Genomic DNA, 222334 nt, shown 5'->3' on the forward strand with positions numbered 1-222334 from the left:
CGAACAGTCCGACGCAGGCGCTGATCATGACGGCGAGGATGACGAAGTAGCCGTAGTAGAACTCGCTGCCGCCGACGTTGAACGACGCGGTGAGCTCGGGCATGCGCTCGAAGTTCATGCCGTACACACCGGCCAGCATCGTCGGCACCGCGGCGATCGCGACCCACGCCGAGATCTTGCGCATGTCGTTGTTCTGCTGCACCGACACCTGCGCCAGGTGCGCGCTCAGCACGTCGGTGAGCAGCCGGTCGTAGGCCTCGACGTGGTCGACGACGCGCAGCAGGTGGTCGTTGACGTCGCGGAAGAACGGTGCGGCATCCTCCGGCACGTGCCGGCTGTGGATCAGCCGCTTCAGCGGCTCGACGAGCGGCTGCGCGGCGCGGCGCACCTCGAGAACCTCGCGCTTGAGGGAGTACAGCTGCATCACGTCGACCGACAGGTCGGGGTCGAACACCCGCTGCTCGAGCTGGGTGAGGTCCTCGGCGAGCTCGCTGTCGATGCGTTCGTACTGGTCGACGACCTCGTCCATCACCTTGTGCAGCACCGCCACCGGGCCGTGCTCGAGCAGCTCGGGGTGTGCTCCAGCGAGCGCCGGATCGCCGACAGCGGCGAGTGCTCGCCGCGCCGCACGGTGAGCACGAAGTGCGGCCCGACGAACAGCATGATCTCGCCGGTCTCCACCTGCGAGGTCGCCTCGGTGTAGCTCAGCGTCTTGAGCACCACGAAGATCGTGTCGTCGTACAGCTCGATCTTCGTACGCTGGTTGCCGGTGATCGCGTCCTCGACCGCGAGCGGGTGGAGCCGCAGCTCGTCCTGCACCAGCGCGAACTCCCGCTCGGTCGGGTCCTTCAGGCCGATCCACAGGAAGTCGTTGGCCTTGCTCGTCGCGAGCCGCTCCAGCTCGTCGCTGAGGTCGCCGCAGCTCATCCGCTTGCCGTCGCGATAGACGGCCTGGTCCACGATCACCGGCCTATGTCACCACATCGGGGGCGGCGCCCGTCCGCACCAGCCGGGCGCGGACGTACAGTGTCGCCGTGGCCACCGTCCTGCTCGTCCGCCATGGCCGGACCACCGCCAACTCCTCGGGCGTGCTCGCCGGCTGGACCGAGGGCGTGGGGCTCGACGAGACCGGTCGCGAGCAGGTCGCGACGCTCGCCGGGCGCCTGCGCGACGTGCCGGTGGCGCGCATCGTGTCCAGCCCCTGCAGCGCTGCCAGGAGACCGCCGCGGTGCTCGCGCAGGGCCGCGACGGCGTGGCCGTCGAGTCGGCCGACCAGCTGGGGGAGTGCCGCTACGGCGGCTGGACCGGCCGACCCATCAAGGAGCTCGCGCAGGACCCGCTGTGGAAGGTCGTGCAGCGCCAGCCGTCGGCCGCGACGTTCCCGGCGGACGAGACCTACGCGCACGAGTCGCTGACCCAGATGAGCTCGCGCGCCGTCGAGGTCGTGCGCCGGATCGACCGCGAGGTCGAGGAGGCCCACGGCACGTCGGCCGTCTGGGTCGCGGTGTCGCACGGCGACGTCATCAAGGCCCTGCTCGCCGACGCGCTCGGGATGCACCTGGACTCCTTCCAGCGCATCGTCGTCGCGCCGGCGTCGCTGTCGGTCGTGCGCTACACCCCGCACCGCTCGTTCGTGCTGCGCAGCAACGACAACGGCGCGAGCGTGACCGACCTGGTGCCGGCGCCCGAGGAGGCGGCGAGCTCCGACGCGACGCCGGGCGGCGAGACGGGCGCGTCCGCCGGTGAGACGGGCACGTCCGCCGGCGACCCGGGTGGCCGTACCGGCTCGACCCGCGGCGCGGATTAGGCTCGGACCATGCCCTTGATCGAGTACGTCCGGCCCGACCGGTTCGTCGCGGGCACCGTCGGCCCGCCCGGGCAGCGCACGTTCTTCCTGCAGGCCGAGCAGGGACCCCGGGTCACGTCGGTCTCGCTGGAGAAGCAGCAGGTCCAGGTCCTCGCCGAACGCGTCGAGGAGCTGCTCGAGGAGGTGCCGGCCTCCTCGGCCGCCGACCCCGAGGACAACGCGCCGCTGAGCGCGCCGATCGACGACGAGTTCCGCGTCTCCACGCTCAGCCTCACCTGGGACGGCGAGCAGCAGGCCGTGATCATCGAGTGCTACGACGCGGAGGTCGAGCTGGAGCCCGACCTCGAGGGCGAGGGCGTCATCGAGGTCACCCCGCCCGACACCAACGTGCTCAAGGTGTCGCTGAGCGCCTCGGCCGCGCGCGAGTTCGTCCGCCGGTCGCTCGCGATGGTCGCGCAGGGCCGGCCGCCGTGCCCGTTCTGCGGCGGTCCGCTCGACCCGACCGGTCACATCTGCCCCCGCGCCAACGGCTACAAGCGCTGACCTTGGTCGCCCTGCTGCGCGAGCTCGCCGACGGCGAGCTGGAGATCGAGGGTCGGCTGCTCGACGCCTCGAACCTCGCGCTGCGCGTGTGGGTGGGGGAGTCGCGCACGAGCGCGATCTACAAGCCCGTCCGCGGAGAGCGCGAGCTGTGGGACTTCCCCGACGGGACGCTCGCCGCGCGTGAGCGCGGGTCGTACCTCGTCTCCCGGGCGGGCGGCTGGGACCACATCCCCGAGACCGTGCTGCGCGACGGGCCGCTCGGCCCGGGCTCGGTGCAGCGCTGGGTGGGGCCGCTGGAGTCGACCGTGGTCGACCTGCCCGTGGGCCTCGTGCGGCTCGACGCGGTGGACGAGGTGCCGGAGGACTACCTGCCGGTGGTGGGGGTCGAGCTCGGTGACGGAACGCCGATGGCGGTCTCGCACGCCGACGAGGACCGGCTCGCCTCGCTCGCGGTGCTCGACGCGGTGCTCAACAACGCCGACCGCAAGGCCAGCCACCTCATCGAGGACGGCGACCGGCTCTGGGCGATCGACCACGGCGTCACGCTCAACACCGCGACCAAGCTGCGCACGGTGCTGTGGGGGTGGGCCGGCGACCCGCTGCGCGAGGCGGACGTGGAGCGGCTGCACCGGCTCGAGGCGGCGCTGTACGACGGGCTCACCGACGAGCTCGCCGACCTCATCACCGCGGCCGAGATCGACGCGCTCGGCGCGCGGGTGGAGCGGCTGCTGGCGAGCGGGGTGTTCCCCGAGCCGGACGGCGTGCGCCACCCGCTCCCGTGGCCGTTGTGGTGACGGCGCGCAGGTGGGCGCGGCGCGGCTGAGCGCGCCGCGCACGGTACGCGGTGCGCCGCACACGGTGTTGCGCCGCTCACACCCGGGCCGCTTCGGGGCACCGAGGCGCGGGTTCGTCGGTGTCGAGCCGTAGGCTCTCGACACGTGGAGTCCTGGCCCGCCCCGTCCGTCCCCGCCCTCGCCGATGCAGCGCCGGCGCTGCGGCTGCACGACACCGCGAGCGGGACGCTGCAGCCGGTCGAGGGGAGCGACGGCACCGCGCGGATCTACGTCTGCGGCATCACCCCCTACGACGCCACCCACCTCGGGCACGCCGCGACCTACGTGACGTTCGACCTGGTCGGCCGGCTGCTGCGGGCGAACGGCCTGCGCGTGCGCTATGCGCAGAACGTCACCGACGTCGACGACCCGCTGTTCGAGCGGGCGGCGCGCGACGGCGTCGACTGGCGCGACCTCGGCCGCGAGGAGGTGCAGCTCTTCCGCGACGACATGACCGCCCTGCGCGTGCTGCCCCCGGACGCCTACGTCGGCGTCGAGGAGTCCATGCCCCGGCACGCGGCGCGGGTGAGCGAGCTGATCGAGTCCGGCGCGGCGTACCTCCTTCCGGTGCCGGACGGCGAGGCCGCGCAGGCGAGTGACGCCGCTCGGCCCGGCGACGAGCCCGGCCACGACGTCTATCTCGATCTGGCGCGCTGCCCGGACTTCGGCCACCTCAGCGGCTGGACGCGCGAGCAGATGCTCGACGTCTACGCCGAGCGCGGCGGCGACCCCGACCGCCCCGGCAAGCGCGACGTGCTCGACCCGCTGCTGTGGCGGGCCGCGCGCGACGGTGAGCCCTCGTGGCCGGGCCCCGACGCCGCCGGACCCGGCCGGCCCGGGTGGCACCTGGAGTGCACGACCATCGCCCTGGACGAGCTCGGCCCGGGCTTCGACGTGCAGGGCGGCGGCACCGACCTGGTCTTCCCGCACCACGAGATGAGCGCGGTGCAGGCCGAGGCGCTGCCGGGGTCGCCCGCCTTCGCGCAGGTCTACTCCCACCAGGCGATGGTCGGTTATGACGGCGCGAAGATGAGCAAGTCGCTCGGCAACCTGGTGCGGGTGTCCGACCTGCGCGCGCAGGGCGTCGACCCGATGGCGGTCCGGCTCGTGCTGCTCGACCAGCACTACCGGCAGGAGTGGGGCTACACCGACGAGCTCCTCTCGGCGGCGCAGGCCCGCCTGGACCGGTGGCGCGAAGGACTGCTCGGCCACCCGGCGTGCGACCGCGCGCTGGTCGCCACCGTCGCCGAACGGCTGGCCGACGACCTCGACAGCCCCGGCGCCCTCGCGGCGATCGACCGGTGGATCGGGGAGCACCCCGACGGCGCCGACGACGGCTCGGACGTCTCGATCGCGGACGCCGTCGACGCGCTGCTCGGCGTCGAGCTGCGACCCGAGGGCTGAACCGGGTAGCAGCACGGCCAGAGCCCTCACGACTGCGGCGCGTTGCGCCGCGCCGCACCCTGCCGCCCGCGCCTCCGACGCCGCCACGGGTCGAGCCGCCGCCGGCCCCCGCCCGGCACCTCCTCGGCGGTGAGCGGCGCCGGGTCCTGGACGCCTTCGATCAACCCGGCAAGGCCGGCCTCCAGCCGTGAGATCTGCGCCCCGGGCACTGCCGTGTCGGCCGGGTCGTCATAGCGCGCCGGATGCGTCGAAACCTCTTGTCCTGTAAGAGTTTTCCAGCGCAGCTCACCGGCCGGGCCGGGCGTGACCGTCCACCACCGCCGCGTCTTGGGGTTGTGGTGGCCGCGGTGCAGCGCGATCAGGTTGTCGGGGTGGGTCGCGCCATCGGCCGGGCGTTCGGCGCCGGCCTGCCACTCGCGGACATGGTCCAGGTCGGCACCCACGGCGGAGTACTCGCACCCGGGGGCGCGGCACCGGCCGTCACGGGCGATGACGTACTCACGCATGGCCCGCGTCGGGACGTAGCTGCGCGTCGTCTCGATCGCCGTGCCGGACGCCGGATCGGTGACGATGCGGCGCAACGTGGACCCTGCTTGCACGGCGACGCGGCGCACCTGCGCGGCGGTGAGGAATCCCCGACCCGGCGCCTCGGCGACGCGGTCGTCGAGGCCGAGCAGCGTGGACAGCGAGACCACCACGTGCACCCGCCCCGGCGGCGCGTCACCCAGCAGCTGGTCGTCGGGCACCGTGCCGTGGACGAGCAGGTCGGTGGCGAGGTCGGAGCGCAGCTGTGCCAGGGTGCGCGGGTCGCCGGCCTGGCGGGCGGTGCGGGCGAGACGATCGATGCGCTCGTGCGCCGCGAACACCCGGTCGGCCTCGGCGCTGAGGTCGAGGTAGGCCATGCCGTGGTCGCCGGGCGACACCTTCACCTCACGTCGGGAGCGAGCCTGCGCCTGCACCCGCTCCGCGTCGCGGTCGGGCGGCAACGCCGAGGCCACCGACCGCGCCAGCCGCTTGCGGAACGTGTCCTGCGAGACGCCGCCAAGCTCGACGAGAGCCGCTGTCTCCGAGGCGAATCCGTCGGGTACGCCCTCGTTCGCGTGCCCGGCGCGGTCACCGGGGCGGTCGTCGGGGCACTCGGTTGGGCACTCGGTGGGGCCGGGGTCCGTGGTGGAGAACCGCGGGAACGTGCGGTGCCCTCCCACCCGGGGATCCGTGGCGTCGGTCGCGGTCCCGTCGATGGGCCGCAGGGTCGAGCGGGCGACCTGGTCCGCCGTGAGCGGGTCGAGGTGCTTGGTCTCCTTCAGGACCGTGCTCGCGCGGTGCAGCGTGGTGGTGCCGCTCGCGACCCGGGCGCGCAGGTATCCCGCCCGCTCGTCGGTCGCCGACGCCAGCGCCACCCGCTCGCGGCACTGGGTGATGGGCAGCCCCGTCAGCAGCTGCAGCTCGGTGGCGACGGCGGTCCGCGCCAGGGCGCCGCGCGCCTTCCTGCGGGACGTCGGATCGCGTTGCCCCAGGTCGAGATCGGGATCGCACTCGACCGCGGCGAGCAGGCGCCGCGTGCCCTCGAGCTCGATCGACTCGGCCCAGGACTGCACGCCGCGCGCGACCCGGATGAGCTGTCCGGCAGCCCTGCGCGCCTCGGTCGGGTCGTCGAGCGGGTCGGGCCCGCCCGCCACCACCGTCGGCCCGTGCAGCGGGTTGAATCGGGGGAGGATGCGCCGGCTCGGCGGGCCGGCGCCGTCGCGCGCACCGACCCCACCTCGCGTGGCGTCCGCGTCGCTCGCCGCCGGGCGCTCGGCGATCGCGTCGATCGCCTGGACCAGCCAGTCGACGACGTGGTCGGGCAGCCCGTCGAGCGACACCACCCGCGCCGGCAGCACGAAGCTCGGCTCGACCGTGTCGACCAGGTCCTGAACGCTCATCGCACCTTCCCCTGTCTGCGCCGGCGCTGCCCCCGAGACCCCTTGTCGTGCAGTGACGGCGCCGCGTTCCGTACGTCTGTTCGAAGGCTAGGTGCGACCACCGACAAGCCCCCGAAAGAGTCATACGGGGCCTGTCGACCCGCGGACTTGCCCGGCTGTCCGCATGGTTCGGACAGCGCCCGGCAGCAGCGGCCTCGGTCTTGCGTCGCTCCCGAGCCAGGTGGGTGTCCGCATGGTTCGGACAGGCTGCCGAACATCCCGGGCGGCGCAGGGGAGGTCTGTGCGGGGTGGCCCTGTCGGTGGCCGGGCCTAGCGTCGTGCCATGGCACTCACCATCGACATCGACACCGGGCGTATGGCGCTCGTGGACTCGATCGACAGCCTGATGGAGGTGATCGACGGCCTGAGCGAGTACGACCTGTTCACCCCGTCGCGGTGTCACGGCTGGTCACGCCTCGACGTCGTCACGCACCTGGTGTTCGGCGGCACCGAGATCCTGATGGGCCTCGCGAGCCGCGGCGACGATCGCCCGACGGTCGACGCGGCGAGCTACTGGCGGTCCTACGCGCAGCTCACGAGTGACGACGACCCGGTGGAGGAGCTGATGGCGCAGCGGCGCCGCGCGATGAGCTATCGGCGGCCGGACTCGGTGCGGGCGCACCTGCGCGACGTGCTCGGGGCCGTGCGCACCGGGGCCGTGGCGCTCGACGACCGGCACGTCACCTGGCAGGGGCAGACGTTCACCGCCGGTGACTTCGCCGCGAGCTGGGCGGTCGAGCACGCCGTCCACCACCTCGACCTGCGCCTCGACGACCCGCCGGCGCCCACGGCCCTGCGGCTGGCCCGGGCAACGGTCGACGCGCTGCTGTCGGTGCCCACGCCGCCCACGTGGGACGACACAAGAGCGGTGCTGATCGGTGCCGGGCGGCTGCCGGCCGCGGACGACGGGCCGCACCCGGACGAGCTGCCGGCGCTCGGCTGAGGCGGTTCAGCCGTGGTCGTCGTCCCGCCGCCGCAGATATCGCTCGAACTCGCGCGCGATCGCGTCGCCGCTGGCCTCGGGCAGCTCGGTGGTGTCCTGCGCCTGCTCGAGCGACTGGACGTACTCCGCGACCTCCTCGTCGGACTGCGCCAGCTCGTCGACGCCGTGCTCCCACGCGCGCGCCTGCTCGGGGAGATCGTCGTGACCGATGAGCGTGTCGAACAGCTCCTCGAGCCGGGTGAGCAGCGCCAGGGTCGCCTTGGGCGAGGGGCTGCCACCGGCGTAGTGCGGCACCGCGGCCCAGCACGACAGCGTGGCCAGCCCGGCCTGGTGCGCGGCGTCGACGACGACGCCGACGATGCCGGTGGGGCCTTCGTACTGGCTCGCCTCGAGGTCGTAGCGCTGCCGGGTCTCCTCGTGCTCGGAGGTCACCGTCACCGGGATGGGCCGGGTGTGCGGCACGTCGGCGAGCAGTCCGCCGAGGGTGATGAGCGTGCCGACCTCGCACTCGGTCGCCAGGTCGATGAGCTCCTGGGTGTAGGTCATCCACCGCATCGACGGCTCGATGCCCTGCACCAGCAGCACGTCACGGTCGAGCGGGGTGTCCTGGGCCAGCAGGATGCGCGTCGTGGGCCAGCGGACCTTGCGCTCGCCGCCCTCCTGGACGGTGCGCGGCCGGTTGACCTGGAAGTCGTAGTAGTCCTCCGGGTCGAGCGCGGCCACGGGCTCGGCACCCCAGGTGCGGGCCAGGTGGGTGAGCGTCGCGGAGGCGGTCTCGCCGGCGTCGTTCCACCCCTCGAACGCCGCGATCATGATCGGGTCCCGCAGCTCGGGCAGGTCCTCCAGCTGGATCACGGCGGGCGTCCTCCTCGGGTGAGCGGTGCAGGGCACCACCCTAGGCCGATCCGACCCGTGGTCCGTGCGGCAACCGCGGCGGCGCGCCTCGTAGCATGGCGGGGTCCCCGAGCCGGAGGTCTTCTTGCCCACCGCGACCCCCACCGCGACCGACGCCGCGACGCCCCCTGGGGCGGCGAGCCAGTCGCCCGACAGCCAGTCGCCCGACCAGGCGTCCCGCCAGCCCGACCGCACCGACGAGCTGCGCGAGCTGCTCGGTCGGCGCATCCTCGTGCTCGACGGCGCGATGGGCACGATGATCCAGCGGCACAAGCTGTCCGAGGAGGACTACCGCGGCGAGCGCTTCGCCGACTGGCCCTCCGACCTGCGCGGCAACAACGACCTGCTGTCGCTCACCCAGCCCGACCTCGTCCGCGCGATCCACCGCGACTACCTCGAGGCCGGCTCGGACATCATCGGCACCAACACCTTCAACGCCCAGGTCATCTCGATGGCCGACTACGGCATGGAGGAGCTGTCCTACGAGCTCAACCTCGCCTCGGCTCGCCTGGCCCGCGAGGCCGCCGACGAGATGACGGCGAGCACGCCCGACCGCCCGCGGTTCGTCGCCGGGTCGCTCGGCCCGACCAACCGCACCGCGTCGATCTCGCCCGACGTCAACGACCCCGGCAAGCGCAACGTCTCGTTCGACGAGCTGGTGGCCGCCTACCTGGAGCAGGCCCGCGGCCTGGTCGACGGCGGGGCCGACCTGCTCGTGATCGAGACGATCTTCGACACGCTCAACGCCAAGGCGGCGATCTTCGCGCTCGAGACCCTCTTCGAGGAGGCCGGGCGCCGCTGGCCGGTCGTCATCTCCGGCACCATCACCGACGCCTCCGGCCGCACCCTGTCGGGCCAGACGACCGAGGCGTTCTGGAACAGCGTCCGCCACGCGCGGCCGCTCGCGATCGGCCTGAACTGCGCGCTGGGTGCCGAGGACATGCGCCCGTACGTCGCCGAGCTGGCCCGCGTCGCCGACACCTTCGTCTCGTGCTACCCCAACGCCGGCCTGCCCAACGCGTTCGGCGAGTACGACGAGACGGCCCAGCAGATGGGCGACGTCGTCGAGGGCTTCGCCCGCGACGGGTTGGTCAACCTGCTCGGCGGGTGCTGCGGCACCGCGCCCGACCACATCGCCGAGATCGCGCGGCGGGCCGAGCAGCACGCGCCGCGCAAGCCCGAGACGGTCGCCTCGGCCTGCCGGCTGTCCGGGCTGGAGCCGCTGACCATCGACGAGGACTCGCTGTTCGTCAACGTGGGGGAGCGCACCAACATCACCGGGTCGGCCCGCTTCCGGCGGCTGATCAAGGAGGGCGACTACCCCACGGCGCTCAACGTCGCCCGCCAGCAGGTCGAGGCCGGCGCGCAGGTCATCGACGTCAACATGGACGAGGGCATGATCGACGGCGTGGAGGCGATGGACCGCTTCTGCAAGCTGATCGCGAGCGAGCCCGACATCTGCCGCGTGCCCGTGATGGTCGACTCCTCCAAGTGGGAAGTCATCGAGGCCGGCCTGAAGTGCGTGCAGGGCAAGTCGATCGTCAACTCCATCTCGATGAAGGAGGGCGTCGAGCCGTTCCTCGAGCACGCGCGCCTGTGCCGCAAGTACGGCGCGGCGATCGTGGTCATGGCGTTCGACGAGCAGGGCCAGGCCGACACCCTGGAGCGGCGCAAGGAGATCTGCGCGAAGGCGTACGAGCTGCTCGTCGAGGAGGTCGGCTTCCCTGCCGAGGACATCATCTTCGACCCCAACATCTTCGCCGTCGCGACGGGCATCGAGGAGCACGCGAACTACGGCGTCGACTTCATCGAGGGCACCCGGTGGATCAAGCAGAACCTGCCGGGCGCGCTGATCTCCGGCGGCGTCTCGAACGTGTCGTTCAGCTTCCGCGGCAACAACCCGGTGCGCGAGGCGATCCACGCGGTCTTCCTGTTCCACGCCATCCAGGCCGGCATGGACATGGGCATCGTCAACGCCGGCGCGCTGGTGGTCTACGACGAGATCGACCCCGAGCTGCGCGAGCGCATCGAGGACGTCGTGCTCAACCGGCGACCCGACTCGACCGAGCGGCTGCTGGAGATCGCCGACCGGTTCAACACCAGCGGCGACGAGCAGGCCGAGCAGCAGCAGGACGCCTGGCGCGACCTGCCGGTGCGCGAGCGGATCACGCACGCGCTGGTGAAGGGCATCGACGAGCACATCGAGGCCGACACCGAGATCATGCGGGCCGAGCTCGAGGAGGCCGGCGAGCCGCCGCTGACCGTCATCGAGGGCCCGCTCATGGACGGGATGGGCGTGGTCGGCGACCTGTTCGGCGCCGGCAAGATGTTCCTCCCGCAGGTCGTGAAGTCGGCGCGGGTGATGAAGAAGGCCGTCGCCTACCTCATCCCCTACATCGAGGCCGAGAAGGAGCGCACCGGCACCGCCGGCCAGAAGGCCAAGGGCACCGTCGTCATGGCGACGGTCAAGGGCGACGTGCACGACATCGGCAAGAACATCGTGGGCGTCGTGCTGCAGTGCAACAACTACGAGGTCATCGACCTCGGCGTCATGGTGCCGGCGCAGAAGATCCTCGACGCGGCCAAGGAGCACGACGCCGACATCATCGGGCTGTCCGGGCTGATCACCCCCTCGCTGGACGAGATGGTCGGCTTCGCCGAGGAGATGGAGCGCCAGGGCCTGTCGATGCCGCTGCTGCTCGGCGGCGCGACCACGTCCAAGGCGCACACCGCGGTGCGCGTCGAGCCGAAGTACAGCGGCCCGGTCGTGTGGGTCAAGGACGCCTCGCGCTCGGTGCCGACGGTCTCCACGCTGCTGTCCGACGAGCGCCGGCCGGCGCTGCTGGAGCAGCTCAGGGGCGAGTACGACTCGCTGCGCACCCGCCACGCGGCCAAGAAGAACGACCGGCCGCTGCTGTCCTACGACGACGCGCGCGAGCGGCGCACGCCGATCGAGTGGGAGGACTACCGCCCGTTCCGGCCGCACCTGCTCGCCCAGCAGGAGCGCGACTTCCACGAGGGGCCGCGACCCACGCACGAGCCGACGGCGTACACCCGCACCTGGCACGACTACCCGCTGGCCGAGCTGGTCGACTACATCGACTGGCAGCCGTTCTTCAACGCGTGGGAGATGAAGGGCAAGTTCCCCGACATCCTCAACAACCCCGCGTCCGGCGACGCCGCCCGCAAGCTGTACGACGACGCGCGCCGCATGCTCGACCGGCTCGTCGAGGAGAAGTGGTTGCGGGCCAACGCCGTGATCGGTCTGTTCCCGGCCAACGCGGTCGGTGACGACATCGAGATCTACACCGACGAGTCGCGCACCGAGGTGCGCACGACCCTGCACCACCTGCGCCAGCAGGGGCAGCACCGCGAAGGCATCCCGAACCGTTCGCTCGCCGACTTCGTCGCCCCGAAGGACAGCGGCCTGCGCGACTACGTCGGGGCGTTCGCGGTCACCGCCGGGCTCGGCGCGTCGGAGAAGATCGCCGAGTTCAAGGAGCAGCTCGACGACTACAGCGGGATCCTGCTGGAGTCGCTCGCCGACCGGCTGGCCGAGGCGTTCGCCGAGCGGATGCACGAGCGGGTGCGCCGCGAGCTGTGGGGGTTCGCCTCCGACGAGCGGCTGAGCAACGAGGAGCTCATCGCCGAGGACTACCGCGGCATCCGCCCCGCGCCGGGATACCCCGCCTGCCCCGACCACACCGAGAAGGAGCTGCTCTGGCAGCTGCTCGACGTGCAGGAGCAGACCCAGATCGAGCTCACCGAATCGATGGCGATGTGGCCGGGCGCCGCGGTCAGCGGCTGGTACTTCTCCCACCCGCAGTCGCAGTACTTCGTGGTCGGCCGGCTCGGTCGCGACCAGGTCGAGGCCTACGCCGAGCGCAAGGGCTGGACGCTGGCGCAGACCGAGAAGTGGCTCGCGCCCAACCTCGGATACGAGCCCGAGGACTGATGACCACACGCCGGTCGAGTAGGCGAGGAACGAGCCGTATCGAGACCCCCGCACACCCGCGGCCGTGCTGTGGGACATGGACGGCACGCTCGTCGACACCGAACCGTTCTGGATCGGGGCCGAGCGAGCGCTGGTCGAGAGCTACGGCGGCACCTGGAGCGACGAGCTGGCGCACCGTTGCGTCGGCAACCCGCTGCTGGTGTCGGCCACGATCATCCGCGACAACAGCCCGGTCGAGCTGACGCCGGAGCAGATCGTCGACCACCTGCTGGGACTGGTCGTCGCCGAGATGCGCCGCCACGTGCCGTGGCGGCCGGGAGCGCGCGAGCTGCTGGAATCCCTTGTGGCAGAAGGGATCCCGTGCGCGCTGGTGACGATGTCGTACGTCCGGTTCGCGCAGGTGCTGCTCGACGTGCTGCCCGCGGGGACCTTCGCGACCGTGGTCACGGGCGACGCGGTGACGCACGGCAAGCCGCACCCCGAGCCCTACCTCACCGCGGCCGAGCGGCTGGGGTCGACCCGCGCGACTGCATCGCGCTGGAGGACTCGCCGCCGGGCGTACGCTCGGCCGTCGCCGCCGGCGTGCCCACCGTCGCGGTCCCGCACGTGGTGCCGGTGCCGGCGCTGGCCGGGGCGGTGCAGGTCACGACGCTGGACGGGGTGACCCCGCAGGGTCTTGCCCGTCTGGTCGCGACCGCCACCGCCCCGGCCGAGCGCTGAGCCCGGTTACGCGCTGAGCCCGGTCACGCGCTCGGTGCGGGTCGCGCGGACTCGGCGTCGACGTACACCGTGGAGCCGAGCTCGACGAACGTCTCGCTCATCTGCCGCATGCCGTCCTGGGCGAACCGGTCGCGCACGTCCTGACTGATCCGCATGCTGCAGAACTTCGGGCCGCACATCGAGCAGAAGTGCGCCGTCTTGGCCGCGTCCGCCGGCAGCGTCTCGTCGTGCATCGAGCGGGCGGTGTCGGGGTCGAGCGAGAGGTTGAACTGGTCCTCCCAGCGGAACTCGAACCGGGCCTTCGACAGCGCGTCGTCCCACGCCCGCGCGCCCGGGTGGCCCTTGGCGACGTCGGCGGCGTGCGCGGCGAGCTTGTAGGTGATCACGCCCGTCTTCACGTCGTCGCGGTCGGGCAGCCCGAGGTGCTCCTTCGGCGTGACGTAGCACAGCATGGCGGTGCCGTGCATCGCGATCGTGGCCGCGCCGATGGCCGAGGTGATGTGGTCATACCCCGGGGCGATGTCGGTGACCAGCGGGCCGAGCGTGTAGAACGGCGCGCCGTGGCACCAGTCCTGCTCCAGGCGTACGTTCTCCTCGACCAGGTGCAGCGGCACGTGCCCCGGCCCCTCGACCATCACCTGCACGTCGTGCTCCCAGGCGCGCTGGGTCAGCTCGGCGAGGGTGCGCAGCTCGGACAGCTGGGCCTCGTCGTTGGCGTCGGCGGTGCTGCCGGGGCGCAGCCCGTCGCCGAGGCTGAACGCGACGTCGTACTGCGCGAAGATCTCGCACAGCTCGTCGAAGTGGGTGTAGAGGAAGCTCTCCTCGTGGTGGGCGAGCATCCAGCCGGCCATGATCGAGCCGCCGCGGCTGACGATGCCGGTGACCCGGTTGACGGTGAGCGGGACGTAGCGCAGCAGCACGCCGGCGTGCACGGTCATGTAGTCGACGCCCTGCTCGCACTGCTCGATGACCGTGTCGCGGTAGACCTCCCAGGTGAGGTCCTCTGCGTTGCCGTCGACCTTCTCCAGCGCCTGGTAGATCGGGACGGTGCCGATCGGCACGGGGGAGTTGCGCACGATCCACTCGCGGGTCGTGTGGATGTCGTCGCCGGTCGAGAGGTCCATGACGGTGTCGGCTCCCCACGTGGTGGCCCAGGTCAGCTTGTCGACCTCCTCGGCGATCGAGCTGGTCACCGCGGAGTTGCCGATGTTGGCGTTGACCTTCACCAGGAACCTGCGGCCGATGATCATCGGCTCGGTCTCGGGGTGGTTGATGTTGGCCGGGATGATCGCGCGTCCCTCGGCAACCTCCTGGCGCACCAGCTCGACGTCGCACTGCTCGCGCGCCGCGACGAAGCGCATCTCGGGCGTGACGATGCCGCGCCGGGCGTAGTGCATCTGCGTCACGCGGCGAGAAGGCTTGGCACGCAACGGTTCTCGCCGTTCGCCCTGCCACTCCTGACTCGCGGCGCCACGCCGTTGCGCGCCGCGCCCGTCGTCGGCGAGGTCGCGGGGACGACCGGCGTACGACTCCACGTCCTCCCGTGCGCGGATCCACTCCGCGCGGTGGGCGGGCAGCCCGACCTCGGGCGTGGAGCCGGGGCCGGAGGTGTCGTAGAGCCGGAACGGGGCGTTGGTCTCGCCGGTGCCGGGGGAGTCCGACAGGGTCACCTCGGTGCGGGGCACCGCGAGACCGTCAGGACCGGTCTCGTGGACCTTGCGCCGGCCGGGGGCGGCATCGGTGGTCTCCGGCCCGGCAGGCCGGGTGCGGCGATCGGTGGTGGCGTCGGTGGGGGATGGTGTCGACATGGTGGTGCGCCTCCTTGCGGCGGCACGCCACGGCGCCCGCCGGGGTCGGCGGGTCTGCGACAAGGGAATGCGGTGTGCGTCTCATCGACCACTGCTCCTTGCGCCGGCATGACCCGGATCAAGTTGGACGGTCGGGGCCGCATCAGCCCCCTCTCAGCCCGGTGCGCCGGACTCCCGCGAGGGACATTCACTTGCTGTGCCGGCTCTCGGAGCCGACGTGGGCGACGCTACCTCACCGGCCGTGGTGGTGACGGCGGTGTCCTCATATGGCGGACAGCGGATGACTCACAGCAGACCGCGAGGCGGGCGAGGCGCAGGCTCGCCCGCCGCACAGCAGACCGCCCGGCCGGGCGGACGCGTGGTCCGCTCGACCGGGCGGTCTGGGTGGCCGGAGGCCGAGCCGGCATCGGCTGGCTCAGCTCACCGGCTCACCCGGGTGGGCTCGGCTGCGCCGGCCCAACCGTTGTGGCTCAGCCCTCGTCGCTCAGCCGGCGACGCAGGAAGACCCCGGCGCCGGTGATCGCGGTGAGGGTGGCGATCCCGCCGGCAGCGAGCGCGGCACCGCTGGGGCCCTCACCGACGACACCGGTGCTGACGACCGGGCCGGTGGGCTGACCGGGGTTGGTGCCGGTCGGCGGGTGGGTGCTGGTCTCGGTGCCCGTCGGGGTGTCCGTGGGCTCCGGGGTGTCGGTGGGCTCCGGGGTGTCCGTCGGCTCGGGCGTGTCGGTCGGCTCGGGCGTCTCGGTGGGCTCCGGGGTCTCGGTCGGCTCCGGCGTGGTCGGCTCGCAGTCGAGCTTGAAGACCTTGGACTTGACCTTGATCTCGTTGCCGTCGGCGTCGTACATCGTGACCTTGTAGTGGCCGTTGTCGAGGGTCAGACCGTCGTCCTCGCCCTCGGGGTCGGCGTTGATGTAGACCGTCGAGCCCACGCCGTTCTCGTCGGTGGTGATGCTCAGCGAGACCGAGTCCTCGGTGTCGCTGTCGCCGCCCTGCGGCACGATCTCGATCGAGCCGGACTGGTTCGGGTCGAAGCCGAAGCCCTCGAGGTTGAACGCGCAGCTCTTCGGGTCGTTGCTCTCGGTGCCGGCGGGCGTGCCGAGCTCGTGCACCTTGAGCGTGCCGTTGTTGCCGGCCGGGCCGGTCGCGGTGGCGGTCTCGGTGCTGGTGGCGGTCGTGGTCGCCGAGGGGTCGGGCCCCTCGGTCGGGTCGGCGCTGGCCGACGCCAGGCTGCCGATGCCGAGGCAGGCGATGGCGCCCGCGGTGGCGAGTGCGAAGCGCGGCTTCACGAGTGACTGCATGGGTGTTCCCTCCCTGGTTGAACTTCCGGACGCGCGCTGCCGAAATTCCCCCGCAGGACACGCGCTGCCTGCACGCTATGCGGGCCGCGGCTCGGAAGGCTGGGAGTTTTCGGGAAGTGGCGGAAAGTGAAAGATCAGGCGGGAGGTACGTCCACGCTGGGGGTGCAGTCCTCGGGGCCGGGGGCCTGGCTGGGGGCCGGTCTGGCGGTGTTCGACGGACGGCTGGACGGTGTCGGTCCGGCACGGGCCGCCCGGTCGCGGGGATCGGGTGATCCTCGCGACCAGGCGGGTCCGTCCTGCTGCTGCAGACTGCGCCGGACGGGGGTAGGCGCAGGAGCTGCAGGGCGCTTCAGGGCATCAGCCCCTCACGCCGGGTCCCGGCTCAGCCCTCGTCGGTGAGGCGACGACGCAGGAAGACTCCGGCGCCGGTGACTGCGCCAGCGGTGGCGATGCCAGCGGCGGCGAGCGCGGCAGCGTTCGGGCCGTCGCCGACGACGCCGGTGCTGACGATCGGGCCGCTGGGCTCACCCGGGGCCGGCGGCATGCCGGTCGGGGTGTCGGTTCCGGTCGGCATGGGCGGCGTGCCCGTGCCGGTGCCGGTCGGGGTGTGCGTCCCGGTGCCCGTGGGGGTGTGGGTTCCCGTCGGGGTCTCCGTCCCGGTGGGGGTCTCCGTGCCGGTGGGCGTGTGGGTTCCGGTCCGGGTCTCCGTCGGCTCGCAGGTGCACGGTGACGTCGGCGAGCTGGTCGGGCTGGTGCTCGTCGAGGTGCTGGTCGAGGTGGACGTCGACGTGCTCGTCGAGGTCGTGGTCGACGTGGACGTCGTCGTGGTGGTGGTCGGTGTGGTCGGGCAGACATCCACATGCGACACGTCGCGCGTCTTGTCACCGGGGATGTCGTACGACCGAGGGATCGGCCAGCCAGCCTCCTGGTATCCGATGTTGTAGTGGTTCTGGCCGGACTTGATCCAGACCTCACCACTTTCAGGGATCGTCGAGCCGGGACGGAGGCTCTTGATCAGTCCTTCACAGTTCGGGTGCCGCTCGCCGATCGTCTCCTGCGCGACCGGGGTGACGGGCGCGGCGGTAGCCGTGGCGACCGCGAGCCCGCCGACGCCGAGCGTGGCGGTGGCGGCGACGGCGACGAGGCCGGCGCGCAGCTTCATGACTGACTGCATGGGGTTCCCCTCCTGGAACTCGGTCCGCACGCTCCTTGCCCCCGTCGCGCGCGTTGGTCCTCACGCTAGGGAGGCGGGCAGCCCGAGTCTGTGAGTTTGCGGGAACAGTGTTCTCGTGAAAGAACTGCGCTCAGGAGCGAGCCAGCACGATCAGGTGGTCGCTGGCGAGGTCGTGGGGCAGCGCGTCCCAGCAGACCGGGACGTCCTGCACCACCCGCGCGACGGAGGTCACGGCGCGGCCGAGGTCCCACGCGAGCGGCGTGAACCCTTGGTGCGCAGCGATGTTCGCGACGTTGAGCACCACGTGCCCGCCGTCGGCCAGCAGGTCCACGCACGCCGCCACGACGCCGGTGAGCTCGCGCAGGTAGGTCGGGTAGTCGCCGCGGTCGCGGGCGTAAGCGCTCAGCGGGTCGGCGGGATGGTCGCGCTCGGTGCGGTACGGCGGTGAGGTGAGCACCAGGTCGAACGGACCGCTCACGAGGCGGTCCAGACCCCGGGCGTCGCCCTCGACGACCGTGGCGGAGGGCGCGGCCGCGCGGGCGACGGTGCACCGCTCGGGAAGCAGCTCGACCCCCACCGCCGAGCGGCCCAGCTCGGTGGCCACCCGCAGCGTCGTGCCGAACCCGGCGAACGGGTCGAGCACGCGGTCGCCGGCGACGGTGAGGTCCTCGATCACGGACCGGGCCAGCGAGGCGGTGAAGTGGACGTCCTCGTCGGCGCCGACCGCGCGCTCGGCCGCCAGGTCGGCGGAGCTGGCGAGGACGTACGGCCGCAGCGGCAGGGCCGGACCCCGCACCTGCCCGTCGTCCGACTCGCTGTTCACTGCACGACCACCTCGGGCTCGCCCGACCACTTGGGGTCGACGGCGCGCTGGGCGGAGTGCGCCGGCAGCGGCGGGGAGTGCCGCCGAACTCGGGGCACAGCTCGCGGAAGTCGCACGAGCGGCACAGCGCGCTGCGGCGGGGGCGCCAGTCGCCGCTCTCGGCCGCGGCGCTGATGGCCGACCAGACGGCGCGCACCTTGCGCTCGGTGGCGAGCAGGTCGTCCTCGTCGGGCAGGTATCGCACCAGCTCGCCGTTGCCGAGGTAGACCAGCTGCAGCATGCGCGGCACGACGCCGGTGGAGCGCCACAGCACCAGGGCGTAGAAGCGCATCTGGAACAGCGCCCGGGTCTCGAACTGCGGGTGGGGCGCGCGACCGGTCTTGTAGTCGACGACCCGCACCTCGCCGGTGGAGGCCACGTCGAGCCGGTCGATGTATCCGCGCAGCCGGACGCCGTCGAGCTCGACCTCGACGTAGTGCTCGCGGTGGGCGGGCTCCAGGCGGGTGGGGTCCTCCAGGCCGAACCACTTCTCGACCAGCCGGCCCGCGGCCGCGAACCACGACTCGCGGTCGCTCTCGTCGACCAGCGCGGCGAGCTCGGGGTCGCGCTCGACCATCTCCTGCCACGCCTGCGGGATCAGGCCGACGGCCGACTCCGGCGTGCGCTGCGCGGGCGGCGCGTCGAAGACCCGCTCCAGTACCGAGTGCACCAGGGTGCCCCGCGCCGCGGCAGGGGACGGGGGCGTGGGCAGCCGGTCGACGACGCGCAGCCGGTAGAGCAGGGGGCACTGCAGGAAGTCGGACGCCCGGCTCGGCGACAGCGCCGGGCGTGGCTCCGGGAGCGCCCCCGCAGGCGGGGTCGCACGGTCGGAGCGGGTGGCGGGCATGCGCAAAGGGTAGGCGCCGGCACGGACAGCCCGAGCCCGGCGCCCGAGGCCTCAGGAAGCGCGCAGCACCGGCGACTACGCTCCTTTCATGCCCAGCCGAAGTCCCGACCCCGGCGTCAGCGGCTGGCGTCTCGGATCGCTGCGTGGCGTGCCGGTCTACCTCGGCTCCAGCTGGCCGATCATCGCCGTCGTCATCGTGCTGCTCTTCGGCCCGCCGCTGCAGCGCGCGCTGCCCGAGCTCGGGATGGGCGCGTACGCCGTCGCCGCGCTCTACGCGGTCCTGCTCCTGCTGTCCGTGCTGGTGCACGAGGCCGCGCACGCGATCACCGGTCAGCTGCGCGGCTACCGGGTCTCGCGGATCGTGGCCGACCTGTGGGGCGGGCACACGGCCTACGACCACGCCGACACCACCCCCGGCTCCTCGGCCCTGGTCGCGGTCGTCGGGCCGGCGGCCAACGGCGCGCTCGCCGCGCTCGCCTGGGCGGCGCTCCCGGTCGTCCCCGAGGGCGTACCCCGCCTGCTCGTGCTCGCCCTCGCGTGGAGCAACGGGTTCGTCGCGCTGTTCAACCTGATGCCCGGGCTCCCGCTCGACGGCGGATTCCTCGTCGAGGCGCTGGTCTGGAAGGTCAGCGGGTCCAAGACGACAGGCACCGTCGTGGCCGGCTGGTGCGGTCGCGTCGTCACCGTCGCCCTGCTGCTCTGGGCGATCGTGCTGCCGCTGCTGCAGGGCCGCAGCCCCTCGCTCGTCACGGTCGTCTGGTCGCTGTTCCTCGCCAGCTTCCTGTGGTTCGGCGCGACCCAGGCCATCCGGGCGGGCCACGGGCGGGCCCTGCTCGCGCGCGTACGCCTGCGCGACGTCGCCGAGCCCGTCACCGTCGTCGACGACACGACACCGGTGGCGGCGCTGCCGCCCGGCGCCGTCGTGGTCGGCAACCAGGCCCGCGGCCCGTGGGGCGTCGTCGAGCCGCAGGCGCTGGCCGGCGTCGACCCGGCCCAGCGCGCGCAGGTCCCGGCGGGGGCGGTCGCCGTCGCGCAGCCGGCCGGCTGGGTCACCTCCGCGCCGAGCCTCGACGTCGACGTGACGGTTGCGGTCGCGGCGGTCCAGGCGGCGTCGGCGGAGCAGATCCTCGTGGTGACCGAGACCCAGCCGCCCGAGGTGGCGCTGGTCGCCACCGCCCGGCTCGGCGCCGCGCTGACCCGCGCCGACGCGGAGCAGCCGCGTCCCTAGACTCTGCCCCCATGACTGCCGAGCAGACCCGGGGCGAGGCTCCCACCGGAGCGGCCCTGCGCCGCGGACCGTTCGTCGAGGGCGAGCGGGTCCAGCTGACCGACCCCAAGGGCCGGCTGCACACCATCACCCTCGGCGCGGGCAAGCAGTTCCACACCCACCGCGGCTACCTGCTCCACGACGAGCTGATCGGCGCGCCCGACGGCTCCACGATCACCAACACCGCGGGGGTCGAGTACCTCGCGCTGCGTCCGCTGCTGTCCGACTACGTGATGTCGATGCCGCGCGGCGCCGCCGTCGTCTATCCCAAGGACGCCGGGCAGATCGTCACCTTCGCCGACGTGTTCCCGGGGGCGCGGGTCGTCGAGGCCGGGGTCGGCTCGGGCGCACTGTCGATGTCGTTGCTGCGCGCCGTCGGCGACCAGGGGTCGCTGCACTCCTTCGAGCGCCGCGACGACTTCGCGACCATCGCCAAGGCCAACGTGCGCGAGTTCTTCGGCGGCGACCACCCGGCGTGGACCGTGACCGTCGGCGACCTGGTCGAGCAGCTCCCGCAGCACGTCGAGCCCGGCACCGTCGACCGGGTCGTGCTCGACATGCTCGCGCCGTGGGAGTGCCTCGACGTCGTCGCCGACGCGCTCGCCCCGGGCGGGGTGCTGATCGCCTACGTCGCCACCGCCACCCAGCTGTCCCGCGTCGCCGAGGCCGCGCGCGACCACGGCGGCTACACCGAGCCGAGCGCCTGGGAGTCGATGGTGCGCGGCTGGCACCTCGAGGGCCTGGCCGTACGTCCGCAGCACCGCATGCACGGGCACACCGGCTTCCTCATCAGCACCCGCCGGCTCGCCCCCGGCGTGACGCCGCCGCTGCGCAAGCGTCGCCCGGCCAAGGGCTCCTACGGCGAGGGCGAGGCGGAGTCGGCCGGCGGCGCGACCCCCGAGGACTTCGGCGAGCGTCCCGTGTCGGACAAGAAGGTGCGCAAGCTCGCCCGCTCGCTGGCGCCGGCCGAGGAGAGCCCCGCCCAGGAGAGCCCCGCCCAGACGAGCCCCACCCGGCCGGGTGTTGCGCCCTCCGAGGAGGAGGCCGACGGCTGAATCCGCCCTGCTCACAGGGTGAGTCGCGCCTTCCGCTCTCAGATCCGCGAGTTAGGGTCGAAGCAGAGAAGGAGGCCACGATGACCGAGGAGCAGCAGCCCCAGCGGCGTGCCGACGGCAGCGCCACCGAGGATTCCGAGCAGCGCCTGCGCGACGAGGTGGAGGGCCTGCGGGCCAAGGTCGCGGCAGGTCCTTCCCGACAGCGACAGCTCGAGCAGCAGGTGCTGCAGCTGCAGTCGTCGATGGGCACGCTCTCGTCGCAGAACGAGCGCCTCGTGCGCACGCTCAAGGACGCGCGCGAGCAGATCGTCACGCTCAAGAACGAGGTCGACCGGCTCGCCCAGCCGCCGGCGTCGTACGGCATCGTGCTGGCCGTCCACGACGACGTCACCGCCGACATCCTCTCCAGCGGGCGCAAGATGCGCGTCGCGGTGAGCCCCACGGTCGAGACCGAGCAGATGGCGCCCGGCCGTGAGGTCATGCTCAACGAGGCGCTGAACATCGTCGCCACGGCCGGTTTCGAGCAGATCGGCGAGCTGGTCACCGCCAAGGAGCACCTCGGCTCCGGCCGGGTGCTCGTGGTCGCGCACGCCGACGAGGAGCGCATCTGCCGGGTCGCCGACTCCCTCGAGGAGTCCACGATCCGCGTCGGCGACTCGCTGCTGCTCGACAGCCGCAGCGGGTTCGTCTACGAGCGCATCCCCAAGGCCGAGGTCGCCGACCTGGTGCTCGAGGAGGTGCCCGACATCCACTACGAGGACATCGGTGGTCTCGCCGGGCAGATCGAGCAGATCCGCGACGCGGTCGAGCTGCCCTACCTGCACGCCGACCTGTTCCGCGAGCACCAGCTGCGCCCGCCGAAGGGTGTGCTGCTCTACGGCCCGCCCGGCTGCGGCAAGACGCTCATCGCCAAGGCCGTCGCGGCCTCCCTCGCGCGCAAGGTCGCCGAGAAGACCGGCCGCGACGACCAGCAGAGCTACTTCCTCAACATCAAGGGCCCCGAGCTGCTCAACAAGTACGTCGGGGAGACCGAGCGGCACATCCGGCTGATCTTCCAGCGGGCTCGGGAGAAGAGCTCCGACGGCACGCCCGTGGTGGTGTTCTTCGACGAGATGGAGAGCCTGTTCCGCACCCGCGGGTCCGGCGTGAGCTCCGACGTCGAGACCACGATCGTGCCGCAGCTGCTGGCCGAGATCGACGGCGTCGAGCGCCTCGAGAACGTCATCGTCATCGGCGCCTCCAACCGCGAGGACATGATCGACCCGGCCATCCTGCGCCCGGGGCGGCTCGACGTGAAGATCAAGATCGAGCGGCCCGACGCCGAGAGCGCCCGCGACATCTTCAGCAAGTACCTCACGACCGAGCTCCCGCTGCACGCCGACGACGTCGCCGAGAACGGCGGCTCGGTCGAGGCGACCGTGGAGGCGATGATCCAGGCGACCGTGGAGCGGATGTACTCCCAGATCGAGGAGAACCGCTTCCTGGAGGTCACCTACGCCGGCGGCGACAAGGAGATCCTCTACTTCAAGGACTTCAACTCCGGCGCGATGATCGAGAACATCGTGGGCCGCGCGAAGAAGATGGCGATCAAGGACCAGATCACCACCGGCTCCAGGGGCCTGCGCGTCGAGCACCTGCTGCGCTCGTGCGTCGATGAGTTCAAGGAGAACGAGGACCTGCCCAACACCACCAACCCCGACGACTGGGCGCGCATCTCCGGCAAGAAGGGCGAGCGGATCGTCTACATCCGCACGCTCATCACCGGCAAGGACGGCGCCGAGCCCGGCCGCTCGATCGACCAGGTGGGCTCGACGGGGCAGTACCTCTAGGAGCAGTCCCTCTAGGGCGTCTCCGCCGGGGGCGCTTCGCCGGCCTCCTCGACCGGCACCCGCGGCATCAGCGCCGCCGCGGCGAAGATCAGCGCCGCGACGACGACGACCGCCCAGAACACCACCTGGGTGCCGGCGACGATCGCCTGCGGGTCGCGCGGGCCGCCCTCGGCCGCGATCCGGGCGTTGGCGAGCGCGCCGAGCACGGCGACCCCGATCGCCGAGCCGGCGGAGCGGGCGAACATCTGGGCGCCGGTGACGACGCCGCGCGCGTGCCACGCGACGCTCGACTGTGCCGCCACCATGGCGGGCACCGAGCCCATGCCGAGCCCGGCGCCGACGAAGAAGGCCAGGACCGCCACCGTGACGACCGACGGCGACTCGACGGTGAGCGCGAGCAGCAGGCCGGCGACCGTCGTGAGCGCGCCCCCGCACAGCACGGCGGTGCGGAACGACGTGCGCAGGTAGAGCTTGCCGACGAGCGAGGACGACAGCGGCCAGCCGATGCTCAGCGTCGCCACGGCGAAACCGGCGACCAGGGGAGCGGTGCCGCGCGAGCCCTCGAGGTAGGTCGGGACGAAGGCGGTGAGGCCGATCATCACCGCGCCGATGGCGAAGGCGATCATCGCCGTCGTCACGAGCAGCCGCCGGGTCAGCACCCACGAGGGCAGCACCGGCTCGGGCGCGCGCCGCTCGATGGCTCCGAACAGCGCGAGCAGCGCGATGCCCGCTGCCGGCACGAGCAGGCCGGGGACCGAGACCCACGGCCAGGCGTTGCCGCCCTCGAGCACGGACAGGATGAGCAGGCTGAGCGCGAGGGTGAGCACGGTGGCGCCGGCATAGTCGATGCGGCGACGCTGCTTGGGGGCCTGCTCCTCGAAGCGCCGCCACACCAGCGCCCCCGCGATCAGCGCCAGCGGCACGTTGATGAAGAAGATCCAGCGCCACGCGTCGAGCTGGGCGAACCCGCCGCCGAGGGCCGGGCCGATGACGGCGGCGACCGCCCACACGCTCGACAGGTAGCCCTGCACCCGGGCCCGCTCCTCGACGGTGTAGATGTCGCCGACGATCGTCATGGCGGACGGGGCGATGGCCCCGGCGCCGATGCCCTGCACCGCGCGGAAGGCGACGAGCGACCCCATGCTCCAGGCGAACCCGGCGAGCAGCGAGCCGAGCAGGAAGACGCCGATCCCGAACAGCATCACCGGTTTTCGGCCGAGCGTGTCGGCCAGCTTGGCGTAGACCGGGACGGTCACCGACTGCGCGAGCAGGTAGATCGAGAACAGCCACGGGAAGGAGGAGAAGCCGCCGATGTCGGCGACGATCGAGGGGACCGCGGTCGACAGGATCGTCGCGTCGATGGCGATGAGGCCCATCGAGAGCATCATCGACAGCAGCAGCGGCCCCCGCTCGGACCGGAGGCCGACCCCGCTGCTCACCGCGCGGCCCACTCCGACCGCAGCAGCCCCATCACGATCTCGTCGTGCCAGGCGCCGTCGAGGAAGACCACCTCGCGGCGGCGACCCTCCTCGCGGAAGCCGGCGCGCTCGTACACCGTGCGGGCGCGCTCGTTGTAGGACCACACCCGCAGCTCGATCCGGTGCAGCGGCCGCGCGCGGAAGCCGTAGTCGACCATGAGGCGGGTCGCCTCCTCGCCGAGGCCACGTCCCTGCGCGGGCGGACCCAGCATGATCCCGAACGTGGCCGCCTGGCCCAGCGCGTCCATCGAGTGCAGCGCGACCGTGCCGAGCAGCAGGTCGTCCTCGCGCGCCGCGACGGCGAAGCCGACCGACGACGGGTCGGCGTTGGCGTGCCAGAGCTTGAGCTGCTCCGCCCAGCCGCCGGCGGGGCGCGGAGGCAGGCCCGACGTCTGCAGCGGCAGCACGGACGGGTCGTTCCACCAGCGCTCGACGAGCTTCAGCTCGTCGTCCTCGAGCTGGCGCAGCCGCACCCGGTCTCCGGTGAGCACCTGCGGGCCGTACGCCCTCGCGTCAGTCATCGTCGGCGGTCGCCGCGGGCGTGGGCTCGGGCGCGTGGGCCGGCTCGGCGGCGGGCAGGAAGCCCGTCCGCTCCTGGGCCAGGCGCCAGCCGACCAGCAGCACGCCGAGCACCAGCGTGGCCACGACGACGAATGCCAGGGCGGTGCCCTGCCCGGTGATCACCCGCAGCAGCATGCCGAGCACCAGGGTCGTGACCCACACGGTGACGCCGGGGCCGACCTCGACTGGGGAGCGGCCGGAGCGGCTGCGCACGAGCCACCACCCCACGCCGAGGCCGATCCAGAACGGCAGCGCGGTGAGCGGTGCGCCGAGCACGGACTCCTCGTGCGAGGCGCGACCGAACGCGGCGAAGATCAGCACCGCGAGCAGGTCGATGAGCAGGCCTGAGATGTCGCGACGGTTCACCCTGCAAACGTAGTCGGCGCCCTGTCGGGGGCGATGGATAGGGTGGCGATACAGCCGTACGACCCCGAGGATCCGCGCTTCGTGACCCGCAGCCAACCGTCGCCACCCACACCCGCCACCACCGAGACCGCCCCGACCGACACCGCCCCCGAGACCAGCCGCCCGTCGTCGCCGCTGGTCATCGCGGTGCTCAGCATCTGCGGCACCGTCGTGTCGCTGCAGCAGACCCTCGTGGTGCCGCTGCTGCCGGAATTCCCGCGGCTGCTCGGCACCACCCTGGAGAACGCCTCCTGGCTGGTCACCATCACGCTGCTCGTGGGCGCGGTCGCGACCCCGATCGTGGCGCGGCTCGCCGACATGTTCGGCAAGCGCCGGATGATGCTGCTGTGCCTCGGCGCGGTCGTCGTCGGCTCGCTGATCGCCGCGCTCGGCCCGAGCTCGCTGTCGGTCGTCGTGCTCGGCCGCGGCCTGCAGGGCATGGGCGCGGCGCTCATCCCCGTCGGCATCTCGATCATGCGCGACGAGCTGCCGCCGGAGCGGGTCGGCTCGGCCGTCGCCCTGATGAGCGCGACCCTCGGCATCGGCGGCGCGGCCGGGATGCCGCTGTCGGGCATCATCACCGAGCGCTTCTCCTGGCACGCGCTGTTCTGGGTGTCGGCGGCGTTCGCCGCGGTCATGCTCGCCGCGGTGGTGCTGGTCATCCCGGAGTCGAAGGTGCGCACCGGCGGCCGGTTCGACTACCTCGGTGCCGTCCTGCTGTCCGTCGCGCTGCTCACCCTGCTCCTCGGCATCTCCAAGGGCGGCACCTGGGGCTGGACCGACGAGCGCACGATCGTCTGCTTCGTGCTCGCGGTCGTCTTCTTCGCGATCTGGTTGCCGGTCGAGCTGCGCACCGGTCGGCCGCTGGTCGACCTGCGCACGTCCGTACGTCGTCCGGTCCTGCTCACGAACGTCGCCTCGCTGCTGCTCGGCTTCGCGATGTTCGCCAACATGCTCAGCACCACCCAGCAGATGCAGATGCCGACCTCGACCGGCTACGGCTTCGGGCTGAGCGTCACGGCGGCGGGGCTGAGCATGCTGCCGGGCGGGCTCTCGATGGTGGCGTTCGCGCCGGTGTCGGCGGCGATGACCCGGCGCTACGGCGCGCGGGTCACGCTCATCACCGGTGCGCTGATCATGGCCGTCGGCTACGTCATGCGGGTCTTCCTGACCCACACGGTCGCGCAGGTGCTGATCGGTTCGACGGTGATCTCGATCGGGACCGCGGTCGGTTACGCCGCGATGCCCACGCTGATCATGCGCAGCGTGCCGATCACCGAGACGGCGTCGGCCAACGGGCTGAACACGCTGCTGCGGGCGATCGGCACGGCCACCTCCTCGGCCGCCGTCGCCGCCATGCTCAGCGCCACCACGATGACCGTCGGCGGGGTGCAGATGCCCTCGCTCGCCGCGTTCCAGCACGGCTTCTGGCTCGCGGCCCTGGCCGCGCTGGCCGGGGCGGGGGCCGCCCTCGCCCTGCCGACCGCCCCGACGCGGCCGCCGGAGCCCGCCGAGGTCGTCGGCCGCACCGGCCAGGGGTCGGAGACGATCGTCGAGGGGCGCGTGCTGCGCGCCGACGGCAGCGCGATCGCCAAGGCGGTCGTGTCGGGTCTGCGGCCGAGCGGCGCCCAGGTCGACTGGGGGCGCACCGACGACGACGGCCGGTACCGCCTGGCGCTGAGCGGCCAGGACGCCCTGGTGCTCGTGGCGACCGCCGACGGCTTCGCCCCGTGCGCCGAGCGGGTCGAGGTGGCCGGCGACACGCTCCCGCCGATCACCCTCGGAGAGCGCCTCACGCTGTCGGGCACGGTGCGCGACGGCGACGCCCCGGCCGCCGGCGCCACGGTGACCCTGGTGCGGCACCTGGGCGAGCACCAGGCGCACACGACCACCGACGACGGGGGCGCTACACCCTCGACCTGCCCCCGGGAGGGCGATACGTGCTGACAGTGCTGCCGGCCGGCGGCGGGCACGCCACGGCGCGCAGCATCGCCGTGCGCCAGGAGCCGATGGAGCTCGACCTCGACCTCGCGGACGGCGCCGGCGGCTAGCCCGCGGCTACGCGCCCGGGTAGCTCCCGAAGCTCCACTGGTTGCCCTCGGCGTCGCGCACGGTGCAGGAGCGGCCGCCGTAGTCCTGGTCGGTCGGCGCCTGCACCGGCGTCGCGCCGGCCGCGACCGCACGCTCGAAGGTCGCGTCGACCTCGTCGTCGGCGGCGAGCACGCAGTAGCACGCGGCGTGGCCGGAGGTGCGCAGGAAGTCGCTGTCGTCGGGGTCGTCGGCACGGCGCACCGAGCCGAACATGACGCCGCCGGTTTCGCGCCAGTCGAACTGCGCGTGCACCACCGCGCCGGACTCGTCGCGGTGGACGCCGTTGTCGCGGAACCCCACTGCGGTGAGGAAGGCGATCGCGGCGTCGGCGTCGTCGAACTGCATGGCGTGGAAGAGCTGTCGGTTCATGCGACCGATCGTGCGGCCCGCTCCGCGGCGCCGTCTTGGACGAATGGGCGGCGGCCGGTCCTTCCCCGCGGCTCCGCCACGGACCTGCTCAGCCCGGCAGGTGATACGCCGACTCGCGCAGCCGGCTTGGGCTGCGGCCGGCGAGCCGGGCGTACTCCCGGGAGAGGTGGGCCTGGTCGGCGTAGCCGGCCCGGTCCGCCACCTCGGCGAGGGGGATCCCGGCGTCCAGCAGCCGCCGGCTGCGGTCGAACCGGACGATCCGCCCGGCCTCCTTGGGCCCGACTCCCACCTCGGCGCGGAACTGCTCGAGCAGGCGCCGCCGTCCCCAGCCGACCTGCTCGGCGACGTCGGCCACGCGGGCGCGTCCGCCCGAGGACGCGATGAGCCACCAGGCGCGCGCTACCTCCGGCCGTACGTCGTGGGCCGGGTCGTCGTGCCGCCGCGCGAGCACGGACAGCAGATGCCGCTCGAGCAGCAGGTGCCGCCTGCGCCAATCACGTTGCGCCGCAAGGTTTTCCAGCAGGCACTGGGGGAGTCCGACCGGGAGCTCGGCGTGCTCGGTCATCGTGGCCGCGAGCGCCGCCGCCGGTGCGCCGAGCAGGGCGCGCGCCCCCAGCGGGGTCAGCGCGAGCTGGATGCCGTGCTGCCACCCGTGGGTGCGGACGAGCGCCGGCCCGGTGTGCAGCCCGGCCACGCAGGTCCAGTAGCGCTCGCGCTCCCCGCGGTCGAGCCACCCGACGTCCAGCGGCTCGTCGAGCGCGAGCACGACGGTGAGCGTGGGGGAGGGCAGTCCGTGGTGCACCGCACGCGGGTCGAGGGCGGCCCGAAAGCCGACCCACGACGCGACGTACGGCCGCAATGCCGGGTGCGGCACGTGCACGGCCTCCACCCGACCGACGCTACTGCGCTGGCGAGGTCTCCGCGCGGGTCTCGCTGCGCGCCCGGCCCGAAGGTCTCCACGTACTGGGACTACCAGCAGTCCGCTTGGTGTATGAAACCGATTGCCTCGAGGCGGCCGCCCTCGGCGCGATGACGCAGTGGATCGACCGCTACACGCAAGGAGACCCGTCATGAGCACGACCGAACACATCACGACCGCAACGATCGAGGCCGACCCCGACCTCCCGATCATCCGGATCACCCGCGACTTCCGAGCGACGCCCGAGCAGCTCTTCCGGGCGCACACCGATCCCGAGCTCTACGCCCGCTGGGTCGGCCCGGACTCCATCACGACCGAGCTCGACCACTGGGACGCGCGGACCGGCGGGTCGTGGCGGATGCGCAACCTGCGCGGTGAGGAGTCCTACGCCTTCCACGGGTCCTTCCACGACGTCTCGCCGGAGCGGATCGTCCAGACCTTCACGTGGGACGAGCAGCCCGAGGGGGTGTCCCTCGAGACGCTGACCTTCGAGGACCTCGGCGACGGCTGGACCCGCCTGCACGCGCAGAGCCTCGTCGACTCCTTCGAGGGTCGCGACGGGTGGCTCGAGTCAGGCCTGGAGGTCGGCGTCCACGACGGCTACGCCAAGCTCGACAAGATCCTCGCCGACGGGCCGGCCGCGTGACCCGGCTGCCCGAGCTGCCCATCGCGGAGAAGTTCCGGGTCGTCGCCCGTGGCTTCTCCGCGCGGGTCGACGGCGTGACCGACTGGGACGCGCCGACGCCGGTCAAGGAGTGGCGCGCCCGCGACGTGGTCGCTCACCTCCACTGGATCCGCGACGTCCTCGGCGACGCCGTGACGATCGAGCCCGGCCCCTCCCCGAGGACGAGCCCGCGGCCGCGTGGGCGCACCTCGCCCAGCAGGTCCAGGGCATTCTCGACGACCCCGCCTCGATGGACCTGCCGCACTCCCACCCCCACACCGGTCACAACCCCGTGCCCGTCGTCATCGACCGGATCTGGACCGGCGACGTCTTCTTCCACACGTGGGACCTCGCGCGGTCGGCCGGCCTCGACGACACCCTCGACGCCGACCTCGTCCAAGACGCGCTGACCGGGATGCGGCAGGCCGAGGACGTCCTCCGCCCGACCGGTCAGTTCGGCGAGCAGCAGCCGGTGCCGGAGGACGCGACGGAGACCGAGGAGCTCATGGCCTTCCTCGGCCGCGACCCGCGCTGGACGCCGCCGACTCAGGTGCCGCAGTAGGTGACGTAGGACCGGGTGAATGCCTCGGGCCCCGGCTCGGCGAAGCGGTCGCCCTCGTCCCACGGACCGAACGGGCTGCGGACGGCCTCGAGCAGGGCCTGGAGCGGCTCGAGCTCGTCGGCATTCGCCGCCGCGATGGCCTCCTCGACGAGGTGGTTGCGCGGGACGTGGACGGGGTTGGCGGCGTCGAGCCGCACGGCGACGTCGACCGGGTCGAATGCCCCGAGCCGCTCGACCCAGCGTGCCCGCCACTCGTCGAATCCCGTTGCGCCGCCGAGGATCTCGGCCCCGCGAGGATCACCGACAAGCACCGCGGAGAGCGCCCGCCACCCGAGCGTGTGGTCGACGGCGCCGACCTTGAGCACGCGGAGGAAGTCATCGACGAGCGCCTGGTCCCCCTCGCGTGCGTCGGTCAGACCGAGCTTATGCCGGTGCCGGGCGAGGAGCTCCTCGGCGAATGCGGGGATGAAGCCCTCGACGGCAGCCGTCGCGTCTCCCACGGCGGCCGCCGGCTCCTCGGCGATGAGCGGGAGCAACGTCTCGGCGAGGCGCGAGAGGTTCCAGACGGCGATGCCGGGCTGCTGCCCGAAGCGGTAGCGGCCGCCGGTGTCGATCGAGGAGAAGACGGCATTCTCGTCGAAGGCCTCGACGAAGGCGCACGGCCCGTAGTCGATCGTCTCGCCGGAGATCGTCATGTTGTCGGTGTTCATGACGCCGTGGATGAAGCCGACAGCCATCCAGTCGGCGAGGAGCGCGGCCTGCGCCGCGACGACGGACCGGAGCAGTGCGAGGTACGGGTTGTCCGCGCCGCGCGCCGCCGGCTGGTGACGCTCGATCGCGTAGTCGGCGAGAGCACGGAGCCGAGTCGGATCCCCTTGTCGCGCAACGAGCTCGAAGGTCCCGACGCGCAGGTGGCTCGCCGCGACGCGCGCGAGGACCGCGCCGCGCTCCATCCCCTGTCGCCAGACCTGCTCACCCGTCTCGGTCGCCGCGAGGGCGCGCGTCGTCGGGATGCCGAGGGCCTGCATTCCCTCGCTGACGACGAGCTCGCGCAGGACCGGTCCGAGGACGGCCTTGCCGTCGCCACCCCGGGAGAACGCCGTCCGCCCGGACCCCTTGAGCGACACGTCGCGCAAGGCTCCGGTCGCGTCCTTGACCTCGCCGAGGAGGACGGCGCGCCCGTCGCCGAGGAGCCCGGCGAACTGGCCGAACTGGTGGCCCGCATACGCCTGCGCGACCGGATGCGCGCCGGGAGGCACGGCCGCCCCGGCGAGCACGGCCACCTGCGAGGGCTCGCGCAGCCACGCCGCGTCGAGCCCGAGCTCGGCGGCGACGGAGTCGATGAGCGCGACGAGCCGCGGCGCCGGCGCCTCCTGCGGGGTCCAGTCGAGACCGAGGTCCGGGAAGCGTCGGGCGTAGTCGTCCTCGAGTCGCCAGGTCATTCACTGAAGCCTAAGGTCTACCGCGCCCGGAGCCACGGGATCGGGGCGCGCCGCTAGGTCTGCGCGCGGGCCTCGCGCTCGGCGTCGGGCCGCGGCCGCGGCCGCGACGACTCCAGCCAGCTCATGACCGGCGAGGCGGTCAGCCCGTGCACCACGACCGACAGCACGATGGTGAACGCGAGGATCGACCACAGCTCGCGCTCCTCGGCGAACGGCGTCTCCCCGGCGGCGTAGGCCAGGTAGAAGATCGAGCTGACGCCGCGCACGCCGAAGAAGGCGGTGACGACGCGCTCCTTGGGGCCGAGGTTGCCGTCGATGACGAAGTCGGGGAGCGGCTGCGGCCGAGCGCGAGCCAGGCCGTCAGGGGCCGGATCACGAAGACCAGCGCCACGCCGACCAGCGCACCGCCCAGCGTCAGGCCGCTCAGCAGACCCCGGGTGAGCGCGGCGCCGAGCAGCAGCAGGACCACCAGGGTGAGCAGCTGCTCGAGCCGCTCGACGACCTCGTGCATGTGCTCGTGGTAGGCGTGCCCGCGGTCGGCGGCGCGCATGGTCAGGGCGCAGACGAACGCCGCGACGAAGCCCCAGCCGCGCACCATCTCGCCGACGCCGTAGGACACCATCGGCGCCGCGATGATGATGATCGGGTCGCCGAGGTGGGCGGCCCGGATGCGGCGCGGGGCGCGGAAGGCGACCTTGGCCAGCAGCCAGCCCACGGCGACGCCGGCGGCGACGCCGAGCACCGTGCGGGTGATGAGCTCGTAGGAGACCCAGCGCAGCCCCCACTCCTGCACGGCGCCCTTGCTCGCGAGCAGGATGGCGGCGTAGACGAACGGGAAGGCGAGGCCGTCGTTGAGACCGGCCTCGGAGGTGAGGGCGAAGCGCACCTCGTCCTCCTCGTCGTGCACCTCGAGGTCCTCGTCGGGGTCGGACGTGGTCGGCCCCTCGACCTGGATGTCCGCGGCCAGCACCGGGTCGGTCGGGGCGAGCGCGGAGGCGAGCAGCAGCGCGGCGGCCGGCGCGAGCCCCGCGACCCACCAGCCGAAGAGCGCGGTCGCGCCGATGGTGAGCGGCATCGCGAGCAGCAGCAGCCGCCACGTGGCGCCCCAGCGGCGCCACGTCTCGCGGGCGCGGGTGAGCGGGCGGTCCAGCGCGAGACCGACACCGGTGAGCGCGACGATCACGCACAGCTCGGTGAGGTGGGTCAGGACGGTGCGATGGTCGACGGGGTCGAGCGAGAACGGCAGCGGCAGCAGGCCGACGAGCGCGCCCACGCCGGTCAGCACGATCGGCGCGGACACGACGTGCCGGGCCGTCGACCGGGGCAGGAGGGCACCCAGCAGCAGCGCCACCCCGAGGACGAGGTAGACCAGGGCGGTGCTCATCGGGCGGTGCGGGCCCTCTCGAACCAGTCGCGCAGCGAGGTCGCCAGCTCGACCCTGGCCTGCTGCCCGAGCCCGCCGGTGACGCCGGGGAAGCTGGCGAACCCGTGCGGCATCCCGACGTACGTCGTCGCCCGGGTGGGCACACCCGCGTCGGCGAGGACCTGGGCGTAGTGGACCCCCTCGTCCAGCAGCGGGTCGCACTCGGCGGTCTGCACGAGCGCGGGCGGCAGCCCCTCGTGCGAGTCGGCGAACAGCGGCGAGACGATCGGGTCGGTGGCCTCGACGCCCCCGCCGAGGTAGGCGGCGAGGAAGTAGTCCATCGCCTCGCCGGTGAGCACCGCCTCGTCGCGCCACTGCGCCGACGGGTGGCTGCGGGTGAGGTCGGTCGCGGGGTAGATGAGCCCCTGGCCGGCGACCGCCGGCCCGTCCAGGTCGCGCGCGAGGATCGACACGACGGCCGACAGGTTGCCGCCCGCGCTGTCGCCGGCGACGGCGATCGGGCCGGACGCGTCGAGCTCGGCGGGGCGCGACCCGACCCAGGTGAGCGTGTCGTACGCGTCGTGCGCCGCCTGCGGCGCCGGGTGCTGCGGCGCCTTGCGGTAGTCGGGAGCCACGACGACCGCGTCGAGCTCGTGCGCGAGGAAGCTGGTGAGCGGGTCGTAGCCGGGCGGGTTGCCCAGCACCCAGCCGCCCCCGTGGTAGTAGACGACGACCGGCGCGTCGGGGCCGGCGGCGGCGGAGCGGACCACACGGGCGCGCACCGTGCTGCCGTCGCGCATCGGCACCTGCACGGTGCTGGTGCGCACGGTCGGCTCGACCGCTCCGGTGACCAGGCTGAACGGCGGCTTCGACGGCAAGACCCGGGCCTGCTCGCGGGCCAGCTCCTCGGCCGACATGGCGGCGAGGTCTCGCCGGCGCACCCGGTCGAGCACGGTGGTGAACGCGCGCACCCGCAGCGGCATCAGGGACTTTCGGGACATGCTGCGAAGTTTGCCAAACCCGTGACGGGCGTACGGCGGTTCATTCCTTGGGAGGAGGCGCCGCCGTACGCCCGCGCGGGTGGGGCAGGACGGGTGCCTCAGCCGTAGATGCTGGCCACGCCCTCGCGGTCGGCCTGGGTCATGCTCAGGTCGCTCGAGGTCCCGTTGCACTGCGGGTAGTGCATGATCGACGCCGAGTCGTACGGCGTCAGCGGGCGCCAGCTGTTGTCCTCGAAGCAGGTGCCGGCCTCCGGGCGGGTGTGCTCGTGCCGGAAGCCGAGCGTGTGCCCGAGCTCGTGACCGAGCACGTTGGTCGGCGTCCAGTTCCCCGCGCCCTGGAGCTGCTCGACGTCGACGAGCACGTTGCGCTCGGGCTTGTCGCTGCTCGGGAAGAACGCGCGCGCGATGTAGTTGGCGTTCTGCACCGGCTCCACCGAGAAGACGACGTTGTCGTTGGCGGTGGTGCAGCTGCCGTCCTGCTCGGGCTGGTAGACGAAGTCGATGCCCGACGCCGCCTGCTCCCACAGCCCCGCTCCGCTCGCCATCGAGTCCACGATGAGCTGCTTGTCGGCGCCGAACGCGTCGCTCACGCAGTAGGTCAGCTGCCTGGCCTGGTCGGGACTCCACACGTCGTCGTTGCCGTAGACGGTGTTGACGACCAGCTGGGTCTGCGGGCCGGTCATCGCCTCGTAGAAGTCGCGCAGCGCGGCCTTGCCCTTGATCGGCATGTCGCCGTTGACGATGTACTGCCCCTGCGGGTCCTTGGCGGTCGACCGCTCGAACTGCTCGAACGTGGGCACCTCGGAGGTGCCGGGCTGCTGCTCGGCGGAGGCCGGGCCGGTCGTGACGAGGCTGGCGGCGGTGAACGCGAGGGCGCTCAGCCCCAGGACGGTCTTGCGAGTGCGCATCAGGTGATCTCCCGTGGTCGGTGCGTGCGGACGGCCGGCCCGGAGCGTGCGCGGTGCGCGGGCCGACGCCCAGGAACGCTAGGGACCGGCACGGCAACGCCGGTTGCGCACGAGGTCTGGGGTTGGGCAGGGCCGCCCCAAGTTCCGGCAAAGAAGACCAGGTCCGGCCCAGGTCGGGTCACGCGGCGCGGCCGCCTAGGGTGTCGGCATGACGGTGCGTCGGGTGATGGGGATCGAGACGGAGTACGGCATCTCGGTGCCGGGCAGCCCCGACGCGAACCCGATGGTCCAGTCGGGTCGGGTCGTGACGGCGTACGCCCACGAGGTCGGCCTGCGCGCGGCGCGCGCCGGCTGGGACTACGAGGACGAGCACCCGCTCAGCGACGCCCGCGGCTTCGACGTCGCGCGCGAGAGCGCCGACCCGAGCCAGCTCACCGACGAGGAGGACCCGACCCTCGCCAACGTGGTGCTGACCAACGGGGCCCGGCTCTACGTCGACCACGCCCACCCGGAGTACTCCTCGCCCGAGGTCATGACGCCGCGCGACGCGGTGCGCTGGGACCGGGCGGGGGAGCTGGTGATGCGCGAGGCCGTCCGTCTGCTCAGCGGGCCGGGCGCCGCCGGGGTCAACCTCTACAAGAACAACACCGACGGCAAGGGCGCCTCCTACGGCACCCACGAGAACTACCTGATGAGCCGGGCGACGCCGTTCCAGGACATCGTCAAGCACCTCACGCCGTTCTTCGTCGTGCGCCAGCTGATGTGCGGCTCGGGGCGCGTCGGGATCGGCGGCGAGTCGACCCGGCCGGGCTTCCAGCTGGCGCAGCGCTCGGACTTCTTCGAGGTCGAGGTCGGCCTCGAGACCACGCTGAAGCGCCCGATCATCAACACCCGCGACGAGCCGCACGCCGTCGCCGACCGTTACCGCCGGCTGCACGTGATCCTCGGCGACGCCAACCACTGCGACGTGGCCAACCTGCTCAAGCTCGGCACGACCAGCCTGGTGCTCGGGATGATCGAGGCGGGCGCGATCGACACCGACCTCACCCTGGCGCAGCCGGTCAGCACGCTGCGCGAGATCAGCCACGACCCGACCCTGCAGGTGCCCGTACGTCTGGCGTCGGGCCGGGAGATGACCTCCGTCCAGCTGTTGTGGACCTACTTCGAGCTGGCCTCCGCCTGGCTGGAGCGCACCTACGGCGGGCAGCCGCCCGACGACGACACCGCCGAGGTGATGCGGCGCTGGGAGCAGGTGCTCACCGGCCTGGAGCGCGACCCGATGAGCCTGCACCGCGAGCTGGACTGGGTCGCCAAGCTGCGCCTGCTGCGCGGCTACGCCGACCGCGGCGGGCTGGAGTGGACCGACCCGCGGCTGCGCGCCATCGACATCCAGTGGTCCGACGTGCGCGAGGACAAGGGGCTGTTCAACCGGCTGCTGGCCGCGGGCAAGGTCGAGCGGCTGGTCGACGAGGACGCCGTGCGCGCCGCCGTGCAGGACCCGCCGGAGGACACCCGCGCCTACTTCCGGGGGACCTGCCTGTCGCGCTTCCCCGACGAGGTCGCGGCCGCGTCGTGGGACTCGATCATCTTCGACGTCGCCGGCCAGCAGAGCCTGCAGCGGGTGCCGATGCTCGAGCCCGAGCGCGGCACCAAGGCCGGGGTCGGCCCGCTGCTCGACGCCGCCACCGACGCGGCGGACCTGCTGCGCCGGTTGGCGGTCCCTTAGGGTTGCGGGGAGAGCCCAGCCAAGGAGGCAGCCATGTCGACCCAGGACCACAAGAGCCCGCAGCGGCGTGACGGTCGCCCCGACGGAGACGACGCGCCCGACGCCGTCCCCACCGCCCCGACATCCCAGGTCAAGGACGAAGAGACGGATTCCATGCTCGACGAGATCGACTCGGTGCTGGAGTCCAACGCCGAGGAGTTCGTGCGCGGCTTCGTGCAGAAGGGTGGCCAGTGAGCCGAGGCGAGGCCGACGACGCGCGGCTGCCCGCGGCGTTCCTGCGCTCGGGCAGCTCCTCGTTCAGCGAGTTCCTGACCTCCCACGCCCCCCACCTGGTGCCCTCCGCACGCCAGCTCCCGCCCGGCGCGACCATCGACGCGCCGCACGGCACCACGATCGTGGCCGCGACCTTCGCCGGCGGCGTGCTGCTCGCCGGTGACCGACGCGCCACCATGGGCAACGTCATCGCCAACCGGGACATGCAGAAGGTCTTCACGACCGACGAGTACTCCGCGGTCGGCATCGCCGGCACGGCCGGCATCGCCATCGAGCTGGTCAAGCTGTTCCAGGTCGAGCTGGAGCACTACGAGAAGATCGAGGGCGCGCTGCTCTCGCTCGAGGGCAAGGCCAACCGGCTCGCGACGATGATCCGCGGCAACCTGGGCATGGCCATGCAGGGCCTCGCGGTCGTACCGCTCTTCGCCGGGTTCGACCTCGACACCGGCACCGGCCGGATCTTCTCCTACGACGTCACCGGCGGCTGCTACGAGGAGCACGGCCACCACAGCGTCGGCTCCGGCTCGTTCTTCGCCCGCGGCTCGATGAAGAAGCTCTGGCAGCCCGACCACGACGAGACCCCGGCCGTGCACACGGTGCTCGAGGCGCTCTACGACGCGGCCGACGACGACTCCGCGACCGGCGGACCCGACCTGACCCGGCGGATCTGGCCGACCGTCGCGGTGCTCGACGCCTCGGGCGCGCGGTTCCTGCCCGAGGATGACCTCGCCCGCAAGGTCGAGCAGGTGCTCGCCGGCCGCCGCGGCGACCCAGGGGGTGCAGTGCGATGACCATGCCGTTCTACGTCTCGCCCGAGCAGCTGATGAAGGACCGGGCCGACTTCGCGCGCAAGGGCATCGCGCGCGGACGCTCGGTCGTCGTGCTGGCCTACGACGGCGGCATCGCGTTCGTCGCCGAGAACCCTCGCGCGCGCTGCACAAGATCTCCGAGATCTACGACCGCATCGCCTTCGCGGCGGTGGGCAAGTACAACGAGTACGAGAACCTGCGCGTCGCCGGCGTCCGCTACGCCGACCTGCGCGGCTACTCCTACGACCGCAGCGACGTCACCGCGCGCGGGCTGGCCAACGCCTACGCCCAGACGCTCGGCGCGATCTTCACCCAGGAGCAGAAGCCCTACGAGGTCGAGATCGTCGTCGCCCAGGTGGGGGAGCGGCCCGAGCAGGACCAGATCTACCGGCTCACCTACGACGGCTCGGTCGCGTTCGAGACCGGCTTCGTCGCGATGGGCGGCGGCGGCGAGCAGATCACCGCCGCGCTCAAGGAGCGCTGGGCCCCCGACTCCGACCTGGAGACGGTGCTGCGGCTCGCGGTCGAGGTGCTCGGCCAGGCGGCGCAGGAGGGTGAGCAGGACCGGCAGATCAGCCCCGACCAGCTCGAGGTGGCCGTGCTCGACCGGCACCGCGAGCGGCGCACCTTCCGGCGCATCGGCGAGCCGCTGCTGTCGGCGCTGCTGTCCAGCGACGACCCGACCCACGACGTGCCCCAGCAGGACGACCCCGAGCCGGGCGCCCACGACACGCTCACCGGTCGCACCGACGATGCCGCGGGGCCTGAGGCCTCCGACGCGGCGCAGCGCACCGGCGACGACCAGCGCGACACCACGAATCCGCAGACGCAGCAGAGCGATTCGGTCAGCACCGAACCGTCGTCCGACGACTCCTGAGCCGGCGCTCCGGCGCCGGCCCGGCGACGGTCGTACGTCGGGGGCCGGCGGCCCCGTCGCCCGCCCGCGCGGAACATCGGAAGTCGAAGTGACGTTGTCGGTGCTGCGCGGCATACTGCGCACGGCGCTTCGCGACCCGCTCCGTCACGCGGTCGACGACGCCTGGGCGATGCGTGGGCGACCACGTCGGAAGGGGTTGGCAGAGGGGATGCGGGAGTCGATGGGTGTCACGCCGGAGGAAACCTCGGTCCGATCCGGCGTGCAGGTGCCCCGGCTCCGTCCGGCGCCCAGGCTGGCGCCACCCGGCAAGCGGCAGAACCGAGCGACCGCGCTGCTGCGGCTGCCGCGATACCTCGGCCCCTACAAGGCCCGCTGGTTCACCATGCTGGTCTTCTCGGTGCTGGTCGTGGCCACCAGCATCGTCATCCCGTTGGTCACCCGCGCCGTCATCGACGGCCCGATCGCCGAGCGTGACCAGCGCGGCCTGCTGATCCTCGGCACCGTCGCCCTCGCGCTCGGGGTGCTCGAGGCGGTCTTCTGGTTCATCCGGCGCTGGGTGGTCGCCCGCGCCACGCTCGGGGTCGAGGCCGACCTGCGCAAGGACCTCTACGCCCAGATGCAGCTGCTGCCGATGGGCTTCCACAGCAACTGGCAGTCCGGCCAGCTGCTGTCGCGAATCATGACCGACCTCAGCATGATTCGCCGGTTCCTCGGGTTCGGCCTGGTCTTCCTGATCCTCAACTTCCTGCAGATCGTGGTCGTGACCGGGCTGCTGCTCGCGATGTACTGGCCGCTCGGGCTCGTCGTGCTGGTCTCGACCGTGCCGATCGTCGTGACGGTGCTGCGCAACCAGACGGAATACACCCGCCTGTCGCGACTGTCGCAGGACCAGACCGGCGACGTCGCGAGCACCGTCGAGGAGAGCGCGCTCGGGCTGCGCGTCATCAAGGCGTTCGGCCGCGACGAGCACGCCTACGGCACGTTCGACCGGCGGGCGCGCACCCTGTTCGACACCCAGATCGACAAGGTCAACCTCAAGGCGCGCTTCTGGACGCTGCTGGAGATCATCCCCAACGCGACCCTGATCATCGTGCTCGGGCTGGGCGCGGTCGCCGTGGGTCAGGGCCGGGTCACGCTCGGCACCCTGGTCGCCTTCATCACGATGATGCTCTCGCTGGTCTGGCCGATCTCCTCGCTGGGCTTCCTGCTGTCGATGACCCAGGAGTCGATGACCGCGGCCGACCGCATCGTGCAGGTCTTCGACGAGGAGCGCACCATCGACGACGGCGACCGCGAGCTCGCCGCGCCGCAGGGCCACCTGCGCCTGGAGAACGTCGGGTTCCGCTTCCCCGACGCACGGCCCGACGAGTGGACGCTGCGCGGGGTCGACCTCGACCTGCAGCCCGGCGAGACGGTCGCGCTCGTCGGCGCGACCGGGTCGGGCAAGTCGCTGCTCACCGCGCTCGTGCCGCGCCTGTACGACGTCACCGAGGGGCGCATCCTGCTCGACGGCGTCGACATCCGCGACCTGACGCTGCCCTCGCTGCGCAGCGCTGTCGCCACCGCGTTCGAGGACCCGACGCTGTTCTCGATGTCGGTGCGCGAGAACCTCACGCTCGGCCGGCCCGACGCCACCGACGCCGAGGTCGAGCAGGCGATCGAGGTCGCCCAGGCCCACTTCGTGCACGAGCTGCCGTACGGCCTCGACACCCGCATCGGCGAGCAGGGCATGAGCCTGTCCGGCGGTCAGCGGCAGCGGCTCTCGCTGGCCCGCGCGGTGCTCGCCCAGCCGGCCGTCATCGTGCTCGACGACACCCTGTCGGCGCTCGACGTGCACACCGAGGCGCTGGTCGAGGCCTCGCTGCGCAGCGTGCTCGCGCACGTCACCGGCATCGTCGTCGCCCACCGCGCCTCCACCGTGCTGCTCGCCGACAAGGTCGCGCTGCTCGAGCGCGGCACGATCACCCACGTCGGCACGCACGCCGAGCTGCTCGCGACGGTCCCGGCCTATCGCCACCTGCTGGCCGCAGACGGTGACGAGCGACCAGCCGAGGGCGCTGGCTGGCACGACCACGAGGGCGACACCCGCGCCGCGGTCGAGCGGTCCGTCGACCGGGCCGTCCGCGACGACGAGGGCGACGCCGCGGCCGACGTCGACTGCGACCTCGAGGAGCTGCGCCGATGAGCCAGAGCACCCGCGACGAGGTCGAGCGCGACGCCGACGACCGGGCCACCGACGCCGACGAGGCGACCGCCCCGCCCGACCGCATCGAGCGCTGGCGCGGCCGGCTCGACGAGCCGAGCGACGACGTCGCCGGCGACGAGGCGGCCCCGCGGCGCAGCGAGGCCAAGCGCCTGCTCGTCGACCTGCTGCGCCCCTACCGCAGGGTGCTCGCCCTGCTGATGGTGGTCGTCGTCCTCGAGAACGCCGCCCGGCTCTCGGTGCCCAAGCTGGTGCAGCTCGGCATCGACAACGGCGTGCCGCCGCTGCAGCGCAGCGACGACGCGGGCCCGCTGCTCACCGTCGTCGGCGTGCTGGTCGGGGCCGTCGTGGTCCAGGCCGTCACCCGGGTGATCTTCCTGCGCCAGTCCGGCCGCATCGGCCAGGAGATCCTGCTCGAGGTGCGCCGCCGGCTGTTCAAGCACTTCCAGCGCCTCGACATCGGCTTCCATGACCGCTACACCTCCGGCCGGGTCGTGAGCCGGTCGACCAGCGACGTCGAGGCCATCCAGGAGATGACCGACAGCGGGTTCGACGGGCTGATCACCGCGGTGCTCACCATGGTCGGCACCGCCGTGCTGCTGCTCACCCTCGACTGGCAGCTGGGTCTGGTCTGCCTGCTGGGCTTCCCGGTGCTGATCCTGCTCGTGCGCTGGTTCAGCCGCGAGTCGACCCGCACCTACCGCACGGTCCGCGAGACCGCCGCGCTGGTGATCGTGCACTTCGTCGAGACGATGACCGGCGTGCGGGCCGTCCAGGCCTACCGCCGCGAGCGGCGCAACCAGGACATCTTCGAAGACGTCGCCACCCGCTACCAGCTCGCCAACGAGCGGGTGTTCCGGCTGTTCGCCATCTTCATGCCCTCGATCAAGCTCGTCGGCAACATCACCACCGGCATCGTGATCCTCTACGGCGGCTGGCGGGTCTTCCACGGCGAGATGACCATCGGCGTGCTCACCGCGTTCCTGCTCTACCTGCGGATGTTCTTCGAGCCGATGCAGGAGGTGAGCCAGTTCTACAACACGTTCCAGTCGGCCACCTCCGCGCTGGAGAAGATCGCCGGCGTGCTGGCCCAGGAGCCGGCCGTGCGTGACCCCGAGCAGCCGCGCGAGATCGCCGGCGTGCGGGGCGCCGTGCGGTTCGAGGGCGCCGAGTTCGGCTATGTCGAGGACCGCCCCGTGCTGCCGCACCTCGACCTCGACATCCCGGCCGGTCAGACGATCGCGCTGGTGGGGGCGACCGGCGCCGGCAAGACCACGATCGCCAAGCTCATGGCCCGGTTCTACGACCCCACCGCCGGCCGGGTCACCCTCGACGGCGTCGACCTGCGCGACCTGTCCCAGGCGACCCTGCGCCAGCACGTCGTGATGGTGACCCAGGAGAACGTCATGTTCGAGGGCACCGTCGCCGACAACATCCGGTTCGGCCGGCCCGACGCGAGCGACGAGCAGGTGCGCGCCGCGGCCCGGGCCGTCGGCGCCGACACCTTCGTCGAGGCGCTGCCGCAGGGGTACGACACCGACGTCGCCAAGCGCGGCGGGCGGCTGTCGGCGGGTCAGCGCCAGCTGGTGGCGTTCGCCCGCGCGTTCCTCGCCGACCCCGCCGTGCTGATCCTCGACGAGGCGACCTCCAGTCTCGACGTGCCGAGCGAGCGGCTGGTGCAGCGGGCCCTGGAGACCGTGCTGGCCGACCGCACGGCGCTGATCATCGCCCACCGGCTGTCCACCGTCGAGGTCGCCGACCGGGTGCTCGTGCTCGACCGCGGCCGGGTCGTCGAGGACGGCTCGCCGCAGGAGCTCGTCGGGCAGTCCGGCGGCCGCTACGCCGCGCTGCACGACGCCTGGACGGAGTCGCTCGCGTAGCGGCCGCGCGGCCGGCCCTCAGGCTCCGGCGAGGTGCGCCGGGTCGGGCAGCTTGTCGGTGCCGAAGAGCCGCTGCGCGTTGCGGCCGAGGATGTTGTCGCGCGCGGTCTCCGACAACCCGTCGATCGTCATGATCCGGGCCGGCGGGTCGAAGTCCCAGTGCGGCCAGTCCGAGGAGTAGAGCAAGGTCTGCTCGGCGTTCATCATGTCGAGCGTCTGGCGCAGCGCCTGCGGGTGGCTCACCTCCAGCGGCTGCGTCGTGTAGTACATCTCGCGCATGTACTCGCTGGGGAACTTCTCCAGCAGCGGAGCGTCCGAGACGCGCAGCAGGTACTCGTGGTCGAGCCGCTGCATGAGGAACGGGATCCACGCCAGGCCGCTCTCGATCCAGATGACGTCGAGGCCGGGGAAGCGCTCCGGCAGCCCGTTGAACAGCCAGTTGGACAGGTGCGTCATGTTGCACGTCACGAACGACATGGCGTGCACCGCGGTGAACCTGTTCATCGTCTTGGTCCAGGAGTCGCCCCAGTTGGGACCGGCGTGGAAGCCCAGCGGCATGCCGTGCTTCTCCAGCTCGGCGTAGACCGGCATGTAGGCGTTCTCGTGGACGCTGAAGAAGCGCTGGCTCGTGATGAGGAAGCCCAGCACGCCCGGGTGGTCGTGGTAGAGCCGGATCGTCTCGATCGCCGCGTCCGGGTCGGTGATCGGCAGGCCCAGCATCGTCTTGATCCGCGGGTCGCGGCCGAGCACCTTCTCGGTGAACCACTTGTTGTACGCCATGATCAGCGCGGTCGCGATGCGCGGGCTCGGGTGCATCCCGATGCCGAGCATCGTCTGCGGGAAGACCACCTGGTAGTCGATCCCGAGCGCGTCGATCGCCCGCTCGGTCACGGTGTAGGACTGTCCCTCACCCTCCGGCACCGGCTCGCGCCGCTCGGGGGCGTGCGGGATGCGTCCGCCGACCTCCTGGAAGCGCAGGCCCGGCATGTCGGCGGTCAGGGCGAACTCGCGCGCACCCGACACCGACTCGGCGATCCCGCGGCCGTAGTCGCGCAGCACCTCGTCGTCGAGGTTGCCGAGCACCTCGTCCCACTCGAGGATCTCCTCGTGGTGGGAGTCGATGTCGACGATCAACCGGTCGCGCAGCCCGAAGGTCTCGATGTCCCTGGTCGCGTTGCGCAGGATCTCCCGGGTGTCGCTGCTGAAGTCCAGCTGCTGCACGGGGTGCCGGGTCACCCGGGGCTGGTCGGCCGTCGTGCTCATGCTGCTCCTTCCCCGGTCTGGCTCTGCCAGAGCGTCAGGTCGAAGGTGTTCAGGTTCTCCGCGTCCATCAGCGCGGTGATCAGGGCGACCGCGTTGGTCGCGGTCAGCCCCTCGGTCGCGACCGGCACCTTCCCGCCCGAGGCCTGGCAGGCGCCGGCATAGATCCGGGCGGTGTCGGTGACCAGCCGCGACAGGGCGTCGGGCGTCAGGGCGAGGGGCTCGCCGGCCTGGACCCGCTCCACCAGGGCGTGCAGCCGGTCGATGTGGTCGACCAGCTCGGTCGACGGTTCGGTGGTGGTGGTCTCAGACGTGGACACGGATGTGCCCTCCTTCCTCGGTGACCTCGACCGGGCTCAGCGCCACGGCGGCGGTCGAGGCGTGCTGACCCGTGGTGATGACGAACTCCGCCCCGTGCCAGGGGCAGACGAGATGCATCTCGCTGCGGTCGTACTCCATGCCCTTGGCGAGGTGGTCCTCGATGCGCTCGCGCACCTTGGGCATGATCCGGCCCTGGCAGACCGGCCCTCCCTGGTGCGGGCAGACGTTGTCGTAGGCGTACAGCCGGCCCTCGACCCGGAAGATGCCGATGGTGCGGTCGTCGACGTCGACGACCAGGCGGCCCAGCTCCGGGACGTCGGACGAGACGCCGACGTCGACGCCGGCACTCCGTGTCCTGCTCATGCGCGCTCCTCTCGTTGCTCGGCGTTATTGTTGACACTGTCAATAAACGCCGGTGCGAGCGTCGGAGCGAGGTCGAGATGGGACCGGTGATGGTAGAAACGCGCGGCGGCCGGGACGACCTGGGGATCGCCGTGGTCCGGCTGGGGCGCGACCTGGGGGAGCCGGTGGCGCAGGTGCTGCCCGAGCGGCTCGCGACGCACGAGCTGATCCTGGTGCTCGAGGGCGCCGGCTCGGTGGAGGTCGACCGCACCGAGCACGCCTGCGGCCCGGGCACGGTGCTGCTCGTGCGTCCGGGGCAGGTGCAGCGGGTGGCCACGGTGTCGGACGGCCGGCCGGAGTGGCGCGAGGCGATCGCCGTGCGGTTCGCCGGCAGCTTCCCGCGCAGCGTGTCGATCAGCCTGCCGGACGTCGCCGACGAGGCCTTCGGTGCCCGTCGGTGGAACCTGACCGGGCGCGAGCTGGAGACGGTCGGCGCCGGCTTCGCCTGCCTGGCCGAGGAGTACGCCCGGGTCGGCGACGACGCGAGCGGCACCTCGGTCGAGCTGCTCCGGCTGACCCTCACCTCGGTGCTGCTGCGGCTCACCCGGGTGCGCAGCGAGGAGACCGGCGCGGGCTCGCTCTCCCCGGGCTACCACGCCTTCCGGCGCGAGCTGGAGCGGTCGTACGCCACCGTGCACACCACGAAGGCCTACGCCGACCGGCTGGGCTTCTCGCCCCGCGCGCTCAACGAGGTCTGCCGCGCCGCCGCGGGCCACACCGCCAAGGAGCTGATCGACGCGCGCATCGTGCTGGAGGCGCAGCGGCTGCTGGCCGACACCGACCTGCCGGTCGCCGCGATCGGGCGGCGGCTCGGCTACGATGAGGCCACCAACTTCGGGAAGTTCTTCCTGCGCTGCACCGGCACGACACCGGGGAGTTCCGGCGCCGGCTGGCGCCACGCTGAGCGCGAGCGGCGCCGGGGGCCTCAGGCCTCCAGGAGGCCGCGCTCCTCGTGGGCGGTCAGACCCGCGCGGCGCGGACGGCCCGGGCCGTGCCGCAGCTCCCAGGCGAGCACGTCGGCCACGGTCTCGGCGAGCGGCCGGCGGCGCAGGCCCAGCGCGGGTGCCCGGTCGCCGCGCCGGGCGGTGAACCCGGCGTAGTCGGGCAGCGGCAGCCACAGCGGCAGCGACCGCGGCCCCATCCACGGGGCCACCTCGTGCTCGGCGAGCCACTCGGGGAGCGCGCCACCACCGGTCCCTGGTGGCCGGTGACCTCGCGCACCAGGCTCAGGTAGTCGGGGAGGCGCACCTGCTCGCCGACCGCGTCGACCACCCCGCTGACCTGCCGCTCGGCCGCCTCGACGAGCCAGGCCGCCAGGTCGCGCACGTCGAGCTGCTGGGTCACCAGGTCGGGGAGTCGGGAACCAGCACCGAACCGTCGTCGGTGGCCGGATGGGCAAAACGCAACGGCCAGTAGCCCGTTCGGCCACTGACGTCACCCGGTCCGGCGATGAGACCGGCGCGCGCGACGAGCACCCGGTCCGCGCCCAGCGTCGCGAGCAGGTGCTGCTCGGCGGCCACCTTGCCCTCGGCGTAGCGCTCCTCGGTCCACCGCTCGTCGGGCGACAGGGCCGGGCGCAGCTGCGCCGACTCGTCGGCGCCGGGGTGCGCTCGTCGGCGTAGACGCTGCTGGTCGAGACGAAGACCCAGTGGCCCGCCCGCGAGGAGAGCGCCTCGGTCGCGGTGCGCACGTGCTGCGGGTCGCGCGCGACGTCGACGACGGCGTCGAACGCGCCGGTGAGGCCGGCGTACCCCTCGACCGCGTCGCGGTCGCCGCGCACCAGCGTGGCGCCCTCGGGCACCTGACCCGACTCGCCGCGCGCCAGGCACACCACCTCGTGCCCGCGGCGCAGCGCCTCGGCCGCCACCTGACCGCCCACCCACGCCGTGCCGCCCAGCACCAGAAGTCGCATGGGCTCACCCGACCACAGCCGACACGGGTGGCGCCAGCGATCGGCCCGCGCGGACCGCGACTAGAGTCGTTGCATGGAACGGCGGATCTTCGGCATCGAGAACGAGTACGGCGTCACGTGCACGTTCCACGGGCAGCGCAGGCTGACGCCCGACGAGGTCGCCCGCTACCTCTTCCGCAAGGTCGTCAGCTGGGGCCGCTCCAGCAACGTGTTCCTCGGCAACGGCGCCCGGCTCTACCTCGACGTCGGCAGCCACCCGGAGTACGCCACCGCCGAGTGCGACGACGTGCACCAGCTGGTGGTCCACGACAAGGCGGGGGAGCGGATCATCGAGGGCCTGGTCGAGGACGCCCAGGCGCGCCTCGTCGACGAGGGCATCGAGGGTCAGATCTACGTCTTCAAGAACAACACCGACTCCGCGGGCAACTCCTACGGCTGCCACGAGAACTTCCTGATCTCGCGCAAGGGGAGTTCCAGACGGTGAGCGACGTGCTCATCCCGTTCCTGGTCAGCCGGCAGATCACCTGCGGCTCGGGCAAGATCGCCATGCTCGGCCAGACACCGACGTACTGCGTGAGCCAGCGGGCCGACCACATCTGGGAGGGCGTCTCCAGCGCCACGACCCGCTCGCGACCGATCATCAACACCCGCGACGAGCCGCACGCCGACGCCGAGCGCTATCGCCGGCTGCACGTCATCGTCGGCGACTCGAACATGAGCGAGACCACGACGCTGCTCAAGGTCGGGTCGGCCCACCTGGTGCTGCGGATGATCGAGGACGGCGTCGTGATGCGCGACCTGACCCTGGAGAACCCGATCCGGGCGATCCGCGAGATGAGTCACGACATCACCGGTCGCACGCCGGTGCGCCTCGCCAACGGCCGTGAGCTGTCGGCGCTGCAGCTGCAGAGCGAGTACTTCACCAAGGCGCGGGAGTACGTCGACCGCGAGGGGGTGACCGACAGCGTCACCAAGCAGGTGATGGACCTGTGGGAGCGCACCCTCACCGCCATCGAGACCGACCGGCTGAGCCTGGTCGACACCGAGATCGACTGGGTGATCAAGCACAAGCTGCTCGACTCCTACTCCCGCAAGCACGGGCTCTCGCTCGGCGACCCGCGCATGCTGCAGCTCGACCTCGCCTACCACGACATCAACCGGCGGCGCGGGCTGTTCTACCTGCTGCAGCGCCGCGGTCAGGTCGCCCGGATCAGCACCGACCTGGAGGTCTTCGAGGCCAAGACCTTCCCGCCGCAGACCACCCGGGCCAAGCTGCGCGGCGACTTCATCCGCGCGGCGCAGGCCAAGCGGCGCGACTTCACCGTCGACTGGGTGCACCTGAAGCTCAACGACCAGGCCCAGCGCACGGTGCTGTGCAAGGACCCGTTCCAGGCGTCCGACCCGAGGGTGCAGCGGCTCGTCGACGGCATGTAGGGCCCGCACAGCCGCGGGGGTTAGTCTGAGCCGTCCTTCCGACGACGATGAGGTTTCCTTCGTGCGCTCCACCCGACTGCGGCTGGTTGCCGCTGCCGTTGTTCCGCTCGCGCTCCTGACGGCCTGTGGCGACGACGCCACCGACGCCGCGTCCTCGAGCAGCCCCACCACGGCGGCCTCGCCGCTCACGGTCGCGCCCGACAAGGTCACGCCGATCACGGCGGCCGCGGTCTCCCAGAGCAACCCGGCCAAGCCGACCATGAAGCTGTCCACGACGCCGTTCCAGGTCAACGCGACCACGACGAAGGTGACCAAGCAGGGCACCGGCAAGACCGTCGGCGCCAAGGACATCGCGTACGTCTCCTACGTCGCCGTCAACGGCACGTCCGGCAAGACGATCGAGTCGACCTTCGGCAAGCCGAACGCCGCGTTCAACCTCGGCAACCCCGGCACCTTCCCCGGCCTGGTCAAGGCGCTCAAGGGCAAGAAGGTCGGCACCGAGATGGTCGTCGCGGTGCCGCCGTCCGAGGGCTTCGGCGCCCAGGGCAACAAGCAGGTCGGCATCACGAGCAAGGACACGATGGTGTTCTTCGTGAAGGTCAACGACTCGATGCCGCTGCTCACCGAGATCAAGGGCAAGGAGAAGCAGCCCAGCGACGAGAACCTGCCCAGGGCCACCGTCCCCGCCGGCGCGGGCAAGGAGGCCAAGATCACCGAGCCCAAGACCAAGGAGCGCCCCACCAAGACGGTCAGCGAGGAGCTGATCACCGGTGAGGGTCCCAAGGTCGTCGAGGGCCAGACCGTGCTGGTCTCCTACACCGGCAAGATCTGGGGCGGCAAGGTCTTCGACTCCACCGCCAAGCAGGGCGGGCAGCCGGCCACCTTCGCGCTGCAGACCGGCAGCGCCGGCGGCCAGCAGGGCGTCGTCCCCGGCTTCGTGAAGGGTCTGGCGGGCCACCCGGTCGGCAGCCGCGTGCTGGTCGTCATGCCCCCGGCCGACGGCTACGGCAAGACCGGCAACCCGCAGGCCGGCATCAAGGGCACCGACACGCTGATCTTCGTGGTCGACATCCTCGCCGCGATCTGAGCCACCGAACCCACCACCGCACGCCAAGGAGCTCCCATGCCGTTCGACCCCAGCACCACCAAGCCCGAGATCGACTTCCCCGGCGACACCCCGCCGACCGAGCTGGTCATCGAGGACATCACCGAGGGCGACGGCCCCGAGGCGGCCCCCGGCGACACCGTCAAGGCGCACTACGTCGGTGTCGCCTGGTCGACCGGCGAGGAGTTCGACGCCTCCTGGAACCGCGGCGCGCCGCTGGACTTCCAGGTCGGCGTCGGCCAGGTCATCCAGGGCTGGGACGAGGGCATCGTCGGCATGAAGGTCGGCGGCCGGCGCAAGCTGATCATCCCGCCGGAGCTCGGCTACGGCGACCGCGGCGCCGGCGGGGCGATCAAGCCCGGCGAGACGCTGATCTTCGTCGTGGACCTGGTCGCCACCAACAAGCCCGGCGCCGGCCGCGCCTTTGGCTTGGGTTAGTCCCTAGAGCAAGCTCGCTGCGTGGCGGCCGGCGGCGGCGGCGGCCAGGAACGCCGCCTCGTCGGCGTCCAGGTCGCGGCCCATCGTGCGCAGCGGCACCGGTGACGCCTCGAGCGCCCGGCGCAGCCCCTCGACCGGCACGTCGACCCGGCGCAGTCGGTCGTCGCTGAGCGCGACCATCGCATCGGCCTGATCGGAGACGGTCGCGCCGAGCGGCCCGGCCAGCCCCGGCACCGGGAGGTCGGCGGGCACCCGGGCGACACGGGCGTACGCCGTCGTCGAGTGGTGCGAGACGCCCCGGTGACGCTCGCGCGGGTCGGCCTGCGACACGCGCAGCGCGGCGACGCCGCGGCCGCCGAGCACGTGGGTGGCGTTCAGTGCCTCGCCCGCGGCCACGCCGGAGAAGCCCCATCGGGTGCCGGTGCCGAGGTTGCCCGGGCCCTGGCTCAGCACGACGACGTCGGCCCCGAGCACCGCCCGGGCCGCGAGCAGCCCGGAGTGCACGGTGACCGCCTCCAGGTCCCCGCCGTACGCCTGCCCCACCGTCACCGAGCCGGCCAGCCACCCCGCGTCGCGCAGGCCGGCGACCGTGCGGGAGAAGGCGATCGGCAGCGCGCCGCCGTCGCTCATGACGTAGGCGACCCGCGGCTCGCGCCCCGCCGCCTCGCGCAGGCCGGCGACGACCGCCGGCAGCGCCGAGTGCAGGTCGGCGACCACGACCGGGAGCCCGCCCAGGTCGTCGGCCTCGCGCAGCAGGTCGTGGTGCGGCGACTCCTGCTCGTCGGCGCCGAGGACCATCGTCTGGGTGGGGGTGTAGCGCGCCTTGACCACGTGGCCGGGCGCGGGCGGCGGGTCCTCGGGCAGTGCGTCGGGCAGCGCCACGACCAGCGCGAAACCGCCGGTGCCGAGCCCGCGCTCGAGGGCGGCGACGTTGAGCAGCACCCGGTCGCCGACCGTGGGCTCGCCGACCTCGTCGAGATAGGTCAGCGCGCGCACCTGCTGCTCGCCGACCCGCACCAGGTGCTCCACGGTGCCGGCCGACCGGGACAGCTCCTGCTCGACCACGCCCTCGCGCCACCTGATCACGCGTCGCACGCTAGTACGAACTCCCTCGCTAGGGTTGGGGGCATGGCTGCGGCAACCTCACCAGCGCACAAGACCGAGCGACTGCTCAACCTGGTCATCTGCCTGCTCTACACGCGCCAACCGCTCGCCAAGCAGCAGATCCGCGCCGCCGTGCCGCAGTATGCCGAGGTCGCCTCCGACGAGTCGTTCGACCGGATGTTCGAGCGCGACAAGGACGAGCTGCGCGACCTGGGGATCCCGCTGCGCACCGAGGCGGTCGACGCGTTCTTCGACGACGAGACCGGCTATCGCATCGACCAGCGCGAGTACGCCCTTCCCGAGATCACCTTCGAGGCCGACGAGCTCACGGTGCTGGGCCTCGCGGCGCGCACCTGGCAGCAGGCGAGCCTCGGCGGCCCCGCCGCGCAGGCGATGCGCAAGCTGCGCGCGCAGGACGTCACCCGCGACGAGGCGTCGGTGCTCGCCCTCGAGCCGCGGGTGCGCACGACCGAGGCGGCGTTCGAGCCGATGAAGAACGCCGCGCTGCGCCACCAGGTCGTGACCTTCGACTACCGCAAGGGGCGCGGCGCGCCGGAGGGGCGACGGCTGCAGCCGTGGGCGGTCACCAGCTGGCACGGCCACTGGTACGCCACCGGGTTCGACCTCGACCGCGACGCCCCCGGGTGTTCCGGCTGAGCCGGGTGGTCGGTGCCGTGCGGACGCAGGGCAAGCCCGGCGCGTACGCCGTGCCCGACGACCACGACGCCGTCGCCATGATCGCCGCCACCGGCGACGCCGGGGCCACCACCCGGGCGCGGCTGCAGGTGCGCACCGGCGCCGGCAACACGCTGCGCCGCAGCGCGACGGACGTCCGCCGGGTCGACGACGACTGGGACGAGCTCACCGTGGAGCGCACCGACCTCGGGGCCCTGGTGGCCGAGGTGTGCGGCTTCGGGCCCGCGGTGCTGGCGCTGGAGCCGCCGGAGCTGGTCGAGCAGGTGGGGGCCCGGCTCGACGCGCTCGTCGCCGCGCACGGAGGGGCGAGCTGATGGCCGCGCCGGAGAGTGCGACCGCGCGCCTGGCGCGGCTGCTGACGATGGTGCCGTGGCTGGTCAACCGCCAGGGCATCGACCTGCAGCAGGCCGCGCGCGAGCTCGGGGTCAGCCCCGAGCAGATCGAGGCGGACCTGCTGCTGCTGTTCGTCTGCGGCACCCCGGGCCACCTGCCCGACGACCTCATCGAGGCCGAGTGGGAGGACGGCCACGTCTACCTGCGCAACGCCGACACCATCGCCCGCCCGCTGCGGCTCGACCGCGACGAGGCGCTGGCGCTGATCGTCGGGCTGCGCACCCTGCTCGACGTGCCGGGGCTGGGGGAGCGGGCCGCGGTCGAGCGCGCCCTGGCCAAGCTCACCGAGGCCACCGGCGAGACCGCCGGCGACACCGGCCGGGTGCGGGTGGCCCTCGACGACGACGCCTCCGACACCGTGCTGCCGGTCGTGCGCCAGGCGCTGGAGCAGGACCGGCGGCTGCACCTGCGATACCTGGTCGCGGCGCGTGACGAGGCCACCGAGCGCGACGTCGACCCGATGCGGGTGCTGAACATCGACGGCCACTGGTACCTCGAGGGTTGGTGCCACCGCGCGCAGGACCAGCGGCTGTTCCGGCTCGACCGCGTCGAGCGCGTCGCGCTGCTCGACGAACCCGGCACCCCGCCGGCCGACGCGCGCCCGCGCGAGCTCGACGGCGGCGTGTTCCAGCCCTCACGCGAGGACCTGCTGGTGCGGCTGCGCCTCGCGCCGGGCGCGAGCTGGGTCGCCGAGTACTACCCCGTCGAGCGGGTCGAGGAGACCGACGACGGCGCGAGCGTGGTCGACCTGCGGGTCGCCGACCCCGCGTGGGTGGTCTCGCTGGTGTGGCGGCTGGGCGGCCAGGCCACGGTGCTGGAGCCCGCCGAGATCGCCGAACGGGTGCGGGCGGGCGCGGCCGAGGCGCGCGCGGCGTACGCCTCCGAGTCTGCGTAGACTGAAACAGGTCCACCACAAGGGTGGGCTCGCTCCCACCGATCGGAAGAGGCGCCTGACGTGGCACGACTGTTCGACAACCCGATGGCCGTGATCATCCTGGTCCTGATCATCGTCGTCGTCTTCGGCTGGAAGCGTCTGCCCGACGCCGCCCGCAGCCTGGGTCGCTCGACCAAGATCCTCAAGAGCGAGCTCGGCGACCTGGGTGACAGCAAGGCTTCCCGCGAGACGGTGCAGGGCGAGACCCGGCAGCCGGGCCAGGGCGCGACGCCCGCCGGCGGACCGGTCCCCGGCGAGAGCGCTCCGGGCCAGGGCTACCAGACCCCGCCGCAGAGCCCGCAGGGCGCGGGCCAGGGCTACCAGACCCCGCCGCAGAGCCCGCAGGGCGCGGGCCAGGGCTACCAGCAGCCGACGTACGGCCAGCCGCAGCAGCCGGGCGGCCAGCAGCAGCCCCAGCAGCCCGGCGGGCAGCAGGAGGCGCCGCACTACCAGCCCCCGCAGTACCAGCCGCCCCAGCAGGGCGGCGGCCAGCAGGGCCGCTGAGCGCGCCCCGCCGGCACCCCTTGACGCGCAGCCTCTGACATGGCGCTGCTTCGGCGCAGGGCCGACAACCCCGAAGCCCGGATGTCGCTCGGTGAGCACTTCCGGGAGTTCCGCAACCGCCTGCTGATCTCGGCGACCGCGATCCTGGTCGGCGGGATCGTCGGCTGGATCCTCTACGACCCGGTGAGCATCGGCTCGTGGCGCTTCGACGGCGTCTGGAACTACATCATCGCGCCGATGAACGAGTACCAGCGGCGCAACCCGGGCAGCGAGATCCAGCCCAACTTCGGGCAGGCCACCCAGGCGTTCAGCCTGCGGATGAAGATCGCCTTCTTCGTCGGGCTCATCCTGTCCAGCCCGGTGTGGCTGTGGCAGATCTGGGGCTTCCTCGTGCCCGGCATGACCAAGCGCGAGAAGAAGGTCGCGCGGCTGTTCATCGTCACGGCGGTGCCGCTGTTCCTCGCCGGCTGCCTGTTCGGCGGCACGGCGATCACGAACATCCTCGAGGTGCTCTACAACTTCACCCCCGACACCGCGACGAACATCGTCGACGCGACCTACTACGTCAACTTCGTCACCAAGTTCATCCTGGTGATGGGGCTGTCGTTCCTGCTGCCGGTGATCCTGATGGCGCTCAACACCATCCGGATCCTCCCGGGGCGGATCATGCTCAAGGGGTGGCGCATCGCGATCATCGGCATCGCGGTGTTCGCGGCCATGATGTCGCCGACGCCCGACGCGTGGTCGATGTTCGTGGTGATGATGCCGATGGTGATCCTGTACTACGGCGCCTGCTTCCTCGCGATCCAGATCGACAAGCGCCGCGAGAAGCGTGAGCGGCCCGACTGGCTGGACCTGCCGGACGACCAGGCCTCCGAGATCTGAGCCGCGCGCCGACATACGCTCGGGGGTATGCCCACCTCGCCTGCCGAGAGCTATGCCGCCGCGCGCGACCGGCGCCGGTTCGACAGCACCCACCTCGGCCGCTTCGCGCAGGGATACGACTTCCCGCTCGACGACTTCCAGGTGCGCGGCTGCGCCGCCGTGCAGGACGGCCGCGGCGTGCTCGTCGCCGCCCCCACCGGGTCGGGCAAGACGGTGGTGGGGGAGTTCGCCTGCTTCCTGGCCCTGCACACCGGCCGCAAGACCTTCTACACCACGCCGATCAAGGCGCTGTCGAACCAGAAGTACACCGACCTGGTGCAGCGGCACGGCGCGGCGAACGTCGGTCTGCTCACCGGCGACTCCTCGATCAACGGCGAGGCGCCCATCGTCGTGATGACCACCGAGGTGCTGCGCAACATGCTGTACGCCGGCAGCAGCACCCTCGACGAGCTCGGCTTCGTGGTCATGGACGAGGTGCACTACCTCGCCGACCGGTTCCGCGGCGCGGTCTGGGAAGAGGTCATCATCCACCTGCCGGAGTCGGTGCAGGTCATCTCGCTGTCGGCGACGGTGAGCAACGCCGAGGAGTTCGGCGACTGGCTGACCGAGGTGCGCGGCGACACCGAGGTCATCGTCGAGGAGCACCGGCCGGTGCCGCTGTGGCAGCACATGATGGTCGGGCGCGACCTGATGGACCTGTTCGTCGAGGAAGACCGAGCCGGCGAGGGTGACGACGACGCGGCCCTGGCCGTCAACCCCGAGCTGCTGCGCCGCATCCAGCGCGCCGACGCCGACGCCCGGCCGCGGCGCGAGGACGCCGGTGCGCCCCGCGGGCGGCGCGGCCGCCAGACCCGGGGCCGCCGCGGTGGCCCGCCGCCGCGCGGTGGCCGGCCGGGCGGCGGTCCGAGCCGCGCGGAGGTCATCGACCGCCTCGACCGCGACGGGCTGCTGCCGGCGATCACCTTCATCTTCAGCCGGGTCGGCTGCGACGCCGCGGTCGGGCAGCTGCTCGCCTGGGGCACCCAGCTGATCCCCGAGGAGGAGGGGCGCAAGATCCGCCGGCTCGTCGAGGAGCGGGTGGCCGGGCTGCCCGAGGAGGACCTCGGCGTCCTCGGCTACTGGGACTTCGTCGAGGGCCTGTCCCGCGGGTTCGCCGCGCACCACGCCGGGATGCTGCCGACCTTCCGCGAGATCGTCGAGGAGCTGTTCACCGCCGGCCGGATCAAGGCGGTCTTCGCCACCGAGACCCTGGCCCTCGGCATCAACATGCCGGCGCGCACCGTCGTGCTCGAGCGGCTGGTGAAGTTCAACGGCGAGAACCACGTCGAGATCACCCCGGCCGAGTTCACCCAGCTCACCGGTCGCGCCGGCCGCCGCGGCATCGACGTCGAGGGCCACGCGGTCGTGCTGCACCACCGCGGCGTCGACCCCGAAGCGGTCGCCGGCCTCGCCTCGACCCGCACCTACCCGCTGCGCTCGAGCTTCGTGCCGACCTCCAACATGGCCGTCAACCTGCTCGACCGGGTCGGTCGCGGCCCGGCCCGTGAAGTGCTGGAGTCATCGTTCGCCCAGTTCCAGGCCGACCGCGCGGTCGTCGGCATCTCGCGCGCGATCCGGCGCAACGAGGAGGGCCTGGAGGGTTACGCCGACGCGATGCGCTGCCACCTCGGCGACTTCGCCGAGTACGCGCGCATGCGCCGCGAGCTCAGCGACCTGCAGAAGCAGGCGCACAAGCGCCGGGCGGGCAGCCTGCGCGCCGCCGCCGCCCAGTCGCTGACCCGGCTGCAGCCCGGCGACGTCGTACGCATCCCCACCGGGCGGCGGGCCGGTCTCGCCGTCGTCATCCCGGGCCGGCGCGGCTCGCAGCGCGGCGGCGGAGACCCGCTGGTGCTGACCCTCGACGCGCAGATCCGCAGCCTCGGCGAGAGCGACGTCACCGAGCCGGTCGAGCCGATCGCCCACCTCGACGTGCCCCGCACGTTCAGCGGCCGCAGCCCCCGGTCGCGCCGCGACCTCGCGGCCACGCTACGGGCGAAGGTGCCGCACGACCCGCCGCGCCGGCCCTCCGCGGCCCGCGACGAGGGCGAGGACGACGCCGAGCGCGCCGAGATCGAGCGGCTGCAGGCCGCGCTCAAGGCGCACCCGTGCCACGAGTGCCCCTACCGCGAGGACCACGCGCGCTGGGCCGAGCGGTGGTGGCGCCTGGAGCGCGAGACCGAGGGGCTGCGGCGCAAGGTCAGCAACCGCACGCACACGGTCGCGCGCACGTTCGACCGCATCTGCGACCTGCTGGCCGAGCTGGGCTACCTCGACGAGGACGGCCAGAAGGTCACCGACGACGGGCGCATGCTGCAGCGCATCTACACCGAGAAGGACCTGCTCGCGGCCGAGTGCCTGCGCCGCGGGGTCTGGCGCGGGCTCGACCCGGCCTCGCTCGCCGCCGTCGTCAGCACGCTGGTGCACGAGCCCCGGCGCGAGGGGCCGACCTGGCGCCGCGCATGCCCACGGGCCAGGTGCAGGACGTCGTGCGCGAGATGGACAAGATCTGGAGCGACCTGGAGGACCAGCAGCGGCTGCACCGGCTCACGCCGATGAACCCGCCCGACGCCGGCATCGCCTGGATGGTCCACCGCTGGGCGAGCGGCCAGCGCCTCGAGGTGGTGCTGCGCGACAGCGAGCTGTCGGCCGGTGACTTCGTGCGCCGCTGCAAGCAGCTGGTCGACCTGCTCGACCAGGTCGCCGACGCCACCGCCGACCCGGCGCTGCGCAAGAGCGCCCGCAGCGCGGTCGACGCCGTGATGCGCGGTGTCGTCGCGGCCGACCGCCTCGACTGATCCGCGAACCCGCTGTCACGACGCCGTCATGACCGGCGTGCGTCTACGCCCGATGTCGGGGGTTGTGACGGCGTACGGCCCGCGCGGCGTGCGCCTACGCCCGATGTCGGGGGTTGTGACGGCGTACGGCCCGCGCGGCGTGCGCCTACGCTCGATATCGGGGGTTGTGGCCGGGCTGCGCGGCGTCGTACGTCAGTAGCGGCTGCCGCGCGGGCGGCGCGGCTCACCGGGCGGGTACTCCCCGTCGTCGGTGCCGTCGTCGACCTGGAACAGCAGCTCGTTCATGCGCACGTGCACCTGCTCGACGTCGGGGATGTCGTGCAGCCGCACGCCGGCCTTGTCGGTGGCGTCGGAGACGATGAGCGTGCCGCAGCCGAGGATCCGGTCCAGCAGGCCCTTCTCGTAGGTCACGTCGTTGATCCGGTAGAGCGGGATGTCGCGGCCGGAGCGGGTGACGATGCCCTCGCGGGTGATCAGCCGCCGGTTGGTGATGACGTAGATCGTGTGCCGCCACTTCATGATCGGCACGACGACCCACGCGATCGTCGCGAGCAGCGCGATCCCGAGCACCACCCAGGTCAGCCACCCGGGCCAGTCCTGGGAGCGCACCAGCCAGATCGCCCCGAGCGTCAGGGCCACGATCAGCACCAGCGCCAGGACCGGCAGCACGATCTTCTTGACGTGGGTGCGCAGCTCCAGCTCGACGCGTTCGCCCTGGGCCAGCAGCTTGTCCGAAAAGGCCATGGGCGCATGGTGCCACGGACCCGCGCGGGCCCGGGACGCTCAGGCCGGCAGCGGCGGGAGGTCGAGCGCGGCGAGCAGCCGGCCGACCGGGGTGCGCGCGTCGTACGTCTGCGCCAGCTCCGCGAGCCGGTCGGGGTCGGCGACGCGGGTCGGCAGCGCCGTGTCGAGCCCGTCGGGCACCGGCACGTCGAGCGCGACGTCGACGACCTTGGGTGCGACGTCGAGGTAGTCCGAGGCCGCCTCGAGCCGGGTGCGCTGGGCGCCCTTGAGCTGCGGGTCGCCGTCGGCGAGCGCGCGGCGGATCCCGGCGAGGTCGCCGTACCGGTTGATCAGCGTGGCCGCGGTCTTCTCGCCGATGCCGGCCACGCCCGGAAGCCCGTCGCTGGTGTCGCCGCGCAGCACCGCCATCTCGGCGTACGCACGGCCCCCGGTGATGCCGTACTTCGCCTGCAGGAACGACTCGTCGACCAGGTCGGGCTCACGCACCCCGCCGCGCGCGGTGTAGAGCACCCGCACGCTCTGCTCGTCGTCGGCGAGCTGGAACAGGTCGCGGTCGCCGGTCACGACGTCGACGGTCGAGACGCCGTGCGCCCGGTGCGCGAGCGTGCCGATGACGTCGTCGGCCTCGTAGCCGTCGACGCCGAGGCGGGTGATCCCGACCGCGGCCAGCAGGTCGACGATCACCGGCACCTGCGGGGTCAGCTCCTCGGGCGACTCCTCCTGCACGTCGCTGCCGTCGACCAACCGGTGGGTCTTGTACGACGGGATCGCCTCGACGCGGAACGCCGGCCGCCAGTCGTTGTCCCAGCACGCGACCAGGTCGGTCGGCGCATACGCGGTGACGAGCGTCGCGATCATGTCGGTGAAGCCGCGGACCGCGTTGTTCGGCGGCTGGTCGGGGAGTCTCGCCGGTCGGGCACCCCGTAGAACGCCCGGAAGTACAGCGAGGCCGAGTCCAGCAGCATGAGGCGGCGCGCAGTCATGCGGCACATGGTGGCAGGTCGTTCGCCCGCCGCGGGGCGGGCTTGGCCCTAGGGTGTCCGGCATGGAGGCACTGGACCGGCAGATCGTGCAGCTGCTGGCCCGCGACGGACGGATGAGCTTCACCGACCTCGGCCGGCACACGGGGCTGTCGACCTCGGCCGTGCACCAGCGGGTCCGCCGGCTCGAGGAGCGTGGCGTCATCCGCGGATACCGCGCCTCGCTCGACTACGAGCAGGCCGACCTGCCGCTCACCGCGCTGATCTCGGTGACGCCGTTCGACCCGGCTGCGCCCGACGACGTGCCGGAGCGGCTGACGCACATCACCGAGATCGACTCGTGCTACTCCGTCGCCGGTGACGAGAGCTACGTGCTGCTGGTGCGGGTGGCCTCGCCGTCGGCGCTGGAGGAGCTGCTCGCCAAGGTGAGGGCCGCGAGCAACGTCACGACCCGCACCACCGTCGTGCTCAGCACGCCGTGGGAGGACCGCTCGCCGATCGACCGCCCAGACGCCGTCGAGGTCGACGAAACCGCTTGAGCCGCAAGGCCGTTCAGCGCTTGGTGCCCGGCAGGATTCCGGCGTCGATCACGGCCTTGACGAACGGCCGCACCTCACCGAGCAGCTGCGCGGCGTCCTCGTCGCCGGCCCACACCGCGGCGTCGTCGGTGGCCGCCTCCATGGCGTCGTAGAGCGCGGCGCCCTCGTCGGTCATCGTCTCCGTGCCGTCCTCGAGCCGCAGCAGCCCGCGGTCGGCGAGCCGCCCGGCCGCCGCGAGCCACTGCTCCTCGCTCCAGCCGCGGGTGACCTGGGCGAGCTTGCGGCCCAGCCCCGCTTGCGCACCGCCGGGTCGGGGTGGCTCGCCTCGTGGAAGACGACGGCCTCGGTCGGTGCGAAGCCGGCCTGCACCAGCACAGCCAAATGGCCGTCGCCGCGCCACTCGCGCAGCACCGCCGTGGCGTGCCACAGCCCCAGGTGCGGCTGCTGCGGCCACGGCTGGGCCGCCCAGGCCGAGGCCAGCGGCCGCCCGGCGTACGTCTGTGCCTGGGCGACCCCGCGCAGCCGGGAGACGATCCCCGGCAGCGCCGGGTCGTCGACCCGGTCGCCCAGGGCCTCGCGCAGCGAGCGGTCGACGGCCTGCTCGCGCAGCGCCATCACCTGCTCCAAACCGTGCTCGCTCGCCCGGCGCCACGCCGGCTCGACCACCTCGGGGAGAAGTTGAAGAAGCACGCGGTGACGACCGACGGCGCCGCCGCGCCGAGCGGGCCGCCTCGGGCACCGGCGTACAGCGCGCTCCAGTCCAGACCCGCCGACTGGGCGAGCTCGCCGAGGTGCGGGCTGAAGTAGGCGAGCACGTGCAGCGGCTCGAGCGTCTCGTACGCCTGTCGCGCCGTCGCGCGAGCGGCGTCGTCGTGCTGGAACGGGACGGTCATGGGGAGTCCTCCGTCGTGGTGGGCGTGGTCAGGCTCGGGCGATGTCTGCGGTGGTCGCGTCGGTGACCCGGACCAGGTCGGCCGGTGCGAGCTCCAGGTCGAGTCCGCGACGGCCGCCGCTGACCAGCACGGTGCCATGCTCCAGGGCCGAGGTGTCGACGAGCGTGCGCAGCTGTCTGCGCTGACCGAACGGGCTGATGCCGCCGACGACATACCCGGACGAGCGCTCCGCGGCGCGCGGGTCGGCCATCGCCACCTTCTTGACGCCGAGCGCTGCGGCGACGGCCTTGAGGTCGACCTGGCCGGTCACGGGGACGATCGCGACGGCCAGGGCCGAACCGTCGTCGACCAGCAGCGTCTTGAGCACGCGGGCGGGGTCGACCCCCAGCGCGTCGGCGGCCTCCTGACCGAAGTCAGTCACCGCCGAGTCGTGGTGATAGCTGCGCTCGGCGAAGTCGACGCCGGCTGCCTGCAGGGCGGCAGCGGCGGGGGTGGGCGCGGACCGCTTGGCCATCACGAGTCTCCCGTCAGCACGACTCGGCCGGGCTCTCGGCGGCGTGGGCGCCGGTCCGTCGCGCACGTGCCTGCGCGCGCAGGGTGCGCCGGCGGGTGAGCACGTGCCAGGTCCACAGCAGCGCCGCGCCGACTGTGAGCGACAGCGCCGTCGCGGCGAGGCCGAGCCCCGAGCCGGAGACGGCGGGGAGACCGCCGAGCTGATCACCGCGCCCATGATCAGCTGGGTGAACGCCTGCACCGACGCGGCGGCCCCGCGCGCGTTGCCGGGCGCCCGGTCCAGGATCGCCAGGATCATCACCGGGAAGGTGAGCGCGATGCCGAACGAGGTGAGGCTCGGGCCCACGACGGCCCAGGGGAGGGCGACGTCGCCGGCCAGCGCGGCGTACACCACGTTGCCGAGGCCCGTGACGAGGCTGATCGCGAGGCCCAGCGTCGCGATGCGGCCCGGGTGGTGCGGCCGCCGAGGCGGCCGGCCACGTAGGACCCGACGACCAGGCCGCCGATCATCGGCACGAACAGCACCCAGTAGTCCTGCTCCCCACGGCCGAGGAGTCCCTCGACGATCGCCGGGGCGGAGGAGATGTAGAGGAACATCGCGCCGAAGTTGAGCCCCGTCGCGACGGCCAGCACGGTGGTCGGCAGGTCGCGGTAGCGCCGCGCCACCGACCGGATCACGGTGCCGGCGCGGAACGGCTGCCGGTCCTGCTCGGGCAGCGACTCGCGCAGCCCGAACGTCGCGGCCAGCGCGAGCCCGGCACCGAGCGCGGCGAGGAACCAGAAGATGGTGCGCCAGCCGTACGGCACGAGCAGGCCGCCCACGATGGGCGCCACGGCCGGGGCCGCGCCGAAGACCATCGTCACCTGGCTGAGCAGCCGCTGCGCGGCCGAGGCGTCGAGCAGGTCACGGATCATCGCGCGGCCGACGATCGTGCCGGCGCCGGCGAAGATCCCCTGGGCAGCACGGGCCACGAGCAGCAGGCCGAAGGAGGGCGAGCGCGCAGGCCACGGCGGTGACGGCGTACGCCGCGCACGAGGCGATGATCACCGGGCGGCGGCCGAAGGCGTCGGACAGCGGTCCGTGCAGCAGCGACATCAGCGCCAGGCTCACCAGGTAGACCGAGATCGTCTGCTGGAGCGCGGGCGCGGTCACGTCGAGCTCGTCGGCGATCGCGCCGAAACCGGGGAAGATCGTGTCGATGGTGAACGGCCCGATCATCGCCAGCAGCGCGAGCATCAGCACCAGTCCGACGCCGGCGCTCCTGCGGTCGGGGGCCGGGGTGCTCGTCACCGACCCATCCTGACGCACGCCCTCACGGCACCCGCCGGCCAGGTCAGCCCTCGGTCCGGGTTCGGCCATCGAGTCGTAAATTTCTTGGCCGCGAACGCATCGCGCTGACCTGCGAGAACGCGAGAATGCCCAGGTCAGCGGCCAGTTGACACGGTGTGCCTCGTCGGTAGATTGCCGTTCTAGCGCCGGTCCTTCCGAGCGACCGATGCACCAGACGATGGGCCCCTCGCCTAGTAGACAACAGGCGCGTTGCACCCGCTGCGCGTGACTGGCCCCAACGGCGAGGTGGCCCATCTGTCATGTCGGGGGAGGGGCCCGCTGGCCCGCGACGGCGCCGCGCGGGGCTCTCGGCGTTCGCCCAAGTTGGCCCCCTACGATCACGCCGTGCCGCTCCGCTCCCTCCTCGCGATCGCCGCCGGCCTGTGCCTGTGGCTGGCCCAGCCCGGACCGCAGATCTGGCCCCTCGCCCTCGTCGGTGTCGCGGGGCTCGCGTACGCCACGGCGGGCGTGGACCGGCTGCGCGACGGCTTCCTGCTCGGGGTGCTCACCGGGCTCGCCGCGTTCGTCCCGACGCTGAAGTGGAGCGGGATCTACGTCGGGCCGATGCCCTGGCTCGCGCTCAGCGCCTCGCAGGCGGTCTACGTCGGCTTCCTCGGCATCGCGCTGGCGCTGCTGCAGCGCGACGGGAGGGTACGCGTGCTGCTGGGTGCCGCCAGCTGGGTCGCCATGGAGTGGGCCCGGTCGACGACGCCGTTCGGCGGCTTCCCGTGGGCGCGGCTGGCCTTCTCGCAGGCCGAGTCGCCGCTGGTCCACCTGGCCTCGGTCGCCGGCGCCCCGGGCGTGACCTTCGTCGTCGCGGTGATCGGCGGGGCGCTCGCCCTGGCCGCGCAGCGCTGGCAGGCGCGCCGGTGGGGTGCGGGCCTGGTGCCGGTGGCGGCCGCGGGCGCGCTGGTGCTGGTGAGCATCCCGTGGCCGACGCCGACCGACGGCAAGCCGCTCACCGTGGCGGCGATCCAGGGCAACGTGCCCGCCCCGGGCCTGGACTTCAACGCCGAGCGGCGCGCGGTGCTGGACAACCACGCGGGGCTGACCCGGCAGGTCGCGAGCGACGCCGCCGCGGGACGCGGCCCCAGCCCCGACGTGGTCTTCTGGCCGGAGAACTCCTCCGACATCGACCCGCTGCGCAACCCGGACGCGCAGCAGGTCATCACCGACGCCGTGCGCGCGGCCGGGGTGCCGACCGTCGTCGGCGCCGTGCTGCAGGAGCCGGCCCCCAACGTCAGCAACACCTCGCTGCTGTACGGCCCCGACGGGCAGCTCCTGGACCGTTACGTCAAGCAGCACCCGGTGCCGTTCGCGGAGTACATCCCCTACCGCTCCTTCTTCCGGATGTTCACCGACAAGGTCGACCTGGTGCGCAACGACTTCACCGCGGGCACGGAGAGCACCGTCTTCCAGATCCCGACCCGCAGCGGCACGGTGCCCACCGCGCCGGTGATCTGCTTCGAGGTGGCCTACGACTCGCTCGTGCGCCAGCCGGTGCAGGACGGCGCCCAGCTGCTGCTGGTCCCGACCAACAACGCCACGTTCGGCTACTCCGACGAGTCGGTGCAGCAGCTGGCGATCTCCAAGCTGCGCGCCATCGAGACGGGCCGCAGCGTCGTGCACATCTCGACCGTCGGCGTCAGCGCGCTGATCCGCCCCGACGGCACCGTGACCCAGCAGTCGGGGCTGTTCACCCGCGACGCGCTGGTCGACGACGTGACGCTGCGCACCGAGCAGACGCTCGCCACCAAGGTGGGTCGCATCCCCGAGGTCGCGCTGAGCGTGTTCGCCGCGCTCGGCATGCTGGTCGCCTGGCGCAGCCGACGCGCCAGTAGGGTTCCTTCTCGTGCATCCCGGTCGGCCCGACCGGGGAGCGACGAGAAGGAAGCCGATGACAGGTCCTGACCCAGCCTCCCGTGCTGCGCGGCGGCGAGTCCTCGTGCTCGTCCCCACCTACAACGAGCGCGAGTCGCTCCCGACGATCGTGCGCCGGCTGCGCGCGTCGGTGCCGGCCGCCGACCTGCTGGTCCTCGAGGACAACTCGCCCGACGGCACCGGCGAGATCGCCGACCAGCTGGCCGCGGCCGACCCGCACGTGCAGGTCATGCACCGCACCGCCAAGGAAGGGCTGGGCGCGGCGTACCTCGCCGGTTTCGCCTGGGGCCTGGAGCGCGGCTACGACTTGCTCGTCGAGATCGACGCCGACGGCTCGCACCCGGCCGAGGTGCTGCCCCGGATGATCGAGGAGGCCGAGCACGCCGACGTCGTCATCGGTTCGCGGTACGTCCCCGGCGGCTCGGTCGTCAACTGGCCCTGGCACCGGCAGGCGCTGAGCCGCGGCGGCAACCTCTACATCAAGCTGCTGCTCGGCATGCCGGTCAACGACGCGACCGCGGGGTTTCGGGTCTATCGCGCCTCGGCGCTGCACACGATGGGCCTCCAGGCGGTCGAGTCGATGGGCTACTGCTTCCAGGCCGACCTCACCTGGCGCGCGACCCGGGCCGGTCTGCGGGTCGTCGAGGTGCCGATCCGGTTCGTCGAGCGCGAGGTGGGGGAGTCGAAGATGAACCCCGAGGTCGCCCGCGAGTCGCTCGTGCGGATCACCGAGTGGGGTGTCGGCTACCGGGCGCGGCAGGCGCGGAACATCGCGACCGGTGCCGCGCGTTCTCTCCACGAGAAGACCCGCAAGCCTCAGGAGTGAGCCCCGCATGAGCCACCCGTCACGTCCGCAGCAACCGAACCGGAAGTGGCGGGCCGCCGTGCCCTGTTCCTGCTCGCCGAGGTGCTCGTCGTGATCGGGCTGTTCCAGCTGATCGGCTGGTGGACGATCGTCGTGCTGCTGGCCATGTCGGCGCTGGGCCTGCTGGTCATCACCCGCAGCTCGCGCCGCGCCTGGCGCGACATCCGCACCATGCGCCGCACCGGCGTCGCGCCCGAGCGCACGGCCGGCGACGCCGGCTTCACGCTGGCCTCCGGCGTGCTGCTGATGATCCCGGGCGTGCTCAGCGGCCTGCTCGGTCTGCTGCTGCTCGTGCCGTTCACCCGCGTCGCCGTGCGCCGCACCGTCGGGGTCGTCGCGACCCGCAAGGTGCTCGGCGCGATGGGCGTGCGGGTGTACGACGGCGCCGGCACCCAGCTGTTCGGCGACGTCGTCCCGGGCGAGCGGGCCGAGCAGCCGCGCCCGACGTACGAGCAGGTGCCGCGCCAGGCCATCGAGGGCAAGATCGTCGATGGCGGCGGCAACCGCTGACTGGCGCTGACGCGACGCGCCCAGAGACGGCCCGAACGCGGGATCAGCCCGGTGACCTCGCGGTCACCGGGCTGATCTGTCGTATGCCTGCGCGGAGTCAGGCGGTGCGCTTGCGCCGCGGCTTCTCGCCACGGGTCTCGCGCAGCCAGGTCAGGCGCTCCTCCAGCAGCTCCTCGAGCTCGGGGATGGAGCGACGCTCCAGCAGCATGTCCCAGTGGGTGCGCTGGGGCTTGGTGGGCTTGCGCTCCGGCTCGGGCCCGTCGATCAGCTTGGCCTCGCGGCCGCACCGGCACTCCCAGATCGGGGGATCTCCGCCTCGACCGAGAACGGAAGCTCGCTGATGTGGCCCTCAGGGCAGGAGTACCGGGTGATCTGGCGCTCGGAGAACGCAACCCCCGCCTCGGACTCCAGCGACAGCGTGCTGAGGTTCGTCCCCCGCAATGAACGCTCTGCCATGTCATCTCCTCAATCGTCGCCGGGGCCGTGTCGTGGATGGGTGGACACGGTGTCGTGCTGTGCAACGACCGGAACCCTCTCGGTGTTCCGTGGACGTCCGAGCGGCGAACGGCCGCGCCCCGCCCGGCGGCGCGCCCGGGCGGAAAAAGCGTGACTGCATCAGGGACGGGCGGGGCGGCCGCCCGGTTGCATGATCTTCGTCACAGACGCGTCACACCACGCTGGGCATCGGGTTGCCGGCCTGGCGGATGCCCTCGCGGATGTCGCAGCGGGCGAGCAGCACGCCGCCGACCACGAAGAACAGCACCAGCGCGATGATCGACAGGCGGTAGGAGCCGGCCAGCTGGTAGACGAGGCCGAAGATCAGCGCGCCGAACCAGCTCGTGCCGCGCTCCATCGCCTGGTACAGGCTGAAGAACTCGCCCTCCCGGCCGCGCGGGATGAGCTGGCTGAACAGCGACCGGGCCAGGGCCTGGGTGCCGCCGAGCACGATGCCGATGCCGACGCCGAGGACCAGCCACAGCCCGAACTGCTGCTCGGGCATGAAGAAGGCGATGATCACCACGACGGTCCACAGCACCAGCCCGCCGAGGATGACGCGCTTGGCGCCGAGCCGGGCGGCGAGGCGGCCGAACAGCAGCGCGCCGCCGAACGCGACGAACTGCACGAGCAGCACGGTGGTGATCAGCTGGCTCTCGCCGAAGCCGAGCTCCTCCTGGCCGTAGAGGCTGGCGCTGGAGATGACGGTCTGGATGCCGTCGTTGAAGAACAGGTAGGCGACGAGGAACAGCAGCGTGTTGGGGTAGTGCCGCATCTCGCGGAAGGTGTCGGCGAGCTGGCGCAGGCTGCCGCCGACAACGCCCGCGCGCACGTCGACCGGCTTGGCGCGGGTGCCGTGCAGCGAGCGCAGCCCGAGATAGGGGATGAGCGTGAAGACCGCCCACCAGACGCCGGCGGACAGCAGGCTCACGCGCACGGCCTGCCCGCGGGTGAGGCCGAGCGAGTCGTACGCCGAGAGCAGCACGAGGTTGAGCGCGAGCAGGATGCCGCCGCCGAGATAGCCGAACGCCCACCCGCGGCTGGAGACCCGGTCACGCTCGTCGGGCCCGGCGATGCGCACCAGCAGGGAGTCGTAGACGACCAGCGAGGCGCCCAGGCAGATGTTGGCGATGATGATGAGCAGGACGCCCAGCTGCCAGTTGGTGCCCTGCACGAAGAACATCGACGCGGCGGCGATCGAGCCGGCCCAGGCGAAGCCGCCGAGCAGCCGGGTGGGGCGCGGCGAGCGGTCGGCGATGGCCCCGACGAAGATCAGCGTGATCGCCGACAGGATGGTCGCGACGGTGATGGTGTACGGCGCGAGCGAGCCTGGCGAGATCGGCAGCCCCAGCACCGACAGGTTGGTGCTGCACTGGGCGCCCTCGGCGAGGCCGGGGCAGGCGGCCTCCTTGGCGACCGCGGTGAGGTAGGGGAGATCAGGACGGTCGCGGTGGTGGTGACGTAGGCCGAGTTGGCCCAGTCGTACCAGTACCAACGACGCTGCAGCCGGCTCCGCTCGTCGGCGGGGAGATCGTGGGCGATCGTGGCCTCGGTCACGGGGGCAAGCGTGGCACAGCCGTCGCCGCACGCGCCCCATCCGTCACAACTTCATGCCTAGGGGTGTTGCATTCGGCGGTCCGTTTGGCGACAGTATGGGCACCAAAGTTCGCCTCACGAAGGAGCTGACATGGGTATCGGCGACAAGATCGGCAACATGGCGCAGGACGCCAAGGGCAAGGCTCAGGAGGCGCTCGGCAACGCCCGCGACGACGAGGGCCAGCAGGCCGAGGGTCGCGCGAACCAGTCCGAGGCTGACCTGAAGCAGGCCGGCGAGAACGTCAAGGACGGCGACTTCAAGGGCGCCGCCGGCGACGTCAAGGACTCCTTCAACAACTGAGTCTCCTCGCGCCGACAACAGCGCACGGCCGCCCCGACCTGCTCAAGGTCGGGGCGGCCGTTCTGTACGTCTGCCGCGCGATCCCGGCGACTCGCGCCGGTGACCGCCGGTGACCGGCGGGGGCGCGGAGCGACGCCGGGCCAGCCGATACGCTGGCCGTTCGTCGTCAGTCGTGGCACGCGGGGATGCAACCGAGGGGGAGGTGCCATCCGTGGTCGAAGAACGAGGTAGCCGTGCCGGCAGCCGGTTCGGGCCGTACGAGCTGAAGCACCTGCTCGGTCGCGGGGGCATGGGCGACGTCTACGAGGCGCTCGACACCGTCAAGGAGCGGGTCGTCGCTCTCAAGCTGCTGCCCGAGGCCCTGGCCGAGGACCAGGAGTATCGCGAGCGCTTCCGCCGCGAGGCGCGCACGGCCGCGCGGCTGCAGGAGCCGCACGTCATCCCGATCCACGACTTCGGGGAGATCGACGGCCGGCTGTTCATCGACATGCGGCTGGTGCGCGGGCGCGACCTGCGCTCGCTGCTGAAGCAGAACGGCCCGCTCGGGGCGGCGCGCAGCGTCGCCGTCGTCAGCCAGGTCGCCGCGGCGCTCGACGCCGCCCACCGCGACGGGCTGGTGCACCGCGACATCAAGCCCGAGAACGTGCTGATCACCGACGGCGAGTTCGCCTACCTCGCCGACTTCGGCATCGCCAGCTCCGCGCAGGACACCCGGCTGACCGGAACCGGCAGCGCGGTCGGGTCGGTGGCGTACATGGCCCCGGAGCGGTTCCGCGACGAGGAAGTCACCGCCGCCGCCGACATCTACTCCCTCGGCTGCGTCTTGTACGAGTGCCTCACCGGCCGCACGCCGTTCAGCTCCAGCACGATCGCGGCCCTGGTGGCCGCGCACCTGTACGACGCGCCCCCGGCCGCCAGCCAGCAGGCGGGGGTCGACGCGCGGCTCGACGGCGTGGTGGCCCGGGCGCTGGCCAAGGATCCGCGCGACCGGTTCCCCAGCGCCGGGGCGCTGGCCGACGCCGCCCGCGGTGCGCTGTCGGCGCAGGACCAGGAGGCCGCGACGAGCATCATGCGCCGCTCGGCCGGCGGGGGAGCCGCTGGTGGGCTCGCGGCCGGAGGGCTGGCCGCCGGTGGGGTCGCAGGCGGCGCGGCTGCTGCCGCCGGGACCGGCGGCGCCGGTGCTGGCCCGGGGCCGACGGCAGGCCCGGGTGCGGGCACGGGCGGGCAGGGTTCCGGTCCGGGCGGGCAGGGTTCGGCAGGAGGCGCGGGGACGACCCGGCAGGTTCCGGGGCGGGCGCAGGACATCACCGCCCAGCTGCCCAAGATCACCGGGGCGGGCACCACCCGTGGCGCAGGCGGTGGGGGCGCTGGCGGTCGCGCCGCCGGTGCAGGCGTCGCGGGTGCCGGTGCGGCTGCTGCCGCAGCAGGTGGCGGCGGTCGCGGTGGGGACGCGTGGCAGGGCGACGGCTACGGCTACGACGGGTCCGACGGTGACGCCTGGGGCGAGGACCCCTACGCCGCGGGCGGTGCCGGCCACGCAGGTGGTGGCGCCGCGGGTGGTGCCGGCCACGCGGGCGGCGGTGGCGGCGGGGGTAACCCGCCGCGGGCGTACCCCGAGCGGGCGCCACAGCCGGAGGGGCGGCGCGGTCCGGCCTCCTGGCTGCTCGCGGCGGCGGTCGCGGCGATGCTGCTGCTCGGCGGGGTGCTGCTGTGGAACCAGCTGCGTGACAACGGTGGCGGTGCCGCCGACCCGTCGGGCTCCGGGGGCACGCCTCCGGCCACGAGCGGGCCGGCCGGGTCCGGGTCGTCGGGGTCGGACCCGGGCTCCGAGTCGCCCGACGGCGAGAGTCCGAGCACGCTGCCGGACCAGACGCCCTCGTCGAGCCAGGAGACGCTGCCCGACCCCACCGAGAGCGAGACGACGGACGAGGACGACTCGCCGAGCCCGGAGCCGTCGACGCCCGAGCCCTCGAGCCCGTCCAGCTCCTCCAGCGAGACGTCCGACGACGAGGGGAGACCCAGGAGCCGTCCGGGCCCACGCTCAGCGGCGCGGGGTACGACCGGCAGGGCTGGACGCACAGCGGCGCCGCCCGCTGCAACGCCGACGACAACGCGCGCATGGTCACCCGCACGGCGTCGGCCTACGTCGTCATCTGCGCCCGCGCCGACAACGGCAACACCTACTAGCGCGCCTACCAGACCGACAGCGGCAACGCGATCGAGATCGGCTTCCCGGTGCGATCCGGCGGTGGGTGGACGGTCTCCAACGACGGCTACGTCTATCGGATCACCCCGAGCTCGCTGACCATCCGCAACGGCAGCAAGGAAGTCCTCAACGAGGCCACCCAGCTCTACGACGAGGTGCCCTGATGGCCGGCCGGCGCCCCGTGGTGTTCGACCACATGTACGAGCGGATCATGATCATCGGCATGGTGCTCGTCGGCGGCCTGTGCCTGATCGCGGGGGTGCTGTCGACCGTGGCGGTGCTCGCCGTCGACGGGGTCAACGAGCGGCTGTGGATCTTCGCTCTCGTCCTGGTGGTCGCCGGGGTCGCGCTGGTGGGCGGTGCGTACGCCTGGTTCGCCCGGTTCACCCGGCAGCAGGACCGTGTGGCGGCCCCGGAGCAGGCGCCCCCCAACGCATGAAACCGGGTTAGGTGCATCTGACCCTGATGCATCGAGGTTAAACGCACGAAACCCGGTTTCATGCGCGGCTGGGGGCCCCGGACCGGGTCACGCCGGGGTCATGACTGCGCGGTGGTCCGGCGGCGTGCGCCCAGCGCGGCGATCGCGGCCAGCAGCACGATGATGATGGCCGCGAACCAGGTGATGACGGTCGTGGCGGGCAGCTGCAGCATGGCCAGGCCCATGCCGAGCACGGGCACGATCAGGCCGAGGTAGGAGAACAGGAACAGTCCCGCCAGGGCCTCGCCGCGGCGGTCGGGGGCGGCCATGGCGACGACCTTGCCCACGGCGTCCTTGAACAGCACCCCCGAGCCGATGCCGGTGACGATGCCGCCGACGAGGAAGGCCGTCAGGCTGGTCGACCGCATGCCGATGACGAGCACGACCAGGCCGAGGGCCTGGAGCACCGGACCGAGCGGCTGGCGCGCGTTCTCGCGCAGGTGACCGGTCAGGGTCTGCGCCGCGGCAGCCGCCGCGAACACGGCGAACACGATCGCGCCGGCGAGGGCGCGGGAGGGGCGGTGGAGCTCACCGGCGACGAACGCGGGGGCCACCGAGGTGAACAGCCCGAACACGGAGAAGGCGGCGATGCCGGCTCCGGCGGCGGCGACGTACGCCGGCTTGTCGCCGTGGTCGGCGCTCACCCGCTGCGGGCGGTACGGGCGGCTGCCCCAGCGCAGCTCGACGGTCTCGGGCGTGGCGAGCACGGCGACGATCGCGAGCACGAGCAGGCCGGCGAAGACGGCGTAGGGGTGCGCAACGGGCCGTCGACCCACTGCGCGAGGCACCCGGCGACGAGCGTGCCGGCGCCGAGGCCGCCGATGTTGGCGGCCGTGGAGACGATCTGGAAGCGCTGCGGGGAGGCCTCGGGGCGGTGCGCGCTGTGCAGCTCGTGCAGGTGCGCCGTCGCGGTGGCGGTGAGCATGCCGACGCCGAGGCCGCTCACGACCCGGCCGACGATGAGAGCCGGGAGCGCGCTGCTCAGCAGGAAGACGACGGCGGCGACGAGCTCCAGCGCCAGCGCGGTGACCAGCACCCGCTTGCGTCCGACCCAGTCGGACACGTGGCCGGCGAGGATCAGGCTGGCGATGACCCCGACCGCGTAGACCGCGAAGACCACGGTGACGGTGAAGGTCGAGAAGCCGTCGGCCTGCATGTACAGGGGGTAGAGCGGCGTCGGCACCGTCGAGAACGCCATCGCGACGAGGAAGGCGAACGCCACGCACCAGAAGCCGACGCCGTGGCGGGGCGAGCCGATGCTCCCCGGCTCAGCCGCTCGGGCGCGGCTGTCGGCCGGGACGGCGGGGGTGGGTTGCTGGGACGGCGGCGCGGACACGGGCGGGCCTCTCGGGGGTGCGTGCGGGGGATCTGCGTCCACTGTGCGCTTGCCCCAAACATCATGTCCAACGAAGATCAGTGCTGGTCAGAATCACGAATCGTGATGGTCGTTTCGGAGGGTGCCGTGGACCTGCGCCAGCTGGAGTACTTCCTCGCCGTTGCCGAGGAGCTGAGCTTCACCCGGGCCGCCCACCGCCTGCACGTGGTGCAGTCGGGCGTCTCGGCGTCGATCAAGAGCCTCGAGCGCGATGTCGGCGCACCGCTGCTCGACCGCAGCTCGAAGCACGTGCGGCTCACCGACGCGGGCGCGCGGTTGGTGCCACAGGCGTACGCCGTGCTCGAGGCTGCGCAGCGGGCCCGCGACGCCGTGGCCGCCGACGACGGAGAGCTCAGCGGGACCGTGCGGCTCGGCACGATGACGTCGGTGCGGCTGCTCGACGTGCCGGCGATCCTGGGGAGTACCACCGCCGCCACCCGCGCGTGCAGCTGCTCATGACGGCGGCGCCGACGGGGTCGCGGGGGCTCGTCACGGCCCTGCAGGAGCGGCGGCTCGACCTGGCCTTCGTCGCGACGCGCACGGGGCCGCCGGGCATCCGGTTCGTGCCGATCGCCGAGTCCGAGCTGCGGCTCGTGGTCCCCGAGGACGACGAGCTCGTACGCCGGTCGCGGGTCGGTCTGCCCGATCTCGCCGGGCGGTCGTTCATCGACGCGCCCGAGGGCTACGGCACCCGCGCCGTCATCGACGCGGCGTTCGCGGAGGCGGGCGTCGGTCGGCGGGTGACCCTCGAGATCAACGACCTGGGAACGGGATTCGACTACGTGCGCCACGGGCTCGGCATCGCGCTGCTGCCGGACTACCTCATGCCCACCAGCGACCTGACCGGCGTCGCCGTGCTGTGCATGGACGACGAGGCCGAGCTGACGTGGCCGGTCGCGCTGGCCGCCCGTGCCGACCGCGCCCCCAGCGCCGCGGCGGCCGCGCTGGAGGAGCTGGTGCGGGAGACGACCGTCGCGGGCAACCCCGTGGCCGGGTAGCCGTACGGCGCGGCCCGGCGCCGGAGGGCACTGCGGTGCGGCGGGCATACCAGATCGGCGCGGTGCGTTGAGGGGGTCGTGGACGTGATGGACGCCGTCGTGATCGGGGCCGGGCAGGGCGGTCTCGCCGCGTCCTACTTCCTGCGCCAGCGCGGGGTCGACCACGTCGTGCTCGACGCCAACCCGGTGCCGGGCGGCGCGTGGCAGCACCGGTGGGACTCCTCACGATGCGCGACGTGCACGGTGTCGCCGACCTGCCGGGATCGCCGGCGCCGGAGCGCACCGACGAGCGTGCCAACGTGGCCGTGCCGGCGTACTTCGCGGCCTACGAGCAGCAGCACGACCTTCCCGTCGAGCGACCCGTCGACGTCGACCGGGTGACCAGCGACGGCGGCCTGCTGGTCGTGCACGCGGGGGAGCGGCAGTGGCGCACGCGCGCCCTGGTCAACGCCACCGGCACGTGGACCAGGCCGAACTGGCCGAGCTATCCCGGTGTCGAGGACTTCGCCGGCGAGCAGTTCCACACCGCGACCTACCCCGGGCGCGAGCACCTGCGCGGTAAGCGCGTCATCGTCGTCGGGGCCGGTGCGTCGGCCGTGCAGTTCATCGGCGAGCTCGCGCCGATCGCCGACGTGGTGTGGGTGACCCGCCGGCCGCCGCAGTGGCGCACCGACGACTTCGGCCCCGAGACCGGGCTCCAGGTCGTCACCGAGGTGGAGAAGCGGATCGTGGCCGGCCTGCCGCCGATCAGCGTCGTGGGCGCCACGGGGCTGATGCTGCGCGAGCAGGAGCACGAGGCCGACGCGCTGGGGGCGTACGACCACCCGCGCCCGATCTTCGAGCGCATCGTCGCGCACGGGGCCGAGTGGGCCGACGGCACCGTCGAGCAGGCCGACGTGATCCTCTGGGCGACCGGATTCCGTTCTGCCGTGGACCATCTCGAGCCTCTGGGGCTGCGCGGACCGCACGGCGGCATCCCGCTCGACCGGGTGCCGCGCAACGTGCAGGCCGCCAACACGGCGTCCCGCGACCCGCGGGTGCACCTGGTCGGCTACGGCCCCTCGGCGAGCACGATCGGCGCGAGCCGCGCCGCGCGCCGGGCCGCCATGGAGGTCGCTCAGCAGGTCGCGACCGAGCGCGAGTCGGCGTCCTGATCCAAGCCGCCGCGCTCAGGGGCGGCCGGGGCTAGGCTCACGTCTCGTGCCAGCTGTGCCCGGACCGCCCGCCGACCAACCGCCCGCTGCCGGGCACCTTCCGCCGGACCAGTTCGATCGGTGGTATGGCGGCTGGGATCCATTGACCCCCAACGACATTGGCAAGTTCATGGCCGGTTTCGACCGGCCCTGGTGGATCATCGGCGGCTGGAGCATCGAGGTCTACACCGGCGTGCGTCGGGATCACGAGGACATGGACATCTCCATCCTGTCGAGCGACGCCGAGGCGTTCCGCCGGTTCCTCGGTGACCGCTGGACTCCGTGGAACGTCGACGAGGGCTGGTTCCGGCCGTACGACGACCGGTTCCGCGAGATCCGACCCGACAGCCAGCTGTGGGTCCGGCGCGACGCGCGGTCGCGGTGGGTGCTCGACGTGCCGCTGACCCCGGACACCGACGGCTGGTGGACCAACAAGCGCAACCGCTCGCACACCGAGGATCTCGACGACGTCACGTGGGTGGCGCCCGACGGACTGCGCTATGCCCGGCCGGAGGTGACGCTGATGTTCAAGGCCGCGCAGGTGCGCGCGAAGGACCGCCGCGACGCCGAGGTGCTCCTGCCCCTGCTCGACGACCGGGCGCGGACCTGGCTGCGGGACACGATGCGACGCATCGACCCGGACCATCCGTGGGCTGCTCTGCCGTGATCCTGCCGAAAACCGGTTGCTGCTGGCATCGCCCACAGGCTGCGATCGGTCCATGAGCATCGAGCTGGCCACACCGACCGCCGACGAGCTGCCGGAGGCGGTCGACGCGCTGCGGCGGTGGCAGCGGCGCGACGAGGTGCCGTTCCAGATCCACCCGGGCGACCTCGGCTGGCACCACTGGGACGGCCCTGCCGCGACGGCGGCCGACGTGCGCACCTGGCGGCGTGACGGTGAGCTGGCCGCGGTCGGCTTCCTGGACACCCCTGACGTGCTCCGGCTCGGCATCGCTCCCGAGCTGCGCAGCGACGAGGACCTCGCCGCACGGATCGCGGCCGACCTCCTGGCACCCGACGCCGACGTGCTCCCCGCGGGCGAGGTGAGCGTCGAGGCGCACACGGGCGTACGCCTGAAGCAGCTGCTCGCCGACGCCGGCTGGGCGGACGCCGAACCGTGGACCCAGCTGCGGCGCGACCTCACCGACCCGGTGGAGCCGCCTCCCGGGCTGCGGGTCGAGGTGGTGGACGGGCGGAACGTCAGCGAGCGCACTGCCGTGCACCGCTCGGCGTTCGGGAGTGCGCGGTTCACCGACGAACGGTGGCGCACGGTGGCAGCGAGCCCGGCGCACGCCGACGCCTGCTGCCTCCTCGGCTACGACGAGGACGACGTCCCGGTGGCTGCGATCACCGTGTGGTCGGCGGGGAGGGCGTGCCCGGACTCATCGAGCCGATGGGTGTGCACGCCGACCACCGCGGGCGCGGGTTCGGCACGGCGATCACCCTCGCGGGCGCGGCCCGGCTGCGCGAGATGGGAGCATCCAGCGCGGACGTCGCGACGCCGAGCTCGAACACCGGGGGTGTGGCGACCTACGTCGCGGCGGGGATGTCCGTGCTGGGCGAGGTGCACGACAAGCGTCGGGGCTGAGCCGGCAGCGGTGGTGCTGCGAGACTGACGGCGTGCGGCGTGCGGAGTGGTCGATCTCGCCGTCGTTCCTGCGCTACTGGCGGGCGGCGGCAGTGTCCGGACTGGGCACGTACGTCACGCTGTTCGCGCTCCAGGCCCTCGTGGTGCTCGACCTCGACGGGACCGCGAGCGACGTCGGGTGGCTCAGTTCCGCGCGCTGGTTGCCGTTCCTGGTGTTCGGGCTGATCGTCGGGGCGGTCGTCGACGGCAGGAAGCGTCTCCCACTGCTCGTGCGCACGCACCTGCTGCAGGCCGTGCTGCTGCTCGCCGTCCCGGCGCTGTGGTGGCTGGACCTGCTGTCGCTGCCGGTGCTGCTGGTCGTCGTGTTCGCCTACGGCACGGTGTCGGTCGTGAGCGGCGCGGCCGAGATGTCGCTGCTGCCGCGCCTGCTCGAGCGCCGCCAGCTGCAGCCCGCGCACGCGCGGGTCGACGGTGCCGACGCCGTGGCATCGACCGCCGGGCCGGCGCTCGGCGGCGCTCTCGTCAGCGCGGTCGGCGCGCCCGTGGCCGTGCTGCTGGACTCGCTGAGCTACCTCTACTCCGCGCTGACCCTGCGCGGCATCCAGCTCGACGAACCACCTGCCCGCACCGGCGTGACCGTGCGCGGGCTCCTGCGCGACGCGGTCGACGGGTTCCGTTACGCCTACGGCGCTTCCGGCCTCGCGGTGCTCGCGATCGCGACCCATGGTTGGTTCGTCGGCAACGCGATCATCGGGGTCGTGCTCGCGCCGTACGCCCTGCGCAACCTCGACCTCTCGGCGTTCCAGTTCGGTCTGGTCGGCGCGGTCGGCGGGGTGGGAGCCGTCCTGGGCGCCGCAGTCACCACCTGGGTCGGCCGGCGCCTCGGCACGGGGCGGACGATCATCCTGTGCCACGTGGTCACCGCCCTGGGCGTGGTCGCGATGGTCGGCGCAGGCAGCCGCGCGTCCGGCGCTTGGGCGATGACGTTGCTCATGCTGGGCCAGGGGCTTTACGGACTCGCGATGGGCATGAGCAACTCGCACGAGATGAGCTATCGGCAGCTGGTCACCCCCGACGAGCTGCAGGCGCGCACGAACACCACGCTGCGGTCGCTCAATCGGACGGTCATGGTCGTCGTCGCGCCCGTCGCGGGAATCCTGGCTGATGCGTGGGGGATTCGCCCGATGCTGGTCGTCGCCGCGGCCGTGTTTGCGCTGGTCGCCGCCGGCCTGGCCGCCACGTCGTTCCGCAACGTCCGGGCGCCGGTCTGACGCCGAGGCATAGACGGATCGCCGCGCCGCCGGTGAACTGGTGGCATGAGCGCAGTCGGTTTCGTTGCGATGTTCGCCGCCACGATCACGGTGGGACTCACCGCCGGCCTGTTCTTCGCGTTCGCGGTCGCGGTCATGCCGGGGCTTGCGCGCACCGACGCAGCCACGTTCGTGCCTGCCATGCAGCGGATCAACGTGGCCATCGTCAACCCCGTGTTCCTCGTCGTGTTCCTCGGGCCGCTGCCGATGCTGGTGCTCGGCGCGGCGCGCGGGCCGTCGCGGACGTGGGCGACCGCGGCTCTGGTGCTGTACGCCGTGACGGTCGCCATCACGGTGGCCGGCAACATCCCGCTCAACAACGCGCTCATGAAGGTCCCGACCGACCAGGGCGGCGCGATCCTCGAGGCCGGGCGAGCAGAGTTCGAGACCCGGTGGAACCGGCTGCACCTGATCCGAACGGTGGCCGTGATCGTGTCGTTCGTCTGCTGTCTCGCCGCCCTGCGTTCGGGGTGAGAGAGCCGCGCCGGCATGGGTCCTGGTCCGGAAAGCGACTGGCACCAAACAGGTTCGAGCGTCAGCATGGCCATCGTGGCACCCACGACCGATCTGAGCGACGAGCTTCTGCGCCGGCTGGCCGACGACCTGGTCCGCGTCGACGGTGTCGTCGCTGTCGCCCTCGGCGGTAGCCGGGCTCGGGGCACGCACGGCCCGTCGTCGGACTACGACCTCGGCGTCTACTCCGAGCCTGACCGCCTCGACCTGGCCGCCCTGGGTGGTGTGGCGCGGGCATGGGCCCAGGAGGACGTACGAATCGCTCGGCCCGGGGAGTGGGGGCCTTGGGTCGACGGGGGAGCCTGGCTCACCGTGCACGGGCGTGCGGTCGACTGGATCCTGCGGGACGTGCAGCGGGTCGCTGAGCAGTGCCGGAGGGCGCAGGCCGGGGAGTTCGGTTTCCACACGCAGCCCGGGCATCCGCTCGGGTTCCTGGACGTGAGCTACGCCGGCGAGGTGGCCATCGGACATCCGTTGGCCGACCCGTCCGGATGGCTCGCGTCGCGCCAGCGAAGCGTCGATCCCTATCCCGCCGCGTTGCGACGGGCGCTCGTCGCTCACACCTGGCAGGTCGACTTCCTGCTCGGCGCCGCGCGCAAGGGCGCTGCCCGGGGTGACGCGGCGTACGTCGCACTGTGCTGCTCGCAGGCGGCGATGTTCTGCGCGCACGGGTGGCACGCGCGTGCCGGGGTGTGGGTGGTCAACGAGAAGGGGTCCTCGCAGGGGTCGATCGTCTCGGCGTCGAGCTGGCCGGCTTCAGCGGGGCCGTCCACAGCGTGCTCGGGCGCCTCGGGGAGACCCCGGACGAGCTGCTCGCGTCGGTGGAGCGGCTGCAGACGGTGCTCGGCGAGTCGGTCAGCCGGCTGAGCCGGGACGGAGGCGGCGGGGAACAGAGCTGAGCTGGTCGTACGCCGCCGCACGCCAACCCGTCGGGTCGTCGCCGGCGGGGATGAGCAGGAGTGAGTACCAGAGCGTGAGCACGTCCCACCAGTCGCGCTCGGTCGGGCTGAGCGGGCGCACGTCCTCGTAGCCCGTGAGAAACGTTGCGCGGACGTCCGCGGACACCGGTCCCCAGTCGCGAAACCGGGTGCCGAGCAGGACTGCGGCTCGCGAGAGCTCGTCGATGCGGTGATCGACCCGGGCCTCCTCCAGGTCGAGGACAGCCACGACGGTGTCGCCGTCGCACAGGACGTTCGACGCGCGGAAGTCACCGTGCAGAAGCTGCGTGGGGAGTGCCTCCCTGGAAGCCGAGTCGACCAGCTGGCGCAGCGCCGTCACGGCGACAGGCGGCACGTGCTCTCCGGCGGTGTCGAGCCAGCTCGTGACACGGTCGCCGAGTGCTGCGCGATCGTCTTCGCTCTCGAAAATGGTTGTGCTGCATGAATATTCGTTCAACGCTAGATGGAGCTGCGCGAGCGTTCGGCCCGCGGCGAGCATCTGCGCTGGATCGTCGACGTCGAGATGCTGGGCGTCGATCACGTGCTGCAGCGACACGGCGGCGCCGTCGACGGTGACCTGGAGCGCGCCACTGCAAGCGGGCAGCGGCGCGGAGACCGGGAGCCCGCGTGCGACCAGCCACTGGGTCAGGTCAGCGACCTGGCCCAACCGCGGGAACCGGGACGGCGCCACCGACCACTTCGCGAGCACCCTGCCACTGGGCGTCGTGACCCAGGCGAGCGCGTTGTAGTCACTCATGACGATGCGGTCGCACGACTCGACGGACAGGCCCCAGCCGTCGTACACCGTGCGGGCGATCCACCGACCCGCGGCCACGGCGTCGGGAAACCCGAACCGGGCGTCGAGCGTGCGCATCGGGTCAAGGTCTTCCCACAGCATCTCGACGGGCGGCACGGGGGAGTGAGGCACGGATCTGATCATGTCCGGTCTCGTGGGCGGGGACATGCCGGTGTCAGCGGCAGGTGCAATAATGGCCACAAATATGATGTTTAATGTGGCCACGGGAGGGCGAGGATGACGCAGGTAGGCGTCCGCGAGCTGCGTGATGGGCTGAGCCGGCACCTCGCCGCGGTTCGTGAGGGGCGGACCATCACGGTGACCGACCACGGGCGCCCGGTGGCGCGGCTCGTCCCTGTCGGTGTTCCGACGAACCTCGAAAGGTTGGTAGCAGAAGGCAAGGTCACACCCGCACGTCGGGAGCGGCGCCCGCTGCCTGCGCCCCTCGAGACGGCCGGGGAGTGAGTGACCTGATCGCCCAGCAGCGCCGGTGATCGCCTACCTGGACACCTCGGCGATCGTGCCGTTGCTCGTCGCCGAGCCGAGCACGTCTTTGTGCCAACGGATCTGGCAGGACGCGGATCGGCTGGTGAGTTCCGCGCTGGCGTACGTCGAAGCGGCGGCCACCCTTGCCATGGCGCAGCGACAGCTGCGGATCACCCCGAGGAGCGCGAGATCGCCTGGTCGCGCTTGACCGAGATCTGGCCTGACGTGGACGTCGTGGAGGTGGATACCCAGCTGCTCGCGACGGCAGCAGAGCTGACGAGCGAGTTCTCGTTGCGTGGTTACGACGCGGTGCACTGCGCGTCGGCCAAGCTCATCGACGACCCTGACCTCGTGGTGGCGGCCGGTGACGCGCAGCTGCTTGACGCCTGGTCGCGCCTCGGGCTCGCGGTGCTCGACGTCAACCAGGGTTGAGATCGTCGTCGTTCTCACGGTCCTGCCAGTCGCGAGCCAGGTCCAGGAGCTCGGCGATGACGGGTGCCTTGCCGGCGCGGTAGGCAGGCCGGTCGCGTGCGTCGGTGGCTGCAAGCGAGTGCTTGAGCCGTGCGTAGCGGCGCGCGTCGTCGGGGTGCGCCCGCAGGTAGTCGCGGAACAGCAACCAGTCGCGCCAGGCCGGCGAGGCCTGCTCCACGACGTGCAGGTGGTGCGTGCGTCGTTCGACGCTCGGGAAGCACAGCGACCACTTGCGCTGGTCGGCGTCACCAGGTTCCGGAGCGGCGACCCAGGACAGATGTTCGAGCCGCTGGGGCGCGTCGGTGAACGCGGCGTAGTCGTCGACCAGCGCCAGCATGTCGATGATCGGCTTGGCCGCCAGGCCAGGGACCGATGTCGACCCGATGTGCTGGATGGGTGCCACGAGCACGTCGGTCAGCTCGGACTCCAGCGCTGCCTTCTGCGTCGCGAACGACGACGGCCAGGCCGGGTCGTACGGCTGGATCACGATGGGGTCCTGGCGCACGTGATCCAGCCTGTCACGCCTGCCCTGTTGCCCTCCGACTTAACCGCCGATAATCGACATTATGTCAACTAGTGCGGCGACCAATCGCAACCCGTTGCTCGACGAGACAGGTTGTGCATCTCCCTCATGCCTAGCATCAAAGCCATGGGGATGCCGATCTCGCTGCGGTCGAACCGGCTCGCGCTACGCCAGCTCAACTCCATGGACCTGGATCGCGTTCACGCCTTGTTCTCCAGCGACGGGCACACGATCGGCGACGGCCCTATCGACGATCGACGGTGACGCTGCGGTGGCTTGAGCGACGGAGTCAGGTGTACGAGGAAGTCGGCTTGGCCTGGTACGGACTCTGGGACGGTGATGGGAACTTCGTCGGGAACTGCGGCGTATTCCGCGGACGCTGCGGCGATGACCCCGAGATCGGGTACGAGGTCGCCCTCCCGCGCAGGGGTCAGGGTTACGCCCGCGCGGCGGTCCGTGCTGTCACCGACGCGGCGCATTTGGTTGGCCACCGCCGTCTGTGGGCGACCGTTCGCCCGGTGAACTTCGCTTCAGTGCGCACCGTCCAGTCGAATGGTTCAGTGCGCACCGTCCAGTCGAATGGTTACCGGTCCGTTCGCAGGGCTCGGGATGCGAAGGGCGACCTCGACTACTACGTCCATGACGTCGACACGCAGGGGTGACTGCTGGTGCATGACCCGCAGGAGGTAGACCGGCGGCGGTCATCGCCGCGGCAAGATGGCCGCCGCTCCCCGGCCTGCCGACCTCGGAGCCAGAAAATTCGTGACCGTCCGTCAGCCACCAACACAGGCTCCCCTGGCACTCATCGTGACTTGTAGACCCGCGCCCGGTGCCCGATTCGGCTCACGACGACTTCCTGCGCCTGGTCGTCGATCACGTACAGGATGCGGTAGTCGCCGCGCCGTGCCGACCACTGCCCTTCGGAGTCATCGCGAAGAGGCTTGCCGACGCGGTGAGGGTTGCCGACCAGCGGGCCGTAGATGAACTCGATGATCGCCGGGGTCACCCTGGGCGGCACCTGATCCAGGTCGCGGATCGCTGCGACCGAGAGCAGAGCTGTGAAGCTCACGCCTTCCCTACGCCATACCGGCGGCGGACGGCTCCTTCATCCCACAGTTCGCCTCGCTCGCGCTCGGCCAGAGCCTCGTCGGACGCCTCGCGCGCGCCGGGCTGCGACTGCCAGTGCAACGTCTCCTCGATGGACTCCAGGTCCTCCACCGAGATCAGCACGGCCGCAGGCTTGCCTCGACGGGTGATGGTCACTCGTTCGTGGGTGTTCACGGCGGAGTCGATCAACTCGTTCAGCTTCGCCTTGGCTTCGGTCAGCGGCAGCGTCGTGCTCATGCTCGTCAGGTTACACGATCGAACCTGAATACGGATCTGGACAGATCTGAAAACAGTGCCTCGCGATCTCAAGCCACCGCCCGATCTCACCTATGCATCGAGGTCAGGGCACATCTGGCTCAGCTCGGCCAGCTGCTCGCGGGTGACGTACGACGGGTTGCTGCCGGCCGGCATGCGCAGCACCTCCATGGCGCCGAGCACCGGGTGCCCGAGGAGCTCCGAGCGCAGCAACGGCGGCGTCAGCGGCGCCAGCTCGATCGGGATCACGCCGCCTTCGGCCCCTCCGGTCGTACGTCCGTGCGCGTAGATCCCGGAAGGCAGTCCGGGTGCTTTGCCGCTCACCCACAGCAACGCGGGCTGGCCGGCCACGACGAGGTCGGTGCGGTACGACGGTCGTACGCATCGCGTTTCGACGTGCGCGAACGCGGACCGCACGTGCGCCTGAGTCTCCGGCGCGTCGCCGCGTGCCTTGAGCAACCACGCGCCGAGGGACTCCGCGGAGAGCGCACGAGCTGCCACCCCTCGAGCCTGGCACATGCTCGAGGAGTGGCGGGCTCGGGGACCTCGACGCCTGCAGCCTCGCACCGCAGGGTTACGCGTTGGCCGGTGCGGGCACGGCGGCGCGGCTGACCGGACGCGCACTCCCCCAGGTCACGCGACGCCAGACCTGCTCCAGCGGGCCCTGCGGGAACCGGCTGAGCCAGACCCGGCTGAGCACCATCTGCAGCAGCGCGATCCCACCGCACAGAGCGAGCATCCGCAGCAGCCCCTGAGCGGTGCCGTCGATGCCGAGCTGGGTCTGGAACGGGCGCGCCGCCAGCAGCAGCAGCGTCGCACCGACGTAGTTGGTCAGCGACACCCGGCCGAGTGAGCCGAAGGTCGCCACGAGCGCGCCCCGCACCGGGGTGTGCATGAGGGCCACGGTGAGGCCGACGTACGTCGTGGCCATGAGCAGTCCGGTGACGGTGGAGCTCATGGAGAAGCCGAGGGTCCCCGGGTTGGCAGCCAGGCCCGGCAGCAGCAGCGCCGCCACCGCGCCGGTCACGACGGCGAGCGACAGGGCGGTCCGCCACGCGCCCGGCTGCTCCAGACGCTGCGGAACGTCGAAGGCGGTCAGTGCGAGGCCGAGCACGAAAGCCCCTGGGATCAGGGCGAATCCGCCGCCCGCGACGACGCCGGCTGGCAGCAGCACCGTCGTGGCCGCGACGACGCCCCAGCGTGGGAGCCAGCTCGCCGGCAGGAGTACCAGGAGCCCGGCGAGGGCGTACGGCAGGAGCGCCTCCCCGGCTGCAGCAGCTGGTGCACTCCCCGAGTGCGAGCAGGAACGCGAAGCGACGGACGTACGGCCAGCGCGAGGTCTCGCCTCGGCGGCGCGCGGACGCGAGCATCAGCCCGAAGCCGAGCCCGAACAGCAAGGAGAAGATCGGGAAGAACCGCTCGTGCACGGTCAGCCCGAGAGCGACCTGCACGTCGTTGAATCCTTCCTCGGCGGGAAGGTTGAGGACGGTCGGGGCGTTGGCCGCGAGGATGCCGCAGAGGGCTATCCCCCGGATGACGTCAAGGGTGTCGATGCGCTTCATGCTGCGAGAATCGCGCGTCTGGACGGGGCCCCACATCGGCCATGAGATCGGTTGTGCGGCAACAGCATCGGCCGTTCGGCCGATCCCCCGCGGCACCTTCTCGAGCGGGTTAGTCTGCCCGGGTGACGAGCGAGGTGACCGAGGCGCTGGCGCGGGAGCGCGCCGATGCCGTACGCCGGTTGGCCGACCTCGAGCAGCTGCACCTGCGCATCGTGGACGCCTCGAGGGACGACAACGCCGACGACGAGCACGACACCGAGGGTCAGACGATCGCGTGGGACCGCGCGCAGAACTCGGCTCTCGTCGACGCGACGAAGGAGCGCATCGCCGAGATCGACCGCGCCACAAAGAGATTCGAGGACGGATGGGACGGGAGCTGCGCTGCCTGCGGCGCCCCGATCCCGCACGAGCGGCTGCTGGCCCGACCCACCGCGACCCGCTGCGTCGCGTGCGCATGAGCCTCTAGTCGTCGAGATCGACGCGGCCGGCGGCCCCGGCGAAACCATCCAGGTTGTCGTCGCCGGAGACGCGCATGAGGATCTCGTCCACCACGACGTGGAGCGGCCTTGCGGCGTCGATCCGCGTGGCCGGGTCGGGGAGGCCCTCCCTGTCAGGTGCAGCCGGACGACCAGCTCCCGCTCCTCCCCCGTCGCCCCGAACTCGTCGGGCCGGGCGTCCAGCCGTCGCTCCAGCGTCGCGAGGTCGACGTCGAGGACGAAGACCTCGTCGAACACGTCGATGAAGCGGGCGTGGTTGCGCGAGCCGCCGCAGAAGAACGTGGCGGGCTCGGTGCCGTCGCCGGCCAACGCACGGACCCGGTCGACCGGCCAGATGTGGTGCCAGTGCGACCCCGGGCCGTCGAGCGGCTCACCCGTCTCCGGATCGCCCTGGTAGGCCAGGTCGGTGTCGCCGTTGATCGCGTGGAAGCCGCGCCGACGCAGCTCGTGGCAGACGGAGGTCTTCCCCGTGGCCGAGCCGCCCTCGACGAGGTAGTTCCGCACGCCCACGGGCTCGGCCTACTTCCCCGCCTCGCGGGCGGCCGCCTCGACCTTCGCGCGATAGGCGTTCCACGAGTCCTGCTGGCGCTCAGGGAGATTCGAGTTCTCGGCGCGCATCCCCGCCGCGCCGTCCAGCTGCTCGCGCAGGATGTCGGCGTGGCCCGCGTGACGCGACGTCTCGCTCAGCACGTGCACGAGGACCCCGTGCAGCGTCACGTGCGGGCTCGGCCACCACGGCACGTAGCCCGTGGCCACGAGGTCGAGGGTGCGGATCGTCTCGTCGGCGTGGGCGGACGCTGCGCGATAGATGCCGATGATCTCTTCGCGGCCTTCTTCCGGGGTCGCCCACATGTCCACGTCCTCGGGCTGGTCGTCGTCCCACCACGGCAGGTACGGCTCGAAGGGGCGACCGAAGACATCGCCGAGATACCGCGACTCCCCCACCGCCAGGTGCTTGACCAGGCCCAACAGGTTGGTGCCGGTCGGGGTGAGCGGCCGGCGGACGTCGTACTCGGACAGACCCTCGGTCTTCCAGACGAGCGCCTCACGCGCACCGCGCAGGTAGTCGTGCAGAAGGTCCTTCGCCGTGGTGGTCATGCGCCCATCCTTCCCGGGTCGCCTCGCGCGCGAGGCCGGTTCAGCGCCGGGCGTCGACGAGGTGGCGGGTGGAGTGCGCGACGAACGGTTTGCCGGAGCGCATCTGTGCGTCGAGCTCACGCAGCTCGCGGTCGTACCTCGCCACGCTGAAGTCCGGCACCCACCAGACCAGCTTGCGCAGCGTCCAGACCACGGCACCGATGTCGAAGAACTCCATCCGGCACGTCGCGGTCCGCAGGTCGACGACGGTCAGCCCGGCGTGCTGCGCGGCGGTGGCCTCGTCGTCGGGATGGCGACCCCGGCGTACGTCCTCGGGCAGCGGTCCGAGGAAGTGCTCGATCAGCTCGAAGCCGGAGGCCGGCCCGACGTGCTGGGCGAAGTAGTGCCCACCCGGTTCGAGCACTCGGTGGATCTCCGGCCAGTCGGGACGCACCGGATGCCGTGAGCTCACCAGCTGGAAGCTGTTGTCCTCCAACGGGATCGGCCCGTCGATAGACGTGTCGACGACCTCCACCCCGCGCGGCCCGAGACGCTCGCGAGCCCGGGCTGCGTTGGGCGGCCACGCCTCGGTGACGACCATGCGCGAGGGCAGTACGCCTGCCTCGCCGACCACCTCTCCCCCGCCGGTGTCCAGGTCCAATGCAGACTCGACCGTCGCCAGGCGTTGCGCCAGGAGGCGGGCGAAACCCCACGGTGGGCGCTCCTCCGTCGCGCGGCCGGTCAACCAGTCGAAGCCCCAACCGTCGACGTCGGCGACCTCGGCCTCGCTGACCAGATCCTCGTAGGAGCGCATGAGTCCAGGGTGCTAGCGCCGCCCGCCCGTGTCACGGCCTTTTGTCCTACCCCAGGGTGATTCGAGGTGCGTCGGGCGGTTGATAGATCTGGAGAATCCGCGACAAGCCGTCCCCAGGAGGACCGTTCCGATGCGCATCGGGTTCAAGCTCATCGCCGAGGGCTACGGCCCGAAGGAGATCGTCCGGCAGGCCGTGGCCGCCGAGCAGGCCGGCTTCGACTTCGTCGAGGTGAGCGACCACTACCACCCGTGGCTGTTCAGCCAGCAGCACTCGGGTTACGCCTTCTCGATGCTCGGCGCGATGGCGCACGCCACCGAGACGATCGAGCTGGCAACCGGGGTCACCGCGCCGATCCAGCGCCAGCACCCCGCGATCGTCGCGCAGGCCGCAGCCACCCTGGGCGTCCTGTCCGACGGCCGCTTCACCCTCGGCCTCGGGTCGGGCGAGCGGCTCAACGAGCACGTGACGGGCGAGGGTTGGCCCTCGGTCACCGTGCGCCACGAGATGCTGCGCGAGGCCATCGAGATCATCCGGCTGCTGTGGCAGGGCGGATACAAGTCGTACGCCGGCAAGCACTTCACGCTCGACGACGCCCGCGTCTTCGACCTCCCCGAGGCCGCGCCGCGCATCGTCGTGGCTGCCGGTGGCGACCGCGCGGCCACGATCGCGGCCGAGCTGGGCGACGCGCTCTTCGCGACCGAGGCCAAGCCCGAGCTCGTCGAGGCCTATCGCAAGGCCGGCGGGTCGGGACCGCGCTACGCCGAGGTGCCGCTGAGCTATGCCGCGACCGAGCAGGAGGCGGCCGAGTCGGCCCACAAGATCTTCCGGTTCGGCCTCCTGGGTTGGAAACTCATGTCCGAGCTGCCGAACCCGATCAACTTCGAGGCGGCCGCCTCGTGGATCGGCGTCGACGACGTGCGCGAGGCGTTCGGCTGCGGCCCCGATCTCGACCGGCACGTCGAGGTGGCCGCCCAGTTCGCCGACGCCGGCTTCGACCACCTGGCCCTCGTCAACGCCGGGCCCGACATGGACGCCTTCTTCGAGCACGCCCAGCACGCACTCATCCCGGCGCTGCGGAACCGGTGAGCTTCGAGGCGGTGAATCCGCTTGTGACTGAACGGGATTGACTAGTCACAAGCCTGCCGTCGAGCGACCGAGCACAGGCTGTCGTTCGCCTCACGCCAGCGCTGCGACATCGACGCCCAGTAGTGCGTGGTCAGACGAACCACGCACTGGCGTACATCGGGATCGGCCCAGCGCGCGCCGCGGGCGAACCCAGTCACGGTGCGCTTGAGCGTACGCCGGCGCCATCGGCAATCAGATGATGAGTCGTGTTGTGCTGCAACAAGATTGAAGGGTTCGATGTGGAGGGTTGCGAGCGGCTGCAAGCACGCTGCTCGAAGCTGACAAGTCGAGTCGTCGAGAGATCGAAGTTGTTGCGGTACAGGCTGTTTCGCAGACCACTCCCCGGCTGGCCGTGGAGAAACCTCCCTAGGTCAAGTCGAGCACCATCATGTGGAGCCCGACGTATCCGTGCGCCGCGGATCGGTACGCGCCTGGCACTGTCCCCACGATCCGAAACCCCAGCGACTTCCACAGGTGCACGGCGGCGGTGTTGGACTCGACCACCGCGTTGAACTGAATGGCACGGTAGCCCTGGCCGCGGTGCCAATCGATGACGTACGCGGCCAGCCGACGGCCCACGCCACGACCGCGTGCTCCAGGGGCAACCATGAAGCTCGCCGTGCCGATGTGGTCGCCGCGACCAGGCCGGTTCGGCCCCATCTTGGCGGTCCCGAGCACCGTGCCGTCCTCGAGCACCACCGTTCGGCCAGGGGTTCCTCGACCCACAGGGCGCGCGCCTCGTCGCTGGTCAGGTTCTCGGGGTAGGCGTAGGTCTCCCCCGCCGCGACAGTCTCAGCGAAGATCGGCCAGACCTGATCCCAGTCGCCGTCCTCTATCGGGCGGATCATCACAGGTTCGTGCCTTCGTCGGCGTGTGCGGCCGGGCGGTGAAGGACGGCGGTCGCCGGTGTGAATCGAATTGCCTCGCTGTCGCCCTCCGCGGTGCCGTCCACCAGGAGTGTGTAGCCCCGGGGCCGCTGCGGAGGGAAGAGCAGGGTCGCAGCGGGGTTCTTCACCAGGTTGGCGGCCGATCCCTTGCTGCCGGGGAGGTCGAGCACGCCGTCGGCGTATGTCGTGGGGTCGACCGTCACCGCTTTCACCCGGCCGGCGTCGCTGGTCAGCAGGTAGCCAGCTCCGAAGTCTCGCAGCGTGGTCGCCAGCTGCTCCAGCTCCACCGGAATGCTCATGCCCGCAACCTATCGCTCGGAACGCTGATTTCCTTGGTTTGGCGGGGTTTCTGGGGCTTGTCGGTGGTCGGTTCTAGGTTGTGTCGCATGGTCGATCTGGATGCTGCGGAGCACACCACGGGCGAGCTGCTCGCGGTGGCCTCGGCTGCGTTGCAAGCGGCCTACACGCGGGTCTCGGGTGGCGTCGCGCCGGAGGCGGACCGGTCCGGGGAGGGTGAGCTGGACCCGGCGACGGTGCTGGCCCAGGTCGGGGCGCTGCACGAGCTGATCAACACCGCTTCGGCGGTGCAGACCCACCGGTTGGCCGAGCACGCCGCGACCGAGACGCACACGGTGTACGACCCGGAGTCCGGTCGGTCGTCGTACACGCTGCGCAAGGGCCCGACCGGGCGGGTGCGCGACACCGCCGCGGCCGACCTGCAAGGGTTGCTCGCGCTGGGGCCGGTCACCGCCCGGCGGGTGCTGGCCCAGGCGGTCGAAGCGGTCGCGTTCTTCCCGCAGCTGATCGATGCGATGGCCACCGGCGCACTGTCCCGGGCCCAGGTCGAGGCCGTGGGTGATGCGCTGGTCGACGTCGAACCCGCCCACCGGCGCAGCACCGCCCAGGGAGTGGAGCACCAGCTGCTGCTGCGCGGGATCGAGGACCTGCCCCCGTCCCGGCTGGGCAAGGTCGCCAAGGCCGCGGTCTACGCCGCCCGCCCCGAGGCCGAACCCGTCGCCCGGGAACGCGCCACCCGCGACCGGCTCGGGGTGTGGTTCTCCCCGGTCCGCTGCCCGGGCTGAGCGTGATGAACGCGACCCTGCGCACCCACGACGCGGTCACCATGCAACAAGCCCTGGAAGCCCTCGCCTGGCGCTACCACACCACCGCCCGCAAGACCCACCACGAACAGCAGCAGCAGGACGCGCAGCAGCGGGACGCGCGCCAGGAGCAGCGGACCGGTGAGTGTGGCTGCTGCCCACGGACCACCCGCCGGGAGCCGTGCTGCGCATCGGGCGGGTTCGGCGCCGTGCACGACGCCGACTGCGACCCCGCCCGGCGCGCCGCCACCCGGGCCGCCGATGCGGCCGAGGACGTCCCGGTCGGTGCGCAAGGTGGAGAGAACCCCCTGCCCAAGCTCGGCGAGTGCCGCACCGATGCGCTGCGCGACCTGCTCATGGCCCAGGCCAGCATCGAGACCACCGCCACCCTCCTGGTCCCGATCATCCCCTTCCCCGCCACCCCGGCCGCAGAGCGACAACCGCCGGCAGCACAGGCGCCTGCGCCGGTGGCAGAACCGCAACCGAGAACCCCGAAGACCAGTACCCACAAGCAGACGGCACCGCCCGAGACGGTCACGCCGCGACCGGCCACGGACCCGTCACGACTGCCGAAACCTGTTGCCAACCCTACGGATCCGCCCTCGCCGTCGAGGTTCGGTCCCGACGCTGCCCAGGCCGGGCCGCCCAGGAGCGGATCGGACCGGGCTCCTGCGGCACCCGGCAGTGCTGGCGTGCCTGGAGTGCCCCTGGCCCGCGGGAGCTGGTGCCCCGCGATTCGGTGGAGGAGCTGTTGGCCGGCCTGCCCGACAAGGTCCCCGACCGTGTCCCTACCGCGTGGATGCGCCGCGTCGCCGACCAGGTACGCCGCGCAGAACGCACCCGCTCCGTCGTCGAGGAAAGCCTCATCCGGCTCCTCGACCACCACGACATACCCACCGACCGCCCCGACACCCACCCCCGAGCAGCAACCACGCGCAGAACCTCCACGGCCTCGACCTCGACGGCCTCGACCTCGACGGCCTCGACAAGCAGGCCCCTGGCCCGGGGCCGAGTCACGGACCCGACACGCGTCCCGCGCCGTCCGGCGCCCCGCCCGCGGGCACCGGTCCGCGCGGCAGGCTGACCATCGCCCACGTGCCCGGCACGGTGCTGCTCGACCTCACCACGACCCGCAACCCCGCAGCCACGCCCGGGCCGACGCAGCGGCAATCCGAGCAGCAGCTCCGCGCGACTGGGGCAGCCCTTGCCGAGCCCGGCGCGCCTGCCCCGGACGCTGGCGAGCCCGGGCCGGCCGCCTTTGGCGCTGGCGAGCCCGGGGCGGTTACCGCTGGAGCAGGAGCGCACGATGAGTCGTTGCCGCCGATCCGCGACGTGCTCCACCGCCCCGGCAGCATCGACCACGTCCAGATCCCCGGCCTGGGCGTCATCCCCGCCGACGTCATCACCGCCATCCTGCGCGCCGGCAGCCTGACCCTGCGCCGAGCCCTGCTCGACACCACCACCGGCGCCCTGCTCACCGGCCCCTCCCCCGCCCGCACCCCCTACAAACCCAGCCACGCCCTGGCCGAGGCGATCCGGCTCCGCGACGGCACCTGCCGCTTCCCCGGCTGCACCCGCCCCGCCGAGCACGCCGACATCGACCACGTCAACCCCTACGACCCCGACAACCCCGACGCCCAGACCACCGGCAGCAACCTGCAGTGCCTGTGCCGCGCCCACCACCGCGCCAAGCAGTCCGGCGCCTGGACCGTCACCATGACCCCCGACGGCATCTGCACCTGGACCGCCATCACCGGCGAACAACGCTTCACCTACCCCCAGCACGCCGACCTCCTCGACGCCCCGCCACCCTTCTGAGCACCGACACCCTCTGGGCGCAGCCACCCCGCTGACGGGGCCGCAACCTCTTGGGAGGGCAGCACCGCGAGACCCAGCGCCCGGGCTCGCACGGCCTAGGCCGCCAGCCGGGTCGCGCGCATGCACGACACGGGCTACGACACCGGGAGCGAGCTGTCCCGCCGCAGCACGAAGAAGTACGGCTGCTGCGCCCCGCGCATGTCCATCGCCCCAAGCACGGCGTCCTCGTCGATGCGCCGGAAGACGTCGTTGATCGGGAGCTGGTCGTAGACCATCGTCGCGGAGTCCACGCCGCGGTAGCGCGTCGTGCGCAACCGCGCCCTCGGTCCGCGCGCCCGCAGCCCTGGCCGGGCGATCGAGACGCGGCCCGGACTGGCCAGGGCTCGCAGCGGCCGTAACCGGTCGCTGATCTCGGCAGCGCCGAACGCCACCACCGGGCTCATCGGCCACAGCGACCGGCCGTCCCGGCTCGGGAACAGCAGCGGATCGACCCGCTCGGCGTCGACGAAGCGCTTCCCCACCAGCCGGTCAGCGCGAGCAGACCGTCCATCGGGTGGCCGGTCGGCACCTCCGCGCCGCGCCAGGTCCCGCGCAGCGCCGCCGGCTCCAACGCTGCCAGGCCGTCGAACAGCGCCAAGGCATCCCCCGCGTCGGCGGGCACGTGCGGAAGCACGTCATGAGCCTGCATGCGGACCACGCTACGTGCCACGATCCAAGCGTGAGCGTGAGCGAGCAACGGGCCGGGGGCCCGAGCCTCGAAGACCTGGCGCGACTGCGTCGGGTGCGTGACCGCATCGACCGCGACTACGCACAGCCCCTCGACGTCGCGGACCTGGCCCGTGGCGTACATCTGTCCGCGGGGCACCTCAGCCGACAGTTCCGGGCGGCGTTCGGCGAGTCGCCCTACTCCTACCTCATGACTCGGCGCATCGAGCGCGCGATGGCGCTGCTGCGGCGGGGCGACCTGAGCGTGACCGAGGTGTGCTTCGCGGTCGGCTGCTCCTCCTCGGGACGTTCAGCACCCGCTTCGCCGAGCTGGTCGGCGTGCCGCCGAGCGTCTATCGCCGCGATGCCGCCAGATCGGCCGCGGGCACGTCGACCGAAGGCATCCCCGCGTGCGTGGCCGGGCGCGTGACCCGACCGATCAGGAATCGAGAAGCACCGCTGGGCGAGCGGTCCTAGCGTTGCGCCCATGGATCTCAACATCTCCGCCAGCTTCCTGCCGCACACCGACCCCGAGGCCTCGATCGCGTTCTATCGCGACCTGCTCGGCTTCGAGATCCGCAAGGACGTGGGATACCAGCAGATGCGCTGGATCACCGTCGGCCCGGCCGGCCAGCCCGACACCTCGATCGTCCTCACTCCCCCGACGCCTGACGGCATGGGCATCACCGAGGACGAGGCCGCGATGATCGCCGAGATGATGGCGAAGGGCACGTACGCCAGCCTGCTCCTCGCGACGGCGGACGTGGACCAGACCTTCGAGCAGGTGCAGGCCGGTGACGTCGAGATCGTCCAGGAGCCCACCGACCAGCCCTACGGCATCCGCGACTTCGCCGTGCGCGACCCCGCAGGCAACCTGTTACGCATCCAGCAGCGCTGAGAACCGGGCCTTCGCCTGACCGAGCAGATAGCGTCGGGCCCGTGGCAACCCAGAAACTGGTGGCGCCCCCGGCGCGAGCGGCAATGTTCCTCACCCTCACGGTCAACGACGGCAGCGAGGAGGCCGTTCGAGACCTCCTGACCGGAATGTCCGGGTTCACCCGGTCGGTCGCGTTCCGCGAGCCCGACGAGCACCTGCTCTGCGTCGTCGGCATCGGCTCGCACCTGTGGGACCGACTGTTCCCGAACCTGCCGAAACCGCGCGGCCTGCACCCGTTCGAGGAGATCAAGGGCGACAAGCACACCGCCGTCTCCACGCCCGGCGACCTGCTGATCCACCTGCGCTCGGGCCGGCTCGACATGTGCTTCGAGCTGGCGCGTCTGCTCGGGAAGAAGTTCGAGGGGCACGCCGAGATCATCGACGAGGTGCACGGGTTCAAGTTCTTCGACGAGCGCGACCTGCTGGGCTTCGTCGACGGCACCGAGAACCCCGAGGGCGACAAGGCCGAGGACGCCGTGACCATCGGTGAGGAGGATGCGGCGTACGCCGGCGGCAGCTACGTCATCGTCCAGAAGTACCTGCACGACATGGCCGGCTGGGACGCCCTCAGCGTCGAGGAGCAGGAGGACGCGATCGGCCGCAGCAAGCTCGACGACGTCGAGATGGACGACGACGCGAAGCCCGCCAACGCGCACATCAAGCTCAACGTCATCCACGACGCGGACGGCAAGCAGCTGCAGATCATGCGGGACAACATGCCGTTCGGCTCGGTCGGCGAGCGGGAGTTCGGCACCTATTTCATCGGGTACGCCAAGGACCCGAGCGTCACCGAGCACATGCTGCGCAACATGTTCATCGGCGACCCGCCGGGCACCTACGACCGGATCCTCGACTTCTCGACCCCGCAGACCGGCGCGCTCTACTTCGTCCCGTCGGTCGACTTCCTGGACGACCCCACGCCGCGCGGCTGACGCGAGAACCCTGGTGCATCAACCCCGCTCGGTCGCCTCGGCCAGCTCGGCGAGCCGGTCGAGCGAGGCCTGCAGCATGGCCGGCGAGGTGGACCGGGCGCGCGCCATCCGGCTCTCGTCGGTCAGCTGGGTCCAGTCGTAGGTGTGCGTCACCCGGGTGGCCCCGTCACCGGTCGGCTCCAGCTCCCAGCGCCACAGGTGACCGGCCGGGGCCTCACCCTCGCTCGCGGGGCGCCAGGCGATCAACCGCCCTTCCTCGAACTCCACCACGTGGTTCTCGCGCACCTTGTCACCGCCCAGCAGCACCATGCGGAAGATGTCCCCGACCTCCCGCACCCGCTGGCCGGCGTCGGCCTGCCCGAGGTTGTCGTTGCCGTCCCACTCCGGCTGCCGGGCAGGGTCGGCGATGAGCTCGAAGATCGTCTCCGGGGTGGCTCGCACCTCGCGGGTCGCGCGCACCACCTGGGTGGTGCCGGACAGGTCGTCGTCGTTGGCCATGAGGCCATCAAAGCAACGACCGCCGACGGGGGTGGGCGAAAAGGCCAGGCGGCCACCGACGTACGCCTGCCACGCTGCCCGGGTGACCACGCCCGATCCGATCGCTCCCGAGCTGAGCGTCCCGCCCGACCTGATCCTCACGTCGGCCCAGCGGGCCCTCCTGCACGAGGTGGCAAGCCGTAACGACCGCGACCACGGCGCCGACTTCCTCGGCATGGTGCTGTCCGGGTCGGTCGCGCGCGGGATGGCGACCGAGCGCAGCGACCTCGACGTCTACGTCGTCCACGCGCAGGAGACCGGCCGCTCCACCACCCGCAGCCCGGCCGTCGACGAGATCCCCACGACTCTCGCCGACCTCGAGGACGTCTCGCCGTTCGCGAGCGAGGGGTGGTGGTACCGCTGGTCGTTCGCGTACGCCGTCACCCTGCTCGACCGCACCGGTGGACGCATCGAGCCGGTGGTCGCGCGGCTCGCGGCGGTCGACGCCGACGAGCAGCGGCAGATCCTCCTCGACCACGACCGGCTCGACGGCTGGGTCAACTACGCCTACCGGTCGCTGAAGTCCGACCGCGACGGTCGCCGGCGCGAGGCCCGGCTCGACGCGGTCGAGTCGATCCCCTGGCTGCTCGACGTCGTGTTCACCCTCGAGGGGCGGGTCCGGCCGTACCACAAGTACCTCCCGTGGGAGCTGCGCGAGCACCCGCTCCCGCACTGGCCGGGCGAGGACCTGCTGCGGCTGCTCGACGCCACGATGGATGGCGATCCGGCCGCGCTGCGCGAGACGTACGCCCGGGTCCGGGAGCGCTGTCTGGCTCACGACGCGGCGTCGGGTAGCACCGTGCTGCAGGACCAGGTCGACGACTGGGGCGTCGAGCTGGAGATCTTCGGCTGAGGGGTCTCGATACGCGCGCTCGTCCCTCACGCGCTACTCGCCCGGCATGCGTGGATCAGACGCGTTCGTGGTCCGCGAAGTCGGACAGGTCGTCGGAGTACTCCGGGACCGGCTGCCCCTCGTCGGGGTCCGGCAGCCGCTTCTCCGGGTCGAGCACGGTGACGTCGATGCCGTCGTGCTGGGCCCGGCGTACGGCCTCTGCGAGCATCCGCTCGGCGACGTTGTTGAGCGACGCCACGCGGCGCAGGTCGAGCACGAGACGGTCGACGTCGCCGAGGCTGCCCTCGAGCGCGCGCAGCACCCGCTCGGCACCGCTGAACTGGATCGCCCCCTGCAGGCTCACGACCCGCACCAGCTGACCCGATGGACCGCGCAGCGTGCGGTCGCGACGCACGACGGCACGGGCCGGCTCGGGCGCCTCCATGATGTGCATGCCCATGTCGCGCGACATCCGCGAGCACAGCCGCACCCCACGCACGCTGTTGCCGTGCGCGTCGAGCCGCGGCGAGACCGTGGCGATCCCGACCTGACCCGGCAGCACCCCGAGGATGCCGCCGGAAACCCCACTCTTCGCAGGGAATCCGATGGTCGACATCCAGTCGCCGGCGGCGTCGTACATCCCGCACGTCATCATCACGCTGAGCACCTGGCGCACGACGTCGCGTTCGATCACCCGCTCGCCCGTGATCGGCTGCACCCCGCCGTTGGCGAACGTCGCGGCCATCGCCGCCAGGTCGCGCGCGGTGACGAGCAGCGAGCACTGGCGGGTGTATCCGGCGACGACGTCGTGCGGCTCCTGCCCGATGACGTCGTACGACCGGAGCATGTTCGCGATGGCCTCGTTGCGATAGGCGGTGCGCAGCTCGGAGTCGTAGACCTTCTCGTCGACCTGCAGCTCCCGGCCGGCGAAGGCCGACATGCCCTGGCGGACCAGCTCGAAGCGCTCGTCCGCGCTAGCCCCGGGGTCGCCGATGAGCGCGTGGGTGGTGAGCGCGCCCGCGTTGATCATCGGGTTGAGCGGCCTGCCCGAGTCGCGCTCGAGCGACAGCTCGTTGAACGCCTCGCCGCTGGGCTCGACCCCGACCCGGTCCAGCACGTGCTCGAGACCGTGCTGGGCGATGGCCAGGGCATAGGCGAACGGCTTGGAGATCGACTGGATCGACACCTCGGTCTCGGCGTCACCGGCCTCGTAGCGCACGCCGTCGACGGTCGAGATGCAGATGCCGAGGACCTCGGGGTCGGCCGCGGCGAGCTCGGGGATGTAGTCGGCCGTCTCCCCCGAGTTGTCACCGCCGCACTCGTCGAGGATCTGGTGCAGGTAGTCCGGAACGGGTGAACGCATGCGGCCATCCTGCCAACTGGGCGCGGCTCACCCCACCCAGAAGCCCCGCCCGCCGAAGAACGCGTCGTAGGACATCGGGTCGCCCGGGTCGCGCGAGCCGAGGTAGCTCCCGAGCACGGCCGCGCCCAGGTCGTCCAGCTCGGGGGCGACCACGCGGCCGTCGACCCGGGCGGCCATCGACTGCACGAACCGCGCGAGGCCTGGGTCGTCGCCGAGCCGGAAGAAGGTCGTCTGCGCCCCGAGCCGCCGGCTCGCGTCGAGCTCGCGCACCGCGTGCGCGATCGTCAGCGGGTGCGGCGGGTAGGAGAAGAACACCTCGCCGTCGGGCTCCAGGTGCGACGTCGGCTCGCCGTCGGTCACGACGAGCAGCACCGGCTGGGCCGACGGGTGCTTGCGGAAGTGCCGGTTGGCGAGCAGCAGCGCGTGGTGCAGGTTCGTCCCCTTGTCGTGCCAGGGCTCCAGGGCCGTCAGCTGCTCGATCTCCATCTGTCGCGCCGCACGGCCGAAGCTGATGAGCTGCAGGTCATCGCCCCGGAACCGGGTGCTGATCAGCGTGTGCAGCGCCAGCGCGGTGCGCTTCATCGGCACCCACCGGCCGTCCATCGCCATGGAGAACGACGTGTCGACGCACAGCGCCACCGCCGCCTGGGTGCGCGCCTCGGTCTCGGCGACCTCGACGTCGCGGATGTCCAGGCGTACGCCCGTGCTCGGGTCTCCCCGTCGCCCACCGTGCGCAGCACGGCGTTGCCGATCGTGCGCGTGACGTCCCACGGCTCGGTGTCGCCGAAGGCCCACTCGCGGCTGGACCCGGTCAGCTCGCCCGCGGCACCCGCCTTGCGCAGGTCGCGCTGGCCCTGCCGGCCGGACAGCTGCTGGGCCACGTCGCGCAGCAACGCTTTGCCGAGCTGTCGCATGGCGCGCGGCGACAGGCGCAGGTCGCCCTCGGAAGTCCTTCGCAGATAACCGGATTCGCGCAGCGCCCGCTCGAGCTCGGTGAGGGTGCGCGCGTCGACCGCGGCCTCGTCACCCAGCTGCCGGGCGAGGGCGTCGAGGTCGACGTCGTCGAGCCGGGCACCGGCGTACATCTGCTGCAGCTGCTCGCTGAGCGCGTCGAGCTCGGCGATGTCCTGGATCACCCCGGTGCCGTCTCCCAGGCCGACGCCCTCGTCGCCCTGGAAGCGCTCCGAGCCCGACCAGTCCGCGCCCGGGCGCAGCCCGCGCAGGTTGGCGTCGAGGCGGTCGAGCGCCTGGCTCAGGGCCGGCGACCCGAAGGCCTGCTGCGACAGCTCCATGAGCTCCTGGCGCTGCTCGGGCGACATGGAGTTGAGCAGCCGCTGACCGGCGGCCGCCCGCTCGGCGAGGGAGTCGATGAGCTCCTCGACGTTCTGCGGCTCGTCGGGGAAGAAGTCGCCGTGCTCGCGCATGAACTGCTGGAACTGCTCGTCGGTGTCCTCGCCGCGGGCGTGCGCCTCGAGCAGGTCGTTGAGGTCGCCGAGCATCTCGTCGACCCGCTGCCGGTCCTCGTCGGTGGCGCCCTCGAGCGCCTGCTTCATGCCCTGGAAGCGCTGGTCGAGGACCTCGCGGCCGAGCAGGTCCTTGATCTGTTCGAACGCCTCGCGCGCGTCGCTGGACTGCCAGTCGTAGGAGGACAGCTCGTTCACCGCGGCCGCCGGCGAGGGCGGCAGGTTGTCCAGCTGCATCTCGCGCAGCGCCCGGTCGCCGTCGTCCATCGTGACGTCGCGGGCCAGCTGCCCGCGCTCGGCCAGGACGGCCTTGTCGAGCAGCTCCTTGACCTGGCGCAGGGTGCCGTCGAGGTCGTGCTGCTGCAGCAGCTCGCGCCGCCGCTGCGCGACCTGGGCGGCGAGGTCGTCGAGGCCCCGCTGCTGCTGCCCGCCGCGGCGCAGGAACTCCTGCATCGCCCGCTCCGGGCTGTATCCGGCCATGACGTCCTGCCCGATGGCGTCCAGCGCCTCGGACAGGTCGACCGGCGGCGCCAGCGGGTCGGGGCCGCCGGTGTAGCGGCCGTATCGGCTGGAGCGTCCGTGCGCGCTCATCCGTAGATCGTCTCTCCCGAGCGGGTGTCGGTGTCCTTGTCGACCTTGCGCGCGAGGAACAGGCCCTCGAGAGCCAGCTCGATCGCGCTGGCCCGCTCACCGTCGGTGGTGGCGTCGAAGCGCTCGGCGATGTCGTCGTACAGCGGGGACTCGCCGAGTGCGGGCAGCCCTCGAGCAGCTCGCGGGCCGTGACCCGCTCGCCCGTGGTGACCGTGGAGCCCTCCTCGATGGAGCGCACCAGCGGTCCGAGGTCGATGCCCTTGAACCGCGCACGCACCGTCTCGGCGGTGGCGGTGCGCAGCAGGTGGTCGAGCACCTCGCGCTCCCGACCCTCCTCACCCGCCTCGAACTCGACCTTGCCGCCGAGCACGTCGACGGCCGTCTCCAGGTCGACGACGCGGGCCACCGGCTCGTCCTCCCCGCGCACCGTCCCGCGGTGCAGCGCGGAGGCGGCGATGGTCTCGGCGCCCGCTATGGAGAATCTGGCGCTGACGCCGGATCGCTGGTCGACAGAAGGGGATTCGCGCAGCGCCCGGGTGAACCGGGCGAGGATCTCGAGCAGCTGGTCGGGCACGTCGGCCACGAGGTGCGCCTCCTGGCGCAGCACTGCGACCTCGTCCTGAAGCTCGCGCGGGTAGTGCGTGCGGATCTCGGCGCCGAACCGGTCCTTCAGCGGCGTGATGATGCGCCCGCGGTTGGTGTAGTCCTCGGGGTTGGCGCTGGCCACGACCAGGACGTCGAGCGGCAGCCGCAGCACGTACCCGCGGATCTGGATGTCCCGCTCCTCCATCACGTTGAGCATCGCGACCTGGATGCGCTCGGCGAGGTCGGGAAGCTCGTTGATGGCGACGATGCCGCGGTGGCTGCGCGGGATGAGGCCGAAGTGGATCGTCTCGGGGTCGCCCAGCCGCCGGCCCTCGGCCACGCGCATCGGGTCGACGTCGCCGATGAGGTCGGCCACGGAGGTGTCGGGCGTGGCGAGCTTCTCGGCGTAACGCTCCTCGCGGTGCCGCCACGAGACGGGCAGGTCGTCGCCGAGCTCGTCGGCGCGGCGCCGGCTCTCGGGGGTGACGGGGTCGAACGGGTGCTCACCGAGCTCGGACCCCTCGATCACCGGCGACCACTCGTCGAGCAGCCCGACGAGGGTGCGCAGCAGACGGGTCTTGCCCTGACCGCGCTCGCCCAGCAGCACCACGTCGTGACCCGCGAGCAGCGCGCGCTCCAGCTGCGGCACCACGGTGTCCTCGAAGCCGTGCAGCCCCGGCCACGGGTCCTCGCCGGCGGCGAGCTTGGTCAGCAGGTTGGCGCGCAGCTCCTCGCGCAGGGTGCGCTGCTCGTGCCCCGAGGCACGCAGCTCACCGGCGGTCGAGATCTGTGGAGGGGTGGTCGCACCGTCGTGCGGCGGGACGTCGTTCGTCGAGCTGTCAGGGGCGGTGGTCTTCGCATCTGGACTCACTTCTTGACGCTAACTCCCGATCCCGGGAAGCGAAACCCGTTCGGACGGGTGGGTGCCCGGGCGAGGAGACGACGTGCTCCTAGGCTGGAACCGTGGCTGAGCGTGTGGACCGGGCCGGTGAGACCGTCGACGACGTGCGCCTGTTCTTCGCCGAGTTCGCGCGCGACTACCCCGACCTCCCGCTGTACGCCCACCTCACCTCCGCCATGAGCGCGGACGCCGACCTGGCCAGGATGCTGCTGGTCGCCCGACCGGGTCAGGCCCGGCCCGTCCTGTTCCTCGCTGCCCTGCACGACCTGGTGCTGCGCCGCCCGGACGTGCCGGCGGCGCCCTGGTTCGCACGGGCGGCGGCCGGTGAGCTGGCAGATGGAGACGACCCGTGGCCCGACGTGCGCGCCACCGTGGTGGCGCACCGCGCCGAGCTGGAGCGCACGATCGCGACCCGCACGACCCAGACCAACGAGGTCAACCGCGCGGTCTACGTCGCGACCCTGCTCCACCTGGCCTGCCGCGACGTCGGTGACCTGCCGGTGGGCCTGGTCGAGCTCGGCGCCAGTGCCGGACTCCTGCTCGGGGTCGACCGCTACCGCGTCGGGCTCGGTGACCTCGTCACCGGTCCGGCGGACTCCGCGGTGCGCTGCCACGGCGAGAATCGGTCACGAGACCCGTTGCGGTCGTTGCTGATTCCCCCGATCGCGCCCCGCGTCGGTGTCGACCTGCACCCCGTCTCGCTCGACGACGACGAGGCCGTGCGCTGGCTCCAGGCCTGCCTGTGGCCCGACGTCCCGGGCCGGCTCGAACGGTTCCGGGCGGCCGTGGACGTGCTGCGTGACGGCCCGCCACAGCTGGTCGAGGGCGACATCGTCGACGCGCTCCCCACCGCAGCGGAGGCCGCGCTGTCGGCCGGGCCCGCGAGGCACCTGGTCGTCCTCACCTCCTGGGCCCTGACGTACGTCCACCGCACCCGGCGAGACCAGCTCGCCGAGCACCTGGCGCAGGTCGCGGCCGACGGCACCCCGGTCTCCTGGGTCTCCGCCGAGCCTCCGGGCGCGGTTCCCGGTGTGCCGCAACGGGACTCGAGGCACGCCGAGGTCAACACGGTGCTGGCGGCGCGGCGCTGGCGCGACGGCGTGGAGGTCGCTCCCGAGGTCTACGGCCACTGCCACCCGCACGGCGCCTGGGTCGAGCTCGATCCGCTCCCGGGCGGAGGCGACCGTGCAGTGTGACTACTACGACGCCGATCTCTGCCGGTCGTGCACGCTCATGGGGCAGCCCTACGCGCTGCAGCTGCGCGACCTCGAGCGCCACGTGCGCGAAACGCTCGGCGGACTGGTCGCCGAGAGTGCCTGGCAGCAAACGGCTTTCGGTCCCGAGTCGCACTTCCGCAACAAGGCGAAGCTGGTGGTCGGCGGCACGCGCGACGAGCCGACCTTCGGCATCCTCGACGGCGACCAGCAGGGGGTCGACCTGCGCAGGTGCGGTCTCTACGAGCCCGGCCTGCACGACGCGCTGCAGACGCTCACCGAGCAGGTCGCCCGGATCGGGCTGGTGCCTTACGACGTGCCACGGCGCACCGGGGAGCTCAAGCACCTCGTCGTCACCCACGCGCCCACCGGCGCGCTCATGGTGCGCTTCGTGCTGCGCTCCCCGGGCAGCTCGGCCGCATCCGGCGCGCGCTGCCCGACCTGCAGGCCGCGCTGCCGCAGATCACGGTCGTCTCGGTCAACCTGCAGCCCGCGCACAAGGCGGTGCTCGAGGGCGAGGAGGAGATCGTGCTCACCGAGCACGAGACGCTGACCGTGCCGGTCGCCGGGGTCAGCCTCAACCTGCGACCGGACAGCTTCTTCCAGACCAACACCGCCGTCGCCGAGCAGCTCTACGAGCAGGCGGCCGACTGGGTCGCGGCCAGCGGCGCACGCACCCTGTGGGACCTGTTCTGCGGGGTCGGCGGGTTCGGCCTGAGCATCGGTGCGCGGGTGCCGCTGCAGGTCACCGGGGTCGAGGTGGCACCCGGCGCGGTGGCCGCCGCCAGGCAGTCGGCTGCGGAGCTCATGGCGCGAAACCCGTTGTCGTCCTTCGACTTCCGGGTGGGTGATGCCGCCACGACCCTGCGCGACGAACCGCTGCCCGACGTCGTCCTGGTCAACCCGCCCCGCCGCGGCATCGGGCCGCTCGCCGAGACCCTCGAGGTCAGCGGCGTGCCCCAGGTCGTCTACTCCAGCTGCAACGTCGAGAGCCTCGCGCGCGACCTCACCCGCATGCCGACGTACGCCGTCGCGGACGCGCGCGTGTTCGACATGTTCCCGCAGACGCGCCACCACGAGGTGCTGGTGCGCCTCGTGCGGGAGTGAGCGAGGGCGTACGGCGGGGGCCTGTGGATAACTTCCGGGGCGAGCTCGCGATCCGCGCCAGAGTGGTGGCCATGGACACGAACCGAGACCCGATCCCCACCACCCCGATCCGCACCCACCACGACCTCCTCGCGCTCTGGGAGGCGATCGTCGGCGAGCCCGGCTTCGGCCGGCGGACGCTGTGGCTGTCGTTCCTCGACGACGACCACCGGCCGATGAAGATGATCCTGCCGTTCGACGACATGCCCGAAAGCGTCGACACCACCGCCGTCGGCCGGCTGTTCGACTGCGTCAAGGAGGCCAGGGTCGCCGGCACGATCCCCTACGCCTCGGTGGTCGTGATGTTCAGCCGTCCCGGCTCCGGGCGCATCCGCGAGGATGACCGGGCCTGGGCGCGCGCCCTGCACGAGCTGCTCGCCGACCAGACGCCACGGTGGCCGGTGCACCTGGCCACCGACGACGGCGTGGTCGTGCTGGCGCCCGACGACCTGGTGGTCGGCGCCTGAGCGACCACGCCGCCCGAGCGCCGACCAGCCGCGAGCGAACAGACCGCGCGCGCCACCCGGGCCACCTCGCGCTCACTCCTCCAGCGCGAGACCCCGCCGCTCGGGCAGCCCGAACGTCGCGACCGTGGCCACCGCGAACGCCAGCGCGAGCACGAGGAACACCACCGCCGTGCCGCCGGCCTCGTGCAGCACCGGCACCAGCAGGGGTGCCGCGATCGAGGCCACGCGACCGAAGGCGGTGGCCTGGCCCGAGCCGGTGGCGCGCAGCCAGGTCGGGTAGATCTCGGGGGTGATGGCATAGAGCGCACCCCATGCGCCGAGGTTGAAGAACGACAGCGCGCACCCGGCCACCAGGATCGACGTCTCGGTGCCGGCCTGGCCGAACGCCCACGCCGCCACCGCGGACCCGGCGAGGAAGGTCGCGAGCGTCGCGCGTCGGCCCCACACCTCCACGAGCACGGCCGCGACGGCGTACCCCGGGAGCTGGGCGAGCGTGATGACGAGCGTGAACCCGAACGACTTGGCCACCGGGAACCCTTGTGCGACAAGGAAGGTCGGGATCCAGATGAACGCGCCGTAGTAGGCGAAGTTCACCCCGAACCACACCAGCCAGAGCGAGACGGTGCGCACGCGCAGCGCGGGCGACCACACCTCGGCCGGTGACGGCTTCGGCGCGACCGGCATCGGCGGGGAGCTCACCGGCGCCACGCCGGCCGACTCCTCGAACTCGCGCACGGCGGCCTCGGCCTCCTCGGTGCGGCCGCGCCGCTCGAGGAACCGCACCGACTCCGGCAGACCGAACCGCACGACGAGGGCGTACGCCGCCGGCACCACCCCGACAGCGAACGCCCAGCGCCAGCCGTCCTCGGACGCCGGGACGACCTGGTACCCGATGATCGCCGCGAGGATCCAGCCCACCGCCCAGAACGACTCCAGCGCGACGACGACGCGGCCCCGGATGCGCGCCGGGGCGTACTCGCTGACCAAGGTCGAGGCGACGGGCAGCTCGGCCCCGAGGCCCAGCCCGATGACGAACCGCAGCACGAGCAGCATCACGAGCCCGGTGGACAGCGCGGCCGCGCCGGTGGCCAGTCCGTAGACCAGCAGGGTCAGTGCGAAGACCGACCGCCGGCCGATGCGGTCGGCGAGGAGACCGCCGATCGAGGCGCCCACGGCCATCCCGACGAAGCCGATGGAGGCGACCCACGACAGCTCGCCGCTGCTGAGCCCCCACTGCTTGGCGAGGACGACCATGATGAACGAGATGAGCCCGACGTCCATGGCGTCGAGGGCCCAGCCGATGCCCGACCCGACGAGGAGCCGGGTGTGTCGACGGGTGAACGGCAGCCGGTCGAGGCGCTCGGCGCGGGTGAGCTCGCCGGTGGTCGCGGGGGTGGTCACCCGCCGCAACCTACTCGCCGAGCGGGCGGCGGGCGTCGACGAAACGCTCTCCGGACAGCACGGGCACGACCGCGCTCACGTCGAGCTGGGCCGCGTCGACCACGTCGTCGCGGAACCCGGCCCGCACCAGCTCCTGCCCGCTGTCGCACGCGACGAGCCCGGCCTCGAGGTCGTCGGCGACCGCGTCGTACGCCGCGAGCGCCACGTGCGCCTCCGGGCTCGCCTCCCGCAGCACGTCGGCACCCCGGTCGCGCAGCCCGGCCAGCAGGGCGCCGCACCCCCACAGGTCCTCGACGGCCGGGCGCAGCGACCCGTCGTCCCACCGCTCCCCCGCCGCGACGAGGGCCAGCACCCGCGCCGGGTCGTCCTCCAGCGCAGCGTCCAACCAGGCCGCCACGGCGGCGCGGTTGCGCAGCGACACCCCGACCACGGTCGCGCCCGAGTCGCGCAGCCGGAAGCTGATCGTCGACCCGTTGGGCGAGGGCAGCACCAGCCGCTTGAGACCCGACGACACCGCGAGCGAGCGGGGCGACAGGCTGACCGACGTGAGCGAGTCGCTGCGCTGCGCCTCGTAGCGACCCACCGCGTGGTGCGCGTCGCGCGCGGCGGCGTAGGTCCCGAGGTCCTGGCGGTCCCAGGCGTAGGGATAGACCTCGGCGCCCACCTGCACCGCGACGGTGAGCGCGGTGGTGAAGCTGAGCACGTCCACGACCACCGCCAGGCAGTCCGGCTCCACGATGCGGTCGGCGCCGATCGGCCCCCACTCCAGGCGTACCCGGCTGCTGCGCTGCGTCACCATCCCGCCATCAGACACCCCGCCGCGACCCGCGGGCCAGCGATCGTGCCGAGCGCGGCGGAGACGCCTCGGCGTCAGCTCGGACGGGTCACTCGAACGGCGTCGGGTCGCCGGCCCCGACCCGCACCACCTCGGGCGTCCCGGAGGAGAAGTCGATCACCGTCGTGGGCTCCAGACCCGACTCCCCCGAGTCGATGACCGCGTCGACCTGGTGCTCGAGCCGCTCCTTGATCTCCCGGCCGTCGGTGAGCGGCTCTGGCTCGCCGGGCAGCAGCAGCGTGCTCGACAGCAGCGGCTCCCCCAGCTCGGCCAGCAGCAGCCGCGCCACCGGATGGTCGATGATCCGCACCCCGACGGTCTTCTTCTTCGGGTGCAGCAACCGCCGCGGCACCTCCGAGGTCGCCGGGAGGATGAACGTGTACGGCCCCGGCGTGCTGGCCTTCACCGCCCGGAACACCCGGTTGTCGAGCTGGACCAGCTGCCCGAGCTGGGCGAAGTCGCGGCACACCAGGGTGAAGTGGTGCTTGTCGTCGAGGTGCCGGATGTCGACGATCCGCTGCTTGCCGTCGGCGTTGCCGAGCCGGGCGCCCAGCGCGAACGCCGAGTCGGTCGGGTAGGCGATCAGCCCGCCGTCACGCACGATGTCGGCCGCCTGCCGGATCAGTCGCGGTTGCGGGTCCTTCGGGTGCACGTCCAGATAGCGCGCCATGCCCGGACCGTACGACCTCGCCCGGCTCGTCCGCCAGGGCTCGGCCGGATCGGGGCTGGGCAACTCCTAGGAACCGGCTGTGAACGCCGCCTCCACCCTTTAGGATCGCGCCAGGGCTCGGGGGTTTGGAACGTTGGGGAGTCCTACATGTCAGACGAGCTGGTCTTTTCCTACGACCTGCCGTGCCCGGCGGCGCAGGCGTTCTTCGTCTACGTCGACGGCATCGGGGCGTGGTGGCCGGGCACGTACACCGCCGATCCGGCGACCTTCGAGGGCGTGACGATCGAGCCGCGTGTCGGTGGCCGCATCTACGCTCGCTACCGCGGGGGTCAGCACGACGACTGGGGCGAGGTCACCGCCCTCGAGCACGGGGCGCGGCTTGAGCACACCTTCCTGCTCGCGCACTCCTCGCGCACGCCGAGCACGGTCTCGGTGACCTTCGACGACCACGACACCGGCTCGCGCATGGTCTTCCGGCACGGCGGGTGGACCTCGTCCAACGCCTTCGACCGGCACCGGTTCAGCGACTGGCCCGTGATCCTCGGCAACTACGTGGAGATGGTCCGCGCGTCCGTGCGCACCCGCGCCTGAGCGCGGCTCACTCGGCCAGCGTCGTGGTGACCGGCGTCGGCAGCTCGACGGTGCGGCTGACCGTGCACAGCCGGTCGTGCGAGCGCTGCACCGACTCGGGCAGGATCACGCGGGCCTTGTCACCGTCGGGGCCCTCGGGGAAGGACACCCGGAAGGTCACGTCGATCGGGCCCATCCGGTTGCCGTCGTCGTCGCGCACCTTGTCGCCGCCGCACTCGACCACGAACTCGGTGGGCTCGGCGCGGCGGGTGGTGAACACGTCGACGTCGATCGCCGAGCACCCGGCGATCGCGGTCAGCAGCAGCTCGACCGGCGTGAAGTCGTCGTCGGCGCCGCTGCCGAACGACAGCGTCCCGCCGCGGGCGTTGGTGGCCGTGAACCGGCCGGCCGAGTCACGGGTGAGCGAGATCGAGCGGCGGGCGTCGCCGGGGGTCGTCGTCATGCCCACACCCTGCCAGTAGCCTCGGCCCGGTGAGCAGCGCATCGAGCCAGCCCCAGGGACGCGTGATCCTGCTTCGCCACGGCGAGACGGAGTGGAGCCGCTCCGGGCAGCACACCGGAGCCACCGACCTGCCGCTCCTGCCCGAGGGCGAGCAGGCCGCACGCGATCTCGCGCCCCGGCTGGCCGAGCTCGACGTCGCCGCGGTCTACTCCTCCCCGCTGAGCCGCGCCGTGCGTACGGCCGAGCTCGCCGGTCTCACCGGCCTGGTGATCGACGACGACCTGCGGGAGTGGGACTACGGCGGCTACGAGGGCCTGTCGACCCCGCAGATCCGCGAGAAGATCGGCAACCCGACCTGGGAGATCTTCGCCGACGGCGTGGTGCCCGGCGACACCCCCGGCGAGACGGTCGAGGACGTCGCCGCGCGCGCCAGCCACGTGCTGCGCCGGATCTACGAGGACCGTCGCCGTGGCGACGTGGTGCTGGCCGGCCACGGGCACGCCAGCCGCATCCTCACCTCCGTCTGGCTGCGCGAGGAGCCGCGGTTCGGCGCCAAGCTGCAGCTGGACGCCGGCCGCCTGTGCATCCTCGGCCAGCACCACGGCATCCCGACGATCGAGCGCTGGAACGCCCGCTGACGCCTGACCCACGCCAGTCGAGTAGTCCGCCCACCCACGCTGGTCGAGTAGTCCGCGAGGCACGAGCGGACGTATCGAGACCAACTAGCCCACGCTGGTCGAGTAGTCCGCGAGGCACGAGCGGACGTATCGAGACCCGGCCCTACGGCAGCTCCCAGGTGTGCACCGGCTCGTTGCTGTGCATGCCCTCGAGGTAGCGCTCCAGCATCGAGTGCAGGGCGGTCGGGCGGTCCTGCCCCTTCTCCTCGAACCGGCGCACCGCCTCGATCTGCCAGGTGGCGCCGTTGACCCCGGCCCGGCAGCGTCCTTCGATGACCCCGAGATACCGCTCGGCCACCTCGGAGGCGACACCCCACTCGGCCAGCCCTTCGTACGCCATCGGCAGCAGCCGCCGCACGGTCAGCTCGTCGGCGCGCACCTCGCCGTAGCCGGGCCAGTAGACCCGCGAGTCGATCCCGCGCTGGGCGCACTGGCGGAAGTTCTCCTCGGCGGCGGCGAAGCTCATCCGGGTCCACACCGGGCGGTCGCTGCTCGCGAGCATCTTGATCACGCCGTAGTAGAAGGCCGAGTTGGCCATGCAGTCGATGATCGTCGGGCCGGCCGGGAGCACCCGGTTCTCGACGCGCAGGTGCGGGCGGCCGCCGACGATGTCGTAGATCGGGCGGTTCCAGCGATAGACCGTGCCGTTGTGCAGCCGCAGCTCGGACAGCTCGGGCGCCTTGCCGGCCTCGAGCAGCGCGACGGGGTCCTCGTCGGAGGTCTCCGGCAGCAGCGAGGGGAAGTAGCGCACGTTCTCCTCGAACAGGTCGAAGATCGAGGTGATCCACCGCTCGCCGAACCACACCCGCGGCCGCACGCCCTGGTTCTTCAGCTCCACCGAGCGGGTGTCGGTGGCCTGCAGGAACAGCTCGATGCGGCTCTCGTGCCACAGCTGCCGCCCGAAGAAGAACGGCGAGTTGGCGCCGAGGGCGAGCTGGATCGAGGAGATCGCCTGGGCGGCGTTCCAGTGGTCGGCGAACTCCAGCGGCTGCACCTGCAGGTGCAGCTGCACCGAGGTGCACGCCGACTCCGGAGCGATGCTGTCGGCGTACGTCGCGAGCCGCTCTCCCGTCGGCCCCTCGAAGTCGATCCACAGGTCCTCCCCGCGCGCGGCGAAGATCGCCTCGTTCAGGGCGGCGTACCGGGCGTTCGCGCTCATCCACTCGGTGCTGAAGTGGTCGGGCATGAGCGTCGGGAGGATCCCGATGGCCACGATGTGCGCCCCGGCCTCCTCGGCGCGCTCGTTGGCGCGGTTGAGGCTGGTGCGCAGGTCCTTCTCGAGGTCCAGCGCCGCCGTGCCCGGCAACGGGCGGGGGTCGACGTTGAGCTCGATGTTGTACTGCCCGAGCTCGGTCTGGTAGTCCGGGTCGGCGATGCTGTCGAGCACGGCCGCGTTGGTGAACGTCGGGTCGAGCTTGTCGTCGACGAGGTTGAGCTCGATCTCCATGCCCGTCAGCGGACGGTCGAACTCGAAGCTGCTCTGGGTGAGCATGCGCTCGAACACGTCAAGGTCCTGGTGCACCTTCTCGCGATAGCGCTGCCGCTGCTCACGGCTGTAGCTGGTACTGCTGACCTCGGCGCCCATCGGACACTCCCCTCGACGGTTGGCCGTCAACCTCTCACATCGGCGTAGCGCCTGTCAGGGCAGCCGTTCGGGTGAGCCCGCCGCGTGCCTCCTGGGGGCTGTCGGTGGCCGCTCCTACCCTGCAGGCATGCGGTTCCTGCACACCTCCGACTGGCACCTGGGTCGGGCCTTCCACGGTGTCGGGCTGCTGCCTGCCCAGGAGCTGTTCCTCGACGACCTGGTCGCCACCGTGCAGCGGGAGCAGGTCGAGGCGGTCCTCGTCTCGGGGGATGTGTACGACCGCGCCCTCCTCCGCCCGACGCCGTCCGGCTGCTGAGTCGCACCCTGGGCCGGCTGCGCCGGGCCGGCGCGCAGGTCGTGCTGAGCGCGGGAAACCACGACTCCCCGCGCGTCTCGGCTTCGCCGACGAGGTGCTGGCCGCGGCCGGGGTGCACGTGCGCACCACGGCCGACAGCCTCACCGAGCCGGTGCGCATCGACGGCGTCGAGATCTTCCCGGTGCCCTATCTCGAGCCCGCGTTCGCCGCCGACCGGCTCGGCGCCGGCGAGCGCAGCCACGCCGGGGTGCTGCGCGCGGTCACCGAGCGCATCGCCGACGCGCGCTCCGGCGACCTGCCCTCGGTGGTCATGGCCCACGTGTTCGCCGCCGGGGCGACCACGACGGATTCCGAGCGCGACGTCTCGGTGGGTGGACTCGGCGTCGTCCCCGCCGAGGTGTTCGACGCGTTCGACTATGCCGCGCTCGGCCACCTGCACCGACCGCAGCAGCTGAGCGAGCGGGTTCGATACTCCGGCTCCCCGGTCGCCATGTCCTTCTCCGAGGCCGGACGGTCCAAGTCCTCGCTCCTGGTCGACCTGGACGAGCACGGCCTCGCGGTGCGCGAGCTGCCGGCTCCCGTGCTGCGGCCGCTGGCCCGGCTGCGCGGCAGCCTCGAGCAGCTGCTCGACGACCCGGCGCTCGCGGACCACGCCGACTCCTGGGTCGAGGCCACGCTCACCGAGCACGCGCCCCGCGCGATGGAGCGGCTGCGCACCCGCTTCCCGCACTGCCTGCGCCTCGAGATCGACGCTCCCTCGCGGCAGGGCGACCTGCGCAGCTATGCCGACCGGGTGCGCGGACGCACCGACCTGCAGCTGTGCTGCGACTTCGTCGAGCACGTCCTGGGCCGCGACGCCGACGAGTCCGAGCAGGAGCTGCTGCGCGAGGCGATCGACGGCGCGGCCGTGCAGCGGCGCGGTGCCGACCGCGAGACGTCCGGCGCCGAGCGGGCCGACGACGCCGGCAGAGGCACCACGGGGGCGGCATGAGGCTGCACCGGCTGCGCCTGCAGGCCTTCGGGCCGTTCCCGGGCGAGCACGAGATCGACTTCGACGGTCTCGGCGAGGCGGGCCTGCACCTGGTGCACGGGCCCACCGGTGCCGGGAAGACCTCGATCCTCGACGCCGTCTGCTTCGCGATCTTCGGCGCCCTGCCAGGCGCCCGAGCCGGGGTGGCGGCGCCGGCGTCGCGGTTCGCCCGCGGCGACGTCCGGCCAGAGGTGTCCCTCGAGATGACGGTCGCCGGTCGACGGCTGCGCTTCGTGCGCGCACCCGAGCACGAGCGTCCCAAGAAGCGCGGCGAGGGCACCCTGCGGCTGCGCTCGACCGTGCGACTCGAGGAGCTGCGCGAGGGTTCGTGGAGCGAGGTCTCCAGCAAGGTCCAGGAGGTGCAGCAGCACGTCGACACCGCGCTCGGTCTGCAGCTCGCGCAGTTCGCCCAGGTGGTGCTGCTGCCGCAGGGACAGTTCGCGACCTTCCTGCACGCCGGCCCCGACGAGCGCGCCGCCGTGCTGCGCCGGCTGTTCGACATCCAGCGGTTCGAGGACGTCGAGCGGTGGTTCGCCGAGTCGACCAGCGCCGCCCGCGAGCAGGTCGCCGAGCAGACCCGGCCGCTGCTCGAAGCGCGGTCGCTGGTCGAGTCGGTGCTCAGTCACCTGGACGACGACGATGACGGCGACGATGACGATTCTGCCGACGACCTCTCGGAAACCGTTGTCGCACAGCATGGTTCGCGTTCACCTGCGCGCGCGGCAGCCGAGGTTGCGGGAGAGGTCGTCGAGCGAGAGGTCGAGGACCGTGCGGAGGTCGAGGAAGACGATGGGGCTGGCGCGACCGGCGCGTCGTTGCCCGCCGTGTCCGACCCCGTCGCGCTGCGCGACCACGTGGCCGGCCTCGCCGCCGAGCTGGGTGAGCGAGCGACGGCCGCGGAGGAGCAGTCCGACGCGGCCCGGAGTGCCTTCGACACCGCCCGCGAGGCGCTCACCCGGGGTGAGCAGACTCGCGACCTGCGCGCCCGGGGCGAGCGTGCCCGCGCCGCCCTGCAGCGGCTCGACAGCGACGAGGCCAGGGCCACCCTGGCCGCCGACCGCGACGAGCTCGCCGCTGCGCAGCGCGCGCTGCTGGTCGTCGCCCCGCTCCAGCAGGTCGCCGCCGCCCAGACCCGCCACGGCGAGGCCGCCGCGGTCCGCGACTCGGCGGTGCCTGACTTCGTCCCCCGAGGGTCGGCCGCGCCTGCTGCCTCGGACGGCGACAGCGGTGACCGCGGCGCCGCGGCCGGTGGAGACCCCACCTCGTCTGCGCACGACTCCCCCGCGAGCAGGTCTGCGCACCGCTCCCCCGCGAGCAGGTCTGTGCACCGCTCCCCGCGAGCAGGTCTGCGCACGACTCCCCCGCGGCAGGCGACGACGGAAGCCCCGACGGCACGCCCGACGACGTGCCGGCGCCGATGTCTGCCGACGACTGGTTGGCGCGCCTCGCTGCGGCCTCCCCGGCGCTGCACGAGCACGTCACCGAGACGCGCCGTGTCGCAGCCCGGCTCCGCGACGCCGTGCGCGCTGCCGAAGAGCTCGCCGCGCACCGCGCCGAGGCCGTGAAGCAGGCCGCGGCGACCGAGCGGCTGCGGGCTCGCGAGTCCTCGCTGGCGGCGGCCCTCACGTGCGCCGGCGACGGTGCAGCCCTCCCCCACGCCGAGCAGCTCGTCACCGCCTGCGAGGCCGCGCAGCACCGGTTCGACCAGCTCACCGAGCGGCAGCGGGCCGCCCGCACCTCCGGCGAGCAGCTCACTGCACGCTTCGACCAGCACCGCGACGCGAAGGCCGCCCAGGACGCCCTGCAGGCCACCTGGCGCGGGCAGGTCACCGCGCGTCTGGCGCTCGACCTACGCGACGACGAGCCGTGCCCGGTGTGCGGGTCGCTCGCGCACCCCGACCCCGCCCATGGCAGCGACCCCGAGCTGGTCTCCGACGCCCAGCTCGATGCCGCCGCCGAGGCCGCCGAGCACGCCCGCGTCGCCGAGGTCGAGGCATCCCGCGTCGCCGAGCGCGCCGCGGAGCGGGTGGAGGGTGGCGAGTCCGAGCTGGCGGCCGCGCTGTCCGCCGTCGCGGACCTCGCGCGCGGTGAAGGCTCACCCGAGGCCGGCACGGTGTCCCCGCCACCGCTGGTGCGGGCCGTGGACCTCACCGAGGTCGCGGGCTGGCTGACGCAGGTCGACCGCAGCGCGCGCGACTGGCGCCGCCGCTGCACGGCCGCTCGCGACGAGCACGAGCGGCTCGAGCTCGAGCTGGCCTCGCTGCGCGAGGAGCTGGGTGACCATGCCGATGCCGTACGTCAGAGTGAGCTCGACCGGGTCGCCGCCCGGGCCCGGCTGCGCGAGACGGCGGCCGACGTCGCTGCCGGCAGCGCGCGAGCCAGGTCCGCCCGGGTGGAGCACGACCGCCGGTGCGCCTGCGGCGGCGAGCCCGAGGTGGTGGCGGCCGAGGCCGGGGCGGGTTGCTGGCCGCTCGACGACGCCGACGAGCTGCTGGCCCTGCTGGGCGACGCCGGCGAGGGCGCGGCAGACGCGCCCGAGGCGTCGGGCGAGGGAGCCGGGACGGCGGGCGAGGGCGCCGGGACGGCGGGCGAGGGCGCCGGGGCGGCGCAGAGCTCGGCCGTGGCCGTCCAAGGCACCCTCGACGCCTTCCTGCTCGACGGGGCGCGGCCCTCTGACGCCTCCTTCGACCCGACCGCGGCGACCGAGGGACGCGCCGCGGCAGACAGCCTTGACGCGGCGGCGACCGCGCTGGGCGAGGCCCACCGGCGCCGGCACGACGCCGTGCGCGACTGGTCCAGCGCCGAGCGCGAGGAGGCCGAGGCCGCCCGTGCCCTCACCGCCGCGCGCGACCGCCTGGCGGCGGCGCTCACCGAGGCGCAGCTCGCCGACCCGGCGGCCGCCCGGGCCGCGCAGCGCGACCCGCGGCGCATCAAGGAGCTCACCCGCACCACCCGCGAGCGCGAGGACGCCCGGCGAGACGCCGCCCGCGTGCTGGACGACGCCGAGGTGGCGCGGTCCCTCGAGGCGGACCCGCCCGACGTCGCGGCGCTGGCCCAGCGGGTCACCCAGCAGCAGAACCGGTGGACCCAGACGCAGCGCCGCGCGGCCCAGCTCGAGCGCGACGCCCGCACGGTCCGCTCCGCGGGAGCCAGGATCGCGACCGCCGGCGAGGCGTTGGCGCCGCTGGTCGAGCGGCGTGACCGGCTCGAGCGGCTGTCCGCCGTGGTGTCGGGTGCGCGCGGCTCGGAGGCCGAGCTGCGGATGCGGCTGTCGGCCTACGTCCTCGCCGCGCGGCTCGAGCACATCGTCCGGCTCGCCAACGACCGGTTGGCCACGATGACCTCCGGACGGTTCCGGCTCGTCCACGACGTCAGCAACGGCGCCCGCAACACCCGCGGCGGGCTCGGGCTCAAGGTCGACGACGCCTGGACCGGTGAGCAGCGGGCCACGGCCAGCCTCTCCGGTGGGGAGACGTTCCTCGCTTCCCTCGCCCTGGCCCTCGCGCTCGGCGACGCCATCCAGCACGACGCCGGCGGGCGTCCGCTGCAGACGCTGTTCGTCGACGAGGGCTTCGGCAGCCTCGACGACGAGAGCCTCGACCACGTGCTCGACGTGCTCGACCAGCTGCGTGAGGGCGGCCGCACGGTGGGCATCGTCAGCCACCTCGCCGAGCTGCGCCAACGCATCCCGGCTCAGATCGAGGTCCGCAAGTCCGAGTCGGGCTCGAGCCTGCACGTCCAGCTGCCCACCGACGCCGCGGTGCCCGCGTGACCTCGCTGCACCTCGACGAGGTCGGGGCGGACCCCCGTCGTGGGCCGTCCGCACGGCGAGGCGCACCCCGGCGGAGGGGACGCGTTGTGCGACCCTGGGCCGGTGCGTGAGATCCGGCAGTCCGACAAGCTGAAGAACGTCCGCTACGACGTGCGCGGACCGATCCTGGTCGAGGCTCAGCGGCTCGAGGCCGAGGGGCACCGGATCCTCAAGCTCAACATCGGCAACCCGGCACCGTTCGGGTTCGAGGCCCCCGAGGCGATCGTCGCCGACATGGTGCACCACCTGCCCGAGGCCCAGGGCTACTCCGACTCCCAGGGCATCTACTCCGCGCGGACGGCGGTCGCGCAGTACTACCAGGGCCGCGGGCTGCGCGATACCTCGGTCGAGGACGTGTTCATCGGCAACGGCGTGTCCGAGCTGATCAGCATGGTGCTGCAGGCGTTCGTCGACGACGGCAACGAGATCCTGGTGCCGGCCCCCGACTACCCGCTGTGGACCGGGGCGGTCTCGCTGTCCGGCGGGGTGCCGGTGCACTACCTGTGCGACGAGAGCAACGGCTGGCAGCCCGACCTCGAAGACATCGAGTCCAAGATCACCGAGAACACCCAGGCCCTGGTGATCATCAACCCGAACAACCCGACGGGCGCGGTCTACTCCGAGCAGCTGGTGCGCGACCTGGTCGAGATCGCCCGCAAGCACGACCTGGTCATCTTCTCCGACGAGATCTACGAGAAGATCGTCTTCGACGGGCTGCAGCACCACCACACCGCCTCGTTCGCCGGCGACGACGTGCTGTGCCTGACGTTCAGCGGGCTCTCGAAGGCGTACCGCGTCTGCGGCTACCGCGCCGGCTGGCTGATGATCTCCGGCCCCAAGCACCTCGCCGAGGACTTCCTCGAGGGCCTGACCCTGCTGGCCAACATGCGCATGTGCGCCAACGTCCCGGCGCAGCACGCCATCCAGACCGCGCTCGGCGGATACCAGTCGATCGACGACCTCATCGTCCCCGGTGGCCGGTTCTACGAGCAGAGCATGACGGCGTACAAGCTGCTCAACGACATCCCGGGCGTCAGCTGCGAGCGCCCGCAGGGCGCGCTCTACTGCTTCCCGCGGCTGGACCCCGACGTCTACCCGATCGAGGACGACGAGGAGTTCGTCATCGGGCTGCTGCGCGCCAAGAAGCTCCTGGTCACCCACGGCACCGGGTTCAACTGGCCGGAGCCCGACCACTTCCGCCTGGTGACGCTCCCCGACGTCGAGATGCTCACCGAGGCGATCGAGCGCATCGCCGACCACCTCGCCACGCTGCGCGCCTGAACCCCGGCGTGGCTGCCCGATGACCGCCCCGCCGGAGTCGCTCGCGACCGTCGTGACGGCGCAGCCGACGGGCAGCCCGCGCATCCGCCGCCTCGTGCTGGAGGTTGCCGAGCCCGCCCGCCTCACCGTGCCGGACGTGCCGGACGCGGCCGTCGGCGTCTACCTCCCCGCGCCGGACGGCGGCGCGCCCACGGCGCGCAACTACTCCGTGCGCGCGCAGGACGGCGACCGCATGACCCTCGACGTCGTGCTGCACGGCCACGGGCACGCGGCCGCGTGGGCGGCCGCCGCCGCACCGGGTGCGCAGGTGACGGTGGCGTACGGCCACTCCTGGTACGCCCCGCAGCCCGAGACCGACTGGCAGCTGCTCGTGGCCGACCTCGCCGGGCTGCCCGCCCTGGCGCGGATCGTCGAGGAGCTGCCGCAGCAGGTGCCGGTCGTCGCGGTCGTGGAGGTGGCGGACCAGGCCGACCTGGCCTATCTACCACTCCTCCCCACCGCCGTACGCCTGGTGCCGGTCGCCGGGTCGGGCAACGGTCTGGCCCCGAGCCGCCTCGCTCGGACCGTCACCGACCTCGAGCTCCCCGCGGGCCGGGGTTACTGCTGGCTGGGGGCCGAGGCCGCCCAGGCGCGCGCGGTGCGCAAGCTGCTGCGCCGCGAGAACCGTTGGGAGCTGGCGCAGCTCGACGTCCTCGGCTACTGGCGCGAGGAGCAGGAGCGGTGGGCCGAGCGGTTCGCGCCGGTGCAGGAGCGGCTGCTGGCCGTCTACGACCAGGCCCTCGTCGAGGGGTGCTCCGACGCCGAGGCCACCGAGCGCTACGACGAAGCGCTCGAGCACGCCGGCCTGTGAGACCGGCGCGCCCGAGCGCAGCGCAGGGTGGGCCGGCTCAGTCCTCGAACGCCTCCGGCGAGGGGCAGGAGCAGATGAGGTTGCGGTCGCCGTACGCGCCGTCGATGCGACGGACCGGCGGCCAGTACTTGCGCAGCGGGTCGACGCCGGCCGGGTAGGTCGCCTCGGAGCGGGTGTAGGGGTGGTCCCACTCCCCGCCATCGACTGCGCGGTGTGCGGAGCGCCCCGCAGCGCCGAGTCCGCGACCGCGACCGTGCCGTCGGCGACGGCCTGGATCTCCTCGCGGATCGCGATCATCGCGTCGCAGAAGCGGTCCAGCTCGGCCAGGCTCTCGCTCTCGGTCGGCTCGACCATCAAGGTGCCGGCCACCGGGAAGGACATGGTCGGCGCGTGGAAGCCGTAGTCGATGAGCCGCTTCGCGACGTCGTCGACGGTCACGCCGGTGTCCTTGGTGATGCCGCGCAGGTCGAGGATGCACTCGTGGGCGATGAGCCCGTCGGTGCCGCCGTAGAGCACCGGGTAGTGCTCCTTCAGCCGCGCCGCGACGTAGTTCGCCGACAGCACCGCGGTCTCGGTCGCCTTGGTCAGGCCGGCGCCGCCCATGAGCCGGACGTACGCCCACGAGATCGGCAGGATCGACGCCGAGCCGAACGGGGCGGCCGAGATCGGGCCGACGCCCGTGGCGGGCCCGGCCTCCTGCGACAGCGGGTGGTTCGGCAGGTAGGGCGCCAGGTGACTGCGGACCGCGACCGGGCCGACGCCGGGGCCGCCCCCGCCGTGCGGGATGCAGAACGTCTTGTGCAGGTTCAGGTGCGACACGTCGCCGCCGAAGTCGCCCGGCTGCGCGTGGCCGATGAGGGCGTTGAGGTTGGCCCCGTCGACGTAGACCTGGCCGCCCGCCTCGTGCACGAGCGAGGACAGCTCGGTGATGGTGTCCTCGAAGACGCCGTGCGTGGAGGGGTAGGTGACCATGATCGCGGCGAGCCTCTCGCCGTGCTCCTTGATCTTCTGCTTCAGGTCGTCCAGGTCGACCTCGCCGGTGGCGGCGGTCTTGACCACGACCACCTTCATGCCGGCCATGACCGCGCTGGCGGCGTTGGTGCCGTGCGCGGACGCGGGGATCAGGCAGATCTTGCGCTCGTGGTCGCCGTTGGCCTGGTGGTAGGCGTGGATCGCCAGCAGCCCGGCGAACTCACCCTGCGACCCGGCGTTGGGCTGCAGCGACACCGCGTCGTAGCCGGTGATCGTGCACAGCCAGCCCTCCAGGTCGTGGATCAGCTCGCGGATGCCCTCGCTCTGCGCGGCGGGGGCGAACGGGTGCAGGTTAGCGAACTCCGGCCAGGTCACCGCCTCCATCTCCGTGGTGGCGTTGAGCTTCATCGTGCACGAGCCGAGCGGGATCATGCCGCGGTCGAGGGCGTAGTCGCGGTCGGCGAGGGCGCGCAGGTAGCGCAGCATCGCCGTCTCGCTGTGGTGGCTGTGGAACACCGGGTGCTCCAGGTAGTCGCTGGTGCGCACCAGCTCGCTCGGCCACTGCGGCTCGGCCACCTCGGGCGTGGGCGCGTTGACGCCGAAGGCGGTGGCCACCGCGGCCAGCTCGGCGTCGGTCGTGGTCTCGTCGACGCTCACCGACACGTGGTCGGCGTCGACCTTCCAGACGTTGATGCCCCGCTCGAGCGCCGCGGCGACGACGGCGTCGGCGCGCCCGGCGACGACCGCCGTGACGGTGTCGAAGAAGTGCTCGGGGATGACCTCGACCCCGCCGGCCTCGAGCGCGTCGTGCAGCGCCCGCGCCTTCGCGTGCGTCTCCAGCGCGATCCGGCGCAGCCCCTGCGGCCCGTGGTAGACGGCGTACATCGAGGCCATGACGGCCAGCAGCACCTGCGCGGTGCAGATGTTGGACGTGGCCTTCTCGCGCCGGATGTGCTGCTCGCGGGTCTGCAGCGCCAGGCGGTACGCCGGCGCCCCGTCGGCGTCGACGCTCACCCCGACGAGTCGGCCGGGCATGGTGCGCTCCAGGCCGGAGCGCACGCTGATGTAGCCGGCGTGCGGGCCGCCGAAGCCCATCGGGACCCCGAAGCGCTGGCTCGTGCCGACCGCGATGTCGGCGCCCCATTCCCCGGGCGGGGTGAGCAGGGTAAGGGCCAGCAGGTCGGCCGCGGCGGTGACCAGCGCGCCGGCCTCGTGCGCGGCCGACGCCAGCGCCGTCCAGTCGACGATGCGGCCGTCGGCCCCGGGGTACTGCACGACGACGCCGAACACCTCGCGGTCGCCCGCGGCGGCGCGCAGCCCGTCGGCGTCGGACACGTCGTGCAGGTCGGCGACGACCAGCTCGATCCCGAGCGGCGTGGCGCGGGTGCGGGTCACGGCGATCGACTGCGGCATGAGCTGGCTGTCGACCAGCAGGACGGCGTCCTTGTCGACCTTGCTCCCGCGGCGCATGAGCGTCATCGCCTCGGCGACGGCGGTGGCCTCGTCGAGCAGCGAGGCGCCGGCGGTCGCGAGGCCGGTCAGGTCGCTGACGACGGTCTGGAAGTTCAGCAGCGCCTCGAGCCGGCCCTGGGAGATCTCGGGCTGGTAGGGCGTGTAGGCGGTGTACCAGGCGGGGTTCTCCAGGATGTTGCGCCGGATCACGCCCGGGGTGTGGGTGCCGTAGTAGCCGAGGCCGATCATCGAGGTCAGCACGGTGTTGCGCGCCGCCTTGGCCCGCAGCTCGGCGATGACGGCCGGCTCGGAGTCGGCGGCGTCGAGCGAGAGGGCAGCCCGGCTGCGGATCACGCTGGGGATCGCCTTGTCGAGCAGCGTGGCGAGCGAGTCGCTGCCGATGGTCTGCAGCATCGCGGCGAGGTCTTCGTCGGCAGGACCGATGTGCCGGCTGACGAAGTCGGGGGCCTGGGCGGTCGCGTCGGTCATGAGCATCTCCCGGTCGAGGTGGCCGCGCGCGGCGACCACGCCGTGCACGTCCCCCTCTGTCGCGAACGCGTGCTCCAGAGCTGCCTACCCGAGCGGTCCTGGCGCCTGAGAGGTTGTGGGGAGTTTGCCCCTTCGGCGCCCCGGGCCGGTCGGCTCGGGGACTCTCCCGCTCGGTGTCGTCGGCAGACCCAAATCTACCAGCGACGACGAACGTCCGCGGATCCCGTTCGGGCCGCGGACGTGTCGGTGCTGCTGGTGGTGGCCGGCTCAGCCGGTCTTGCGCTCGCGCCGGGCGCGCAGCTCGTCGCCCGGGTGCTCGGCGGGCAGCTCGCTCTCCGGGCGCTCGCTGGGCAGCTCGGACAGGGTGCCCTCGACCTCGCGCCAGACCGAGCCGAGCGCGATGCCGAACACGCCCTGACCGCCGCGCATCAGGTCGATGACCTGGTCGTCGGAGGTGCACTCGTAGACCGAGGCGCCGTCGGACATCAGCGTGATGCCGGCGAGGTCGGCCACGCCGTGCTCGCGCAGGGCGCCGACCGCGACCCGGATCTGCTGCAGCGAGACGCCGGTGTCGAGCAGGCGCTTGATGACCTTGAGCACGAGGATGTCGCGGAAGCTGTAGAGCCGCTGGTGGCCGGACCCGGTCACGTTGCGCACCGACGGCTCGAGCAGCCCGGTGCGGGCCCAGTAGTCCAGCTGGCGGTAGGTCACGCCGGCCGCGCGGCAGGCCGCCGGCCCGCGATAGCCGACCGCGTCGGTCATCGACTCCGGCAGGTCCTCGGTGAACAGCGGCTCCTGGAGCGGTGCGGGAGCCGCCGACTTCTGGGACCGTGCCTCGCCCGTGTTGACCACGGCTACCTCCGACGTGCCCTGGGCGGGTTGTCCGCCGCGAAAAGTTGGTCTGTGCTGTGGCTGACGCTATGGCCGGGCGCACCCGGAAGCAACGACCGCGGGCCCGAACGGCCGGCGTGTCGCAGCACGGTCGAACAACCCTCACCCTGCAGTTGACGGTTAGCGGTCATCGTCGCCCTCGCCCTCGCGGCGCGACTCCTGCTCGAAGTCCTCGGCCGAGACGTGGTCGAGGAACTCGCGGAACCGCTCGACCTCCTGGTCGGCGTCGTCGTCGGGGACGATCACGCCGACCTCGTCCAGCACCGCCTCGTCGACCAGGATCGGGACGTTGCTGCGCAGCGCCACCGCGATGGCGTCGGACGAGCGCGACTCCACGGTGCGGTCGCCGCCGTCCATGACGAGCTCGGCGTAGAAGACCATCTCGTCCAGCCTGGTGATGTGCACCTCGTCGAGCTGGTGCCCCAGCTCGCTGATGACCTGAACGAGCAGGTCGTGGGTGAGCGGCCGCGGCGGGGTCACCCCTGCTGGGCGTAGGCGATCGCGCTGGCCTCGGGCGCCCCGATCCAGATGGGCACGTGACGGCCACCGTCGAGCTCGCGCAGCAGCACGATGGGCTGGTTGGTGGGCATCTCGACCCGGACTCCGAGAACCTCGACCTTTCGCACCCTCCCAGGCTACCCGTGCAGCCCGCCCTTCACGAGAGCCACGTGCAGGGCAAGGCAGGCGGCCAGCACCTCGGCGCGGCGCTCGGGTGAGCTGCCGGCGGCCTGCTCGACCAGCCCGACCTCGCGGTCGGCCGCGAGCCGGAACGCGCGCAGGTGGCGCCCGCCGAGGCCGTACGCCTCCAGCGCCTTGGCCGAGCGCGCCACCTCCAGGTCGGCGGCCGAGAAGTGACCCGACTCCCCGGTCGCACCAGGTGGAACGTCTCCAGCTCGGCCACCGCGGTGCCGGTGAGACCCGAGTGCTCGGCCAGCTCGGCGCGGGTCAGCCGCAGCTCGGGCGTCTCCTCGGCCAGCTCGGTCGCGGCCGGGACCGACCGGTCGCTCTCGGCGACGGGCGGCGGCGCCGGCCGGCCCTCGGGGGCGATGTCGGGCGCAAGGCCGCGGTCGAAGGCGTCGAGCGCCTCGCGGATGACCTTCAGCGGCCAGAACCGGTCGCGCTGGGCCGCCAGCACGAAGCGCAGCCGCTCGATGTCGCGGGGGTGTACTCGCGGTAGCCGGACTCGCGTCGCTGCGGGGACACCAGCCCCTGGGCGTCGAGGAAGCGCACCTTGGACACGGTGAGGTCGGGGAACTCCTCGCGCAGCTGCTCCAGCACCGCACCGATCGTCAGGCCGCGCCCACCGGGCGAGGTCGGAGCGGTCACGGGGTCTGCTGCGGGCTGCCGTGATAGACGAGGCGGAACTTGCCGACCATGACCTCGTCACCGGTGCGCAGGGTGGCCGAGTCGACCAGCTGCATGTTGACGTAGGTGCCGTTGAGCGAGCCGACGTCCTGCACCTGGAAGCCCTCGGGCGTGCGGCGGAAGATCGCGTGGCGGCGGGAGACCGTGACGTCGTCGAGGAAGATGTCGCTGTCGGGGTGACGACCGGTGCTGACCTCGTCGGAGTCGAGCAGGAAGCGGGCGCCGGTGTTGGGGCCACGCAGCGCGATCAGCAGCGCGGTGCCCGGACGCAGCGCGTCGACGGTCGCCTGGTCGCTCGTGCCGAGCCGGGCCTCGGCCTCGGGCACGAACTCCGGGCTCTCCGGCTCGGTGAACCGAGGCAGCCTCGCCGTCGTGGGGTCGTCCAGATAATCGCCGTTGCTGTCGGACATCGTCCACCTCCCAGTCTTCTGCGCCACCCCGCCTGGGCGGTGGTGGGTCAACGGGGCGACCTCTCGGTCGCCGGTCACCAGTGGCGCCGGGTCGGCGCCGCCGGGGCCGGCCGTGGGTGTCGCGCTCCGGGCGGCGCCGTCGACGGGCGACGGGCACTGCCGGAGGAGCTGCCGCCCCACGCGTGCTCACGTGTGCACGTGCGGCGGTTGCGGGCGCGACCCCGTGGCTGACCTCGGTGCTGTCAGTCTATGCCCCGGCCCTGACAGGCTCGGGACGAATCCACCCTAGGGGGCGAAGGGGTAAGGGCGTGCCTCAGGCGAGCGACGAGCGGTAGGCGTCGGCGTCCATCAGCTCGCCGATCGCCGCGCTGTCGGCGACCGACATCTCGTACATCCAGCCGTCGCCGTAGGGGTCGGAGTTGACCAGCTCGGGCGAGCTCTCCAGGGCGTCGTTGACGGTGGTGACCTCGCCGTCGAGCGGCGAGTACAGGTCGCTCACCGACTTGGTCGACTCGACCTCGCCGCAGGAGTCGCCGGCCGCGACCGTGTCGCCCTTGTTGGGGAGGCTGACGTAGACGACGTCGCCGAGCGCGTCCTGCGCATAGGCGGTGACACCGACGCGAACGATCCCCTCACCCCGGTCGGCGACCCACTCGTGGTCGCTCGTGTAGCGCAGATTCGCGGGGTACTCCAGGTCGCTCATGCGGGTCTCTCTCCTCGTGTCGGACGGGTGGTCGCGCGTCACTGGGGCGCGCTCGGCTGAGCGTAACGAGCCGCTTCGAGCGGTCGCAACGCGCTCACCGTGATCTGCTTCTGCTGCGTCACCGCGGGCTGGGCGCCCAGCTGCTGCATGGTCTCGGTGACGCCGCCCGGGATGGCCATCGCCGTCGCCATGGTGCTGGGGTCGCCGATGGCGAGGATGGTGTACGGCGCGCGCAGCACCTTCCCGTCGGCCACCAGGTTGTTCTGCGCGTCGGTGCCGAACCAGGTCGAGGCCACCACCCGCACGTCACCGATCTGGATCGCCTCGGCCCCCGCGTCGCGCAGCTCCTGCACGGCGTCGAGCAGGTTGGGCGCGCCGACCGCCGCGGCCGGGTCGTTGATGACGATCTGCACGCCCGGCCCGGTGGCCGCGACCGTCCCGGCGAGGATGCCGAGGGTGGTCAGGCGCTCCTGGGCCGCCTTCTGCGCGGCGCCGCCGCTGCCCGAGCGCAGCCCGTCGCGGGTGCGGGTGAGGTCGTTGGCCTCGCGCTGCAGCCGGGTCGACTGGTTGTTGACGTTGCCGAGCACCGCCACGAGGTCGCTCTGCCGCAGGTTCTCCAGGCCGCTGGTGCGCGTCTGACGCACCTGGGTGACCATCGCGAAGCCCAGCAGCAGCGCGAGCAGGGCGGCCACGACCTTGCCGCGGGTGGCCCGCGGTGACCCGACCCGCGCCATCCGGCGCCACGCCGGGGTGCCGGAGCCGGCCTGGTCCTCGCGCGTGGGCTCGGCGGGGTTCTGCTGGTCCTCCCGCGTGGCCTTCGCGTCGCTCGTCTCCTCGCTCATGGTCAGGCCTTGAGGAGGTGTCGACGGATGGCGGCCACGTTGCTGAAGATGCGCAGCCCGAGCACGACGATCACGCCGGTGGACAGCTGCGAGCCGACGCCGAGCTGGTCACCGAGGAAGACGATCAGGGCGGCGACGACGACGTTGGACAGGAACGACACGACGAACACCTTGTCGTCGAAGATCCCGTCCAGCACCGCCCGCAGCGCCCCGAACACCGCGTCGAGCGCGGCGATGACCGCGATCGGCAGGTAGGGCTGCAGCCAGGTCGGCACGTCGGGCTGGACCACCAGCCCGATGAGCAGGCCGAGCACGAGTCCTACGGCGGGGATCACGGGGTCTCCTTGCGGGTCGAGGTGCTGGCGGAGGACGAGGCCGTCGCGGGCGTACGGGGCTTGGCCTGGTAGAGCGCGGCCGCGTCGGCGGCGGGGATGTCGACCTTCTCCGAGACATTAACCTTCACGTCGAGGTCGACCTGGCTGCGGGTGGACTCGAGGTACGACCCGCCCGGCCCGGCGCGGAAGGTGTCCCACAGTCCGGGGGCGCCGATCGCGGAGATGGCGTACGGCCGGGCGAGCGGGCGGTAGTCGACCAGGATCGCTGCCCCGGCGAACCGGATGGCCGACAGCGCGGTGAGCCGGTGCCCGTTGATGCTGACGGCCTCGGCGCCGGCCTGCCACAGCCCGTTGACCAGGATCTGCAGGTCGGTGGAGGTCAGCGTGGCGCCCTCCCCGCTGCCCGCGCGCGGGTCGCTGCCGGCCGCCTCCGCACCGGCGCTGTCGTCGAGGGTGACGACCACGCCTGGGCCGCTGACGGCCACCGCGCCGGCGCTCGCCTCGGTGCGCGAGAGCTGCTCGGCCAGGGTGCTCTCCCCGGGCTGCCGACCGCCTGCTCCTGTGCGGCCGCGATCTGCGAGCGCAGGCCGGAGATCTGCTTGGCGAGGGTGGCGTTGCCGCGCTGCCGGGACTCGATCTGGGTGATGATCTCCTGCCGCTGCCCGCTCGCCCGCTCCTGCGGCACCCGCAGGGTCTGGGCGGCCACCGCCAGCAGCAGGCCGAGCACGATGCACACGACCAGCAGCAGCGGGCTGCGACCACCCGTGGCGGCCGGCTCGCCGCGGGCGACCCGGGCGTCGGCGCGGTCCTGGTAGGACCCGTCGAGCGGGTGCTCCATGAGCTCGGTGAGCAGCGCCATGCTCTGTCCCACCGGCGGCCGCGGACGTGGCGATCGGCTGGCGGGGCTCACGGGGTGCTCCTGTCCACCCGCCGAGCCGCGCGCACCATGCTGCCGACCTGGTAGGCGTACATCAGGCCGGCGATCCAGTAGAGCCCGGTGCCCCACCACGCGAAGGCCCACCCGATGGGCCGGGCGATCTCGGCGAGGGTGCTGCTGCCTTCGCCGAGCAGCATGAGGGGGAAGGCGTAGATGAGGTTGAAGGTTGCCGCCTTGCCGACGAAGTGGACCGGCGGGATCGGGAGCCGGTCGCGGCGCAGCAGCGGGCCGAGCGCCAGCACGAACACGTCGCGGGCGAGCAGCACCACGACCAGCCACCACGGGATGATCGAGCGCACCGCGAGCCCGAACAGGGTCGAGATGATGTAGAGCCGGTCGGCGATCGGGTCGAGCAGCTGCCCGAGGCGGGAGATCAGGCCGTAGCGGCGGGCGATCTTGCCGTCGAGGTAGTCGGTGATGCCGCTGGCCATCAGGACGATCAGCGCGGCGGTGTCGTGCTCGGCGAGGATCAGCCACAGGAAGATCGGGACGCCGACGAGCCGCAGCGCCGACAGCGCGTTCGGGATCGTCCAGACGGCGTGGCTGACGGCAGGCTGGACGTCACCCGTCTCGTGCCTCGCCTGCGTCACGCCTTGATGCTATGGGGTGGACCGGGCGCGGTTCCTGCGGCCCAGCAGGTAACGCGGAAGTAGGCTCGCGGTCGTGTCGAAACACTCCCCTGCCTCCAGCACCGGCCCCAAGCGCGTGCGCGCGCACCACCTGCGGGCGATGAAGGAGCGCGGCGAGAAGATCGTCGCGCTCACCGCCTACGACGCGGTCACCTCCGCCCTGCTCGACGCCGCGGGCGTCGACATGCTGCTGGTCGGCGACTCGATCGGCAACACGATGCACGGCCACGACACGACCCTGCCGGTGACCGTCGAGGACATGATCCCGGCGGCCCGCGGGGTGGCCCGGGCCGCCGGCCGGGCGTTCGTCGTGGTCGACCTGCCGTTCGGCTCCTACGAGTCCGGCCCCGAACAGGCGCTCGCCACCGCCGTGCGGTTCATGAAGGAGACCGGCGCCCACGGCGTGAAGCTCGAGGGCGGCGAGCGGGTCGTGGAGCAGGTGCGCGCGATCTCCCAGGCCGGCATCCCGGTCGTCGGCCACCTGGGCTACACGCCGCAGTCCGAGCACGCGCTGGGCGGCCCCCGGGTGCAGGGCCGCGACGACGCCGAGCAGCTGCTCGCCGACGCCCGCGCGATCGCCGGCGCCGGGGCCATCGCGGTGGTGCTGGAGATGGTGCCGGTGCCCCTCGCGCAGCGGGTGACCGAGGCGCTCGCCGTGCCGACGATCGGCATCGGCGCCGGGCCCGGCTGCGACGGTCAGATCCTGGTGTGGACCGACATGGCCGGGATGGGCGACTGGGCGCCACGGTTCGTGAAGCAGTACGCCCGGCTCGGCGAGGCGCTGCGCGAGGCCGCGCAGACGTACGCCGGGGAGGTGCGCGACGGGAGCTTCCCGGCGGCCGAGCACGGCTTCGACAAGTAGCCGAACGACCGCGAGCGCCGAGACGACGAGACCGGGCCCGGAGGACGTATGCCTCCGGGCCCGGTCTCGTCGTGCGGGGCCGTCGATCAGCCCGCGGCCTCCTCGGCGCGCTCGGCGGCCTCGAGGTTGGCGGCGTCGGGGACGTAACCCTCGATGTGCCGCTCGTCGGGACCGTTGTACTCCGACAGCGGGCGGATCAGCGCGTTGTCGCCCTGCTGCTCGATGATGTGCGCGGTCCAGCCGGTGATGCGCGAGGCGACGAACAGCGGCGTGAACGTCAGGGTGTCGAAGCCCATGAGGTTGTACGCCGGCCCGGACGGGTAGTCCAGGTTGGGGTAGATCCCCTTGCGGGAGACGAACTCCGACTCGAGGTTGTCGTACAGCGCCGCGACCTCGGGGCGGTCGTAGTGCTCCACGAGGGTGTCCAGCGCCGTCTTCATCGTGGGCACCCGCGAGTCGCCACGCTTGTAGACGCGGTGGCCGAAGCCCATGATCTTGCGCTTCTCGGCTAGCGCCTCGTCCAGCCACGGGGCGACGTTGTCGGCGGTGCCGATCTCGTCGAAGACGTGCAGCACGGCCTCGTTGGCGCCGCCGTGCAGCGGGCCCTTGAGGGCGCCGATGGCCCCGACGACGGCCGAGTAGAGGTCGCTGAGGGTCGAGGTGACGACCCGGGCGGTGAACGTCGAGGCGTTGAAGGAGTGCTCGGCGTAGAGGATCATCGAGCGGTTGAACGCGTCGACGACGACCGGGTCGGCCTCCTCGCCGAAGGTCATCCACAGGAAGTTGGCGGCGTAGTCGAGGTCGTCGCGCGGCTCGACCGCCTCCTCCCCGCGGCGCCGGCGCTGGCCGTACGCCACGATCGCCGGCAGCGCGGCGAACAACCGGACGCTGCGCTCGAGGTTCTCCTCGGGGGTCCCGACGGCGTCGAGCACGTTGGTGATGCCGGCGGTCTCGGTCGCGCCGATGGCCGACACGGCCGTACGGACCTCGTCCATCGGGTGCGCGCTGGTCGGCAGCAGGTCGATGGCCTGCTTGACCTCGGGGGTCAGCGCCCGGTGGGCGCGCTCGGTGGCGCGCAGGTCGGCGAGCTGCTGGTCGGTCGGGAGCTCGCCGTTCCACATCAGGTAGGCGACCGCCTCGAACGGCTGCGTCGCGGCCAGCTCCTGGACGGGGTAGCCGCGGTAGAGCAGCGAGTTGGTCTCGGGGTTGACCTTGCTGATGGCGGTGTAGTCGACGACGACACCGGCAAGGCCCTTCTTGATGTCAGCCACAGCGGTTCTCCTACCGGTCGATGGTGAAGTTGAAGACGGAGGTGTCGAACTGGTTGTACGCCTCGTAGTCGACGAGGTCGTAGAGGTCGGCGCGGTGCTGCATCTCGTCGAGCTTGGAGCGCAGGTGCCCGTCCTCGTTCAGCGTGTCGAGCGCGCGGCCAGCAGCGCCCATCGCGATGCGCAGCAGCGACACCGGCCAGATGACGATGTTGACGCCGACGTCGCGCAGCTGGTCGACGCTGAACAGCTCGGACTTCCCGAACTCGGTCATGTTGGCGAGGATCGGCACGTCGACCGCCTCGCGCACGGCGGCGAACTCCTCCAGGGTGCGCATCGCCTCCGGGAAGATCGCGTCGGCGCCGGCGTCGACCAGGGCCTTGGCCCGGTCGATCGCCGACGGCAGACCCTCGACGGCCCGGATGTCGGTGCGCGCCATGATCAGGAAGTTGTCGTCGCGCCGCGCGGCGGCGGCCGCCCGGATGCGCTTGAGCGCGGTGTCCTCGTCGACGACGGCCTTGCCGTCGAGGTGACCGCAGCGCTTGGGGTTCTCCTGGTCCTCGATGTGCGCACCGGCCAGGCCGGCGTCCTCGAGGGTCTGGATCGTGCGGGCGACGTTCATCGGCTCGCCGAAGCCGGTGTCCGCGTCGATGATCGCGGGCAGGTCGGTCATCCGGGCGATCTGCGCCCCGCGCCCGGCCACCTCGGTGAGGGTGGTCAGGCCGATGTCGGGCAGGCCGAGGTCCGCGCTGAGCACCGCGCCGGAGATGTAGACGCCCTCGAACCCCTTGCGCTCGATGAGCCGGGCCGACAGCGGGTTGAACGCCCCCGGGAAGCGCAGCAGCTCACCGCTCGCGAGCCGCTCCCGGAAGAGGCGACGCTTCTCGGCAGGGCTGGTGCCGGCGTACAGCATCAGAAGAGTCCCTTCGGGGCAGGCGCCGACTCCAGCAGCTGCTTCGGCGCGACGATGGACAGCTGGCGGACCTCCTCGGCCGTCAGCGACGGGAGCCGCTCGGCCAGGTCCAGGAAGCGCTCGATCTCCTCGGGCGCGAGCACGCCCTCGGCGAGCATCCGGAACTTCGCGACGTAGTTCTCGCGCACGAACGGGCGGGCGCCGAACGGGTGCGCGTCGGCGATGGCGATCTCCTCGACCACCTGCGAACCGTCGGCGAGGGTGATCTCGACGCGACCGCCGAACGCCTTCTCGCGCGGGTCCTCGGAGTGGTAGCGACGGGTCCACTCGGGGTCCTCGTCGGTGGTGATCTTGTGCCACAGCGCGACCGTGTCGGGCCGGCCGGCGCGCTCGGGGGCGTAGGAGTCGACGTGGTGCCAGCCGCCGTCCTGCAGCGCCACCGCGAAGATGTACGGGATCGAGTGGTCGAGCGTCTCGCGGCTGGCGGTGGGGTCGTACTTCTGCGGGTCGCCGCTGCCCGAGCCGATGACGTAGTGCGTGTGATGGGAGGTGTGCAGCACGATGCTGGTCACCTGCTCGGGGTCGCGCAGCTCGGGGCGCTCGTTGCCGAGGCGACGGGCCAGGTCGATCCAGGCCTGCGCCTGGTACTCCGCCGAGTGCTCCTTGGTGAAGGTGTCCAGGATCGAACGCTTGGGCTCGCCCTTGGCCGGCAGCGCCACCTCGTAGGAGGCGTCGGGGCCGTCCAGCAGCCAGGCGATGACGCCGTCCTCACCTTCGTAGATCGGGTTCGGCGAGGTCTCCCCGCGCATGGCGCGGTCGACCGACTCGATCGCCATCTTGCCGGCGAGGGCCGGGGCGTGCGCCTTCCAGGAGGAGATCTCGCCCTTGCGCGACTGGCGGGTCGCGGTCGTGGTGTGCAGCGCCTGGCCGACGGCCTGGTAGATCACCTCGGTCGGCAGGCCGAGCAGGGTGCCGATGCCGGCCGCGGCCGACGGGCCCAGGTGGGCGACGTGGTCGATCTTGTGCTTGTGCAGGCTGACCGTGCGCACCAGGTCGACCTGGATCTCGTAACCGGTGGCGATGCCGCGCACCAGGGCCGCGCCGTCCTTGCCGGCGTGCTGGGCGACGGCGACGATCGGCGGGATGTTGTCGGCCGGGTGGGAGTACTCCGCGGCGAGGAACGTGTCGTGGTAGTCCAGCTCGCGCACGGCGACGCCGTTGGCCCAGGCGGCCCACTCGGGGCTGGTCGTGGTCTCCAGGTCGACGCCGAAGATCGTCGAGCCCGCTCCCCCGCGCGAGACGGGGTGGTCGAGGGCCTGGGCGCGCGCCGAGCTGGGAGCGCTGCGGGTGAGCGACGCGGCGGCGACGGCGGCGTTGTCGATGACCCGGTTGATAATCATGTCGACGACCTCGTCGTCGACGTCGACCAGGTCGGACGCCACCTCGGCGATGCGCCAGGCGAGCTGCTCCTCGCGCGGCAGCTCCTCCTCGCTGCGGTAGGTGCGAACGGTGTGGCGGGTGGCCGGCTCGTGGCTGGCGGTGCTGCTCATGTGCTCCTCGTTCTCGTGCGTCGTTGTCGGCGGATCAGGTTGTGCGGCTTGCAGATTCGGGCACTCGGCGTCAGGAGACGCGCGCGGGAGGGGTGTCGGCCTCGGGGTCGGTCGCGCGGATGTTGCGCAGCGCGTTGCTCAGGTGCACGTGGGTCGCGTGGGCGGCGAGCTCGCCGTTGCCGTCGAGGATCGCGCGCACGATGGCCAGGTGCTCCGAGGCGGCCTGGGTGAGCCGCTCGTCGGAGCGGCGGGACAGGCGGCGGGCGCGGGCGACGTGGGAGCGCAGGCCCTGCAGGTCGGTCACGAGGTAGGGGTTGCCGACGGCGCTGTCGATGGCGTCGTCGAACCGCTCGACCAGGTCGTAGTAGCCGTGCCGGTCGGCGTCGTCGGAGGCGAGCACGTCGGTGACCCGGGAGAACTCCGTCTCCAGCTCGCGGAAGGTCTGCTCGTCGCGCCGGGCCGCAGCCAGGCGCGCGGCGTGGGTCTCGAGCGCGGTGCGCAGCTCGTAGAGCAGGACGACGTCGTCGAGCGAGACCTGGGTGACGACGAGGCCTCGGCCGGCCTGCTGCGCCACGAGCCCGTCGGCGGTCAGCCGGGCCAGCGCCTCGCGGACGGGGGTGCGGGAGACGCCGAGGCGGGCAGCCTGCTCGACCTCGCCGAGCACGGTGCCGGGGGTGAGGTCCCAGCCGACGATCTCGGCCTTGAGCGTGGCGTAGGCGCGGTCACTGGCGCGCTCGACGGCCATCGACTCACTCCTCGTATGTATACATCGGCCGCCGACCTCGGCGGCTGCCAGGCTCGAGTATGGCACGGGTCGGTGATCTGTGTATACACAAGGCGGTGCTTCCGTCAGCCCGCGGGCAGGCGACGCGCAGCGGGATCTGGCCAACGGGCGTACGGCTGTCGGTGGCGTGCGCCACGCTGTCACCGGGCGAACCGAGGAGGACGTGATGGGCGTGGACGGGTCGGCATCCGACAAGGCCGGCAGCGGCCCCGGCGCGCTGCGCGGGGCGCGGATCGGGGGCGCGACCTCACCGGCGCGCGGTTCGTCGGCTGCGACCTGTCGGGAGTCCGGATGCGCGGCGTCGAGGTTTGTGGCCTCACCATCGACTCGCCGTGGCTGCTCGAGGGCGACGACCCGCTGCTCGTCAACGGGGTCGACGTGCGCCCGTTCGTCGACGCCGAGCTGGACCGGCGCTTCCCGGGCCGGGAGCTGCGCGAGGCGTCCGACCCCGCGGGGCTGCGCGACGCCTGGGCCGCGCTCGAACGCGCCTGGGCCGGCACCCTCGACCGGGTGGCGGCGATGCCTCCGGGGACGACCGACGAACGGGTCGAGGGCGAGTGGTCGTTCGCCGAGACTCTGCGGCACCTGGTGATGGCCACCGACACCTGGCTCGGTCGGGCCGTGCTCGAGCGGGGGTTCGAGGAGGCCTACCACCCGATCGGGGTCGCGCACACCGAGTTCGCGGAGGACGGGTTTGACCCGGCGATCTTCGCGGAGTCCGCACCGGCGTACGCCCGGGTGCTGGAGGTGCGCGCCGACCGGGTCGCGATGGTGCGCGACTTCCTGGGGTCGGTCACGCCGGCCCAGCTGGCGGAGCAGCGGAGGAACCCGTGGGGGCCCGACTACCCCGAGACCGTGCTCTCCTGCCTGCACACGATCCTCGGCGAGGAGTGGGAGCACCATCGCTACGCCGTGCGCGACCTCGACGTGATCGAGCGGCGCGCCTCGGCCGGTTAGCTCGGCCACCACGGGTTGACCCAACCTTTGCCTGGCGTTGTCCTACGCAGGCGCACGGTGGGCTGGGCTGGGTGTGGCCCTCCTCCAATCCCCTGGAGCCGCACCATGATTCGTCCACGCCGACGTACGTCCGCATCGATCGCCGTCGTCGCGGTCGCCGCTCTCGCCTGGTCGGCGCAGCCCGCGTCGGCCGCGCAGATCGGCACCGTCTCCGGCAGCACCGCAGCCGCCCAGCTGAAGAAGGGCATGACCTCGTCGATGACGCCGAGCGCGGCCCGCAGCGCCCTCGGCGGCCTGACCGTCAAGGCGGCCGGCTCGATGACCGGATACAGCCGCGACCTGTTCCCGCACTGGCGCGACGCGAGCACGTGGGGATGGCCGGTCGCCCCCAACGACGCGTGCAACGCGCGCAACGCCGCGCTCTACCGCGACGGGCAGAACGTCACGATGTCGAGCACCTGCACCAACCTCGCCGGCACCTGGATCGACCCGTACTCCGCGAACAAGTTCAACGCCGCGAGCGACATCGACATCGACCACATCGTGCCGCTGGCCAACGCCTGGCGCTCCGGCGCGGCGGGCTGGTCGACCACCCGCAAGACGCAGTACGCCAACGACCCGCTGGTGCTGGTGTCGTCGTGGGACTCGCTCAACCAGGCCAAGGGCGACAAGGGTCCGGAGGCGTGGAAGCCGCCGCTGACCGCGTCGCACTGCCTCTACGCGACCCGGTGGACCTTCACCAAGCAGAAGTACGGTCTGTCGGTGACCTCGGCCGAGAAGTCGGCCCTGACCAACATGTTGGGACCCTGCTGATGCGACAGAAGATGACCGCCCCGGTCGGCGGAGTGATGACCGACGAGGTCGGCGCGGTGACCGGCGACCTCGAGGTGTGGCTCGAGGACAAGACCGTGCGCACGACGTACGCCGGCTCGACCGACACCTACACGGTCACCGGATCCCCGCTCACCGAGGAGGCGTCGCTGGAGCAGGTGGTCGGCCACCTGCGACGCGACCCCGGCGCCGACGAGTCGGGCAACGCCCGGTCGGTGGACGTGCGCGACCTCGGCGTGCAGATCTGAGCCACGCCTCCGCTTCGCCTGCGGACGGCGAGCGGTTCAGCCGAACCGCTCGCCGGTCTGCGGGTCGTAGAGCCGCAGCCCCAGGGGCGACAGCGCGTCGATGATGGCGTTCATCTGCTCCCCCTCCGCGCTGTAGCCGGTGATCTCGACCATCTGCTCGCCGACGTAGACGTCGAACGCCGGGTCCTCGTCGACGACCGGGCCTGGCGGGAAGAGGAAGTTGCCCTCCCGACGCCAGTCGGGCAGCGACCCGAGCGCGGTCTCGACGTCGCCCGAGCTGACTTCGTCCACGCCGTCGAGGCGTCGGCCCTCGTTCATGGTCTCGTACGACTGCTGCGGGTCGAGGGCGTCGCCGCCGCTCCAGAACGCCAGGCTGTAGCTCATGTCCCCAGCCTGCCCGCGGCGGCTGCCGCGCGCGAGGTCCGGCAGGTGAGCTGACGGGTGGGCGCGCACTCCATTCGTTGACCTCAACCGTCGTTGAGGTTCTAGCGTCATTCGCGACGTGGCCGGGGACGAGAGGCGGTGGCAGATGCGGCGACCGGAGTGGCACCAGGCCGAGCTCACCGTCGGTGAGGTCGCCACCCGATCTGGCGTCGCCGTGTCCGCGCTGCACTTCTACGAGCGGCAGGGCCTGATCACCAGCACCCGCACGGCCGGCAACCAGCGCCGGTTCCGGCGGGACGTCCTGCGCCGGGTCGCGCTGATCCAGATCGCCCAGCAGGTCGGGATCCCGCTGGCCGACCTGCGCGACCAGCTGGAGACCCTGCCCCCGGACCGTGCACCGACGCGGCAGGACTGGGAGCGGCTGACCGCCGGCTGGCAGTCCGAGCTGGACGCCCGCATCGAACGGCTGCAGCAGCTGCGCAACCGGTTCACCGACTGCGTCGGCTGCGGCTGCCTGTCCATCGACCGCTGCCTGCTCGCGAACCAGAACGACCGCCTCGGCAAGCACGGCAGCGGGCCGCGCCGGCTGCTCGGTGACACGTGATCGCTTGACCTCAACAGAAGTTGAGGTGCTGGAGTCCTGGTGCGGGGCGCGTGCCCCGCTCGTCGAAAGGACTCCGAGATGACCCCATCGTCCGGCACCACAGCGGCAAACCCCGCCACCGACGTACGCTCTCGCGCCCCAGCCCGACTCACGCTGCCCGTCGTCCTGGTCGGGGTCGGTCTCGTGGCGACCTCGATCTCGGGCACGGCGATTGCGCTGCCGGACATCGGCCGCGACCTGAACGCCTCTGGCTCGGCGCTGAGCTGGGTCGTGGCCGGTTACAACCTGGCGTTCGCCGCGATGACCCTCGTGGCCGGAGCCGCGGCCGACCGTGCGGGCCGACGCCGGGTCTTCACCGCCTCGGCGGCGGTGTTCGCCCTCGCCTTCCTGGCATCGGGCGTCGCGCCGTCGATCCTGGTTCTCGACGTCGCCAGGATCGTCTCGGGCGTCGGTGGCGCAGGGATCATGGCTGCGGGCGGCGCACTGCTGGCCTCCGTCTACGACGGCGCGGCCCGCAACCGCGCGTTCGCCTTCATGGGGACCATGGCCGGGGTCGGGATCGCTCTCGGCCCGACCATGACCGGAGCTCTCGTGACGCTGACCGGGTGGCGTGGGAGCTTCGCGGTGTTCGCCGCGGTGGGCGGGCTTGTCGCGCTCGGTGCCCGGCGGCTGGCGGAGTCCCGGGACCCCAGCAGCAGCACGGACTGGGCGGGAAGCGCCTTGTTCGTGGTGGCGCTGACCGCGTTCATGTTCGGCCTGCTCGAGGCCCCCGCGCTCGGCTGGACCCACCCGGCGACCCTCGTCGTGCTCCTCCTCGGAGCGGTCGCCGCGACGGCGTTCGGACTGGTGCAGCGGCGCAGCGCCGCCCCGGTCCTGGCTCCACAGCTGCTCGCCGATCGCGGGTTCATGGGCTGGTGCCTCGCGACGCTGACGACATCGGTGGGCTTCCTCGGCGCACTGGTCTTCCTGCCGACCTATCTCCAGGCCGCCGCAGGCCACTCCCCCGCGAGCGCGGGGCTGGTGATGCTGCTGCTCACCGCTCCGGTGCTGGTGGCCCCGATCGCAGCAGCCACGCTGGTGAACCGCGGGGTGCCGGCCCGGTGGCTCATCACGATCGCCCTGGTGTGCGTCGTCGCGGGAAACTTCGGTCTGCTGCTCCTGGCCCCCGAGGCGACCATCGCCCGGGTCGCGGCGCCCTTGCTGCTGATCGGGATCGGCATGGGCGCGTCGTTCGGGATCACCGACGGTCAGGCCATGTCGCTTGTCCCGGCCCGCCTCGTCGGCACCGCGGCAGGCTTCCTCAACACCCTGCGCGGGGCGGCCGAGGCGCTCGTGATCGCTGCCTTCAGCGCTGCGCTGCTCGGCCTTCTCACGCGCGAGCTGGGTGCACCGGAGCGGGCTGCGCAGGTCGCGTCCGGCAGGCTCGCCCCGGTCCAGGACCCCGCCCGGGCGGCGGAGCTGGAGGCGTTCACCAGCTCCTGGCACCTCACCCAGATCGGCGTCGGTGTGGTGTGCCTCGTGCTGTCCGTGGTCGTGGTGATGCTCCTCGCGTCCGCCGGTGGCCGCCAGCGGGCGGAGCGGTAACGCGATGTGTCGGAAGGCTCACCGGGAGCACCGGTCCAGGTCCTCGGCGTCGATGACTGCGGCGATGCGATGACCGCGTCGGGTGAGATGCACCGGCTCGTGACCCAGGCGCGCGGAGTCGACGACGTCCGCGAAGCGGGCGCGCGCATCGGTCACGGTGAGTTCGGCCATGCCTCGATCGTGCCCCTGAAACTGAAGAGATGTACATCTCAGCGGGCGGCGCCCAGAGCTGGTTGGGCGTGGATCCGTCAGCGCCCGGACCAGTTTCCGGTAGAACGGTCCCGTGGTCACTTCCGGGTGGATGCCCGCGTCGCGGACGGCGTTGCCGTTCAGCTGTGGCCCGTGTACGAGGCCGTGTTCGGTGACTTCTCCGATTACCAGACTTGGCGAAGCTCCGTCTGGGACAAGCACAGCGTTCGAGATGGCTTCCGGCTTGCTCGTGCTTACAACGGGGACGCGCTTGTCGGTTTCGCCTATGGATACACCGGTGAGCGGGGCAGTGGTGGACCGACAACGCGCTCAAGGTCTTGGACCCCCGAGTGGCGCAGGCATGGCTGGGCGGGCACTTCGAGCTGGTCAGCCTGGGTGTGCTCCCCGCTGCCCGGTCTGCGGGGACCGGGGACCGGCCGGGGGCTCATGCGCGCCCTCCTGAGAGGACTTCCCCATGAGCATCTGCTCCTGATGACCACCGCCGAGCCAAGAGACCTCGCCAGGCTCCTGTACGCCTCCGAGGGGTGGAACATCCTCGGACCTGGTATCGGCGAAGGGACCGTGATCATGGGCCGGCGCGAGGACGGACTCTAACCCCGCGAGCACGCGCTCATCGCCAGTACGGCGCGTGGCGGGCCAGGCGTGCGTGGCGTGCACGACATCGGCACACCTGGGCTGGCTGGGTCTACGTCGCCTTCGTCGTCACCGGGTGACCCCGGTCGAATTCGTTGAGCCTAAAAGAAACAAGAGTTAGGACACTTGCCGTGTACCCACTTTCGCTTAGCGGGGATCGCCTTACCCACTCCATGGCAGTCTCGCGACTTAGATGAGCGTTGGCGATGACCGGGCTATCTGGCCACACCGCGAGCCACGCATATATGGTTCCAGAAACTTCGAAGGGTGCTTCCGGGGCGCCGAGGAAAAACTCCTCCCAGGTTGCCTGCTGGCCCGATCTGGATCCCCACTCCCTCGCCGCCAAGCGCAGCACCCCAGGGTCGGAGAACGCTCCAAGCGCTGGACATCGCTCGCCATCCTCACCGGCAAAGAGAAAGTATATGGGCGCCAGGGCTGCATCTTTCACGCGTTTCACGATAGTGCGATTCCTGGCCACGAACCCCGAAATGACGAACACCCGGACCCACGCATCCGTGGGTCCGGGTGTCCGCGATGTCCTGGGACATCACCTGGTCGGGCTGACAGGATTTGAACCTGCGACCCCTTGACCCCCAGTCAAGTGCGCTACCAAACTGCGCCACAGCCCGATGCCCCGAGTGACGGTCGGAACCGCCGTTCAGGGCGACCTGAACCTTAGCGCAGCGCCTGCCGTCTCAACGAATCGGGGCCGGTCGTGCGCGGCCGCGCCGCGCCCGACGTACGTCCGTCAGCGCCGACGCTTCTCGCGCACCCGCACGGCGAGCTCGATGGGCGTGCCGTCGAACCCGAACTCCTCGCGCAGCCGCCGTTCCAGGAACCGGCGGTAGCCCGCCTCGATGAAGCCCGAGGCGAAGATCACGAACTTCGGCGGCCGGGTCGAGGCCTGCGTCGCGAACAGGATGCGCGGCTGCTTGCCGCCACGCACCGGGTGCGGGTGCGCCGCGACGATCTCGCCGAAGAAGGCGTTGAGCCTGCCGGTGGGGATGCGCTCGTCCCAGGAGTCCAGCGCGGTCTCCAGGGCCGGCACGAGCCGGTCGACGTGCCGCCCGGTGCGCGCCGAGACGTTGACCCGCGGCGCCCAGGTGACCCGCTCCAGCTCGCGCTCGATCTCGCGCTCGAGGTAGTAGCGGCGCTCCTCGTCGAGCCGGTCCCACTTGTTGAAGGCGATGACCAGCGCGCGCCCGGCGTCGATGACCTGCTGCACGACCCGGATGTCCTGCTCGGCGATCGGCTCCTCGACGTCGATGAGCACGACGGCGACCTCGGCCTTCTCCAGCGCGGCCTGCGTGCGCAGCGAGGCGTAGAAGTCGGCGCCGCGGGTCTGGTGCACGCGCCGGCGGATGCCCGCGGTGTCGACGAAGCGCCAGGTCTTGCCGCCGAGCTCGATCAGCTCGTCGACCGGGTCACGGGTCGTGCCGGCGACGTCGTCGACGACCACCCGGTCGTCGCCGGCGAGCTTGTTCAGCAGCGACGACTTGCCGACGTTGGGCCGGCCGAGCAGCGCGACCCGGCGTGGGCCGCCGCGGGCGTACGCCCCGCCCACCGCGGACTTCTCGGGCAGCACGTCCAGCAGCGCGTCGAGCGCGTCGCCGCTGCCCCGGCCGTGCAGCGCCGAGACGGGGTAGGGCTCGCCGAGGCCCAACGACCACAGCATCGCGGCGTCGGCCTCGGTGCGCTGGTCGTCGACCTTGTTGGCGACCAGGATCACCGGCTTCTTCGAGCGGCGCAGCAGCTTCACGACGGCCTCGTCGGTGTCGGTCGCGCCGACCCGCGCGTCGACGACGAACAGCACGGCGTCGGCCAGCTCGACCGCCACCTCGGCCTGCTCGGCGACCCGCAGGTGGATGCCCTGCGCGTCGACCTCCCAGCCGCCGGTGTCGACGAGCGTGAAGTGACGGCCGGACCACTCGGCGTCGTAGGCCACCCGGTCACGGGTCACCCCGGGCACGTCCTCGACGACCGCCTCGCGGCGACCGAGGACGCGGTTGACCAGGGTCGACTTGCCCACGTTGGGCCGTCCGACGACAGCCACGACAGGGCGTACGTCCGCGCCGGCGCCGTCGTCGAGGTCACCGGCGTCGGCGTCGAGCAGCGAACGGTCCTCCTCGCTCAGCTCGAACTCGTCGAGGCCGACGCGCAGGGCGTGCTCGACCGCGGCCTCGTCGGCGTCGGTCGCGGGTGCGGCGGGGTCGTGCTCGGTCACGTCGTTCCTCGAGTCGTGGCGGGCGTGCGGGAAGCCGCCATTGTCGCGCACCGCGGCCGTGCGACGGGAATCGGATTCGCCGGCGTCAGCGCAGCGACGGCGGCGGGGTGTCGCCCGGCAGCGCGAGACCGGTGGCGGCGACGGCGGCACGCACGTGCTCGGCCAGCCCGGTGCGCAGCGTCTCGGTCGCGCGGCGCATCCGCTCGCGGCCGGGGCCGCCCAGGTCGTCGTCGATCCGGAACGGCTCGCCGAAGACCACCTCCATCCGGCTGCGCAGCCGCGGCCACGAGTCGCGCCCGCCCCCGGTGGTGCGGGTGCCGAGGCTCGCCACCGGCAGCACCTGCGCCTTGGCCTGCAGCGCGAGGAACGCCGCACCCTGCTCGGCCTGCTCCACCTGCCCGCTGCCGCGGGTGCCCTCGGGGAAGACGCCCACCGCTCCCCGCGCGCGAGCACGGCCCGGGCCGCGGCCAGCGCCTCGCGGTCGCCGGTGGCCTGCGAGATGGGGATCTGGCCGGTGCCGCGCAGCAGCACCCCGAACGGCGTCTCGAAGTAGGAGCGCTTGACCAGAAAGTGCAGCGGCCGCGGGAAGGTGCAGTAGATCAGGGGCCCGTCGAGGAACCCCGAGTGGTTGGACACCACCACGAGCGGGCCGTCCGCGGGGACGCGGTCGACGCCGGAGCGGCGGACGGCGTACAGCGTGGGGGCGAGCACCCGGCCGAGCCGACGCCCGGCGGCGGCGCGACGCTCGCTCGGCGCCGTCACCTCAGCCCGCGCGGACACCGGCCCGCACCACGTCGAGCACCGCCTGGACCGACTGCTCGAAGTCGAGGTCGGAGGTGTCGACCGTGACGACCCCGTCGGCGGCGACCGAGAACTGCGAGACCGTCGAGTCCTTCGCGTCGCGGGCCACGACCTGCTCGCGGGTGCGCTCCAGCGAGGAGTCGTCGTCGCTGCCGTGCAGCTCCTTCGAGCGACGCGCCAGGCGCGCGGCCTCGGACGCGGTGAGCAGGATCCGCACGTCGGCGTCGGGCGCGACGACAGTCGTGATGTCACGGCCCTCGGCCACGACTCCCCCTGTGGCAGAAGCGATCTCGCCGATCAGCGCGCGCTGACGCTGCTTCATGTCGGCGCGCACGGCGAGGTTGGTCGCGACGGCCGAGACCGCCTCGGAGATCCGCGTCTCGCGGATGGCGAGGTCGACCGCGGTGCCGTCGACCGTGATCGCGGGCGCCTGCGGGTCGTGGCTCATGACGAGCGGCAGCTCGCGCGACGCGACGGCCACCGCGTCCTGGTCGGACAGGTCGAGACCGCGCTCCAGGCACCACCAGGTGAGCGCGCGATACATCGCGCCGGTGTCGAGGTAGCCCACCTCGAGGCGGGTCGCGACCGCGCGCGAGACCGACGACTTGCCCGACCCGGACGGCCCGTCGATCGCCACCACGACCTGCTCGTCGGCGGTGCGGGAGGAGGCGGCGGGGTCGTCGATCACGGCCGTCATGCTAGCGACCGGCGCCGGGCCGACCGCACCGCATCGGGCGAACTCCGTTGACCTGGTGCGCCGCTCGCCGCAGGATCGAACGGTGCCGCCTGGCGATCCGTCCCAGAGCGTCGTGGTGCTCGTCGAGGGCGAGAGCGACGCGGTGGTCGTACGCCATCTGCTGGCCGCGCAGGACGCGCTCGACGCCGTCGCGGTCCTGCCGATGGGCGGGATCACCAACGTCGACCGCTGGCTGGCCCGCACCGCCGGGCGTGCCGGCGCCGGTCTCTACGACGCGGCCGAGCGCCGCTTCGTCACCCGGGCGCTGCGCCGGCGCGGGGTGCGGCTCGAACCGGGCGCGAGCCTGGTCGAGCACGGTTTCTTCGAGTGCGACGCCGACCTTGAGGACGAGCTGATCCGCGCGCTCGGCCCGGCGCAGGTGGTCGAGGCGCTCGACGCGATCGGCGACGGCGCCCGGTTCGAGACGTTCGTGCACCAGCCGCAGTGGCGCGACCGGCCGATCGGCGACCAGCTGCACCGCTTCGCCGGGTCCGGCTCGGGCCGCAAGGCGTTGCTCGCCGAGCAGCTCGCTCGTCGTCTCACCCCCGCGACGACCCCGGCGCCGCTCTCCGGCGTGGTCGCCCACGCTCTGGCGCTGGTGGGCGCCCGCACGGCCTGAGGCCGCCCTCGGCCGCGCCGTCTCTAGGAGTGCAGCCGCCAGCCGGCGGCGGTGAGCGCCTCCTGCAGCGGCTCGAGCGCGGCCGGGAGCACCATCAGCTCGGCCAGGCCGACCTGGGCGCCGACGGCGTGCTCGATGCGCAGGTCCTCCAGGTTGATCCCCGCGTCCCCCACGTCGGCGAACAGCTGGGCCAGCTGGCGAGGACGGTCGGGCAGCACGACGATGACCGAGGCGTACGCCGTCGGCGGCGCGCCGTGCTTGCCCGGCAGCCGCGCGTGGCCGGTCTGGCCGTCGGCGATGGTCTGGGCGAGCACCCCGCGCGCCCCCGTCGCGGCGTTCTCCCCTCGCCGATCGCCCGGACGGCGGAGCGGACTCGGTCGAGGTCGTCGGCCACCGCGTCGAGCACCGGCAGCAGGTTGGCCGCGTTGCCCGCCAGGATCTGGGTCCACAGCAGCGGGTCGGACGCGGCGATGCGGGTCACGTCGCGCACGCCCGGGCCGGCCAGGCCGACCGCGTCGTCGGGCAGGTCGCGCAGCCGCGCCGCCACCAGGCTGGCCGCCACCTGGGGCAGGTGCGACACCGCCGCGACCGCCAGGTCGTGCTCCGCCGCGGGCATCGTGACGACGGAAGCCCCTGCGGCGCGGGCGATCTCGTCGATCACGGCACGCGCTCGGTCGGCAGTCGTCTCGTGCGGGCAGAGCACCCACGTGCGCCCCTCGAACAGGTCGGCGCGCGCGGCGACCGCCCCCGAGCGCTCGCGTCCGGCCATCGGGTGCGACCCGACGTAGCGAGCCAGGGCGTCGCCGCCGACGGCCTCGCGCAGCTCCTCGAGCACCGTCTGCTTCACCGACGCCACGTCGGTAACGACCGCGTCGGGCTGGTCGCGCAGCTGCTGAGCGACCACGCTCGCGGCCACGTCGGGGGCGTCGCGACGACGACCACGTCCGCGGGGTCGTCGCCCACCTCACCGGCTCCCAGGTCGCGCGCCAGCGCCACCGACGTCGGTGACGTGTCGTGCAGCTGCACGCGAAAACCCTTGGCGGACAACGCCATTCCGATCGACGTGCCAAGCAGTCCCGTGCCGACGACGCGGACGGTCGTCACAGGCCGGCCGCCTTGTAGAGGCTGTCGATCTCGCGGCTGCTCAGCGGGCGCATCTTGCCCTGGCGCAGCTCGCCGAGGTGCACGGCGCCGACGTCGGTGCGCACCAGCGACTCGACCGGGTGGCCGACCGCCTCGAGCATGCGGCGCACGACGTGCTTGCGCCCCTCGTGCAGCACCACCTGCACCATCGCGTGGCCCGGCTGGGAGTCGACGATCTTGAACGAGTCGACCCGCACCGGCCCGTCCTCCAGCTCGACGCCGGCCCGCAGCTGCTTGCCGAGGTCCCGCGGGATCGGCCCGGGCACGACCGCGAGATACGTCTTGGGCACGCCGTACGACGGGTGCTGGAGCCGGTTGGCCAGCTCGCCGTCGTTGGTGAGCAGGAGCAGGCCGCTGGTGTCGGCGTCGAGCCGCCCGACGTGGAACAGCCGGTCCTTGCGCTGCTCGAGGTAGTCACCGACCGAGGGCCGGTCGAGCTCGTCGTGCATCGTCGACACGACGCCGAGCGGCTTGTTGAACGCCAGGTAGACCTTGGAGTCGTCGAGCTGCACCCGCTCGCCGTCGACGTGCACGACCTGCGTGGTCGGGTCGATGCGCACGCCGAGCTCGGTGACGACCTGACCGTCCACCTGCACGCGACCCTCGGTGATCAGCACCTCGCAGGCCCGCCGCGAGCCGACGCCCGCGGACGCGAGGAGCTTCTGCAGGCGTACGCCGTCGGGCTGGTGCACGTCGACGCGCTCGCTGCGCGGGGTGCGCTGCGGAGCTGCCGCGCGCGGGCGCCCGCCGCGCTGCGGACCCTGCCCCGACCGGCCACCGCCGGAGCGCTGCTGCTTGCCTGCGGCCGCCTTGCGGCCTCGTGGAGTGCTCATGCCTGCCCCTGCTCGATCAGCTCGTCGATGACATCTGCGTCGGGCAGGTAGGGCGCCAGCGGAGGAAGCTCCTCCAGCGACCCGAGCCCGATGCGTTGGAGGAACAGCGGCGTGGTGCCGTAGAGCATCGCGCCGCCCTCGGTGTCCTGCCCCAGCTCGTGGATCAGCCCCCGCGTGAGCAGGGTGCGGATCACGCCGTCGACGTTGACGCCGCGCACCGCGCTGACCCGCGACCGCGAGATGGGCTGCCGGTAGGCGATGACCGCCAACGTCTCCAACGACGCCTGCGTCAACCGCGCCTGCTGCCCGTCGAGCAGAAACTTCTCGACCACCGGCGCGAAGTCGGAGCGGCTGTAGACGCGCCACCCGTCGTTGATGCTGCGGATCGCGAATCCCCGCTGCTGCTGGTCGTACTCGCGCTCCAGGTCGCTGAGGTGGGTGCGCACGTCCTCGACGGGCAGCTCCAGCGCGCTCGCCAGCTCGTCGGCGGTCACCGGCTGGTCGACCACCATGAGCACGGCCTCGATGGCGCTGCGCGCGCCGCCGGGGAAGTCGCTGACGTCGAAGGCGATCTGCTCCGGCTCGGCCTCGGCCGCCTCGGCCGCCTCGGGCACGACGTCGGGCTGCGGCGGTTCGGTCTGGGGTTCAGTCTGCGGGTCGTCGCTCACGCGCGTCCTCCTCATCGGGGGTTCCCTCGTCCGGGATGTCCTGGTCGGGGATGTCCTCGACCGGGATGTCCTCGTCGAACTCGTCGGTGATCTCGACCTGGCCGGCCTCGTCGCCGGTCCAGCGCACGGTCAGCTCCCCGAGCGCCTCCGGCTGGTCGAAGCCGATCGCCGCCTCCTTGAACAGCTCGAGCAGCGCGAGGAAGCGGGCGACGATGACCAGGGTCGAGTCGGCGTCGGCGACCAGGTCGCGGAACGAGGCGGTGCGCCGCTCGCGCAGCCGTTCGACGACCAGCGCCGCCTGCTCGCGCACGCTGACCTGGGCGGCGTGCAGGTGCGCGAGGCCGACGGTCGGTTCGGGCCGCGGGGTCATGGCCCGCGCCGCGATCATCGCGAGCTGCTCGGGAGTGACGTTGATGATCAGCTCGGGCAGCAGCCCGGCGAACTGCTCCTCGAGCCCGGCCTGCCGGGCGGTCATCCTCCCGTGCGTGGCCATCCGCTCGCCGATCCAGGCGGCCGACTCCTTGAACGCGCGGTACTGCAGGAGCCGCGCGAACAGCAGGTCGCGCGCCTCGATGAGCTCCAGGTCGTCCTCGTCGTCGGGGCCGGAGGTCGGCAGCAGCCGGTGCGCCTTCAGCTCCAGCAGCGTCGAGGCGACGAGCAGGAATTCCGAGGCCTGCCCGAGGTCCCAGTCGCTGTGCTGCTCCTGCGCCTCGCGGATGTGCGCGATGAACTCGTCGGTGACCTTGGCCAGCGCGATCTCGGTGACGTCGAGCTTGTGCTTGCTGATCAGCCCGAGCAGCAGGTCGAACGGGCCGGAGAAGACGTCCAGGTGCACCTCGAACGGCGCGTCCGCGGCGCGCCGGGTCAGCACGCCGCCGGGAGCCTCGGGCTGCGCGGACGCCGGCGCAGCGTCGGCGTCCGGCGCCGACGCCTCGGGGGCGACGACGGCCTCGTCGGCGCTCATCGCCGTCAGGCCGCCCCACCGCGCGAGATGAGCTCGCGCGCGAGCTGGCGGTAGGCCTCGGCCGCGCCGTGCGTCGAGGCGTACGTCGTGATGGGCTCGGCCGCGAGGGTCGCGTCGGGGAACTTCACCGTGCGCGTGATGACCGTGTGGAAGACGGTGTCACCGAAGTGGTCGACCACGCTGCGCACGACGTCGCGACTGTGCAGGGTGCGCCCGTCGTACATCGTCGCGAGGATGCCGTCCATCTGCAGGCGCGGGTTGAGCCGGTCGGTGACCTTCTCGATGGTCTCGACCAGCAGGGCGACGCCGCGCATCGCGAAGAACTCGCACTCCAGCGGGATGATCACGCCGTGCGAGGCGGTCAGCGCGTTGACCGTGAGCAGGCCGAGCGAGGGCTGGCAGTCGATGAGGACGACGTCGTAGTCGTCGAGCACCGGGCGCAGCACTCGGGACAGGACCATCTCGCGGGCGACCTCGCCGACGAGCTGGACCTCGGCCGCGGACAGGTCGATGTTGGCCGGCAGCACGTCCAGGCCCGGGGTGGCCGTCGGGCGGATGACGTCCTTGATGTCGTGCGAGCGCTCGACGAGCAGGTTGTAGACGGTGACGTCGAGCTCGTGCGCCTTGACCCCGAGGCCCACCGACAGCGCGCCCTGCGGGTCGAAGTCGACCAGCAGCACCTTGCGGCCGTACTCGGCCAGGGCCGCACCCAGGTTGATCGTGCTGGTGGTCTTGCCGACCCCGCCCTTCTGGTTGCACATCGAGATGACCCGGGCCGGGCCGTGCGAGGCGAGTGCGGGGGAGGCGGGAAGGCGGGCAGCGGTCGCCCCGTGGGGCCGAGCTGTCCCTTGCCTGCGGACTCGGTGCCGGGCAGTCGCTGGTGCGACTCGCCCGCAGATGCCTGCGATGTCACGCGTTTCACTCCCGCCTGCCGACGTTCGGCGTCTCGCCGATCGCGGCCCAACCTAACGCACGTCACCGAGCGCGCGGAGGGGCGGGCGCACCTGCGCGCGCGGGCAGCGCGGCCGGCCCCGGCGTCACCGAGCGCGCGGGTGGGCGGCGGCGAACACCTCGCGCAGCTGGTGGACCGAGACCATCGTGTAGATCTGCGTCGTGGTCACCGACGCGTGGCCGAGCAGCTCCTGCACGACCCGCACGTCCGCCCCGCCGTCGAGCAGGTGCGTCGCGAACGAGTGGCGCAGGGTGTGCGGGCTGACGTGCCCCGCGAGGTCGGCCCGGTCGGCGGCGTGCTGGATTACCGTCCAGGCGCTCTGCCGGGAGAGCCGGCCGCCGCGCCGGTTGAGGAACAGCGCCGGTGTGCCCTTCCCCGCCGCGGCCAGGGCCGGCCGCCCCCGCACGAGGTAGGCGGTCACCGCCTCGGCCGCGTAGCTGCCGAGCGGTAGCACCCGCTCCTTGTCGCCCTTGCCGAGCACGCGCACCGACCGCTCCCCCAGGTCGACGTCGTCCACGTCGAGACCGACGGCCTCGCTGACCCGGGCGCCGATGCCGTACAGCACCTCCAGCAGGGCGCGGTCGCGCAGCGACGCAGGGTGTCGCCGACGCTCGCCGCCGACAGCAGCCGCTCGACCTGGTCCAGCGGGATCGCCTTGGGGAGCCGGCGCGGCGGCGTCGGCGGTTGTACGGCCCCGGCCACGTCGGCGGTCACGTCACCCTCGAGCGCGAGGAACCGGTGCCAGCCGCGCACGGCGACCACGGCCCGGGCCGCGGAGCTGGCCGCGAGCGGCGGGTGCTCCTCGTCGCCTTCGCGCAACCAGGCCAGGAAGCCGGTGACATGCGCCTCGGTGACGTCGGCCGGCTCGCGCACGCCGGCCCGGCCGAGATAGGTGAGGTATCGCCGGGCGTCGCGCTCGTAGGCCCGCAGCGTGTGCGGCGACATGCCCCGCTCGACCCGCAGGTGGTCCAGCCACCCGCGGACGGCGCGCTCGAGAGGGGTCGTCGGCATCCCGCCATTGTGACCGGCGCGGGGCCGGCTCCCCACAGCTGTGCCGGTTCCGCTGGCGGCGCCACCCCGGCGCTGACAGCCTTTGCCCATGCTCGGAGGTCTCACGTTCTACGCCGACCAGCCCGCGCGGCGAACCCGCCAGGTCGTCGGCGACCTGCTTATCCCGGTCTGGGTCGCGCTGTGGGTCTGGGTCGGCACGACGGTGCACGCCCGGTCGGCCGCGGCCGGTCAGGGTGCCGCCAAGCTGGAGACCGCCGGCGGCGACTTCGCCGGCAGCATGACCGACGCCGGCTCGCGGCTGCAGCGGGTGCCGGTGGTCGGCGAGGAGCTGCGCCCGCCGTTCGACCGAGCGGCCACGGCGGGCTCCACCGTGCAGCAGGCCGGCCGCGACATCCAGACCGGCACCGACCAGCTCGGCCAGCTGCTGGGGCTGCTGACCGCCGCGCTGCCGATCCTGCTCGTCGTGTCGTTCTGGGCGCTGGCCCGCTGGCGCTACGCCCAGCGGGTGCGGCTCGCCCGGGCGATCGAGGCGTACGACGGGCCGGACGTCGCGCCCATCAAGGCCGTCGCGGGTCTGGACCTGGCCTCCCTGGGGCTCAACCCGCGCACGGCGGGGCCGGTCGACCAGCCTCCGGTGGATCAGCCACCGGTGGACCGGCCACCGGTCGAGCCGCAGCCGCCGGCGGATCCGCCGACGGGCGGGTTCACGCCTCCGGCGTCACCAGAGCCGCGGTGAGGTCCTCGGCGGGCGGGGACCAGGCGTCGCGGTCGGCGTCGACCTGCTCGCCGGACCGGATGTCCTTGACCGCGTCGCCGCCGGCCTCGCCCGCGCCGGGGAACCACACGTAAGGGATGCCGCGGCGGTCGGCGAACTGGATCTGCTTGCCGAACTTGGCAGCCTTCGGCGAGACCAGGGTCGGGACGCCGCGACGCCGCAGGGCGGCGGCGATGCGCATCGACTCGGCGCGCGAGTCCTCGTCGTTCACCGCGACGAGCACCGCGACCGGGGTCTCGCGGTCGGCGACCAGCCCTGCTCCCCCACGAGGAGTCCGAGCAGGCGGGAGATGCCGATCGAGATGCCGACCCCGGGGAAGGTGCGCTTGCCGTCCGAGGCGAGGGCGTCGTACCGCCCGCCGCCGCCGATCGAGGGGGTGCCCTCGGGGGCGTCGACGAGGCGGATCTCGTAGACCGTGCCGGTGTAGTAGTCCAGGCCGCGGGCGATCATCAGGTCGGCGAGCAGCAGGCCGGGCGCGTGCTCGGCCGCGGCGGCCATCACCTGCGCCAGCTGGTCGAGCCCCTCGTCGAGCGTGGGGTGGCTGACGCCGAGCGCCCGCACCTGGTCGACGAAACCGGTGTCGTCGGTGCGGACGGTCGCGAGGGCGAGGCACTGGTCGGCCTGCTCGGCGGTGAGCCCGGCGTCGGCGAGCAGCCGCTCGCGCACGGCCTCCGGGGGCAGCTTGTCGAGCTTGTCGACGATGCGCAGCACGGTGGTGACGTCGTCGATCCCGAGCCCGCGGTAGAACCCCTCGGGGATCTTGCGGTTGTTCACGTGGATGCGGAACTCCCCGACCGGGAGCCGGGAGAAGGCGTCGGCGACGACGAGCGGGATCTCGACCTCGTAGTGGAACGGCAGGTCGCCGCTGTCCACGATGTCGATGTCGGCCTGCACGAACTCGCGGTAGCGCAGCCGCTGGGGTCGCTCGCCCCGCCACGCGGGCTGGATCTGGTAGCGCCGGAACGGGAAGGTCAGGTGCCCGGCGTTCTCGAGCACGTAGCGCGCGAACGGGACGGTGAGGTCGAAGTGCAGCCCCATGCCGGGCTCGCCGTCCTCGTCGGTGGCGGCCAGCCGGCGTACGCCGTAGATCTCCTTGTCGGCGTCCTCACCCTGCCCGCCGAGCCGGTCGACGGGCTCGACCGCCCGGGTGCGGATCGAGGCGAAGCCGTGCAGCTCGAACACCTCGCGCAGGGTGTCGGTGAAGCGCTGCTCGACGATCCGCTGCGCGGGCAGCCACTCCTGGAAGCCGCTCAGCGGGGTGACCTTGCTGGCCATCGTGTCTGGTGTTCCTTCGTCAGAGATCTTGCAGGTAGGGGTTGGTGGTGCGCTCCTGGCGCATCGTGGTGGCCGGGCCGTGGCCGGGCAGCACCAGCGTGGGGTCGGGCAGCGGCAGCACGACGTCGCGCAACGACCGCTGCATCGCGGCATGGTCGCCGCCGGGCAGGTCGGTGCGGCCGATGGACCCGGCGAACAGCACGTCGCCGCTCAGCACGGTCGAGGTCACCTCGGCCTGGTCCTCGACGCCCTCGGGCACCTGGTCGAGCCCGAACAGCACCGAGCCCTCGGTGTGGCCGGGGGCGTGCTGCACCGACAGCGTGAGCCCGGCCAGGTCGAGCGTGGTGCCGTCGCTGATCTCGCGCACGTCGCTCGGCTCGTTCCAGGTCGCGGCGCGGCCGAACTGCTGCTCGAACATGCCGAGCAGCGCCGGGTCCAGCGACGCGAGCGGGTCGCGCAGCCGGTATCGGTCGTCGGCGTGGATGTACGCCCCCAGCTGGCCCCCGCACACGGGCGTCACCGAGTAGACGTGGTCGATGTGACCGTGCGTCAGCAGCACGGCGGCGGGCTTGAGCCGCAGCTCGGTGAGCACCTCGCGCAGCTGCTCCTCGATGCCGATGCCGGGGTCGACGACCAGGCACTCCTCACCGCGGCCGGTGGCCAGCACGTAGCAGTTCGTCCCGAACGCGGCGGCGGGGAAGGCGGCGGTCAGCACACGGGCAGCCTACGGGGCGGCGGGTCACCGACTGTCATCACCTCGTGACCACAACCCGGGTGACACCGGCGTGCCGGTCCTTAGACTGACCAGCACCCCGGTCGTCTCACCGTCAGGAGCTGCTGCGTGCTGCCCCGAAAGCGTCCGCACCGCGCGGCGTCCCTCGCTGCCCTCGTGCTGCTCGCCGTGACCGGGTGCGCCACCGGCGACGCGCCGCAGAGCACCGACTCGGCCTCCTCCCCCACTTCGCCGGCGGCCACGGCGCCGGGCAGCGCGGTGTCGTGCCAGGATCCGCCGGCCACGCCGTCGTCGGCGCGCAGCTTCGACCAGGTCCCCTCGGCCGACGCGGCCCGCGGCAAGACGTTCACCGCGACGATCCGCACCAGCTGCGGCGACCTGGTGCTCGAGCTCGACGGGGCCAAGGCGCCGCAGACGGTCGCCTCGTTCATGCACCTGGCCCGCGCGGGCTACTGGAAGGACAGCCCCTGCCACCGGCTGACCGCGGGCGGCGGCTCGCTGTCGGTGCTGCAGTGCGGCGACCCGACCGGCACGGGCACCGGCAACCCGGGTTACGGCTTCGGCATCGAGAACGCCCCGTCCGACGGGTCCTACCCCGCCGGCACGGTCGCGATGGCCCGCAGCAACGACCCCAACAGCAACGGCGGACAGTTCTTCCTGACCTACGCCGACAGCACCATCCCCCTGAGTACGGCGGCTACACGATCTTCGGCAAGGTCGTCGAGGGGATGCCGGTGCTGCGCAGCATCGCGCAGCAGGGCACCTCCTCCGGTGAGCCGGACGGCGCCCCCAAGCAGCCGGTGAGCATCCTGACGGTGACCGTCACTGAGAAGAAGGCCTGAGCACGATGTCAGACCCCACCACGCCCGACGAGCAGCCCACGACCCCCGAGTCGCCGACGCCCGCGGACGCCCCCAGCCGAGCGAGCCGGCCACGCCGCCGGAGGCAGCCCAGCCCAGCGAGCCGGCCACGGCGCCGGAGGCAGCCCAGCCCAGCGAGCCGGCCACGGCGCCGGAGGCACCCGAGGCGGGCGCGGCTCCGAAGCCCGGCCCGGTGCCGAGCCCGGCCTCCATCCACCCGGCACCGCGCCCGCCGGCCGGCCCCGCGGCCTCCGCTGCCGCCTCTGCGGCGGCCGAGGCGACGCCGGGCCCGGCGGCACCTGCCCCGAGCAGCAGCGACGCATCCTCCTTCGGGCGGGTGGCCGACGACGGCACCGTCTTCGTGCGCACCCCCGACGGCGAGCGCGAGGTCGGCTCCTACCCGGGCTCGACCCCCGAGGAGGCGCTGGCGTACTTCGCCCGCAAGTACGACGAGCTGTTCGCCAGTGCCTCGCTGCTGCTGCAGCGGGTGACCCAGACCGACCTGAGCACGCACGACGGCCAGGAGTCGCTGAAGGCGCTGCGCGCGCAGGTGGGCGACGCCCACGTCGTCGGCGACCTGGCCCGGCTGGACGCCACGGTGGAGCAGATCTCCACCGCCCTGCGCGCCAAGAGCCAGGTCGAGGGCGAGCAGCGGGCCGCCGCACGCCAGGCCGCGCTGGCCAAGCGCGAGACCGTCGTGGCCGAGGCCGAGAAGATCGCCGCCCAGCCGGTCGAGAAGGTGCAGTGGAAGCAGAGCACCGGCCGCATGCGTGAGCTGCTCGACGAGTGGAAGGCGCTGCAGCGGGGCGAGGCCCGGCTGGACAAGACCACCGAGAACGCCCTGTGGCAGCGCTTCTCCGCGGCGCGCAACGGGTTCGACAAGACGCGCCGGGCGCACTTCGCCCAGCTCGACGAGCAGCACGCCTCCGCCAAGGCCGAGAAGCAACGGCTGGTGGCCGAGGCCGAGAAGCTCGCGACGAGCAAGGACTGGGGACCGACCGCGTCGGCGTTCAAGCGACTCATGGGCGAGTGGCGCCAGGCCGGTCGCGCCTCGCGCGCCGACGACGACGCGCTGTGGCAGAAGTTCAAGACCGCCCAGGACACCTTCTTCCACGCCAAGGACGAGGTGGTGGCCGCCGAGAACGTCGAGTTCGAGGCCAACCTCAAGGTCAAGGAGGGTCTGCTCACCGAGGCCCAGGCGCTGCTGCCGGTCAAGGACCTCGCGGCCACCAAGTCCAAGCTGCGCACCATCCAGGACAGGTGGGACGCCGCCGGCAAGGTGCCGCGCAAGGACATGGACCGCATCGAGCGGGCCATGCGCAAGGTCGAGCAGACCGTGCGCGACGCCGAGCAGACCCGCTGGAAGAAGACCGACCCCGAGCTGGAGGCCCGCGCCCGCTCGATGGTCGACCAGCTGGAGTCGGCCGTCGCCGGGCTCAAGGACGACCTGGCCAAGGCCGAGTCCGGTGGCGACGAGCGCAAGATCCGTGAGGCCCGCGAGGCCCTGCAGGCGCGCGAGGCCTGGTTGCAGCAGGCCCGCGGCGGCCTCAGCGAGTTCCGGTGAGCGCCGCCACCAGCGGCTCGGGCGCGCTGGCCTTCACGGTCGACGAGGCGGCCGACGGGCTGTGCGCGTACGTCGACGCGAGCCCCTCCCCGTTCCACGCGGTCGAGACGACCGCGGCGATGCTCGAGGAGGCCGGCTTCGTCCGCCTCGAGGAGACCGAGCCGTGGCCGCAGGAGAAGGGCCGCTTCTGCACCGTGCGCGGCGGTTCCCTCGTCGCCTGGTCGACCGAGCACGCGAGCGGCCCGGACAGCCCGATGCGGGTGGTCGGCGCGCACACCGACTCCCCCAACCTGCGCATCAAGCCGCGGCCCGACCTGGCGCGGGCCGGGTGGCAGCTGCTCGGCGTCGAGGTCTACGGCGGGGCGCTGGTCAACTCCTGGCTCGACCGCGACCTGGGCCTGTCCGGCCGGGTGACGGTGCGCTCGGGTGACGTGCTCGAGCCGCGCCTGCTGCGCGTCGACGAGCCGATCCTGCGCGTCTCGCAGCTGGCGATCCACCTCGACCGCGCCATCAACGACGAGGGGCTGCGGCTCAACAGGCAGCAGCACCTCGCGCCCCACTGGGGCTCGGCGACGCGCCCGGCGACTTCCAGACGTACGTCGCCGAGCAGCTGGACGTCTCGCGCGACGACGTCCTGGGCTGGGATCTGATGACCCACGACCTGACCCCGGCGCGACGCATCGGCCGGGAGCGCGAGCTGGTCGCCGCCGCGCGGCTGGACAACCTCGCCACGAGCCACGCCGGCACCCGCGCGCTGGTCGCGGCCGTCGAGCAGGCGCCGGTCGAGCCCACCACCCAGGTGCTGGTGCTGTTCGACCACGAGGAGGTCGGCAGCATGAGCGAGCGGGGGCGTTCTCGCAGCTGTTCCCGACGGTCGTCGAGCGCATCGTCGGTCAGCTGGGCGGCGGACGCGACGAGCTGCACCGGGCGCTCGCGGCGACGGTGATCGCCAGCGGCGACATGGCCCACGCGACCCATCCCAACTACGCCGAGCGGCACGAGCCGCAGCACACCATCGCCATGAACGGCGGGCCGGTGCTGAAGATCAACACCAACCTGCGCTACGCCACCGACTCCTCGGCGCCGCCGCGTTCCGCGCCGCCGGCGACCAGGCGGGCGTGCCCGTGCAGGAGTTCGTCACCCGCTCCGACCTGCCCTGCGGCAGCACCGTCGGCCCGATGACCGCGGCGTCGACGGGTGCCACGACCGTCGACTTCGGCGCTCCCACGCTGTCCATGCACTCGACGCGCGAGCTCGCGGGCGCGCCCGACCAGGCGATGTACGCCGCCTGCCTGGCCGCGTTCCTGTCGCCGGCCGTGCCGCTGCGCAGGGTGCCGGCGTGAGCGGGCCGGCGCGGATCAGCCGCTTCCCCGTGCCGGAGGTCGCCGACCTGCCGGAGGACCTGCGCGAGCGGATCCTCGCCGTGCAGGAGAAGTCCGGTTTCGTGCCCAACGTGTTCCTGGCGCTGGCGCACCGACCGGCGCAGCTGCGGCTGTTCATGGACTACCACGACGAGCTCATGAACGCCGACGAGCCGCTCACCAAGGCCGAGCGCGAGATGATCGTGGTCGCCACCAGCGCCGAGCGCGACTGCCTCTACTGCGTCGTGGCGCACGGCGCGATCCTGCGGATCCGGGCCAAGGACCCGCTGGTCGCCGACTACCTCGCGACGAGCTACCGTCAGGCCGACCTCACCGACAGGCAGCGGGCGATGCTGGACTACTGCGTGCTGCTGTCGGTCCGGCCCGAGGACGTCGACGACGCCGACCACGACGCGCTGCGCGCCGCCGGCTGGAGCGACGACGCCGTCTGGGACATGAGCGCGATCACGGCGTTCTTCTCGATGTCCAACCGCCTCGCCCACGCCTTCGGGATCATGCCCAACCCGGAGTTCCACCTGATGGGCCGAGTGCCCAAGGGCTGACGCTAGCCCCGCCGCGGCGTCCGCCGAGAACCGGTGCGCCGCAACGAGATCAGACGCCCGTGATGCGGTGGACGTCGAACACCCCGTCCACCCGGCGTACGGCCTTCATCACGTGGTCGAGGTGGCTCGGGTCGCCCATCTCGAAGGTGAACTTCGAGATCGCCACGCGGTCGCGGCTGGTGCTCACGCTGGCCGACAGGATGTTGACGTGCTGCTCGGACAGCACCTTGGTGACGTCGGTGAGCAGGCCGTTGCGGTCCAGCGCCTCGACCTGCAGCTGCACCAGGAACACGCTGTCGGCCGACGGCGCCCACGCGACCTCGATGAGCCGCTCGGGCTGGGACAGCAGCTGCGCGGCGTTGGTGCAGTCGCGCCGGTGCACCGAGACGCCCTTGCCGGTGGTGACGAAGCCGATGATGTCGTCGCCCGGCACCGGGGTGCAGCAGCGGGCGAGCTTGATCCACACGTCGTCGGTGCCGACGACGGTGACGCCGGGGTCGCCGGCGCGGCTGCGGCGCATGGCGCCGGGCGTGGCGATGGCGGCCTCGGCGAGGTCCTCGGTGGCGCCGTCCTCGCCGCCGAGGTTGGCGACCAGCTGCTTGACCACGTGCTCGGGCGAGACGTGGTTGTCGCCCACGGCGGCGTACAGCGCGTCGATGTCGGTGTAGCGCAGCTGGGTCGCGACGTGGGTGAGCATGTCGTGCGACATGAGCCGCTGGATGCCGAGGCCCTGCTTGCGGATCGTCTTGGCCAGGTGGTCCTTGCCGGACTCGATGGCCTCCTCGCGGCGCTCCTTGGAGAACCACTGCTTGATCTTGCTGCGCGCCCGCGGGCTCTTGACGAACGTCAGCCAGTCGCGGCTCGGCCCGGCGCCGTCGGCCTTGGAGGTGAGCACCTCGACGACGTCACCGTTGTCGAGCTGGCTCTCCAGCGGCACGAGCCGGCCGTTGACCCGGGCGCCGATGCAGTGGTGGCCCACCTCGGTGTGCACGGCGTAGGCGAAGTCCACCGGCGTCGAGCCCGCGGGCAGCGGCATGACCTCGCCCTTGGGCGTGAAGACGTAGACCTCGCGGCTGCCGACGTCGAACCGCAGCGACTCCAGGAACTCCCCGGGTCGGCCGTCTCGCGCTGCCACTCCAGCAGCTGGCGCAGCCAGGCCATGTCGTTGATCGGGCCGGTGTCGTTCTTGCCGCCGCCGGCGGGCTCGAGCGCCTTGGCGTCGTCCTTGTACTTCCAGTGCGCGGCGACGCCGTACTCGGCGCGGCGGTGCATCTGGTGGGTGCGGATCTGGATCTCGACCGGCTTGCCCTCGGGCCCGATGACCGTGGTGTGCAAGGACTGGTACATGTTGAACTTCGGCATCGCGATGTAGTCCTTGAACCGCCCGGGGATCGGGCTCCATCGCGCATGGATCGTGCCGAGCACGGCGTAGCAGTCGCGCACCGACTCCACCAGGACGCGCATCGCGACGAGGTCGTAGATGTCCTCGAAGTCGCGGCCGCGCACGATCATCTTCTGGTAGACGCTGTAGTAGTGCTTGGGCCGGCCGGTGACGGTGCCCTTGATCTTGGCGGCCCGCAGGTCGGCGGTGACCTGCTCGCGCACGCCGCGCAGGTATTCCTCGCGGGCCGGGGCGCGGTCGGCCACCAGGCGCACGATCTCGTCGTAGACCTTGGGGTAGAGCGTCGCGAACGACAGGTCCTCCAGCTCCCACTTGATGGTGTTCATGCCGAGCCGGTGCGCCAGCGGGGCGTAGATCTCCAGGGTCTCGGTGGCCTTGCGCTGGGCCGACGCCGCCGACACGTAGCGCCAGGTGCGGGCGTTGTGCAGCCGGTCGGCGAGCTTGATGACCAGCACCCGGATGTCCTTGGCCATCGCGATGACCATCTTGCGCACGGTCTCGGACTGGGCGGCCTCGCCGTACTTGACCTTGTCGAGCTTGGTGACGCCGTCGACGAGCATCGCGATCTCGTCGCCGAACTCGGCGCGCAGCTGCTCCAGGGAGTACTCGGTGTCCTCGACCGTGTCGTGCAGCAGCGCGGCCGCGAGGGTGGGCGGGGTCATGCCCAGCTCGGCGAGGATCGTGGCGACGGCCAGCGGGTGGGTGATGTAGGGGTCGCCGCTCTTGCGCATCTGGCCGGCGTGCGCCCGCTCGGCGACGTCGTACGCCCGCTCGATCACTCCGAGGTCGGCGCGCGGGTGGGTGGTGCGCACCGTGCGCAGCAGCGGCTCCAGGACCCGGTGGCCGGTCGGCTTGGGCCCGCCGAAGCGCACCAGACGCGCGCGCACGCGGGACGCCGCGTGCCCGGTCTGCCGTGCCTCCTCAGCCATGCACGGAGTCTAGTGCTGGCCGGTCAGGCTCTCGGACGCGCGTGCGCTCACACGCCGGCGACGGCGTGGGTGGGGAGCCCGTCGAGCCTGGCCCGCCCGTCGAGGGCGGTCAGCTCCAGGAGCGCCTCGAACCCGACGACCTGCGCCCCGGCCCGGCGCAGCAGCGCGGCCGCGGCCCGGGCGGTGCCGCCGGTGGCGAGCACGTCGTCGATCAGCAGCACCCGCGGGCCGTCGGTGAACGGCTCGGGGTGCACCTCGATCGTGGCGGTGCCGTACTCCAGCTCGTAGGTCTCGGCCAGCGTCGGGCCGGGCAGCTTGCCGGCCTTGCGCACCGGCACGAACCCGGCGTCGAGCCCGAGCGCGACCGGGGCGCCGACGACGAAGCCGCGCGCCTCGATGCCGCAGACCAGGTCGACGCTGCCGCGCCGGCGCTGCACGACGTCGGCGATCACGGCGCGGAACGCCTCGTGGTCGGCGTACAGCGGGCTGAGGTCCTTGAACTGGATCCCCGGCTTCGGGAAGTCGGCGACGTCGGTGGTGTGCGCCAGCACCGTCTGGGCGGCCGAGGCGGTGCTCATCGGTCGCGGTCGACGCGGGCCATCGGGTGCACGTCGCGCTTCTTGGTGCGGGTGGCCCGGGCCGCCGCCGCGGCGGCAGCGCGCTCGGGCTCGACGACGCCGGAGGCGCTCTCCCCGGCGTGGCCCGCGGCGTGTCGGCCTCGGCCATGGCCGCGCGCTGCGACAGCTGGTACGTCCGCGCCCGCTTCGCGAGCTCGCGCATCGCCGGCTCGCCCCGGCGCAGGTCGGTCAGCAGCGGGGTCGCGATGAAGATCGAGGAGAACGTGCCGACCGCGATGCCGATGAACAGCACGATCGCGAGGTCGAGCAGGGTGCCCGGTCCGATGAGGGTGAACCCGAAGGCCACGACGACCGCGATCGGCAGCAGCGCCACGACCGAGGTGTTGATCGAGCGCACCAGCGTCTGGTTGATGGCGTAGTTGGCCGCTTGGTCGAAGTTGCGCTGCCCGGTGGCCTGCGCCTCGTGGACGTTCTCGCGGACCTTGTCGAACACGACGACCGTGTCGTAGATCGAGTAGCCGAGGATCGTCAGGAAGCCGATCATCGTGGCCGGGCTGACCTCGAAGCCGGTGAGGGCGTAGATGCCGACGGTGAGGAAGACGTCGTGCAGCAGCGCGACGAGCGCGGCCAGCGCCATCTTCCAGGTGCGGAAGTACAGCGCCAGCACCACGCTCAGCAGCGCGAGGAACCAGATGAGCGCCTTGATCGCCTGGCGGGTGACGGTCTCGCCCCACGAGGGGCCGATGAACGTCGAGGTGACGTTGCGCTCGGAGACGCCGAACTCCTCGGCCAGCGCGGCGCGGGTGCTGGCGGTCGCGGCGGGCGAGCCGTCGCCGAGCCGCTCGGTCTGCACCCGGACCTCGTTGTCGCCGATCTGGGTGACGATCACGCTGCTGTCGCTGCCGGTGACCTCGCGCACGACGTCCTTGGCGCGGGTGTCGTAGTTCGCCATCGACGTCACGCCGGGCACGCGCACCTCGGAGCCGCCGCGGAACTCCAGCGAGAAGTTGAGCCCCTTGCCGAAGACGCCGACGGCGGCGACGACCAGCAGGACGACGCTCGCGATGTACCAGACCTTGCGCTTGCCGACGAAGTCGATCTGGCGCTTGCCGGTGTAGAGGTCGTTGCCGAACTGGGCGAAGCTGGCCATCAGACGGTCCCTTCCTGGGCTGCTCGCCGGTCGGCGATGGTCACCCGGCCGCGCCCGGCGTACGTCACGCCGCGGGCCCCGAGCCGGTCGGGGTCGAGCCCGGAGAGCCGGTGACCCTGCCCGAAGAACTTGGTGCGGGCCAGCAGCGTGAGCATCGGGTGGGTGAACAGCATGACGACGATCAGGTCGATCACCGTGCTGAGGCCCAGGGTGAAGGCGAACGCCTTCACGTTGGACTCCGACAGCAGGTAGAGGATCGTCGCGGCCATGAAGTTCACGACGTCGGAGATGATGATGGTGCGCCGCGCACGGCCCCACCCGGTCTCGACGGCGGCGCGCAACGGCCGGCCCGATCTGACCTCGTCGCGCACGCGTTCGAAGTAGACGATGAAGCTGTCGGCGGTGACACCGATGGCGACGATCAGACCCGTGACACCGGCCATGGTGAGCCGGAAGTTCGCGGCGTAGCCGAGCAGCGTCACGGCCAGGTAGGTCAGCAGACCCGCGATCGCCAGCGAGGCGACGGTCACCAGGCCGAGCGCGCGGTACTGGAAGAGCGAGTAGACGACGACCAGCGCCAGACCGATCGCACCGGCGATCAGTCCCTTGGTCAGCTGGTCGCGACCGAGCTGCGGGCTGATCTGGTCGTTGGTGAGCTCCTCGAAGGAGAACGGCAGCGCACCGAACTTCAGCTGGTCGGCCAGCGTCTTGCCGCTCTCGGCGGTGAACTGGCCGGTGATGCGGGCCTCGCCGGTGGTGATCGCCTCGGTGGTGCCGAGCGCCTCCAGCACCTGGCCGTCGACGATGATCGCCGACTGGTTCTGCGGGGTGCCGTTCTGGAAGCCGGCGAGCCGGCGGGTCATGTTGCCGAAGGCGGTCTTGCCCTGCTCGTCGAACGTCAGGTTGATCTGGGTGCCGCCGGTCTGGACGCCCTGCTGGTTGGTCTCCGGGCCGGAGGTCGCGTCGCTGACCATCGACCCGTTGACCTCGGTCGGCCCCATCAGGAACTTGGTGGTCCCCTCCTGGTCGCACATGACGACCGGCTGCTTGGGGTCGGCGACCGCCGCGAGCTGGCGGTGCTCCTGGTTGGAGCAGTCGTACGCCGCGAGCAGCTCGGCGTAGGTCGCGCCGCGCTCGACGACACCGGCGGAGACCCAGGCCTGGGAGACCGGCCGCTGCGCCCACTGGGTGTCGCTCGGGCTGGACGGGCCGGCCGGCCGGCTCGGCGACGGAGAGGGTGCGGGCGTGCTGGGGGCCGGGGTGCTCGCGCGCGGGCTGGCGGGGGTCGTGGCCGGCGCGGACGAGGCGGGCGCGCTGCTCGGCGCGCTCGGGCTCGGCGTGCTGGTCTCGTCGGCCGCGGGGAACGCCTGCGGGTAGGCGCCGTTGGCACCGGTCGCGCTCGGGGTGGGCGACGACGCGGGGGCCGACGGGCGCGGGGTGCTGGTGGCGGGCGCGCTGGTGTTGGGCGCGACCGAGGCACCGCCGGACGTCGGGCTCGCCGACGGGTTCGCGCCGGCCGACGGGCTGGCGCTGGGCGACGGGGCCGCGGGAGCCGGGGTGGGCGGCTGCGGCAGGGTGATCTGCGGCGGCTGGTTGGGCTGGCTCTGGATGACCGCGCGGAACGACAGCTGCGAGGAGCGGGCCAGCGAGCTCAGCATCTCCTCGCTGGGCTCGCCCGGGATGGACACCACGATGTTGCGCTCACCGAGGGTGGTGACCTCGGCCTCGGCGACACCGCTGCCGTCGACGCGCTGGCGGATGATGTTGACGGCCTGCTGCACCTGGGGCGCGGAGATCTCGGCCGACTCCCCCACGACCGGCTCGAGCACGATCTGGCGGCCGCCCTCGAGGTCCAGACCCAGCTTGGGGGTCCACTGACCCTCGGGGTTGCCCCAGACGGTGGAGGCGGCGATGCCGCCGAGGAGCGCCACGACCAGCGCGAGCAGCAGGGCGAGGGTGCCCTTGGGCCGCTGCTGCTTGCGGGTCTGGCGGCGGTTGCGGGTGGGAGAGGTCATCGTCAGCCTTCACGCCCGTCGACGTCGCGGCGCGGGTCGGCAGGACGGTCGGTCGGCTGCCCGGGGGTCTGGTCCGGGTGCTCCTGGGGCGCCTGGCCGGGGGTCTGGTCGACCTGCCCGGGCGCCTGCTCGGCCTCCCGGTCCGCCGGCCGGTCGGCCGTCGCCTGGACCACGCTCGAGGGGACCACGGCACGCCGGTCGAACCGCAGACGTACGCCCGGGGCGGCCTCGATCTCGGCGGTGTCGTCGTCGAGGCCGACGAGCGTGCCGAGCAGGCCCGAGGTGGTCGCGACGTCCTGGCCGACCCGCAGCTCGGCCTGCGCCTGCTGGAACTGCTTGGCGCGGCGCCGCTGCGACCAGATCAGGAAGCCGAAGAGCAGCAGGGGCAGGAGCAGCAGCAGGACGCCACCGAAGGCGTTGCTGTTCTGCTCGCTGGCGGTGGCCAGTGACGGCATACGAGTCATTCCTCTGGTTTCGGTGGACGACCACGGCAAGGCCGCTGAGGTGGACCGGGGCCGCGGTGCCCGGAACCAACGGCAGAGTCTAGGTGAGCGACCCCGGTGCCCCAACCCGGGGCGACCGGGACGCCTCCCGCCCTCAGGGTGAGAAGCGTCCTTCCTGCTCGAACGGAAGCGGAGCCGTGGTGGTTCCGGCGGAGTCGGGCGGGGTCAGGCCGAGGTGCTGCCAGGCCAGCGGGGCCGCGGCCCGGCCGCGCGGGGTGCGGATCAGGTAGCCCTCGCGCACGAGGTAGGGCTCGCTCACCGTCTCGACGGTGTCGGGCTCCTCGCCCACCGCGACCGCCAGCGTGGACAGGCCCACCGGTCCCCCGCCGAAGCGTTGGCACAGGGCCTCGAGCACGGCCCGGTCGAGGCGGTCCAGGCCGCGGTCGTCGACGTCGAACAGCTCGAGGGCGGCGCGGGCCGACGGCAGGTCGACGACGGCCGAGCCGTGCACCTGGGCGTAGTCGCGCACGCGGCGCAGCAGCCGGTTGGCGATGCGGGGGTGCCCCGGGAGCGGCCCGCCACCTCGCGGATGCCCTCGGGGGTCGCCTCGACCCCGAGCAGCCCGGCGCTGCGGGTGAGGATGGCCGAGAGGTCGTCGGCGGAGTAGTAGTCGAGGTGGCCGGTGAACCCGAACCGGTCGCGCAGCGGGGCCGGCAGCAGCCCCGCGCGGGTCGTGGCTCCCACCACCGTGAACGGCGGCAGCTCCAGCGGGATCGCGGTGGCGCCCGGACCCTTGCCGACGATCACGTCGACGCGGAAGTCCTCCATCGCGAGGTAGAGCATCTCCTCGGCGGGCCGGGCCATCCGGTGGATCTCGTCGAGGAAGAGCACCTCGCCCTCGGCGAGCGAGGACAGGATCGCCGCGAGGTCGCCGGCGTGCTGGATCGCCGGGCCGCTGGTGATCCGGATCGGCTGCTCCAGCTCGGCGGCGACGATCATCGCCAGCGACGTCTTGCCGAGGCCGGGTGGACCGGACAGCAGGATGTGGTCGGGCGGCGCCCCGCGGCGGCGCGCGGCCTCGAGCACGAGCGCGAGCTGGTCGCTGACCCGCGGCTGACCGGGGAACTCGGCGAGCCGCCGCGGACGCAGCGCCGCCTCGATGCGCCGCTCCTCGGCGTCGCCGCCCGGGTCGACGATCCGGGCCGAGGCGTCGTAGGAGTCGTCGGCGTACGGGTCGTGACCGTGGGAGTCGTCGGAGTGCGGGCCGGGGCCGTGCACGCTCATCGGCCGAGCTCCCGCAGGGCCAGGCGCAGCAGCTGCGAGACGTCGGTGCTGGCGGGTTCGGCCGCGGTGACCCGCTCGACGGCGTCGTCGGCCTGCTTGGCGCTCCACCCGAGCCCGACCAGTGCCTCGCTGACCTGCTGCAGGTGCTGGTCGGCCGGGGCTGCGGGCGCGGTGGACGAGCCGCCCGTGCCGGCGGCGACGCCGACCTTGTCGCGCAGCTCGAGCACGATCCGCTCGGCGCTCTTCTTGCCGATGCCGGGGATCTTGGTGAGCGCCACGAGGTCGCCGTCGCCGATCGCCGCGCGCAGCGCGTCGGGGTCGTGGACCGACAGCATGGCCAGCGCCAGCCGCGGCCCCACGCCGGAGACGGTCTGCACCTGCTCGAACAGGTCGCGCTCGGAGGAGTCGCTGAAGCCGTAGAGGGTGAGCGACTCCTCACGCACCACCAGCGAGGTGGCGAGCGTGGCCTCCTGGCCAGGTCGGTTCGCCGCTGCCACGGCGGGCGTGGTGTGGACGAGCATGCCGACGCCGCCGACCTCGACGACCAGGTGGTCGAGCCCGGTGGTGAGCGTGGTGCCGCGCAACGAGGCGATCATCGGCGCACTCCCGCCCGCGCCTGCTGGGCCGCCACGGCCTGGGCGATGCGGTCGTGGGCGCCGCCGCGCCACACGTGACAGATCGCGAGGGCCAGCGCGTCGGCGGCGTCGGCCGGGCGCGGGGCGACCTGCAGGCGCAGGATGCGGGTGACCATCGAGGTGACCTGGGCCTTGTCGGCGCGACCGTTGCCGGTGACGGCCGCCTTGACCTCGGACGGGGTGTGCAGCGCGAGCGGCAGCCCGCGGCGGGCGGCCGCGAGCATCGGGACGGCGGAGGCCTGCGCGGTGCCCATGATCCCCTTGATGTTGGCCTTGGCGAAGACCCGCTCGACGGCCACGGCGTCGGGCTCGTGCGCGTGCATCCAGTCGTCGATCTCGGTCTGCAGGCTGAGCAGCCGCTCGGCCGGGTCGTCGCCCGGCGGCGTGCGCACGACCCCCACCGCGACCATCCGCAGCGGTTGTCCGATGCCCCCTCGACGACCCCGAGACCGCAGCGGGTCAGTCCGGGGTCGACTCCGAGCACTCGCACCAGGCTGCTCCGTTCGATCGCGCGGCCGCGCCGACGTACGCCCTGCCGACCCGGGCCGAACAGGTGTTCGGCGGCTCCGACCCTAACCGCGCTCACCCGCGCGGCCGGGGAGGCTGCCGGGCGAGTCGGTCAGTCCTCGGCGCCGAGCTGCACGAGGACGTCGTCGGGGACGTCGCCGTTGGCGAAGACGTTCTGCACGTCGTCGCTGTCCTCGAGCGCCTCGATGATCCGGAACATCTTCTTGGCGCCGTCCTTGTCGAGCGGGACCTCGACGTTGGGCAGCCACGACGCCTCGGCGGAGTCGTAGTCCAGGCCCGCGCCCTGCAGCGACTCGCGCACCGCGACGACGTCGCCGGCCTCGGAGACGACCTCGAAGGACTCGCCGAGGTCGTTGACCTCCTCGGCGCCGGCGTCGAGGACCACCTCGAGCAGGTCGTCCTCGGTGGTCTCGCCCTTGCCGTCCTGCTGCTTGGGCACGATGACGACGCCCTTGCGGTTGAAGATGTAGGCGACCGAGCCGGACTCGGCCATGCTGCCGCCGTTCTTGTTCAGCGCGGTGCGCACCTCGGCGACGGCCCGGTTCTTGTTGTCGGTCAGCACCTCGATGAGCAGCGCCACGCCGCCCGGGGCGTAGCCCTCGTAGGTCAGCGCCTGGTAGTCGGCGCCGCCGGCCTCGGCACCCGAGCCGCGCTTCACCGCGCGGTCGATGTTGTCGTTGGGGACCGAGGACTTCTTGGCCTTCTGGATCGCGTCGAAGAGCGTGGGGTTGCCGGTGGGGTCGCCACCGCCCTGCCGCGCCGCCACCTCGATGTTCTTGATGAGCTTGGCGAACAGCTTGCCGCGCTTGGCGTCGATCGCAGCCTTCTTGTGCTTGGTCGTCGCCCACTTGGAGTGACCGCTCATGTCTCCCTCGTACCCGTCCGTCGTGCCGATCTCGCTCGCCGGTCCTGGCCCGCGAGCCTGGTCGATCCTACCCAGCGAGCGAATCGACGAACGCGGCGTGCACCCGGTGGTCGCCGGTCACCTCGGGATGGAAGGACGTCGCGAGGAGGTGACCCTGGCGTACGGCCACGACCCGGCCCGCGGCCGGGCCGGACGGAACGGTCGCCAGCACCTCGACCTCGGGGCCGCTCGCCTCGACCCACGGCGCGCGGATGAACACGGCGTGCACCGGGCCGCCCGCCACGCCCGTGAGCTCGAGGTCGGTCTCGAACGAGTCGACCTGCCGGCCGAAGGCGTTGCGCCGTACGGTCACGTCGAGACCGCCGACGGTCTCCTGGTCGGGCTGACCGTCGAGCACCTGCTCGGCGAGCAGGATCATGCCCGCGCACGAGCCGTACGCCGGCAGCCCGTCCGCGATTCGCTCGCGGAGCGGGGCGAGCAGGTCGAACGTCCGCAGCAGCCGGATCATCGTGGTCGACTCCCCGCCGGGCAGCACCAGCCCGTCGACCCGTTCCAGCTCCTCCGGCCGGCGCACGGGCACGGCCTCCGCCCCGCTCTCGCGCAGGGCGACCAGGTGCTCGCGCACGTCGCCCTGGACGGCCAGGACTCCCACGGTCTTGCTCACGACGGCGAGCGTAGGTCGCGCGGCCCGCGCGGGGTCGGACGGTCTCGAACCTGACCCCTCGGGGTGACGCAGGACAGGCCTTCGCATCACTAGGTTGAAACCTGCACTACGACCAGTGCACCGTCACCTGCATCACGGAGGCTTTGCCTTGGCGTTCCTCGACAAGCAGTCATCGGTGGCCGGGAGCGGCTACAGCCGTTGGCTGATCCCGCCCGCCGCGTTGGCCGTCCACATGTCCATCGGGCAGGTCTACGCCTTCTCGGTGTTCAAGACCTCGCTCGTCGAGCGGTTCGGCTCCTCGCAGACCGCCGTGGCGTGGGTGTTCTCCATCGCCATCGTCTTCCTCGGGCTCGCGGCGGCGTTCGGCGGCCGCTGGGTCGAGCGCAACGGGCCGCGGCGGGCGATGCTCGTGTCGGCGGTCTTCTGGTCGGTCGGGTTCCTCGTGGGCGCGCTCGGCATCGCGACCGGCCAGCTGTGGCTGCTCTACCTCGGGTACGGCGTGCTGGGCGGCATCGGGCTCGGCATCGGCTACATCTCCCCCGTCTCCACGCTGATCAAGTGGTTCCCCGACCGGCCCGGCCTCGCCACCGGCATGGCGATCATGGGCTTCGGCGGCGGCGCCCTGGTGGCCGCTCCCCTGTCGAACCAGCTGCTGCGCTGGTTCGACAGCGACTTCGACCCCAACGCGCGCGGCGCGGTCGCCTCGACCGAGGCGCTCACCAGCACCTTCGTCACGCTGGGCCTGATCTACGCGGTCTTCATGATGATCGGCGTCGCCCTGATCCGGCTCCCTCCGGGATACGGCGGCCACGACGACGAGGTCGCCCACCAGCCGGGTTACGGCGGGGCGCTCGTGCGGGCCACCGAGGCCATGCGCACCCGGCAGTTCTGGTTCCTGTGGGTCGTGCTGTTCTGCAACGTGACGGCCGGCATCGGCATCCTCGAGCAGGCCGCGCCGATGATCCAGGACTTCTTCCGCGAGAACGGCGCGTCGACCGTATCCGCAGCAGTGGCAGCCGGATTCGTCGGAATGCTCAGCGTGGCGAACATGCTCGGCCGGTTCGCGTGGTCGACGACGTCGGACATCATCGGCCGGCGACGGACGTACATGATGTATCTGGGCGTCGGGGCCGTGATGTACGCCCTGCTCGCCACGATCGGCAACTCCGCCACCGGCATCTTCGTGGTGCTGGCGCTGGTGATCATCTCGTTCTACGGCGGCGGGTTCGCCACCGTGCCGGCCTACCTGAAGGACCTGTTCGGCACGCTCGAGGTCGGGGCGATCCACGGCCGGCTGCTCACCGCGTGGTCCGCGGCCGGTGTCGTCGGCCCGCTGATCGTCAACGGGTTCCTCGACGCCGCAGGGCATCCCGGCAACCTGGTGGCGTCGGACTACCGCCCGGCGCTGCTCACGATGGTGGCGATCCTGGTGGTCGGCTTCGTCGCGAACCTGTTGATCCGGCCGGTCGACGAGAAGCACTTCGACCCGCTGGCGCACGCTGCGCGTGACGCCGAGCCCGTGACCGATGGAGGTGTGCGATGAACGACCGCGGAAACGACGAGCTCGAGGTCCCGGGCGGGTCCGACAGCAGCACGGCCCTGGTGGTGGCCGCGTGGGTGGTCGTCGCCATCCCGCTGCTGTACGGCGTGTGGCAGGCGATCCTGAAGGCGCTGCAGCTGTTCGGTGGCTGAGCGCTGAGCGCTGAGCGGTCGGGCCGACAGGTCGGGGCCTGGCCCTAGGCTCGGCCGGGTGACCGCTCCCGCACCGGTGGCCGTCCGACCGCGCCGCGACGACGACCTGCCTCGGCTGGTCGAGGTCCTCGCCGCGCAGCAGCTGACGTCGCGCTACCCGCTGCGCTGGCCGCTTCCGTTCCCGCCGGAGCACTTCGTGCGGCGCGCGACCGAGCGCTCCGCGTGGGTGGCCGAGGTCGACGGCACCGTGGTGGGTCACGTGTCGTTGACACAGGTCCTTCCCGACGACCCGTTCGCCGAGCAGTGGTCCCGTGGCGCGCGCCGACCGGTCGCCGAGCTGCTTTGCGTGTCAGTGCTTTTCGTGGCTCACGACGTCGTCGGGAGCGGTGTCGGCGGGCGGTTGCTGGACGTGGCGGTGAGCGCCGCGCGAGGCGAGGGCGCCGCGCCGGTCCTCGATGTCGTACAGCGGCACTCGCGGGCGGCCGCCGTCTATCGGCACCGCGGCTGGGTCGAGGTCGGCACCGGCCGGCCGGACTGGCTGGGCGACGAAGAGCCCGACGTGCTGCTGATGGTGCTTCCGGACGGCGTGGCCGGCGACGACGCGCCGGCGAACGATCGATCCGCCTGGCTGACCACCACGCACCGCTGGAGCATCGACGTCGACGGCGAGCATCTGGCGCAGGTGCGCGAGCGGCTGAGCCGCCCTGGGGTCGCCGACGGGCGACGCCACCTGATCCTCGAGGTGCTCGCGTACGCCGACGACGAGGCTGCCCGGCTGGGGCGCGTCGGGACGGCCGTGGTGACGACCCATCCCGACGGGACGGTCACGATCAGCGACGACGGCCGGGGCACCGACACCCGCCGTGACGGGCAGGGCCGCGTCGTGCGCAAACCTGTGATGGCGACGCCGGACGTCCGCTTCCAGGACGAGGCCGCCGCTCCCCTGCTCCCCGACGGGCTCCCGCGGCGCGGCATGTCGAGCGTTGCTGCGCTCAGCAGCGTGCTCGTGCACGAGAACCGTCGCGCGGACGGGTCGTGGTCACAGACCTATCGGCACGGCCTCCCCGACCGCGAGCTCGCCCCGGTCGCGGGTGGCGGGCGGCCCGGGACGAGCGTGTCGTTCCGGGCCGACCTGGACGGACCGGTCGACCTGACCCCCGAGGACCTGCACGCCTTCCGCTGGCTGCGGGTCGAGCTGGGCACCTGACACGACGCACAGTGCTCAGCGATCGGCGGCGTTGATTCGGTGGTTCGTGATGCAGAAGCCGTCACGCAGCATCTTGTACGCGCTCTGGACCTGCTCCTCTTCCAGCAACCATGGGCCGTACTCGGCCGCCGCCTGCTGCTGGTCGATCTGCTGCATGTTTCCTGCGAGCCCGTGAAGAATCCCCATGCGCAGATCCTGCCTGCGCATGGGGATTCCAGGGGGCCGTTTCGTCGAACCGGCCTGCCGGCTGACTACTTCGAGGTAAACGTCACGTCTGCGCGCTCGAAGTTGTCCTTGTTGAGCACGGTCACACCGAACATCACATGCTTGACGTCCTGGGTTATCCCTCGGCTGGTCACAGTCGCACCAGCACCTTCAGGCTGCGCCGCTCGTCCATGTCCCGGTAGCCACCGGGCACTCCGGCGAGGTCGGTCTCGACGTCGAACACCTTCCCGGGCTCGATCGTCCCGTCGAGGATGTCGGGCAGCAGCTCCTCGATGTACGCCCGCACCGGCGCAGGCCCGCCGGCCAGCCGGACGTTGTGCCGGAACAGGCTGCCGAACCCGATCGGCGCCTCCTCGTACTGCGGGACTCCGACCCGGCTGATCACCCCGCCCGGGCGGACGACGCCGAAGGCCTGCTCGTAGGCCGGCAGGTGCCCGACCGCCTCGAGCACCGCGTGCGTCCCCTGGCCGCCGGTCAGCTCGCGCACCCGGGCGACGCCCTCCTCGCCGCGCTCGGCGACGACGTCGGTCGCGCCGAGCTCGCGCCCGAGGTCGGTGCGCGCCGGGTGCCGCCCCATCAGGATGATCTGCTCGGCGCCGAGCCGCTTCGCCGACAGGACCGCGAGCAGTCCCACCGCGCCGTCGCCGATCACGGTCACCCGGTGGCCGGGTCGGACGCCGGCCATCTTCGCGGCGTGGTACCCCGTCCCGAGCACGTCGGCCAGGGTCAGCAGCGACGGGACCAGCGCCGAGTCGGCGGCCACCGGCAGCTTCACGAGCGTGCCGTCGGCGAGCGGCACGCGCACGGCCTCGGCCTGCCCGCCCTCGTCGTCGATGCCGTCCCAGAAGCTCGCCTCGTGGTGGGCGCAGGAGGCGTGCAGCCCCTCGCGGCAGAACGCGCAGGTGTTGTCCGAGATCGCGAACGGCGCGACGACCAGGTCGCCCGGTCGCAGCGTCACCACCTCGGGGCCGACGTCCTCGACGACGCCGATGAGCTCGTGCCCCATCCGCGCCGGGCCGCTCCCGGGCGCCATCGAGCGATAGGGGTGCAGGTCGGACCCGCAGACGCAGGACGCGGTGATCCGCACCAGAGCATCCGTGGGGTTCTTGATCCGCGAGTCGGGGACGTCCTCGATCCGGACGTCGCCGGCGGAGTGCATGAGGGTTGCGCGCATCGTTGAATCTCTTTCTGTGACAGCGTGATTGGTGTACGTCTGGCGCAGGTCAGCGCGACCCGACCGGGGAGCCCGCGGCCCGGCCCGATCGGCGAGCTAGGAGAGCGAGCACGCCGACCGGGATCAGCGTGAGCGCGACGAATGCGGCGCCGACCAGGGTGGGTCCGGTCAGCCCGAGCGGGGTCGCGATGACCGTCCCGGCAACCGCGGTGCCGATCGCGGTCCCGACGTTGAAGGCCGCGACGCTGAGCGCCGAACCGAGGGTCGCCGCGCGTCCCGCGAACCCGACGGCGAGGTGGATGAGCACGCTGTTGGCGCTGAGCCCGAACAGACCGAGCACCACCAGCAGGGCGACCGTGGCTCCGGTCGAGCCGGTGAGCAGCGCCATCGCGAGCAGGACGAGCGTGGTCACCGCGGGCGTCACGACCGTCACCAGGTGCGGGTGCGCGTCGCCGAGACGGCCGCCGACGATCGTGCCGACGAACGACCCGACGCCGAACCCGGTGAGGACGAGCGGCACGAGCGACGCGGACAGGCCCGCCCGCTCGACGAGCACCGGAGCGACGAAGGAGTAGGCCGCAAGGACCCCGCCCGTGGTCGTCACGCACGCGGCGAGCACGAGCCACAGCCGCCCGGAGCGCAGGTCGACGAGCTCGGACAGCATCGTCGCCGACGGCGCGTGCGGCTCGTCGCGTGGGACGAGCCGCTCGACGAGGACCACGGCCAGCGCGGCCGCAGCCGCCAGCGCCCAGAAGGTGCCTCGCCATCCGACCTGCTGAGCGACGTACGCCCCCAGGGGCACTCCGAGGACGGTCGCCAGCGAACCGCCCGCAGCGACGATCCCCACGGCGCGCGAGCCGAGCGCGGGTCCGGCGGCGCGGGAGGCCACGACGGCCGCGACCGCCCAGAAGGCGCCGGTGGCGAGGGCGGTGACGAACCGCGCCACGAGCAGGGCGGAGAGGCTCGAGCCCAGCGCGACGAAGACGTGCCCTGCGACGAAGACCACCAGCGCCAGGAGCAGCGTGAGCTTCTGCGAGATGCGCATCGTGGCCAGGGTCATCACCGGAGCCCCGATGATCATGCCGACCGCGAAGACGGTGATGAGCGAGCCGGCCTGGCCCCACGAGATGCCGAGGTCGCCGGCGATCTCGGGGAGGATCCCCGCGACGACGAACTCGGTGGTGAGCATGAGGAACGTGCCGAGCGCGAGCACGTGCACGACGAGCGGGAGGCGCCGGTCGGGCGTGGCCGCGTCGGGGATGCGCGGGCCGCCTGCCGGGGCCAGGGTGGATGTGTCTGACATGGAAGAACTACCTCAGCGGGTGCGGACGTGGATCGGTCGTGATCCATCGGACCGCCGTTCCCGCGGGTGGGGAAGGTCGCGGTTATAGGGGCAGAATCTCGACCCCTCTCCGGGCGGCGGGTGCGCGTAGCGTCGTCGGTCATGGACAACCGCGCCGACATCCGCGACTTCCTCGCCACCCGGCGGGCGAGGCTCACCCCCGACCAGGTCGGCCTGCCCACGAGCGCCCGGCGCAGGGTGCCCGGGCTGCGCCGCGAGGAGGTCGCCGTGCTCGCCGGCGTGAGCACCGAGTGGTACACCCGGCTGGAGAAGGGGCACATCGCCGAGGTGTCGGCCGAGGTGCTCGACGCGGTGGCGGCGGCGCTACGCCTCGACGACGACGAGCGCACCTACCTGCACGACATGGCCCGCGCCGCCAAGCCCGCGCACCGCCGGGCGGACCGCCGGCGCCGCGACGCCACGGTCGCCCCGCAGGTGCAGTGGATGCTCGACTCGGTGACGATGTCGGCCGCGTTCGTGCGCAACGGCCACCTCGACGTCCTCGGGTCGAACGCGCTGGGGCGGGCCCTGCACGCGCCGATGTTCGCCAGCCCGACGACGACGGCGGCGGGCGTTCCGAACTTCGCGAGATACCACTTCCTCGACGAGTCCTCGAAGGGCTTCTTCGTCGACTGGGCCGACGGCGCGGCCGCCACCGTGGCGCTGCTGCGCGCCGAGGCCGGCCGCGAGCCGTACGACAAGGGGCTGCGTGAGCTGATCGGCGAGCTGTCCACGGCCAGCGAGGAGTTCGCCTCCTTCTGGGCCGCGCACGACATCCGGATCCGGCACGAGGGGATCAAGCGGTTGCGGCACCCGGCCGTCGGCGAGATCGAGCTCACCTATCAGTCCGTGACGCTTCCCACCGGGCAGCGCGCCTGGCACGACCTGTCGTTCTACACCGCCGAGCCGGGGTCGGCGCACGAGCAGCAGCTGCAGCTCCTGGCGAGCTGGGCGGCGCCGACCGGTCCGGAGACGAGCCCGCGCACCGTGGGCTGACGTCCGGTCGGACCCCTCAGGCTGCGGCCGGGGTCACCAGCCGCGGTCGGCCAGCCGGGTGAACTCCGTGGCGTGCTCGGTGCCGCCCGACTTCGACCACGGGACGTTGATGCCGACCATCGCGTCGCCGAGGCCGCGCGACACCTTGGCGATCACGTCGGGGTCGTCGAAGAAGGTGGTCGCCTTGACGATCGCCGCGGCGCGCTCGGCGGGGTTGCCGGACTTGAAGATGCCGGAGCCCACGAACACGCCCTCGGCGCCGAGCTGCATCATCATCGCGGCGTCGGCGGGGGTCGCGATGCCGCCGGCGGTGAACAGCACGACCGGCAGCTTGCCCTGCTCGGCCACCTCGCGGACGAGGTCGTGCGGCGCCTGCAGCTCCTTCGCGGCGACGTACAGCTCGTCGGGGGCCATGCTGCGCAGCCGGTTGATCTCGGCCCGGAGCGTGCGCATGTGCGTGGTCGCGTTGGACACGTCACCGGTGCCGGCCTCGCCCTTGGAGCGGATCATCGCCGCGCCCTCGGTGATGCGGCGCAGCGCCTCGCCCAGGTTGGTGGCACCGCACACGAACGGCACGGTGAACTCCCACTTGTCGATGTGGTGGGCGTAGTCGGCCGGGGTCAGCACCTCGGACTCGTCGATGTAGTCGACACCGAGGCTCTGCAGCACCTGCGCCTCGACGAAGTGGCCGATGCGCGCCTTGGCCATCACCGGGATCGAGACCGCCTCGACGATGCCTTCGATCATGTCGGGGTCGCTCATCCGCGAGACGCCGCCCTCGGCGCGGATGTCGGCCGGCACGCGCTCGAGCGCCATGACCGCGACGGCGCCGGAGTCCTCGGCGATCTTGGCCTGCTCGGCAGTGACGACGTCCATGATGACGCCGCCCTTGAGCATCTCGGCCATGCCGCGCTTGACCCGGGCGGTGCCGGTCTCGCGGGTGCTGTCGGGCGCGGTCGTGCTGGGCAGCGTGGCAGTCATGCGGCCAGCGTACGACCACGTCGAGGCAGCAAAAGGCCACCCTGGCCCTCGTGGCACCTAGCGGCCACGGCCGGTTGGGGCAGCGGCTACAGCGCGGCCGGCAGCGAGTCGTCGAAGTCGATCGACTGCGGCAGCGCCGTGCGTCCGGCGAGGCGGAACCAGCGCACCAGCCGCTTGGCCCGCACCCGGCGTACGTCCCGCACGGCGTCGTTGTAGAACCGCCGCGACAGCTGCACCCGCTTGCCCGCGCTGGCGATGAGCGCGACGCCCTCGGCGCCCGCTCCCCGCGCTCGCGCAGGTCGGCGACCACCTCCGGCGTGAGCACCTCGGCCAGCGCCTCGGTGAGCGCGTTCTCGGCGGCCTCCCGGTCGGGGCGGATGCCCTGCTCGCGCACCTCGCTGGTGACCTCTTCGTGGTCGGCCATCTCCAGCGAGGCCGTCGCGGCCGCGCCCAGGAACAGGGACGACACCTGGTCCAGCCCACCGGACCGGGCCAGCTCCAGGCTCGCCTCGGCGCGCCGCACCAGCTGGGCGTCCAGCGCCGACACGGTGCCCTCGACCCGCCCGTGCAACCGGTCGAGCCGGGCCGCCGTGTAGGTCAGCCGCCACGCGATCAACGACACCAGGGTCACGACCAGCGCGACCCACGCGACGATCTCCATCAGCCGCTCCCCCAGCGCCGCAGGGTCCGGCCCGAGGCCGGCGGGGCGTAGCCGGCGATGGCCGTCTCGTAGACCGCGAGGATCTCGTGCGTCACGACCGACCAGTCGAACTGCCGCGCCCGCGCGAGCCCGTCGGCGCGCAGCCGTGCGCGCCGGGGCTCGTCGCGCAGGAGCGAGATCGCTTCTGCCGTAAGGCTTTCGGGGTCCTCGTTGCGGAAGTGCGCACCGACGCGGCCGTCGTCGAGCACCCGCCGGAAGGCTCCCAGGTCGCTCGCCAGCACCGGGGCGCCCGCGCTCATCGCCTCGATGAGGATGATCCCGAAGCTCTCGCCGCCGGTGTTGGGCGCGCAGTAGACGTCGGCCGACGCGAGCAGGCGTGGCTTGTCGGCGTCGCTCACCGCGCCGAGCATCTCGCAGGCCGCCACGACCTCGCGCGGCTGGCCCGCCAGCGCCTCCTTGGCGTCGCCGGGACCGGCGACCAGCAGGCGCAGCCCGGGGATCTCGCGCAGCATGCGGGGCATCGCCCGCAGCAGCACCGGCAGCCCCTTGCGCGGCTCGTTGATGCGACCGAGGAAGGCGATCGTCGGCCGCTCGGGCGTCCCCTGCCACTCCGGACGCGGCGTCGCTCCGGCGAACCGGTCGACGAACACGCCGTTGGGGATGATCACGGCGTCGCCGCCCAGGTGCGTGGTCACGGTGCGGCGGGCGTCCTCGGAGACGGCGATGCGCGCGCTGAGCTTCTCCAGGCTCGGCTGCAGGAAGCCGCCGAGGGTGACCAGCAGGCGCGATCGCAGCTGGGAGGTGTGGAACGTGGCGACCACCGGACCCTCGACGGCGAACATCGCGAGCATGGACACGCTGGTGGTGATCGGCTCGTGCACGTGGATGACGTCGAATCCGCCGCGCTCGATCCAGCGGCTGACCCGGGCGGCGGTGACCGGCCCGAACGTCAGGCGGGAGACCGACCCGTTGTACGGCACGGGCACCGCCTTGCCCGCCGACGTCACGAAGTCCGGCACGGGCGTGCCGTCGTCGGCCGGCGCGAGCACGCTCACCTCGTGCCCGAGGCCGATCAGGCTCTCGGCGAGGTCCTGCACGTGCAGGTTGACCCCGCCGGGCACGTCGAAGGAGTACGGGCTGACGATCCCGATCCTCATCCGGGCCTCCGCCGCGGGAGGTCGTCGGTGAAGACCCGCTGCATCACGTGCCAGTCCTCGGTGTGCTCGCGGATGATCACCGACAGGTCGTCGACGCACCGCTGGGTCAGCGCCGCGATCTGGGCGTCCCGGGCGAGCCCCTCGGGCGGGTCGTACGGCCCGCCGAAGGTGCCGACGACGTCGTACCTGCCGTCCGGGCGTCGTTCGTAGTGCACCCCGAGGCTGAACAGCGGCGCCCCGGAGGCCACGGCCAGGGCGGCCGGTCCGGCGGCGGCGCTGGCGGCGTGGCCGCAGAGGGTGACCGGGATCCCGCTGGTCGTGAGGTCGCGGTCGGCGAGCAGCGGGATGAGGGCGCCGTCGCGGGCGGCGCGCAGCAGCTGGCCGAACGCGCTCTGCCCACCGGTGAGCGGCAGGATCGTCATGCCGAGCGCCTCGCGGAAGGACAGGAACTCCTCGAACAGCTCCTCGGGCTCGAGCCGCTCGGCGACGGTCGTCACGGGGGCCAGCTGGGTGGTGGCCCAGGCGCCGAGCATGTCCCAGTTGCCGAGGTGCCCGAGGAACAGCACCCCGGGCCGCCGGAGTCGAGCTGGGCCCGCAGCGCCTCGATGCCGGGCAGGCGCACCCGGTCGACGAGCTCGTCGATCGTCATGTCGGGCAACCGGAAGGCCTCGCACCAGTACCTCATGTACGACCGCAGCCCGGCGAGCACCAGCGCGTCCAGCTCCGCGGGCCCCAGCTCGGGGCGGACCCGTGCGTAGTTGGCCCGCAACCGGTCCACGCCCTTGCCGCCGCGCCGGTGCATGACGCGGGCGATCCCGTCGAAGGCGGCGTACGCAGCCCGCTCGGGCATCCGGCGTACGGCCGCCCAGCCCAGGCGATAGGCAGCCAGCGTCGCCTGGTCGGCGAAGCGGCTCATGACTCCGGGGTGGCGGCCGGGCCGAGCGCCTGCCGGCGGACGGTCAGGATGCGCTGCAGCACGGTGACGAGGCTGGCGACGGCGAGCAGCGCGAGCACGACGGTCAGCACGACCTCGGGCAGCCCCAGGCCCACCAGCCCGGTGGTGACGAGCACGGCGACCAGCCGGTCGGCGCGCTCGGCGATGCCGACGTTGGCGGTCATGCCGAGGCCCTCGGCGCGCGCCTTGGCGTAGCTCACGACGCTGCCGAGGATGAGACAGGCCAGGGCCAGGGCGGCCATCAGCGTGTTGGCGCCGTCGCCGGCGTAGTACATGACCAGCGCGCCGAAGATCGCGGCGTCGCCGACCCGGTCGAGGGTGGAGTCGAGATAGGCACCCCACTTGCTGGAGCGCCCCGACATGCGCGCCATGACCCCGTCGATCGTGTCGGAGAAGACGAAGAGCGTGATGATCAGCGTCCCGAGGAAGAACTCGCCGCGGGGGTAGAAGGCCAGCGCCCCGAGGCTCACGCCGAGGGTGCCGACCAGGGTGACGACGTCCGGACTGATGCCGAGACGCAGGAAGAGCCGGGCCAGCGGGGTGAACAGCTTGGTGAACAGCGCCCGCGCGAATCGGTTCAGCATGGTGCGCTCAGCGTACTGACCGCGCGGCTCAGGACGGCCACGCCTCGACCAGGGCCTGTCGCGTGTCTTCCAGCAGCACCGGCAGGGCCTTGGTCTGGCCGACGATCGGGAGGAAGTTGGAGTCGCCTCCCCAGCGCGGCACGACGTGCTGGTGCAGGTGCGCGGCCACCCCGGCTCCGGCGATCTCCCCTGGTTCATCCCGAGGTTGAACCCCATCGGCGCCGACGCGCGCTGGAGCGCGCGCACGGTCGCCTTGGTGAGCGCGGTGAACTCCAGCGTCTCCTCGTCGGTGAGCCCGACGTACGCCGGTTCGTGGCGGTAGGGACAGATCAGCGCATGCCCGGGGTTGTAGGGGAACAGGTTGAGCACGACGTAGCAGGTCTCGCCGCGGTGGACGATGAGGCCCTCGGCGTCGGACTTGTGCGGCGCGGCGCAGAACGGGCAGCCCTCCCCCGGCTCGTCGGCCGGCTTCTCGCCCTGGATGTACGCCATCCGGTGCGGGGTCCACAGCCGCTGGAAGCCGTCCGGCACCCGCGCGAAGTCGGTCTCGGGCTCGGTGGCGTCGGTCACGGGCACGATCCTAGGCGGAGCCGGAATCGAGTCCGGACCCGCGATGTTGTCGCGATGGACGCCTGTCCCCAACGAGAGGAACACCGATGCCCCTTCACGGAGAGCTCGCCGAGGAGAAGACCCCCTGGGTCGCCGAGCAGCTGGCCGCCATCGACGCCGCCGGGACCACCGAGGTCGCCGACGTGCAGGGCATGAGCGTGGCCGTGTTCACCATCCGCGGCCGCAAGTCGGGCAAGCTGCGCCGCGTGCCGCTGATGCGGGTCGAGCACGACGGGGCGTACGCCCTCGTCGCCTCCAAGGGCGGCGCGCCCGAGCACCCGACCTGGTACCTCAACGTGACGGCTCACCCTGAGGTCGAGGTGCAGGACGGCACGCAGCGGTTCGACGGGGTCGTGCGTGAGCTCAGCGGCGACGAGCGCGAGCAGTGGTGGGAGCGCGCGGTCGCGGCCTACCCGCCCTACGCGGAGTACCAGACGAAGACCGACCGGCAGATCCCCGTGCTGGTGGTGGAGCGCACCGCCTGAGCGAGGCGACACCGCCGGTCACTGCCGCTGCGGTCGCGCGCGCCCGGCTCGACCGCGGCTAGATTCGCGCGCATGGCGATCGGTCGCGGGCACATCCTGGTCAAGGCGATGCTCGTGATCCTCGACGACACCGGCACCCGGCACGCGGTCTCGCTCATGCCACCCACGGTCGAGAACCCTCGTGGGTATCACCGATTCGTGGGCGGCTCGGTGAATCTCGGAGAGACAACCGAGGCGGCGGTGCGGCGCGAGGTCCGCGAAGAGCTGGCGGCCGAGGTAGAGCTCCTGCACTACCTCGGTGCCGTCGAGAGCATCTTCCGGATCCACGGAGAGCTCGGCCACGAGGTCGCCTTCGTCTACGCCGGCCGAATCGACCCGCCAGTCCCGCGTGAGGGCGGCGAGCTGGTCGAGAACGACGGCGAGCGGCTGCCCGTGATGTGGCGGGATCTCCGGCGCGACGCCGGGGATCGCGACGCCGGGGATCCCGCCGAGCGGGGCGCTGGCGACGGTGGCGAGGCCGACGGACTCCCTGGTGAAGTGCGAACCGTGCTTCCGCTCTATCCGGAAGCCGTCCTGCCGCTGCTGCGCGGCGCCGCCCGGGCGCACGGTCAGAAGGGTGGCGGGTCGTGGTCGGGGTAGGTGATGAGGGTGTGGCCGGCGAGGTTGGTCCAGGTGATGGTGCCGTGGGGGTCGATGGTGACGGTCCAGGCGCCGGAGTGTTTGGCGAGGTGGTGGCTGCGGCACAGGCAGGCGAGGTTGGTGGGGGTGGTGGTGCCGGGGTGCGCGCGGCGGTAGGCGGTGATGTGGTCGGCGTCGGTGTATCTGGCGGGTCGGGTGCAGCCGGGGAAGCGGCAGGTGCGGTCGCGCAGGTTCACGAAGCGGCGGATCTTGGTGCTGGGGCGGTAGGCGTGGGTCGTGTGTTCGCGCAGGGTGCCGGTGGTCTCGGTCAGCAGGGCTCTGCCGGCGGTGTGGCCGACGGCGTCGAGCAGGCCGGGGACCAGATCGGCAGGGATGACGCCGACGCCGTCGATGGTGATGTCTCCGGGGTGGCCCGGCGCCCAGGGGTGGTCCGGGGCGCCGCCGGTGTCGCACGGGGCGGGGCGGCCGGGGCGTAGCAGGTGGTTAAGCAGGCTCAGGTTGTCGATGGTGCCGGTGACGGCTTCGAGCCAGGGGTCGGGCCGCACCCGCCGCCCGGGCGGCACCCACGGCGGCAGGGCGTCGCTGCTGTCCAGCGCGCCGGACCCGTCGGCCTCGCTCGACCCGTTGCCTACGTGGGCTGCACCGGTCGCGACCGTGGCAGCCTGGGCATCGCGGGCAGCCTGGAGCAGGGGTCCGAGGTCGGCGGGTGTGCCGTCGGGCCCCGCGGGCCAGTCCGGCGGGATCTCGATCACGAGGGGTTCGTCCTCGGGCGCCACGATGTCGTCCTCGTGCGGCGCCTCGAGGTCGTGATCGGGCGGCCGAGTCTCGAGGTCGCAACAAGTCGGCCGAGCCACGAAGGGTTCGGGGTGCCCCGCCCTGTCCTCGTCCTGATCGCGACATTCGGGGTCAGGGTGGTCCGGGGGCGGAGGGTGGTGCTCGAGCCAGGTGGTGAAGCTGTCGGGGTCGATGATGACTTCTTGCGTGGGTCGCAGCGCCAGGCTCATGCCGGTGTCTTGCATGGCCGGGCCGAGGTCTTCCCAGGCGCGTAGCGCGGCGTGGTCCTCGGGGGCGCGGACCGGGATCAGGAAGGTGCAGTCGGCCTGCACCTGGGCGTTGGCCAGCAGCAGGTCGCTCAGGGCCTGGGTGCGGCACTGCGCCAGGGTCGGCGCCTGCCGCTGCGCCGTGTCGCGGGCCTGATGGGCGGCCTGGTCGACCACCCCGACCGGCTGCTCCTCGCGGGGCTGCGCCTCACCCGGCCGCTCGTCGCGGGGCTGCGCCTGGCCCGGCTGCTCCCGGTCGACGCGTTCCGTGCCGGCCTGTTCCGGCACGGAACGGGCGAGCTGGCGCTCTTCCTCGAGGGTGCTGTCGGCGGGCTGCTGCTGGTGCTGGGTGCGGTAGGCCCAGGCGAGCTTTTCGATCGCGGTCTTGATCTGCGCGGCTTGTTCGGTGCGCAGGGTGGCTTTGAGGTCGGTGGTGCCGCGGACCTTGCCGGGGGCGAACCAGACGCCTTCGGCCTGCCGGATCCGCCGTTCCCGAGACCGGGCGGTGACACCGGCGTCGATCTCGGCGACCGCAGCGGCGGCGCGTTTGCGGGTGGTGGTCGCGGTCCAGGACCCGATCCCGCCGCGGGCACCGGTCAGCATCGCGTGCTCCAGCTGGGCCCCGGCCCAGGCCTGGTCGGGCTCGGCCACATCGATCAGCGCATCGGTGACCGCGGCCACGCGGGCCCGGTCGATGGTGCCGTCGGCGAGCTCGTCGACCAGGACCGGTGTCAGACACACCGCATCCACGGCCTCGCGCATCCGTCGTGCCGCGGTGCGCGGCCCCCACTGCAGCAGCGCAGCGACGTCGCTGACCGCGCGGTCTGTCAGGTCACCCAGCCGCCCCCGAGCGGCCCGGTGCCCCGCCGCGGGGCGCCCGTCGCCCAGCGGCAGCATCGCGCCCAGCCGGCCCTGCTCTTGGAGCGCCTCGACATCCGCGCCCGCCGCGACGTCACCGCCGGGGTCCGTGCTGCCGGTGATGACGCCACCGTCGGTGTGCGGGTCGTAGTGGGTGATGGTCCCGGCGTGCTGGGCCAGGCGGTGGGTCTGGATCGCTTCGGTCAGGTCGATCAGCGTCTGGGTGTCGCGGATCTGGGCCAGGACCTCCCCGGCCCGGGGGCGGGTTCGGTGCTGTTGCGGATCTGGGCGTAGGCCGCTTCCAGGGCGTCGCGTGCGGTGGCCAGGTGGGCAGCGACCGGCCCGTCGCCGGGGTGCCCGGCGACGGTGGCGGGGTGTGCGCTGCTCATGCCCCTATCGTACACCTGTTCGAATGGTGTGCAAGGGGTTCGACGCGATGAATTTCGCTGCGGGACAAGGCTTTTCGCTGCTCAGGGTCGTTCAGTCGGACAGGAGCAATCGCGGCCGGGCGACCCGGCCGTGGCGTCGGTGTGTCGACGTGGCCCAGGTCTAGCAGCAGGCACCGACAACGAGCCGTCGGCAGCGGCGAGAGGGTCTCGATACGCGCTCCTTCGTCGCGCTACTCGACCAGCATGGCCGCGCTACTCGACCAGCGTGGGTGCTACTCGACCAGCATGGACGCGCTACTCGACCAGCGTGGGAGCGCTACGGACGTGGCGGGACGCGCAGCTCCATCAGCCGCTCACCGGGCGCGGTGAAGCCGACCCGCTCGTACAGCGTCCGAGCCTTCGGCTCCGCGTTGAGCTGGAAGCGCTCGACGCCCTGCGCCACTCCCCACTCGACCGCGTCGCGCAGCATCCGCTCGGCGATACCTCTCCCCGGTGCGTCGGGCGCACGAACACCAGCGCCACGTGCATCCAGGCCGTCGTGGGGCGCCGCAGCGACGGCAGCTTGCGCACCATCGCGGTCTGCACCAGGCCGACCGGGTTGCCGTCGGACTCCTCGGCCAGCCACGTCGGCCGGCGGTCGACGTCGAGGAGCCAGGCGTCGGCGTACTCGGTGAGGAAGCCGGGCCGGGCGTCGGCGCCGTCCTCGCGGTCCATGGCCAGGACGAGGGCTGCGACGCCCAGCGCGTCGTCTCGCTCGGCCTGCCGCACCTGAATCGGGTCCACGGCGGCAGTGAAGCACAGCCGCCGTGGACCCATCGATGGTCAGTCGTACGAGATCAGGCGGCGGCCGTTGCCGGCTGGCTCACCCGGGAGCGCCCGAGGACGACCTGGTCGACGCTGAAGCGCCCCGCCCCGGTCGCAGCGAGCAGGAGGCCCAGCGCGCCGATGACGGCGACGAGCTCCCAGCCGCCGTCGGTCACGAACACGCCGGCCTCGCGGTGGGCGAACCAGAAGGCGCCGAACATGTTGATCGCCACGAGCACCCCGACCAGCGGCATCAGGGCGCCGACGATCAGCAGGATGCCCCCGCCGAACTCGACCAGCGCGGCGAACCACGCGGCCACCTGGGGCACCGGGATGCCCATCTGGCCGAATCCGTCTGCGGTTGCGGCGATTCCGTTGTCGAACAGTTTCTGCGCCCCGTGGGCCACGAGCACCACTCCCAGGATGACCCGGGCGATCAGCAGGGCGGTATCGGTGAGAACGGGCGGCTGCGACAGTCGCTTCATGCGGCCAGAGCGTAAGCGAATCGACGCTTATCAAACACCTTCGGCCCGTGTATGAAAGTTCACGCGCGACAAGGGAACTCGCGCGCTGACAGCGTGTCTCTCAGCAGGCTGTGACGCGCCTGTGACTTCACGCCGCCGCCACGAACGAGCCGGTCACTCCGGCGAGGTCGTCACCTGCTCCTTGCCCTCGACCGCGGCCAGGATCTCCTCGATCGCCTGGTCGACAGGCACCCCGTTGCGCTGCGACCCGTCGCGGTAGCGGAACGACACCGCGCCGGCGTCGCGGTCCTCACCGCCGGCGATGAGGACGTACGGCACCTTCGCCTTGCTCGCGTTGCGGATCTTCTTGGGGAAGCGGTCGTCGCTGTCGTCGAGCTCGACGCGAATCCCCTTGGCGCGCATGCGATCCAGCACCTCGGTGAGGTACGGGGCGAACTCCTCGGCCACCGGCACCCCGAGCACCTGGACCGGCGAGAGCCAGACCGGGAACGCGCCGGCGTAATGCTCGACCAGCACGCCCAGGAAGCGCTCGATCGAGCCGAACTTCGCCGAGTGGATCATCACCGGACGCTGGCGGCTGCCGTCGGACGCGGTGTAGGTGAGGTCGAACCGCTCGGGCTGGTTGAAGTCGTACTGGATCGTCGACATCTGCCAGGTGCGGCCGATGGCGTCGCGCGCCTGCACCGAGATCTTCGGGCCGTAGTACGCGGCGCCGCCCGGGTCGGGCACCAGCTCCAGCCCGGAGCGCGTCGCGACGTCCTCGAGAACCCTTGTGGCTTCTTCCCATTCGGCGTCAGAGCCGATGAACTTGTCCTTCTTGTCACCCTCGGTCTCGCGGGTCGACAGCTCGAGGTAGAAGTCGTCGAGGCCGAAGTCGCGCAGTAGCGACAGCACGAAGTCCAGCAGGTGCTGGATCTCCTCGGCCGCCTGCTCGCGCGTGACGTAGGAGTGGCTGTCGTCCTGGGCGAAGCCGCGCACCCGGGTGAGCCCGTGCACGACGCCGGACTTCTCGGCGCGGTAGACGTGCCCGAACTCGAAGAGCCGCAGGGGCAGCTCGCGGTAGGACCGGCCGCGCGAGCGGAAGATCAGGTTGTGCATCGGGCAGTTCATCGCCTTGAGCCGGTAGTCGGTCTCGTCGACCTTGAACGGCGCGAACATGCTCTCGGCGTAGTACGGCAGGTGGCCGGAGGTGTGGAAGAGCGCTTCCTTGGAGATGTGCGGGGTGCCGACGTACTCGAAGCCCTCGTCGATGTGCCGCTGGCGGACGTAGTCCTCCATCTGCCGCTTGATGACGCCGCCGCGGGGGTGGAAGACCGGCAGTCCGGAGCCGAGCTCCTCGGGGAAGGAGAACAGGTCCAGCTCCGCGCCGAGCTTGCGGTGGTCGCGCTTCTCGGCCTCGGCGAGCCGGTCGAGATAGGTCTTCAGCTCCTCCTTGGTCGGCCAGGCGGTGCCGTAGATCCGCTGCAGCTGCGGGTTCTTCTCCGACCCGCGCCAGTAGGCACCGCCCGAGCGCAGCAGCTTGAACGCGTTGCCGAGCACCTTGGTCGTCGGCACGTGCGGCCCGCGGCACAGGTCGCCCCACGCGCGCGAGCCGTCGCGCCGCAGGTTGTCGTAGATCGTCAGCTCGCCGGCGCCGACCTCGGCGTCGGCACCCTCGGCCGCGTCGGCGGCGCCGCCCTTGAGGCCGATCAGCTCGATCTTGTACGGCTCGCCGGCCAGCTCGGTGCGCGCCTCGTCGTCGCCGACGACGCGCCGGGCGAAGGTCTGCCCCTCGTTGACGATCTTCTGCATCGCCTTCTCGAGGGCCTTGAGGTCCTCGGGCTGGAAGGGCTCGGCGACGTCGAAGTCGTAGTAGAAGCCGTCCGTGACGGGCGGGCCGATGCCGAGCTTCGCGTCGGGGTTGGCCTGCTGCACGGCCTGGGCGAGCACGTGCGCGGCGGAGTGCCGCATGATCGCAAGACCCGCCTCGGAGTCGACGGTGATCGGCTCGACCGCCGCGCCGTCGGCCAGCTCGCGGAACAGGTCCTGCTGCTCACCGTCGACGAGCATCGCGACGACCGCGCGGTCGTCGCCGAACAGGTCGGTGCCCGTCGTGCCCTGCTCGACCGATCGCTCGTCTCCGGAGACGGTGAGGGTGAGCTGCGCGGGCATGGGTACTCCTGGCTGATCGAGGTGATCGGTGTGGGGCGTACGGCCGGTGAGGCGGGCGTACGTCGGTCCAGGCTAGCGATCCGCGCCGGCCGGCGGCGCACCGACCGTGGGACCGGTCAGGCCTCCACCTCGAGCTGGTCGGCCATCCGACGCGCCACCCGCTCCCACCGGTCCAGGGCGGGGACGTGCTCGGGAAGGGCTGCCGGGCGCACGGCACGGCAGATGCTCAGGACGCGACGCGGGATCTGTGGCGACTCCTCGCCGTAGTGCAGCACCTCTTCCAGCGCGAGGTCGACGAGCTCGGCGACCCGCTGCGGCCGGTGGACCAGGCGGACCGTGCCGTCGCGCTCGACGACGTCGGGCAGGTCGCGGCGGGCGACCAGGGCGCGCAGGATGCGGTGCAGCTCGTCGAGCACCTCGCTGGCCGTCGTCGGGTCGTTGATCCCGGGGCTGAGGGCCCGCTCGGCGATGTCGACCAGCTTGCGCACGCCGAAGCCGGGGTCCTGGTGCATGACCCGGTCCTGCTCGACCACCACCGTCTGGCGCAGCTCATCGGCCTCGTCCTCCGGGGGCGCCGGCCAGATGCGCAGCGCGGGCGAGCCCTCGGTGACGAAGCGGCCGACGGGCAGCAGCACCTGCACGACGGCGTCGTGCTCGACGGCCCAGTCGAGCAGCCGGCGCAGCGCGATCTCGGCGACGTAGCCGTGCTCGACCGCGTCGATCTGGTGCGGGGCGGACGTCGGCGGCTCCCACTCCGGCTGCTGCGGTGCGCCGCGGTCGCCCGGCGGGAAGTAGCGCCCGATGACGTCCATCGTGTCCTCGCCCAGGTGCGACACGATCGAGGAGACCTTGATGGCGGTGGTGATGTGGTGGATGAAGGCGAGGAACATCACGACGCTGCCGAGCACCAGCAGGAACGCCAGGGTGATCGACAGCTGGGGCACGAACGACTCGGTGTCGGACGTCCCCTCGACCGAGCGCAGCACGGTCAGCGCGTAGACGAACGTCGCGGTGAAGACGCCGAGGGTGGCCTGCGTGACCCGGCTGGAGAGGAAGTCGCCCAGCACGCGCGGACTGAACTGGCTGCTGGCGAGCTGCACCACGACCATCGTGATGGAGAAGACCAGGCCGGTGACCGAGATCATCGCCCCCGCGATGGTGCCGAGCACGCTGCGCGCCCCGTCGGCCCCGCCCTGGAAGACGAACGGGAGGTCGTCGACGGCACCGCGCTCCCACTCCGGCAGCAGCACCCCGACGACGAGGGCGACGGCCACGACCGCGAGCGGCAGCGCCCAGAAGGGGCGCCACATCCGCCCCCACGTCGTGCTGCTGCGCACGGCGGGCAGGCCGCTGTCGCTCGCGCTGCCGGACGGTCGGTGCCGGTCGTCCTGTACGTCGTCCACGCCTGGTGATGCTAGGGCGTGGGTTCAGCCGGTCCGGCCGGCGGGCGGCATGACAACGGGCCGCGGAGTCTGCGCTCCGCGGCCCGATCGTGGTGGACGTGAAGGGACTCGAACCCCTGACCTCTCGCGTGTGAAGCGAACGCTCTAACCAGCTGAGCTACACGTCCTGGTGCGTCGGGAAGGATAGCCCGTCCCGGCGCCACAACCGAAATCGGGCCTACGCGCCGCCCAGCCCCGGCACCTGGCGCAGCCAGGTCTCCACCGCATCGGGGAAGAACCCCGGGATCCCGCTGAACCGGAACAGCGCCCAGAAGATCGCGAGCACCAGGGCGAAGGTCAGCAACCCGAAGATGGCCTGCACCACGATCGACTGCCGCCGCAGCCAGCGCTCCCAGGCGCGCACCTTGCCGCGCACCCACTCCAGCACCTTCTGCGCCCACTCGAACTCCGAGGCCCAGATGCCGAGGCCGAGGAAGACGATGAGCCAGCCCGGTCCGGGGAACGGGATCGCCACGAGACCGCCGAGGACGACGATCGTGCCGATGACGGCGACCGCGATGCGATAGATCCGGCGCGACCGGGGGTTGGCGCGGATGCGCGCCCGCCAGGCCCAGTCGTCCTCGTCGGCGTCGAGCGTGCGGTTGCGGTCGGCGTACTTCGCGCTGGGGTCGACGGGGCGGGACTCGTCGAACTTCGAGTCGGTCATCAGGCGGGGTCCTTCTCCTTCGCGGCGGCCGCCGCGAACGCGCGGGCCATGGCCTCGGTGAGAGGACGATCGGCGGGCAGCGAACGTTCCCCGATGGCGCTGACGCCCTGGATGTCGCGGGTCGAGGAGGTGATGAACGCCTCGTCGCAGGTGTCGAGCACCGACATGGGCAGCGTGCGCTCGCGCACCGGCAGCCCTGCGTCCTGACCCCACTCGAGGGCGAGCGCGCGGGTGATCCCGGCCAGCGCGCCGGACTCCAGCGGCGGCGTCAGGACCTCGCCGTCGACGACGACGAAGATGTTGGACCCGGTGCCCTCGCACAGCTCGCCGCGCGTGTTGGGCAGGATCGCCTCGGTGGCGCCGGCCTCGCGGGCGGCTCGCAACGCGACGACGTTCTCGGCGTACGACGTCGTCTTCAGCCCCGCGACCGCGCTGCGCTCGTTGCGCGTCCAGTCGACCGGGAGCACGGTCGTGGTCGCCGGAGGTGCGTCGATGGGAGTGGCCATCACGACGTACGTCATGGGCTCGCCGATGCGCTCGGAACCGAGCGGGCCCAGGCCGCCGGTGACCGTGTAGCGCAGCCGCACGAGGCCGCTCAGGCCGTCGAGCACGGCGGCGATGCCCTCGTCGAGGTAACCGCGGTCGGCGGCGGGCAGGCCGAGCCCCGCGAGCGAGCGGTCGAGCCGGTCGTGGTGCCTCGTGCGAGCGAACACCTCGCCGTCGACGACCTTGCACGTCTCGAAGACGCCGTCGCCGACCGTGAGCCCGTGATCGGTCGCGACGATCGACGGCTTGTCGTCGACCAGCTCTCCGTTGACCCACACCGTGATGGTCACGCGTGTCACCCCGTTAGTCGTTCTCCGTGACGGTGCGCGCCAGCCCCACGAGGCGACGCGCCTTCAGGGCAGTCTCCCACCACTCGCCCTCCGGGTCCGAGCCCCACGTGATGCCCGCGCCGGTGCCGAACCGCAGCCACCGCCGTCCTGCCGGGTCGTGCTCGGCCCAGAACGTGCGGATCCCCACGGCGAGTCGCGCCTCCCCCGCGTCGGCGTCGACCCAGCCGACGGCCCCGCAGTAGGGACCGCGCGGCACCGTCTCGAGGTCCCGGATCGCTGTGAGCGCAGTCGATTTCGGCGCGCCGGAGACCGAGCCGGGCGGGAAGGTGGCGGCGAGGATGTCCGTCCAGGCGACGTCCGGGCGCAGCCTGCTGGTGACGGTCGAGACGAGGTGCACGAGGCCCGGGTGGTGCTCCAGCGCGCAGAGCCCGTCGACGGCCACCGTGCCCGGCTGCGCGACGTGCGACAGGTCGTTGCGCACCAGGTCGGTGATCATGACGTTCTCGGTCCGGTCCTTCGGCAGCAGCTCGTCGGCGGTCGGCGCGGTGCCCTTGATCGGCGCCGAGGTGAGCGTGTCGCCGGCGCGCTCCAGGAAGAGCTCCGGCGAGGCGCACACCAGGTCGAGGCCGGCCTCGGGGATGTCGATGCGTGCGGCGTAGGGAGCCGGATTCCCTTGCCGCACAGCCTGATCCAGCAGGTCCAGATCGGTCTCGGGAGCGATCTGCGTCGACAGCACCCGGCAGAGGTTGACCTGATAGACCTCGCCGGTCGAGATCCGGCGGCGGATCTCCTCCACGCCCGCGCGGTAGTCCGCCTCCGTCAGCGAGGACGTCCACGCCGCGGCCGGGTCGGGACCGTCCGGCCCGGACAGGTGAGGTTCGGACAGGCGAGGGTCGGACAGGTGAGGTTCGGACAGGTGCGGGGCGGGGGTCACCTGCTCCCGACGTACGTCATCCATCCGGACGGCGGTCAGCTCGCCCTCGAAGGTGGCCACCACGACCCAGAACCCGCCGGCGTCGAGGCGCGCCGGGTCGTGGGTGATCTCCGCGACGCCGCTGGCGCAGCGGTCCCCGAAGACCGCCCGCGCCCGACTCATGGCGCACAGGGTGGCACGGCCGGTCGCGGCGCGAGGCGCGGGTCAGCTCGGGCCCGGGAGGGGGCCGTCTCAGATCGTGCGAGGACGTACGAAATGCAGAAGGGTCTCCGCGGAATCCCGGGAGGGGGCCGTCTCAGATCGTGCGAGAACGTACGAAATGTGGCGCCGCTCGACGCAAACGGCCCCTGATCCGCGTTTCCGCAGGTCAGGGGCCGTTCCGTGCTGGTGGGCGATACTGGGTTTGAACCAGTGACCTCTTCCGTGTCAAGGAAGCGCGCTACCACTGCGCCAATCGCCCTGGCGGTCTCCCCGAGGGGCGACCGGAGCGGACAACCGGGCTCGAACCGGCGACCTCAACCTTGGCAAGGTTGCGCTCTACCAACTGAGCTATGTCCGCCTGCTGCGTGGCCCCTGGGGGCCGGTGCAACGAGAGTGAACTGTAGCCGAACGACCCGGCCACTCCAAAACCGGCCCGGCGCGCGCCGCTCCCCCGCCTGCCCTACCGGGTCGACCCGCCGGCCGGAGCGGCTCCCGTCCGCCCGGAACGCGTCGAGGCCCGGACCGATCCGGTCCGGGCCTCGCTCGACGTACGTCGTCGTCACCTGGAGGTGGAGACGGGATTTGAACCCGTGTAGACGGCTTTGCAGGCCGTTGCCTCGCCTCTCGGCCACTCCACCAGGCGCCCGGCGGACCGGGCGGTCCCCTGCGGGACTCAGAGCGGACAACCGGGCTCGAACCGGCGACCTCAACCTTGGCAAGGTTGCGCTCTACCAACTGAGCTATGTCCGCGCGTGCGCACGCCCCGAACCTGCGGGGCTGCTGTGCCTCACGAGGCTAACGGATCGCCCGAGACTCGTCCAAGCCGACCTCGCCGCCCCGCGCGTCGGAGCCCGCGTCGTCAGCGGCGTCGCGCCGGGCCACCCCGTTCGCAGAACCGTTCGCGGAGCCGTTCACCGGGTCGGCCGTCGCGCTCCTGCCCCCGAGCGGCATCACCCGCACGATCCCGTCGCCGATCTTCTCGATCGCGCGGGCCGCGGCCGGCACCTGCTCGACCGGCGGCCACAGGCGGTGCGAGGCGGCGTTCAGCGCAGCGCCGATGAGCACGCCGATGCCGAGGAAGTACAGCCAGATCAGCACCACGATCGTCGCCGCCAGCGGTCCGTAGATGCTCGTCCCGCCGATGGAGTTGCCGAGGAACCAGCGCAGGACGTACGACGCCCCCACCCAGATCACGAGCGTCAGCGCAGCGCCGGGCAGGTCGCGCACCCAGCTGACCCGTTGCGGCACGGCGACGTAGAACAGCGTCGCGAACCCCAGCACGGTGAGGCCGCCGACCAGCGGCCAGTACAGCAGCATCAGGAACTGCAGCCGCCCGGGCACGATGCGCGAGAGCAGGTCGGGGCCCACCACGATCAGCGGGAACAGCACCGCGCCGAACAGCATCGAGACGAAGTAGATCGACAGGCTCATCACGCGCGTCTTGACGATCCCGCGGACCCCGCCCTGGCCGTACATGATCGAGATGGTGTCGAGCAGCACGTTCAGGCAGCGCGACCCGGACCACAGGCTCAGCAGGAAACCGATGGAGATCACGTCGGGGCGACCGCTGGAGAGCGCGTCGTCGAGTGTGGGCATGATCACCTGGTTGAGGCTCTCGGCGGTGAGGAACTGCTCGGCGTAGCGGTGCACGTTGATCGTCACCTGCTCGACCACGTCGGAGCCGAGCCAGCTGCCGAGATAACCCACCGCACCGAGCAGCCCGAAGATGAGCGGCGGCAGCGACAGGAGCGCGAAAAAGCCTGCCTCTGCTGCAAGTCCGGTGACGCGCCACCGCATGCAGATGCGCACCGTCTCGAGCGTCAGGCGAGCCAGGCCGAGGAGCCCGGGGATCTGCGCCAGCAGGTCCTTGATGCGGGCCTTCCAGTCGCTCACGGGTGCTCGGCCCACGATGCGTTCCTGGTCACGCGCACCACGGTAGCCGCGTTGTGCGCTGCGGCCGTGCACCACAATGGGGGCCGTGTCGGCGTGCCCCGGCACACCCTCACCGAGCGGGCCGCGGCCCGCTGCCCGACGCGACAAGGAGCGGCCCGTGGAGATCTGGCCCGGACGGCCGTACCCCTCGGCGCGACGTACGACGGAGCCGGCGTGAACTTCGCGCTCTTCTCCGGGATCGCGACCGCGGTGGACCTGTGCCTCATCGACGACGACGGCGCCGAGACCCGGCTGCCGCTCACCGAGGTCGACGGGCACGTCTGGCACGCCTATCTCCCCGGCCTGCAGCCGGGCCAGCGCTACGGCTACCGGGTCGACGGTCCGTACGTCCCCGCCGAGGGCCACCGCTGCGACCCCAACAAGCTGCTGCTCGACCCCTACGCCAAGGCCATCGACGGCCAGATCGACGGCGACCCCTCGCTGTTCGCCTACCGGTTCGACAACCGCGCCAAGCGCAACCGCGCCGACTCGCTCGGCCACACGATGCTGTCGGTCGTCATCAACCCGTTCTTCGACTGGGGCCACGACCGGCCGCCGCGGCACGAGTACCACGACAGCGTGATCTACGAGGCGCACGTCAAGGGCCTCACGATGACCCACCCCGACGTGCCCGACGAGATCCGCGGGACGTACGCCGGCATCGCGCACCCGTCGATCATCAAGCACCTCTCCGACCTCGGCGTGACCGCGATCGAGCTGCTGCCGGTGCACCAGTTCGTGCAGGACACCACGCTGGTCGACAAGGGCCTGTCGAACTACTGGGGCTACAACACGATCGGCTTCATGGCCCCGCACAACGCCTACTCCGCCTCGGGCAGCCGCGGCCAGCAGGTGGCGGAGTTCAAGGCGATGGTGAAGGCGCTGCACGCCGCCGACATCGAGGTCATCCTCGACGTGGTCTACAACCACACCGCCGAGGGCAACGACCTCGGCCCGACGATCTGCTTCCGCGGCATCGACAACGCGGCGTACTACCGCCTCGTCGACGACGACCTCGCGCACTACTACGACACGACCGGCACCGGGAACAGCCTGCTGATGCGCAGCCCGCACGTGCTGCAGCTGATCATGGACTCGTTGCGCTACTGGGTGCTCGAGATGCACGTCGACGGCTTCCGCTTCGACCTCGCCGCGACGCTCGCCCGGCAGTTCCACGAGGTCGACCGGCTCTCGGCGTTCTTCGACATCATCCAGCAGGACCCGGTGGTCTCCCAGGCCAAGCTCATCGCCGAGCCGTGGGACCTCGGCGACGGCGGCTACCAGGTCGGCAACTTCCCGCCGCTGTGGACCGAGTGGAACGGCAGGTACCGCGACACGGTCCGCGACTACTGGCGCGGCGAGGCGGCCGCCCTCGGTGAGTTCGCTTCTCGCATCACGGGATCCAGCGACCTGTACGAGCACAGCGGCCGGCGTCCGATCGCGTCGATCAACTTCGTGGTCGCCCACGACGGGTTCACGCTGCGCGACCTCGTGTCCTACAACGAGAAGCACAACGCGGCCAACGGCGAGGGCAACCGCGACGGCGAGAGCCACAACCGCTCGTGGAACTGTGGGGTCGAGGGGCCGACCGACGACCCGGCCGTCAACGCGCTGCGCGCCCGCCAGCAGCGCAACGTCATCGCCACCCTGCTGCTGAGCCAGGGGTGCCGATGCTCGCGCACGGCGACGAGCTCGGCCGCACCCAGCTCGGCAACAACAACGGCTACTGCCAGGACAACGAGATCACCTGGGTCGACTGGGATCTCGACGACGAGCAGGAAGACCTGCTCGACTTCACCAGCCGCGCGATCGAGCTGCGCCGCACCCACCCGACGTTCCGCCGCCGGCGCTTCTTCGCCGGGGCGGCCGACCACGGCGGCGACAGCGGCCGCGGCGACATCGAGTGGTACGCCCACGGCGGCGAGCCCATGACCGAGCTCGACTGGCGCAACGGTTACGCGCGCACGCTCATGGTCTTCCTCAACGGGCAGGCCATCGCGACGCCCGACGAGAAGGGTCAGCGGGTCGTCGACGACGACTTCCTGCTGCTGTTCAACGCCGACGGCAACGACAGCGAGTTCACCCTGCCCACAGACCATCCCGGCCGCTGGACCGTCGCGCTGTCGACCGCCGGCGACCACACCGAGAGCGACGAGCGCATCCTGTCCGAGGGCGACCGGACGACGCTGCCCGGCCGCTCGCTGCTGGTGCTGCGCGCGGCCGGGCAGGAGTAGCCGGTCGGGTCGGTGACGCCGCGGCGTCAGGTCGCCGCGAGGCGCTCCTTCTCGACGTCGACGTCGTAGGTCGCCGACGGCCACTGCGGGTCCAGGTCGCGCAGCGTCTCCAGCAGCAGCTGCTGCACGGCGAGCCGGGCGTACCACTTGCGGTCGGCGGGGACGACGTACCACGGGGCGTCGTCGGTCGACGTCTTGTCGACGACGGCCTGGTATGCCTCCTCGTACGCCGGCCACAGCTCCCGCTCGTCGACGTCACCGGGGTTGTACTTCCAGTGCTTGTCGGGGCGGTCGAGGCGCTCCTGCAGGCGCGCCTTCTGCTCCTCCGAAGAGATGCGCAGCATCACCTTGATCAGCGTCGTGCCCTTGCTCTGCACGCTCTTCTCGAAGGTGTTGATCTGGCCGTAGCGGCGCGACCAGGTCGACGGCGGCACGAGGTTGTGCACCCGCACGATCAGCACGTCTTCGTACTGAGAGCGGTCGAACACCCCGATGTAGCCCGGCTTCGGCAGCGCCTGCCGGATGCGCCACAGGAACGGCTTGCGCTTCTCCGCCGCGGTCGGTGCCTTGAACGCGGTGAGCTCGACGCCCTGCGGGTCGACCGCGCCGATCACGTGACGGATGATGCCGCCCTTGCCCGAGGTGTCCATGCCCTGGATCACCAGCAGCACCGAGCGTCCGTCGCCGTCGCGACCGTCGGCGTACAGGCGCTCCTGCAGGTCGGCCAGCTCCTCGTCAACGCCGGCCATGATCTCGGCGGCGAGCTCCTTGTCGCCGTCGAACGCGGGCGTCGAGCGTGGGTCGATGTCGGCGAGCAGCGTGCCGGGCTCGACGCGCAGCGCCTCGCGCATCGACCCGGTGAGCCCCCGGCCTCCGTGACCTTCTTCGCGGCCTTCTTGGCCTCGGCCTTCGCCTCGGCGAGCTTGGCCTCTGCCTTCTTGCGGTCCTTCTTGGAGGACTTCTTGTCGTTCTTCTTCTTGCCCATGGTGCATCCTCTCACGGCACCCGGTTTGATGGCCCTATGCGCGAGTTGTACCCAGGCACAACGCAGTCCGACGACAACACCGAATCCGAGCGTGAGCTGCTGCTGCGTCTGTACGACGCACCCGGCCCGCTCCTTCGGCTGAACTTCGTCAGCACGCTCGACGGAGCGGCCACCGGTGAGGACAACCGCTCCGGCACGATCAACACCGAGGCCGACACCCGGGTGTTCGCGCTGCTGCGCGCCTGGGCCGACGCCATCGTCGTGGGTGCGGGCACCGCACGCGCCGAGCGCTACGAGGTGCCCGACATCGACGAGGAGTGGCAACCGCTGCGCACCGGGCGCCCGGCCCGTCCGCTGCTGGTGGTCGTCTCCGCCCAGGACCAGCTGCCCCCGCTCCTCGCCGACGCCGCCGAGGACGAGGTGCTGCTCATCAGCGGCGATCCGGTCGCCCCCGAGACGCGGTGCGCACCCTGCGCGATCTCGGGCACGAGCGGATCCTCGTCGAGGGCGGGCCGCACCTCGCCCACGACTTCGTCGCCGCCGGCGCGGTCGACGAGCTGTGCCTCACCTGGTCACCGCGCATCGTCGGCGGCGAGCACCCGCGCATCTTCGTCGGCGACCCGGTGCAGGCGCAGGGCCGGCTGCTGTCCCTCCTCGAAGCCGACGACGCCCTGATCTCCCGCTGGGGGCTCTAGCTCAGACCCGCAGCGCCCACATCGCCACCGCCGCCGCGGCCGCGACGTTGAGGAGTCGACCCCGCCGCCCATCGGGATGCGCACGGCCAGGTCGGCCGCCGCGACCGTACGCCGTCCCAGCCCGTCGCCCTCGGCGCCCAGCACGACCGCGAGCCGCTCCGGCGGGTCGGCGACGAGGTCGTCGAGCGTGACGCCGTCGGGGTCCAGCGCCAGCGCGGCCACCCGCCAGCCGAGCTCCTGCAGCTCGGTGATGCCCTGCGGCCACGGCTCGATGCGCGTCCACGGCACCTGGAAGACCGTGCCCATCGACACCCGCACGCTGCGGCGGTAGAGCGGGTCGGCGCAGCGCGGCGTCACCAGCACCGCATCCACCCCCAGCGCGGCGGCCGAGCGGAAGACGGCGCCGACGTTGGTGTGGTCGACGATGTCCTCCAGCACGACGACGCGGCGCGCGTCGGCGAGCAGGTCACGCACCGCCGGGAGCTGCGGCCGCTGCATCGAGGCCAGCGCCCCGCGGTGCAGGTGGAAGCCGGTCATCGCCTCGATCACCGGGGCGTCGGCGACGAAGACCGGCACCCCGTCGGCCTCGGCCTGCGCCACCAGGTCGGCCAGGTCGGTGAGCCAGCGCTCCCCCATCAGGAACGAGCGGGGCCGGTGCCCCGCCGCCAGCGCGCGACGGATCACCTTCTCGCTCTCGGCGAGGTAGAGCCCGCGCTCGGGCTCCAGACGGCGTCGCAGGGCGACGTCGGTCAGCGAGAAGTAGTCGGCCACCCGCTCGTCGGCCGGGTCGGTGATGCGTTCGGGCACGTCGAGCAGGGTAGGTGAGCGCGGCGCAGATCCTTGCGAGCACGGCGTTCTCGGTGGCGAACACACATCGTGCGTTCTTATCGAACTGCGACGTTCCCGTGACCGCGGCGACACCTGTGACCGGCGTCACCGGCCATACCTTGCGAACTCTCTCGACATCTCCCCCGAGGATGGCCATGCGCCGCACGCTGCCGCTCCTGTCGATCCTGCTCACCGCACTCACTAGTCTCGCGCTGGTGCTCACTGGCCCGACCCCGTCCGCGGCCGCCGCGACGACTCGTGAGGTCGGGCTGAACCTCGACATCGCCCGCCGTTACTGGTCGCCCGAGGCGATCAAGACGATGATCGGTCGCCACGCGGCCGCCGGCGGGACCTATCTGCACCTGCACGCCTCCGACGACGAGGCGTACGGCATCGAGTCGCCCCTGCTCGGACAGACCGCCGGCACGGCCCGGGTCAGCGGGTCGCGCTACGTCAACCCCCGCACCGGCAAGCCGTTCCTGACCACCGCCCAGCTGCGCGACCTGCGCAGCTACGCGGCGAGCCTCGGCGTCGAGGTCTTCCTCGAGGTCGACACCCCCGGTCACATGCGCTCCGTGCGCGAGCTGATGCAGCTGTCGCCCTCGAGCACCTACCCGGTCTCGCAGGTGTTCTCCTCCTACGCGCCGTACGAGCTCGACGTGCACTCCCCCACCGCGCTCGCCTTCGCGAAGCGCCTCTACACCGAGGTCAGCGGCGTGCTGCCCGGCGCGCGGATGCACATCGGCGGTGACGAGTTCGCCGGGGGCAAGGCCGAGCAGAAGGCCTGGACGGCGTACGCCAACTCCATCGCCTCGATGCTCTATGGGCGCGGCGTGCCCGACGTGCTGGTCTGGAACGACTCGCTGACCAAGACCACCCTCGGCCAGCTGAACACCCGCATCACCGTGACCTACTGGAACTACGACGTGTGGGGCAAGCCGAACGGCAAGTCGACCATGCCGCAGGTCATGGACGCCGGCCACAAGGTCATCAACTACAACGGCTACTACCAGTACTGGGTGCCGAGCCTGGACGAGCCGCAGTCGGACCGCGACTACACGATCAACGACCTGCGCACGAAGTGGAACCGCGGCACGTGGACGCAGACGCGCGCGATCGACCCGAACGACCCGCGGCTGCTCGGCGCGACGTTCTCGATCTGGGGCGAGCACTCGGCCGGCATGACCGACCAGATGCTCATCGACCGCGGCACGCCGATCCTCACCGCCCTCGCCCAGCGCGCCCGCGGCTGAGAACTCGGCTGCGAACCTCTCGCCGCAGGCCTCCAGCCCGGCGGGTGGTTCGGCGCGCGAGCACCGCGACCTACGCTGGCGATCCACGCACCGGTCGCGAAGGAGCCCGTCCGATGGAGCCGTCGGCGCCGTCCACCCCGGACGCGGTCGTGATCGGGGCCGGACCCAACGGGCTGGTCGCGGCCAACCTGCTCGCCGACGCCGGCTGGTCGGTGCTCCTGCTCGAGGCGCAGCCCGACATCGGGGGCGCGGTGCGCAGCACGCGCGAGGTGCACCCGGCGTACGTCCACGACACGTTCAGCTCCTTCTACCCCTGGGCGCAGCGTCCCCGATCATCCGCGGCCTCGGGCTCGAGGACCACGGGCTGGTCTGGGAGCAGGCGCCGGCACCCTTCGGCACGCCGTACGTCGGTGGCGGCTGGGCGTTGGTCCACCGCGATCGCGAGGCGACCGCGGAGGCGCTGGAGCGCCAGCACCCCGGTGACGGTCGCGCCTGGTTGCGGCTGTGCCGGCAGTGGGACCGCGTCGGCCCCTCGCTGGTCGGGGCGCTGCTCAGCCCGTTCCCGCCCGTGCGGCACGGGATCGGCATGCTCGCCCGGCTGCCGGGCGCCGGCGGGCTGGGCCTCGTGCGCGAGCTGCTGTCACCGGTGCGCACCGTGCTCGACTCGGAGCTGCGCGGCACCGCGCCGCGGCTGCTGCTGGCCGGCAACGCGCTGCACGCCGACATCCCGCTGGACTCCCCGGCTCGGGGCTGATGGGGCTGCTGCTGACCATGCTGGCGCAGGACGTCGGCTTCCCCGTGCCGCGCGGCGGGGCGGGGCAGCTCACCGGCGCCATGGGCCGCCGGCTGGAGCAGCGCGGCGGGCAGCTGCGCACGGACGCCCGGGTCGAGCAGGTGCTCGTCGAGCGCGGCCGGGCCGTCGGGGTGCGGCTGGCCGGCGGTGAGGTGGTGCGGGCGGGGCGCGCCGTGCTGGCCGACGTCAGCGCGCCGGCGCTCTACGGCGACCTGGTCGCGCCCGACCAGCTGCCGGACCGGGTGCTGCGGGCGATGCGCCGCTTCGAGTGGGACCCCGCCACCGTCAAGGTCGACTGGGCCCTCGACGGGCCGATCCCGTGGGCGAGCGCTCCCGAGGCCGCCCCCGGGACGGTGCACGTGCTCGACTCGATCGACGACCTGCACCGCTTCGAGACCGAGCTGCGCGCCGGGCACGTGTCCGACCGGCCCTACCTCGTGATGGGACAGATGGCCACCGCCGACCCCACCCGGGCTCCGGCCGGCGGGGAGTCGGTGTGGGCGTACACCCACGTGCCGCAGGACGCCCGCAGCGGCCCGCCCGGGTTCACCGGACGCTGGGACGAGGCCGACAAGGACCTCGTCGCCGGCCTGTTCGAGCGCCGGATCGCCGAGCTGGCACCGGGTTTCGCCGACCGGGTCGTCGCGCGCCGGGTGCTCGGGCCGCCCGACCTGCAGGCTCGCGACGCGAACCTCGTCGGGGGTGCGCTGGGCGGCGGCACCGCGGCGCTGCAGCAGCAGCTGATCTTCCGTCCGGTGCCGGGGTGGGGCCGAGCGGAGACGCCGGTGGGGCGGCTGTTCCTGGCGTCCGCGTCGGCGCACCCGGGCGGCGGGGTGCACGGGGCGCCGGGGGCCAACGCGGCCCGCGCGGCGCTGCTGCATGCGCGGCTGCCGGGCTAGCGACGCAGCGCGCCCCGATCGCACAGGCCGATGTGCCGGCGCGCCGACGTCGACCTGGCCGGGCAGGCGCGTCAGTCCGTCTCGCGGCCCTCGGCCAGCAGCGCCAGGCGGCGCAGCGACTCCCGGTTGCGCAGTGACAGGGCGACCGTGCGCAGCGGCTTGGGGACCAGGCGCTGCGGGCCGGCGACGGCGTCCTCCCAGATGGTGACGTCGGTCCCACCCGAGACCGGTTCGCAGCGCACGACCACCCGGGCCGCGCCGGTCGGCCAGGCCCGCGCCGTGAGCACGGCCTGGCGCGGCGGGTCCCACGACTCCACCGCAGTGGTGTCGCTGAGCAGCAGCGGCCAGACGCCGATGGAGTGGTGCACGTGCGTGCCCGGCTGCGGGAAGCCGTCGTCGACGGCACGGATGCGTGCGGCGCCGACCACCCACTGGGCATAGGCCCAGCCGTCGGCGAGCACGGCGAAGACGGCGTCCGGCGACGCCTGGACGCGGCGGCGGTTCGTGGCCATGCCCACGTTCTACGCCGCCGCCGTACGCCCTCGGCACCTCCGCACGGGCGGTCGCCCCTAGCGGTCGCCAACCGGCGGTCGCCGCGCGGAGTCTGCACAGGCGTACGCGACACCGGACCCCCGCGCGGCAGCGATCTCGGCAGGCGCCGGTTAGATTGCCAGGGTGGTGGGGGCACAGGGGGACGTCATCGACGGACGCTTCGAGCTGGTCGGCCGGCTCGGGAGCGGAGGCATGGGCACGGTCTGGCGTGCCCGCGACCTGGCGCTGCAGCGCGAGGTCGCGCTCAAGGAGGTGCGCACGCCCGACGGCGACGTCGAGGACACCAGACTCACCCGCGGCCGGGTGACCCGCGAGGCGCAGGCCCTCGCGCGGCTGAGCCACCCCAACGTCGTCAGCATCCACCACCTCGTCGAGGACGACCCGCACCCGTGGCTCGTCATGGAGCTGGTGCCCGGCGAGAGCCTGCACGAGCGGCTGGTGCGCGACGGCGCGCTGCCCCCGACGAGGTCGCGCGCATCGGGCTCGACGTGTGCCGCGCGCTGCAGGCGGCGCACGACGCCGGCGTGCACCACCGCGACGTCAAGCCCGGCAACGTGCTGCTGCGGCCCGACGGCGCCGCGGTGCTCACCGACTTCGGCATCGCCGCGCTCATCGACGAGACCCGGCTGACGGGCACCGGTCAGGTCGTGGGGTCGCCGGAGTTCATGGCGCCCGAGCGGCTGCGCGGCGAGCCCGACGACCCGGCGTCCGACCTCTACTCGCTCGGCATGCTGATGTTCGTCGCCGTCGACGGGCACAGCCCGCTGCGCCGGTCCTCCCCGTCTCGACGCTGTCGGCGGTCCTGCACGAGCCGCCGCCGGTTCCGACCAACGCCGGGCCGCTCGAACCGCTGATCTCCGCTCTGCTGCAACGGGATCCGGCGTCGCGCCCGACCGCGGCGCAGGTCACCGAGACGCTGCGGGGACTGCTCAGCGGCGGTGTCGCGACGCAGCCGCGCACGACCGTGCAGCACCGCCTCCCGGCCACCGCGCTGGCGCCGCAGCCGCCGGTCGCGGACCGACCCGCCCCCGTGTCGTACGCCGCCCCCGTGTCGTACGCCGCCCCCGGGCAGGCGTCGCAGCGCCCGGTCGCCGAGCAGCGGGTCACCGAGCAACCCGTCGACCAGCGCGCGACCGAGCCGCGCCCGCAGGCGCCGGCGTCGTACGAGGAGTCGCCGACCGGGTCGGCCGAGCCGGTCGCGCCGGTAGCGCCCGGCCGGCCCCAGGCGTACGCGCCGCGGGAGGACGACCACAGCTTCCGCGACCCGGCGGGTCCACCGCCCGAACCCCCGACGTACGACTCCGGCGAGGGCCGCTCGCCCCGCACCCGGGGCGTGCTCGCGGCGCTGCTCGGGCTGGTCCTGGTGGTCGCGGGTGCCTTCGCCGGGTGGCGGATCCTGGACCGCCCGGACCGGGATCCGGCCACCGCAGCCGCCACCGGCACCCGGTCGCCCTCGCCCGGCGCCACACCGACCACCCAGGCGCCGCCGACGCCCGGGGCGAGCTTCTCGACGCTGCCCGAGCCCACGAGTCCGCCGACCAGCGGTCTGCTGCCCCCGGCCCCGACGCCGAGCCCGAGCGAGCCGGCGCCGGAGCCCACCCCTGAGCCGGAGGCCCCGTCGGAGCCGACCGAGCCGCAGACCAGCGACCCCGAGCCGTCCCCCTCGCCCGAGACCCAGCCGGAGCCCGAGCCGACACCGAGCCCCACGTCCTCGGAGCCGGCCGAACCGCCGGTGAGCAACGCCGTGCGCAACCCGCCGTCGGGCAGCTGGATCGCCCAGCTCGCGTCGGTGCCGATCTCCTCGGGCACCGAGGCCCGCGACCGGCGGCTGCGCCAGATCCGCCAGTCGTTCCCGAGCGCGGGGGTGTTCAGCTCCAGCAGCTACGCCTCGCTCCGGGCGGGCTACTGGGTCGTCTGGGTCGGGCCGTACGCCGACGGCAACGCCGCGCTGGGCGCGTGCCAGTCCGCGGGCGTGTCGGGCGGCAGCAACTGCCTGGGCCGGCTGGTGAGCAACGACGGCTCGGACCGGCAGTACGTCTGCTCCAGCAGCGGCTCCTCGGGCTGCACCAAGGAGTGACCCGGCTCAGCCGAGCAGCAGCGCCCGCACGATCACGCCGACGCCGGCGACGGTCGCGAGGACGAGCACGAGCTGGCGCATCCGGTCGATCGAGACCAGCCGGCGCACCGGCATCGCCAGCGCCAGCCCGAGCACGGTGAACGGCGCCCAGACGAGCCCGGCGGTCAGCTGCTGCCGGGTCAGCTCCCCGGCCACCGCGAGCCCGATCAGCGAGGTGGTCGCGCCGACGGCGAAGAACACCGCGAGGGTCGAGCGGATCCGGTCGGGTCGCTCGCGCTGCATCACCAGCCCGAGGAACGGCCCGCCGATGGAGGCCGCGGTGCCGCTGACCCCGGTGAGCAGACCGGCGACGAACGCCGGGCCCCGGCTCGGGCGCACCTCGACCGCCCAGACCGACGCCGCGACGGCGACCAGCACCATCACGCCGACCACGACGGCGATCGCGGTCGCCGGCAACCAGGCGACGATCGCAACACCCAACGGCATCAACAGGATTCGGCCCGCGAGGGCCCAGGTGAGCACCGGTCGGTCGATGTCGACGTTCTCGCGTGCGAGCTGCACGAGCGGCAGCGTCAGGCTCGTCAGCAGCAGCGCGCCGGGCATCAGGTCGGGGGCGAGCACCACCACGAACGGCGCGCTGACCACGGCGATCCCGAAACCGACGACGGCCTGCACGAGCGAGCCGATCACGACGATCACGCCCAGCAGCAGCACGATCCCCCAGTCGAGACCCATCAGCCGCGCAGCAGGTTGACGATCGCGACGAGCCCGATCACCACGATGAAGGCGCGCAGGCCCCACGCCGGGAGCCGGCGGCCGACCCGGGCGCCGATCACCCCGCCCGCCAGCGCGCCGAGGGCGATGAGGCCGGCGACGGCCCAGTCGATGTCACCCCAGGCGACGATCATGAAGGTCACGGCGGCGACGCCGTTGACGATGGTGCCGAGCACGTTCTTGATGCCGTTGACCTGCTGCAGCGGGTTGGGCAGCAGCACGCTCATCAGGCCCATCAGCAGCACGCCCTGCGCCGCCCCGAAGTAGCCGCCGTAGACCCCGGCCAGGTAGATCCCGAGGAGCAGCACCGCCCGGCGCACCGGGGAGTCGTGGTCGGTGTGCGCGGCGGCCGCGCGGCGCTGCAGCGACGGGCCGACGATCACCAGGAGCACCCCGACGCCGATCAGCGCCGGCACGATCGCGTCGAACGCCTCGGGCGGCAGCCACAGCAGCAGCAGCGCACCGGTGACGGCGCCGAGCAGGCTCATCGGGGCGAGCCGGCGCAGCAAGTCACCCGAACCCTTGAGCTCCTTGCGATAGCCCCACGTGCCGGTCACCCCGCCCGCGACCAGGCCGACCGTGTTGGACATGTTCGCCACGACCGGCGGATAGCCGAACGCCAGCAGCGTGGGGAAGGTGACCAGGGTGCCGGAGCCGACGATGGTGTTGATGGTGCCGGCGGCCATGCCTGCCAGCAGGATCAGCACGGCTTCGAGCAGAGACACCACGGCAGACTATCCACCGGCGCGGCAGCTGCCGCGCCAGGTCTCAGGCGGTGGCGCTCAGGCCGTCGGCCGCTCGGCCCGGGCGCTCCAGCGGTCGCCGTGCCGGTCCAGCACGAGCGGCATCCCGAAGGTCTCCGAGAGGTTCTCGGCCGTCAGCGTCGGCTCCAGCGGGCCGGCCGCCACGACCCGCCCCTCGCGCAGCATCAGCACGTCGGTGAACCCGGGCGGGATCTCCTCGACGTGGTGGGTGACCAGCACCAGCGCGGGCGCGGCGACGTCGAGCGCGAGAGTCCCGAGACGGCGTACGAGATCCTCGCGGCCGCCCAGGTCGAGACCGGCAGCCGGCTCGTCGAGCAGCATCAGCTCGGGGTCGGTCATGAGGGCCCGGGCGATCTGCACCCGCTTGCGCTCACCCTCGCTGAGCGTGCCGAAGGTGCGGTCTACCAGGTGCGCGGCGCCGAGCGCCTCGAGCAGCTCGCCGGCGCGCTCGTGGTCGAGCTCGTCGTAGGACTCCCGCCAGCGTCCGACCACGCCGTAGGACGCGGTGACCACGACGTCGCCCACGCGCTCGCCGCCCGGGATCCGGTCGGCGATCAGCGCCGAGGCCAGACCGATGCGCGGTCGCAGCTCGAAGACGTCGACCGCACCCAGCACCTCGCCGAGCACGCCCGCGACGCCGCTGGTCGGGTGCATGCGACCCGCCGCGACCTGCAGCAGGGTGGTCTTGCCGGCGCCGTTGGGGCCCAGCACGACCCAGCGCTCGCCCTCCTCGACCTCCCAGGAGACCTCGTCGAGCAGGCGGCGCCCGCCGCGCACCACGCTCACCCCTGCCAGGGCCAGGACGTCACTCATGGCCTCGACCCTAGGGCACCTACGATGACGTCGATGCCCAGCCTGCCCGCCTCCGTCCGGCTGTCGCTGTGGACCACCGCAGCCTTCGCCGGACACCTCGATCTCGACGACGCCGTGCGCCGCGCGCTGCCCGACCTCGACGCCGTCGACGGGCTGCTCGAACCGCTGCGGCTGTGGGGCGACCTCGGCGAGCAGGTGCTGTGCGTCGCGCTCCCCCGCCCGGGCCAGATCGCCACGATGCCGCGCTCCAGCGCCGAGCTCGTGGCCGCCGCCACCGAGGCCGGCGAGTGCGTGTTCGTGCCCGCGCTCGGCGGGGCGCTGGTGCCGACGTACGAGCAGTTCGGGCCGGCCGGCGACACCGGCTGGCGCGTCGACTGGACGACGTACGACACCGAGCCGGTCCCCGTCCACCAGCTCGCCGCGCTGGACGAGCGGGAGATCGAGCGCGGCCTCCGCGAGCAGCTGATCGACGTCGCCGGCGAGCTCGACGCGCTGGACGCGCCCCCGTGGGCCGGCTCCGGCCTGCGCGGCGAGGCCGACGAGCGCACCGCGCTGCGCCTGTGGGGTCTGCCGCCGGGGGTGCCGCCGCGCGCGCTGCGGGTGATCCAGCTGGCCGGCACGGTCGCCGCCGCCTGCGAGCTCGGGCTGGAGCAGGCCCCCACCCTCGACGGCACCACGCACGCCCGCCGCGAACGGCTGCTGCGCGACCTGTTGGTCAACGCCGAGACCGCCCTGGCCGGCGCCACCACCGCCGGCGCGCAGACCCTCGCGGGCCTCAGACATACGCGTTCCTGATTCGTCCGCGCCCCGGTGCCCCTCCGTCGAAGCGGGACCTCCGGACGTCAGGTGCCTTCCGTGAGCACCTCGCGGTAGACCTTCTCGGTGCGGGCGCCGATGGTGTCCCAGCCGAACTGCTCCACGGCACGGCGCCGGCCGGCCTCGCCGCGGCGGCGCGCCTCGGCGGTGTCGGACACCGCGGCCGACAGGGTGCGGCCCAGGTCGTCGACGAACCGGTCGGGGTCGACCGGGGTGCCCGTGCCGTCGTCGACCTGCTCGATCGGCACCAGCCAGCCGGTGGCCGGGCCGGTGGACGCCGGGGCGTCGACGCCGCCGCCCCAGTCCGGGTCGACGACCACCTCGGGGATGCCGCCGGTCGCCGTCGCGACGACCGCCGCCTCGCAGGCCATCGCCTCGAGGTTGACGATGCCGAGCGGCTCGTAGATCGAGGGGCACACGAACACCGTCGCGAACGACAGCAGCGCCACCACCTCGGCGCGCGGCAGCATGTCCGCGATCCACACCACCCCGTCGCGGGTCTGCCGCAGCTCGGCGACCAGCTGCTCGACCTCGGCGGCGATCTCGGGGGTGTCCGGCGCGCCCGCGCACAGCACGAGCTGCGCCTCGGGCGGCAGCTGCGCGGCGGCGCGCAGCAGGTAGGGCAGGCCCTTCTGCCGCGTGATCCGCCCGACGAACACCACGCTCGGCCGGTCCGGGTCGACCCCGTGCCGGCGCAGGACCTCCTCGGCCTGCGCGGACCGGTCGCGCTGCCACAGCTGGGCGTCGATCCCGTTGTGCACCACGTGAACTCGCGCCGGGTCGAGCGCCGGATAGCTGCGCAGCACGTCGCGGCGCATGCCCTCGGAGACGGCGATCACGGCCGCCGCGGACTCGTAGGCGGAGCGCTCGACGAACGAGGAGACCCGATAGCCGCCGCCCAGCTGCTCGGCCTTCCACGGCCGCAGCGGCTCGAGGCTGTGCGCGGTGATGACGTGCGGCACCCCGTGCAGCAGGCTCGCGAGGTGCCCGGCGAAGTTGGCGTACCAGGTGTGGGAGTGCACCAGGTCGGCGCCGGCGCAGTCCTGCGCGATCGCGAGGTCGACCCCCATCGTGCGCAGCGCCGCGTTGGCGTCGGCCAGCTCGGGCAGGTCGGGGTAGCCGTAGGTGCCCGGCTCGTCGACCGGCTCCCCGAACGCACGCACCCGCACGTCGGTCCCCTCGGCCCGCAACGCCTTCACCAGCTCGCTCACGTGGACGCCGGCGCCGCCGTAGATGTTGGGCGGGTACTCCTTCGTCAGCAGGTCGACTCTCACCCCCGAACGCTAGCCCCGAGGAGGCTGCCGCGACAGGGCAGTCCGGCCTAGGGTGCAGCTATGGCTGCGCGCGGAGGTCCCAAGGTTCTGGCGGTCGTGCTGGCGGGCGGCGAGGGCAAGCGCCTGATGCCGCTCACCACCGACCGCGCCAAGCCGGCCGTCCCGTTCGGTGGCATCTACCGCCTCATCGACTTCGCGCTGTCCAACCTCGCCAACAGCGGTTACCTGCAGATGGTCGTGCTCACGCAGTACAAGTCGCACAGCCTCGACCGGCACGTCACCAAGACCTGGCGGATGTCGACGATGCTCGGCAACTACGTCGCGCCGGTGCCGGCCCAGCAGCGCGTGGGCAAGCACTGGTTCGCCGGCTCGGCCGACGCGATCTTCCAGAGCCTCAACCTGATTCACGACGAGAAGCCCGACTACGTCGTGGTCGTCGGCGCCGACCACGTCTACCGGATGGACTTCAGCGACATGGTCGCCCAGCACGTCGAGAGCGGCGCGAGCGTGACGGTGGCGGCCATCCGGCAGCCCATCGGCCTCGCCGACCAGTTCGGCGTCATCGAGGTCTCCGGCGACGACCCGTCGCGCATCGCGCAGTTCCGCGAGAAGCCGAGCGACCCCCAGCCGTTGCCCGACAGCCCCGGCGAGGTGCTCGCCTCGATGGGCAACTACGTCTTCACCGCCGCCGACCTGGTCGACGCCGTCACTCGCGACGCCGACGACGAAGACTCCAAGCACGACATGGGCGGCGACATCGTGCCGTGGTTCGTCGAGCAGGGCCGGGCCGCGGTCTTCGACTTCAGCACCAGCACGATCCCCGGCGCGACCGACCGCGACCGCGGCTACTGGCGCGACGTCGGGACGCTCGACTCCTACTACGACGCGCACATGGACCTGGTGTCGATCCACCCGGTCTTCAACCTCTACAACTACGCCTGGCCGATCATGACCGAGGCCGGCCACTTCCCGCCGGCCAAGTTCGTCGTCGGCGCCAGCCAGCGCGACGGCGTCGCGGTCAACTCCATCGTCTCCCCGGGTGCATCGTCTCCGGCTCGACCGTGAGCGACTCGGTGCTGTCGCCCAACGTGCGCACGCACAGCTTCTCGGCGGTCACCGGGTCGGTGCTGCTCGACAACGTCGAGGTCGGTCGCAGCGCGCAGGTCAACCGGGCCATCGTCGACAAGGACGTGGTGATCCCCGAGGGCGTGTCGATCGGGGTCGACCCCGAGCTGGACCGCCGGCGCGGCTTCACCGTGACCGAGTCGGGCATCACCGTCATCGGCAAGGGCACGGTCATCGAGCGGTGAGCACGCCCGCACCCGCTCCCCAGACCCTTCTCGTCACCCTCTCCGGCCCCGACCGCCCCGGCGTCACCAGCGAGATCTTCGCGACGGTCGAGCAGTGCGGCGGCGCCAGCGTGCTCGACGTCGAGCAGGTCGTCGTGCGCGGGCAGCTCACCATCGCGGTGCTGCTGACCTCGCCCGACGGCTGCACCGACCTGCGCGACCGGGTCGTGGCCACCGGCGCCCGGCTCGGCCTCTCGGCCACGGCCGTGCTCGGGCAGGGCGACAACGCCGAGCGTCGCGGCGGGCGCGCCTCGGTCGTGGTCATCGGCTCGCCGCTGACCTCCTCGGCCGTGCTCGCGATCTCCTCGACGCTCGCCGACGAGGGAGCCAACATCGACCGCATCCGGCGGCTCGCCCGCGACCCGGTCACCACCCTGGAGCTCGACGTGTCCGGGGCGGCGCTGGAACGGCTGCGGCCGGCGCTCGCGCTCGTGGCCGCGCGCGAACGCGTCGACGTCGCGGTCTCCCCCGGCGGCCTGGCCCGGCGCGGGCGGCGCCTCGTCGTCATGGACGTCGACAGCACCCTGATCCAGGACGAGGTCATCGAGCTGCTGGCCCGGCGCGCCGGCCGCGAGGCGGAGGTCGCGGCCGTCACCGAGGCGGCCATGCGCGGCGAGATCGACTTCGCCGACAGCCTGCACCGCCGGGTCGAGGCGCTCGCCGGGCTGCCGGCGAGCGTGTTCGCGCAGGTGCGCGAGGACGTACGCCTGACGCCGGGTGCCGAGACGCTGGTGCGCACCCTCAAGCGGCTCGGGTTCACCGTCGCCGTCGTGTCCGGCGGGTTCATCGAGATCGTCCAGCCGCTGGCCGAGCACCTCGGCATCGACCACGCGCACGCCAACCGGCTCGAGGTCGTCGACGGCCGGCTCACCGGCCGCGTCGACGGGCCCGTGGTCGACCGGGCCGAGAAGGCCGCGGCGCTGCAGCGGTTCGCCGCGCAGGAGCGGCTGCCACTGAGCCGCACCGTCGCCGTCGGGGACGGCGCCAACGACCTCGACATGCTGTCGGTCGCCGGGCTCGGGGTGGCGTTCAACGCCAAACCCGTCGTGCAGCAGCAGGCCGACACCACCGTCAACGTGCCCTACCTCGACACCGTGCTCTACATGCTGGGCCTGTCCCGCGACGACATCGACGAGGCCGAGGCCGCCGAGCAGGAGCAGCGCCTCGCGGTCGCCGACCGACCCCGCACCTAGACTCCCCCATGCCCGAATCGCCACGACGCAGCCTGCTGATCATCGGTGGGGCGGAGGACAAGGTCGGCCGGGTCACCGTCCTGCGGCGCTTCGTCCGGCTCGCCGGGGGCCGCAGCTCCCGCCTGGTGGTGATCCCCACCGCCTCCTCGGTGCCCGACGAGGTCGTCGACGTCTACAGCACGATCTTCACGCGGCTGGGCGCGCCCGAGGTCACCGCGGTCGACCCGCCGACCCGGCAGGCCAGCTCCGACCCGCAGATCGCCGAGCAGGTCGATGGCGCCACCGGCATCTTCATCTCCGGCGGCAACCAGCTGAAGCTGTCCCAGCTCATCGTCGGCACCCCGCTCGGCGCCGCGCTGCTGCGGGCCTACCAGCGGGGCGCGGTCATCGCCGGCACCTCGGCCGGCGCCTCGATCATGAGCCAGTTCATGATCTCGATGGGCGACGAGGGCGTCACCCCGCGGCAGCGCTCCAGCCAGCTCACCGCCGGACTCGGGCTGCTGCCCGGCGTCATCGTCGACCAGCACTTCGACCAGCGCGCCCGCTACGGCCGGTTGCTGTCGCTGGTCGCCGGCTCGCCCAACCTGCTCGGCATGGGCATCGACGAGGACACCGCCGCCGAGATCCACGACGAGCGCACGATGACCGTCGTCGGCTCCGGCGCGGTGTTCGTCGTCGACGCCCGCACGGCCACCACCGACGCCCACCTCGCGCGCCGCGACGCGCCGCTGCTGGTGAGCGGGGCGGTCGTGCACACGCTGCCCTACGGCGCGACGTTCGACCTGGAGAGCGCGACGCTGGTCGACTTCGTCGAGAAGTACGCCGACACCGCCGTCACCTCCTCGCGCGACCGGCACGACACCGCCACCGCGGCCGCCGCGCTGCACCACTGACCACCCACGCCCGACCACCCACGTCACGAAGGGAGTGCCCGTGACCTCCGACCGGCCGACCCCCACCGGCCCGGCGGCTCCCGAGCTGCGCATCGTCGAGCAGCGGGTCTACCGCGGCCCCAACGTCTGGTCCTACGAGCCGGCCGTGCACCTGGTCGTCGACCTCGGCGTGCTCGAGGATACCCCACCGACGCACTGCCCGGCTTCACCGAGCGGCTGCTGCAGATCCTCCCCGGCCTCGAGGGGCACACCTGCTCGCGCGGCCACCGTGGCGGGTTCGTCGAGCGGCTCGTCGAGGGCACCTGGCTCGGCCACGTCGCCGAGCACGTCGCGCTGCAGCTGCAGCAGGAGGTCGGCCACGACCTGCGCCGGGGCAAGACGCGCGGCGTGCGCGGCCGGCCCGGCGTCTACAACGTCATCTACGCCTACACCGACGAGCGGGTCGCGCTCGCCGCCTGCGAGCTGGCCGTACGCCTGGTGAACCACCTCGTCCAACCCGAGGAGGGCTTCGACGTCGACGCCGCGCTCGAGGAGTTCCAGCTGCGCGCGCAGCGCAGCTCCTTCGGCCCCTCGACCGCCGCGATCATCGAGGAGGCGGTGAGCCGCGACATCCCGTTCACCCGGCTCAACGAGCACTCGCTGGTGCAGCTCGGTCAGGGCGTGCACGCCCAGCGCATCCGCGCCACGATGACCTCGCGCACCTCGGCGCTGGCCGTCGACATCGCCGGCGACAAGAACCTCACGGCCCGGATCCTGGGGTCGGCCGGGCTCCCGGTGCCGAAGGCCGAGACCGTGCGGTCGGCCGACGGTGCGGTCTCCGCCGCGCGCCGGGTCGGCTTCCCCGTCGTGCTCAAGCCGCTCGACGGCAACCACGGTCGCGGCGTCTGCCTCGACCTGCGCTCCGACGAGCAGGTGCGCGAGGCGTTCGGCATCGCCGAGGCGCAGTCGCGGCGCGGCATCGTGCAGGTCGAGAGCTTCATCACCGGCAAGGACTACCGCTGCCTGATCATCGGCGGCCGGATGGCGGCCATCGCCGAGCGCGTGCCCGCCCACGTCATCGGCGACGGCGAGCACAGCGTGCGCGAGCTGGTCGACCTCACCAACGCCGACCCGCGGCGCGGCGTCGGCCACGAGAAGGTGCTCACCCGGATCACCGTCGACGACGCGGCGATCGAGCTGGTGCGCGAGCAGGGCTTCGAGCTCGACGACGTCCCCCCGCGCGACACCATGGTCAAGCTCGTGATGACCGGCAACATGTCGACCGGCGGCATCAGCGTCGACCGCACCTTCGACGCCCACCCCGACAACGTCGAGATCGCCGAGGAGGCCGCCCAGCTCATCGGCCTCGACGTCGCCGGCATCGACTTCATCTGCCCCGACATCACCGTGCCGGTGCGCGAGACCGGCGGAGCGATCTGCGAGGTCAACGCCGCCCCGGGGTTCCGGATGCACACCCACCCGACGGTCGGCGAGCCGCAGTTCATCGCCAAGCCGGTCGTCGACCTGCTCTTCCCGCCCGGCTCGCCCTCGCGGGTGCCGATCGTCGCGGTGACCGGCACCAACGGCAAGACCACGACGTCGCGCATGCTAGCGCACATCATGAAGGGCCTCGGCCGCAAGGTCGGGATGACCTCGACCGACGGCATCGTCATCGACGAGCGGCTGGTCATCAAGGCCGACGCCTCCGGGCCGCGCTCGGCCAAGATGGTGCTGCAGAATCCGCGGGTCGACCTCGCGGTCATGGAGGTCGCCCGCGGCGGCATCCTGCGCGAGGGCCTCGGCTACGACCGCAACGACGTCGCCGTCGTCACCAACGTGCAGCCCGACCACCTCGGCATGCGCGGCATCGACACCGTCGAACAGCTGGCTCGCGTGAAATCCGTTGTCGTCGAAGCGGTTCCGCGTGATGGCTATGCCGTGCTCAACGCCGACGACCCGCTCGTACGCGAGATGCGGCGACGCTGCAGCGGCACCGTCGTGTGGTTCAGCCTCGAGCCGCCGGGCAGCGAGACGCGGGAGTTCATCGAGGAGCGGCTGCGCCGCGGCGCCCGGGCGGTCGTGCTCGACCCGACCGACCGCGGCGAGATGATCGTGCTGCGCCAGGGGCGCCGGGCGATGCCGCTGGCGTGGACCCACCTGCTGCCCTCGACGTTCGGCGGCGCAGCCCGGATGAACGTCGCCAACGCCCTGGCCGCCGCGGGCGCGGCGTTCGCGCTCGACGCCCCGCTGCACGACATCCGCCAGGGGCTGCGCACGTTCAACACCAGCTACTACCAGTCCCCCGGCCGGCTCAACCGCCTCGACGTCAACAACATCGAGGTGTTCGTCGACTACTGCCACAACCCGCCCGGCATGGAGCGGCTCGGCGAGTTCGTCGAGGGCTACGTCAAGCACAAGCAGGGCTCGACCACGCACCGCATCTCGCGCATCGGCATGGTCGGCGCTGCCGGCGACCGGCGCGACGAGGACATCCGCGAGCTCGGCTACGTCGCCGCGAAGTTCTTCGACGTGCTCGTGCTGCGCGAGGACGACAACCTGCGTCGCCGCCCGCCCGGCGAGGCCGCCGCCCTGCTCGACGAAGGGGCGCAGAAGGCGATGGCCGAGGGCGCCCGCTGCCGCACGACCGAGATCGTGCTCGACGAGCCCACGGCCACCCGGCACGCCATCGTGCGGGCCAACGCCGGCGACCTGGTGGTGCTGTGCGTCGACAAGCACGCACGGGTGCTCTCCCAGCTGGAGGGCTACACCCACCAGGCCGCCGCCGGCAGCCGCGCCGACGAGGAGCAGGCCGGCGACCCCGACCTGGACGCGAGCGACCTGGTGCTGCACGACGTGCAGGCGACGTCGATGGACGACCCCGAGGTGCGGGCCGCCGTCGAGCCGCGCGACGGGTGAGCCTCAGCCGAGGTCGCTGACGTCGCGCAGCTCCACCCGCTCGCCGACGTGGGCCATCTCGAGCACCATCACCTCGTTGGCGCCAGCCCGCCAGAGCGGGGCGGGGGCGTACAGCGTGCGCTGCGGCCCGGCCTCGTCGTAGCGGCCGAGCAGGAACCCGCCGAGCCACACGAAGCCGCGCCCCCAGCCGGGCAGGGCGAGGAATCCGTCGGCCGGGGCGTCGACGTGCACCGTCACCCCGGCGTACGTCGGCACGGGCTCTCCCGCCGGCTCGCCACCGAACGCGACGGCATCGGTGAACCCGTCGGCGTCCAGCTCGATGGGCACGGTCTGCCACCCGTGGACGAACCGGTTGCCGAGCCGAACGGCGCTGACGCCCTTGCGGTCGCGGCCGAGACCCGGTCCGAAGTTGACCCGGCCCCGGTTCTCCACCAGCAGCTCGAGCCGGGCCGGTGCGCCGTCGGGGCGCGGTGCGAGCTCGATGCCCGCCGCAGCCTCCGCGGGGTCCACCACCCCGACGAGCCGGTCGTCGGCGAAGACGTGGGCTCGGTCGGCCAGGTCCTCCAGCACCAGCAGGCCACCGCCCGGCGGGACCAGCACGCTGCCGCGGTAGAGCACGAGCCCCCGGCCGCTGCCGACCTCCTCCATCCAGCGCGGCGCCGTTCCGTGCACGGCGTCGCCCCATGCCGCCGAGGCGGCGCCGAAGGGTGCCCAGCGCTCGACCGGCAGCGTCTGCGGAGCCAGCCGAGGAGGCAGGGCGGGCGGCTCGCGCTCGGGGAGGTGGGCGTACCGGCCGATGACCGTGCGGAAGGCGTGGAACTTCTCGGTGATCTCACCGGCCTCGCCGACCGGCGCGTCGTAGTCGTAGCTCGTCACGGTCGGCTGGTGCCCGGCCTCCAGGTTGGCGCCGCTCCACAGCCCGAAACTCGTGCCGCCGTGGGCCATGTAGAGGTTCACCGAGCCGCCCGCGGCGAGGATCTCCTCCAGCACCGCGGCGGCCTCGTCGGGGTCACGGGTGTGGTGCCGCTCGCCCCAGTGGTCGAACCAGCCGTGCCACAGCTCCATGCACATCTTCGGCTCACCGGGCCGGAAGCGCTCCAGCTCGCCGAACGCCTCCGCGACCCGGGAGCCGAAGTTCACCGTCGCGAGCGTGCCGGGCAGCGTCCCGGAGGCGAGGTGGTCGGGGCCGGGGCCGTCGGAGGTGAACAGCGGGACGTCGATGCCGCGGCCGACGAGGCCGTCGCGCACGTGCCGCAGGTAGTCCGCGTCGTCGCCGAAGGAGCCGTACTCGTTCTCCACCTGCACCGCCACGATCGGCCCGCCGCGGGTCGCCTGCAGCGGCACCACCAGGGGCAGCAACCGGTCGAGGTAGTCGTCGACCGCGGCGAGGAAGGCCGGGTCGCAGCAGCGCAGCCGCAGGTCGGGGTCGCGCAGCAGCCACGCGGGGAGGCCGCCGAGGTCCCACTCGGCGCAGACGTACGGGCCCGGGCGCAGCAGCACCTGCAGCCCCTGCTCCCCCGCCAGCTCCACGAAGCGCGGGAGGTCGCGCCAGCCGGTGAAGTCGTACGTCCCCGGGGCCGGCGAGTGGAAGTTCCACGCGACGTAGGTCTCGACGGTGTTCAGCCCCATCGCCGCCACGCGCGCCAGCCGGTCGGCCCACAGGTCGGGGTGCACGCGGAAGTAGTGCACGGCGCCGCTGATCACTCGGTCCGGGAACGTCATCGGTCGCCCACCCTCGCTCGCTCAGTCGATCTCGTCGCCGAATCTCACCAGCGCAGAACGGTATTCGTCCATGTCGGCATCCGTCGAGCGCTGCACCAGCAGCCGCAGGACGTCGCCGAGCGCCGCGCCGTCGTCACCCAGGTCGTGCAGCGTCAGCGCCCGGAACGCCGCCACCGCCTCGCTGTCGGGCCGGTCCGCGCGCAGCGCGTCGAGGATCGCCAGCGACTCCTCCAGCCGCCCCAGGTGACGCAGCGTCGACGCCTTCTGGATGAGCGCGCGGTGGTAGTACGGCTCGCGCAGGCCGACCCGCAGGGCGTCGTCGTACGCCGCCAGCGCCTCGTCCTCGCGGTCTGCGCTGTCGTACGTCCCCGCCAGCTCGTAGAGCACGCGCGCGTCGTCGGGGAACGCCTCGCGCAGCTGCTGCGCCTGCACGATCCGCTCGTCGGCGTCGTCGATCGCCCAGAGCGCGGCGATGCGCTCCTCGGCCTCGTGCTCGCCTCGCGCGCGAATCACCTTGCGGCGCACCGCTGCTGGGTCGTCCTCGTGCGAACCTTGCGCGAGCAGCCAGTCGTGCAGCTGGGCCCGGTGGGAGTGGGTCATCATCGCCAGCACGTCGCCGTCGCGCGCGTCGGCGAGCAGCGCCTCGAGGCCCTCGAGCTCCGTGGGCGAGCTCGACACCGGCGTCACGCCGACCTGACCCAGGCCCTCGACGAGCAGCGCCTCGAGCTCGTCCATCGTGCGGTCGCGCAGGTACTTCTCCTTGTGCTGGACGTGCACCCGGTCGGCCTCGAGCCCGGCCATGACGCCGAGCGTGCGCAGGATCTCGTCGGTGCGGTCGCCGCCGGTGCCGAGGCCGAGGAGCAGCTGCGACCCCGGTTCGACCAGCCCTCGCCCGACACGCAGCAGCGCCTCGAGCCCGCCCTCGTTGTGCGCCATGTCGAGGATGACGGTGACCTCCCCGCCGCCGGCGAGCGGCGTGGAGTAGATGTTCATCCGGCCCGCGTTGTGCTGCGAGTCGGGGGCGAACGTCGCGAGCCCCTCGGCGACCGCGTCGGGCGAGAGACCGGCGCCGAGGCCGGCCGCGGCGCCCGCGAGGGCGTTGGCGAGGTTGTGCGCCGACAGCCCGCCGAGGGTCATCGGGACGTCGAGGACCGAGACGAGCCGCTCCGGCGGGTGGCCGGGCGAGAGCACGACGAGGTCGCCGTCGAGCACGGTGATGCCGCGGCCGCCCGACTGCAGCGCCTCGCGCAGCGACGGCGAGTCGGGGTCGAGCGAGAAGCACCAGATGCGACCGCTCGCCCCGGTGCGCATCGCCCACACGCGCGGGTCGTCGCCGTTGAGCACGACCCAGCCCTGGGGCTTGGTGACCCGGGTGATGATGGCCTTGACCTCGGCCAGCTGGTCGATGGTGTCGATGCCCTGCATGCCGAGGTGGTCGGCGCTGACGTTGGTCACCACGCTGACGTCGTTGACCGGCACCCCGAGCCCCTTGAAGAGCATCCCGCCGCGCGCGGTCTCGAGCACCGCCAGCTGCACCCCGGGCGCCGACAGCACGGCCTGGGCGCCGGCCGGCCCGGAGTAGTCGCCCTTCTCGACGAGCTCCCCTGCACGAGCACGCCGTCCGTCGAGCTCCAGCCGGCGCGCAGCCCGGCGGTCATGCCCAGGTGGGCCACGAGCCGGGTCGTCGTCGTCTTGCCGTTGGTCCCGGTGATGGCCACCACGGGCACCTTGGGCGCGGTCGCCCGCAACCGCGGACCCTCCGGCACGGCCCGGATGCCGGCGGCGGCCTCATCGACGGCCGTCGCCACGGCCTGCTCCCCGGCGGGATCCCCCGCCGTCGTCTCCAGGACGCGCTGCAGCAGCGGCGCGATCGCCTCCCCATCGCCTGCCCGCGCTCGCGGGAGCGCCAGGGCAGAGCGACGACGATCTCGTCGGCGGCGCCGCCGGGCCGCACACGCACGCCCAGGCGCACGGTGCCCGCCGCAGCCGCGAGCCGGCGTACGACCCGCTCGACGAGGCGCACGACGAACCGCTGGCGGCTGGCGGTGCCGGCCGGCCCGGGCGCCGAGCGCGGCAGCCGCAGCTCGCCGGCCAGCGCCTGCATCGCCGGTTCGTCGGCCGCAAGGTAGCCCGGCAGCCGCAGGCTGACCTTGATCGCCGGGCGCGTGAAGTACAGGTTCGGCCCCTCCAGGACCCGGACCTCGGTCGCCACGACGGGCACAGGGATGCTGGGGTCGTCAACCATCACGGACGAGCGTAGCCAGGAGCATCAGCGATCCTGCCGGGTGGAGCAGGACACGCACCCTCACCCATCGCACCGGTTCGGCGACGATGCCGGGAGGCCCGCCAACCCGCAGCAGGACACGCACCCTCACCCATCGCACCGGTTCGGCGACGATGCCGGGAGGCCCGCCAACCGCAGCAGGACACGGACCCTCACCCATCGCACCGGTTCGGCGACGATGCCGGGAGGCCCGCAGCGCAGCAAGGACCTCCCGGAGGAGGAGCCGAACCAGAGATCACTGCCCCATGGCGTGCACGCCGCCGTCGACGTGCACGATCTCGCCGGTCGTGGCCGGGAACCAGTCGCTGAGCAGCGCCACGCACGCCTTGGCGGCGGGCTCGGGGTCCTTGACGTCCCAGCCGAGCGGGGCGCGGTTGTCCCAGACCCGCTCGAACTCCTCGAACCCGGGGATCGACTTGGCGGCGGTGGTGCGGATCGGGCCGGCCGAGACCAGGTTGCAGCGCACGCCCTGCGGGCCGAGGTCGCGGGCGAGGTAGCGGTTGGTCGACTCGAACGCGGCCTTCGCGACACCCATCCAGTCGTACAGCGGCCAGGCGAACTTCGCGTCGAAGGTGAGCCCGACGAGCGAGGACCGGTCGGTCATCAGCGGCAGCGCCGCGGTCGCGAGGGCCTTGAGCGAGTAGGCCGAGGCCTGCATCGCCGTTGCGACGTCGTCCCAGTCGGCCTCGAGGAAGTTGAAGGCGCCCGGCGGCGCGAAGCCGATCGAGTGCAGCACGCCGTCCAGCTGCGGCGAGATCTCGCGCACCCGGTCGGCGAGGAGTCCAGGTGCTCCTGCTCGGTGACGTCGAGCTCGAGCACCTCGGGGGTGGTCGGCAGCCGCTTGGCGATGGTCGAGGTGATCTTCATCGTGCGCCCGAAGGAGGTGAGCACCACCGTGGCGCCCTCCTCCTGCGCGAGCCGGGCGACGTGGAAGGCGATGGAGGAGTCCATCAGCACGCCGGTCACGAGGATCGTCTTGTTCTCCAACAGACCCATCGGTCGTCCTTCCCTGGTCAGTGGCCCATGCCGAGGCCGCCGTCGACGGGCAGCACGGCTCCGGAGATGTACGCCGCGTCGGGCCCGGCGAGGAAGCGCACCGCGGCCGCGACCTCGCTCGCCTCAGCGAGGCGCCCGGCGGGGATCTGCTTGACGTACGCCGCCCGCTGGTCCTCGCTGAGCGCCTGGGTCATCTCGGTGTCGATGAAGCCGGGGGCGACGACGTTGGCGGTGATGTTGCGACCGCCGAGCTCGCGGGTGATCGAGCGGGCCATGCCGACCAGCCCGGCCTTGCTCGCGGCGTAGTTGACCTGCCCGGCCGAGCCGAGCAGGCCGACCACGCTGGAGATGAAGATCATCCGGCCGCGCTTGAGCCGGATCATCCCCTTGCTGGCGCGGCGGGCGCAGCGGAAGGCGCCGGTGAGGTTGGTGTCGAGCACGGTGGCGAAGTCCTCGTCGGACATGCGCAGCAGCAGGGTGTCGGAGGTGATGCCGGCGTTCGCGACGAGCACCTCGATCGGGCCGCCGACCAGCTGCTCGGCGGCGGTGAACGCGGCGTCGACCGAGGCGGTGTCGGAGACGTCGCACTGCACCGCCTCGAGTCCGTCGGGCGCCTCGCCGGAGCGGCTCGCGACCACCACGCGGTCACCCCCTCGGCGAGGGCGCGGGCGACCGCGAGGCCGATGCCGCGGTTGCCGCCGGTGACCAGGACGGGACGTGGGCTGTCGCTCAACGAAGAGGCTCCTGACGCTTGCTCGGGGGCTGCGCTGGCGACGCTATCCGACTACCCCGCGGTAGTCGTACCTCGTGCCACCAGGCGTACCGTTGAGGGATGAGCAGGCGCACTCGCCACGACCAGACCAGCTCGGTGCCGTCGGCCACCAGCTTGCCTGCCAACCCCCGCGACGACCACGACAACCGGGTCCGCAACTACCTGATCTCCATGGGGATCCGCACGGCGTGCTTCGTCGGGGCGTTCGTCTTCACCGGCGTGCTGCGCTGGGTGTGCGTGGCCCTCGCGGTCGTGCTGCCCTACGTCGCCGTCATCTTCGCCAACGCCGCGCAGCAGCGACGCATCGACGTGCTGGGGTCGGTGCGTCCCGACCGGCGCCAGAACCGCATCGACGGCCCGGCCGCGCACGGCAGCTCCCGCACCTCGTGAGCGGCGACGACCTGGTCTGCAGCGCCAAGGGCTGCCGGGCCGAGGCGGTGTGGGCGGTGCGCTGGAACAACCCGACCCTGCACACGCCCGAGCGCCGCAAGGTCTGGCTCGCCTGCGACTCCCACCGCGAGACGCTGTGGGAGTTCCTGTCGCTGCGCGGGTTCGCGCGCGACGTCGTGCCCGTCGATCAGCTCGAGCCCACCGACGGCTGAGCACCACGCCACGCTGATCGAACACGCCGGCACCCACACGCTGATCGAGTAGGCCGGAGCGCTAGCGGAGGCCGTATCGAGATCCCCCTCAGCCGCCGATCGCCGACATCGGCCGGTCGGGCTGCACGAACGACTCGTCGTCGATGCCGTGCCCGGCGCGCTTGCGCGCCATCTCGCCGGTGATCGCCGCGGCGATCGTCTCGTCGTCGGCCCCGCCGCGCAGCAGCGCGCGCAGGTCGCCCTCGCCGCGGGCGAACAGGCAGTTGCGCACCTGCCCGTCGGCGGTCAGCCGGACGCGGTCGCATGCGCCGCAGAACGGCCGCGTCACGCTGGCGATGATCCCGACCGTCGCGGGCCCGCCGTCGACGAGGAACCGCTCTGCCGGCGCGCTCCCGCGGGAGGCGTCGGGCAGCGGAGTGAGGGTGAACCGCTCGGCGAGCCGCTCGTGCAGCTCGTCGGCGGTGATCATCTCGTCGCGGGTCCACGCGTGCTGCGCGTCGAGCGGCATCTGCTCGATGAACCGCAGCTCGTAGCCGCGGTCGAGGCACCACTGCAGCAGCTCGGCGACCCGGTGCTCGTTGACGCCGCGCATCGCGACGGAGTTGACCTTGACCGGCGTGAGGCCGGCGTCGGCCGCCGCCTTCAGACCTGCCTCGACGTCGGCGAGGCGGTCGCGCAGGGTCAGCTGCTTGAACGTGTCGCGGTCGACGGTGTCGAGCGAGACGTTGACCCGGTCCAGCCCCGCCTCGGCGAGGGGCGCGGCCAGCCGGTCCAGGCCGATGCCGTTGCTGGTGAGCGCCATCTGAGGGCGCGGCTCGAGCGCCGCCACCCGGCGTACGACATCGGTCAGCGACCGGCGCAGCAGCGGCTCACCGCCGGTGAAGCGCACCTGGCGCACGCCGAGGTCGACGAAGATGCCGATGAGGCGCACCAGCTCGTCGTCGGTGAGCATCTCGGGCTTGGCCAGCCAGGGCAGACCCTCGGCGGGCATGCAGTACGTGCAGCGCAGGTTGCAGCGGTCGGTCACCGAGACGCGCAGGTCACGGCCGACGCGCCCGTAACGGTCGACCAGGCGCGCGTCCGCACGCGGGCGCGGCATCGGGAGGCTGGTCCGGCTCATTCCCCCAATCTACGTCGAGGTACCGTCACGGGGTGCTCCGAGTGCTCGCCACCCGCCGCTGGATCGCGTGGTTGCTGGTCGCGCTCGTCGCCGCGGTGGCCTGTCTGTTCCTCGGACGGTGGCAGTGGAGCCGCTGGGAGTCGCGCAACCTGACGCAGACCACCATCAAGAACAACTACGACGCCACCCCCGTCCCGCTCGGCGAGGTCCTGCCGACCCCGACCAGCGAGCTCGCGCCGCAGGACCAGTGGCGGCAGGTGCGCCTGGTCGGCAGCTACGACACCGGCGCGCAGACCCTCGTGCGCAACCGGCCGCTGTCGGGCACGTACGGCTACGAGGTGGTGCTGCCGTTCCGCGCCGACGACGGCCGCACCGTGCTGGTCGACCGGGGCTGGGTGCCCAACGGCCCCACCGCCGAGATCCCGCCGGAGGTGCCGCCCGCGCCGTCCGGCCAGGTGACCGTCGTGGGGTGGATGCGGCCCGCCGAGCCGGACCTGAAGCGCGACGCCGTGCCGGGTCAGGTGTCCTCGATCAACCCGCCGCTCGTGGAGCAGCAGACCGGCGTCGCGATGGACCGGAGCGCGTACGTCCGGATGGGCTCCGAGCAGCCGTCGCCGGCCGAGCGGCCGGCACAGCTGGGCCGGCCCGACCTGGGGTCCGCTGCGGGCATCAACCTCAGCTACGCCTTGCAGTGGTGGCTCGCGATGATCGCCTTCCCGGTGCTGGTGCTGCTGGCCGCCCGCCGGGAGCTGCCGGGGCGCGCCGAGCGGGCCCCGAGGCCGAAGAAGCAGCGCATCTGGGACGAAGAGGACGCCTGAGGCAGGCGCCGCACCGTCAGGCGCTGGCCTGCTCGCGGAACTGGGTGCGGTAGAGGTCGGCGTAGAGCCCGCCGCGGGCGAGCAGGCTGCGGTGGTCGCCGCGCTCGACGATCCGGCCGCCGTCGACGACCAGGATCTGGTCGGCGTCGCGGACGGTGGACAGCCGGTGGGCGATGACCAGCGACGTGCGCCCCTCCAGCGCGGTGTCCAGCGCCCGCTGCACGGCGGCCTCGGACTCGCTGTCGAGGTGGGCCGTGGCCTCGTCGAGCACGACGACGGAGGGGCCCTTGAGCAGCAGCCGCGCGATGGCCAGCCGCTGCTTCTCGCCGCCGGACAGCCGGTGGCCGCGGTCCCCCACGACCGTGTCGAGGCCGTTCGGCAGCGACTCCACGAGGTGCCAGACCTGGGCGTCGCGCAGGGCGCTCTCCAGCTCGGCGTCGGTCGCGTCCGGGCGGGCGTACAGCAGGTTCGCGCGGATCGTGTCGTGGAACAGGTGGGCCTCCTGCGAGACCACCCCGAGGCGGCTGCGCAGGTCCTCGCCCGCCACCTCGCGCAGGTCGACGTCGCCGACGGTCACCGCGCCCGAGGTGGGGTCGTACAGCCGCGCGACGAGGCTGGTCAGGGTGCTCTTGCCGGCGCCGCTCGGGCCGACGAGCGCGACCATCTCGCCGGGGCGCACCCGCAGGTCGATGTCGTGCAGCACGAGCGCCCCCGCGTCGCGGTCGCCCGCGCCGACGGTCTCCAGCGACGGCAGCGACACCTGGTCGGCGCCGGGGTAGGCGAAGTCGACGTGCCGCAGGCGCACCTCGAGCGGGCCGTCGGGCAGGCGGGTCGGGCGCTCGGGCTCGGCGACCAGCGGTCGCAGGTCGAGGATCTCGAAGACCCGCTCGAACGACACCAGCGCCGTCATGACGTCGATGCGCACGTTGGACAGGGTGGTGAGCGGGGCGTACATCCGGCCGAGGAGGGCAGCCATGGCCAGCAGGGTGCCGATCGTGAGGCTGCCCTGGACGGCCAGCACTCCCCCGGCGCCGTAGACGATCGCCGTCGCGAGGGCGGCCATGAGCAGCAGCGCGTTCATGAAGATGCCGCGGTTGACCGCGATGGCGACGCCCGCGTCGCGCACCTGGGCGGCGCTGGCGGCGTACTCCCGGTCCTCCTGCTCGGGGCGGCCGTAGAGCTTGACGAGCATCGCGCCGGCCACGTTGAACCGCTCCGACGTGCGCGCGCCGAGGTCGCCGTTGTGCTGCATCTGGGTGCGGCTGAGGCCGGCGAGCCGGCGGCCCATCCGCCGGGTCGGGATCAGCACGAGCGGCACGAGCAGGAGCGCCATGAGCGTCAGCTGCCACGACAGCAGGAGCATCGTCACGAGCACGATGGCCAGCCCGAGCACGTTGCTCACGACGTTGGACAGCACCGAGGTGAACGCCTGCTGCGCGCCGACCACGTCGGAGTTGAGCCGGGTCACGAGCGAGCCGGTCTGGGTGCGGGTGAAGAACGCGACGGGCTGGCGCAGCACGTGCGCGAACACCTGCCGGCGCAGGTCGAAGATCAGCCCCTCGCCGATGCGGGCGGACATCCAGCGCAGCAGGATCGACAGGCCGGCGTCGAAGACCGCGATGAGTGCCACGAGCAGCGACAGTCGGACGACCAGGCCCGAGTCCTGTTGTGTCACACCGCGATCCACGATCTCCTTGAGCAGGAGCGGCGTGGCGACGATGAGCAGTGCGTCGAGCACCGTCAGCACCAGGAACACGACGATCTGCTTGCGGTACGGCCCGGCGTAGGTCAGCACGCGCCGCCCGGTGCCCGGGCGCAGGCGCACGTCGCCCACGTCGTCACGCGACATCGAGTGCAGCGCCGACCACGCCGTGCCACCCATGCTCATGCGGTCATCCTCTTCCTCATGCGTTCACCCTGAAGGTTCAAGCGCACGTGAGGTCAAGTCATTCCGGCGATCCGGCGTGGCCGACACCAGCAGCGCCCCGCCGATCAGCGTGGGCACGCCGTAGCGCAACGTCTCCTCGGCGCCGACGCCCGTCAGCATGAGCACCAGGTAGGCCGCGAACAGCCCGGCGCAGGCCTTGCCCACCCAGCGGCGCTGCCAGCCGCACGCGACGAGCACGCCGAGCACCACCTCGACGGCGGTCGCGGCGACCGCGGCCGCCTGCGCCGTCCCGTCGAGCGCGTCCGGCAGCATCCGCGCGGTGTAGTCGACGAACGCCGGCCAGCTCCCCCACGACACCCCCGGCGCCCCGGGATCCCCGAGCAGCCCGAGCCGATCAGCCACCGCGCCGAGCAGGCTCGCCCCGAGGAGAACCCCGACCAGCCGTCCCAGCAGGCGCGCTGGGCGCTCGTCGCGCGTGAGGACGTACGGCGTGTGGGCGAGGGCGAGCACGGCGGCGGCGCCGAGCAGCACACCCGTGACCCAACCCGGCCAGACCCCGCGCACGACCCCGGCGTACGCCTGCGCCAGCAACCCCACGACGACCCACCCGAGTCCTCCGGCGCGGCGCGCCCGGTCCATCCGCGGCATGACATCTCCCCAGTAGTAAGGTTCCTGACGAGAACCTACGAGAGGACGCTCCTCATGGTCAAGCCCCTTACTAACCCCTTCGTGGACGGCCCGGTGCCGCTCGGCACGCTGGTCACCACCGCCGGCCGCCGGATCACCAGTCAGCTCGACGAAGGGCTGCGCGCCGCCGGCTTCCCCGATGTCCGCGCCGCCCACGCGCCGCTGTTCATGGCCGTCGACGCCGACGGGACCAACGTCACCACGCTGGCGAGCCGCACCCGGATGACCAAACAGGCCGTGGGCGAGCTGATCCGCTACCTCGATGACCGGGGCTACCTGCGCGCGGCGGCCGACCCCCGCGACAAGCGCGTACGCCTGGTGCGGCTCACCGAGCGCGGCTGGGCCGCGCTCGAGGCGGGCCAGCGCGTCGTCGCCGACTTCGACACCTGGCTCGCCGGCGAGCTCGGCGCCGACGAGGTGACGCGGCTGCGCGCCGCGCTGGAGCTCATCGCGGGCACGGGCGCTGCCGGCCCGGCCGGTGACCAGGTCAGCGGGCGGTCAGCGCGCTGAGCAGCCGGGCCTGCGTCGTGCGCTCGGCGTACTGCTGCTGCTCGGGCGTGGAGCTCTCGGCCGCCCGCAGCAGCCGCTTCAGCTCCAGGACCGCCGCGGGCGGGTTGGCCAGCACGGCGTCGGCGAGGTCGCGGGTGGCCTCGTCCAGCTCGGCGAGCGGGACGCTCAGCGAGGCGAGCCCGCAGTCGACGGCCTCCCGGGCGCCGACGGCCCGCCCGGTCAGGCAGATCTCCAGCGCGCGGGAGTAGCCCACCAGCCGCACCAGCGGGTGCGTGCCGGCGAGGTCGGGCACCAGACCGAGCGACGTCTCGCGCATCGCGAGCTGCACGTCGTCGGCCACGATGCGCAGGTCGCAGGCCAGCGCGAGCTGGAACCCGGCGCCGATCGCATGTCCGTGCACGGCCGCGACGGTGATCGCCGGACACTCCCGCCAGACGCTGAATCCCTTCTGGTACGAACCGATCTCGTCGACAAGCTGCTGCTCGCCTCCGGTGGCCTGCAGGTGCAGGTCGCGCTCCCCGGCACCCCGCCGGGGGTCAGCAGGGCGCGGTCCAGACCCGACGAGAAGCTGGCGCCGGACCCGCGAAGCACCACCACGCGTACGTCGGTGGGCAGGTCGGCTCCGAGCCGCGCCAGCGCGGTCCACATGCTCGGCACCATCGCGTTGTGCCGCTCGGGACGGTCGAGCGTGACGGTCAGCAACGGGCCGTCGCGGTCGACGACGATCCGCTCGTGCACCCGGGTCGTAGAGCTCACCCGGCCAGGCTAGTGCGCCGCGGGCAGGGCTCAGGCCAGCTCGACGAGCTCGGCGTAGTCGGGTCCCCACAGGTCCTCGACCCCGTCGGGCAGCAGCAGCACCCGCTCCGGCTCGAGGGCGGCCACCGCGCCCTCGTCGTGCGTGACGAGCACGACCGCGCCCTCGTACGTCCGCAGCGCACCGAGGATCTCCTCGCGCGAGGCGGGGTCGAGATTGTTGGTGGGCTCGTCCAGCAGCAGCACGTTGGCCGACGACACCACGAGCAGCGCGAGCGACAGCCGGGTCTTCTCGCCACCGGACAGCACCCCGGCGGGCTTGTCGACGTCGTCGCCGGTGAACAGGAACGAGCCGAGCACCTTGCGCACCTCGGTCTCGCCGAGGTCGGGTGCGGCGCTCTTCATGTTCTGCAGCACCGACCGGGAGGTGTCGAGGTTCTCGTGCTCCTGGGCGTAGTAGCCGAGCTTGAGCCCGTGCCCCTCCTGCACCGCCCCGGTGTCCGGCTCGTCCACGCCGGAGAGGATGCGCAGCAGCGTGGTCTTGCCCGCGCCGTTGAGGCCGAGCACGACGACGCGCGAACCCCGGTCGATCGCCAGGTCGACGTCGGTGAACACCTCCTGCGAGCCGTACGACCGCGACAGCCCCTCGGCGGTGAGCGGCGTGCGCCCGCACGGCGCCGGCTGCGGGAAGCGCAGCCGCGCGACCCGGTCCTGCTGCCGACCGCCCTCGGCGCCGGCGAGGAGCCGCTCGGCCCGCCGGGCCATGTTCTGCGCGGCGGTCGCCTTGGTGGCCTTGGCGCGCATCTTGTCGGCCTGGGCCAGCAGCGCCCCGGCCTTCTTCTCGGCGTTCGCGCGCTCGCGCTTGCGGCGGCGCTCGTCGGTCTCGCGCTGCTGCAGGTATGCCTTCCAGCCGACGTTGTACAGGTCCAGCTCGCCGCGGTTGGCGTCGAGGTGGAACACCCGGGTCACGACGGTCTCGAGCAGCTCGACGTCGTGGCTGATGATGATGAGCCCGCCCTGGTAGGCCTTGAGATAGTCGCGCAGCCAGACGATCGAGTCGGCGTCGAGGTGGTTGGTCGGCTCGTCCAGCAGCAGCGTCTCGGCCCCGGAGAACAGGATCCGGGTGAGCTCCACGCGGCGGCGCTGACCGCCCGACAGGGTGCGCAGCGGCTGGCCGAGCACCCGCTCGGGCAGGCCCAGGCTGGAGGCGATGGAGGCCGCCTCGGACTCGGCCGCATAGCCCCCGCGCGAGGTGAACTCGGCGTCGAGGCGGGCGTACTTCTTCATGGCGCGCTCGCGCCGCTCGTCGTCCTCGTCGGCCATCGCGGTCTCGGCGGC

General features: G+C 72.4%; 206 protein-coding genes, 6 tRNA genes, 36 pseudogenes and 2 riboswitches (2 of these 250 only partly in view). Of the genes and pseudogenes, 109 read left to right on the forward strand and 139 right to left on the reverse strand.

Features of this window, described 5'->3' with window-relative positions; all coding sequences use genetic code 11:
• Together QUE40_RS19035 and QUE40_RS19040 are read right to left on the reverse strand one after the other, a co-directional pair.
• Positions 1-550 carry the 5' portion of a magnesium and cobalt transport protein CorA gene (locus QUE40_RS19035; RefSeq protein WP_350227095.1) on the reverse strand. 29 nt of this gene lie to the left of the window's left edge, so the window shows 550 of its 579 coding nt (coding positions 1-550); it begins with the start codon at positions 548-550; its stop codon lies beyond the left edge, outside the window.
• Entirely contained in the window at positions 529-966 is a 438-nt protein-coding gene (locus tag QUE40_RS19040) for a CorA family divalent cation transporter (protein ID WP_350227096.1), read from the reverse strand. Before QUE40_RS19040 ends, QUE40_RS19035 begins: the two co-directional genes overlap by 22 nt.
• Positions 967-1034: 68 nt before the next feature.
• Here QUE40_RS19040 and QUE40_RS07420 point away from each other — a divergent pair.
• The 4 genes and pseudogenes from QUE40_RS07420 (at position 1035) to mshC (ending at position 4587) form a co-directional block, all read left to right on the forward strand.
• A pseudogene (locus QUE40_RS07420) lies at positions 1035-1807 on the forward strand (MSMEG_4193 family putative phosphomutase).
• Positions 1808-1816: 9 nt separating this feature from the next.
• Positions 1817-2350 carry a DUF3090 domain-containing protein gene (locus QUE40_RS07425; RefSeq protein WP_142005098.1) on the forward strand — a complete coding sequence of 178 codons (534 nt, stop codon included), beginning with the start codon at positions 1817-1819 and terminating at the stop codon, positions 2348-2350.
• Between the two features lie 2 nt (positions 2351-2352).
• Positions 2353-3144 (forward strand): SCO1664 family protein, encoded by a 792-nt coding sequence (locus QUE40_RS07430; RefSeq protein ID WP_289232763.1) that lies wholly within the window; start codon positions 2353-2355, stop codon positions 3142-3144.
• A 144-nt stretch (positions 3145-3288) separates the two neighbouring features.
• Entirely contained in the window at positions 3289-4587 is a 1299-nt protein-coding gene (mshC, locus tag QUE40_RS07435) for a cysteine--1-D-myo-inosityl 2-amino-2-deoxy-alpha-D-glucopyranoside ligase (protein WP_289232764.1), read from the forward strand.
• Positions 4588-4613: 26 nt separating this feature from the next.
• Here the strand turns inward: mshC and QUE40_RS07440 are convergent, their stop codons facing one another.
• Positions 4614-6512: an HNH endonuclease signature motif containing protein gene (locus tag QUE40_RS07440; RefSeq protein ID WP_289232765.1), complete on the reverse strand. Its 1899-nt coding sequence runs from the start codon at positions 6510-6512 to the stop codon at positions 4614-4616.
• Positions 6513-6834: 322 nt separating this feature from the next.
• On the opposite strand from QUE40_RS07440, the gene QUE40_RS07445 reads away from it, so the two are divergent.
• On the forward strand, positions 6835-7494 hold the full coding sequence (locus QUE40_RS07445; protein ID WP_289232766.1) for a maleylpyruvate isomerase N-terminal domain-containing protein: 660 nt from the start codon (positions 6835-6837) through the stop codon (positions 7492-7494).
• Positions 7495-7500: 6 nt separating this feature from the next.
• Here the strand turns inward: QUE40_RS07445 and QUE40_RS07450 are convergent, their stop codons facing one another.
• Positions 7501-8349 (reverse strand): PAC2 family protein, encoded by an 849-nt coding sequence (locus QUE40_RS07450; RefSeq protein WP_142005102.1) that lies wholly within the window; start codon positions 8347-8349, stop codon positions 7501-7503.
• Between the two features lie 241 nt (positions 8350-8590).
• Here QUE40_RS07450 and metH point away from each other — a divergent pair, with 241 nt between their 5' ends.
• Both metH and QUE40_RS07460 read left to right on the forward strand, forming a co-directional pair.
• On the forward strand, positions 8591-12343 hold the full coding sequence (gene metH / locus QUE40_RS07455) for a methionine synthase (protein ID WP_289233036.1): 3753 nt from the start codon (positions 8591-8593) through the stop codon (positions 12341-12343).
• A 64-nt stretch (positions 12344-12407) separates the two neighbouring features.
• Complete coding sequence (locus QUE40_RS07460) at positions 12408-13007, forward strand: HAD family hydrolase (protein ID WP_433997052.1); 600 nt, start codon at positions 12408-12410, stop codon at positions 13005-13007.
• Between the two features lie 79 nt (positions 13008-13086).
• On the opposite strand, the gene thiC is transcribed toward QUE40_RS07460, so the two are convergent.
• From thiC to QUE40_RS07485, 5 genes and pseudogenes are all read right to left on the reverse strand, one after another.
• Positions 13087-14871, reverse strand: coding sequence for a phosphomethylpyrimidine synthase ThiC (gene thiC / locus QUE40_RS07465; RefSeq protein ID WP_142005105.1), 1785 nt, complete (start codon positions 14869-14871; stop codon positions 13087-13089).
• Positions 14872-14948: 77 nt separating this feature from the next.
• Positions 14949-15059, reverse strand: a riboswitch (TPP riboswitch).
• Positions 15060-15341: 282 nt separating this feature from the next.
• Positions 15342-16169, reverse strand: a complete 828-nt coding sequence (locus QUE40_RS07470; protein WP_236022297.1) for a hypothetical protein — start codon at positions 16167-16169, stop codon at positions 15342-15344.
• 382 nt (positions 16170-16551) lie between these two features.
• A complete protein-coding gene (locus QUE40_RS07475) occupies positions 16552-17343 on the reverse strand; it encodes a hypothetical protein (RefSeq protein WP_142005106.1) in 792 nt (263 codons plus the stop codon).
• Between the two features lie 130 nt (positions 17344-17473).
• Positions 17474-18166, reverse strand: coding sequence for a TRM11 family SAM-dependent methyltransferase (locus QUE40_RS07480; RefSeq protein ID WP_170206792.1), 693 nt, complete (start codon positions 18164-18166; stop codon positions 17474-17476).
• Positions 18167-18317: 151 nt separating this feature from the next.
• A pseudogene (locus QUE40_RS07485) lies at positions 18318-19052 on the reverse strand (RecB family exonuclease); the annotation flags it as partial.
• An 88-nt stretch (positions 19053-19140) separates the two neighbouring features.
• Between QUE40_RS07485 and QUE40_RS07490 the strand changes: the two are divergent.
• From QUE40_RS07490 to arc, 3 genes are all read left to right on the forward strand, one after another.
• Complete coding sequence (locus QUE40_RS07490; protein WP_142005109.1) at positions 19141-20280, forward strand: site-2 protease family protein; 1140 nt, start codon at positions 19141-19143, stop codon at positions 20278-20280.
• Positions 20281-20291: 11 nt separating this feature from the next.
• Positions 20292-21374 (forward strand): tRNA (adenine-N1)-methyltransferase, encoded by a 1083-nt coding sequence (locus QUE40_RS07495; RefSeq protein ID WP_289232767.1) that lies wholly within the window; start codon positions 20292-20294, stop codon positions 21372-21374.
• 80 nt (positions 21375-21454) lie between these two features.
• Positions 21455-23203 carry a proteasome ATPase gene (gene arc / locus QUE40_RS07500; protein ID WP_142005111.1) on the forward strand — a complete coding sequence of 583 codons (1749 nt, stop codon included), beginning with the start codon at positions 21455-21457 and terminating at the stop codon, positions 23201-23203.
• A gap of 11 nt (positions 23204-23214) precedes the next feature.
• Here arc and QUE40_RS07505 read toward each other — a convergent pair whose 3' ends face one another.
• From QUE40_RS07505 to QUE40_RS07515, 3 genes are read right to left on the reverse strand one after another with little or no spacing between them, the layout of a single operon-like run.
• On the reverse strand, positions 23215-24654 hold the full coding sequence (locus QUE40_RS07505; protein ID WP_420809463.1) for an MFS transporter: 1440 nt from the start codon (positions 24652-24654) through the stop codon (positions 23215-23217).
• Positions 24639-25202 (reverse strand): GNAT family N-acetyltransferase, encoded by a 564-nt coding sequence (locus tag QUE40_RS07510; RefSeq protein WP_142005112.1) that lies wholly within the window; start codon positions 25200-25202, stop codon positions 24639-24641. The genes QUE40_RS07505 and QUE40_RS07510 overlap by 16 nt, the downstream gene beginning before the upstream one ends.
• Positions 25195-25608, reverse strand: coding sequence for a DUF3054 domain-containing protein (locus QUE40_RS07515; protein ID WP_142005113.1), 414 nt, complete (start codon positions 25606-25608; stop codon positions 25195-25197). Before QUE40_RS07515 ends, QUE40_RS07510 begins: the two co-directional genes overlap by 8 nt.
• A 42-nt stretch (positions 25609-25650) precedes the next feature.
• Here QUE40_RS07515 and QUE40_RS07520 point away from each other — a divergent pair, with 42 nt between their 5' ends.
• The gene (locus tag QUE40_RS07520; RefSeq protein ID WP_289232768.1) at positions 25651-27594 is read left to right on the forward strand and encodes an MFS transporter; all 1944 of its coding nucleotides are present in this window, start codon (positions 25651-25653) and stop codon (positions 27592-27594) included.
• Positions 27595-27705: 111 nt separating this feature from the next.
• On the opposite strand, the gene QUE40_RS07525 is transcribed toward QUE40_RS07520, so the two are convergent.
• Entirely contained in the window at positions 27706-28107 is a 402-nt protein-coding gene (locus QUE40_RS07525; protein ID WP_289232769.1) for a VOC family protein, read from the reverse strand.
• A gap of 88 nt (positions 28108-28195) precedes the next feature.
• Positions 28196-28996 carry an AraC family transcriptional regulator gene (locus QUE40_RS07530; protein ID WP_170206793.1) on the reverse strand — a complete coding sequence of 267 codons (801 nt, stop codon included), beginning with the start codon at positions 28994-28996 and terminating at the stop codon, positions 28196-28198.
• 181 nt (positions 28997-29177) lie between these two features.
• Between QUE40_RS07530 and QUE40_RS07535 the strand changes: the two genes are divergently transcribed.
• The 3 genes and pseudogenes from QUE40_RS07535 (at position 29178) to QUE40_RS07540 (ending at position 30252) form a co-directional block, all read left to right on the forward strand.
• Positions 29178-29672 carry an SRPBCC domain-containing protein gene (locus tag QUE40_RS07535; RefSeq protein ID WP_142005117.1) on the forward strand — a complete coding sequence of 165 codons (495 nt, stop codon included), beginning with the start codon at positions 29178-29180 and terminating at the stop codon, positions 29670-29672.
• A gap of 74 nt (positions 29673-29746) precedes the next feature.
• Positions 29747-29821 (forward strand): annotated as a pseudogene (locus tag QUE40_RS19045) (maleylpyruvate isomerase N-terminal domain-containing protein); the annotation flags it as partial.
• Between the two features lie 119 nt (positions 29822-29940).
• Positions 29941-30252, forward strand: a complete 312-nt coding sequence (locus tag QUE40_RS07540) for a DinB family protein (protein ID WP_289232770.1) — start codon at positions 29941-29943, stop codon at positions 30250-30252.
• On the opposite strand, the gene QUE40_RS07545 is transcribed toward QUE40_RS07540, so the two are convergent.
• The 4 genes from QUE40_RS07545 to QUE40_RS07560 form a co-directional block, all read right to left on the reverse strand.
• Positions 30237-31694, reverse strand: coding sequence for a protein adenylyltransferase SelO (locus QUE40_RS07545; RefSeq protein ID WP_289232771.1), 1458 nt, complete (start codon positions 31692-31694; stop codon positions 30237-30239). The genes QUE40_RS07540 and QUE40_RS07545 overlap by 16 nt on opposite strands.
• Positions 31695-31833: 139 nt before the next feature.
• A complete protein-coding gene (locus QUE40_RS07550) occupies positions 31834-33078 on the reverse strand; it encodes a cation:proton antiporter domain-containing protein (protein WP_289232772.1) in 1245 nt (414 codons plus the stop codon).
• Positions 33075-34058, reverse strand: coding sequence for an alpha/beta hydrolase (locus QUE40_RS07555; RefSeq protein ID WP_289232773.1), 984 nt, complete (start codon positions 34056-34058; stop codon positions 33075-33077). The genes QUE40_RS07550 and QUE40_RS07555 overlap by 4 nt, the downstream gene beginning before the upstream one ends.
• A 98-nt stretch (positions 34059-34156) precedes the next feature.
• Positions 34157-34966 (reverse strand): M57 family metalloprotease, encoded by an 810-nt coding sequence (locus QUE40_RS07560; RefSeq protein ID WP_142005122.1) that lies wholly within the window; start codon positions 34964-34966, stop codon positions 34157-34159.
• A gap of 208 nt (positions 34967-35174) precedes the next feature.
• Between QUE40_RS07560 and dop the strand changes: the two genes are divergently transcribed.
• The 6 genes and pseudogenes from dop to QUE40_RS07590 all read left to right on the forward strand — a co-directional run bounded on the left by dop (position 35175) and on the right by QUE40_RS07590 (position 42734).
• On the forward strand, positions 35175-36692 hold the full coding sequence (gene dop, locus QUE40_RS07565; protein WP_276488752.1) for a depupylase/deamidase Dop: 1518 nt from the start codon (positions 35175-35177) through the stop codon (positions 36690-36692).
• Between the two features lie 33 nt (positions 36693-36725).
• Entirely contained in the window at positions 36726-36926 is a 201-nt protein-coding gene (locus QUE40_RS07570) for a ubiquitin-like protein Pup (protein ID WP_142005123.1), read from the forward strand.
• Positions 36923-37756 (forward strand): proteasome subunit beta, encoded by an 834-nt coding sequence (gene prcB / locus QUE40_RS07575; protein WP_142005124.1) that lies wholly within the window; start codon positions 36923-36925, stop codon positions 37754-37756. The genes QUE40_RS07570 and prcB overlap by 4 nt, the downstream gene beginning before the upstream one ends.
• A pseudogene (gene prcA, locus QUE40_RS07580) lies at positions 37753-38447 on the forward strand (proteasome subunit alpha); the annotation flags it as partial. The gene prcB and the pseudogene prcA, both read left to right, overlap by 4 nt.
• Positions 38448-38916: 469 nt before the next feature.
• The gene (locus QUE40_RS07585) at positions 38917-40836 is read left to right on the forward strand and encodes an ABC transporter ATP-binding protein (RefSeq protein ID WP_289232774.1); all 1920 of its coding nucleotides are present in this window, start codon (positions 38917-38919) and stop codon (positions 40834-40836) included.
• Positions 40833-42734, forward strand: a complete 1902-nt coding sequence (locus tag QUE40_RS07590) for an ABC transporter ATP-binding protein (RefSeq protein WP_142005127.1) — start codon at positions 40833-40835, stop codon at positions 42732-42734. Before QUE40_RS07585 ends, QUE40_RS07590 begins: the two co-directional genes overlap by 4 nt.
• Positions 42735-42752: 18 nt before the next feature.
• Here the strand turns inward: QUE40_RS07590 and QUE40_RS07595 are convergent, their stop codons facing one another.
• Genes QUE40_RS07595 through QUE40_RS07605 form a run of 3 tightly spaced genes read right to left on the reverse strand, consistent with a single transcriptional unit; the run spans position 42753 to position 44678 of the window.
• A complete protein-coding gene (locus tag QUE40_RS07595) occupies positions 42753-43997 on the reverse strand; it encodes an amidohydrolase family protein (RefSeq protein ID WP_142005128.1) in 1245 nt (414 codons plus the stop codon).
• Positions 43994-44314, reverse strand: a complete 321-nt coding sequence (locus tag QUE40_RS07600; RefSeq protein ID WP_142005129.1) for a hypothetical protein — start codon at positions 44312-44314, stop codon at positions 43994-43996. The genes QUE40_RS07595 and QUE40_RS07600 overlap by 4 nt, the downstream gene beginning before the upstream one ends.
• Entirely contained in the window at positions 44301-44678 is a 378-nt protein-coding gene (locus tag QUE40_RS07605) for a Rieske (2Fe-2S) protein (RefSeq protein WP_142005130.1), read from the reverse strand. Before QUE40_RS07605 ends, QUE40_RS07600 begins: the two co-directional genes overlap by 14 nt.
• A gap of 77 nt (positions 44679-44755) precedes the next feature.
• On the opposite strand from QUE40_RS07605, the gene QUE40_RS07610 reads away from it, so the two are divergent.
• Positions 44756-45817, forward strand: coding sequence for an AraC family transcriptional regulator (locus QUE40_RS07610; protein ID WP_350227097.1), 1062 nt, complete (start codon positions 44756-44758; stop codon positions 45815-45817).
• Between the two features lie 240 nt (positions 45818-46057).
• On the opposite strand, the gene QUE40_RS19050 is transcribed toward QUE40_RS07610, so the two are convergent.
• Positions 46058-46237: a Rossmann-fold NAD(P)-binding domain-containing protein gene (locus QUE40_RS19050; protein WP_350227098.1), complete on the reverse strand. Its 180-nt coding sequence runs from the start codon at positions 46235-46237 to the stop codon at positions 46058-46060.
• 465 nt (positions 46238-46702) lie between these two features.
• Here QUE40_RS19050 and pafA point away from each other — a divergent pair.
• From pafA to QUE40_RS07630, 3 genes and pseudogenes are all read left to right on the forward strand, one after another.
• Positions 46703-48063 (forward strand): annotated as a pseudogene (gene pafA, locus QUE40_RS07620) (Pup--protein ligase).
• Between the two features lie 61 nt (positions 48064-48124).
• Positions 48125-49150 carry an FKBP-type peptidyl-prolyl cis-trans isomerase gene (locus tag QUE40_RS07625; protein ID WP_142005134.1) on the forward strand — a complete coding sequence of 342 codons (1026 nt, stop codon included), beginning with the start codon at positions 48125-48127 and terminating at the stop codon, positions 49148-49150.
• 36 nt (positions 49151-49186) lie between these two features.
• On the forward strand, positions 49187-49606 hold the full coding sequence (locus QUE40_RS07630; protein WP_289232775.1) for an FKBP-type peptidyl-prolyl cis-trans isomerase: 420 nt from the start codon (positions 49187-49189) through the stop codon (positions 49604-49606).
• 3 nt (positions 49607-49609) lie between these two features.
• On the opposite strand, the gene QUE40_RS07635 is transcribed toward QUE40_RS07630, so the two are convergent.
• Positions 49610-50692 (reverse strand): DUF3866 family protein, encoded by a 1083-nt coding sequence (locus tag QUE40_RS07635; RefSeq protein WP_289232776.1) that lies wholly within the window; start codon positions 50690-50692, stop codon positions 49610-49612.
• 42 nt (positions 50693-50734) lie between these two features.
• Here QUE40_RS07635 and QUE40_RS19835 point away from each other — a divergent pair, with 42 nt between their 5' ends.
• From QUE40_RS19835 to QUE40_RS07660, 6 genes and pseudogenes are all read left to right on the forward strand, one after another.
• Entirely contained in the window at positions 50735-51367 is a 633-nt protein-coding gene (locus tag QUE40_RS19835) for a helix-turn-helix transcriptional regulator (protein ID WP_491018188.1), read from the forward strand.
• A gap of 17 nt (positions 51368-51384) precedes the next feature.
• On the forward strand, positions 51385-51720 hold the full coding sequence (locus QUE40_RS19840; protein WP_491018189.1) for a WCX domain-containing protein: 336 nt from the start codon (positions 51385-51387) through the stop codon (positions 51718-51720).
• On the forward strand, positions 51720-52694 hold the full coding sequence (locus QUE40_RS07645; protein WP_289232777.1) for a helix-turn-helix transcriptional regulator: 975 nt from the start codon (positions 51720-51722) through the stop codon (positions 52692-52694). The genes QUE40_RS19840 and QUE40_RS07645 overlap by 1 nt, the downstream gene beginning before the upstream one ends.
• Positions 52695-52754: 60 nt before the next feature.
• Entirely contained in the window at positions 52755-53237 is a 483-nt protein-coding gene (locus QUE40_RS07650) for a twin-arginine translocase TatA/TatE family subunit (protein WP_289232778.1), read from the forward strand.
• Positions 53238-53276: 39 nt separating this feature from the next.
• On the forward strand, positions 53277-54122 hold the full coding sequence (tatC, locus tag QUE40_RS07655; RefSeq protein ID WP_142005139.1) for a twin-arginine translocase subunit TatC: 846 nt from the start codon (positions 53277-53279) through the stop codon (positions 54120-54122).
• Positions 54123-54149: 27 nt separating this feature from the next.
• A pseudogene (locus QUE40_RS07660) lies at positions 54150-56956 on the forward strand (DEAD/DEAH box helicase).
• A gap of 192 nt (positions 56957-57148) precedes the next feature.
• Here the strand turns inward: QUE40_RS07660 and QUE40_RS07665 are convergent.
• Both QUE40_RS07665 and QUE40_RS07670 read right to left on the reverse strand, forming a co-directional pair.
• The gene (locus QUE40_RS07665) at positions 57149-57700 is read right to left on the reverse strand and encodes a PH domain-containing protein (protein WP_142005141.1); all 552 of its coding nucleotides are present in this window, start codon (positions 57698-57700) and stop codon (positions 57149-57151) included.
• Positions 57701-57739: 39 nt separating this feature from the next.
• A pseudogene (locus QUE40_RS07670) lies at positions 57740-58683 on the reverse strand (5'-3' exonuclease).
• Positions 58684-58745: 62 nt separating this feature from the next.
• On the opposite strand from QUE40_RS07670, the gene QUE40_RS07675 reads away from it, so the two are divergent.
• The gene (locus tag QUE40_RS07675; protein WP_142005143.1) at positions 58746-59219 is read left to right on the forward strand and encodes an Lrp/AsnC family transcriptional regulator; all 474 of its coding nucleotides are present in this window, start codon (positions 58746-58748) and stop codon (positions 59217-59219) included.
• A 13-nt stretch (positions 59220-59232) separates the two neighbouring features.
• On the opposite strand, the gene QUE40_RS07680 is transcribed toward QUE40_RS07675, so the two are convergent.
• The 5 genes and pseudogenes from QUE40_RS07680 to QUE40_RS19055 all read right to left on the reverse strand — a co-directional run bounded on the left by QUE40_RS07680 (position 59233) and on the right by QUE40_RS19055 (position 61916).
• Positions 59233-59394, reverse strand: coding sequence for a helix-turn-helix domain-containing protein (locus QUE40_RS07680; protein WP_289232779.1), 162 nt, complete (start codon positions 59392-59394; stop codon positions 59233-59235).
• Positions 59391-60250, reverse strand: a pseudogene (locus QUE40_RS19635) (SCO6745 family protein). The gene QUE40_RS07680 and the pseudogene QUE40_RS19635 overlap by 4 nt, the downstream one beginning before the upstream one ends.
• Positions 60141-60626 (reverse strand): Cys-tRNA(Pro) deacylase, encoded by a 486-nt coding sequence (ybaK, locus tag QUE40_RS07695; protein ID WP_289233037.1) that lies wholly within the window; start codon positions 60624-60626, stop codon positions 60141-60143. Before ybaK ends, QUE40_RS19635 begins: the two are co-directional and overlap by 110 nt.
• Positions 60627-60922: 296 nt before the next feature.
• On the reverse strand, positions 60923-61597 hold the full coding sequence (locus tag QUE40_RS07700; RefSeq protein WP_350227099.1) for an MFS transporter: 675 nt from the start codon (positions 61595-61597) through the stop codon (positions 60923-60925).
• Positions 61530-61916, reverse strand: a complete 387-nt coding sequence (locus tag QUE40_RS19055) for an MFS transporter (RefSeq protein WP_350227100.1) — start codon at positions 61914-61916, stop codon at positions 61530-61532. Before QUE40_RS19055 ends, QUE40_RS07700 begins: the two co-directional genes overlap by 68 nt.
• 384 nt (positions 61917-62300) lie before the next feature.
• Between QUE40_RS19055 and lnt the strand changes: the two genes are divergently transcribed.
• From lnt to QUE40_RS07715, 3 genes are read left to right on the forward strand one after another with little or no spacing between them, the layout of a single operon-like run.
• Complete coding sequence (gene lnt / locus QUE40_RS07705) at positions 62301-63866, forward strand: apolipoprotein N-acyltransferase (RefSeq protein WP_142005147.1); 1566 nt, start codon at positions 62301-62303, stop codon at positions 63864-63866.
• Entirely contained in the window at positions 63853-64662 is an 810-nt protein-coding gene (locus QUE40_RS07710; protein WP_142005148.1) for a polyprenol monophosphomannose synthase, read from the forward strand. The genes lnt and QUE40_RS07710 overlap by 14 nt, the downstream gene beginning before the upstream one ends.
• 45 nt (positions 64663-64707) lie before the next feature.
• Complete coding sequence (locus QUE40_RS07715) at positions 64708-65211, forward strand: FxsA family protein (RefSeq protein WP_289232782.1); 504 nt, start codon at positions 64708-64710, stop codon at positions 65209-65211.
• 97 nt (positions 65212-65308) lie between these two features.
• Here QUE40_RS07715 and QUE40_RS07720 read toward each other — a convergent pair.
• Positions 65309-65667: pseudogene (locus tag QUE40_RS07720) on the reverse strand (RNA polymerase-binding protein RbpA).
• Between the two features lie 211 nt (positions 65668-65878).
• Complete coding sequence (locus QUE40_RS07725; protein ID WP_350227101.1) at positions 65879-67201, reverse strand: MFS transporter; 1323 nt, start codon at positions 67199-67201, stop codon at positions 65879-65881.
• Between the two features lie 192 nt (positions 67202-67393).
• On the opposite strand from QUE40_RS07725, the gene QUE40_RS07730 reads away from it, so the two are divergent.
• From QUE40_RS07730 to QUE40_RS07740, 3 genes are all read left to right on the forward strand, one after another.
• On the forward strand, positions 67394-67603 hold the full coding sequence (locus tag QUE40_RS07730; protein WP_142005152.1) for a CsbD family protein: 210 nt from the start codon (positions 67394-67396) through the stop codon (positions 67601-67603).
• Between the two features lie 211 nt (positions 67604-67814).
• Positions 67815-69908: a serine/threonine-protein kinase gene (locus QUE40_RS07735; protein WP_289232783.1), complete on the forward strand. Its 2094-nt coding sequence runs from the start codon at positions 67815-67817 to the stop codon at positions 69906-69908.
• 64 nt (positions 69909-69972) lie between these two features.
• The gene (locus tag QUE40_RS07740; RefSeq protein ID WP_289232784.1) at positions 69973-70248 is read left to right on the forward strand and encodes a hypothetical protein; all 276 of its coding nucleotides are present in this window, start codon (positions 69973-69975) and stop codon (positions 70246-70248) included.
• Between the two features lie 98 nt (positions 70249-70346).
• On the opposite strand, the gene QUE40_RS07745 is transcribed toward QUE40_RS07740, so the two are convergent.
• Complete coding sequence (locus QUE40_RS07745) at positions 70347-70994, reverse strand: hypothetical protein (protein WP_289232785.1); 648 nt, start codon at positions 70992-70994, stop codon at positions 70347-70349.
• Entirely contained in the window at positions 70928-71623 is a 696-nt protein-coding gene (locus QUE40_RS07750) for an MFS transporter (protein WP_289232786.1), read from the reverse strand. Before QUE40_RS07750 ends, QUE40_RS07745 begins: the two co-directional genes overlap by 67 nt.
• A gap of 105 nt (positions 71624-71728) precedes the next feature.
• On the opposite strand from QUE40_RS07750, the gene QUE40_RS07755 reads away from it, so the two are divergent.
• From QUE40_RS07755 to QUE40_RS07795, 9 genes and pseudogenes are all read left to right on the forward strand, one after another.
• Positions 71729-72121, forward strand: a complete 393-nt coding sequence (locus tag QUE40_RS07755; protein ID WP_289233038.1) for a LysR family transcriptional regulator — start codon at positions 71729-71731, stop codon at positions 72119-72121.
• Positions 72106-72660, forward strand: coding sequence for a LysR substrate-binding domain-containing protein (locus QUE40_RS07760; protein ID WP_289232787.1), 555 nt, complete (start codon positions 72106-72108; stop codon positions 72658-72660). The genes QUE40_RS07755 and QUE40_RS07760 overlap by 16 nt, the downstream gene beginning before the upstream one ends.
• An 87-nt stretch (positions 72661-72747) precedes the next feature.
• Positions 72748-72819, forward strand: a pseudogene (locus QUE40_RS07765) (hypothetical protein); the annotation flags it as partial.
• A gap of 41 nt (positions 72820-72860) precedes the next feature.
• Positions 72861-73814, forward strand: a complete 954-nt coding sequence (locus QUE40_RS07770; protein ID WP_289232788.1) for a flavin-containing monooxygenase — start codon at positions 72861-72863, stop codon at positions 73812-73814.
• A gap of 169 nt (positions 73815-73983) precedes the next feature.
• Positions 73984-74520 (forward strand): nucleotidyltransferase domain-containing protein, encoded by a 537-nt coding sequence (locus QUE40_RS07775; protein ID WP_289232789.1) that lies wholly within the window; start codon positions 73984-73986, stop codon positions 74518-74520.
• A 726-nt stretch (positions 74521-75246) separates the two neighbouring features.
• Positions 75247-75441 carry a GNAT family N-acetyltransferase gene (locus QUE40_RS19060; protein ID WP_350227138.1) on the forward strand — a complete coding sequence of 65 codons (195 nt, stop codon included), beginning with the start codon at positions 75247-75249 and terminating at the stop codon, positions 75439-75441.
• Between the two features lie 32 nt (positions 75442-75473).
• Complete coding sequence (locus tag QUE40_RS07785) at positions 75474-76712, forward strand: MFS transporter (protein WP_289232791.1); 1239 nt, start codon at positions 75474-75476, stop codon at positions 76710-76712.
• Positions 76713-76757: 45 nt separating this feature from the next.
• Positions 76758-77225, forward strand: coding sequence for an anthrone oxygenase family protein (locus QUE40_RS07790; RefSeq protein ID WP_289232792.1), 468 nt, complete (start codon positions 76758-76760; stop codon positions 77223-77225).
• 75 nt (positions 77226-77300) lie between these two features.
• On the forward strand, positions 77301-78131 hold the full coding sequence (locus QUE40_RS07795; RefSeq protein ID WP_289232793.1) for a nucleotidyltransferase domain-containing protein: 831 nt from the start codon (positions 77301-77303) through the stop codon (positions 78129-78131).
• On the opposite strand, the gene QUE40_RS07800 is transcribed toward QUE40_RS07795, so the two are convergent.
• Positions 78120-79130, reverse strand: coding sequence for a phosphotransferase (locus QUE40_RS07800; protein ID WP_289232794.1), 1011 nt, complete (start codon positions 79128-79130; stop codon positions 78120-78122). The two genes, QUE40_RS07795 and QUE40_RS07800, sit on opposite strands and share 12 nt — an antisense overlap.
• Positions 79131-79235: 105 nt before the next feature.
• Between QUE40_RS07800 and QUE40_RS07805 the strand changes: the two genes are divergently transcribed.
• Together QUE40_RS07805 and QUE40_RS07810 are read left to right on the forward strand one after the other, a co-directional pair.
• On the forward strand, positions 79236-79463 hold the full coding sequence (locus QUE40_RS07805; RefSeq protein ID WP_289232795.1) for a type II toxin-antitoxin system Phd/YefM family antitoxin: 228 nt from the start codon (positions 79236-79238) through the stop codon (positions 79461-79463).
• Positions 79464-79553: 90 nt separating this feature from the next.
• Positions 79554-79916, forward strand: coding sequence for a type II toxin-antitoxin system VapC family toxin (locus tag QUE40_RS07810; RefSeq protein WP_350227102.1), 363 nt, complete (start codon positions 79554-79556; stop codon positions 79914-79916).
• On the opposite strand, the gene QUE40_RS07815 is transcribed toward QUE40_RS07810, so the two are convergent.
• Positions 79903-80460 (reverse strand): GrpB family protein, encoded by a 558-nt coding sequence (locus QUE40_RS07815; RefSeq protein WP_289232796.1) that lies wholly within the window; start codon positions 80458-80460, stop codon positions 79903-79905. The genes QUE40_RS07810 and QUE40_RS07815 overlap by 14 nt on opposite strands.
• A 144-nt stretch (positions 80461-80604) precedes the next feature.
• Between QUE40_RS07815 and QUE40_RS07820 the strand changes: the two genes are divergently transcribed.
• Entirely contained in the window at positions 80605-80742 is a 138-nt protein-coding gene (locus tag QUE40_RS07820; protein ID WP_289232797.1) for a hypothetical protein, read from the forward strand.
• A gap of 29 nt (positions 80743-80771) precedes the next feature.
• Positions 80772-81140, forward strand: a complete 369-nt coding sequence (locus QUE40_RS07825; protein WP_433997053.1) for a GNAT family N-acetyltransferase — start codon at positions 80772-80774, stop codon at positions 81138-81140.
• Positions 81141-81280: 140 nt separating this feature from the next.
• On the opposite strand, the gene QUE40_RS07830 is transcribed toward QUE40_RS07825, so the two are convergent.
• The 4 genes from QUE40_RS07830 to QUE40_RS07845 form a co-directional block, all read right to left on the reverse strand.
• Entirely contained in the window at positions 81281-81484 is a 204-nt protein-coding gene (locus QUE40_RS07830) for a type II toxin-antitoxin system RelE family toxin (protein WP_289232799.1), read from the reverse strand.
• 59 nt (positions 81485-81543) lie between these two features.
• Positions 81544-81822, reverse strand: coding sequence for a type II toxin-antitoxin system Phd/YefM family antitoxin (locus QUE40_RS07835; protein ID WP_142005167.1), 279 nt, complete (start codon positions 81820-81822; stop codon positions 81544-81546).
• A gap of 90 nt (positions 81823-81912) precedes the next feature.
• Entirely contained in the window at positions 81913-82341 is a 429-nt protein-coding gene (locus QUE40_RS07840) for a hypothetical protein (RefSeq protein WP_289232800.1), read from the reverse strand.
• Positions 82342-82414: 73 nt separating this feature from the next.
• Positions 82415-83014, reverse strand: a complete 600-nt coding sequence (locus QUE40_RS07845) for a DUF418 domain-containing protein (RefSeq protein WP_289232801.1) — start codon at positions 83012-83014, stop codon at positions 82415-82417.
• 510 nt (positions 83015-83524) lie between these two features.
• Between QUE40_RS07845 and QUE40_RS07850 the strand changes: the two genes are divergently transcribed.
• Positions 83525-83860, forward strand: coding sequence for a TraR/DksA family transcriptional regulator (locus tag QUE40_RS07850; RefSeq protein WP_289232802.1), 336 nt, complete (start codon positions 83525-83527; stop codon positions 83858-83860).
• A 558-nt stretch (positions 83861-84418) separates the two neighbouring features.
• Here the strand turns inward: QUE40_RS07850 and QUE40_RS07855 are convergent.
• Together QUE40_RS07855 and QUE40_RS07860 are read right to left on the reverse strand one after the other, a co-directional pair.
• Positions 84419-84997: a DinB family protein gene (locus QUE40_RS07855; RefSeq protein WP_289232803.1), complete on the reverse strand. Its 579-nt coding sequence runs from the start codon at positions 84995-84997 to the stop codon at positions 84419-84421.
• A 40-nt stretch (positions 84998-85037) separates the two neighbouring features.
• Positions 85038-85790 (reverse strand): methyltransferase domain-containing protein, encoded by a 753-nt coding sequence (locus tag QUE40_RS07860; RefSeq protein ID WP_289232804.1) that lies wholly within the window; start codon positions 85788-85790, stop codon positions 85038-85040.
• Between the two features lie 130 nt (positions 85791-85920).
• Here QUE40_RS07860 and QUE40_RS07865 point away from each other — a divergent pair, with 130 nt between their 5' ends.
• Positions 85921-86877, forward strand: coding sequence for a TIGR03557 family F420-dependent LLM class oxidoreductase (locus QUE40_RS07865; RefSeq protein ID WP_142005173.1), 957 nt, complete (start codon positions 85921-85923; stop codon positions 86875-86877).
• A 405-nt stretch (positions 86878-87282) separates the two neighbouring features.
• Here QUE40_RS07865 and QUE40_RS07870 read toward each other — a convergent pair whose 3' ends face one another.
• Both QUE40_RS07870 and QUE40_RS07875 read right to left on the reverse strand, forming a co-directional pair.
• Positions 87283-87615 carry a GNAT family N-acetyltransferase gene (locus QUE40_RS07870; protein ID WP_289232805.1) on the reverse strand — a complete coding sequence of 111 codons (333 nt, stop codon included), beginning with the start codon at positions 87613-87615 and terminating at the stop codon, positions 87283-87285.
• A 148-nt stretch (positions 87616-87763) separates the two neighbouring features.
• Positions 87764-88102 (reverse strand): pyridoxamine 5'-phosphate oxidase family protein, encoded by a 339-nt coding sequence (locus QUE40_RS07875; protein WP_142005175.1) that lies wholly within the window; start codon positions 88100-88102, stop codon positions 87764-87766.
• A gap of 87 nt (positions 88103-88189) precedes the next feature.
• On the opposite strand from QUE40_RS07875, the gene QUE40_RS07880 reads away from it, so the two are divergent.
• Together QUE40_RS07880 and QUE40_RS07885 are read left to right on the forward strand one after the other, a co-directional pair.
• Positions 88190-88885 (forward strand): hypothetical protein, encoded by a 696-nt coding sequence (locus QUE40_RS07880; protein ID WP_289232806.1) that lies wholly within the window; start codon positions 88190-88192, stop codon positions 88883-88885.
• 1332 nt (positions 88886-90217) lie between these two features.
• Positions 90218-90721, forward strand: coding sequence for an HNH endonuclease signature motif containing protein (locus QUE40_RS07885; RefSeq protein WP_289232807.1), 504 nt, complete (start codon positions 90218-90220; stop codon positions 90719-90721).
• A 134-nt stretch (positions 90722-90855) separates the two neighbouring features.
• Here QUE40_RS07885 and QUE40_RS07890 read toward each other — a convergent pair whose 3' ends face one another.
• Positions 90856-91242: a DUF4334 domain-containing protein gene (locus QUE40_RS07890; protein ID WP_289232808.1), complete on the reverse strand. Its 387-nt coding sequence runs from the start codon at positions 91240-91242 to the stop codon at positions 90856-90858.
• On the reverse strand, positions 91161-91409 hold the full coding sequence (locus QUE40_RS19065) for a GXWXG domain-containing protein (RefSeq protein ID WP_350227103.1): 249 nt from the start codon (positions 91407-91409) through the stop codon (positions 91161-91163). Before QUE40_RS19065 ends, QUE40_RS07890 begins: the two co-directional genes overlap by 82 nt.
• Positions 91410-91445: 36 nt before the next feature.
• Between QUE40_RS19065 and QUE40_RS07895 the strand changes: the two are divergent.
• From QUE40_RS07895 to QUE40_RS07905, 3 genes and pseudogenes are all read left to right on the forward strand, one after another.
• Positions 91446-91903 (forward strand): annotated as a pseudogene (locus QUE40_RS07895) (helix-turn-helix transcriptional regulator).
• Positions 91904-91913: 10 nt separating this feature from the next.
• Complete coding sequence (locus QUE40_RS07900) at positions 91914-92324, forward strand: VOC family protein (RefSeq protein ID WP_289232809.1); 411 nt, start codon at positions 91914-91916, stop codon at positions 92322-92324.
• An 83-nt stretch (positions 92325-92407) separates the two neighbouring features.
• Positions 92408-93295 carry a Dyp-type peroxidase gene (locus tag QUE40_RS07905; protein ID WP_433997054.1) on the forward strand — a complete coding sequence of 296 codons (888 nt, stop codon included), beginning with the start codon at positions 92408-92410 and terminating at the stop codon, positions 93293-93295.
• Between the two features lie 18 nt (positions 93296-93313).
• Here the strand turns inward: QUE40_RS07905 and QUE40_RS07910 are convergent, their stop codons facing one another.
• Positions 93314-93793 carry an SRPBCC family protein gene (locus QUE40_RS07910; protein ID WP_289232811.1) on the reverse strand — a complete coding sequence of 160 codons (480 nt, stop codon included), beginning with the start codon at positions 93791-93793 and terminating at the stop codon, positions 93314-93316.
• Positions 93794-93875: 82 nt separating this feature from the next.
• On the opposite strand from QUE40_RS07910, the gene QUE40_RS07915 reads away from it, so the two are divergent.
• Positions 93876-94685 (forward strand): nucleotidyltransferase domain-containing protein, encoded by an 810-nt coding sequence (locus QUE40_RS07915; RefSeq protein ID WP_289232812.1) that lies wholly within the window; start codon positions 93876-93878, stop codon positions 94683-94685.
• A 55-nt stretch (positions 94686-94740) separates the two neighbouring features.
• On the opposite strand, the gene QUE40_RS07920 is transcribed toward QUE40_RS07915, so the two are convergent.
• The 3 genes and pseudogenes from QUE40_RS07920 to QUE40_RS07930 form a co-directional block, all read right to left on the reverse strand.
• Complete coding sequence (locus QUE40_RS07920; protein ID WP_289232813.1) at positions 94741-96027, reverse strand: glutaminase; 1287 nt, start codon at positions 96025-96027, stop codon at positions 94741-94743.
• A 27-nt stretch (positions 96028-96054) separates the two neighbouring features.
• A pseudogene (locus QUE40_RS07925) lies at positions 96055-98081 on the reverse strand (vWA domain-containing protein).
• Positions 98078-99453, reverse strand: a pseudogene (locus QUE40_RS07930) (MoxR family ATPase). Before QUE40_RS07930 ends, QUE40_RS07925 begins: the two co-directional pseudogenes overlap by 4 nt.
• Before the next feature lie 176 nt (positions 99454-99629).
• Here QUE40_RS07930 and QUE40_RS07935 point away from each other — a divergent pair.
• The 4 genes from QUE40_RS07935 to QUE40_RS07945 all read left to right on the forward strand — a co-directional run bounded on the left by QUE40_RS07935 (position 99630) and on the right by QUE40_RS07945 (position 102394).
• Complete coding sequence (locus QUE40_RS07935; protein ID WP_289232814.1) at positions 99630-100763, forward strand: DUF2332 domain-containing protein; 1134 nt, start codon at positions 99630-99632, stop codon at positions 100761-100763.
• A gap of 37 nt (positions 100764-100800) precedes the next feature.
• Complete coding sequence (locus tag QUE40_RS19070) at positions 100801-101334, forward strand: class I SAM-dependent methyltransferase (RefSeq protein ID WP_350227104.1); 534 nt, start codon at positions 100801-100803, stop codon at positions 101332-101334.
• On the forward strand, positions 101286-101888 hold the full coding sequence (locus QUE40_RS19075; RefSeq protein ID WP_350227105.1) for a methyltransferase: 603 nt from the start codon (positions 101286-101288) through the stop codon (positions 101886-101888). Before QUE40_RS19070 ends, QUE40_RS19075 begins: the two co-directional genes overlap by 49 nt.
• Before the next feature lie 71 nt (positions 101889-101959).
• Entirely contained in the window at positions 101960-102394 is a 435-nt protein-coding gene (locus tag QUE40_RS07945) for a hypothetical protein (RefSeq protein ID WP_289232815.1), read from the forward strand.
• Between the two features lie 72 nt (positions 102395-102466).
• Here QUE40_RS07945 and QUE40_RS07950 read toward each other — a convergent pair whose 3' ends face one another.
• From QUE40_RS07950 to QUE40_RS07960, 3 genes are all read right to left on the reverse strand, one after another.
• Positions 102467-103795, reverse strand: coding sequence for an MFS transporter (locus tag QUE40_RS07950; protein WP_289232816.1), 1329 nt, complete (start codon positions 103793-103795; stop codon positions 102467-102469).
• Positions 103796-103805: 10 nt separating this feature from the next.
• Positions 103806-104594 (reverse strand): 2-phosphosulfolactate phosphatase, encoded by a 789-nt coding sequence (locus tag QUE40_RS07955; protein ID WP_289232817.1) that lies wholly within the window; start codon positions 104592-104594, stop codon positions 103806-103808.
• 85 nt (positions 104595-104679) lie between these two features.
• Positions 104680-105300 (reverse strand): L-threonylcarbamoyladenylate synthase, encoded by a 621-nt coding sequence (locus QUE40_RS07960; protein WP_289232818.1) that lies wholly within the window; start codon positions 105298-105300, stop codon positions 104680-104682.
• Positions 105301-105447: 147 nt separating this feature from the next.
• On the opposite strand from QUE40_RS07960, the gene QUE40_RS07965 reads away from it, so the two are divergent.
• Entirely contained in the window at positions 105448-105891 is a 444-nt protein-coding gene (locus QUE40_RS07965; RefSeq protein WP_289232819.1) for an SRPBCC domain-containing protein, read from the forward strand.
• A 7-nt stretch (positions 105892-105898) separates the two neighbouring features.
• Here QUE40_RS07965 and QUE40_RS07970 read toward each other — a convergent pair whose 3' ends face one another.
• Positions 105899-106333 carry an OsmC family protein gene (locus tag QUE40_RS07970; RefSeq protein WP_289232820.1) on the reverse strand — a complete coding sequence of 145 codons (435 nt, stop codon included), beginning with the start codon at positions 106331-106333 and terminating at the stop codon, positions 105899-105901.
• A 29-nt stretch (positions 106334-106362) separates the two neighbouring features.
• Here QUE40_RS07970 and QUE40_RS07975 point away from each other — a divergent pair, with 29 nt between their 5' ends.
• Positions 106363-106971 (forward strand): histidine phosphatase family protein, encoded by a 609-nt coding sequence (locus QUE40_RS07975; protein ID WP_142005192.1) that lies wholly within the window; start codon positions 106363-106365, stop codon positions 106969-106971.
• A 142-nt stretch (positions 106972-107113) separates the two neighbouring features.
• On the opposite strand, the gene QUE40_RS07980 is transcribed toward QUE40_RS07975, so the two are convergent.
• Positions 107114-108595, reverse strand: coding sequence for a glutamate-cysteine ligase family protein (locus QUE40_RS07980; protein ID WP_289232821.1), 1482 nt, complete (start codon positions 108593-108595; stop codon positions 107114-107116).
• 127 nt (positions 108596-108722) lie between these two features.
• On the opposite strand from QUE40_RS07980, the gene QUE40_RS19080 reads away from it, so the two are divergent.
• The 6 genes from QUE40_RS19080 to QUE40_RS08005 all read left to right on the forward strand — a co-directional run bounded on the left by QUE40_RS19080 (position 108723) and on the right by QUE40_RS08005 (position 115883).
• Complete coding sequence (locus QUE40_RS19080; RefSeq protein WP_350227106.1) at positions 108723-108911, forward strand: metallophosphoesterase family protein; 189 nt, start codon at positions 108723-108725, stop codon at positions 108909-108911.
• 94 nt (positions 108912-109005) lie between these two features.
• Positions 109006-109902 (forward strand): exonuclease SbcCD subunit D, encoded by an 897-nt coding sequence (locus QUE40_RS07985; RefSeq protein ID WP_350227107.1) that lies wholly within the window; start codon positions 109006-109008, stop codon positions 109900-109902.
• The gene (locus QUE40_RS07990; RefSeq protein WP_289232822.1) at positions 109899-111506 is read left to right on the forward strand and encodes an AAA family ATPase; all 1608 of its coding nucleotides are present in this window, start codon (positions 109899-109901) and stop codon (positions 111504-111506) included. The genes QUE40_RS07985 and QUE40_RS07990 overlap by 4 nt, the downstream gene beginning before the upstream one ends.
• A 1772-nt stretch (positions 111507-113278) precedes the next feature.
• A complete protein-coding gene (locus QUE40_RS07995) occupies positions 113279-113713 on the forward strand; it encodes an SbcC/MukB-like Walker B domain-containing protein (RefSeq protein ID WP_289233039.1) in 435 nt (144 codons plus the stop codon).
• A gap of 102 nt (positions 113714-113815) precedes the next feature.
• Positions 113816-115033, forward strand: coding sequence for a pyridoxal phosphate-dependent aminotransferase (locus tag QUE40_RS08000; RefSeq protein ID WP_142005196.1), 1218 nt, complete (start codon positions 113816-113818; stop codon positions 115031-115033).
• A gap of 19 nt (positions 115034-115052) precedes the next feature.
• Complete coding sequence (locus tag QUE40_RS08005; protein WP_289232823.1) at positions 115053-115883, forward strand: siderophore-interacting protein; 831 nt, start codon at positions 115053-115055, stop codon at positions 115881-115883.
• Positions 115884-115920: 37 nt separating this feature from the next.
• Here the strand turns inward: QUE40_RS08005 and gcvP are convergent.
• The 12 genes and pseudogenes from gcvP to clsA form a co-directional block, all read right to left on the reverse strand.
• Positions 115921-118796 (reverse strand): annotated as a pseudogene (gcvP, locus tag QUE40_RS08010) (aminomethyl-transferring glycine dehydrogenase).
• Between the two features lie 83 nt (positions 118797-118879).
• Positions 118880-118975, reverse strand: a riboswitch (glycine riboswitch).
• Positions 118976-119063: 88 nt separating this feature from the next.
• Complete coding sequence (locus QUE40_RS08015; RefSeq protein WP_392426019.1) at positions 119064-119648, reverse strand: MerR family transcriptional regulator; 585 nt, start codon at positions 119646-119648, stop codon at positions 119064-119066.
• Between the two features lie 159 nt (positions 119649-119807).
• A pseudogene (locus QUE40_RS08020) lies at positions 119808-120313 on the reverse strand (bifunctional nuclease family protein).
• Positions 120314-120322: 9 nt separating this feature from the next.
• Positions 120323-120517, reverse strand: a complete 195-nt coding sequence (locus tag QUE40_RS19085; RefSeq protein ID WP_350227108.1) for a hypothetical protein — start codon at positions 120515-120517, stop codon at positions 120323-120325.
• Positions 120518-120785: 268 nt separating this feature from the next.
• Complete coding sequence (locus QUE40_RS19090; protein ID WP_350227109.1) at positions 120786-121013, reverse strand: MerR family transcriptional regulator; 228 nt, start codon at positions 121011-121013, stop codon at positions 120786-120788.
• Positions 121010-121462 (reverse strand): FHA domain-containing protein, encoded by a 453-nt coding sequence (locus QUE40_RS08030; RefSeq protein ID WP_142005199.1) that lies wholly within the window; start codon positions 121460-121462, stop codon positions 121010-121012. Before QUE40_RS08030 ends, QUE40_RS19090 begins: the two co-directional genes overlap by 4 nt.
• Positions 121463-121775: 313 nt before the next feature.
• Complete coding sequence (gcvH, locus tag QUE40_RS08035; RefSeq protein ID WP_142005200.1) at positions 121776-122165, reverse strand: glycine cleavage system protein GcvH; 390 nt, start codon at positions 122163-122165, stop codon at positions 121776-121778.
• A gap of 38 nt (positions 122166-122203) precedes the next feature.
• Positions 122204-123007, reverse strand: a complete 804-nt coding sequence (locus QUE40_RS08040; RefSeq protein WP_289232824.1) for a DUF881 domain-containing protein — start codon at positions 123005-123007, stop codon at positions 122204-122206.
• A 2-nt stretch (positions 123008-123009) separates the two neighbouring features.
• On the reverse strand, positions 123010-123342 hold the full coding sequence (locus QUE40_RS08045) for a small basic family protein (RefSeq protein WP_142005202.1): 333 nt from the start codon (positions 123340-123342) through the stop codon (positions 123010-123012).
• Positions 123339-123806 carry a DUF881 domain-containing protein gene (locus QUE40_RS08050; protein ID WP_289232825.1) on the reverse strand — a complete coding sequence of 156 codons (468 nt, stop codon included), beginning with the start codon at positions 123804-123806 and terminating at the stop codon, positions 123339-123341. Before QUE40_RS08050 ends, QUE40_RS08045 begins: the two co-directional genes overlap by 4 nt.
• Entirely contained in the window at positions 123722-124201 is a 480-nt protein-coding gene (locus tag QUE40_RS08055; protein ID WP_289232826.1) for a hypothetical protein, read from the reverse strand. Before QUE40_RS08055 ends, QUE40_RS08050 begins: the two co-directional genes overlap by 85 nt.
• Positions 124202-124248: 47 nt before the next feature.
• Complete coding sequence (clsA, locus tag QUE40_RS08060) at positions 124249-124869, reverse strand: cardiolipin synthase ClsA (protein WP_289232827.1); 621 nt, start codon at positions 124867-124869, stop codon at positions 124249-124251.
• Positions 124870-124942: 73 nt separating this feature from the next.
• Between clsA and panB the strand changes: the two genes are divergently transcribed.
• Positions 124943-125770 carry a 3-methyl-2-oxobutanoate hydroxymethyltransferase gene (gene panB / locus QUE40_RS08065; protein WP_289232828.1) on the forward strand — a complete coding sequence of 276 codons (828 nt, stop codon included), beginning with the start codon at positions 124943-124945 and terminating at the stop codon, positions 125768-125770.
• Between the two features lie 86 nt (positions 125771-125856).
• On the opposite strand, the gene QUE40_RS08070 is transcribed toward panB, so the two are convergent.
• From QUE40_RS08070 to QUE40_RS08085, 4 genes are all read right to left on the reverse strand, one after another.
• Positions 125857-127041, reverse strand: a complete 1185-nt coding sequence (locus tag QUE40_RS08070; protein WP_289232829.1) for a bifunctional 2-methylcitrate synthase/citrate synthase — start codon at positions 127039-127041, stop codon at positions 125857-125859.
• Between the two features lie 10 nt (positions 127042-127051).
• Positions 127052-127951 carry a methylisocitrate lyase gene (gene prpB / locus QUE40_RS08075; RefSeq protein WP_142005206.1) on the reverse strand — a complete coding sequence of 300 codons (900 nt, stop codon included), beginning with the start codon at positions 127949-127951 and terminating at the stop codon, positions 127052-127054.
• On the reverse strand, positions 127951-129501 hold the full coding sequence (locus tag QUE40_RS08080; RefSeq protein WP_289232830.1) for an MmgE/PrpD family protein: 1551 nt from the start codon (positions 129499-129501) through the stop codon (positions 127951-127953). The genes prpB and QUE40_RS08080 overlap by 1 nt, the downstream gene beginning before the upstream one ends.
• Positions 129502-129571: 70 nt before the next feature.
• Positions 129572-130246 (reverse strand): GntR family transcriptional regulator, encoded by a 675-nt coding sequence (locus tag QUE40_RS08085; protein WP_289232831.1) that lies wholly within the window; start codon positions 130244-130246, stop codon positions 129572-129574.
• Positions 130247-130576: 330 nt separating this feature from the next.
• Between QUE40_RS08085 and QUE40_RS08090 the strand changes: the two genes are divergently transcribed.
• The 3 genes from QUE40_RS08090 to QUE40_RS08100 all read left to right on the forward strand — a co-directional run bounded on the left by QUE40_RS08090 (position 130577) and on the right by QUE40_RS08100 (position 132321).
• Positions 130577-131242, forward strand: a complete 666-nt coding sequence (locus tag QUE40_RS08090; protein WP_289232832.1) for a DinB family protein — start codon at positions 130577-130579, stop codon at positions 131240-131242.
• 105 nt (positions 131243-131347) lie between these two features.
• Entirely contained in the window at positions 131348-132055 is a 708-nt protein-coding gene (locus tag QUE40_RS08095) for an HNH endonuclease family protein (protein WP_142005210.1), read from the forward strand.
• Positions 132055-132321 (forward strand): hypothetical protein, encoded by a 267-nt coding sequence (locus tag QUE40_RS08100; protein ID WP_142005211.1) that lies wholly within the window; start codon positions 132055-132057, stop codon positions 132319-132321. The genes QUE40_RS08095 and QUE40_RS08100 overlap by 1 nt, the downstream gene beginning before the upstream one ends.
• 36 nt (positions 132322-132357) lie before the next feature.
• Here the strand turns inward: QUE40_RS08100 and QUE40_RS08105 are convergent, their stop codons facing one another.
• Complete coding sequence (locus tag QUE40_RS08105; protein WP_142005212.1) at positions 132358-132705, reverse strand: hypothetical protein; 348 nt, start codon at positions 132703-132705, stop codon at positions 132358-132360.
• Positions 132706-132850: 145 nt separating this feature from the next.
• Between QUE40_RS08105 and soxR the strand changes: the two genes are divergently transcribed.
• Both soxR and QUE40_RS08115 read left to right on the forward strand, forming a co-directional pair.
• Positions 132851-133309: a redox-sensitive transcriptional activator SoxR gene (gene soxR / locus QUE40_RS08110; RefSeq protein WP_289232833.1), complete on the forward strand. Its 459-nt coding sequence runs from the start codon at positions 132851-132853 to the stop codon at positions 133307-133309.
• Between the two features lie 78 nt (positions 133310-133387).
• Complete coding sequence (locus QUE40_RS08115) at positions 133388-134893, forward strand: MFS transporter (RefSeq protein ID WP_289232834.1); 1506 nt, start codon at positions 133388-133390, stop codon at positions 134891-134893.
• 18 nt (positions 134894-134911) lie between these two features.
• Here the strand turns inward: QUE40_RS08115 and QUE40_RS08120 are convergent, their stop codons facing one another.
• The 6 genes and pseudogenes from QUE40_RS08120 to cmk all read right to left on the reverse strand — a co-directional run bounded on the left by QUE40_RS08120 (position 134912) and on the right by cmk (position 139458).
• On the reverse strand, positions 134912-135064 hold the full coding sequence (locus tag QUE40_RS08120) for a type II toxin-antitoxin system Phd/YefM family antitoxin (protein ID WP_289232835.1): 153 nt from the start codon (positions 135062-135064) through the stop codon (positions 134912-134914).
• A 1224-nt stretch (positions 135065-136288) separates the two neighbouring features.
• A tRNA-Pro gene (locus QUE40_RS08125) sits at positions 136289-136365 on the reverse strand.
• 119 nt (positions 136366-136484) lie between these two features.
• Positions 136485-137960 (reverse strand): ribosome biogenesis GTPase Der, encoded by a 1476-nt coding sequence (der, locus tag QUE40_RS08130; protein ID WP_236022307.1) that lies wholly within the window; start codon positions 137958-137960, stop codon positions 136485-136487.
• 85 nt (positions 137961-138045) lie between these two features.
• Entirely contained in the window at positions 138046-138393 is a 348-nt protein-coding gene (locus QUE40_RS08135) for a lysophospholipid acyltransferase family protein (RefSeq protein WP_289233144.1), read from the reverse strand.
• A 71-nt stretch (positions 138394-138464) separates the two neighbouring features.
• Positions 138465-138740, reverse strand: a pseudogene (locus QUE40_RS19095) (lysophospholipid acyltransferase family protein); the annotation flags it as partial.
• A complete protein-coding gene (cmk, locus tag QUE40_RS08145; protein WP_433997055.1) occupies positions 138724-139458 on the reverse strand; it encodes a (d)CMP kinase in 735 nt (244 codons plus the stop codon). The gene cmk and the pseudogene QUE40_RS19095, both read right to left, overlap by 17 nt.
• 82 nt (positions 139459-139540) lie before the next feature.
• Between cmk and QUE40_RS08150 the strand changes: the two genes are divergently transcribed.
• Positions 139541-140116, forward strand: coding sequence for a toprim domain-containing protein (locus tag QUE40_RS08150; protein ID WP_142005218.1), 576 nt, complete (start codon positions 139541-139543; stop codon positions 140114-140116).
• Between the two features lie 23 nt (positions 140117-140139).
• On the opposite strand, the pseudogene QUE40_RS08155 reads toward QUE40_RS08150, so the two are convergent.
• The 6 genes and pseudogenes from QUE40_RS08155 to xerD all read right to left on the reverse strand — a co-directional run bounded on the left by QUE40_RS08155 (position 140140) and on the right by xerD (position 145687).
• Positions 140140-141169, reverse strand: a pseudogene (locus tag QUE40_RS08155) (prephenate dehydrogenase).
• 47 nt (positions 141170-141216) lie between these two features.
• Positions 141217-142092, reverse strand: a complete 876-nt coding sequence (locus QUE40_RS08160; protein WP_289232837.1) for a pseudouridine synthase — start codon at positions 142090-142092, stop codon at positions 141217-141219.
• Positions 142089-142760, reverse strand: a complete 672-nt coding sequence (gene scpB, locus QUE40_RS08165; RefSeq protein WP_433997056.1) for an SMC-Scp complex subunit ScpB — start codon at positions 142758-142760, stop codon at positions 142089-142091. The genes QUE40_RS08160 and scpB overlap by 4 nt, the downstream gene beginning before the upstream one ends.
• On the reverse strand, positions 142738-143724 hold the full coding sequence (locus tag QUE40_RS08170; protein ID WP_289232838.1) for a segregation and condensation protein A: 987 nt from the start codon (positions 143722-143724) through the stop codon (positions 142738-142740). Before QUE40_RS08170 ends, scpB begins: the two co-directional genes overlap by 23 nt.
• A 5-nt stretch (positions 143725-143729) precedes the next feature.
• A pseudogene (locus tag QUE40_RS08175) lies at positions 143730-144637 on the reverse strand (ParA family protein).
• 124 nt (positions 144638-144761) lie between these two features.
• A pseudogene (gene xerD, locus QUE40_RS08180) lies at positions 144762-145687 on the reverse strand (site-specific tyrosine recombinase XerD).
• Between the two features lie 88 nt (positions 145688-145775).
• Between xerD and QUE40_RS08185 the strand changes: the two are divergent.
• Entirely contained in the window at positions 145776-146423 is a 648-nt protein-coding gene (locus QUE40_RS08185; protein WP_289232839.1) for a hypothetical protein, read from the forward strand.
• Here QUE40_RS08185 and hisS read toward each other — a convergent pair.
• Positions 146392-147737, reverse strand: a pseudogene (gene hisS, locus QUE40_RS08190) (histidine--tRNA ligase). The gene QUE40_RS08185 and the pseudogene hisS overlap by 32 nt on opposite strands.
• A 19-nt stretch (positions 147738-147756) precedes the next feature.
• Positions 147757-148452: an MBL fold metallo-hydrolase gene (locus QUE40_RS08195; protein WP_289232840.1), complete on the reverse strand. Its 696-nt coding sequence runs from the start codon at positions 148450-148452 to the stop codon at positions 147757-147759.
• 399 nt (positions 148453-148851) lie between these two features.
• Between QUE40_RS08195 and QUE40_RS08200 the strand changes: the two are divergent.
• From QUE40_RS08200 to QUE40_RS08220, 6 genes and pseudogenes are all read left to right on the forward strand, one after another.
• Positions 148852-149085: pseudogene (locus QUE40_RS08200) on the forward strand (peptidylprolyl isomerase); the annotation flags it as partial.
• 113 nt (positions 149086-149198) lie between these two features.
• Positions 149199-149312 carry a hypothetical protein gene (locus tag QUE40_RS08205; RefSeq protein ID WP_289232841.1) on the forward strand — a complete coding sequence of 38 codons (114 nt, stop codon included), beginning with the start codon at positions 149199-149201 and terminating at the stop codon, positions 149310-149312.
• 355 nt (positions 149313-149667) lie between these two features.
• Positions 149668-150894, forward strand: a complete 1227-nt coding sequence (locus QUE40_RS08210; RefSeq protein ID WP_289232842.1) for a DUF349 domain-containing protein — start codon at positions 149668-149670, stop codon at positions 150892-150894.
• Entirely contained in the window at positions 150891-151544 is a 654-nt protein-coding gene (locus tag QUE40_RS19100; RefSeq protein ID WP_350227111.1) for a zinc-binding metallopeptidase family protein, read from the forward strand. Before QUE40_RS08210 ends, QUE40_RS19100 begins: the two co-directional genes overlap by 4 nt.
• Positions 151541-152237, forward strand: a pseudogene (locus QUE40_RS19105) (zinc-binding metallopeptidase family protein). The gene QUE40_RS19100 and the pseudogene QUE40_RS19105 overlap by 4 nt, the downstream one beginning before the upstream one ends.
• A complete protein-coding gene (locus QUE40_RS08220) occupies positions 152234-152818 on the forward strand; it encodes a peroxidase-related enzyme (RefSeq protein WP_289232843.1) in 585 nt (194 codons plus the stop codon). Before QUE40_RS19105 ends, QUE40_RS08220 begins: the two are co-directional and overlap by 4 nt.
• A gap of 49 nt (positions 152819-152867) precedes the next feature.
• Here QUE40_RS08220 and QUE40_RS08225 read toward each other — a convergent pair.
• The 10 genes and pseudogenes from QUE40_RS08225 to pdxT form a co-directional block, all read right to left on the reverse strand.
• Positions 152868-155149: pseudogene (locus QUE40_RS08225) on the reverse strand (RelA/SpoT family protein).
• 47 nt (positions 155150-155196) lie between these two features.
• A complete protein-coding gene (locus tag QUE40_RS08230) occupies positions 155197-155727 on the reverse strand; it encodes an adenine phosphoribosyltransferase (protein WP_142005230.1) in 531 nt (176 codons plus the stop codon).
• Positions 155728-156004: 277 nt separating this feature from the next.
• A pseudogene (secF, locus tag QUE40_RS08235) lies at positions 156005-156877 on the reverse strand (protein translocase subunit SecF); the annotation flags it as partial.
• The gene (gene secD, locus QUE40_RS08240; RefSeq protein ID WP_289232844.1) at positions 156877-158892 is read right to left on the reverse strand and encodes a protein translocase subunit SecD; all 2016 of its coding nucleotides are present in this window, start codon (positions 158890-158892) and stop codon (positions 156877-156879) included. The pseudogene secF and the gene secD, both read right to left, overlap by 1 nt.
• A gap of 2 nt (positions 158893-158894) precedes the next feature.
• Positions 158895-159347 carry a preprotein translocase subunit YajC gene (gene yajC / locus QUE40_RS08245; protein ID WP_289232845.1) on the reverse strand — a complete coding sequence of 151 codons (453 nt, stop codon included), beginning with the start codon at positions 159345-159347 and terminating at the stop codon, positions 158895-158897.
• 142 nt (positions 159348-159489) lie between these two features.
• Positions 159490-160619: pseudogene (gene ruvB / locus QUE40_RS08250) on the reverse strand (Holliday junction branch migration DNA helicase RuvB).
• Complete coding sequence (gene ruvA / locus QUE40_RS08255; protein ID WP_289232846.1) at positions 160616-161215, reverse strand: Holliday junction branch migration protein RuvA; 600 nt, start codon at positions 161213-161215, stop codon at positions 160616-160618. Before ruvA ends, ruvB begins: the two are co-directional and overlap by 4 nt.
• A pseudogene (ruvC, locus tag QUE40_RS08260) lies at positions 161212-161744 on the reverse strand (crossover junction endodeoxyribonuclease RuvC). The gene ruvA and the pseudogene ruvC overlap by 4 nt, the downstream one beginning before the upstream one ends.
• A 129-nt stretch (positions 161745-161873) precedes the next feature.
• Complete coding sequence (locus QUE40_RS08265) at positions 161874-162647, reverse strand: YebC/PmpR family DNA-binding transcriptional regulator (RefSeq protein WP_142005237.1); 774 nt, start codon at positions 162645-162647, stop codon at positions 161874-161876.
• Between the two features lie 67 nt (positions 162648-162714).
• The gene (gene pdxT / locus QUE40_RS08270; RefSeq protein ID WP_289232847.1) at positions 162715-163311 is read right to left on the reverse strand and encodes a pyridoxal 5'-phosphate synthase glutaminase subunit PdxT; all 597 of its coding nucleotides are present in this window, start codon (positions 163309-163311) and stop codon (positions 162715-162717) included.
• Positions 163312-163459: 148 nt separating this feature from the next.
• On the opposite strand from pdxT, the gene QUE40_RS08275 reads away from it, so the two are divergent.
• Genes QUE40_RS08275 through QUE40_RS08285 form a run of 3 tightly spaced genes read left to right on the forward strand, consistent with a single transcriptional unit; the run spans position 163460 to position 166210 of the window.
• Positions 163460-164854, forward strand: coding sequence for an OFA family MFS transporter (locus QUE40_RS08275; RefSeq protein ID WP_289232848.1), 1395 nt, complete (start codon positions 163460-163462; stop codon positions 164852-164854).
• Positions 164851-165003 carry an MFS transporter small subunit gene (locus QUE40_RS08280; protein WP_289232849.1) on the forward strand — a complete coding sequence of 51 codons (153 nt, stop codon included), beginning with the start codon at positions 164851-164853 and terminating at the stop codon, positions 165001-165003. The genes QUE40_RS08275 and QUE40_RS08280 overlap by 4 nt, the downstream gene beginning before the upstream one ends.
• A gap of 58 nt (positions 165004-165061) precedes the next feature.
• Positions 165062-166210 (forward strand): GNAT family N-acetyltransferase, encoded by a 1149-nt coding sequence (locus tag QUE40_RS08285; protein WP_289232850.1) that lies wholly within the window; start codon positions 165062-165064, stop codon positions 166208-166210.
• Between the two features lie 15 nt (positions 166211-166225).
• Here the strand turns inward: QUE40_RS08285 and QUE40_RS08290 are convergent, their stop codons facing one another.
• The 3 genes from QUE40_RS08290 to QUE40_RS08300 all read right to left on the reverse strand — a co-directional run bounded on the left by QUE40_RS08290 (position 166226) and on the right by QUE40_RS08300 (position 168912).
• Positions 166226-166396 (reverse strand): PH domain-containing protein, encoded by a 171-nt coding sequence (locus QUE40_RS08290; protein WP_289232851.1) that lies wholly within the window; start codon positions 166394-166396, stop codon positions 166226-166228.
• A gap of 169 nt (positions 166397-166565) precedes the next feature.
• A complete protein-coding gene (locus QUE40_RS08295) occupies positions 166566-167609 on the reverse strand; it encodes a zinc-dependent alcohol dehydrogenase family protein (protein WP_289232852.1) in 1044 nt (347 codons plus the stop codon).
• Positions 167610-167658: 49 nt separating this feature from the next.
• The gene (locus QUE40_RS08300; protein ID WP_289232853.1) at positions 167659-168912 is read right to left on the reverse strand and encodes an MFS transporter; all 1254 of its coding nucleotides are present in this window, start codon (positions 168910-168912) and stop codon (positions 167659-167661) included.
• A gap of 141 nt (positions 168913-169053) precedes the next feature.
• Here QUE40_RS08300 and QUE40_RS08305 point away from each other — a divergent pair, with 141 nt between their 5' ends.
• A complete protein-coding gene (locus tag QUE40_RS08305) occupies positions 169054-169947 on the forward strand; it encodes a helix-turn-helix domain-containing protein (protein ID WP_289232854.1) in 894 nt (297 codons plus the stop codon).
• 33 nt (positions 169948-169980) lie between these two features.
• Here QUE40_RS08305 and pdxS read toward each other — a convergent pair whose 3' ends face one another.
• Together pdxS and QUE40_RS19110 are read right to left on the reverse strand one after the other, a co-directional pair.
• Positions 169981-170928: a pyridoxal 5'-phosphate synthase lyase subunit PdxS gene (gene pdxS / locus QUE40_RS08310; RefSeq protein ID WP_289232855.1), complete on the reverse strand. Its 948-nt coding sequence runs from the start codon at positions 170926-170928 to the stop codon at positions 169981-169983.
• Between the two features lie 86 nt (positions 170929-171014).
• Positions 171015-171164 carry a hypothetical protein gene (locus QUE40_RS19110; RefSeq protein ID WP_350227112.1) on the reverse strand — a complete coding sequence of 50 codons (150 nt, stop codon included), beginning with the start codon at positions 171162-171164 and terminating at the stop codon, positions 171015-171017.
• Between the two features lie 81 nt (positions 171165-171245).
• On the opposite strand from QUE40_RS19110, the gene QUE40_RS19115 reads away from it, so the two are divergent.
• Complete coding sequence (locus QUE40_RS19115) at positions 171246-171524, forward strand: hypothetical protein (RefSeq protein WP_350227113.1); 279 nt, start codon at positions 171246-171248, stop codon at positions 171522-171524.
• A 64-nt stretch (positions 171525-171588) separates the two neighbouring features.
• On the opposite strand, the gene QUE40_RS08320 is transcribed toward QUE40_RS19115, so the two are convergent.
• The 5 genes and pseudogenes from QUE40_RS08320 to QUE40_RS08340 form a co-directional block, all read right to left on the reverse strand.
• Complete coding sequence (locus tag QUE40_RS08320) at positions 171589-172746, reverse strand: glycosyltransferase family 4 protein (protein WP_289232856.1); 1158 nt, start codon at positions 172744-172746, stop codon at positions 171589-171591.
• A complete protein-coding gene (locus QUE40_RS08325) occupies positions 172743-173312 on the reverse strand; it encodes a phosphatidylinositol mannoside acyltransferase (protein WP_289232857.1) in 570 nt (189 codons plus the stop codon). Before QUE40_RS08325 ends, QUE40_RS08320 begins: the two co-directional genes overlap by 4 nt.
• Entirely contained in the window at positions 173240-173662 is a 423-nt protein-coding gene (locus QUE40_RS08330) for an LpxL/LpxP family acyltransferase (RefSeq protein ID WP_289232858.1), read from the reverse strand. Before QUE40_RS08330 ends, QUE40_RS08325 begins: the two co-directional genes overlap by 73 nt.
• Positions 173659-174285 carry a phosphatidylinositol phosphate synthase gene (gene pgsA / locus QUE40_RS08335; protein ID WP_142005245.1) on the reverse strand — a complete coding sequence of 209 codons (627 nt, stop codon included), beginning with the start codon at positions 174283-174285 and terminating at the stop codon, positions 173659-173661. The genes QUE40_RS08330 and pgsA overlap by 4 nt, the downstream gene beginning before the upstream one ends.
• Before the next feature lie 28 nt (positions 174286-174313).
• Positions 174314-174855, reverse strand: a pseudogene (locus QUE40_RS08340) (HIT family protein).
• An 86-nt stretch (positions 174856-174941) separates the two neighbouring features.
• On the opposite strand from QUE40_RS08340, the gene QUE40_RS08345 reads away from it, so the two are divergent.
• The gene (locus QUE40_RS08345; RefSeq protein ID WP_142005246.1) at positions 174942-175379 is read left to right on the forward strand and encodes a nitroreductase family deazaflavin-dependent oxidoreductase; all 438 of its coding nucleotides are present in this window, start codon (positions 174942-174944) and stop codon (positions 175377-175379) included.
• Positions 175380-175451: 72 nt separating this feature from the next.
• A complete protein-coding gene (locus tag QUE40_RS08350; RefSeq protein WP_289232859.1) occupies positions 175452-176018 on the forward strand; it encodes an NUDIX domain-containing protein in 567 nt (188 codons plus the stop codon).
• Here QUE40_RS08350 and QUE40_RS08355 read toward each other — a convergent pair.
• From QUE40_RS08355 to QUE40_RS08425, 15 genes are all read right to left on the reverse strand, one after another.
• Positions 175988-177955 (reverse strand): HNH endonuclease signature motif containing protein, encoded by a 1968-nt coding sequence (locus QUE40_RS08355; RefSeq protein ID WP_289232860.1) that lies wholly within the window; start codon positions 177953-177955, stop codon positions 175988-175990. The two genes, QUE40_RS08350 and QUE40_RS08355, sit on opposite strands and share 31 nt — an antisense overlap.
• Before the next feature lie 173 nt (positions 177956-178128).
• A complete protein-coding gene (locus QUE40_RS08360) occupies positions 178129-178305 on the reverse strand; it encodes a hypothetical protein (RefSeq protein WP_289232861.1) in 177 nt (58 codons plus the stop codon).
• Positions 178306-178621: 316 nt separating this feature from the next.
• Positions 178622-178774 (reverse strand): GNAT family N-acetyltransferase, encoded by a 153-nt coding sequence (locus QUE40_RS19120; protein WP_350227114.1) that lies wholly within the window; start codon positions 178772-178774, stop codon positions 178622-178624.
• Between the two features lie 367 nt (positions 178775-179141).
• Complete coding sequence (locus QUE40_RS08370) at positions 179142-179594, reverse strand: DoxX family protein (protein WP_289232863.1); 453 nt, start codon at positions 179592-179594, stop codon at positions 179142-179144.
• A 153-nt stretch (positions 179595-179747) separates the two neighbouring features.
• Entirely contained in the window at positions 179748-181745 is a 1998-nt protein-coding gene (thrS, locus tag QUE40_RS08375; protein ID WP_289232864.1) for a threonine--tRNA ligase, read from the reverse strand.
• A gap of 116 nt (positions 181746-181861) precedes the next feature.
• The gene (locus QUE40_RS08380; RefSeq protein WP_289232865.1) at positions 181862-183148 is read right to left on the reverse strand and encodes a DUF2254 domain-containing protein; all 1287 of its coding nucleotides are present in this window, start codon (positions 183146-183148) and stop codon (positions 181862-181864) included.
• 90 nt (positions 183149-183238) lie between these two features.
• Positions 183239-183315 (reverse strand) — tRNA-Val (locus QUE40_RS08385).
• A 50-nt stretch (positions 183316-183365) separates the two neighbouring features.
• The gene (locus QUE40_RS08390) at positions 183366-183854 is read right to left on the reverse strand and encodes a TIGR02611 family protein (protein WP_289232866.1); all 489 of its coding nucleotides are present in this window, start codon (positions 183852-183854) and stop codon (positions 183366-183368) included.
• On the reverse strand, positions 183854-184690 hold the full coding sequence (locus tag QUE40_RS08395; protein WP_289232867.1) for an aminotransferase class IV: 837 nt from the start codon (positions 184688-184690) through the stop codon (positions 183854-183856). Before QUE40_RS08395 ends, QUE40_RS08390 begins: the two co-directional genes overlap by 1 nt.
• 13 nt (positions 184691-184703) lie before the next feature.
• Positions 184704-185786 (reverse strand): chorismate-binding protein, encoded by a 1083-nt coding sequence (locus tag QUE40_RS08400; protein ID WP_289232868.1) that lies wholly within the window; start codon positions 185784-185786, stop codon positions 184704-184706.
• A 223-nt stretch (positions 185787-186009) separates the two neighbouring features.
• Positions 186010-186084, reverse strand: a tRNA-Val gene (locus QUE40_RS08405).
• 26 nt (positions 186085-186110) lie between these two features.
• Positions 186111-186183: transfer RNA gene (locus tag QUE40_RS08410), tRNA-Gly, on the reverse strand.
• A 206-nt stretch (positions 186184-186389) separates the two neighbouring features.
• Positions 186390-186463, reverse strand: a tRNA-Cys gene (locus QUE40_RS08415).
• Positions 186464-186502: 39 nt separating this feature from the next.
• Positions 186503-186575: transfer RNA gene (locus QUE40_RS08420), tRNA-Gly, on the reverse strand.
• Between the two features lie 45 nt (positions 186576-186620).
• Positions 186621-187718, reverse strand: coding sequence for a YihY/virulence factor BrkB family protein (locus tag QUE40_RS08425; protein WP_289232869.1), 1098 nt, complete (start codon positions 187716-187718; stop codon positions 186621-186623).
• 157 nt (positions 187719-187875) lie between these two features.
• On the opposite strand from QUE40_RS08425, the pseudogene glgX reads away from it, so the two are divergent.
• A pseudogene (gene glgX, locus QUE40_RS08430) lies at positions 187876-189991 on the forward strand (glycogen debranching protein GlgX).
• A gap of 26 nt (positions 189992-190017) precedes the next feature.
• Here the strand turns inward: glgX and QUE40_RS08435 are convergent.
• Positions 190018-190842 carry a polyphosphate kinase 2 family protein gene (locus QUE40_RS08435; protein WP_350227115.1) on the reverse strand — a complete coding sequence of 275 codons (825 nt, stop codon included), beginning with the start codon at positions 190840-190842 and terminating at the stop codon, positions 190018-190020.
• Positions 190843-191012: 170 nt separating this feature from the next.
• Between QUE40_RS08435 and QUE40_RS08440 the strand changes: the two are divergent.
• Both QUE40_RS08440 and QUE40_RS08445 read left to right on the forward strand, forming a co-directional pair.
• Positions 191013-191318: pseudogene (locus tag QUE40_RS08440) on the forward strand (dihydrofolate reductase family protein); the annotation flags it as partial.
• A 119-nt stretch (positions 191319-191437) separates the two neighbouring features.
• Positions 191438-191671, forward strand: a complete 234-nt coding sequence (locus tag QUE40_RS08445) for a dihydrofolate reductase family protein (RefSeq protein WP_289232870.1) — start codon at positions 191438-191440, stop codon at positions 191669-191671.
• Position 191672: 1 nt separating this feature from the next.
• Here the strand turns inward: QUE40_RS08445 and QUE40_RS08450 are convergent.
• Positions 191673-192478: pseudogene (locus QUE40_RS08450) on the reverse strand (TrmH family RNA methyltransferase).
• 176 nt (positions 192479-192654) lie between these two features.
• On the opposite strand from QUE40_RS08450, the gene QUE40_RS08455 reads away from it, so the two are divergent.
• The 4 genes and pseudogenes from QUE40_RS08455 to QUE40_RS08470 all read left to right on the forward strand — a co-directional run bounded on the left by QUE40_RS08455 (position 192655) and on the right by QUE40_RS08470 (position 195444).
• Positions 192655-193752, forward strand: coding sequence for a beta-N-acetylhexosaminidase (locus tag QUE40_RS08455; RefSeq protein ID WP_289232871.1), 1098 nt, complete (start codon positions 192655-192657; stop codon positions 193750-193752).
• Positions 193753-193865: 113 nt separating this feature from the next.
• A pseudogene (locus QUE40_RS08460) lies at positions 193866-194000 on the forward strand (FAD-dependent oxidoreductase); the annotation flags it as partial.
• Positions 194001-194176: 176 nt separating this feature from the next.
• Positions 194177-194506, forward strand: a complete 330-nt coding sequence (locus QUE40_RS08465; RefSeq protein ID WP_289233145.1) for a phytoene desaturase family protein — start codon at positions 194177-194179, stop codon at positions 194504-194506.
• Positions 194506-195444: a phytoene desaturase family protein gene (locus QUE40_RS08470; protein WP_289232872.1), complete on the forward strand. Its 939-nt coding sequence runs from the start codon at positions 194506-194508 to the stop codon at positions 195442-195444. The genes QUE40_RS08465 and QUE40_RS08470 overlap by 1 nt, the downstream gene beginning before the upstream one ends.
• Before the next feature lie 71 nt (positions 195445-195515).
• Here QUE40_RS08470 and QUE40_RS08475 read toward each other — a convergent pair whose 3' ends face one another.
• Positions 195516-195956 carry an SRPBCC family protein gene (locus QUE40_RS08475; RefSeq protein WP_142005276.1) on the reverse strand — a complete coding sequence of 147 codons (441 nt, stop codon included), beginning with the start codon at positions 195954-195956 and terminating at the stop codon, positions 195516-195518.
• Between the two features lie 232 nt (positions 195957-196188).
• Between QUE40_RS08475 and QUE40_RS08480 the strand changes: the two are divergent.
• Together QUE40_RS08480 and QUE40_RS08485 are read left to right on the forward strand one after the other, a co-directional pair.
• Positions 196189-196850: pseudogene (locus QUE40_RS08480) on the forward strand (serine/threonine-protein kinase).
• Between the two features lie 110 nt (positions 196851-196960).
• On the forward strand, positions 196961-198073 hold the full coding sequence (locus QUE40_RS08485) for a hypothetical protein (protein WP_289232873.1): 1113 nt from the start codon (positions 196961-196963) through the stop codon (positions 198071-198073).
• Positions 198074-198079: 6 nt separating this feature from the next.
• Here QUE40_RS08485 and QUE40_RS08490 read toward each other — a convergent pair whose 3' ends face one another.
• The 3 genes from QUE40_RS08490 to QUE40_RS08500 are packed head-to-tail and all read right to left on the reverse strand — an operon-like array spanning position 198080 to position 200424.
• Positions 198080-198808, reverse strand: a complete 729-nt coding sequence (locus QUE40_RS08490) for a TSUP family transporter (RefSeq protein ID WP_289232874.1) — start codon at positions 198806-198808, stop codon at positions 198080-198082.
• Positions 198808-199572, reverse strand: a complete 765-nt coding sequence (locus tag QUE40_RS08495) for a sulfite exporter TauE/SafE family protein (RefSeq protein WP_289232875.1) — start codon at positions 199570-199572, stop codon at positions 198808-198810. The genes QUE40_RS08490 and QUE40_RS08495 overlap by 1 nt, the downstream gene beginning before the upstream one ends.
• A 57-nt stretch (positions 199573-199629) precedes the next feature.
• Positions 199630-200424 (reverse strand): ABC transporter ATP-binding protein, encoded by a 795-nt coding sequence (locus QUE40_RS08500; protein WP_289232876.1) that lies wholly within the window; start codon positions 200422-200424, stop codon positions 199630-199632.
• 33 nt (positions 200425-200457) lie between these two features.
• Here QUE40_RS08500 and QUE40_RS08505 point away from each other — a divergent pair, with 33 nt between their 5' ends.
• Positions 200458-201219 carry an Rv1486c family protein gene (locus QUE40_RS08505; protein WP_289232877.1) on the forward strand — a complete coding sequence of 254 codons (762 nt, stop codon included), beginning with the start codon at positions 200458-200460 and terminating at the stop codon, positions 201217-201219.
• A 47-nt stretch (positions 201220-201266) separates the two neighbouring features.
• On the opposite strand, the gene glgA is transcribed toward QUE40_RS08505, so the two are convergent.
• On the reverse strand, positions 201267-202514 hold the full coding sequence (glgA, locus tag QUE40_RS08510) for a glycogen synthase (RefSeq protein WP_142005281.1): 1248 nt from the start codon (positions 202512-202514) through the stop codon (positions 201267-201269).
• Between the two features lie 60 nt (positions 202515-202574).
• Here glgA and glgC point away from each other — a divergent pair.
• From glgC to cphA, 4 genes and pseudogenes are all read left to right on the forward strand, one after another.
• Positions 202575-203824 (forward strand): annotated as a pseudogene (gene glgC, locus QUE40_RS08515) (glucose-1-phosphate adenylyltransferase).
• Positions 203821-205056, forward strand: a complete 1236-nt coding sequence (gene serB / locus QUE40_RS08520; RefSeq protein ID WP_289232878.1) for a phosphoserine phosphatase SerB — start codon at positions 203821-203823, stop codon at positions 205054-205056. Before glgC ends, serB begins: the two are co-directional and overlap by 4 nt.
• A gap of 8 nt (positions 205057-205064) precedes the next feature.
• A complete protein-coding gene (locus tag QUE40_RS08525; protein WP_142005284.1) occupies positions 205065-205949 on the forward strand; it encodes a cyanophycinase in 885 nt (294 codons plus the stop codon).
• A 225-nt stretch (positions 205950-206174) separates the two neighbouring features.
• Positions 206175-208844 carry a cyanophycin synthetase gene (cphA, locus tag QUE40_RS08530; protein ID WP_289233041.1) on the forward strand — a complete coding sequence of 890 codons (2670 nt, stop codon included), beginning with the start codon at positions 206175-206177 and terminating at the stop codon, positions 208842-208844.
• A 3-nt stretch (positions 208845-208847) separates the two neighbouring features.
• Here the strand turns inward: cphA and QUE40_RS08535 are convergent, their stop codons facing one another.
• From QUE40_RS08535 to fabG, 5 genes and pseudogenes are all read right to left on the reverse strand, one after another.
• Positions 208848-210566: a glycoside hydrolase family 35 protein gene (locus tag QUE40_RS08535; RefSeq protein ID WP_289232879.1), complete on the reverse strand. Its 1719-nt coding sequence runs from the start codon at positions 210564-210566 to the stop codon at positions 208848-208850.
• A gap of 21 nt (positions 210567-210587) precedes the next feature.
• Complete coding sequence (locus QUE40_RS08540) at positions 210588-212120, reverse strand: tetratricopeptide repeat protein (RefSeq protein WP_289232880.1); 1533 nt, start codon at positions 212118-212120, stop codon at positions 210588-210590.
• A gap of 100 nt (positions 212121-212220) precedes the next feature.
• A complete protein-coding gene (locus tag QUE40_RS08545) occupies positions 212221-212811 on the reverse strand; it encodes a hypothetical protein (RefSeq protein ID WP_289232881.1) in 591 nt (196 codons plus the stop codon).
• A 274-nt stretch (positions 212812-213085) separates the two neighbouring features.
• A pseudogene (gene fabI / locus QUE40_RS08550) lies at positions 213086-213846 on the reverse strand (enoyl-ACP reductase FabI).
• A gap of 17 nt (positions 213847-213863) precedes the next feature.
• Positions 213864-214579 (reverse strand): annotated as a pseudogene (gene fabG / locus QUE40_RS08555) (3-oxoacyl-ACP reductase FabG).
• A gap of 99 nt (positions 214580-214678) precedes the next feature.
• On the opposite strand from fabG, the gene QUE40_RS08560 reads away from it, so the two are divergent.
• The gene (locus tag QUE40_RS08560) at positions 214679-215008 is read left to right on the forward strand and encodes a DUF3099 domain-containing protein (RefSeq protein WP_289232882.1); all 330 of its coding nucleotides are present in this window, start codon (positions 214679-214681) and stop codon (positions 215006-215008) included.
• Positions 215005-215220 carry a hypothetical protein gene (locus QUE40_RS08565; RefSeq protein WP_289232883.1) on the forward strand — a complete coding sequence of 72 codons (216 nt, stop codon included), beginning with the start codon at positions 215005-215007 and terminating at the stop codon, positions 215218-215220. Before QUE40_RS08560 ends, QUE40_RS08565 begins: the two co-directional genes overlap by 4 nt.
• Before the next feature lie 88 nt (positions 215221-215308).
• Here the strand turns inward: QUE40_RS08565 and moaA are convergent, their stop codons facing one another.
• Positions 215309-216340, reverse strand: coding sequence for a GTP 3',8-cyclase MoaA (gene moaA, locus QUE40_RS08570; RefSeq protein WP_289232884.1), 1032 nt, complete (start codon positions 216338-216340; stop codon positions 215309-215311).
• A gap of 32 nt (positions 216341-216372) precedes the next feature.
• Between moaA and QUE40_RS08575 the strand changes: the two genes are divergently transcribed.
• Complete coding sequence (locus tag QUE40_RS08575) at positions 216373-217158, forward strand: SURF1 family cytochrome oxidase biogenesis protein (RefSeq protein WP_289232885.1); 786 nt, start codon at positions 216373-216375, stop codon at positions 217156-217158.
• 16 nt (positions 217159-217174) lie between these two features.
• Here the strand turns inward: QUE40_RS08575 and QUE40_RS08580 are convergent, their stop codons facing one another.
• Both QUE40_RS08580 and QUE40_RS08585 read right to left on the reverse strand, forming a co-directional pair.
• On the reverse strand, positions 217175-219046 hold the full coding sequence (locus QUE40_RS08580; protein ID WP_289232886.1) for an ABC transporter ATP-binding protein: 1872 nt from the start codon (positions 219044-219046) through the stop codon (positions 217175-217177).
• A gap of 24 nt (positions 219047-219070) precedes the next feature.
• A complete protein-coding gene (locus tag QUE40_RS08585; protein WP_289232887.1) occupies positions 219071-219694 on the reverse strand; it encodes a hypothetical protein in 624 nt (207 codons plus the stop codon).
• Positions 219695-219748: 54 nt separating this feature from the next.
• Between QUE40_RS08585 and QUE40_RS08590 the strand changes: the two genes are divergently transcribed.
• Positions 219749-220243, forward strand: a complete 495-nt coding sequence (locus QUE40_RS08590) for a MarR family winged helix-turn-helix transcriptional regulator (RefSeq protein WP_289232888.1) — start codon at positions 219749-219751, stop codon at positions 220241-220243.
• Here the strand turns inward: QUE40_RS08590 and QUE40_RS08595 are convergent.
• The 3 genes and pseudogenes from QUE40_RS08595 to QUE40_RS08600 form a co-directional block, all read right to left on the reverse strand.
• Positions 220221-220643 (reverse strand): enoyl-CoA hydratase/isomerase family protein, encoded by a 423-nt coding sequence (locus tag QUE40_RS08595; protein ID WP_289232889.1) that lies wholly within the window; start codon positions 220641-220643, stop codon positions 220221-220223. The genes QUE40_RS08590 and QUE40_RS08595 overlap by 23 nt on opposite strands.
• Before the next feature lie 206 nt (positions 220644-220849).
• Positions 220850-220903 (reverse strand): annotated as a pseudogene (locus tag QUE40_RS19125) (hypothetical protein); the annotation flags it as partial.
• 126 nt (positions 220904-221029) lie between these two features.
• Positions 221030-222334, reverse strand: the 3' portion of a protein-coding gene (locus QUE40_RS08600; RefSeq protein ID WP_289232890.1) for an ABC-F family ATP-binding cassette domain-containing protein. 294 nt of this gene lie beyond the right edge of the window; only the last 1305 of its 1599 coding nucleotides appear in the window; the start codon falls outside the window, past its right edge — the gene reads right to left on this strand; it ends in the stop codon at positions 221030-221032.

Origin of the sequence: Barrientosiimonas endolithica (assembly GCF_030296655.1) — a bacterium.
Classification (GTDB): Bacteria; Actinomycetota; Actinomycetes; order Actinomycetales; family Dermatophilaceae; genus Barrientosiimonas; species Barrientosiimonas humi.

Coding starts and splice junctions, on each gene's coding strand:
- arc (WP_142005111.1), top strand. CDS start 21,455: ATGACCGAGGAGCAGCAGCCCCAGCGGCGTGCCGACGGCAGCGCCACC.
- QUE40_RS08360 (WP_289232861.1), bottom strand. CDS start 178,305: ATGAGCAGCGCACACCCCGCCACCGTCGCCGGGCACCCCGGCGACGGG.
- QUE40_RS07490 (WP_142005109.1), top strand. CDS start 19,141: ATGCCCAGCCGAAGTCCCGACCCCGGCGTCAGCGGCTGGCGTCTCGGA.
- QUE40_RS08090 (WP_289232832.1), top strand. CDS start 130,577: ATGCGCGGCGTCGAGGTTTGTGGCCTCACCATCGACTCGCCGTGGCTG.
- QUE40_RS08500 (WP_289232876.1), bottom strand. CDS start 200,424: ATGAGTGACGTCCTGGCCCTGGCAGGGGTGAGCGTGGTGCGCGGCGGG.
- QUE40_RS07665 (WP_142005141.1), bottom strand. CDS start 57,700: ATGGCCTTTTCGGACAAGCTGCTGGCCCAGGGCGAACGCGTCGAGCTG.
- QUE40_RS07960 (WP_289232818.1), bottom strand. CDS start 105,300: ATGGCGCGCTATCTGGACGTGCACCCGAAGGACCCGCAACCGCGACTG.
- QUE40_RS07675 (WP_142005143.1), top strand. CDS start 58,746: ATGGAGGCACTGGACCGGCAGATCGTGCAGCTGCTGGCCCGCGACGGA.
- QUE40_RS08290 (WP_289232851.1), bottom strand. CDS start 166,396: ATGGGGATTCTTCACGGGCTCGCAGGAAACATGCAGCAGATCGACCAG.
- QUE40_RS08160 (WP_289232837.1), bottom strand. CDS start 142,092: ATGAGCACTCCACGAGGCCGCAAGGCGGCCGCAGGCAAGCAGCAGCGC.
- prpB (WP_142005206.1), bottom strand. CDS start 127,951: ATGCTGTACGCCGGCACCAGCCCTGCCGAGAAGCGTCGCCTCTTCCGG.
- QUE40_RS08455 (WP_289232871.1), top strand. CDS start 192,655: ATGCGCCGCACGCTGCCGCTCCTGTCGATCCTGCTCACCGCACTCACT.
- QUE40_RS07880 (WP_289232806.1), top strand. CDS start 88,190: ATGGTCGATCTGGATGCTGCGGAGCACACCACGGGCGAGCTGCTCGCG.
- QUE40_RS19080 (WP_350227106.1), top strand. CDS start 108,723: ATGCGGTTCCTGCACACCTCCGACTGGCACCTGGGTCGGGCCTTCCAC.
- QUE40_RS07860 (WP_289232804.1), bottom strand. CDS start 85,790: ATGCGCTCCTACGAGGATCTGGTCAGCGAGGCCGAGGTCGCCGACGTC.
- QUE40_RS07470 (WP_236022297.1), bottom strand. CDS start 16,169: ATGCAGTCACTCGTGAAGCCGCGCTTCGCACTCGCCACCGCGGGCGCC.
- QUE40_RS07970 (WP_289232820.1), bottom strand. CDS start 106,333: ATGACGACGACCCCCGGCGACGCCCGCCGCTCGATCTCGCTCACCCGT.
- QUE40_RS08280 (WP_289232849.1), top strand. CDS start 164,851: ATGAACGACCGCGGAAACGACGAGCTCGAGGTCCCGGGCGGGTCCGAC.
- pdxS (WP_289232855.1), bottom strand. CDS start 170,928: ATGACTGCCACGCTGCCCAGCACGACCGCGCCCGACAGCACCCGCGAG.
- QUE40_RS07820 (WP_289232797.1), top strand. CDS start 80,605: ATGGGGATGCCGATCTCGCTGCGGTCGAACCGGCTCGCGCTACGCCAG.
- QUE40_RS08370 (WP_289232863.1), bottom strand. CDS start 179,594: ATGAAGCGACTGTCGCAGCCGCCCGTTCTCACCGATACCGCCCTGCTG.
- QUE40_RS08355 (WP_289232860.1), bottom strand. CDS start 177,955: ATGCTGCCGCTGGGCGACGGGCGCCCCGCGGCGGGGCACCGGGCCGCT.
- QUE40_RS08115 (WP_289232834.1), top strand. CDS start 133,388: ATGACCCCATCGTCCGGCACCACAGCGGCAAACCCCGCCACCGACGTA.
- QUE40_RS07540 (WP_289232770.1), top strand. CDS start 29,941: ATGGACCTGCCGCACTCCCACCCCCACACCGGTCACAACCCCGTGCCC.
- QUE40_RS08390 (WP_289232866.1), bottom strand. CDS start 183,854: ATGACCGACTCGAAGTTCGACGAGTCCCGCCCCGTCGACCCCAGCGCG.
- QUE40_RS07605 (WP_142005130.1), bottom strand. CDS start 44,678: ATGAGCAGGACACGGAGTGCCGGCGTCGACGTCGGCGTCTCGTCCGAC.
- moaA (WP_289232884.1), bottom strand. CDS start 216,340: ATGAGCCGGACCAGCCTCCCGATGCCGCGCCCGCGTGCGGACGCGCGC.
- yajC (WP_289232845.1), bottom strand. CDS start 159,347: ATGCCGTCACTGGCCACCGCCAGCGAGCAGAACAGCAACGCCTTCGGT.
- QUE40_RS07875 (WP_142005175.1), bottom strand. CDS start 88,102: ATGAGCATTCCGGTGGAGCTGGAGCAGCTGGCGACCACGCTGCGAGAC.
- QUE40_RS08585 (WP_289232887.1), bottom strand. CDS start 219,694: ATGCCGCGGATGGACCGGGCGCGCCGCGCCGGAGGACTCGGGTGGGTC.
- QUE40_RS08435 (WP_350227115.1), bottom strand. CDS start 190,842: ATGCGCGAGGCGCTGCGCGTCGAGCCCGGCACGCTGCTCGCCGACATC.
- cmk (WP_433997055.1), bottom strand. CDS start 139,458: ATGACGGCCGTGATCGACGACCCCGCCGCCTCCTCCCGCACCGCCGAC.
- QUE40_RS07475 (WP_142005106.1), bottom strand. CDS start 17,343: ATGCAGTCAGTCATGAAGCTGCGCGCCGGCCTCGTCGCCGTCGCCGCC.
- QUE40_RS08230 (WP_142005230.1), bottom strand. CDS start 155,727: ATGAGCACCGCCTCGGCCGCCCAGACGGTGCTGGCGCACACCACCGAC.
- QUE40_RS08525 (WP_142005284.1), top strand. CDS start 205,065: ATGCCCGAATCGCCACGACGCAGCCTGCTGATCATCGGTGGGGCGGAG.
- secD (WP_289232844.1), bottom strand. CDS start 158,892: ATGACCTCTCCCACCCGCAACCGCCGCCAGACCCGCAAGCAGCAGCGG.
- QUE40_RS08095 (WP_142005210.1), top strand. CDS start 131,348: ATGATTCGTCCACGCCGACGTACGTCCGCATCGATCGCCGTCGTCGCG.
- QUE40_RS07425 (WP_142005098.1), top strand. CDS start 1,817: ATGCCCTTGATCGAGTACGTCCGGCCCGACCGGTTCGTCGCGGGCACC.
- QUE40_RS08205 (WP_289232841.1), top strand. CDS start 149,199: ATGCCGGTGCTGCGCAGCATCGCGCAGCAGGGCACCTCCTCCGGTGAG.
- QUE40_RS08120 (WP_289232835.1), bottom strand. CDS start 135,064: ATGGCCGAACTCACCGTGACCGATGCGCGCGCCCGCTTCGCGGACGTC.
- QUE40_RS08170 (WP_289232838.1), bottom strand. CDS start 143,724: ATGAGCGCCGACGAGGCCGTCGTCGCCCCCGAGGCGTCGGCGCCGGAC.
- QUE40_RS07555 (WP_289232773.1), bottom strand. CDS start 34,058: ATGTCCCGAAAGTCCCTGATGCCGCTGCGGGTGCGCGCGTTCACCACC.
- QUE40_RS07755 (WP_289233038.1), top strand. CDS start 71,729: ATGGTCGTTTCGGAGGGTGCCGTGGACCTGCGCCAGCTGGAGTACTTC.
- QUE40_RS07835 (WP_142005167.1), bottom strand. CDS start 81,822: ATGAGCACGACGCTGCCGCTGACCGAAGCCAAGGCGAAGCTGAACGAG.
- QUE40_RS08080 (WP_289232830.1), bottom strand. CDS start 129,501: ATGAGCAGCACCGCCAGCCACGAGCCGGCCACCCGCCACACCGTTCGC.
- QUE40_RS07630 (WP_289232775.1), top strand. CDS start 49,187: ATGCCGTTCGACCCCAGCACCACCAAGCCCGAGATCGACTTCCCCGGC.
- QUE40_RS08535 (WP_289232879.1), bottom strand. CDS start 210,566: ATGACGTTCCCGGACCGAGTGATCAGCGGCGCCGTGCACTACTTCCGC.
- QUE40_RS07595 (WP_142005128.1), bottom strand. CDS start 43,997: ATGAGCACGACGGCCGACCAGCCCCGGGTGACCCGGCACCCCGTGCAG.
- QUE40_RS07995 (WP_289233039.1), top strand. CDS start 113,279: ATGACCTCCGGACGGTTCCGGCTCGTCCACGACGTCAGCAACGGCGCC.
- QUE40_RS07545 (WP_289232771.1), bottom strand. CDS start 31,694: ATGACCTGGCGACTCGAGGACGACTACGCCCGACGCTTCCCGGACCTC.
- QUE40_RS19060 (WP_350227138.1), top strand. CDS start 75,247: ATGGGTGTGCACGCCGACCACCGCGGGCGCGGGTTCGGCACGGCGATC.
- QUE40_RS19065 (WP_350227103.1), bottom strand. CDS start 91,409: ATGCAGGCTCATGACGTGCTTCCGCACGTGCCCGCCGACGCGGGGGAT.
- QUE40_RS08590 (WP_289232888.1), top strand. CDS start 219,749: ATGGTCAAGCCCCTTACTAACCCCTTCGTGGACGGCCCGGTGCCGCTC.
- QUE40_RS08330 (WP_289232858.1), bottom strand. CDS start 173,662: ATGAGCCGCTTCGCCGACCAGGCGACGCTGGCTGCCTATCGCCTGGGC.
- QUE40_RS07990 (WP_289232822.1), top strand. CDS start 109,899: ATGAGGCTGCACCGGCTGCGCCTGCAGGCCTTCGGGCCGTTCCCGGGC.
- QUE40_RS07775 (WP_289232789.1), top strand. CDS start 73,984: ATGGCCGGTTTCGACCGGCCCTGGTGGATCATCGGCGGCTGGAGCATC.
- ruvA (WP_289232846.1), bottom strand. CDS start 161,215: ATGATCGCCTCGTTGCGCGGCACCACGCTCACCACCGGGCTCGACCAC.
- QUE40_RS08185 (WP_289232839.1), top strand. CDS start 145,776: ATGCTCGGAGGTCTCACGTTCTACGCCGACCAGCCCGCGCGGCGAACC.
- QUE40_RS07560 (WP_142005122.1), bottom strand. CDS start 34,966: ATGCGCACTCGCAAGACCGTCCTGGGGCTGAGCGCCCTCGCGTTCACC.
- QUE40_RS07440 (WP_289232765.1), bottom strand. CDS start 6,512: ATGAGCGTTCAGGACCTGGTCGACACGGTCGAGCCGAGCTTCGTGCTG.
- QUE40_RS19120 (WP_350227114.1), bottom strand. CDS start 178,774: ATGCTGCGCGACGCGGTCGAGTGGGGAGTGGCGCAGGGCGTCGAGCGC.
- QUE40_RS07550 (WP_289232772.1), bottom strand. CDS start 33,078: ATGAGCACCGCCCTGGTCTACCTCGTCCTCGGGGTGGCGCTGCTGCTG.
- QUE40_RS08400 (WP_289232868.1), bottom strand. CDS start 185,786: ATGAGTCGGGCGCGGGCGGTCTTCGGGGACCGCTGCGCCAGCGGCGTC.
- tatC (WP_142005139.1), top strand. CDS start 53,277: ATGGCGCTGCTTCGGCGCAGGGCCGACAACCCCGAAGCCCGGATGTCG.
- QUE40_RS08300 (WP_289232853.1), bottom strand. CDS start 168,912: ATGTCAGACACATCCACCCTGGCCCCGGCAGGCGGCCCGCGCATCCCC.
- QUE40_RS07510 (WP_142005112.1), bottom strand. CDS start 25,202: ATGACTGACGCGAGGGCGTACGGCCCGCAGGTGCTCACCGGAGACCGG.
- QUE40_RS07535 (WP_142005117.1), top strand. CDS start 29,178: ATGAGCACGACCGAACACATCACGACCGCAACGATCGAGGCCGACCCC.
- QUE40_RS07790 (WP_289232792.1), top strand. CDS start 76,758: ATGAGCGCAGTCGGTTTCGTTGCGATGTTCGCCGCCACGATCACGGTG.
- QUE40_RS07855 (WP_289232803.1), bottom strand. CDS start 84,997: ATGACCACCACGGCGAAGGACCTTCTGCACGACTACCTGCGCGGTGCG.
- QUE40_RS07905 (WP_433997054.1), top strand. CDS start 92,408: ATGTTCCTCACCCTCACGGTCAACGACGGCAGCGAGGAGGCCGTTCGA.
- QUE40_RS07955 (WP_289232817.1), bottom strand. CDS start 104,594: ATGGTGACGCAGCGCAGCAGCCGGGTACGCCTGGAGTGGGGGCCGATC.
- QUE40_RS08580 (WP_289232886.1), bottom strand. CDS start 219,046: ATGAGCATGGGTGGCACGGCGTGGTCGGCGCTGCACTCGATGTCGCGT.
- QUE40_RS07965 (WP_289232819.1), top strand. CDS start 105,448: ATGTCAGACGAGCTGGTCTTTTCCTACGACCTGCCGTGCCCGGCGGCG.
- QUE40_RS08475 (WP_142005276.1), bottom strand. CDS start 195,956: ATGGCCACGAACCGCCGCCGCGTCCAGGCGTCGCCGGACGCCGTCTTC.
- QUE40_RS07710 (WP_142005148.1), top strand. CDS start 63,853: ATGACAGGTCCTGACCCAGCCTCCCGTGCTGCGCGGCGGCGAGTCCTC.
- soxR (WP_289232833.1), top strand. CDS start 132,851: ATGCGGCGACCGGAGTGGCACCAGGCCGAGCTCACCGTCGGTGAGGTC.
- QUE40_RS07900 (WP_289232809.1), top strand. CDS start 91,914: ATGGATCTCAACATCTCCGCCAGCTTCCTGCCGCACACCGACCCCGAG.
- QUE40_RS07610 (WP_350227097.1), top strand. CDS start 44,756: ATGGGACCGGTGATGGTAGAAACGCGCGGCGGCCGGGACGACCTGGGG.
- QUE40_RS08470 (WP_289232872.1), top strand. CDS start 194,506: ATGGGGCTGCTGCTGACCATGCTGGCGCAGGACGTCGGCTTCCCCGTG.
- dop (WP_276488752.1), top strand. CDS start 35,175: ATGACGGTGCGTCGGGTGATGGGGATCGAGACGGAGTACGGCATCTCG.
- QUE40_RS07730 (WP_142005152.1), top strand. CDS start 67,394: ATGGGTATCGGCGACAAGATCGGCAACATGGCGCAGGACGCCAAGGGC.
- QUE40_RS08545 (WP_289232881.1), bottom strand. CDS start 212,811: ATGGTTGACGACCCCAGCATCCCTGTGCCCGTCGTGGCGACCGAGGTC.
- QUE40_RS07910 (WP_289232811.1), bottom strand. CDS start 93,793: ATGGCCAACGACGACGACCTGTCCGGCACCACCCAGGTGGTGCGCGCG.
- QUE40_RS07445 (WP_289232766.1), top strand. CDS start 6,835: ATGGCACTCACCATCGACATCGACACCGGGCGTATGGCGCTCGTGGAC.
- QUE40_RS19070 (WP_350227104.1), top strand. CDS start 100,801: ATGGGGCAGCCCTACGCGCTGCAGCTGCGCGACCTCGAGCGCCACGTG.
- QUE40_RS07570 (WP_142005123.1), top strand. CDS start 36,726: ATGTCGACCCAGGACCACAAGAGCCCGCAGCGGCGTGACGGTCGCCCC.
- QUE40_RS08505 (WP_289232877.1), top strand. CDS start 200,458: ATGCCCAGCCTGCCCGCCTCCGTCCGGCTGTCGCTGTGGACCACCGCA.
- QUE40_RS07920 (WP_289232813.1), bottom strand. CDS start 96,027: ATGCGTTCACCCGTTCCGGACTACCTGCACCAGATCCTCGACGAGTGC.
- pgsA (WP_142005245.1), bottom strand. CDS start 174,285: ATGCTGAACCGATTCGCGCGGGCGCTGTTCACCAAGCTGTTCACCCCG.
- QUE40_RS07590 (WP_142005127.1), top strand. CDS start 40,833: ATGAGCCAGAGCACCCGCGACGAGGTCGAGCGCGACGCCGACGACCGG.
- thrS (WP_289232864.1), bottom strand. CDS start 181,745: ATGCCCGCGCAGCTCACCCTCACCGTCTCCGGAGACGAGCGATCGGTC.
- QUE40_RS08055 (WP_289232826.1), bottom strand. CDS start 124,201: ATGGCGCTGCTCACCGAGCTCATGGAGCACCCGCTCGACGGGTCCTAC.
- QUE40_RS07680 (WP_289232779.1), bottom strand. CDS start 59,394: ATGACCGACGAGGGCGCCGCGCTCTACGACGCCATGGAGGCGGCCACC.
- QUE40_RS08305 (WP_289232854.1), top strand. CDS start 169,054: ATGGACAACCGCGCCGACATCCGCGACTTCCTCGCCACCCGGCGGGCG.
- QUE40_RS07525 (WP_289232769.1), bottom strand. CDS start 28,107: ATGAACCGACAGCTCTTCCACGCCATGCAGTTCGACGACGCCGACGCC.
- QUE40_RS08040 (WP_289232824.1), bottom strand. CDS start 123,007: ATGAGCGAGGAGACGAGCGACGCGAAGGCCACGCGGGAGGACCAGCAG.
- QUE40_RS08490 (WP_289232874.1), bottom strand. CDS start 198,808: ATGGGTCTCGACTGGGGGATCGTGCTGCTGCTGGGCGTGATCGTCGTG.
- QUE40_RS08265 (WP_142005237.1), bottom strand. CDS start 162,647: ATGAGCGGTCACTCCAAGTGGGCGACGACCAAGCACAAGAAGGCTGCG.
- QUE40_RS07645 (WP_289232777.1), top strand. CDS start 51,720: ATGGCCGCGCCGGAGAGTGCGACCGCGCGCCTGGCGCGGCTGCTGACG.
- QUE40_RS19835 (WP_491018188.1), top strand. CDS start 50,735: ATGGCTGCGGCAACCTCACCAGCGCACAAGACCGAGCGACTGCTCAAC.
- QUE40_RS08320 (WP_289232856.1), bottom strand. CDS start 172,746: ATGAGGATCGGGATCGTCAGCCCGTACTCCTTCGACGTGCCCGGCGGG.
- QUE40_RS08560 (WP_289232882.1), top strand. CDS start 214,679: ATGAGCAGGCGCACTCGCCACGACCAGACCAGCTCGGTGCCGTCGGCC.
- QUE40_RS08105 (WP_142005212.1), bottom strand. CDS start 132,705: ATGAGCTACAGCCTGGCGTTCTGGAGCGGCGGCGACGCCCTCGACCCG.
- QUE40_RS08100 (WP_142005211.1), top strand. CDS start 132,055: ATGCGACAGAAGATGACCGCCCCGGTCGGCGGAGTGATGACCGACGAG.
- QUE40_RS08005 (WP_289232823.1), top strand. CDS start 115,053: ATGACCGCCCCGCCGGAGTCGCTCGCGACCGTCGTGACGGCGCAGCCG.
- QUE40_RS08030 (WP_142005199.1), bottom strand. CDS start 121,462: ATGTCCGACAGCAACGGCGATTATCTGGACGACCCCACGACGGCGAGG.
- QUE40_RS08085 (WP_289232831.1), bottom strand. CDS start 130,246: ATGGCCGTCGAGCGCGCCAGTGACCGCGCCTACGCCACGCTCAAGGCC.
- QUE40_RS07805 (WP_289232795.1), top strand. CDS start 79,236: ATGACGCAGGTAGGCGTCCGCGAGCTGCGTGATGGGCTGAGCCGGCAC.
- QUE40_RS07495 (WP_289232767.1), top strand. CDS start 20,292: ATGACTGCCGAGCAGACCCGGGGCGAGGCTCCCACCGGAGCGGCCCTG.
- QUE40_RS08345 (WP_142005246.1), top strand. CDS start 174,942: ATGCCCCTTCACGGAGAGCTCGCCGAGGAGAAGACCCCCTGGGTCGCC.
- thiC (WP_142005105.1), bottom strand. CDS start 14,871: ATGTCGACACCATCCCCCACCGACGCCACCACCGATCGCCGCACCCGG.
- QUE40_RS07865 (WP_142005173.1), top strand. CDS start 85,921: ATGCGCATCGGGTTCAAGCTCATCGCCGAGGGCTACGGCCCGAAGGAG.
- QUE40_RS08295 (WP_289232852.1), bottom strand. CDS start 167,609: ATGCGCGCAACCCTCATGCACTCCGCCGGCGACGTCCGGATCGAGGAC.
- QUE40_RS07740 (WP_289232784.1), top strand. CDS start 69,973: ATGGCCGGCCGGCGCCCCGTGGTGTTCGACCACATGTACGAGCGGATC.
- QUE40_RS08350 (WP_289232859.1), top strand. CDS start 175,452: ATGGCGATCGGTCGCGGGCACATCCTGGTCAAGGCGATGCTCGTGATC.
- gcvH (WP_142005200.1), bottom strand. CDS start 122,165: ATGAGCGACCTGGAGTACCCCGCGAATCTGCGCTACACGAGCGACCAC.
- ybaK (WP_289233037.1), bottom strand. CDS start 60,626: ATGGCCAAGCGGTCCGCGCCCACCCCCGCCGCTGCCGCCCTGCAGGCA.
- QUE40_RS07980 (WP_289232821.1), bottom strand. CDS start 108,595: ATGGGCGCCGAGGTCAGCAGTACCAGCTACAGCCGTGAGCAGCGGCAG.
- QUE40_RS07945 (WP_289232815.1), top strand. CDS start 101,960: ATGGACACGAACCGAGACCCGATCCCCACCACCCCGATCCGCACCCAC.